We start from the raw sequence: 230,686 nt of genomic DNA on the forward strand, positions 1-230,686 counted from the left end.
CGAGAACGCCAACCGCCTGCGCAAGCAGGAGTTGATGTTCGCCATCATGAAGAAGCGCGCCAAGCAGGGCGAGCAGATCTTCGGAGACGGCGTGCTCGAAGTCCTGCCGGACGGCTTCGGTTTCCTGCGCTCGCCGGAAACCTCGTACCTGGCCAGCACCGACGACATCTACATTTCCCCGTCGCAGATCCGCCGCTTCAACCTGCACACCGGCGACTCGATCGAAGGCGAAGTGCGCACGCCCAAGGATGGCGAGCGCTATTTCGCGCTGGTGAAGGTGGACAAGGTCAACGGCCTGGCGCCCGAGGCGATCAAGCATCGCATCATGTTCGAGAACCTGACGCCGCTGCATCCCAATCGGGTGATGAAGCTGGAACGGGACATCAAGAGCGAAGAAAACCTCACGGGCCGCATCCTGGACGTGTTTTCCCCGCTGGGCGCCGGCCAGCGCGCGCTGATCGTCGCGCCGCCCAAGTCGGGCAAGACGGTGATGATGCAGCACATCGCGCACGCCATCACCACCAACTTCCCCGAAGCCGTGATGATCGTCCTGCTGGTGGACGAACGTCCCGAGGAAGTGACCGAGATGCAGCGCACGGTGCGCGGCGAAGTCGTGGCGTCGACCTTCGACGAACCGGCCACCCGTCATGTGCAGGTTGCCGAAATGGTCATCGAGAAGGCCAAGCGCCTGGTCGAACTGAAGAAGGACGTGGTGATCCTGCTCGATTCGATCACCCGCCTGGCCCGCGCCTACAACACCGTGGTGCCGGCGTCGGGCAAGGTGCTGACCGGCGGCGTCGACGCCAACGCCCTGCAGCGTCCGAAGCGCTTCTTCGGCGCGGCGCGCAATATGGAAGAAGGCGGATCGCTCACCATCATCGGCACGGCGCTGATCGAGACCGGCAGCCGGATGGATGAAGTCATCTACGAAGAGTTCAAGGGCACCGGCAACTCCGAAGTGCACCTGGAGCGTCGCCTTGCCGAGAAGCGGGTCTATCCGGCCATCAACCTGAACAAGTCGGGTACCCGCCGCGAAGAACTGCTGATACGCCCGGATCTGCTGCAGAAGACCTGGGTGCTGCGCAAGTTCATCCACGACATGGATGAAATCCAGGCGATGGAGTTCATCCTGGACAAGATGCGCGCGACGAAGACGAACGAGCAGTTCTTCGACATGATGAAGAAGTGAACCCCCCCCGAAGGCGCTGCGCGCCTTCCCCCCCAGGGGGGCAAACCTGCGGACCGGGGGACCCGGATCCGCGGTTTCCCGATTGGGCCGGGGTTCTTTTCCCGATTGGGCTGGGGTTCTTTAGTCAGAGGCTCGCGCGTGGCGCGGGCTTTTTTTATTGGGTAGCGGATTGGGAGGCCTGTGCGTTTGCACAGGCCATTTTTCTTGGCGGACGCGGCGGTTCTTGGGTGGAGGCCTTGCGGAGGGAATCCTGGCGCAAAGCCGAGGTCAATGCTCGATGAATTCGCGGGCCCGGGCGGCGGAGTCGGGTTTGGTGGGGGATTCGAAGGGGGCTACCTTGGGGTCGTTCCAGGTGCCGGAAACGGCGTACTCGCTGGTGAGCGCGCTGGCCAGGGGATGCTTGAGGATCAACTGGCCGAGAAAGGCGCCCAGGCCCAGCAAGGGGTTGACGAAGGCGGTGGCGACGGCGGCGCCGCTGGCGTCGATGTTGGGGACGACGACGGCCTTGAGGTTCCAGGTTTCGTCGATGATGTTGGTGTCGCCGGCCAGGATGATGCTGGCCACCGGCCCCGCGACCTTGTAGTCGTCCGTGTGCGCCACGCCCTTGGACAAGGCGATATGGCCGCGGATGGTGTCGAACGGGAAGCCATCGCGCAACAGGTTGATCGGATTGAAATCCAGGCGGGCAATCCGGTTGACCGACTGCAGCGACAACAACTCCAGCAGCCGGGCGGTGCGCGAGTTGAGATGCACGAACCGCCCCTTGTCCAGGCTGAACTCCACCTTGCCCTCGACATTGGCAAGATCATGTGTCCACGGCAGGTCGTTCCAGGTCAGCGAGGCCGACGCCGATCCGCTGCCGTTGGCCAAGGTGTCCGGCCTGCCCAGGCGACCCAGGAGCTTGCCGACATCCGTCATCTGCACCGACGCATCCACCGTCAGGCCGCGATCCGCACCGCTCAAGCGCCAGATCCCCTTGGCATCCAGCGTCGCGTTATCGTTGGTGACACGCAGCTTGTCCAACTGCCAACGGCGGCCGCGCTCCAGATTCGTGCCGAGCACCTGCAAGGCGCCGACATCCTTGCCATAAAGGCGCAAGGATTCCGCCTCCAGATCGACGGCGGGAATGTCCGATAGGTCGTCGCTGCTCTTGTCCAAGGCGTCGCTGGCCTTGTTGCTATCGCCGGCATCGCCAAAGGCCAGGTATTTGAAGCGGGCAGTCACCCGGCCGGCGACATTGCCCGACGCTTCGCGCCAGGACAGGGAACCGGCCGCCTGCCGCGACTGGACATGCACCCGCCACTGCGTTTCAGCCTGGCGCTCGGCATTCAAGGTGAGGTCGTTCAGCGTCAGGCCGGACATGTGCAACTGCGGGGTCTGGACCGCGATCAGGCTGACGGGCGGCAACAGGGGCTGCGCCGGCGCGGAGGCTGCGCGACGCCCACCGGCGGCCTTGGTGGAAGCCGGGGCCGGCGTCGGGGAGAAGCCGTCGATCAGGTCCTCCCAGGCATCCGCGTCCAGTTCGGGCAGGTTGAGCTTGAGGGTGAAGCCCTGGTCCGGCAGGCTCGCCGGCAGATTGGCGCCGACGGCGCCCCGGGCGAAATACGCGCGGCGATCCGCGGGATCGCGTTCCAGCAGCACATTGATGTTCCGTCCCACGCTGCCCGTCAGCCAGACCCGGTTGCGCGCGCCCGGCGTTTGCGCCGGGCTCCATTGCACCTTCAAGGGCAGCGGCGTGGCGGCCCCCTTGCCGACCGGCGCCGGCATGTCCAACGCCAACCCGACCAGGTCGGATTCGAGCGTCGCGTCGATATTGCCGCCGGGCAGGTACAGCAGGCGGGCGCGATAGTCCGTCTTGCCGCTGATGCGCGCCATGGACTTGGCGCGGAACAACTGTGGCAGCGAGGCGCCGTTGACCGTGCCCTCGAAACGCAAGCCGTTGCGACTGTCCAGCAGGCTGCCGTCGATGCGCAGGGGCCCGCCCAGGAATTGGGCCGCCAGCGCGCGGGCGCTCACGTCCTGCTCGGTAAAGGCCAGTTGGCCACGCACCTGCTGGAGCGGCGGCAACTGCGGGAATAAGGTCAATTCGCTGTTGTCGAAGCTGACCGTGCCATCGACCTTGGTGTCGTCGGGATTCAGCAGGGGAACGCGCAGGGCCAGCGCCAGGCTGGCGTCGCCGGTGCCGCGCGCATCGTCCAGCAGATTGTTCAACAGGCCGCCCAGGGGCGAAGTCTTGCTTGTCGCCAGGTATGTGGCGACGGGCCCGCTGGTCTCGGCGTCCAGGGACAGCTCGGCCTTATGCTCCATGTTGGGTATGCCAGCCCTGATACCGCGCAGCGCGATCGGCGTAGCGGCCGGATCGGGCGGTTGCAGGATGCCGCCGGGCGCGGCATCCACCGTCAATGCCGCGCCGTCGATGGCGAAGCTGCCGTTCAGGCCGGACACCGCCGGCCAGCCCTTGCGCTTGTCATGGGCGGGCGCATAGTCCACGGTCGCGTCGCCGTAGCTGCCGTCGATATGGAACTTGCCGCGCGCATCCGGCTGTGTGTAGGGGAAGTCATCCAGGTCGCCCCGGATCACGAAGCTGGCGCCATGCACATCGCCCGTTCGCAAGCCGCTTTGCAGCCAGTCGCGCGCCTCCTGCGTGACGGTGGTGGGCAGGTAGCGATAAAGGGCGTTCATCCGCAAGCGCGGCAGCTTGCCGGTCAGGTCGGCGGTGCCGGCGGCCGTCTTGCCGGCGGCGCGCCAATGGCCTTGCAGGCTCAGCTCCAGGTCCGTGTTGCGCGCGGCCGCCTGGTGCAGATCGATGCCCAGCACGCCATCGTCGCCCCGCCGCGCCACGGCATCGACGTCGAACTGATCGAGCGTCACGTGCGATTGCTGTAGTACGCCCGGCACGTCCGCGGTCATGGACCGGGCCTGCAACCGCAGCGCCAGGCCTCTCGGCACGGTCGCGGTGGCGCCCAAGGGCGTGGCCCGCTGCCCCTGCGCGCCACCGCTGCGGGCCAGGGCCAGGTCGCCCAGGCTGTTCCAGACGTCGCCCGGCAGGCCGTCGACATGCAATCGCAGCATCTCCGCGGCCACCTTGGCGTCATCCCGCCACTGCCAGCCGACGCCGCGCGCGACCAGGTCGGCCGTCACGGCGCCCAGGCGCCGGCCATCCACCTGCAACCAGGCGCGTCCCGCCAGCCGCCCGCCGGTCGGCGGCAGTTGCACCCACGGCGCCCAGGCCGCGGGGTCCACGTCGACGAGTTCGCCGTAGAGCTGTCCATGCCAGTTGTCCAGGTTGCGGCCGTCACGGGAAAACAAGGAGCGCTCCAGCTCGCCGCGCAAGTCCACGCTGCGGCCCAGTGCGGACGGCAACTGGGCCCGCACCGCGAAACGGTGCGTGAACAAACCGTTGAGCGAGACCAGGCTGGCATCGCGCACCACCAGGTCCGGCGTGCCGCGCAACTCGTCCTGCCAGCGCACGGTCACATGCAGCAAGGCGATCTCGCGCTGGCGCGCCAGCCAGCGCACGGCGGCGGTATCGACCAGGGGGCCGTCGCCGCGCGTGTTCAGGTCTATGGCCTGGCCGGCGACCCACAGGCGGTTGTCGCGGTCGCGCCGCAGCGTCAGGTCCAGTCCTTCGGCCCGCAGGCTGACCAGGCGCGGCACGCTGTCGAACAGGCTGCGCCAGGCCACCACGGCCTGCACGGAAGGCAGGCTTAGAACCGGCGTGGCGGGAGCGGAAATGTAGGGAACGGCATCCTGGCTGGCTGGCGCGTTCGCTGGGCCCGTGGCGGAGGAACCCGTGGCGGAGGAACCCGTGGCGGACGGCGCCGCGCCGGGTGCGCCACCGGCCGGCGCGGCGCCCGCAAGCGCGGCGCCCGCATCGGGCGTCTCGTAGATGCGCACGCTGCTCAGGTTCAAGCGCGGGTTCAATCCATACCAGTCCGCCGAGATCTCGCCGATCTCCACGCGCGCGCCGATGGCCCGACTGGCGTACTCCTCGATCTGCGGCCGCCACTGGTCGATGCGGGGCAGCACCAGGTAGCGCACGCCGAGCAAGGCCACAGCCGCGACAAGGTACACGGTCCAGACGACCCACATCAGGATGCGCAGGATTTTGAAGGAAAAATGCACAGGAAAATGAGCGAGAGGGATAGTCTTGCGGTATCGTCCCCTTATACATGAAATGCCTATCGGCGTCTGCGTAACTCTTTACTAGCCATGTCCGCAGCTCCTCCCCTCGACCCTGCCTCCGACCCTCTCTTCGCCCCCGCGCTTGCCTGGTCCGGCTACTTGCGCCGCCGCTTGCAGGCGTACCCCGAACTGACCAGCTGGCTGGCCGGACATGCCCGGCAGCCCGTCGACCGCGCGGCGCTGGCGCGCTGGCGCGACGAGTTGGCAGCCGGCGCCGGCCACCCGGCCAGCGGCAACACGCCGGCCGGCGCCGACGCGGCGGCGGGTCCGGTGCTGCCGGTCGCGGCCTGCCGCGCCGTCCTGCGCCAATTGCGCGAACGGGTCTTCTGCACGTTGATCGTGCGTGACCTCGCCGGCCTGGCGCCGCTGGAGGAAGTGGTCGGCGCCATGACCGGCCTGGCGGACCTGGCGATCGCCGCGGCCTATCGCAGCGTGGCGGCCGACCTGGCCGAAACGCACGGCATTCCCGTCGACCCGGCCACCGGCAAGCCGCAGGAAATGCTGATCATGGGCATGGGCAAGCTGGGCGGCGGCGAATTGAACGTCTCGTCCGATATCGACCTGGTCATGCTGTATGGCGAGGAAGGCGAAACGCCGGGGCCGCGCAAGCTCAGCTATCACGAGTTCTATGGCCGACTGACCCAGCGCATGATGCCGGTGCTGTCGGAAATGGATGCGCATGGTCACGTTTTCCGCACCGATCTGCGGCTGCGGCCTGACGGCGACGGCAGCCCCCTGGCCTGGAGCCTGGACGCCTTCGAGCTCTACCTGGTCGGCCAGGGCCGCGAATGGGAGCGCTATGCCTGGCTGAAGGCCCGCGCCATCCCCGCCCAGGCCTTCGCGGGCAGCGACAGCGAGGCCCAGTTGCGCCAGATGGAAAGCCTGCGCATTCCCTTTGTCTATCGCAAGTACTTCGATTTCGATGCCCTCGCCGCCCTGCGCGCCTTGCGCGAACGCATCCGCCTGGACTGGCAACGGCGCGCGCTGGGACGCAACGGCATGGACAGCGCCCTGAACATCAAGCTGGGCGATGGCGGCATCCGGGAAATCGAATTCGTGGTGCAGCTATCGCAGCTGATCCGCGGTGGCCGCATGCCGGCGCTGCGCGATCGCGGCTTGCTGGCCGCCCTCCATGCCCAGCGCGACGCCGGCATCCTGCCGGCGGCCGACGCCGAGCGGCTGGAAGCGGCCTATCGTTTCCTGCGCCGCACCGAACATGCCTTGCAATACCGCGAGGACGAACAGACCCATCTGCTGCCGGCCGATCCCGAGCCGCGCGCGGCGCTGGCGCGCGCGCTGGGCATGAGTCCCGAGGATTTCGAGCGCAGCCTGGCGGCGCACCGCGCCTTCGTCGCCGACACGTTCCGCAACGCCTTCGGCATGGCGGGCATGGAGGAAGCGGGCGCCGGCACAGCCAGCCGCCCCGAACCCGGCGCCGACATGGAAAGCGCCTTGATCGACCAGATCCACGAGCTCTTCGGCGAACAGGGTCCGGAACTGGCCGCGCGCGCCACGTCCTTGCTGGGCAGCCATCGCGTGCGCAGCCTGCCGGAGACCAGCCGGCGCCGCCTGGAAACGCTGCTGCCGGCTGCCGTGCAGGCGGCGGCGCGCACCGAGGCGCCCGCGGCGGCCACCGTGCGCCTGTTCGATCTCATCGAGCAGGTGGCGCAACGCAGCGCCTATCTGGCACTGCTGGCCGAATACCCGGACACCCTGGCGCGCGTGGCCCGCATGATGGCCGCCAGCCCCTGGGCCGCGCAGTACCTGACCCAGCACCCCTTGCTGCTCGATAGCCTGATCGACTGGCGCACGCTCTTCGAACCGCTGGATTTCCAGCAGGTCGGCGGCCAGCTGGCCGCCGACCTGGACACCTGCGTGCTGCCGGACGGCAGCGCCGATGTCGAGCGGCAGATGAACCTGATGCGCGACGTACAGCGCCAGGCCAGTTTCCAGCTGCTGGCGCAGGACCTGGAAGGCGAGCTGACGGTGGAGAAGCTGGCCGACCAGCTGTCGGCGCTGGCCGACATGCTGCTGGCCGAGACCATCCGCCGCGTCTGGCCGCTGGTCAATCGCCAGCCGGGCGCCGAGCCGCACTTCGCGGTCGTGGCGTACGGCAAGCTGGGCGGCAAGGAACTGGGCTATTCGTCCGACCTGGACCTGGTGTTCCTCTTCGACGATCCGCGCGAGGACGCTCCGGAGATCTATGCCAAGCTGGGCCGCCGCATGACGTCCTGGCTATCCACCATGACGTCGTCGGGACGCCTGTACGAAGTCGATCTGCGACTGCGGCCGGACGGCGACGCGGGCCTGCTGGCCGTGTCGGTGGAAGCCTTCACGGAATACCAGCGCAAGCACGCGTGGTCCTGGGAACACCAGGCCCTGACCCGCGCCCGTTATGCCGCCGGCGATGCCGCGGTCGGCGCGCGCTTCGAGGGCGTGCGGCGCGACATCCTGCTGGCCCCCCGCGACGTCGCCGCGCTGCGCGCCGATGTGCGGGCCATGCGCGACAAGATCAGCGCCGGCCACCCGAACACCACCGGCAAGTTCGACGTCAAGCACGACCGGGGCGGCATGGTCGACGTGGAATTCGTCACGCAGTACCTGGTGCTGACGCAAGCCGCGGCGCACCCGGTATTGGTGGAGAACCTGGGCAATATCACCCTGCTGCGACTGGCCGCCGAAGCGGGCCTGCTGGAACCCGACCTGGCCGCGCGCGCCGGCGACGCCTACCGTACGCTGCGGCGGGTGCAACACGCGATGCGGCTGCAAGGGCAGGAAAAGGCCCGGGTCGCGCCGGATGCGCTGTCGAGTGAGCGGGCGGCGGTGACGGCGCTGTGGGACAAGGTACTGGGAGACCCGGCTGCGGCTGGGGACAACGCGGCGGGGGCCTAGCCAGCGGGAACCTCGGGAGGACGCCGTCCCTGGGGCGCGCCTGGCGCCAGGACGCCGCCTGGCGGCCATCGTCGTAAAATGGGGGTTTGGTTTCGCCGCGCCTCGCCGGCGTGGGCATCCTGCCCCCGGCCCGCGCCCCCTTCCGCCCCGGTTATCGCCATGTCCGAACTCGTCCGTCCCAAACTCCAGTTGCCAGAAGGACGCCGCAAGGTGCTGTTGCACTCCTGCTGCGCGCCCTGTTCGGGCGAAGTGATGGAAGCCATGCAGGCCTCCGGCATCGACTACGCCATCTACTTCTACAATCCGAACATCCATCCGGTGAAGGAATACGAGATCCGCAAGCAGGAAAACATCCGCTTCGCCGAGCAGCATGGCATCGAGTTCATCGACGCCGACTACGACATGGACAACTGGTTCGAGCGCGTCAAGGGCATGGAGAATGCGCCGGAACGCGGCGAGCGCTGCACCGCCTGCTTCGACATGCGCTTCGAGCGCACCGCGCTTTACGCGCACGAGCATGGCTACGACACCATCACCAGTTCGCTGGGCATCTCGCGCTGGAAGGACATGAACCAGATCAACGGCTGCGGCGAACGCGCGGCCGCGCGCTATCCCGAACTGGTTTACTGGACCTACAACTGGCGCAAGGGCGGCGGGTCGCAACGCATGATCGAGATCAGCAAGCGCGAGAACTTCTACCAGCAGGAATATTGCGGCTGCGTCTACTCGCTGCGCGACACCAACCGGCATCGCCGTTCGCAAGGGCGCGACCGCATACACATCGGCGTCAAGTTCTACGGCCGCGAAGGCTTGATCAACGAAGAAGATATTCAAGGGTAAACCCCAGGGAACCCGCCCTACGCGGCGGATCCTTTCCCCATTTGCCCATATTCACCCGCCATTTGCGCGTATTCTGCCGCCTTTTCGCGCAGCAAGCCCTTCATTCTCGACGTCGCGCCCCTGCGCCATGGAAAAGGCGCGTTTCGCGGGGGCGTACACTCTGGCTGGTTTTTTACGCCTACGAGAATGAGGAAGCAATGAACGGCGCCGAAAGTCTGGTCCATACGCTGCTCAAGAGCGGCATCGATACCTGCTTTGCCAACCCCGGCACGAGCGAAATGCATTTCGTGTCCGCGCTCGACCGCATCCCGGGCATGCGCTGCGTGCTGGCGCTGGCCGAAACCGTGGTCACCGGCGCCGCCGACGGCTATGCCCGCATCGCGGACCGTCCGGCCGCCACCTTGCTGCATTGCGGCCCTGGCCTGGCCAACGGCCTGGCGAACCTGCACAACGCGCGCCGCGCCAACTCGGCCATCGTCAACATCGTCGGCGACCAGGCGACGCACCATCGTCCGCTGGACGCGCCGCTGACCGCCGATACCGAAGGGTGGGCACGTCCGGTGTCGGCCTGGACCCGCACGTCCAGCACCGCCGAGACCATCGGCCGCGATGCCGCCGCCGCGGTCCAGGCCGCGCGCACCTCGCCCGGCCAGATCGCCACGCTGATCGCTCCGTCCGACACCTGCTGGAACCCCGGCGGCGTGGTCGCCGACGCCCTGGACGTGCCGCCCGCGCCCACCGTGGACGAAGGCGTCCTGAGCGCCATCGCGCGCATCCTGCGCACGGGCGAGCCGGCCGTGCTGTTCATGGGCAATGACGCGCTGCGCGAGGGCCCGCTGTCCGTGGCCGGCCGCATTACGCAGAAAACCGGCGCGCGCATGATGGCGCCGACTTCCAACCGCCGCGTCGAACGGGGCGCCGGCCGCCAGCCCATCGCCCGCCTGCCCTACGCGGTCGAGCCGGCGCTGGCCGCGCTCAAGGGCGTCAAGCACCTGATCCTGGTCGGCGCCAAGGCGCCGGTGGCGTTCTTCGCCTATCCCGACAAGCCGGCGCTGCTCTATCCCGAGGACTGCCAGATCCACGTCCTCAGCCGTCCCGAGCAGGACCAGGGCGACGCCCTGGCCCGCCTGGCGGACATGCTGGCCGCGCACGAAGCCGCGCCGGTGGCGGAGCGGGTGCGCATGGAGCCGGCGCGCGGCGCCGTCACGTCGGAAGCCGTGGCACAGACCGTCACGGCCCTGCTGCCGGACCATGCCATCGTCGTCGACGAGGGCGTGAGCTTCGGTCGCGCGTTCTACCCCGGCACGGTCAACGCCGCGCCGCACGACTGGCTGCAGATCACGGGCGGCGCCATCGGCAACGGGCTGCCGCTGGCCACCGGCGCGGCCATTGCGGCCCCGGGCCGGCGCGTGGTGTCCTTGCAGGCCGACGGGTCCGCGATGTATTCGCTGCAAGCGCTGTGGACGCAGGCGCGCGAGCAGCTGGACGTCACCACGGTGATCCTGGCCAACCGCAAGTACGCCATCCTGCTGGGCGAACTGGCGGGCGTCGGCGCCGCGGCGGGCAAGACCGCCATGGACATGCTGGACCTGACGCGCCCGGCGCTGGACTGGGTCAAGCTGGCCAACGGCATGGGCGTGGAAGCGGCCCAGGCGCAGGACATGGACCAGTTCGCGGACCTGCTCGCCGCCGCCAACAAGCGCAAGGGGCCGTTCGTGATCGAACTGCTGATCTGATCCGGCGGACGGAAACAGGTACGCGGGCCCCCACGCCGATGGCGCGGGGGCTTTTTTTCGTCTCGAACCGCCCCCCGGGAAAAAAAAACGGGACCGTCAGGAAGACGGCCCCGCTCTTTTTATCCGGGCGCAGCGGCGGCGGACGGCGCCGCCTTGCCGCGCTTACTGCAAGGTGCGTTCGAACACCAGCTTGCCGTCGCGCACATCCACCGGCACCACGTCGCGCGGACCGAAGCGGCCCTCCAGGATCAGCTTGGCGACCGGATTCTCGATCTGCTGCTGGATCGCGCGCTTCAACGGCCGCGCGCCGAACACCGGATCGAAGCCCGCGCGGGCGATCTCCTTCATCGCGGCATCGCTGATCTCCAGCCGCATCTCCTGCTTCTCCAGCCGCTCGCCCAGCCGCTTGAGCTGGATGCGGGCGATCGACTCGATGTGCTGCGCGGCCAGGCCGTGGAAGACCACCACCTCGTCGATGCGGTTGAGGAACTCCGGCCGGAAAGCCTGCTTGAGTTCGTCCCACACGACTTCCTTGATGACTTCGTAAGGCTGCCCCGCCATCGACTGGATGTGCTGCGAGCCCAGGTTGGACGTCATCACCACCACCGTGTTGCGGAAGTCCACCGTGCGACCCTGGCCGTCGGTCAGGCGGCCGTCGTCCAGCACTTGCAGCAGCACGTTGAAGACATCCGGATGCGCCTTCTCGACTTCATCGAGCAGGATCACGCTGTAGGGCTTGCGCCGCACCGCCTCGGTCAGGTAGCCGCCTTCCTCGTAGCCCACGTATCCCGGGGGCGCGCCGATCAGGCGAGCCACCGAATGCTTCTCCATGAACTCGCTCATGTCGATGCGGATAAGATGTTCCTCCGAATCGAACAGGAACTCGGCCAGGGCCCGCGTCAACTCGGTCTTGCCGACGCCCGTCGGTCCCAGGAACAGGAACGATCCATAGGGACGCGAGGGATCGGACAGGCCGGCCCGCGAACGGCGGATGGCGTCGGACACCAGGCGCACGGCCTCGTCCTGCCCCACCACACGGCGATGCAGGAAGTCTTCCATGCCCAGCAGCTTTTCGCGCTCGCCTTCCATCATCTTCGACACGGGAATACCGGTGGCGCGCGACACGACCTCGGCGATTTCCTCGGCGCCCACCTGGGTACGCAGCAAGCGCGGCCGGCCCGGTTCGGCCTCAGCCTTTTCCGCGCCGCTCTCGGCGGACTTCAAGCGCGCTTCCAGCTCGGGCAGCTTGCCGTATTGCAGCTCCGCCAGCTTGTCGAACTGGCCCTTGCGCTGCAACTCGGCCATCTCGGCGCGCACCTGGTCGATCTCTTCCTTGATGGCCTGGCTGCCTTGCACGGCGGCCTTCTCGGCCTTCCAGATTTCCTCGTAGTCGTTGTACTCGCGCTGCAGCTTTTCCAGTTCTTCCTCGATCACGTTCAAGCGGCGCTTGGAGGCCTCGTCGGACTCCTTCTTCACCGCTTCGCGCTCGATCTTCAACTGGATGATGCGGCGGTCCAAGCGATCCATCACCTCCGGCTTCGAATCGATTTCCATGCGGATGCGCGCCGCCGCCTCGTCGATCAGGTCGATGGCCTTGTCGGGCAGGAAGCGGTCGGTGATGTAGCGGTTGGACAATTCGGCCGCGGCCACGATGGCCGGGTCGGTGATTTCCACGCCGTGGTGCAGTTCATAGCGTTCCTGCAAGCCGCGCAGGATGGCAATGGTCGACTCGACGTCGGGCTCGCCCACCAGCACCTTCTGGAAGCGGCGCTCCAGCGCGGCGTCCTTTTCCAGGTACTTGCGGTACTCGTCCAGCGTGGTCGCGCCGATGCAGTGCAGTTCGCCGCGCGCCAGCGCCGGCTTGAGCATATTGCCCGCGTCCATCGCACCCTCGGCCTTGCCGGCGCCGACCATGGTGTGCAGCTCGTCGATGAAGACGATGTTGCTGCCGTCGTCCTGCGCCAGCTCCTTCAGCACGGCCTTCAGGCGCTCCTCGAACTCGCCGCGGAACTTGGCGCCCGCCAGCAGCGCGGCCATGTCCAGGGACAGGACGCGCTTGCCGCGCAGGCTTTCCGGCACTTCGTCGTTGACGATGCGCTGCGCCAGGCCCTCGACGATGGCGGTCTTGCCCACGCCCGGTTCGCCGATCAGCACGGGATTGTTCTTGGTGCGACGTTGCAGGATCTGGATGGTCCGGCGGATTTCGTCGTCGCGGCCGATGACGGGGTCCAGCTTGCCTTCGCGGGCCCGCTCGGTAAGATCCAGCGTGTACTTGGCCAGCGCCTGGCGGTTCGATTCGCCCTCGGCGCCCTGCACGCTTTCGCCGCCGCGCACGGCGTCGACGGCGGATTCCAGGGCCTTCTTCTGCAGGCCCGCTTCACGGAGGATGCGGCCGGCCTCGCCCTTGTCGTCGGCCAGCGCCAGCAGGAAAAGCTCGCTGGCGATATAGGTATCGCCGCGCCGCGCCGCTTCCTTGTCGGTGCGGGTCAGTACGGCTTGCAGGTCGCGGCCGACCTGCACATTGCCCTCGCCCTGCACCTGCGGCAGGTTCTGCAAGGCCAGGTCGATCGCCGGCTGCAGCCGGTTGACGGCCACGCCGGCGCGCGCCAGCAGGCTGCCGGCGCCGCTGTCGGCGTCGGACAGCAAGGCCGCCAGCACGTGCACGGGCTCGATGTATTGGTTGTCGTTGCGCGCCGCCAGGCTTTGCGCGTCGCCCAGCGCTTGCTGGAATTTGGTGGTCAGCTTGTCGAATCGCATAATGTTCGCTTTGGCCCCAGTGCCACCGAGCCGCGGGGCGGTTCGTGACGGCGGGCGCTGAATATGGAGTTGGACATCCGGCCTGGGACGGCCGGCTCGATGATCAGCAAATGCGGGCTGGACAGCCGTTTTCAAGACCCTGGCTGGGCCAGGGACATTCCATGAGCATATACGTTTTTGTCTACGGGACCCTGCGCGCCGGCGAAATCAACGACCTGGCGCGGGCGGCGGCGCGGCGGGGCCTGACGGCGCCGCGGCCGGTGGGCCGGGGGACGGTGCGGGGCACGCTATATGATTTTGGCGACTGGCCCGGGCTGCTGCCGGACGGCGGCGGCCAGGCCATCGTGGGCGACATCCACGAGGTGGATCCGGCCCTGCTGGCGCTGATGGACGAAATCGAGGAAGTCGATCCCTCGGGCGGGTCGTGTTTCCTGCGGCGGAAGACCCGGGTAAGGCTCGAAGCCCCGGCGCGGGCGGCCGGGGGCCGAGGCGAGGTCGGGGTCGGCGTCGGGAAGGAGACCTTCCTGGACTGCTATTACTATCCGATCGATCCCGCCTGGGCCGGCGCCGCGCTGGCCACGCCGGCGACCGATTGGGTCGCCTATCGGCGCGGCCGCGCCAGGCCGGCCTAGACTTCCTCGTACAGCGGCAGGGTCAGGAACTCGGCGAAATCGTCCTGGGTGCTCATCTGCTCGAAGATCTGGGCAGCACGGTCGTACGCCTTGCTGGGGCCGGCGACTTCGTGAACCTTGGCCAGCTCCTCGGGGATGAGCTTGCGCACCAGGTCGGGCGTGACCTTGGCGCCGCCCTCCAGCACGCCCTTCGGCGAGCGTATCCATTGCCACACCTGGGAACGGGAGATTTCCGCCGTGGCGGCGTCTTCCATCAGGTTGTTGATCGGCACGCAGCCGTTGCCGTCCAGCCAGGATCCCAGGTAGTGGATGCCGACGTTGATATTGGCGCGCAAGCCGGCTTCGGTGATGGGCGCCTCCGGCTGGAAATTCAACAGGTCGGCGGCCGCCACGGCGACGTCGGGCCGCTGCTTGCCGATCTGGTTGGGCGCGTCGCCCAGCACCTTGCGGAATTCCTCCATCGCCACGTCGACCAGGCCCGGGTGTGCGACCCAGCCGCCGTCATAGCCGTCGGTGGCGTCACGCGCCTTGTCGGCGCGGATGCCGGCCATGGCCTGCTCGTTCTTGACGGGGTCGTTCTTGATCGGAATCAAGGCGCTCATGCCGCCGATCGCCGGCGCGTTGCGGCGGTGGCAGGTCTTGAGCAGCAACAGGGCGTAGGCGCGCATGAAGGGCGACGTCATGGTGACCTTGGCGCGGTCGGCCAGGCAGAAGTCGCGCTCGACCTTGAACTTCTTGATGCAGCTGAAAATGTAGTCCCAGCGGCCGGCGTTCAGGCCGGCGCTGTGCTCGCGCAGCTCGAACAGGATCTCGTCCATTTCGAAGGCGGCGAGTATCGTTTCGATCAGGACCGTGGCCTTGATGGTGCCCTGCGGGATGCCCAGTGCCTTCTGCGCGTGCACGAAGATGTCGTTCCACAGGCGCGCCTCCAGATGGCTTTCCATCTTGGGCAGGTAGAAGTAGGGGCCGGAACCGCGCGCCAGCAGCTCCTTGGCGTTGTGGAAGAAGTACAGGGCGAAGTCGAAGATGCCGCCCGAGACGCGCTGGCCATCGACCGTGACGTGCTTTTCGTCCAGGTGCCAGCCGCGCGGGCGCACCAGCAGCACGGCGGGCTTGTCGTTGAGTTTGTACGACTTGCCATTCTGCTCAAGGGAGATGGTGCGACGCACGGCCTCCATCAGGTTGACCTGGCCGTTGATCTGGTTGTGCCAGTTCGGCGTGTTGGAGTCCTCGAAATCGGTCATGTAGCTGTCGGCGCCGGAATTCAGGGCGTTGATGACCATCTTGCGTTCGACCGGGCCGGTGATTTCCACGCGGCGGCAGAGGAGGTCCTGGGGCAAGGGGGCGATGGTCCAGTCGCCTTCGCGCACGGCGCGCGTGGCGGGCAGGAAGTCCGGCTTTTCGCCCTGGTCCAGGCGCTGGGCGCGGACGGCGCGGGCGGCCAGCAGTTCCTGGCGGCGGCCCTCGAACGCGCGATGCAGGCCGGCGACCAGGGCCAGGGCGTCATGGGTGAGGACGGTCTCGAAGCCGGTTTCGATAGGCGCGTCGATCGCGACGCCGGCGGGCAGGGTCAGGCTCATGAGGGCTCCGGAATATTGGCGGGCAAGGGGGACAGTTTACGGAGGGGATATTGAATTAAAAAGGATATAAAAGTAGATTCATCTTTTATTTTAGGTATCGAATTACTGGGGCCGCCGCAGGGAGCAGGAGCCCTGGCCTCGTAATCGCTCCCGAGCCGAGCCGGGGCCTTCGGCCGGCGCCCTCCCGCCCGCGCAGCTGGCCGGCCGGGCCACGCTGGGCCGCGTTGGGCCGAGCCGGGTCGGGTTGGGTTGGGTCGGGCCGAGCCGAGCCGAGCCGAGCCGAGCCGAGCCGGGCCGGGCTGGACCGGGCCGGGCCGGGCCGGGCCGGGCCGGGCCGGGCCGGGGCCGAGCCGCGGTCAGGGTCAGGGCCAGGACGAGGACCGGGGCGGGCCGGGCCCTTGGGGCGTTCCCAGCCCCGAGGGCGGGTCGGCTGCCCCGGGGCCGTACGGGCCCACCGAACGACAGTCCCTTTTCTTCAGGAGTCTCCTTGGACCGCTTCAAGCAACTACAGACCTTCGTCGACGTCGCCACGCTGGGCAGCATGTCCGCAGCCGCGCGGGCGGAGGGTGTGACGGCGGCCATGGTCGGGCGGCGCATCGACGCGCTGGAGACCCGCCTGGGCGTGAAGCTGCTCGTGCGCACCACCCGCCGCCTGTCGCTGACCGCCGAGGGCAGCGCCCTGCTGGAATACGCGCAACGCATCCTGCGCGACCTCGACGACAGCGAGAACCTGATCGCTTCGGGCAGCGCGCGCCCCAGCGGCCACCTGCGCATCAGCGCCCCGGCCGGCTTCGGCCGCCGCCATGTCGCCCCCCTGCTGCCCGCCTACACCGCCGACCATCCCGACGTCAGCGTCACGCTGGACTTGAGCGACCGCCTGGTCGACCTGATCGAGGAGCGCTACGACTGCGCCGTGCGCATCGGCGACCTGAACGACTCCAGCCTGGTCGGCATCCGCCTGGCAGACAACCGCCGGGTGGTGGTCGCCTCCCCCGCCTACCTGGCCCGGCGCGGAACGCCCGCCACGCCGGCCGACCTGGCGCGCCACGACTGCCTGTCCTTCGGCAACCAGGCCAACCAGGCGCGCGGCTGGCTGTTCACGATAGACGGCCAGGTCCAGGCGCAGCGGATAGGCGGACGACTGGAATGCAGCGACGGCAGCGTCCTGCACGAATGGACCCTCGCGGGTTGCGGCCTGGCCTGGCGATCGATGTGGGAAGTCCGCCACGACCTGGCGCACGGCCGCCTGCGCACCGTGCTCGACGACTACGCGGCGCCCCCGAACGGCATCTATGCGGTGCTGCCCGAACGCCGGCACTCCCCCGCCCGCGTCCGCGTCTTCGTCGATCTGCTGCGGCGAACCTATGCGGCGGCCGACTACTGGGACGCGCCGGGCGCCTGACCGTCACCCGCACGACCGTCGAAATCCGCTGAAACAGGCCTCGCGCGACCAGCCGCGCAAACCGCGCGCGCATAACGGATGGACGCCCGTTCCCAGGCATACAATGCGGCAACGCCAAATCGCCGGTGTCCCATGTCTGCTCGCGCTTTCCTGTCCGCCCTGCCCGCTGTCGCGGCGCTCTGCGCCTTGCCGCTGGCAAGCGCGACCCACGCCGCTCCCGCCTCGCACGGCCCCGCCCCCTCCTGGCAGACACTGGAACTGGGCCGCCCTGGCCACCACTACCCCTTCCCGGTCTACGCCAACGTCGACCTGGCGCGCGCGCACCTGGACAAGATACGCCACGTGTTGATCATCATCCATGGGCGCAACCGCAACGGCGACGACTACTTCCAGACCGGCGCGAACATCCTGGCCCTGAGCCCCGGCGCCGACGGGGATACCCTGCTGCTCGCGCCCAAGTTCCCCGCCGCCATCGACCGCGGTTTCGACAAGATGCCGGCCTGGAGCCACGGCCGCTGGTCATCCGGCGAAGCCAGCATCAAGGCCGCGCGCCGGCCCGCGCCGGTCAGCGCGTTCGAGGTCCTCGACGATCTGCTTGCGCGCGTCGCCGACCAGCGCCGCCTGCCCTTGCTGCAGGACGTGGTGATCGCGGGTCATTCCGCCGGAGCGCAACTGGTCCAGCGCTATGCCGTCTTCAACGCGGTGGACGAACGCATCAGGCGCGGCGGTGTCGACATGCGCTACGTCATCGCCAATCCCTCGTCCTATGTCTACCTGTCCAAGGACCGCCCCAAGGACGACGGCAAGGGCTTCGCGCCGTTCAATCCCGGCCAGTGTCCGGACTACAACGCCTACAAGTACGGCCTGGAACACCTCCCCGCCGGGCTGCCGGCCAGCGGCGTCGGGCCGGCCACGCCCGCGCAGGAAGCCGTGCGCCTGGCGCGCCGCTACGCCGGCAGGTCGGTGACCTATCTGCTGGGCGGCGCCGACAACAATCCGGAACACCGCCTGCTGGACAAGACCTGCGCCGCCGAGGCCCAGGGCGCCACGCGCCTGGCGCGCGGCAAGGCCTATGTGAAATACGAACAGTGGCTGCCCGCCAACCAGAAGCTGAAAATCGAGCACCAGGCCTACGAAGTGGCCGGTGTCGGCCACGACAGCCGCCGCATGTTCAACTCGGAATGCGGCGTGCGCGAACTGGTCGGCAAGAACGCGCAGGCGGTGACCGGGGCCGCCCCCTGCACGCCGCTGCGCTAGGCGGCGGATTCCAACGCGATCAGCCGGCGCGCCCGGTCCGCCGGTTTGTTATCGTATCGCCATGCCGCGCGACGCCGGCGCCCCGACTCTCACAGGTTAAGAAGAATCATGTCCCTGGAATCGAACTATCACGCCATCCTGCAATCGCTGGGCGAGGATCCCGACCGCGAAGGCCTGCGCGACACGCCCAAGCGCGCCGCCAAGGCCATGCACTACCTCTGCCAGGGGTATCGGCAGTCGCTGGAAGAGATCGTCAACGGCGCGCTCTTTTCCTCGGACACGAGCGAGATCGTGCTGGTCAAGAACATCGAACTGTATTCCCTGTGCGAGCACCACATGCTGCCCTTCATCGGCAAGGCCCATGTCGCTTACCTGCCCAAGGGCAAGGTGCTGGGCTTGTCCAAGGTCGCGCGCATCGTCGACATGTACGCGCGCCGCTTGCAGATCCAGGAAAACCTCAGCCGCCAGATCGCCGAGGCCGTGCAGCAGGTCACCGGCGCATCGGGCGTGGCGGTGGTCATCGAGGCGCAGCACATGTGCATGATGATGCGCGGCGTGGAAAAACAGAATTCGTCCATGGTGACGTCCGTCATGCTGGGCGAATTTCACGATAATCCCGCCACGCGTGCGGAATTCCTCAATCTGATTCGTTGAGTATCGGCGTCAACCTGGAGTCCTAATTGAAAGCATCCCGTATCTTCGTCGCCGGGGCCGCCCTGGCCTTCGCCGCGGCAAGCCATGCCCAGTCCAACGCGGTCGAGACCCTGCCGTCCGGCGTACGCATCGAGACGGTCACCGCCGGCAAGGGCATGAAGCCGACGGCCGACAACACCGTCACCGTGAACTATCGCGGCACGCTGGCCAACGGCACCGAATTCGACAGTTCCTACAAGCGCAACCAGCCTATCTCGTTCAGCCTGCGCCAGGTCATTCCCTGCTGGACCGAAGGCATCCAGCACATGGCGGTCGGCGGCAAGGCCACGCTGTTCTGCCCCGCCAAGACGGCCTACGGCGCACGCGGCGCCGGCGGCGTCATTCCCCCGAATGCGGACCTGACGTTCGAAGTGGAACTGATCGGCGTTCGATAAACCGGCGTCGCCCCAGGAAAACGCCCGCATCGGCTCTTCACCGATGCGGGCGTTCTCATTCGGCGCCGCGCCGCGGCGTCAGCCGCCCTTGCCGGGCCGCAGTTCGAAACTGGCCGCTTTCACGTCTTCCGAATCCAGCCCGATATAGACATTGAAGCGCCCCGGCTCGACCACGCGCTTGAGGTCGTTGTCGTAGAAGGCCAGGTCATCCCGCGCGATGGTGAAGCTGACTTCCTTCTCCTCCCCCGCCTTCAACAGGATTTTCTGGAAGCCCTTGAGCTCCTTCACCGGACGGCTGATCGACGCCACCGGATCCTGCAGGTACAGCTGCACCACCGTCGCGCCGTCGCGCGCGCCGCTGTTGCGCACCGTCACGCTGGCGCGCACCGTGCCGCCCATGGGCACCGACGCGGCCGAAAGCCTGACGTCCGACACATCGAAGGTGGTGTAGCTCAGCCCGTAGCCGAAGGGGAACAAGGGCCCGTTGGGCGCATCGAAATAGCGGGACGTGTACTTGTCCGGATGTTGCGGGTCGAAGGGGCGGCCCGTGTTCAAGTGGTTGTAGTAGATCGGGATCTGGCCCACCGAACGCGGGAAGGTCATCGGCAGCTTGCCCGATGGATTGACGTCGCCGAACAGCACGTCGGCCACCGCATGGCCGCCTTCGGTGCCGGCGAACCAGGTCTCCAGCAAGGCATCGGCGTTGTCCTTCTCCCAGCCCAGCGCCAGCGGCCGGCCATTCATCAACACCACCACCAGGGGCTTGCCGGTCGCCTTCAGCGCCTTGAGCATCTCCTCCTGCCCGCCCAGCAAGGTGATGTCCGACCGGCTGGACGCTTCATGCGCCATGCCCTGGGTCTCGCCCACCACGGCCACCACCACGTCGGCCTTGCGCGCCGTCTCGACGGCCTCGTCTATCATCTGCTGGCGCGTGCGCGTGTCGTCCTCGACGTCCTTTTCATAGAGGTTCAGGTACTTGACGATCTCCGGATCGTCGACCACGTTGGCGCCGCGCGCATACAGCAGCGTGGCCTTGTCGCCGACGGCATCGGCCATGCCCTGGTACAGCGACACCACCTGGCCCGGCACGCCGGCCGCCGACCAGTTGCCCATCATGTCGCGCTGGCTCTTGGCCAGCGCGCCGACCACGGCGATGGTGCCCTGCTTCTTCAGCGGCAGGGTCTGGTTGGCGTTCTTCAGCAGCACCAGGCTCTGCCGCGCCACATCGCGGGCGGCCTGGCGGTGCATGCGGCTTTCGGCGTTGGTGTCGGAAGGGTCGTCCGCCGCGACGCCGACGTGGCGATAGGCATTCTGGAACAGGCCCAGGTCGTACTTGACGCGCAACACATCGCGCACGGCGCGATCGATGTCCGCCTGCTTGATGCGGCCCGCCTGCAACAAGGGCTTCAGGTTCTTCCCGTACATGCTGTCGCTCATGCTCAGGTCGGCGCCGGCCGTGATCGCCAGGCGCGACGCATCCTCGCCGTCGGCGGCCACGCCATGCTTGATCATCTCCATGATGGCGCCGTGATCGCTGATGGTCACGCCCTTGAAGCCCCACTGTTTGCGCAGCACGTCCTGCAACAGCCACTTGTTCGCCGTGGCCGGGACGCTGTTGATGGCGTTCAGCGAGATCATGACGCCGGCCGCGCCCGCGTCGATGGCCGCCTTGTAGGGCGGCAGGTAGTCCTGGAACATGCGCTGCGGGCTCATGTCCACCGTGTTGTAGTCGCGGCCGCCCTCGATGGCGCCGTACAACGCGAAATGCTTGACCGCCGCCAGGATATTGCCCGGCGCGGCCGGGTCGGCGCCCTGGTAGGCATGCACCAGCGTCGCGCCGATGCGCGAGACCAGGTAGGTATCCTCGCCGAAGCCCTCCGAATTGCGGCCCCAGCGCGGATCGCGGGAAATGTCCACCATGGGCGAGAAGGTCATGTTCAGGCCGTCGGCGCTGGCCTCGATGGCGGAAATCCTGCCGCTCAGGGCGACGGCGTCCATATCCCAGGTGGACGCCAGGCCCAGGCCGATGGGGAATATCGTGCGATGGCCGTGCACGACGTCGTACGCGAAGAACAGCGGGATCTTCAAGCGGCTGCGCACCGCGGCGTCCTGCAACAGGCGGATGTCCGGCCGGGTCACGGTATTGAATATGCCGCCGACCTTGCCGGCCTCGATATCGCGGATCAGCACGTCCTTGTGCGCGTCCGGCCCGGCGTCGACGCTGACCAGGCGTAGCTGGCCGATCTTCTCGTCCAGCGTCATTTTCTGCATCAGGCGGGTGATGTAGGCCTCGCGGTCCTCTCCCGTCACCGGCCGGTGGGTGTCTCCCGATACGGCCGGTCGGCCCTGCGTAAAGGCGGGTGCACTGGCCAGGCTCAGCAAGAGGAGGCCCAGCATGCGGATTTTTTTCATTGTCTTGACGTTCCAGCGTATGGGGCGGCGCGCCTCCACGCTGCCAGCCCGTTGTCAGTTGAGGGGTCGAGTGTGCCACAGGATGAGGACGGGATCGTCCCCGCCGCCGATGTACCTGTTTCAGGATGCTTGCGGGCATGCCCCGCGCGGGCAAGCCGGCCGGCGCATCCGGGAATGGCCGCCATGCGGGTTTCCCTGGATACTGGGCGTGTTCTTAATTAAGTAGGATGTCCAACATCCTACTTCGTGCACATCAAGGCGCGATCCCATAACAACCAGGAGACAAGACGGCCATGGCTGTACCCTATTCGCCGCTGAAGCGGTTCGTCGTCCTCGACCTCTCGCGCGTACGCTCCGGACCGGCCGCCGTCCGCCAGTTCGCCGACTGGGGCGCCGACATCATCAAGATCGAGGAGCCCAGCGAGGTCAAGGACGACAAGCCGGGCGGCGCCGCCAAGTTCAGCGACTACCAGAACACCCACCGCAACAAGCGCAGCCTGACGCTGAACCTGAAGGATCCGCGCGGCAAGGCCCTCTTCCTGGAGCTGGTCAAGCGCGCCGACGTCCTGGTGGAGAACTACCGCCCCTCGGTCAAGAAGAAGCTGGGCATCGATTATGAATCGCTGCGCGCCATCAACCCGCGCCTGGTGTACGCCAGCATCTCCGGCTTCGGCCAGGACGGCCCCTATGCCGACCGCCCCGGCCTGGACCAGATCGCCCAGGGCCTGGGCGGCATCATGTCCGTGACCGGCGAGCCCGGGCACCCGATGCGCGCCGGGATCCCCATCGCCGACCTCAGCGCCGGCCTGTTCGCCGCCATCGGCGTCCTCATCGCCCTGCTGGATCGCGAACAGAGCGGCCAGGGCCGCTGGGTGCAGACCTCGCTGCTGCAAGCCCAGGTCTGGATGATGGACTTCCAGGCCACCCGTTGGCTGATCGACGGCGAGGTGCCGGGCCAGTCCGGCAACGACCATCCGACCAGCGCGCCCACCGGGGTCTATCCCACCGCCGATGGCCATATCAATATCGCCGCGATGGGCTCGACCATGTTCAGTCGCCTGTGCGAAGTGCTGGGCATGCCGGAAATGATCAAGGATCCGCGCTTCACCGAAGCCGGGCTGCGGGTGGACAACCGCGCGGACCTGAACCGCGAGATCATTGCCCGCACGCGCACGCGCAACAGCGCCGACTGGATCGCGGCCTTGAACGCCGCGGGCGTGCCCTGCGGCCCCATCCTGGCCATGGATGGCACGTTCGCCGACGAACAGGTGCAACACCTGCGCATGACCCGCCAGGTCGAGCACCCGCGCAAGGGACCGATCTCCATCATGGCGCAGCCGGTGAACTTCAGCGACGGTGAGCTGCCCGCGCCCCGGCCGGCCCCGGAAACGGGCGCCAACACGGCGGAGATCCTGGCCTGGCTGGGCGTGGACGCCGCCGAGTGCGAGCGTTTGCGCGGCGCCGGCGTGGTGTGACACCATCAGGCCCCCTAGCAAGCATCCTGGAACGCACCATGGCCGCCACCGACCTCGTCACCGACCCGCCCTTCGGCAACCTGGCCCGGCCCGACAACCTGCCTGACGAAATCGCCCTGCAAATCCGCGGCAAGATCCTCAGCAAGGCGTTCGAGCCCGGCCAGCGCCTGCCGACCGAACTGGAGCTGTCGCAGAGCTTCGGCGTCAGCCGCAATGTGGTGCGCGAGGCCATCGCCCGGCTCAAGCTGTCCGGCTATATCGAGACCCGCCGGGGCGTCGGCAGCTTCGTCGCCACCGACGCGGGGCAGCAGCATTTCGCGCTGACGCCGCAGGAACTGTTGCGCGCCGACGCCCTGGAGCAGGTCTACGAACTTCGCGTGGAAATCGAGGCCGGCGCGGCCGCCCTGGCGGCGCGCCATCGCACCGAGGCGCAGCTGGCCACCCTGCGCGAGGCCCTGGCCAGGGTCGACGCCTCGACGGACGATTGGCGCATCGGCGCGGACCGCGCCATCGACTTCCACATGGCGGTGGGGGAAGCCACCAACAATCCCTATTTCGTGCGCCTGCTGGGCCACTTCAGCCGCGTGATCGGCGATGCGGTGCGCACGCTGCGCTACAGCAGCACGGGCACCGACCGCATGGCGCAGGTCGAGGAAGAGCACCACCAGATCCTGGATGCCATCGCCGCCGGCGACAGCATCGCGGCGCGCCTGGCAATGCGGCGCCACCTGGAGCGCGGCATGGAACGCCGCAAGGCGATGCTGGAGGAGAAAGGCAAGCCGGCGCAATAGCGCAACAGCGCAATAGCGTGCTATGCCCGTGCCTCGAGCCGCGGGCCACGCGACACGAGAACAGACACCGCGGCGGCCCGCGCCGCGTGGAAAACAAACAGGACGCACCATGACCGTCGAACGACTACTGCAGGACCGCATCACCGAAAACCTCATCGTGGAAAAGCGCGGCAATGCCGGCTGGATCACCTTCAACGACCCAGGCCGCCACAATGCCGTGTCCTATGCCATGTGGGAAGGCATCCCGCTTGCCCTGGAAGCCTTCCGCAACGATGGCGACATCCGCGTGGTGGTGCTCACCGGCGCCGGCGAAAAGTCCTTCGTCAGCGGCGCCAACATCTCGCAATTCGACCAGTTGCGGTCCGGCGAAGAAGCCGTGCAGGCCTATGAGCGCGTGGCCGAGGCCGCCCAACTGGCGCTCTACGACTACGACAAGCCCACCATCGCCCGCATCCGTGGCTACTGCATCGGCGGCGGCCTGAACATCGCGCTGTGCTGCGACCTGCGCGTGGCGTCGGACGACAGTTCGTTCTCCATCCCGGCCGGCAAGCTGGGCCTGGGCTATCGCATGACGGCGATACGCAACCTGGTCACCGCGGTGGGTCCCGCCAACGCGCTGGAGATCTTCCTGACCGCCAACCGCTACAAGGCCGCGCAGGCGCGCGAGCTGGGCCTGCTGCACAAGGTCACGCCTGTCGCCGACCTGGACGCCGCGCTGGACATCTACATCTCCCAGATCGCCGCCAACGCGCCGCTGACCCTGCTGGCCGGCAAGAAGATGATCCGCCAGATGCAGCAACTGGGACCGGAAGTGGACCAGCAAGCCATGACCGCGCTGGTATTGCGGTGTTTCGACAGCAATGACTATCGCGAAGGCCGCAAGGCGTTCGCGGAGAAGCGGGCGCCGGTGTTCACCGGGACATGATCGACTAGACCCGATCGACTAGACGCAATCGGCGGAATGTCGCGGACGTCGCGCCTTGCGACGCCCCGGCGATCCGGACGCAATCGCTGCATCACAGACCCAGGCCAGGCCGCCACGCGGCCCGGCAGGGGACCGGCTTGCCCGCGCGGGCAAGGCGTTTCGGCAGTACTTCCACCCCGGGCGGGACGCAAGCGGCAGGTATTAGCCGCGCGGCCATCCGGTATCCGACAGACCTACATCGACAACAACGGAGACAACGATGAAATCGAACCTGGCCAGCCTCATCCTGGCGACGAGCGCCGCCTTCGCGGCCGCACCCGGCAGCGCCCAGGCCGCCTATCCCGAACAACCCATCCGCCTCGTCATCGGCTACGCCGCCGGCGGCACCACGGACATCCTGGCGCGCGCGTTGGGGGAACAGCTGGGCAAGGCGCTGAACCAGTCGGTCATCATCGAGAACAAGCCGGGCGCGGCCGGCAACCTGGCCGCCAGCTATGTGGCGCAATCGAAGCCGGACGGCTATACCTTGTTCATGGCCACCGTCGCCAGCCATGGCATCAACCCGGCCCTGTACAAGAACCTGGGCTACGAGCCGGTCCAGGGATTCGCGCCGGTCGGCATGGTGGCGTCGATACCCTTGGTGCTGATCGCCAATCCCAAGCTGCCCGTGAAGAACGTGGAGGAGCTGGCGGCGCTATGCCGCGAGAAACCCGGCGCCATGAATTACGCTTCCAGCGGCAACGGCTCGCCGGTGCACCTGGCGGGCGCGATGTTCGCGCAGGACGCACATGTGAACATCGTGCACGTTCCCTATCGCGGCGGGGCCCTGGCGAATACCTCGGTGATCACGGGGGAAACGCAGTTCAGCTTCGCCACGCTGCCGGCCGCGCTGCCGCAGGTGAAAGCGGGCACGCTGCGCGCCCTGGCCGTGACCACGCGGGAACGTTCCGACCAGTTGCCCGACGTGCCCACCGTGGCGGAAACCAAGGGCTTTGCCGGTTATGAGATCAACACCTGGAATGCCGTCATGGCGCCCGCGGGCACGCCGCCGGCGGTCGTGGACAGGCTCAACCAGGCCATCAGGCAGGCCATGTCCTCGCCGGAGCTGCTCAAGCGCTTCCAGGGCGAAGGCGCGACGCCCAAGACCAGTACGCCCAAGGAGTTGTCGGCCTTCGTCGATGCCGAACTGAAGAAATGGGCCGGGGTCGTCAAGAGCGTGAATATCAAGCTGGACTGATCGTGCCCTGCCTTGGGCGGCGCCCCGCGACATATCGGACGCGGGCGCCCGCCCGAAGGCGGCCCCATGGCGTGACGCGCCGTCCGCTTACGCCTGCTTCCATTCCAGCGGCCACGCGCCGCTGAGGACGTTCTGCAACCAGAGGGTGCAAGTCAGCGTTTTGGAGTCGGTCACGCGCCCGTCGCGGCAGGCTTCGTAGAGGTCCTCGACCGCCATGGCATGGACGTCCAGGAATTCGTCGGGATCCAGTTCGGCGGCGCCGGCCTGCAGGTTGCGCGCGAAATAGATGTGGATGATCTCGGTGGAGTACGCGATGGCCAGGTGCAAGGCGCCGGCATAGGCCCATTCGCCGCCCCGGTAGCCGGTTTCCTCCAACAGCTCGCGCCGGCCGCAGTCGTAGGGATCCTCGCCCGGATCCAGTTTGCCGGCGGGGAATTCGATCATGACGCGGCCCACGGGATAACGGTACTGGCGCTCGACCAGCACGCGGCCGTCATCCAGCAGCGGAATGACGACGACCGCGCCCGGATGCACCACGTATTCGCGCGTGGACGTGTTGCCGTTGGGCAGGCGCACGGTGTCGCGGCGCGCTTCCAGGAAGCGGCCGTGGAACAAGGTCTCGCGGCCGACCAGGGTCTCGACCAGATGGGACTCGTCGGCGGGCGAAATCGCGGATGCGGTCTCGATGCCTGGCGCGGCGGAATGTTTGTCGTCGGGGCTAGTCACGATGTCTCGGGATGTTCGGGAAAAGCATTTACTTTAGCAGCCGGGCATGACAGGTCATACTGGGCCAGGTTGCCTATGCGGACCGCCGCCGCTTGCCGCCGAGGGCCAGCTGCACGAAGGCCTCGACCAGTTGCGCGCGCACCGCTGAAGGCTGCCATAGGACACCCACGGTGCGCGTGGGCCGTGGCGCGGGCAGCGTCCACTTTTTCAGCGCGGGATCCGCGCGGCCGATGACCGGCCAGTCAGGCAGCACGGATACCCCCAGCCCTTCCGAGACCAGCTTGGCGATCGACTCGATGCCGTCCAGTTCGAAGCGCACGCGCGGCCTCACGCCGCGCTCGCGCAGATAGTCGTCGGCCAGACGTCCCCCCACCACGCTGCGGTCATAGCGGATGAAGGGCTCGCGCGCGGCGATGGCCAAGGCGTCGCGGCCGGCGACATCGTGGCGCGTCAGCAAGATCAGCGGTTCCTCGCGCAAGGGGCGCCAGGCATAACCCTTGGGCAGGTCGAACAAAGGATGCACCAGCACCGCGGCGTCCAGTTCGCCTGCCAGGACGCGGCTGTACAGGCGCACCGTGGAGCCCGGGTCGATATAGATTTCGATATCGGGATGGCGTGCCACCCATTGCTTGAGTACGGTCGGCACGATGCCTGTCAAGGCGGTGGGCGTGGCGCCCAGGCGCAGCGGCCCGGCGGGCAGGTCCGTGCCGGAGGCGGCCGACTTCAAGTCGCGCACTTCGTCCACCAGGCGCCTGGCGCGTTCCATGATGCGATTGCCGGCCACCGTGGGCCGCACATTGCGGCCGGACCGCGCCACCAGCTTGCTGCCGACCGAGGCCTCCAGCGCCTTCAGCCGCTGCGCCACCGACGCGGGCGTCAGGTCCAGCCGGCGCGCCGCCTCGGCGATGGACCCGGACTCGACCACATGGATGAAGCTTTGCAGGAAGCGTGTGTCCATATGCCTTGGTATATGAATGCGATGCGTGAATGCGATGCGGCCGGCCACCCTGCGCCGCGCAGGTATCGGCAAGGCGCACCCCGCCATCGGGAAGATGGATATTACATCTTCACAAGATGCCGGAACGCTATTTTTCTTTTTCCTGGATTCCCGAAGAATGTGCCTCGTTCCCCTGGTTTCCGCCCTCTTTCGACGGCGGCGTCCAGCGTCCATCCGATTCCATACCCATCATTCCCAAGGAGTTCGCCGTGCCCCGTATCGCCTCGGTCCAGTTCTGCCATGCCGCCGTCCCGCTCGACAAAGTCACGTCCTTTTCCACCCGCACCGTCAGCACCCGCCACTACGGCCTGGTCAAGGTGCGCAGCAGCGACGGCGTCGAAGGCATCGGCTTCTGCTATGTCGGCAGCGCCGCCGGCCAGCTGTTTTCCGTCGCCGTCGAACAATTGCTGGCGCCGCTCCTGGTGGGCGAGGACAGCAGCGCCGTCGAGGCCCTGTGGCAAAAGATGTACAACGAATCGCTGCTGCAAGGCCGCGCCGGCACGGTGATGCGCGCCATCAGCGCGCTGGACACCGCCCTGTGGGACCTGAATGCGCGCAGCGCCGGCCTGCCCCTGCACCGCTACCTGGGCGCGACGGCGCTGGACCGCGTGCCGGCCTATGCCAGCGGCGGCTACTACCTGGATGGCAAGACGCCGGCCAAGCTGGGCGACGAACTGGCCAGCTATGTGGCCAAGGGCTTCACCGCCGTGAAGATGAAGGCCGGCCGCCTGAGTCCGAAGGAAGAGGAAGATCGCCTCCGCGCGGCGCGTGCCGCGGTGGGCCCGGACATCGAACTGATGCTGGACCTGAACAATGCCTGGACCGACGTCACCCAGGCCATGCAGTACGTGCGCCGCTTCGAGCAATACGACCCCTACTTCCTGGAGGAACCTTTCTCGCCGGACGACATCGACAGCCACGCCAAGCTGGCTCGGCTGACCCGCGTGCCGGTCGCCACGGGCGAAATCGGCTACGGCCGCTGGTATCACAAGGAACTCCTGGACAAGGGCGGCGCCGCCATCCTGCAAACCGATGCGCTGGTCTGCGGCGGCATCACGGAGTGGAAGCGCATCGCGGCCACCGCCGCCAGCTATGGCGTCGTTGTCTGCCCGCACTGGTTCCACGACGTGCACGCGCCGCTGGTGGCGGCCACGCCCAATGCCCGCTATGTCGAGTTCTTCTGGGATGACCAGGTGCTGAACTTCCGCCGCCTGGTCGACCGGCAACTGGAGCACCGCGATGGCCACGTCATCCTGCACCAGGAGCCGGGGCTGGGCTTCGGCTTCGACGAAAAGGCCGTCGCCCGCTACGGCCAGTGGGGCAGCGTCGACGCCAAATAACAAGCCGCCGGCAAGGCATCGGCGGCACGGCGGCATCCCGGGCATCCCGGGCATCCCGGGCATTCCCGGCACACGGAGGAGGAGACTCTCATGCATCGCAAGGAATTCCTGCGTACCACGCTCGCCGCCATGGCGACCCTGGCCCTGCCCCGCGCCCGCGCGGCGACCAATGGGTGGCCCAACCGGCCCATCAACTATGTGGTGGCCTTTCCGCCGGGTAGCAACACCGACGTGCTGGGCCGCATCGTCGCCCAGCACCTGGGCGACGCGCTGCGCACCTCGGTCGTGGTGGACAACCGGCCGGGCGCCACCGGCATGATAGGGTCGGCCTACGTCGCCAAGGCGCCCGCCGACGGCTACACCCTGCTGGGCGCCAGCATCGCGTCGCACGCCATCAATCCCAGCCTGTTCCGCAATATGCAGTACGACCCGGTGCGCTCCTTCCAGCCCGTCACCATCATCGGGATGAACGGCAATACGCTGGTGGTCAGGCAGGAGAGCCCCTATCGCAGCGTCGCCGACCTCATCGCCGACGCCCGCAAGCGGCCCGGCGCGATCGCGTTCGCGTCCTCGGGCATAGGCACCACCCAGCACTTGTCCGGCGTGCTGCTGGAGCAAATGGCCGGTGTGAAGATGGTGCACGTGCCCTATTCCAGCCGCTCGGCGCTGCCGGACGTGATCGGCGGGCAGGTCGACTTCATGTTCGAGGGGCCGACGGTCGTCCCGCATGTGAAGGGCGGCAAGCTGCGCGCGCTGGCGGTGACCTCCCCGCGGCGCCTGGAAAGCCTGCCCGACGTGCCTACCATGATGGAAGCAGGCGTGGCCGGCTACCAGGTGCAGGCGTGGCAAGCCATCTTCGCGCCGGCCGGCATGCCGGCCGACATCCTCGATAAGCTTTATCGCGCCATCGCCGACGTGCTCAAGCAGCCCAAGGTGCTGGCGCAGCTGCGCGACATGGGCGTGGAGCCCTCCGGTATGCCGCCACGGGAATTCGCGCAATTCCAGCAGGCGGAGATACGCAGGTGGGCCGAGGTGGTGAGCAAGGCCGGCATCAAGACGGAGGGTTGACGCGGCCCCGGGGACGGCGCGCGCTGCCGGCCTGCCCCCGGGATTTGGAGCATGGCTGGCACCGCGCGGACTGCCGTATAGTCTCCCGATATACATACAAGATTCGGCGCCGGACCCGCCGCCCATGCGGCGACCCGATGCGCGGAAGAATCCCGCGGCTCGCGGATAAACGAGGAGGAAGACAATGACGAGCAGTCCCGCCATCACCCTGCGCCGGCGCATCGCCACCGGCGCCCTGTTGGCAAGCGCCTTGCTGGGTAGCCTGGCCGTCACGGGCTCGGCCCGGGCGGACACCTATCCGGACAAGCCCGTCAAGGTCGTCGTGGCGTTCACGGCGGGCGGTACGACCGATATTCTTACTCGCAGCGTCGCCAACCTGCTCAGCCAGCGCCTGAAGCAGACCTTCATCGTCGAGAACAAGCCCGGCGCGGGCGGCAACATCGGCACGGAATACGTCGCGCGATCGGCGCCGGACGGCTATACCCTGATCGTCGATTCGGTCGGCCCGATCGCGGTGAACTCCAGCCTCAACAAGCTGAACTACGATCCGCTGGTCGACCTGGTGCCCGTCATCCAGCTCGCCGACGTTCCCAACGTGCTGGTGGTGCCGCCCGACCTGCCCATACACGACATGAAGGAGTTCCTGGTCTACGCCAAGGCGCACTCGGGCAAGCTGAACTACGGTTCGACGGGCATAGGCACGTCCTCGCACCTGTCCAGCTATATGCTGATGCAGCTCAATGGCCTGCAGGCCACGCACGTGCCCTACAAGGGCGCGGACGCGCTGAACGATCTTCTCACCGGCCGCGTGCAGTTCATGTTCGCCACCATCCCGTCGGTGATCGGCCAGATCAAGGCCGGCAAGCTGCGGGCGATCGCGGTGAGCAGCGCGCGCCGCTCGGCCTCCATGCCCGATATTCCCAGCGTGGCGGAAAGCGGTTTCCCTGGCTTCGAGGCCGGATCCTGGTTCGGCATGTTCGCGCCCAAGGGTACGCCGCCGGAGGTGATCGCCACGCTCAATACGAACATCAACCGCTTGCTGCCGGAACTCAAGGACAAGATGATCGCCGAGGGCGCCGACCCGGTGGGCGGCAGCGCCGCGGACTTCGGCAAGTTCACGCAGGCGGAACAGCGCAAATGGAGCGCGCTGATCAAGCAGATGAACACCAAGGCGGAATAAGCCCGTCCGCCTGGGCGCGACGGCCGGCGCGTGGCTATTCCAGTGAGCGCGCCAGTGAGCACGCTGCCTGCAGGCGCCTAGCGCCGCGCATGGCGCCGCAGCCGCCATTGCAGCGCTTCGAAGAACAGTTCGCTGGCCAGCGCCAGCGCGGCGGCGGGCACCGCCCCCGCCAGCATCAACGCGCGGTCGTTCAATGCCAGTCCGGTGACGATGCGCTCGCCATATCCCCCCGCGCCGATGAACGCCGCGATGGTGGCCGTGCCGATGGCGATCGACGACGCGGTCCGGATACCGGCGATGATGGTCGGCCGCGCGAGCGGAAACTGCACCAGCCGCAAGGCCTGCCAGGACGTCATGCCCAGCGCGATCGCCGCCTGCCGCATCGATCCCGACACCTCGCCCAGGCCGGCGCAGGTATTGCTGAAAATGGGCAATAGCGCGTAGAGCATCAATGCCGTCAACGCCGGCAAGGCGCCGATCGCGCCGGTCAGCGATATCAGCACGGCCAGCAGGGCCAGCGAGGGTATGGTCTGCAACAGCCCCGCCAGGCCCAGGGCCAGTGCGCGCAGCCGCGGCCGCGCGTGCACCAGGATGCCGGCCGGCACCGCCACCAGGCAGGCGGCCAGGACGGCCACGCCCACCAGCAGCAGATGCTGCGCCGTCAAGCGTCCCAGGTCCGGGCCGAACAGCTTGGCCCAGAACCCACGCGCGCCGCTGCCGGGAGCGGGCGCGGTCCGTCCCTGGCTGCGCGCCGCCAGCCAGTCGTGCGCGATGGCCTGGAAGGAAACGCCGTCCAGCTCGGCCCGCGCGTTCATGGCGATCATGGCGCGCTCGTCGATGCTGCCTGCCAGGTCGCGCATCGCCGCCCAGGCGCGGGGATGCCGTTGCGGCAGGTCCAGGCGATAGAGCACCACGGCGTCGTAGCGGGGGAAATAGCCGAGATCGTCGCGCAGCACGCGCAGGTCCAGCGCCTTGATCTTGGCATCCGTCGTGTAGATATCGATGACATCGACCTGCCCCTTGGCCAGGGCCTCGTAGGCCAGGCCATGGTCCAGGCCCACCGGCGCCTGCCGATAGCCGTAACGCCGGGCAAGGCCGCGCCAGCCGTCGGCGCGGCCGATGAACTCGTTCGACAAGCCCAGGCGCAGGTCCTGATGCCGGGCCAGGTCGCTGAGCGTGGCAATGCCCAGGCGGTCGGCGTCGGCCGCGCGCATGGCCAGCGCATAACCGTCGTTGAAGCCGAACGGGATGTCGGCGCCCAGGCCGCGCGCGGCCAGTTCGGGCTGCATCTGCGCCAGGGTCAGCGGGCGATCGCTGCGCAGGATTTCCTGCGCGATCGTGCCTGCATATTCGGGATACAGGTCGATGCCGCCGGTCTGCAAGGCCTGGTAGACGATGGCGGTGTTGCCCAGCCCCTGCCGGACGACCGGCGCCTGCCCCGTCCGCGCGGCGACGGCCTGGGCCAGCACTTCCGCGAGGATGTAGGACTCGGTGAACCGCTTGGAGCCGATGCGCAGCGGCGTGGGATCCGCCATGGCGGCTGGCGTTGTCGCATGCGCCGCATCGACGACATGGACCGCGTTGGACGGGGAGCCTGGATCGGCCGCGGCGGGCGCGGCGGAAGCTGGAGCGGCAGGCGCTGCGGACGTTGGAACGGCGTTGGCGGCCGAGACCGGGGCGACGGCAGCCGCGAAGGCGGGGGCGACCTCGAAATACGACGCGGTCGCCAGGCAGCATGCCAGCGCGACCACGGCCGGGATCGCCGTCATTTCCCGGAAAAAACGCGCTAGCAGGCGGCGGATCAAGCCAGGCATCGGGTCGGCTACTCCAGGTCGATAGCGGGTCGAGGATCGGTCGAGCGGTCGGTCAAGGGGTCGGTCGACGGCGGCGGATGAGGGCTATCTAGCTTATCATCGACCCATGGCTTCCATTCCCCTCTTCCCGCTGGGCAACGCCGTCTTTCCCGCCGGCGTCCTGCGGCTGCGCATCTTCGAGGTGCGCTACCTGAGCCTGGTCGAACGCTGCATCGCCGACGGCACGCCCTTTGGCGTGGTCCCGCTGCTGGCCGGCAGCGAGGTCCGCACGCCGGACGGCGGCGAGGTGCTGGCCCAGGCCGGCACCCTGGTGCGGGTGGAGGAAAGAACCGCGCCCATGCCCGGCCTGATGCAGATCACGTGCAGCGCCGGCCAGCGCTTCCGCCTGCGCGCCAGCGAGGAGGGGCAATACGGCCTGTGGCACGGCGAGGCCGACCTGCTCGCGGACGACCCCGTGCTGCCCGTACCGCAGCGCCTGCAAGGCTGCGCCAATGCGCTGGGCGCCTTGATCGCCCAGTTGCAGCGCAGCGGCACGCCCGCGCATCTCATGCCCATGGTGCCGCCCTTCCGCCTCGACGAGTGCGGCTGGGTGGCGGACCGCTGGGCCGAACTGCTGCCCCTGCCGATGGAAGAGAAGGCGGCGCTGCTGCTATCCAGCGATCCGCTGCATCGGCTCGCGCTCATCCATACCGCACTGGCCGATCGTCGGCTGCTGCCGCCCGAAGACGCAGGCGAATAGCGCCTCGAATAGCGCCTCAATCTTCCCGCAGGTCTATCGATTCCCCTTCATCCCGGACGCCGGCGATGGCGTCGTCGCAGGTGCGCTGCAACAGCAAGGCGACCAGGCTGGTCCAGCCGGTCTGGTGCGACGCCCCCATGCCCCGGCCGTCATCGCCGTGGAAATACTCGTGGAAAAGGACCATGTCGCGGGTCGCCGGATCGGTCTGCAAGGCCGGATAGCCGGCCATCGAGGGACGGCGGCCGGACGCATCCTTGACGAAGAGCCCGATGACCCGGTCCGACAGGGCCCGGGCGATCTCCCGCAGGCTGAGCAGCTCTCCGGAGCCGGTCGGGTACTCGACGCGGAAGTCGTCGCCGTAGTAGCGGTGGAATTCGTAGAGCGACTCGATCAGCAGGTAGTTGACCGGCAGCCATACCGGCCCGCGCCAATTGGAATTGCCGCCGAACACGCGGCCTTCCGATTCCCCGGGCAGATAACGGATGCCGAAGCTGTCGGTCCCATGCTGGTAGACGAAGGGATGTTCACGGTGATAGCGCGACAGGGCGCGCACGCCGTGATCGGACAGGAATTCATCCGCGTCGAGGGCGCGGCGCAGCAGGGCCTTGGTGCGATGCCCGCGCAACAGCGACAGCAGCACGGAATTGCCCGCGCCGTGTTCCGTCCAGCGCGAAACCAGCCGCGCCAGATCCGGCCGATGCCGCAGGAACCAGCGCAGGCGCTCCTTCAGTCCGGGCAGGCGCCCATGCACGCGCTCCTCCAGCACGTGCACCGCGAACAGCGGAATCAGGCCGACGATGGACCGCACCCGCATGGGCTGGCTGCTGCCGTCCGGCAGGTGCAGCGCGTCGTAGAAGAATTCGTCTTCCTCGTCCCACAGGCCCCGTTCGTCCTCGTCGCCGCTGTTGACCGCCCCGGCGATATAGAGGAAATGCTCGAAGAACTTGACGCCGATGTCGACGAACGTCCGATTGACGGTCGCCAATTCCAGGGCAATGCGCATCATGTCCAGCGCGTAGGCCGCCATCCATGCCGTGCCGTCCGCCTGATCGATATGGCCGCCGGTGGGCAGGGGCGCCGATCGGTCGAAGATGCCGATGTTGTCCAGGCCCAGGAAACCGCCCTGGAAGATATTGTGGCCGTCCGCGTCCCGGCGGTTGACCCACCAGCCGAAATTCAACAACAGCTTGTGGAAGACCAGTTCCAGGAATTCATGGTCCGGACGGCCGGTCCAGGCCCGGTCGATCTCGTAGACGCGCCAGGCGGCCCAGGCATGCACGGGCGGATTGCCATCCCCGAAGGCCCATTCGTAGGCGGGCAACTGGCCGTTGGGATGCTGGTAGCGGTCCTTGACCAGCAGCAGCAGTTGCTGCTTCGCGAATGCCGGATCGACCAGCGCGAACGCCGCCGCCTGGAAGGCCAGGTCCCACGATGCGTACCAGGGATACTCCCATTTGTCCGGCATGGAAATCACTTCGCCGTTGGCCAGGTGGCGCCAGTCCGCATTGCGTCCATGCTTGCGGCGCGCCGGCGGCGTGGGCTGCGCCGCATCGCCATCCAGCCAGCGGCTGACATCGAATTCGTAGTACTGCTTGGACCATAGCAAGCCGGCGAGCGCCTGCCGTTGCACCAGGCGGGCGTCGGGATCGGTCAGGGCCTGCTGCAAGCAGGCATAGAAAGCATCCGCCTCCGCGCGGCGCAGGGCAAACAGGCTGTCGGCGTCATAGGGAGCATGCGCGTGGTCGTGGGCATCCGTGGCGCGAGGGCTGGCCTGGCTGCCCGCATCCTTGCCGGCCGGTGGGTGGCCGGCCGCGGCCGCCGTGGCGAGCGGCCGCCAGCGCAGCGTCATTACCTGGCAGCCCCCCGGGGGCAGGCGCAATTTCAGATAGGCCGCCGCACGCGTGCCCGCATCGTGCCGCACCGCATCCGCGTCGCCATGCACCAGGTAGTCGTTGAAGCCGTCCTTGAACGGCCCGGCCCCCTCGCTGCCGAACAGGCGGCGCACGTTGGTCTCGTTCTCGCAAAACAACCACCGGGGCGTCGCCGCATCCGCGTGCGCGGTGATCAGCAGCGGCTCGTGGGCGCCGTGGCGCGCCACGACTTCCTCCCCCGATGCGCCGGCGCGGCGGCGCAGCGATGGCTTGCTCCGGTCCCCATTCCAGGACCAGGTATTGCGCGCCCAGAATTGCGGCAAGAGATGCAGCTCCGCCGGCTCGTCCGCGCGATTGTGCACCGTGACGCGCATGGTGATGTCGTCATACGCATGCTTGGCATATTCCACGAACACGTCGAAATAGCGCTGATCGTCGAACACGCCCGTATCGAGGATTTCGTACTCCACCTGGTCGGGGCCGCGCCGGGCGTTCTCCGCCACCAGGTCCGCATACGGGAAGGCGGCCTGCGGATAGCGGTACATCATCCGCATGTAGGAATGCGTGGGCGTGGCGTCCAGGTGGAAGTACAGCTCCTTGACGTCCTCGCCGTGGTTGCCCTCCGCATTGTTCAAGCCGAACAGGCGTTCCTTGATGATGGGGTCGCGGCCGTTCCACAAGGCCAGTCCCACGCACCAGCGCAGTTTTTCGTCGCCGAAGCCGGCGATGCCGTCCTCGCCCCAGCGATAGGCGCGGCTGCGCGCGTGATCATGCGGGAAGTAGTCCCATGCGGTGCCGAACTCGCTGTAGTCCTCGCGCACCGTGCCCCATTGCCGGTCGCTAAGGTACGGCCCCCAGCGACGCCAGGGCGTCTTGTCGGCGGCGTGCAGGCGCCTGCCTTCTACGGTATCGAACAGCCCAGGGGGCAGCTTGAACGGCATGGACGTTTCCAGTCAGCGCAGCGTGGCGTCAGGGTCGGGGTCGGGGTCGGGGTCGGGGTCGGGGTCGGGGTCGGGGTCGGTGACCAATGTACCGCGCCTGCCTGACGCCAAGCCGACCACTGTAGCCCCGACCGACGCCGACCCCGCCGCCGTCGACCCGACCGCGGCGCCGGCGGCGGGCGTCTCCAGCCATGCCATGATGCGCAGCAGCTCGCCCAACGACCAGGCCTGGCACGGCGCGCCGCCCCACGCATGGGGCGCATCGCCGTCCACCACTTCGGCGATGTGGTCCAGGCCGCCCTCGTCCAACTGCCGCAGCAGGGGCTCCAGGAAACGCCGCCGCGCATCGTCGCGCGTGGCGGGCACATCGCCCTGCACGCGCAGCCATGCCTGCGTGAAAGGCCCCATCAGCCATGGCCACGCCGTGCCCTGGTGATAGGCCGCGTCGCGCTGTGCGGGCCCGCCCGCATAGCGGCCAACGTAGCCGGGCTCGCCCGGCGCCAGCGTGCGCAGGCCCAGTGGCGTCCACAGGTGCAGCTGGACCGTTTCCAGGACGTGACGGGCGGCCATGCCTTCCAGCACAGGATAGGGCAGGCCGCCCACGGCCAGTATCTGGTTGGGGCGGATCGCCGCGTCGACGCGGCCGGCGACGTGGTCGGCGTCGATCACGTCGTACAGGCCGCCGCGCGGACTGGGAAAGCGCGCCTCGAAAGTCCGCTGCGCGCGATCCAGCCGCGGCGGCAGTCCATCGTCCCATGCCGAGGCGATGCGCAGGGCGTTGATCCACAGGGCCTGCACCTCCACCGGCTTGCCGATGCGCGGCGTGACTTCGCGGCCGTTCGCGCGGGCATCCATCCAGGTCAGTTGCTGGCCCGCCACGCCGCCCCGCAGCAGTCCGTCGTCATCGACGGCAATGCCATAGCGGCAGCCTTGCACGTGGCCGCGCAGGATGGCGTCCACCGCCTCCCGCAGGCGCTGGCGCCGCGCGGCGCTTGCGTGCCCGGTCGCCAGATAGTCGTGCACCGCGACGACGAACCACAGCGACGCGTCTATCGTGTTGTACGCGGGCACGCCGCCATCGTCGGGAAAGCAGTTGGGCAGCATGCCCTCGCTGACATGGCCGGTCCAGGCCTCCAGCAGGTCGCCGGCCTCGGCGATGCGACCGGTCGCCAGCAACAGGCCCCGCATGGCAATGAAGGTGTCGCGGCCCCAATCGGTGAACCAGGGATAGCCGGCCAGCAGCGTCAGGCCGGGGCGACGCGTCACCAGGTAGGCGTCGGCGGAACGGCGCAGCCGGTCGGGAAAGGCCGCGCGGCGCGCCCGCTCCGCGGCCATGATGGCTTCCACCTCGGCGCGGGCTGCCGCTCCATCCGCGTCCGCGCCGGCATGGGCGGAGCCGTCCGGCCCGCCCGCCATCGCGACGGTCGACGTGGCTGCCGCGGTGACGCCGGCGGCTCCTGTCGGGCTGCCGTCTCCGGTGACGCTGGAGGATCCAGTCACGCTAGAGGCGTCGATGACGCTGGCGGTTCCATTGACGCCAGTCCCGCCGGGCGCGGCGGCCGCCTGGCCGTCCGGCCGCGCGGCCAATATCAGGACCGCAGCACCGGCGGCGAGGTCGAAGGTGAAGACGCCCGGCGTGGCGAGATCCTCGCCATCGTCCAGGCCCCGTTCACGCTCGCGGGCATAGCTGAAGTTCCGATACCAGTCCGGTTCGTGCCGATAGCGGCCATTGCCGCTCGCCTCGATGGCCGGCAACCCCGCGTAGGGCCGCCATTGCACGCGGCCGGGTTCGCAAGCTGCCGTGAAGTCGAAGACGGGGTTTTCATGATGCAGTGCATGGTAGTCGCGGCCCGACAGCAGCGGCCTGACGCAAAGCCGCCACGGCGCCCGCAGGGTGTCCTGCCCGGTCCCCGCCCGCCGGGCATCCTGCCCCGCTCCCTCACGCCCGGCGTTCTGTCCCGCGCGCGCGGATGCGGCGGCCTGCCGCACGCCGGCATCGGGGAGCACGCCCTTCCCGGCCCGCGCCTCGACCAGTTGCCAGCGCAGCACGGTCCGGCCACCGGCGCGCTCCACCAGGCACTCGGCCAGCAGGTCGTGCCGGTCGTCCACGCGCAGCCGCCAGCAAGGCCACGGTTGCGTGGTGAAGCCGATGCAGGGCGCGGTCGCGGCCGGCGCCTCCACGTCCGGCAGGTAGCGCTGGCTGGTCAAGGGAACGCGGCGCCCTTCGCCCTCCAGCCACGCCTCCACGCCATTGACCAGGACGACGCGGCCGGTCGGCGGCCGTGTCGCGTACAGCAACAGGGCGTGGTAGCGGCGGGTGCGCGGACCCAGGACCGTTGCGCTGGCGTAGCCGCCCCGGCCATCCGCCTCCAGCCATTCATCGTCGCGGCGCGATACCCCGTCCATGGTTCCCTTTTATCCTTATTCCCCGCCAGGATGATGCATTGCACAATACAGCCGCGAACCTGGGAACATACGCCTCTTTATTTTGCATTTTTGTGGCGGCCGCAACGCTTTTTCACCTGGAATTAGAAAAGAACCCGATGAATGTTGCGACGCATCAAAATCCGGGCTTATCATGAACACGCCTTCCCCCACGCAGCATGGGGGACTGGCGGCGATCGTCGCGCCGCCCCCCTTACGAGAACTTGAATCATGTCGTTCCACCGCATCGTCCTTACCGCCCTGCTGCGTGTCGACGCCGCCGTGTGGCGCGGCGCCCTGCATGCCGCCCGCTATCTCGACCGCAACGTCGCCACGCCCGCCGCGTACTTCCTGTACGACTCGGTCGACGACGTCATCAATTTCACGTCCGACCTGGTGGACTCCGCCCGTGAAGTGAACCGCGCCATGGACCGCGCGCGGGCCCGGCGCCCCTCCCTGCCCGCGCACCGGTTCTAGGCGGCTCCGGCGCATGGCTGCCGGCTTCGTCAACCAGGCGTGCCGGACTCCTGCAGATCGTGCAGGAAACGGTCGCGCCAATGCGATAGATTGTTGTCGTTCAGGCGCTGCAGCATGTGTTCATACCGTTCCCGGCGCTCCGGCAGCGGCATGGTCAAGGCCCGGTGCAGCCGCTCCGCCATGCCGTCCGGGTCATAGGGATTGACCAGCAAGGCGCCCTCCTCCAGTTCCTCGGCCGCGCCCGCGAATTCCGACAGCACCAGCACGCCCGGATCGTCGGGAGGCTGCGCCGCCACGTACTCCTTGGCCACCAGGTTCATGCCATCGCGCAGCGGCGTCACGTAGCCCACCTGCGATGCGCGGAACAAGGACATCAGCAGCGAGCGGTCGAAGGACTTGTTGATGTATCGCAAGGGGGTCCACGACAAGTCCGAGAAGCGGCCGTTGATGCGGCCCGCCGCGCTCTCCAGCTGGCGCCGGATCTGCCGGTACTGCTCGACGTCCGAACGCGAAGGCGGCGCGATCTGGATGAAGCTCACCTGTCCGCGATGTTCCGACTTCGTTTCCAGCAGGCGCTCGAACGCGGTGAAGCGCTCGACCAGGCCCTTGCTGTAGTCCAGGCGATCGACGCTCACCATCAGTCGACGCTGCACCAGGCCTTGCTTGAGGTTGGTGATCTGCCGCGACCGGCTGTGCTTGAGCGACAGCCGCTGGATCTCCTCCGGATAGATGCCGATGGGGTATGCCCCCACGCCGATGCGCTTGCCGTCCAGTTCGATGGCCCGGTCCACCACCCGCGATCCCCCCAGCCGCCGGCGCACGTAGTCGGTGAAGGCGCGGCGGTCGCTGTCGGTCTGGAAGCCGAGCTGGTCGTACTCGCACATGGCCTCGACCAGTTCCTGGTGGGGCGGCACGGTGGCCATGACCTGTTCGGCCGGAAACGGAATATGCAGGAAGAAACCAATGCGGTTGCGCAGGCCGGCGCGGCGGCAGGCCTGCGCGAAAGGCAGCAGGTGGTAGTCGTGCACCCACAAGCGGTCTTCCGGCTTGATCAAGGGCTTCAGCCGCGCGACCATCCATTCGTTGACGCGCAGATAGCCGGCATACTCGCGCCGGTCATAGCTGCTGAGATCGGGACGGTAGTGAAAGACCGGCCACAGCGTGCCATTGGAGAAGCCGCGGTAGTAGAGGTCGTAATCGTTGCGCGCCAGGGCCACGGTGGCATAGGTGATGTTGTCGCGCGACTCCAGGCGCACGTCATCCGGCGGCGTGGATCCTTCGACGATCTCGCCGTTCCACCCGAACCAGATGCCGCCGGCCTGCTTGAGGGCGTCGAATACCCCCACCGCCAGGCCGCCGGCGGTAGGCTTGCCTTCGGCGATGGGCGCGACCCGATTCGATATGACGATTAATCTGCTCACGGCTGGAACTCCTTATATTTATTTCCGGACATAGCCCGGTGCACCGCATGGCGCGTGCCTCGCACAGCCGCCGCCCGCCCTCCTGCCGGCACGTTCCGGTCAGGAATACGTCAACAAAGCAAGTCGAGCCAGGCCGCCAAGGCCGCCGGCGTGGGCATGCGCCATTGCGCGCGCGTGTCGCCGTCGCCGACCTTGATCGACACGCCGCCCATCCGGCGGGCAATGTCGAAGCCGGCTTCATCGGTCAGGTCGTCGCCCGCGAACAGGGGCAGCCGGCCGGCGAAAGGCGACATGTCCATCAGGCGGGAGATGGCCCCTGCCTTGCTGGCCTGGCGCGGCTTGATTTCCAGCACCATCTTGCCGGGCTGGAGCACGAAGGCATGCGTATGCGGACGCAAGGCCTCGTTGACGGCCTCGCTCACCAGGCCTTGCAGCGCCGGCGCATTGCGATAGTGCAGCGCCAGCGACAGGCCCTTGTCTTCCAATTTCAAACCGGCATGGGCCTGCGTCAGCGGGAGCAGCGCGCGCACCATGGCGGCGACGGCTTCGGCATCCACTTCAAGCTGCGCCTGCCGGCCGTCCGGGCCGCGCAGCTGCGCGCCATGCAAGCCGCCCGCGCAATAAACGCGCGGGGCGAGCAGGTGGTCGATTTCGCTGATGGGCCGACCGGAGACGATGGCGAGTGCGCCACCGCAGACGGCATGCAATTTCTCCAAGGTCGCGCGCGTAGCTTCGGGCACGGCGGCCAGTTCGGGGGAAGCGGCGATCGGGGCCAGCGTTCCATCGAGATCGAACAGGAATGCGTACCCGGTGATATTGTTTCTCGTGACCGGCAGGGATGTACTCGGCAAAATAGGCTCCCCCCGAGCTGGGGCAGGCTGGTTTTTTGGATAAATTTGTTATACCGCAGGGCCTGAAGAGGATTACGATTCTGGACGTTACAAAACGAGAGAAAACACCGCGCGATAGGGAGGCCTGCCTATGCGTGTCCTGCTAGTCGAAGACGACAAGATGATAGGCGAAAGCGTGCGCGACGGACTGCGCGCCGAAGCCTATGCGGTGGATTGGGAAAAGCACGCCGGCGGGGCCGACCTGGCCTTGCGGACTACGCCATACGACGCCGTCCTGCTTGACCTGGGGCTGCCGGATGGCAACGGCCTGGCCTTGCTGCGCGACCTGCGCGCCCGCAACAACCGCGTGCCCGTCCTGATCGCCACCGCGCGCGACGCGGTCGCGGACCGCATTGCCGGCCTGGATGCCGGCGCGGACGATTACGTGGTCAAGCCCTACGACCTGGACGAACTGCTGGCGCGCCTGCGCGCGCTCCTGCGCCGCAGCGCGGGACGCGCCGAACCCATCTTCGAGCATGAAGGCGTCACCATCGATCCGCGCAATCACACCGCGACGGTCAACGGCGAACCGGTCATGCTGACGGCGCGCGAATGGGCCGTGCTGCAACCCCTGATCGCGCGGCCGGGCATGATCTACTCGCGCGCCCAGCTGGAGGAAAAACTCTACAGCTGGCAGGACGAAATCAGCAGCAACGCGGTCGAGGTCTACATACACGGCCTGCGCAAGAAACTCGGCCAGCGCTTCATCCAGAACGTGCGCGGCGTCGGCTACGTCATTCCCAAGACATGAAACTTCCCCTGGGCAATTCCCTGCGCGCGCGACTGCTGTTTTTCCTGCTGGCCTCCATCCTGGTCGCCGCCGTGGCGCAAGGCGTGGTGGCCTATCGCAGCACGCTGCAGCAGACCGACCAGATTTTCGATGCGCAGCTGGTCAGCACCGCCACGTCGCTGACGGCCGGCGACGGACTGCTCTCCGCCTCGCCCATGCCGTCCATCGACGCCGCGCCGGCCGACGACCTGATCATCCAGATATGGACCGCCAGCGGCGCGCGCCTGTTCAAGTCGCGCACCGGCAAGCTGCTGCCGGACCCCGTCGTGCTGGGTTTCTCCGACGTGCGCGTGGACACGTCGACCTACCGCGTGTACGCGGTGGCCTCGCCTTTCCAGGTGACGCAGGTGGCGCAGGACATGAAGGTGCGCAGGGACACCGCGCGCGCCCTCGCGCTGCGCACGCTGGTCCCCATCGCCGCCGTGGCCCCCCTGTTGATGCTGGTGGTGTGGTTCGTCGTCGGCACGTCGCTGCGGCCCCTGCGCCGCGCCCGCGCGGAGCTGGCGGCGCGTCAGCCCGAGGCGCTGGACCCCGTCGACGAAAGCGGGCTGCCCGACGAAATCCTGCCGCTGGTGCGCGAATTGAACCTGCTGCTGGACCGCACCCGCCATGCCTTCGCCCTGCAAAGGCGTTTCGTCGGCGATGCCGCGCATGAGTTGCGGTCGCCGCTGGCCGCCCTGCGCCTGCAGTTGCAGGCCCTGCAGCGGCCCGGCGATGCCGAGGCGCACCAGGTCGCCTTGCAGCGACTGGCCAGCGGCATCGAACGCGCCAGCCGCCTGATCGAGCAATTGCTTTCCATGGCGCGCCACGACGCCGCCGCCGAAGCCCTGCCCGCGCAGCGGGTGGACCTCGGCGAAGTCGCGCGCCAGGCCATCGCCGACGTCCTCGCCGAAGCCAACGCGCACGACATGGACATCGGCATGGACGGCGCCGCCCATGCCTGGGTGCGTGGCAACAGCGACGCCCTGGCGCTGCTCCTGCGCAATCTGCTGGACAACGCCATCAAGTACACGCCATCCGGCGGCCGCATCGATATCATCCTGGAACCCACGCCCGGCGGCGCACGGCTATTGGTCGACGACAGCGGGCCGGGCGTGCCCGAAGCTGAGCGCGAACGGGTGTTCGACCGCTTCTACCGCCTGGCGAACCACGACGAAGTCGGCAGCGGGCTGGGCCTGTCCATCGTCCGCGCCATCGCCGAGCGCCATGGCGCCACCGTGCGCCTGGACCAGGCGCCCCAACTGGGCGGACTGCGCGTGCAGGTGGATTTCCCGGCCCTGTCCTGACGTCCGCCTTCCCCGGCGCGCGGCAGCCAGGACCTGATGCCGCGCGGGCGCGGGCCGGCCCCCAAGTCGTGCATGCGGCGGCGGGCCAGGCCCCATCCCCGCGCGCGGCGGCCCGGGCCTCGCACCGGGCCGCGCCAATGCGATTGCAATTTCCTTCCTTTCTTAAGTTTGGCCTAAGACTGCGGCTGCACCATGGCGCCGTGTTCCCAACCAGCCTAGAGGAAGCGACATGAAAACCAGCACTCTCCACCCTACCCGCCTGGCGCTGGCCCTGCTGGCGGCGGGCGCCATCGGCGGCGCCGGGATCAGCGCGGCCGTGGGGTCGGCGCACGCGCAAAGCGCGCCGTCCGTGGCCCAGCAGCAGGCGCAGCCCTCGGTCGGCACCGTCACGCCCCCGAATTTCGCCCAGATCACCCGTGAATTCGGTCCCGCGGTGGTCAATATCAGCGTGAGCGGCTTGCGCAAGGTCTCGGCCGCGGACGACGACGACAATCCGCTGGCGCAGTTCTTCGGCGGCCAGTTCCCCGGCATGGTGCCCTTCGGCCCCAATGTCACGCGCGAAGTCCCCGTCCGCGGCGAAGGGTCGGGCTTCATCATCAGTCCCGACGGCGTCATCCTGACCAACGCCCACGTGGTCAAGGACGCCAAGGAAGTGGTGGTCAAGCTGACCGACCGCCGCGAATACCACGCCAAGGTGCTGGGTTCCGATCCGCAGACCGACGTCGCCGTGATCAAGATCGACGCGAAAAACCTGCCCATCGTGAAGATTGGCGACGTCGGCGCGCTGTCGGTCGGCGATTGGGTGCTCGCCATCGGCTCCCCCTACGGCCTGGAAAACACCGCCACCGCCGGCATCGTCAGCGCCAAGGGACGCTCGCTGCCGGACGATACCTCGGTGCCCTTCATCCAGACCGATGTCGCCGTCAATCCCGGCAATTCGGGCGGCCCGCTATTCAACGACCGGGGCCAGGTGGTCGGCATCAATTCGCAGATCTACACCCGCACCGGCGGTTTCCAGGGCCTGTCCTTCGCCATCCCCATCGATGTCGCCTACAAGATCAAGGACCAGATCCTGGCGCACGGCAAGGTCGAGCACGCCAGACTGGGCGTGATGGCGCAGGAAGTCAACCAGGACCTGGCCGACTCCTTCAAGCTGGACACGCCCACCGGCGCGCTGATCGCCAACGTCGAGAAGGGCAGCGCCGCGGACAAGGCCGGCCTCAAGCCGGGCGACATCATCCGCGACATCGATGGCCGCGCCATCATCTCGTCCGGCGACCTGGCCTCGGTCATCAACCTGGCCGCGCCGGGACAGAAGATCAAGCTGGATGTCTGGCGCGACGGCAAGCACGAAACGCTGACCGCCACGCTGGGCACCCTGAGCAAGTCGGACGCGGTGGCGGGCAATGGCGACCAGGGCGCCGCGCACGGCAAGCTGGGACTGGCGCTGCGGCCTTTGACGCCTGATGAACGCGCGCAGGCGGATACCGACGGCCTGTTGGTGCAGCAAGCCAGCGGGGCTGCCGCCAAGGCGGGCATACAGCAAGGCGACGTCATCCTGTCCATCAACGGGGTGCCCGCGCACAGCGTGCAGCAAGTGCGCGATGCGTTGAAGAAGGCGGGCAAGACGGTGGCCTTGCTGGTCCAACGGGGCGACGACAAGATCTTCGTCCCCGTGCAGATCGGCTGAAGTCCACCCGCTTACCGGCCGCCTACCGTTCGCCTGTCGGCCACGTATCGGCCACGTATTGGCCGCGCCGGCGAATCGCAGGACGGCCGTCGCCTTGCGCATGCGTCGGAATTTCTTGGTACCCTTCGGACTCCCAGGGGAGCGACTCCCCCGGTCCCCCGACTCCAGGAATCCGACGCTTTCCAGTGCCTGTTTTCTCCGCATTCGACTTTCGCCTTCCGTCTACGCGCCCAGCGCAACGCTCATGGGCCACGCGCCTGGCCGGCGTCGCCCTGGTGCTCCTGCTGGCTGCCTGCGCCTCGTCAGGCCCGGTCGGCCCGGGCTATTACCGGGTACAGCCGGGCGACACGCTCACCCAGATCGCCCGCGACCATGGCCGCAGCGTCGGTGAACTGGTGCGCTGGAACAACCTGTCCAGCGCCAATCGGATCGACAAGGGGCAGGTCTTGCGCGTCGACCCGCCAGGCGGCTCGGCCGCCAGCGGCGATAGCGCCGGCGGCAGCGCGTCCACCAAGCACAAGACCCGCAGCGCGGGCGGCGGGTCGGGCGAACCGGCGCCGTCGAAGCTGCCGCCCGGGGCGCCCATCACCGACATCAAGCTGATCTGGCCTGCCGCCGGCACGGTCGCGCGCGGCTACGACGGCGGCCAGTCGCGCGGCCTGTCCATCGTCAACCGCGCCGGCACGCCGGTCATCGCGGCCGCCGCCGGCACCGTGGCCTACGCCAGCAATGGGCTGCGCGGATACGGCAACCTCATCATCGTTCGCCATGGCTCGACCTACCTGACCATTTATGCGCACAATCGCAAACTGCTGGTCAAGCAGGGCCAGACCGTCAAGCAGGGCCAGACCATCGCGGAAATGGGCGACAGCGACAGCAAGCGCGTCGAGCTCTATTTCGAGTTGCGTCGCGGCGGGACCGCCGTGGATCCCACCCGCGCCTTGCCGGCGCGATGACGCCCCGGCATCCCGCCGGCCAACATATGCTATGTTGAGCGGTTTTCCGCCCTCGCCTGCTTCCTGATGGCCCTGGTTCTGGCTCGTTTCGCTTTTGGTTTTTCACTTTCCTGGATCGTGGCCGGCGTGCTGCTGCTGGCCACGCTGTTGTGCATACGGCTGGTGGGCATCGCCGTCGTCGCCTTCGCCGACGAGCGGCGCGGCAATGTGGCCGGCGCGGTCGCGGTGGCGCTGCTGGTCATCGGATCGCTGGCGCTGATCTATTTCCTGGGCGACCGCCTGCACATGGCCCTGGGAACGTCCCTGCTGGCCGACGGCGCCCCCGACTGGGTGGCCGGCGGCAACCACCTTTCCGCCGCCGCCGTTTTCGGCGCCATGAGCGGCGTGGCGGCGCTGGCCGCCATACCCGCCTGGCTGAACCGGCCGCGCCTGACGCCGGAGGAAAAGGCCGCGCGCGCCGAGGCGATGCGCGCCCTGAAGGAGAAGCGGCGCCTGGAACACGCCAAGGCCAAGGAGAAAGCGGACAAGGAGCACGCCAAGGCGCTGAAGGCCGAGGCCAAGGCCCAAGCTGCCGCGGCGCATGAGGCCAAGGCCGCGGCCAGGGAAGGCAAGGCCGCGGCGGCGGGCGGCGGCAAGCGCGCCAAGGCCCAGGCGCCGGCCCCGCGCGGACCGCGCCGCGCCGGCCTGGGCTGGACCGCCCTGTTCCTGCTGCTGCTGGGCGCGGCCATGCTGGCCTTCGCCTTCAGCATGGCGCCCCTGTGGCCGCCGCATAACGCCAGCGCCTCGGCGGTGACCTACTATCACAACCTGGCCGAACGGGCGCGGCCCGTCTACCTGGCCGGCGGCGTCCTGGCGGGGCTGGGGATATTGCTGTTGATGCTGTGGCAGGTCTGGCGCCGGCCGGAATAGCTGGCCTGAATAGACTGCGTAGCAGGCCTAAGTAGCGGGCCTAAGTGGCAGGCCCAAGTAGCGTGCCTAAGTGGCAGGCCCAAGTAGCTGGCCTGACCAGCCAGCCCCGGCAGCCGCTTGCATAGTCGCCTGGACGGCCGGCCTGGATGCCGGGCGTCAGTTGCCGGATCGGCGCATGATGCGGGGCCGCGCCTCGCTCAGCCAGCGCGACCACGCACCGGAACGGCGTCCCCAGGGCACCCGGTCCCCCGGCTCGATGCCATCGCTTTCAACCCCCAGCCGTCCCGGGCTCCACAGGCTGGAGGGCGGCGGCTCGGCGGCATCGCCGTCGAATGCCATCCGGATTTCCTCCGCGGCCCGCTTCACCAGCCGGATGATCTCCGGCAGGGGGATTTCATACCCGTTCTTGTTTTCATCGGGCCGGTAGCCCGCTTCCATCAAGAGGATGTGCGCCAGCTGTTCCGCGGCAAACCCGCGCGTCACCGGCTCGCAGTGGGCGATCTGGTAGCCGGCGGGCACCCCCTCCTCCTGGCCGCCCTCGCGCTCCAGCGGAGACCGCACGGAACGGAGCAGCCAGGCCTTTCCCGGGGTATCGGCGGTCGTCACAACGTATAGGTACTGAGACATGATCGGCTCCCGCGCCGTAGGTATGACTGGTCTATGCATGGTTGATCGGCTCGTGCGCCCCACCCACGGGGTCCACCCAGGCCGACCAACTCAACTGATAACGATTCTTAATATAATCAAGCACGCGCGACACCGAAAACTGTCCCCCAAAACACTGCCCCAATCAAAGGAACCGGATCCGCATGGCCGCATCGAACAATTTCTGGTTTATCTGGCGGATACCCACCCTGCTGGGCCTGCTGACGGTCTTCGGCCTGCTGGCTGCCCTGCTGGGCACCGGCGGCTGGCACTGGGCCTCATGGATCGCCATGGCCTTGCCGCTAGCGGTAATTGCACTATGCCTGATCCGCCCCTCGAAAGGCCAGCGTCCGTAGGATCTACATACGAAGGATTACCGATGAGCACCTGCATCCTGCCCGATGCAGGGAAGCTTCCGCCATTTGCTCGCAAATGACGCATTATTCCGTTCCTATCACGACCGGATCGCCGTACTCTTGAAACATGCATGGGCGTCGCCATTTACGTCCCATACCAGAGAGGCATGCCATCATGAGATCCCGTGATTTGTCATCCTGGATGTGGGGTGACGCCCTGTCGATGCTGGAACAGGCCGAGCGCCTGCACCGGCAATTCTTCAAGACGTGCACCGCCGATCCGCAGCGTTGGGAACCTCCCATCGATGTCATCGAGACCGCGGATGCGGTCATCGTGTATGTCGCCCTGCCGGGCGTTCCCGCTACAGCGGTTACCGTCGGCTACGAAGCCGGCGGCATCACGGTTGCTGGCGTGCGACGCCTGCCGGCGACCCAGGCCGCCCACATCCATCGCGTCGAAATCCCCTATGGCCGCTTCGAGCGGCGCATCGCCCTGCCTTTGCACGCGCTCGAGCCCGAACCGCCGGTGATGGCGGACGGCTGCCTCGTTCTCACCCTCGTCAAGAGAAAGGAAACGCCATGAAGTTCTGGCCCACGATGCAAGTGCGGTCCGGCGACGATGCGCCGCGGACCGGCGGCGGCGCCGCAACCGCTGCCGCCCAGGCGAACAGCACGCTCAAGCGCCTGCCCCAGGATGCGATCATCCTCGTTCCGCTGCGCGAGGCGGTGCTGTTTCCCGGCGTCCTGTCGCCGGTGGCGCTGCGCCGCCCGCCCACCGTGACGGCGGTGCAGGAAGCCGTCAAGAGCGAACTGCCGGTGGGCTTCCTGCTGCAGCGCGATCCGCAGAAGGACGACGTCGGCCCCGACGACCTCTATTGGGTCGGCACCCAGGGCCCTATCGTGCGCTACATCACCGGCCAGGACGACACCCATCACGTCGTGGTCCAGGGCGAGTCGCGCTTTCGCGTGCTGGAATTCCTGGAGGGCTGGCCCTACCTGGTGGCGCGCGTCGCCACCATCGAGCCGCAGGACGCCAAGACCCAGGGCGTCGAGGCGCGCGCCTTGCAGCTGAAGGAACAGGCCGTCGAGGCCATCAAGCTGCTGCCGCACGTGCCCGATGAGCTGGCCGCCGTGGTGGAAAGCATCGAATCGCCGTCGGCGCTCGCCGACATGGTCGCCAACCTGGTGGACGTCAAGGCGGAGGAAAAACAGGACATCCTGGAAACCTTCGACCTGTCGCGCCGCCTGGACAAGGTCATCGATTTGCTGGCCGCGCGCGTGCAGGTGCTGAAGCTGTCGCGGGAAATCGGCGAGAAGACCAAGGCGCAGTTCGACGAGCGTCAGCGCGAGCACGTCCTGCGCGAACAATTGCGCCAGATCCAGAAGGAACTGGGCGAAGGCGACGACACCGCCGCCGAGGTCGAGGAACTGAAAGAGGCCATCGACAAGGCCGGCATGCCGGAGGACGTACTCAAGCACGCGACCAAGGAATTCAAGCGCCTGCAACGCATGAGCGAAGGCGGCGGCGAATACGCCATGCTGCGCACCTACCTGGAATGGCTGACCGAATTGCCATGGAAGCAGGCGCCGCAACCGCCCATCGACATCGCCGAAGCGCGGCGCGTGCTGGATGACGACCATTTCGGCCTGGACAAGATCAAGCGCCGCATCCTGGAGTACCTGGCCGTACGCAAGCTCAATCCGAACGGCAAGAGCCCGGTGCTGTGTTTTGCCGGCCCTCCGGGGGTCGGCAAGACCTCGCTGGGGCAGTCCATCGCGCGCGCCACGGGACGCGAGTTCCAGCGTGTGGCCCTGGGCGGCGTCCACGACGAAGCCGAGATCCGCGGCCATCGGCGCACCTACCTGGGCGCGCTGCCGGGCAACATCATCCAGGCGATGCGCCGCGCCGGCACGACCAATGTCGTGCTGATGCTCGACGAAATCGACAAGCTGGGCGCCGGCGGTTTCCATGGCGACCCGGGCAGCGCGCTGCTGGAGGTGCTCGATCCCGAACAGAACTACAAGTTCCGCGACAACTACCTGGGCGTGGACTTCGATCTGTCGCGGGTGATGTTCATCTGCACGGCCAACGTGCTGGACACCGTGCCGGGCCCCCTGCGCGACCGTATGGAGATCATCCAGCTGCCGGGCTACACGGAGGAAGAGAAGATCCAGATCGCGCGCCGTTACCTGGTGCGCCGCCAGCTGGAGGCCAATGGCCTGCAAGCGGACCAGGCGACCATCAGCGACACGGCCCTGGCCGCCATCGTGGCCGACTACACCCGCGAGGCGGGCGTGCGCGGCCTGGAGCGCGAGATCGGATCGGTGCTGCGCCACGCCGCGATGCAGATCGCGGAAGGGGCCACGCCGCCGATCGCGGTGGACGAGGCCGACCTGCCGACCTCGCTGGGCCCGCGCCGCTTCGAGAACGAAGTGAAGCTGCGCACCAGCGTGCCTGGCGTGGCCACTGGCCTGGCCTGGACGCCGGTGGGAGGCGACATCCTGTTCATCGAGGCCAGCAAGGTGCCGGGTAGCGGACGCCTGATCCTCACCGGGCAGTTGGGCGACGTGATGAAGGAATCGGCGCAGGCCGCCTTGACGCTGGCCAAGACCTGGAGCGGCGACGCGATGGACAAGATCGATGTCCACGTGCACGTGCCGGCCGGCGCCACGCCCAAGGACGGGCCCAGCGCGGGCGTGGCGATGTTCGTCGCCCTGGCGTCCCTGCTCAAGGGCCGGCCGGTGCGTTCGGACGTGGCCATGACGGGCGAAGTGAGCCTGCGCGGGCTGGTGCTGCCCATCGGCGGCGTGAAGGAGAAGACGCTGGCCGCGCTGCGCGCCGGTATCACCACCGTCATGCTGCCCCGGCGCAACGAGAAGGACCTGGAAGACGTGCCCAAGGAAGCGCGCGAAAAGCTGAAGTTCGTGCTGCTGGACAACGTCGAGGATGCCTTGAAGTGCGCGCTGGAGGAAGACCCGGCGGCCCCCGGCGTTGCGTCGGCGCTGGACCAGGCGGCGGTCGCCTGAGGGTCGCCCGAAGGCCGACCTGGGGGCTGACCTGAGGGCCGACCTGGGCCCACCAGAGCCTGATCCCCCGGCTCCCTGACGACACCCCAAAAGTTGGACTTTTGGGGTGTTTTTTCATGCCTGCCCGTGGCCGGCCACGCCCGGCCACTCCACGGCGGAGGGTCGTGCGGCGGAAGGCCGTACAATGGCGGCCCGGCACGCCGCCATTCCCCCACCCTGTCCCGATCCGCACCCGCGCCTACCCGCGCAAGGCGCGGCGCCTCTGCTTTCCGCATCCGCCTTCATGACTGCATCCTCCCCCGCCACCGCCTGCGGCGTCGACTTCGGCACTTCCAACTCCACCGTCGGCTGGCTGCGTCCTGGCCAGCACTCGCTGCTTTTGCTGGAGGAGGACCGCCCGACGCTGCCCTCGGCCATTTTCTTCCACGACGAGGACGAGACCGTCAGCTATGGCCGCGGCGCCCTGGCGGACTACCTCGCCGGCTACGAAGGCCGATTGATGCGCGCCATGAAGAACCTGCTGGGCAGCCCCCTGATCGACGGCCACACGGAAATCCGCGGCCGCGGGGTGCCCTTCCGCGTGCTGCTCACGCGCTTCATCCAGCAGCTGCGCGACCGCGCGCAAGAGGCGGCCGGCCGCGAATTCACGTCGGTGGTCATGGGCCGCCCCGCCTTCTTCGTCGACGACGACCCGGCCGCCGACAAGCTGGCCCAGGACACCTTGGGGGAAATCGCCGCGGCCGTCGGCTTCAAGCACATCGAATTCCAGTTCGAACCGCTGGCGGCGGCCTTCGACTATGAATCGGCGCTGGACCGCGAGGAGCTGGTGCTGGTGGTCGACATCGGCGGCGGCACCTCGGACTTTTCGCTCATCCGGCTGGGCCCGCAACGCGCGCGGGCGCTGGACCGCCGCGCCGATATCCTGGCGCATGGCGGGGTGCACATAGGCGGCGGCGACTTCGACCGGCAGCTGAACCTGAAGACCGCCATGCCCCTGCTGGGCCTGGGCAGCCAGTTGCGCAGCGGCAAGGACGTGCCTTCCACCGTCTACGGCAACCTGGCTTCGTGGCACACGATCAACTTCGTCTATGCGCCCAAGGCGCGCGAGCAATTGGCCTACATCCGCGCCAATGCCGCCGAGCGCGACAAGATCGACCTGCTGTTCCGGCTGATCGAACAGCGTGAGGGCCATTGGCTGGCGCTGCAGATCGAGCAGGCCAAGATCACGCTGTCGGACGCGCCGCAGACGCGGCTGGTGCTGGACCGCATCCGGGCCGACCTGGACCTGGTGGTCGACCGGCCCGTCCTGGATGACGCCACCACGCCCTTGATCGCCCGCATCGAGAGCACCGTCGCCGGCTTGCTGCGCGAGGCCGGCGCGAATGCCGGCAAGGTCGACACCGTCTTCTTCACCGGCGGTTCCAGCCGCCTGCCCCTGCTGCGCGAACGGGTGGCCGCCCTGCTGCCCGAGGCTCGCGCGGTGGAAGGCGACCTGTTCGGCAGCATCGGCGCCGGCCTGGCGCTGGACGCGGCCCGGCGCTTCGGCTGATACACCGGTCGTCGCCCTTTGTGGCGCCGCCGCCATCCGGCGGTCGGGCGGTCGGGCGGTCGGGCGGTCCGGCGATCCGGCGATCCGGCGTCGCCATGCCGCGCCGCCCAGGCCGGCGGCGATGTGGCGGCACCGCGTGTCCTCGCTCCCAGGCGGTCATCGCCCGGGGGTCCGGACAGGCGCACGGGCCGCCTAGGCCACGCACGGGCGGCGAACAGGCGACGGACGCCGCGGACAATGTGGAAAGACTGAGGAATTTCCCCCTGCATTGCCCGGCAAACAGGCGCCGTTCAGGCAGCGATGGATACATTCCGGCACCGCCATGTCCGCCGGGCCAGAAGCATGTCTGCCACTACCGATTTCGTCCTCCCCGCCGCTCTCCAGCTCACCGGCGAAGAGTGGCTGGTCCTCGGGCGCGCGCTGCAAGGCGCCGGCCGCCACGCCGACGCGGTGGCCGCATTGCAGCAGGCGGCTTCCAGGCTGCCGCTGAACGCGGAGGTGTACCAGGCGCTGGTCGTGTCGCTGGACGCCACCGGCCAGACGGCCGACGCCGCCTCCGCCCGCATAGGGGCCGACGCCATCGGCCGGCGGCGCGCGATCGACATGTTCGAAATCGGACGGGTGTATGCCAGGCACCGGCAGTGGGAGGCCGCCGCCCACTGGCTGGAAAAGGCCCTGCTGGTCGATCCCCGCCTGGCCGCCGCGCACATATGCCTGGCCTGGTCGCTGCGACAGCTGGGACGGGACCAACCTGCCAGGCGGCCCACCGGGCCCGAGCCGAGGGAGCCGAAGGATCAGCAGACCTCGCAACGACAGGAGGAACGGCGACAGGAAGAACGACGACACCAGGAAGAACGGCGACAAGAAGAACGACGACACCAGGAAGAACGGCAAGCACGCCAGGAGTCCCAGGCCGCATCGGCGGACACGCCCGATACGGTCTCCCCCGCCCTGCCCGACCCGCGTCGGCGCGACCTGTACCGGGCCTATCGCCGTCAACCCGCCTTCATCGCCGCGAAGGCCATCCGCCGCCGCACCGTGCTCGTGCTGTGCACCAATGAGCGCGCCAACCTTCCCTTCCACCACCTGGTACGGCCCGGCTTCAATCGCCTGGTGCGCTGGATCATGGAGCTGGGCGTGGCCGGCATCGGCCGGGGCCGGTCGCGCAAGCTGCCGCCCTACGACGTCATCTTCAATGTGATATCGGACGCCGACCGCGGCGCGCCTTGCCGCGCGGAGCAGGCACGCTTCATGGCCACGGATCCCGGCCCCATCCTGAACCCGCCCGACCGCATCGAACACACCCGCCGCGAGAACACCGCCACCTTGCTGGACGGCGTTGGCGATGTCGTGGTCCCGTCCACGCTGCGCTGGGATCGTCAATCGAATCCGGCGGCTGCCATCCACGCGGCGATCAAGGTGGCGGGCATGGACTACCCTGTCATCGTGCGCCCGGCGGGCGAGCACGGCGGCGAGGGGGTGGTGCTGCTGTCCTCCCCCGCGGACGTTAACGACCCTCCCGCGCAGGGCGAGATGTACCTGACCCGCTACCATGAGTACCGCTCGCCCGACGGCTACCACCGCAAGTATCGCGTGATCTTCATCGACCGCGTGCCCTATGCCTATCACCTCGCCATCGGCGAACCGTGGCTGCTCCACTACTTCTCCGCCGACATGCTGTCGGCGCCGTGGAAGCTGGAGGAGGAGCGGCGCTTCCTGGATGATCCGGAGCAGGCCCTGGGCGCCAAGGCCTGGGCCGCCCTGCATGTCGTCGGCCGACGCATGGACCTCGACTATTGCGGCATTGATTTCTCGCTGCTGCCCGACGGCCGGATCCTGGTCTTCGAGACCAACGCAACCATGCTGGTGCATCCGGAGGACGAGCAGGACGGCTTGCGTTTCAAGAACGTCTACATCGACCGGATATACGACGCGTTCGAGGCGCTACTGGCCCGCCGGGCCGGTATCCCCGCCGTCTGAAGAAGGCCGGGCGTATCGCCGCGCAAGCAGGCGGCGCCGCTGCGCGACCTGTTCGGGCCCGGCGTGCTGGAACCCATCCGCCTGCATGTCAACCGCGCCAGCTCCAGGTCGCCTAGCGCAGGGCCATCGTGGCCGCGATGGTGCGGAATGTCGGCATCAGCTGGCGCCACGCTTCCTTGGCCAGTCCGTCCGGACGCAGGATGGCATCGGCGCGCAAGCGCGCCGCCAGGTCCGCGGCGCTGGCATAGACGATGCTATTGGCCAGGTCTTCGTCGGCCACTTCGAGCAAGCCCGACGGAAACAACGCCATCAGGTCATGGAGGCACGGCGAATAGTCCGGCGCCTGCCGATGCAGGTTGGCGACCAGGATGCCCCGGTGCCGCAGGCAGCGCCGGCAGTCCTCGAAGAATTCGCGGCCGCGCAGGCGCGTCGGCAGGCCGTTGTCGTCGTAGCCATCGAGCAGCAGCACGTCGGCCGTCTGCGCGTGCGCGCGGACATAGTCCGCGCCATCGCCCGGCACCACGCGCAGCCGCGCATCGTCCGGCGGAATCCGGAAGGAATCGCGCAAGGCGATGACGCGGGGGTCGATCTCCACCACGGTGATGCGCGCATGCGGCAGGTAGCGATGACAAAACTTGGCGAGCGAACCGCCGCCCAGGCCGATCTGCACGATGTGCGCGGGCGCCGGCTCGAACAGCAGGAAGCCCATCATCAAGCGCGTGTATTCGAGGTCCAGGGCGTCGGGCTGGCGCAAGGACATGCGGCTTTGCACCGCGCCGCCCGGCCGCAAGCGCAGCGTCAGCCCGTCGGCATCGCCGGTGACGTCCACCGGCGCGCCGGGGCCGTTCGCGCCGTTCGCACCATCGGCCCCGACGCGCGCGGACGCGGCGGCATCGTCCGCACCCTCGGGGCGGCCGGCCTCGGCGGCATCGTCATCGCGCCGGTCCGCGTTCATGCCTTCAACCGGTAGCCGGTCTTGAAGATCCAGCGCACCGCGATCATGCACAGGACCAGGAAGACCACCGTCATGCCCACGCTGATGCCCACCGTCACGTCCGACACGCCGTAGAAGCTCCAGCGGAAACCGCTGACCAGGTAGACCACGGGATTGAACAAGGTGACGGTGCGCCAGAACGGCGGCAGCATATTGATCGAGTAGAAGCTGCCGCCCAGGAAGGTCAGCGGCGTGACGATCATCAGCGGAATGACCTGCAGCTTCTCGAACCCATCGGCCCATATGCCGATGATGAAGCCGAACAGGCTGAAGGTCACACAGGTCAGCAGCAGGAAGCCCACCATCCATACCGGATGGGCGATATGGAACGGCACGAAAATGCGCGCCGTCAACAGCATGATCGTCCCCAGGATGACGGACTTGGTGGCCGCCGCCCCTACGTAGCCCAGCAGGATCTCCACATACGAAATCGGCGCCGAGTGGATCTCGTAGATCGTCCCCGTGAAGCGCGGCATGTAGATGCCGAAGGACGCATTGGAGATGCTCTGCGTCAGCAGGGCCAGCATCACCATGCCGGGCACGATGAAGGCGCCGTAGCTGACCCCGTCGATATCGACCATGTGCGACCCGATGGCCGACCCGAAGACGACGAAATACAGGGAAGTGGAGATGACCGGCGAGGCGACGCTCTGCATGAGGGTGCGCCACATGCGGGCCATTTCAAATAGATAAATGGCGCGGACGGCGTAGACGTTCATGATTCATGCACCAGGCTGACGAAAATATCTTCCAGGGAGCTTTCCGACGTGCGGATATCGGAGAACTCCACCCCCGTCTCGGCGAGCTGCCGCAGCAGCGTGGCGATATCGGCGCCGCCCTCCTGGTTGTCATAGGTATAGACGATCTGATGGCCGTCGCCGGCCAGCGCCACGTCGTGGCCCGCCAGGGCGCCCAGCGTGGGCAGCGCCGCCAGCGGCTGTTTCAGCGTCAAGGTCAGCTGCCGCTTGCCCAGCTTGCGCAGCAGCGCCGCGGTCTGCTCGACCAGGATGATGCGGCCCTTGCGGATGACGCCGATGCGATCGGCCATCTCCTGCGCTTCCTCGATGTAATGGGTGGTCAGGATGATGGTGACGCCCCGCTCGCGCAGGCGCCGCACCATGTCCCACATGCCGCGGCGCAACTCCACGTCCACGCCCGCGGTCGGCTCGTCCAGGAACAGGATGTCCGGTTCGTGCGACAGGGCCTTGGCGATCATCACGCGCCGCTTCATGCCGCCCGACAGGGCCATGATGCGGGAATCGCGCTTGTCCCACAGGGACAGGTCGCGCAACACCTGCTCGATATACGCCGGGTTGGACGGCTTGCCGAACAGGCCGCGGCTGAAGGTGACGGTATTCCACACGCTTTCGAAGGCGTCGGTGTTCAGTTCCTGCGGCACCAGGCCGATCTTGCCGCGCGCCGCGCGGAAATCGGCGCGGATATCGTGGCCGTCCGCCAGCACCGTGCCGGCGCTGGCGTTGACGATGCCGCAGATGATGCTGATAAGGGTGGTCTTGCCGGCGCCATTGGGGCCTAGCAGGGCAAAGATTTCGCCACGCCGGATTTCCAGGTCGATACCTTGCAGCGCCTGGAAACCCGACGCGTAGGTCTTGGACAAACCTTTGATCGAGATGACGCTATCCACACAAGCCTCTTGATAGGTAGGGATCCGTCGATTCTACCCAAGGGAGCTGCGGGCGCCCCGCTTGCCAGAGGCAATTACTGTTTCCGGCTGTGGCGAACAATGACGCGGTGGCGCCCGGCGGCAAGCTACGCCGGCGGCAGCGCCGCGCGCTTGTCGTGGCGCGCCAGGCGGGTCAGCAGGTGCTCCACCTCCGCGCGCGCGGTCGCCGACATGGGGCTGGCCGGCCGCCGCTGGGCGGCGGACGTCAGGATGCCACGGCGCATCATCACGTACTTGCGCACGGCCAGGCCGGCGCCGGGCTGCTGCTCGTAGCGCAGCAGCGGCAGGTGCGCGTCGAACAGGTCGTGCGCGGCCTCGCGGTCGCCGGCGGCGTTCAGGCGCACCACGTCGCACAGCATGTCGGGGAAGGAATAGCCGGTGTTGGCGCCGTCCGCGCCCCGTTCGACCTCGTAGTCCAGGAACAGGCCATTGTTGCCGCACAGGATGGAAATATGCCGCATGGACCCGTCCTTCTCGAACCCACGCAAGGTGGAGATCTTCTCCAGGCCGGGCCAGTCCTCGTGCTTGAGCATGACGCAGGACGGCAGCTCCTGCACGATGCGGCGTATGACGGCGGGCGTCATCTGCACCGAGAACGTCAGCGGGTAGTCCTGCAGGACGAAGGGCACGTCGGCGCCGATCGCCTCCACCGCCTGGCGGTAGTAGTTGACGATCTGGTCATCCGTGCGCAAGGTATTGGGCGGCGCGATCATCACGCCGGCAGCGCCCTGCGCCATCACTTCGTGCGTCAACGCGCGCATGGCGGCGAAACCGGGCGCCGACACGCCCACCACCACCGGCAGGCGCGCGGCCCGGCGGATCACCTGGCCGGCCACCGCCACGGATTCCGCGTGCTCCAGCTTGGGCGCCTCGCCCAGCTGGCCAAGCACGGTCAGGCCCGTCGAACCGCAGGACAGGTAGAAATCCGTCATGCGGTCCACCGACGCCGTGTCGATGGCGCCGTCATCGAAGAATGGCGTGGGGGCAATGGGAAAAACGCCTTTGGCGTCGGCGGTGAGCAACATGCAGCGACTCCCTGGATCGGTGGAGGGAAAAGGGGCGACGTGCCCCGGGCTGCGTTCGATCTTAACCGCACCTTCGCGCCAGCACCCTCCCGCAGTGCAGCATCACCCTTTCAGCCCCGTCTCCGACCAATTGGTGATGCCGGGATATGGGTGATTGCCCATGGCCTGGATCTGTCGCAGGAATGCATTGACCAGGCGCTCGTCCAGCAGGCGCCGCGGCATTTCGTCGAGCAGCTCGCGCAGGACGCTCATGTTGTCCGCGCCGGGGCGTAGCGTGGCGCGCGCGCCCAGCAGGTCGGGCAGCACCCGGTCGCAGCACCAGGCAATGTAGTCGGCCACCTTGCCGGTATGCGCGCCGGCGGCGACGTGAAAGCTGGGCATGCCGTCCTGCGGCAGGGTTTCATGCCACCAGCCGCGCGGGATATAGAGCAGGTCGCCTGCTTCCAGCCAGATATCCAGCGCCGGCCGCGCGGGACAATCTTCTTCGCGGGCGAAACTGTTCTGTTCCGGCATGGGCAGCGGGAAGGTGGGACGATAAAGGCGCCAGCGCTTGCGCCCCAGCAGCTGCACGGCGAATACGTCGTGCGTCTCCCAATGCTTGCCGAAGGCGCCCTCGCCGCGCAGCGCGACATAGCCATCGGCTACCAGCCGGTGCCCGGTGTACTCGGCGATGCAGTCGCACAGGCGCGCCACCTTGCGGCAGCGCAGGTCCAGGCGGCGCATGACCAGCGTGGCGCCCTCCTCGATGTAGCGCCGCACCTCGGCCGCGAGCAGGCGCAGCCGGCGGTCGTCGATGTCCTGATAGGACTGCACGTACAGCTCGGGCGAAATGACGTGCCCCTTGCGCAGTTCGATGTCGGCTTCGGCCACGTTCCAGGCATGCAGGATGTCGTCGACATCGCTCCAGGCAAAGAGCGGCTTGCCGCCGAGCGCGCCATGCACCAGCAAGGGGTTTTGCTCGAAATGGGAAGAAAAGAATTCGGTGCGAGATAGGCCGAAGTCCAGCATGGGGTTTCTCCAGGTTGCGTAGGGACAAAAAGGACCGAGGGATAAATCGGTCCGGTCGCACCAGCGACGCCCGGAATTCTGAACAATCTGGAGAAATTTCAAGCAGGGGGACGCGGAAATAGGACTACTCTGGCATGATTTCTACGCCGAGCAGGGGCTTTCGCGTTGCGCGCAAGGAACGCAGGCGGTCGGTGGACCGACCGCCTGGCCTCAGTGGCTGATCATCCAGGGCCGGCTATTGGCGAAGGTCTTGCCGCCATCCGCCGTCTTGCGGGTCTTGCCGGGCAGCTTGCCGCCCCCGCAGCAGCCGCAATTCATGCCGTGACCGCCCCGCGAGCTGCGCGGCTCGTGCGCGTTGCGCTCGTTCATGGCGTGCGCCCGGTTCACCGCCGACGACAAGGCGCCCAGCGCGGGCGCGCCGCCAATGATGCGCGGCGCGTCTCCCCCGCACTCCGGGCAGGCGGCGGGGTCGCGCCATGCCGCCAGCGGACGCATGACCGAGAACTCCCCGCAGACGGGGCAGCTGTAATCGTATAGAGGCATGACGGCTTCTCCTTGCGACCTACAGGTCCGGCGACAAGGGCATGTCGACGCCCCCGCTGACGGCCTTGACCGGTCCGCTGGCCGAAGGCTGGATATCGAAATCGAAGATTTCGGTCGGCAACCACAGCGTGGCGCACGCATTGGGAATGTCCACCACGCCGCTGATGTGCCCCTGCACGGGCGCCGTGCCCAGGATGGAATAGGCCTGCGCGCCGGAATAGCCAAACTTCTTCAGGTACTCGATGGCATTGAGGCAGGCTTGACGATACGCGATGTGCACGTCGAGATAGTGCTGGCTACCCTTTTCATCAACCGAAATACCTTCGAAGATCAGGTAATCCTTGTAATTCGGCGTAATGGGACTGGGCTTGAAGATGGGGTTGCGGATGGCGTATTTCTCCATGCCGCCCTTGATCAGGTTGACCCGCATATGGATCCAGCCGGCCATCTCGATGGCGCCGCAGAACGTGATCTCGCCATCGCCTTGCGAGAAATGCAGGTCGCCCACCGACAGGCCGCCGCCCTTCACGTAGACCGGGAAGAAGACGCGCGAACCGCGCGACAGGTCCTTGATGTCGCAATTGCCGCCATGTTCGCGCGGCGGCACCGTGCGCGCGCCTTCGGACGCCGCCTTGTCGCGGGCGGCGCCGGACAGCTTGCCCATGTGCGCCGTCTTGGGCGCGGGCGGATTGGCCAGCGGCGGCACGCGGTTGGGGTTGGTATCGATCAGCGCCTGTTCGCGCCTGTTCCAGGTATCGAGCATCGCCTGGTCGGGCAGGCAGCCGATCAGCCCGGGGTGGATCAAGCCGGCGAAGTTCACGCCCGGGATATGGCGCGAACTGGTGTACATGCCGTGGAAATCCCAGATGGATTTCTGCGCCTGGGGAAAGTGCTCGGTCAGGAAGCCGCCGCCGTTCTTCTTGCTGAAGAAGCCGTTGAACCCCCACAGGCTGTCCGGCTTGGCGCCGATGTCGAGGAAGTCCACCACCAGCAGGTCGCCCGGCTCGGCGCCTTCGACACCCACGGGGCCGGACAGGAAGTGCACCGTCGACAGGTCGACGTCGCGCACGTCGTCGGCGCTGTCGTCGTTCTTGATGGCGCCGCCGGTCCAATCGTAGGTTTCCAGCACGAAGTCATCGCCCGGCTTGACCCAGACGGCGATGGGAATGTCCGGATGCCAACGGTTATGGATGTTCTCGTTTTCGTAGGGTGACTGGGCCAGGTCGACTTTGATCAGGGTATCGGGCATGACTTGCTCCTTTGGTGGATGAAGCGATTGGAACGGAACGGCGGCGGCCGGGGCGGTTCGCCGCGGCTACACGGACAGGTAGCGGCTGATGGTCTGCTCGTCCACCTCGTCGCGCTTGTTCTCGTGCACGAAGCGTCCCTTGTCGATGACGATCAGGCGGTCGGCGATCTGCATGGTGAAACTGAGCACCTGCTCGGACACGACGATGGCCAGGTCCTTGAGCTTGCGGATTTCCAGCAGCGTGCGGGCGATGTCCTTGATGATGGACGGCTGTATGCCTTCGGTGGGCTCGTCCAGCATCAGCACCTTGGGCTGCGTGACCAGGGCGCGGGCGATGGCCAGTTGCTGCTGCTGGCCGCCGGACAGGTCGCCGCCGCGCCGCCGCCGCATCTCGTGCAGCACCGGGAACAGCGCGTAGATGTCCTCGGGCACCGGATCGCGCAAGGCGCTGCCGCGTAGTCCGGTGCGGATGTTCTCCTCCACCGTCAGCGTGGGAAAGATCATGCGCCCCTGCGGCACGTAGGCCACGCCCGCGCGCACCCGCTGGAAGCTTTCCATCCGGCTGATGTCGCGGCCGTCGACCTCCACCTTGCCGCCCATGGCGGGCAGCACGCCCATCAGGGTCTTGAACAAGGTGGTCTTGCCCATGCCGTTGCGGCCCATCACGGCCACGATTTCGCCCTTGGCGACATCGAGGTCCACGCCGTGGATCACACGGCTCTGGCCATACCCGGATTGCAGTCCCGATACGGTGAACATGGCTTTTCTCCTGGAGCACGGGGCCACGGCCCCGGTTCGATGGGTACGGCGTCGATGACCGGGCGCGGCGTTCGAGGCCGCGCCCGGCCGGCGCCGCTTCAATGTCCCAAATACACTTCGATCACCCGCGGGTCGTTCTGCACCTTGTCCATCGACCCTTCGGCCAGGACCTTGCCCTGGTGCAGCACCGTCACCTTGTGCGCGATGTTCTTGACGAATTCCATGTCGTGCTCGATGACGATCATCGAGCGGTTCTTGCTGATGCGGTTGAGCAGGTCGGCGGTCTTCTCGCGTTCGGAAACGCTCATGCCGGCCACCGGCTCGTCCAGCATCATCAGCTCCGGCTCCTGCATCAGCAGCATGCCGATCTCCAGCCACTGCTTCTGTCCGTGCGACAGCAGCTCCGCCGACCTGTCCAGCATGTCCTTGAGGAAGATTTCCTCGGCCACCTGCTCCACCCGTTCCACCACGTCGGGGGTCAGGCGGAAGGCCATCGCGCCGAACACGCCGCGGCCGCGCGGAAAGGACACTTCCAGGTTCTCGCGCACGGTCAGGGTTTCGTAGATCGAAGGCGTCTGGAACTTGCGGCCGACACCCGCGCGCACGATCTGGTGTTCGGCCATCCTGGTCAGTTCCACATCCTTGAAGCGGATCGACCCCGAGGTCGCCTTGGTGCGGCCGCAGATCAGGTCCAGCACCGTGGTCTTGCCGGCGCCGTTGGGGCCGATGACCACCCGCAGCTCGCCCTTGTCGACGTACAGGTTGAGGTCGTTGACCGCCGTGAAACCGTTGAAGGACACCGTCAGGCCTTCCACGTAAAGCGCGAATTCCTGCGCGGGCGGGACCGTGCTGTTGAGAATGGGCGGATTCATGCGGCCTCCGTATTGCCGGCAGCGGATTGGGCGGGAGCGGCGGGACTTGCCGGGTCGGCGGCCGCGGGACTGCCTGCCCGGGCCGCCACGGCGCTGCCCCGGCGCGCCAGGCGCGGCTTGACGTACTGCGCGTAGAGGCCTGCCAGGCCATTGGGGAAGGCCATCACCACCGCGATGAAGAGGCCGCCCATCAGGAACAGCCACAGCTGGGGGAAGCTTTCCGAAAAATAGCTCTTGCCGAAATTCACCAGCAGGGTGCCGTAGACCGCGCCCAGCAGCGACAGCCGGCCGCCCACCGCGGCGAAGATCACCATCTCGATCGAGGGCACGATGCCCACGAAGGACGGCGACATGAAACCGACCTGCAGCGTGAACATGGCGCCGCCGATGGCGGAGAACACGGCCGCCACGCAGAATACGAATACCTTGAAGCTGGACACGTCATAGCCGGAGAAGCGCACCCGCTCCTCCTTGTCGCGCATCGCCATCAGCAGCTTGCCCAGCTTGGAGGACAGCAGGAAGCGGCCGAACAGCAGGCAGGCGAACAACAGCGCGGCATTGACGAAGTACAGGATCACGCGCGCCGAGTCGCTGCGGATGTCCCAGCCGAGCAGCGTGCGCAGGTCCGTGATGCCGTTGACGCCGCCGGTGTACCCCTGCTGGCCGATGATCAACACCGACAGGATCAGGGCCACGGCCTGGGTCACGATGGCGAAATAGGTGTCGCCCACGCGCCGCTTGAACATGGCCACGCCCAGCACCAGGGCCAGCAGCGCCGGCACGATGGGCACCGCGAACAAGGTGAAGATGAAGCTCTTGAACGGCACCCAGAACCACGGCAACGCCGTGATCTGGTTCCAGTCCATGAAATCCGGTATGCCGGGCGTGGACTGGATCTTGGTGGCTTCCACGCTGGACGCCTCCAGCTTGAGGAACATGGCCATGCAGTAGCCGCCCAGGCCGAAGAACACGCCCTGCCCCAGGCTGAGTATGCCGCCATAGCCCCAGCACAGCACCAGCCCGAGGGCGACGAAAGCGTAGGTCAGGTACTTGCCGACCAGGTTCAGCCTGAAGCTGTCCAGCAGCAGCGGGAAGAGGACGAAGATCAGCGCCGCGAGGATGGCGATGCCGATGAGGCCCTCGCGTCCGCCCAGGACATTCTTGTATAGGGTTTTCACGTTCCTACTCCCGCCGCCTACTTGCGGACCTTGATCGAGAACAACCCTTGCGGGCGCAGCATCAGGATGATGACCACCGCGGACAGGGTCAGCACCTTCGCCATGGAACCGGTCAGGAAGAATTCCGACACGGATTGGGTCTGGGCGATGACGAAGGCCGACGCGATGGTGCCGTACAGGCTCGCGGCGCCGCCAAACACCACCGTCAGGAAGGTATCGACGATGTACAGCGATCCGCTGGTGGGCCCGGTCGATCCGATGGTGGTGAACGCCGCGCCCGCGATGCCGGCGATGCCGCAGCCCAGCGCGAAGGTCACGCGGTCGACCCGCTTGGTATCGATCCCCACCGAGCCGCTCATGACGCGGTTCTGCACCGTGGCGCGCACATGCAGGCCCCAGGTCGACCGGAACAGGGCCAGCAGCAGGCCGCAGGTGAGGATCACGGTAATGACCATCACCGTCAGGCCGTTGACGGGAATATCGACGCCCGGCAGCGGCTGCACCGAACCCATCAGCCACTCCGGCAGCGTCGGGCTGACTTCGCGCGGGCCGAAGATCGAGCGCAGCGCCTGCTGCATCACCAGCGACAGCCCCCAGGTCGCCAGCAGGGTGTCCAGCGGCCGGCGGTACAGGTGGCGGATCAATACCCACTCCACCAGCCAGCCCAGCGCGAAGGTGACGGCGAAGGCCGCGGCGATGGCGACGAAGAAGTAATAAGGCATGAGCGACGGCAGGTACTGCTGCGTCAGCTCCGAGAACAGGTAGGTGGTATAGGCGCCGACGGCGAGGAACTCGCCATGTGCCATGTTGATCACCCCCATCTGGCCGAAAATGATGGCCAGGCCCAGGGCCATGAGCAACAGGACGCTGAAGACGGACAGGCCATTGAAGCCCTGCATCAGCAGGATGGCGCCGAGGTCTGAGAAGGATTCCATGGCAGGCCCTCAGGTTGGATGAATGCTTGCGTCGGGGAGATCGGCGCTGCCCTTGCCGCCGTGGACCCGACGCGGGTCGACCGTGTGGCGACGACGTCGCAACGCCCTCGCCGCGGGACGCTGCGCGCGGCCCGCCACGGGATACTCGTCCCCCGGGCAGGCGGCGCGCGGCGCCTGCTTACTGGTATCCCTTGGGGAAGGGATCCGGCTTGATCAGGTCCTTGGTTTCGAAGACCACGTCGAATTGCCCGTCCTTGCGGATCTGTCCCACGCGGGTGCGGCTCCACAAGTGGTGGTTGGGATCGACCTTCACGTAGCCCTCGGGCGCTTCCTTGAACTCCTGGCCCGGCGCCGCCGCCACGACCTTGTCGACGTCGAAGCTGCCGGCCTTCTCGACCGCCATCTTCCACAGCCACGGCCCCAGGTAGGCGGCCTGCGTCACGTCGCCGATCACGGCGTTGGGACCGTACTTGGCCTTGAAGGCGGCGACGAACTTCTTGTTGTTCGGGTTGTCCAGGCTCTGGAAGTACTTCATGCAGGAATAGAAGCCCTCGGCGTTCTCGCCGCCGATGCCCAGCAGCTCGTCCTCGGTGACGGACAGCGTCAGCAGCTTCTGCTTGTCCGCCGTAACGCCCGCGGCCTTCAACTGCTTGTAGAAGGACACGTTGCTGCCGCCCACCACGTCGGCGAACACCACGTCCGGCTTTTTCAGCTTGATCTTGTTGATCAGCGAGCCGAACTGCGTGTGGCCCAGCGGGTAATACTCTTCTCCCACCACCTCGCCCTTGAGCACGTTCTCGATGTGCTTGCGCGCGATCTTGTTCGACGTGCGCGGCCAGATGTAGTCGGACCCGACCAGGTAGAAGGTCTTGGCTTTCTTTTCCTCGTGCAGCCAGTTCAGGCTGGCGAGGATCTGCTGGGTGGCTTCCTGGCCGGTGTAGAACACGTTCTTGGACTGCTCCAGCCCTTCATAGAACGTCGGGTAGTACAGCAGGCCGTTTTCCTTTTCGAAGACCGGCAGCACCGCCTTGCGCGAAGCCGACGTCCAGCAGCCAAACACGGTGGCGACCTTGTCGCTCACCAGCAGCTTGCGCGCCTTCTCGGCGAACGTCGGCCAGTCGGACGCGCCGTCTTCCTGGATGATCTTGATCTGGCGGCCCAGGATGCCGCCGGCGGCGTTGATCTGCTCGATCGCCAGGCGCTCGGCCTGGATCGAACCGGTCTCGCTGATGGCCATGGTGCCGGTGGCCGAATGCAACTGGCCGACGGTCACTTCGGTGTCGGTAACGGCCAGCCCCGTCGTATTGACGGCCGCCGTGGCCGGGCCGGCGGCGCGGCTGAAGGCGGGAATGCCCAGCAGCGGCAGCGACGCCAGCGCCAGGGTGGCGCGGCGACGCGCGGGCGACGCGAGTTCGTTGGGATAACGGGGGTTGCGAGACATCGAACGCTCCTTGCGGATGAGACGCTTTAGGGGAAACCCGATGTCGCGGCGATGCTGGAATATGCGCCACGCCCGGGGGTTCGATGCCATACTAGGAACGCATGACGCAGCGCAACATACGTTGATTGACGTAGTGGCTACCCAGCCTCCCAGGAAGTACAAAGCCGGCATACGTCAATCGACGCATACATGGACGCGTCGGTCGGACGCGACGTGGTTACATAAACACAACAAGGGGACGCGAAAGCGTGGACGCAAGCGCAACACAACGCATCGTCAAGATCCGCCGCGACTACAACACCTGGGTCGCCAACGAGACCCTGGAAGACTACGCGCTGCGCTTCACGCCGCTGTCCTTCCGCAAGTGGTCCGAATTCCGGGTCGCCAACACCGCCGTGGGCGCCGTGTCCTTCCTGGCGCTGGAGGCCATCGGCGGCGCGCTGGCCTTGAACTACGGCTTCATCAACGCCTTCTGGTCCATCATGGCGGTGTCGGTGCTGATCTTCCTGACGGGGCTGCCCATCGCCTACTACGCCGCCCGCCACGGCCTGGACATGGACCTGCTCACGCGCGGCGCCGGCTTCGGCTACATCGGATCGACCATCACGTCCCTGATCTACGCGTCCTTTACCTTCATTTTCTTCGCGCTCGAAGCGGCCATCATGGCGCTGGCGTTGGAATTGTGCACGGGCTTGCCGCTATCGCTGGGGTACCTGGTGTGCGCGGTGGCCATCATTCCCTTCGTCACCTATGGCATCACGCTGGTCAACCGCCTGCAGGCGTGGACGCAACCCGTCTGGCTGGTGCTGCTGGCGCTGCCTTACGTCTTCATCCTGGCCAAGGATCCCGGCGCGCTTGGCGGCCTGTTCGACTATGCCGGGCGCAACGGCAACGGTGGCCACTTCGACCTGCTGATGTTCGGCGCCGGCGTGGCCGTCGGCGCGGCGCTGATCACGCAAATCGGCGAACAGGTCGATTTCCTGCGCTTCCTGCCCGCCAGGACGGCGGCCAACCGCCGGCGCTGGTGGCTGGCCTTGCTGTGCGCCGGGCCGGGCTGGATCATTCCCGGCGCGGCCAAGATGCTGGCCGGCGCCTTCCTGGCCTACCTGGCGCTGGGCCATGGCGTGCCCGCCGCCAAGGCGGCCGACCCGACCAAGATGTACCTGGTGGCCTTCCGCTACGTCTTCGACCATCCGGCGTGGGCGCTGGGCGCGATGACGCTGTTCGTGGTGGTGTCGCAGGTGAAGATCAACGTCACCAACGCCTATGCCGGCTCGCTGGCCTGGTCCAACTTCTTCGCCCGCATCACCCACAGCCACCCCGGCCGCGTCGTGTGGCTGGTGTTCAACGTGCTGATCGCCATTGGCCTGATGGAGATGGGCGTGTTCGATGCGCTCGAACACGTGCTGGCCATCTTCGCGCACGTGGCCATCGCGTGGATAGGCTCGCTGGTGGCGGACCTGGTGGTCAACAAGCCGCTGGGCCTGAGTCCGCGCGGCATCGAGTTCCGGCGCGCCTATCTGTATGACATCAATCCGGTGGGCGTGGGCAGCATGCTGCTGGCGCTGGTCCTGTCGCTGGTGGCCTATGCCGGCGCCTTCGGCGCGGTGGCCCAGGCCCTGTCGCCCTTCATCGCCTTGCTGGCGGCATTCGTCACCGCGCCGGCGATCGCCCGCGCCACGCGCGGCCGCTACTACCTGGCGCGCCAGCCGCACGACCTGTCCGGCGCCGCGGCCGGCCCGGACGCGCCCGCGACGCCATACGGCCTGCGCTGCGTCATCTGCTCCAACCTGTTCGAAGCGCAGGACATGGCGCAATGCCCTGCCTACAACGGCGCCATCTGCTCCCTGTGCTGCACGCTCGATGCCCGCTGCCAGGACCGCTGCAAGACCGGGTCGCGCCTGCAGGACCAGTTCGGCTCGGCGCTGCGCCGCATCCTGCCCGGCGCGGCGACGCCGCTGTTCCACACCCGGCTGGCGCACTACCTGGTCGTGATCGGCATGATAGGCGGACTGCTGGCCGCCATCCTGGCGCTGATCTACTACCAGGAAGCGGTCACGTTCGCGCAGGTGGGCGCCGACACCTCGGCCTTGCGCGCGACCTTCCTGAAGCTGTTCGCCGCGCTGCTGCTGATCGGCGGCGTGGCCGCATGGTGGCTGGTGCTGACGAACGAAAGCCGCCAGGTGGCGCAGGAAGAGTCCGACCGCCAGACCAACCTGCTGCTCAGGGAAATCGAGGCCCACCGCCAGACCGACGCCCAGCTGCAGAAGGCCAAGGAAGCCGCCGAAGCCGCCAACCTGGCCAAGAGCCGCTTCATGGGCGGCATGAGCCATGAACTGCGCGCGCCGCTGAACAGCATCCTGGGCTATGCGCAGATCCTGCAACGCGACGCCGCCATGCCCGCCGGCAGGCGCGAGGCCATCGATGTCATCCATCGCAGCGGCAAGCATCTGCTCGGCCTGATCGACGGCCTGCTCGACATCGCCCGCATCGAAGCCGGCAAGCTGCGCCTGGAAACCGCCGACCTGCGCCTGCCGGAATTCCTCGACCAGATCGTCAAGATGTTCCAGCCGCAAACCGCGCTCAAGGGGCTGGCCTTCCACTACGAGGCCGCGCCCAACCTGCCCAAGATCGTCCATATCGACGAGAAGCGCCTGCGACAGATCCTCATCAACCTGTTGAGCAACGCCGTCAAGTTCACCCGCGCCGGACACGTGGCGCTGCGCGTGCGCTATGCGTCCAACATGGTGCAGATGGAAGTCGAGGACAGCGGCGCCGGCATACCGGCGCCGGACCTGGAGCGCATCTTCATGCCCTTCGAACGCAGCTGGGCGGCGACCGAGCAGGCCGACACCGGGACCGGCCTGGGCCTGACCATCTGCCGCATGCTGACCGGCATCATGGGCGGCGAACTGACCGTACGCAGCGTGTTGGGCCAGGGCAGCGCCTTCACCCTCAAGCTGTTCCTGCCGGAAGTGCGTTCGCCGCGCAGCGACCTGCGGCCCGGCGGCACGGTGGTCGGCTACGCGGGAGAACGGCTGGGCGTGCTGATCGTCGACGACCAGCCCTCGCAGCGCCGCATCCTGCGCGACATGCTGGAGCCGCTGGGCTTCACCATCCACGAGGCGGGCAATGGCCAGGACTGCCTGGCGCGGGTGCACACCTTGCGGCCGGCGCTGATCCTGATGGACATCTCCATGCCGGGCATGCCGGGTTCGGAAGTGTGCCGGGTGCTGCGCGACCAGGGCGTGGGCGTGCCGGTCATCATCGTGTCGGCCCATGCCCATGGCCTGGACCCCAAGGAAGCGGTGCAATCGGGACTGACCGACTGGCTGGTCAAGCCGGTCAACCTGGACGACCTGCTCCACAAGATCGGCCAGCATCTGAAGCTGGCGTGGGTGACGCAGGCCCCACCGCCCGAACCCGAGGCGCCGGACGAGGCGCGCCTGCGCACGGTGGCGCTGGACCGCGAGGACGCCGAGTCCTTGCTGGAGCTGGGCGCCATGGGCTATATCAAGGGCATATTCGCGCGCCTGGACGAGATCCGCGCGCGCGCCCCGCATACCGCGCCGCTGATCGACCATCTGGCGCTGCTGGCCAAGGATTTCCGGCTGGCCGAATACAACACGCTATTGAAGGAATACGTACAGCACCATGCCGCAAGCCTCCGATAACAAACTGGTGATGCTGGTCGACGATACGCCCGACAACCTGAAGATGCTGTCGGACGCGCTGGACGAGGCCGGCTACATGGTCGTCGTCGCCACGGACGGGGCGTCGGCCGTGGAACGCCTGGATTTCGTGCTGCCGGACATCGTGCTGATGGACGCCGTCATGCCCGTGATGGACGGCTTCGAGGCCTGCCGCCGCATCAAGGCCCATCCCGCCGCGAGCCACGTGCCGGTGGTCTTCATGACGGGACTGACCGAACCCGAGCACGTGGTGCGCGGCTTCCAGGCCGGCGGCATCGATTATGTGACCAAGCCCATCGACACGGACGTGGTGCTGGCGCGGCTGGACGCCCACCTGCGCAATGCCCGCATGATGTCCGTGGCCATGAATGCCATGGACGCGGTCGCCAACGCGGTGGTGGTGCTGGACGCGCAAGGCCAGGTGACGTGGAAGACCAGCAAGGCGCGCTTGTGGCTGAGCGAGTATTTCGGTCATCCGGAAGACACGGCCGGCCTGGCGCCGGCACTGGCCACCTGGATCGCCCAGCAGCTGGAGCGCCCGCAAGCCCAGGAGGCGGCGGTGTTCACCATCGCCGCGCCCGAAGGCGGCGCCAGGTCAGGCAGGGCAAGCGGAACGGAAGCCAGGGAGACCGAGGCTGGCGCCGCCGGCCGGCGCGAACTGCGCCTGCGGCTGACTGCCTCGCGCAAGGCGGGTGAGTATGTGCTGTTGATGGACGAGCGCGCGCTGCCGGCCGATGCCGCCGATACCTTGGCGGCCGCCTACCAGTTGACCACGCGCGAGCGCGAGGTGCTGCTGTGGCTGGCCAAGGGCAAGACCAATCGCGACATCGGCGAGATCCTGGGCATGGCGCCGCGCACCGTCAACAAGCACCTGGAACACGTCTACGTGAAACTGGGCGTGGAGACGCGGGCGGCCGCCACGGCGCTGGTGCTGACGCATATGCACAAGGGGGCCGCGTAGGCCACCTTTTCGTGCACAAGGGCGCCGCATGGGCGCCCACGCTTTCCACGCGGCCACGGCTCGTGGCCATGGCCGCCTTGCCGGCGCATCTCAACCGGCGACACGCATCTCCAGCCCACCAGCCACGGCCAGGCGCAGCGCCTCGCGGCGCGAGTCGTGGTCGAACTGCGCTTCCTCCGTGGAACCGTGCAGCGCCGTGGTCGAAGAGCGGCCGCCCTCGATGGTCTGCGTAACCGCATCGAAATAGCCGGTGCCGACCTCGCGCTGATGGCGCACCGCGGAGAACCCCAGCGTCGCGGCCGCGAACTCCTTCTCCTGCAACTCCACGAAGGCGCTCATCTGGCGCCGCGCGTAGCCGTGCGCCAGTTCGAACATGCCGTAGTTCAGGGCATGGAAGCCGGCCAGCGTGATGAACTGGAACTTGTAGCCCATGGCGCCCAGTTCGCGCTGGAACTTGGCGATGACCGCGTCGTCGAGATTCTTCTTCCAGTTGAAGGACGGCGAGCAGTTATAGGCCAGCATCTTGCCCGGATACCGCTGGTGTATGGCCTCGGCGAAACGGCGCGCGTATTCGAGATTGGGCGTGCCCGTCTCGCACCACACCAGGTCGGCATAGGGCGCATAGGCCAGGCCCCGCGAGATGGCCTGGTCCAGGCCGGCACGGGTGCGGTAGAAGCCCTCGACGGTGCGTTCGCCGGTGATGAAGGGGCGGTCGTTCTCGTCGACGTCGCTGGTGACCAGGTCCGCGGCGTCGGCGTCGGTGCGCGCCAGCAGCAGCGTGGGCACGCCCAGCACGTCGGCCGCCAGCCGCGCGGAGATCAGCTTGGAGACCGCCTCGCGGGTGGGGACCAGCACCTTGCCGCCCATGTGGCCGCACTTCTTCACCGACGCCAGTTGATCCTCGAAATGGACGCCGGCCGCGCCCGCCTCGATCATGCCCTTCATCAGCTCGAAGGCGTTGAGCACGCCGCCGAAGCCGGCCTCGGCGTCGGCCACGATGGGCGCGAAGTAATCGATGTAGCCGCACTGCCCCGCTTCCTTGCCTTCCATCCACTGGATCTGGTCGCAGCGGGTGAGGGTGTTGTTGATGCGACGCACGGCGGCGGGCACGGAGTCGGCCGGGTACAGCGACTGGTCGGGGTACATCTGGCCCGCCAGATTGGCGTCGCCGGCGACCTGCCAGCCGGAGAGGTAGATGGCCTTCAGCCCGGCCTTGACCTGCTGCATGGCCTGGTTGCCCGTCAACGCGCCCAGCGAATTGACGAAAGGCTCGTCCTGCAGCAGTTGCCAGAGCCGCGCGGCGCCTTGCTGCGCCAGGCTGTACTCCGGCACCCGCGAGCCGCGCAGGCGCACCACCTCGGCGGCCCCGTAACCGCGCGTGATACCGCTCCAGCGCGGGTTTTCGGACCAGTCCTGCTGCAGACGTTGGATTTCGGTTTCCCGGTTCGTCATGGTCTTGCTCCTCGAAGGTTTGAATGGAGATGCCGAACTGCATGGCTGCCTGGACTGCCGGCCGCCGATTCACCGAATCGGTGTCGCAGGCGTCGGGCTGTCCTTCCAGCAAGCCCTGTTTGCCCGCAACGGTGATTCGTTGAGAACAGTCTAGGGTTTTGCTGCGCGGCAAAAACATTCGAGGACTTCTACAAGACGAATTTTTTAATTGTTTTAAATCAACTACTTATATATTTTGTTTCGGATAATGAAATTAAAACCGGCAGCATGAAACGCTGCCATATGGCGACGCGGCATGACATTTCACGGCGCGCGCGGCGCATTTCACAATACGGGAAATCAGCACCCATCCCTATCCGCGCCTCGATACGGTGTCGCGACGGCATGCCGGCGGCCGGGCCTAAAATGGCAACCTGACTGTTTTCCCTGTATCGCCATGACTTTGCAAGACGCGCCCCTGGGCCACGAGGTCGCCTATCCCGACCGCTACGATCCCTCCCTGCTGTTCCCCATCGACCGCGCGCCCAACCGGGCGGCGCTGGGCATCGCGGCGGGCCGCTTGCCGTTCGACCAGGGCGTGGATATCTGGAACGCCTATGAAGTGTCCTGGCTGGACGCCCGCGGCAAGCCGCGCGTCGCGCTGGCCACCTTCACCGTGCCTGCCCATGCCCCGCGCATCATCGAGTCGAAGTCCTTCAAGCTTTACCTGAATTCCTATAACCAGGAACGGCTGCCGGACGCGGCCACGGTGGCAGCGCGGATGCGCAAGGACCTCGGCGCGGCGGCAGGCGGCGACGTTGGCGTGCGCCTGGTCATGCCGGCGGAGTTCGCCTCGCAGCGCATCGCCGAACTGGATGGCGACTGCCTGGACGACCTGGATGTGGAAATCGAGACGTACACGCCGGCGCCGGAGCGCCTGCGCGTGGCCGAGGCGGCGGATGTCGTCGAGGAAACCCTGATGTCCCGGCTGCTGAAATCGAATTGCCCGGTGACGGGACAACCGGACTGGGGCAGTGTGCAAGTCCGCTACCGCGGGCCGCGCATCGACCGCGCCGGCCTGCTGGCCTACATCGTGTCCTTCCGCCAGCATGCGGATTTCCATGAGCATTGCGTCGAACGCATGTTCACGGACATCCTGCGGACTTGCCGGCCGGAGATGCTGTCGGTCTATGCGCGCTATACCCGGCGCGGCGGGCTGGATATCAATCCCTGGCGGGCGACGGCGGGGGTCGCCGCGCCGGCGGATGCGCGCACCGCGCGGCAATAAGGCATACCCGGGTCAAGCCCGGGCCATATTCAGGCCATATCCGGGCCATATCCAGGCCAAACCCGGGGCCATACCGCATACCCTGGCCATGTCCGGCCATTCTCGCCGGGCGGCTACTGGCTCTTTTCCCGGATGGCCGGCCAGGCCCGTTGCAGGTAGTACAGCATCGACCATACCGTCAGGATGGCGGCGACCAGGATCAGGATATCGCCCAGCACCCGGGTGCTGATGCCGTGTATGGGCTGGTTGTACAGCAGGCAGGGAATGGCGATCATCTGGGCCGCCGTCTTGAACTTGCCCAGCCGGTGCACCGCCACGCTGGCGCTGGCGCCGATCTTGGCCATCCATTCACGCAGCGCCGAGATGGTGATCTCGCGGCCGATGATGATCAAGGAGATGAAGGCATCGACGCGGCCCAGGTCCAGCAGGACGATGAGCGCGGCGCATACCATCAGCTTGTCCGCGACCGGATCGAGGAAGGCGCCGAAGGCCGACGTCTGGTTCCAGCGGCGCGCCAGCCAGCCGTCGAACCAGTCGGTCAGCGCCGCCACGATGAAAGACACCGCCGCGAGCAAATCGCGGCTGCCTTCGTCGAGCCAACTGCCGGGAAGATAGAACAGGCCCACCACCAGGGGAATCATGGCGATGCGCAGCCAGGTCAGGATGATCGGTACGTTTAAGGGCATGATGACGCGTATGCTACAACAGCCGGGCATCCAGGGTTTGTCATGAAGCGATTCCCCGCTAATTTGTCATCATTTGAAGACAAATAGTCGCCTTAATCGCTTACTTGTCCCCCGCCCCGGCTCAATGCAGGGCGTCGTAGATGCGTTCGGCCAGGTCCTGCGAAATTCCGTCGACGGAAGCCAGGTCCTCGATGCTCGCCCGGGACACCCCGGAGAACCCGCCGAACCGCGCCAGCAGCCGCTGCCGCCGCCGCGCCCCGACGCCTTCGATCTCCTCCAGGCGCGAGACATTGCGCGCCTTCGCCCGCCGCGCCCGCATCCCGGTGATGGCGAAGCGGTGCGCCTCGTCCCGCACCTGGGCGATCAGCATCAGCGCCGCGGATTCCGCGCCCAGCGCCACCGGCGGCCGCTCGTCGGCGAAGATCAGCGTTTCCAGCCCCACCTTGCGCCCTTCCCCCTTGGCCACGCCCACCAGCACGTGGATGTCCAGCCCCAGCTCGGCGAACACCTGGCGGGCCACCTCCACCTGCCCCTTGCCGCCGTCGATCAGCACCAGCCCTGGCAGCTCGGCGTCGCCATCGGCGACCTTGGCGAAACGGCGCGTCAGCACCTGCCGCATCGCCGCGTAGTCGTCGCCCGGCGTGATGCCGGCGATGTTGTAGCGGCGATAAAGCGACGGCTGCATTTCATGATGCTCGAACACCACGCAGGACGCCTGGGTGGCCTCGCCCGCCGTATGGCTGATGTCGAAGCACTCGACGCGCAAGGCATCCAGCGCGGCTTCGTCGGTCTCCAGGTCCAGCGCCTCGGCCAGCGCCAGCGTGCGGGCGGCCCGCGCGCCGGATTCGGTAAGCGCCCGCGCCAGCGCCATCTCGGCGTTGCGCTGCGCCTGCTCCAGCCAGGAGCGCCGTACGCCCTGCGGCCGGGTCAGCACGCGCACGCGCACGCCGGCCTGCTCGGCCAGCAGGTCGACCAGCTCCGCGTCGGGCAAGGCATGCGAACAGACCAGCACCGGCGGCAGCTTGTTGTCCGTGTAATGCTGGCCGACAAAGGCCTCCAGCACGTCGCCCGCCGCCTCGCCTTCGGCATGCGCGGGGAAGAAAGGCTTGTCGCCCAGGTGCCGGCCGCCCCGCACCATGGCCAGGTTGACGCAGACGCGCCCCCCGGCCACCGCCACCGCGATGATGTCGCTGTCCTCGCCGCCCATGTCCTCCATGGTCTGCTGGTGCAGGACACGCGCCAGTGAGCCCATCTGGTCGCGCAACACGGCGGCCTGCTCGAATTCCAGCGCCTCGGAGGCGCGCAGCATGCGCGCCTCGATCTCGCTCATCACGTCCTTGGCCTGGCCATTGAGGAAACGGGCGGCGCGCTCGACGTCGCTCGCGTACGCCTCGGCCGCGACGGCGTTCACGCAAGGCGCCGAACAGCGCCCGATCTGCGCCAGAAGGCAGGGCCTCGACCGGTTGGCGAAGACCGTGTCCTCGCATGTGCGCAGGCGGAATACCTTTTGCAGGATCTGTATGGTCTCGCGCACTGCCCAGGCATTCGGGAAGGGGCCGAAGAACTGCCCGCGCTTGTTGGTGGCGCCCCGGTAATAGGCGATGCGCGGCCACTCATGCCCCGTGATCCACAGGTAGGGATAGGACTTGTCGTCGCGGAACAGGATGTTGTACCGCGGCCGCAGGCTCTTGATCAGGTTGTTTTCCAGGATCAGGGCCTCGGCCTCGGAGCGGGTCACCGTCACCTCGACCAGCGCGACCTTGGACACCATCTGCGCGATGCGCGGGCTGCTCAGCGTCTTCTGGAAATACGACGAGACGCGCTTCTTGAGGTCGCGCGCCTTGCCGACATACATGACCTGCCCTTCCGCATCGATGTGCCGGTATACGCCCGGCAGGTGCGGCAGGTCAGCCAGAAACGATTTCAGATTGAAGGCTGCTTCGGGCATGCTGGTAACGGCGTTCGGCTTGCAGGGCGTCCCAACGCGGGGCGCGGAAACGGGGCATCAGGTGGCGGATGCGTTCGACGGCGCGGTCGTCCAGGTCCCACGACAGGCGCTCCAGCAGCTCATCGGCCAGGTCCGGCCGGTTGCACACCAGGACCATGTCGCAACCGGCGTGCAGCGCCGCCTCGGCGCGCGCCAGGATGTCGCCGGCCACCGACGCGCCTTCCATGGTCAGGTCGTCGGAAAACACCACGCCATCGTAATGCAGGCGGTCGCGCAGGATCTCGCTCACCCAGCGGCGGGAGAAGCCGGCGGGATGCTTGTCCACCTTGGGATAGATGACGTGCGCCGGCATCACGGCGCTGAGCACGTTGTCGCCCAGCCAGCCATAGGGCGCGGCGTCCTCGTGCAGGATGCGCTCCAGGCTGCGCGGGTCGACCGGAATGTCGTGGTGCGAATCGGCGCTGACGAAACCGTGGCCCGGGAAATGCTTGCCGCAGGATGCCATCCCGGCCAGGCCCAGCCCCTGGATCACGGCGCGCGACAGCATGGTGACCACCCGCGGATCGCGATGGAAGGCGCGGTCGCCGATCACCTTGCTGACGCCGTAGTCGAGGTCCAGCACCGGCGTGAAGCTCAGGTCCACGCCGCAGGAACGCAGTTCGGCGGCCAGGACGTAGCCGACATCGGACGCCGCGCGCATGGCCACCAGCGGATCGCGATTCCAGATCTCGCCCAGCCGCCGCATGGGCGGCAGGACGGTGAAACCGTCGCTGCGGAAGCGCTGCACCCGGCCGCCCTCGTGGTCCACCGCGATCAGCAGCGGCTCATCGCGCGCCTCGTGGATGGCGTCCGTCAGCTCGCACAGCGCGCGGCGATCCTGGAAATTACGGGCAAACAGGATGACGCCGCCCACCAGCGGGTGGCGCAGGCGCTTCTTTTCCTGCTTGGTCAGCGTGGCGCCCGCCACGTCGACCATGACGGGACCGGGCGGCAGCGATTTCTTTTTCTTGCGGGACATGATCGATAGAACTCCGATAAGCGGTGTAACGCGGCTCAGCGCCGCGTCTCCACCACGACATAGGCGGCCGCCATGTCGGACTCGTCCGTCAGCGACACATGGGCGGCGCCGAAGCGCGCGTCGTACCAGGCCTGCAGTTCCGGCGCGAGCACCAGGACGGGCTTGCCGCTGGGCGCATTCAGGGTCTGCACGCGGCGCCAGGTCATGGGCATGCGCATGCCCAGCCCGACCGCCTTGGAAAAAGCCTCCTTGACGGCGAAGCGGGTGGCCAGGAACAGGACGCCGCGCCGCGCATCGCGGCGGCGGCGGGCATGGAATTTCTGCATTTCCTGGGCGCCGAGGATCTTCTCCGCGAAACGGTCGCCGTGGCGCTCCAGCGCGCGGGCGATGCGATCGACACGGATCAGGTCCATGCCGATGCCCGCGATGGCCGGCGCCGGCGCGGCGGCGGCGTCCGCGGGCGCGCCGGCAAGCGGGACGGTGGTCGAGGAGGAGGACGGCGTGCTCATGGTGGATACGATGGATTCCAGGGTCTCGTGGCGCGACGGCAGGCATCGCGGCCACGGCCATCCATCATACCGTCAGGCCGGCGTAAACACCTTGCCGCGCGCGGCCTCCACGCGCGCCTGCACCATCAGCGCCTTCATGTCGCGCACCGCCTTGTCCCAGCCGTCGAATACCGCCTGGGCGACGATGGCATGGCCGATGTTCAGTTCGGCCAGCCCGTCCAGGGCCGCCACCGGCTGGACATTGCCGTAGTGCAGGCCGTGGCCGGCATTCACGCGCAGCCCATGGCGCAAGCCCTCGGCGATGGCGGCCTTGATGCGGGCCAGCTCGGCGACCGCCTGGGCCCCCTGCGCTTCGGCATACGCACCGGTATGCAACTCGATGACCGTGGCGCCCGCGCGGGCGGCGGCCTCGATCTGCGCGGCCTCCGGGTCGATGAACAAGGACACCCGGATGCCGGCCTCGCGCAGCTGCGCGACCGCGGCGCTGACCGCCGCCTGCCCGCCGATGACGTCCAGCCCCCCTTCGGTGGTCAGCTCGGCGCGCTTTTCCGGCACCAGGCAGACGTCGTTCGGGCGCACCTGGCAGGCGATGTCCAGCATTTCCGCCGTGACCGCGCACTCCAGGTTCATGCGGGTGCGCAGCTGGGGCCGCAGGGCATGCACATCGGCATCCTGGATATGGCGCCGGTCTTCCCGCAGGTGCAGGGTGATGAGGTCGGCCCCGGCGTCCTCGGCGCGCAGCGCCGCGGCGATGGGGTCGGGATAACCGGCGTGGCGCTGCTGCCTGAGCGTGGCCACGTGGTCGATGTTTACACCTAGTTCTATCATTGCGCTGCCGTCTTGGTCGTTTCTTCCCAGCCTCCGCCCAGCGCCTTGTACAGCTGCACGCGGTTGACCAGCGAAGCCAGCCGGGTCTGCACCACCCCCAGCTGGGCGTTGAAATAATCCACCTGGGCGTTCTGCACCTGCAGATAACTGTCGATGCCGCCCGTGTAGCGCATGTTCGACAACTCCAGGCTGCGCGCGGAGGACTGCTGGAATGCCTGCTGCGCCTGCAGCTGGGCCCCGTAGGTCGCCTCGCCCGCCAGGGCGTCCGACACTTCCTGGAACGCCTGCTGGATGGTCTTTTCGTACTGCGCCACGGCGATATTATCGCGCGCCTTGGCCAGGTCCAGGCCGGCGCGGATGCTGCCGCCGGCGAAGATGGGGGTGGTCAGCGACGGCGAGAAGCTCCAGAAGCCGTTGCCGCCCTTGAACAGGTCGGACAGCGAGGGGCTGGCCGCGCCCAGCAGCCCGGTGAGGGACAGCGTGGGAAAGAAGGCCGCGCGAGCCGCGCCGATATTGGCGTTGGCCGAGCGCAGGCTGCTTTCCGCGGCGAGGATGTCGGGCCGCCGCTCAAGCAGGTCGGACGGCAAGCCCGCCGGCACGGCCGACACGATGCTGTCCATGTCGAAGGGCGCGGGCGCCGGCAGGTCGGGCGGCATGGGCGCGCCGGTCAGCAGCACCAGGGCGTTGACGGCCTGGGATCGCGTGCGCGCCAGTTGCGCCAGGTCGGCCGACGCCGTATCCAGCAGGGACTTCGACTGGTTCAGGTCCAGTTCGGACGCCACGCCGCCGTCGAAGCGGCGCTTGACCAGGTCGTAGGACTGCTGCCGCGAATCGAGCGTCTTGCGCGTCAGGTCCAGCTGGACGTCCGCCGCGCGCAGGTTCAGATAGGCTTGCGCCACCTCGCCCACCAGCGAAATCTGCACGCTGCGCCGGGCCTGCTCGGTGGACAGGAAGTTCTGGTAAGCCGCTTCCGACAGGCTGCGCAGGCGACCGAACAGGTCGATCTCGAAGGTGGTCAGTCCCAGGCCGGCCTGGTAACTACTGGAAATCGACGGGCTGTCCGGCCCGCCGACCCGCATCTTGGGCGGCAGGCGCTCTCGCGTGCCCTGGATGCCGGCGCCGATGGACGGCCACAGCGCGCCGCGCTGCTGGCCCCACTCGGCGCGGGCTTCCTCGACGCGCTGCACGGCCACCCGCAGGTCGCGGTTGTTGGCCAGCGACAGGGCGATGAGCGCGCGCAGTTGGTCGTCGCGGAAGAACTGGCGCCACCCCAGGTCGGCCGCGGCCGCGCCCTGGGCGGGCGTCACGGCGGCGGCGGGCTGCATACCCGCCGTCGCGGCCTTGTCGTAGCCGTTGTAGGCGACCTTGGGCTGGTCCGGCCAGTCGGCCTGGACCGGCGCGGCCGGCCGTTGATAGTCGGGCGCGAGGGTGCAGGCCGACAGCAGGCCGGCCAGCAGGGTCACGGACCAGACCGGCGCCAGGCGGGAAGGACGCCGCGGATGCCGCCGCGAGGCCGTGCCACCGGCGGGCCGCCGCTTATCGATGCGGGCCGTGCTCATTGTTGCTCCTTGTCGTCGGTGGAAGGCCGGCCCGGCGCCGCCATGGGCGGAATCGGCGGACCGTCGGCGGCGACTTCGCCGCGCGCCCGCCGCTCGGCCTGCTCGGCCTCGAAGGCGCGGGCCTCGGCGCCCAGCAGGCGCGGCTTGGTCTTGAAGAAGCCCAGCACCACCACGAAGAATGTCGGTACGAAGATCACCGCGAAAGGCGTGGCCGCCAGCATGCCGCCCAACACGCCCAGGCCCACCGCGCGCTGGCTGGCCGCGCCCGCGCCGGTGGCGATGGCCAGCGGGATCACCCCCAGGATGAAGGCCAGCGAGGTCATCAGGATGGGGCGGAAGCGCAGCCTTGCCGCGTCCACCGCCGCCTCCATGAGGCCCCTGCCGCGGGCATATTCGTCCTTGGCGAATTCCACGATCAGGATGGCGTTCTTGGCCGCCAGCCCGATCACCGTCACCATGCCCACCTGGAAATACACGTCGTTGGACATGCCCAGGGCGCTCACCAGCCCGACCGCGCCCAGCATGCCCAGCGGCACGACCAGCATGACGGACAAGGGGATCGCCCAGCTTTCATACAGGGCGGCCAGCACCAGGAAGACCACCAGCAGCGACAGCCCCATCAGGATGGGCGCCTGGTTGCCCGCCTGGCGTTCCTGGTAGGACAGCCCGTTCCATTCGTAGCCGAAGCCCTGCGGCAGCTGGTCCATCAGCCTTTCCATCTCCGTCATGGCCTCGCCGGTGGTGTGGCCCGGCTGCGCGTCGCCGCTGATGCGGATCGATTCGTAGCTGTTGTAGCGGACGATCTGCACCGGCCCCTGCTTCCAGTGGGGCGTGACGAACGTCGACAGGGGGACCATGCCGCCCTCGGAATTGCGCGCATTCAGCTTGAGGATATCGTCCACCTGCATGCGGTACTTGTCGTCGGCCTGCACCCACACATTCTGCATGCGCCCGAAGTTCGGGAACTTGTTGACGAAGGCGCTGCCCACCGCGGTCGATATCAGGTTCGCGGCCTCGGAGAAGTCCACGCCCAGGGCGGCGGCCTTGTCGCGGTCGATGTCCAGGCTCAGCTGCGCGCCCGGCCCGAGGCCGGAAATACGCACCTGCGACAGGATGGGACTCTTCATCGCCAGGCCCATCAACTGCGCGGTAGCCTGGCCCAGCGCCTCGGTGCCGGCATTGGCGCGGTCCTGCAGGCGGAAGTCGAAGCCCGTGGCATTGCCCAGCTCGGAGATCGCCGGCGGCACGACCGTGAAGACCATGGCGTCGTGTATGCCCATCAGCAACTTGTTCAAGGCCCGGAAGGAAAGCGCCTGGGCCGAATTCGCAGGGCCCTTGCGCTGGTCGAAATCCTTCAGCGTGGTGAACGCGATGGCCGCGTTCAGGCCGTTGCCGTTGAAGCTGAAGCCCTGCACCGCGATGATGTTCTGCACCTGCGGCTGCGCCATGAAGTACTTCTCGACCTGTTCCAGCACCTCCACCGCGCGGTTGGCGCTGGACCCGGTGGGCAGCTCGACGTTGCTGATGACGTAGCCCTGGTCCTCTTCCGGCAGGAAGGAGGACGGCAGGCGCGCATACAACCAGCCCAGTCCGAGCACCAGCACCAGGTAGATCACCATCATGCGGCCGCCCTTGTGCAGGATGCGCGACACCCAGTTCTGGTAGGCGGTGGTGGTGGCGTCGAAGCGGCGGTTGAACCAGCCGAAGAAGCCCCGCTTCTCATGGTGGTGATCCGCCGGCACCGGCTTGAGTATGGTGGAGCACAGCGCGGGCGTGAAGGTCAGCGCCAGCAATGCCGAGAAGAAGATGGATACGGCCATCGCCACCGAGAACTGGCGATAGATCACGCCCACCGACCCGCCCATGAAAGCCAGGGGCAGGAACACGCTGACCAGCACCAGCGTAATGCCGGTGATGGCGCCCGTGATCTGCGGCATGGCGCGCGATGTCGCCTCCTTGGGGCCCAGGCCCTCCGTGGCCATGATGCGCTCGACGTTCTCCACCACCACGATGGCATCGTCCACCAGGATGCCGATGGCAAGCACCATGGCGAACATGGTCAGCACGTTGATGGAAAAGCCCAGCGCCAGCATCACCGCGAAGGCGCCCATCATCGCCACCGGCACCACCAGGGCGGGAATCAGCGTATAGCGCACGTTCTGCAGGAACAGGAACATCACAAGGAAGACCAGCACCATGGCCTCCAGCAGCGTGTGGACCACGTCGATGATGGACACCTTGACGTAAGGCGCGGTGTCGTACGGGATGTCGTACTTGATCGTCGCGGGGAAGTAGCGGGACAGCTGCTCCATCTGGGTGCGCACGCCCTGGGCGGTCGCCAGCGCGTTGGCATCGGGCGACAGGATGATGGCGAAGGCGGCGGTCGGCTTGCCGTTCAGGCGCGCGCCGAAGAAGTAGTTGTCGGCGCCGATCTCCACGCGCGCGACGTCGCGTACGCGCACCACCGACCCGTCGCTGTTGGCCCGCAGCACCAGGTTGCCGAAACCTTCCACCGTCGCCAGCTGGCCATTGGCCACCACCGTCGCGGTGGTGCGCTGGCTCTCGGGATTGGGCGGGCCGCCCAGGTTGCCGCCGGAAATCAACACGTTCTGCGCCGCGATGGCCTGGTTGACTTCGGCCATGCTCAGGTTGAAGCCCACCAGCTTCTGCGGATCGACCCAGATGCGCATGGCGCGCGGCGCCGCGAACAACTGGAACTGGCCGACGCCCGGCACGCGCGAAACAGGGTTCTTGATGTTGCGCGTGACGTAGTCGGCCAGCGCGGTCTGGTCCATCGAGCCGTCGGTGGACGACAGCGTGACGATCATCAGGAAGCCCGTGCTGGTCTGCTGGAACTGCAGGCCTTGCTGCGTCACCGCTGCCGGCAGCTGGGCGGTGACGTTGGCGACGCGATTCTGCACGTCCACCTGCGCCAGGTCGGGATCGCGCCCGGGTGCGAAGGTGGCGGTGATGGTGGACTGGCCGTTGGAATCGCTGACCGATTCGTAGTACAGCAGGCCCTTGGCGCCGTTGAGCTGGTCCTCGATCAGGCTGGTGACGGAATCAGCCACTTCCTTGGCCGAGGCGCCCGGATAGGTGGCGGTGATTTCGATGGCCGGCGGCGCGACGTTCGGATACTGGGAGATCGGCATATTGGGGATGGCCAATATGCCCGCCAGCAGGATGAACAAGGCGACGACCCAGGCGAAAATCGGTCTATCGATAAAAAATTGCGGCATGTGTAGGTGTCCTGGGGACGGTGCTGACCGTTTTTGGAGCTGATCATCGGGTTGATCATTGGGCTGATCGTTGGCTTGATCATTGGCTTGATCGCCGGGGGCGATCCCGATTTCCTTCCCTGCGGTCTTATGAAGTTCCGGTCTCTTGAGGTTCCAGTCTTGCTGCGCTTGCGGGGCGGCTGGGGCGGGCAGGCGGGTCGGCGCAAACGTGCGGCCTTCCCTTCCGGCGCGGGTCAGGACTTCTGCGCCGGGGCCCCGCCCTGCCCGCCCGACGCCGGCGCGGCGTCCTTGCCGGCGGCCCCGGCCGGGGCGGGCGCGGCGGGCGCCTGTCCTGCCTGTCCCGGCGTCCACTGCGAAACCACCACCGGCGCGCCGGGCCGGATTTTCTGGAAGCCTTCCACGATCACGACGTCGCCCGCCTTCAGCCCGCTGCTGACGATCCAGCGGCCATTGCTGACCCCGGCCGTGGTCACGTTCACCGTGGCGACGACGTCCTTGTTGTCCTTGTCCTTGCGCACCAGCATCAGGCTCTGCAAGCCGTCGGGTGTCCGCTGCAAGGCCTGTTGCGGCACCAGCAGCGCCTGGTTGTCGATCCCCTGGGCCAGGCGCACGCGCACGTACATGCCGGGCAGCAGGTCATGCTCCGGATTGGGAAACTCCGCGCGCAGATTGACCTGGCCGGTGCCCGGATCCACCGTGATGCCGGTGAACAGCAGCTTGCCGGCGTGCTTGTACTCGGACCCGTCTTCCAGCACGACCTTGGCCTGGGCGGCGTCGTTGCCGATCTTCTGCAACTGGCCGCTGGCCATGGCCTTGCGCAACTGGGCAAGTTCCGTGGTGGACTGGGTGAAATCCACATAGATGGGATCGAGCTGCTGCACCAGCGCCATCTGCGTGGCCGCCGACGCCTCGACCAGCGCGCCCTCGGTCACCAGCGGCTTGCCGATGCGCCCCGCGATGGGCGAGGTCACGTCGGTGTAGCCAAGATTGATGGACGCCGTCTGCAAGCTGGCGCGCGCGGCCGCCACCGCGGCGTCGGCCTGGCGGTAGCTGGCCACCGCGTTGTCATATTCCTGCTTGCTGACCGCGTTGGCCTTGACCAGGGGCGCGTAGCGGTCCGCCAGGGCCTTGGCGCTATAGAGATCGGCCTGGGCCTGCTTCAACTGGGCGGCCGCCTGGTCGTAGGCGGCCTTGTAGGGCGCCGGATCGATCTTGAACAGCAGCTGGTTTTCCTTGACGTCGCCGCCTTGCTCGAAAGCCAGTTTCTGGACGATGCCCGTCACGCGGGCCCGTATCTGCGCATCCCGCACGGCATCGACCCGGCCGGGAAGCTCGGAAACAGTGGGGGTACGCTCGGGTTGGACGGTCACCACGCCTACCTGCGGCGGCCCGGGATTCAGTTGCGGACGTTCGCCGCAGGCGGCGAGCAGCACGGTCAAAACAACACCGGCGCAAGCCGGCTTCCAGACACGCGTAAAGCTGAGACCCATGTATCCCTCACGTAAAGACAACCGAGCGAAGAGGATGGTGCTCCCACGCGTGCGGCAAATGCCGCTTGCCGCCCTGCCTCCCGGCCGCATGTCCGGGCCGAGATCAGGGATCCCGCCCGTTATTTATTAATTGCTACTTATGAATGCGCGGAAGCTTACATACTTTCCGACGACTGTGGCATGGACTGTAACTCAATTTTTTGTAAGGATACTTTTTCCCCTTGAAGTCTCCACAGCCGCCGCGCGCCAGGGGGTCACCCTTCCTCGTGCGCCACGAGGGTGCCCGCGAAGACATAACCGAGGCGATGCACGGTATGCAGGGGCAGGCGCTCGCCGACCGACAAGACCTTTTTGCGCAAGCGGCTGATCACGACATTCATGGACCGCAGGTTGGCTTCGGACATGAAGCGGCGCAGGTCCCTGCGTGACAGCTCGCGTTGCGGGCTGGCCAGCATGCACTTGAAGCAGCTGCGCTCCAGCCCGGTCAGCGGAATGCGGGCGCCGCCGGGCGCCATCAACACCCAGCCCTGGTACATGAGGGTCCAGGGCGTGACGGCGGGCGCCGGCGCATCGGCCGGCCGCGCCTGCGGCGCCTCGGCGCGCAGGGGCGGAAGAATGCCCGGATAGCGCACCGCGCGCCGTGGCGGCGGCACGGCCGCCGGCCGCGCGCCCGTGCCCCGGCCGGCATGGCCCAGCCCCGCACGGCGCGCCTGGGCGCGCAGCAAGGCGGCGAACTCCAGGCCGTCGTATTCGCGGTCCAGGCACAGGTGAGCGCCCGCGCCCAGCACGCGCACCCGCAAATCGGCGGCCGCGCCGGGCATCTGCACCACCACGCCGGCCGTGTGCTCGGCTTCCAGGCGCGGCAACAGGGTGTCGGTCAGCAAGCCTTGCGGCGTACCGGCTCCCAGCACGACCAATTGCGCGGGATGGCGATTGAGCCAGCGGAACAGCGTGTCGGCATCCTGCACGCCATGCACATGAAGGCCGGAGGGGCGAAGCAGATTCAGCATGCGCGTACGGGCCGGGGCCTGCGGCTCATACAGCACGACGGAAATCGGACGGCAGGCGGTCGGACGGGAGGAGCCGGGACGGGAGGAGATTTCGGGATTGATGGTGTGGCGCGCTTCCATGACATTCCATAAAGGTTCGTATCAAGGAAAAAACTACCACCCTCATACCGCTCGTGGAGTACCTCTCCCAAACAATCAGACTGATCCGACAGAAAAATTCATCCCATCCTGGGCTTTGCTTCTCGCCGAGCCGCCTGTCCCCCGCCCTGCTTACGTATTCATACGCAGCCGCCGACAACGCCGGCCGATTTAGCCGCGGTGTATGTCATGGGTGACGAAGCCGCTGCCGCCATTCGGACGGTCCAGCACGCCGGGGCGCGCCAGGGTGGCCCGGATATCGGCCAGGCCCGACTGCCAATGCTCGCGCATGGCCTCGGTGCCGAATTCGTAATCCTTGGAGTGGCGCTCGTAGTTCTTGCTTTGGTAGATCAGGTTGATGACGTTGATGACCGGCGTGCTGGCCGCCTCGCGAATGTGCGCGAGCTCCGGGGCATTGCGCTGCTTTTCCGGCAGCAAGGACAGCAGGCGCTGCATATCGCGCCGCAACCCCAGGTTCCGTTGCAGCGTATCGGTGACCAGGCGCGTGCGGCTGGAGTACTGGATGTCCTTCAGGCGCTCCATGACTTTTTCCATGGTGTCCGGCAAGGGACCGCGCGCCGGCCAGAGATCCACCTGCAAGGCCAGGGTGTCCCACGTAGGGTGCGGCGACAACACGTAATAGAGCGGCGTATTCGACACCACGCCGCCGTCCCAGTAGTACTCGCCGTCGATTTCCACGGCGGGAAAGCCCGGCGGCAGCGCGCCCGAGGCCATCACGTGGCGGGCGGTCAGGGTGATCTTGTTGCTGTCGAAATACGCGAAGTTGCCCGTTCGCACATTGACCGCGCCGAAGCTCGCGCGCACGTCGCCGAGGTTGAGCAGATCGAAATCGACATACGTGTTCAGCGTCTTTTCCAGGGGCGCCGTGTCGTAGTAGCTGGCGCCGGCCGGCCCATTGCCTTGCGGCCAGAATGGCGGAAACGGCCGTGGCTGGAAAAATCCCGGCTGTCCGTACAGCAGCGCGTACGATGCCGCCAGCCGGCTGTTCACGTCCGGCGAACCATAGGCGTAGGACCCGCCCGGCGCGCCCTGCATCAGGCCCGCCAGCAGGTCGCCCCACGGCAAGGCGCCGTAGCCGTAGGGACGGCAGATCGATTCCCAGAAACCACGCAGGCGCTCGACCCGCTCGTCCGGGGGCGAACCCGCGATGATGGCGGCATTGATGGCACCGATGGAGATGCCGGCTACCCAGTCCGGCTGCAGGCCGCCCTCGTGCATTCCCTGGTAGACGCCCGCCTGGTAGGACCCCAGCGCGCCACCGCCTTGCAACACCAGCGCCACGGTGTCATAGCCGGACCGGGACTGCTTGCCCCGCCCCTTAGCCCGCCCCTTCGCGTTACCTGCCATGTGACTTCCGCCATCGAAAACGATGGCGGGTATTGTGCCGTTTTTCCGCGGCGCCCGCCGCCGGCGCGCCAGGGCCCCCCGCTCGCGCCGGCGACACCCGGCGCTCCGGTGCTGCCGGTGCTGCCGGTGCTGCCGGTGCTCCCGGTGCTCCTGGTGCTCCCGGTGCCCCCGGCGCCAGGGCGCCATGACAATAGCCCGCGCGGAGCGCTACGCCCGCTCAGAACTTCGGCGGCCGCTTTTCGATGAAGGCGGTCACGGCCTCCCGATGTTCCGCCGTCTTGTGCGCAAGGGCCTGGTAGCTGGCCGACAGCTCCAGCAGGGACGCGAGGCTGGCGTGCTGCCCCTCCCGCAGCAAGCGTTTGGTCATGCGCATGACGGTGCCGGGATTGGCGGCAATCTTGGCGGCCAGCGCCCTTGCGGCCGGCAACAGTTCGTCCGCCGGCACCGCGCGGCTGATCAGCCCGCAAGCCAGCGCATCGCGCGCATCGATGGCTTCGCCGGTGAAAGCCATTTCGCTGGCCTTGGCCATTCCCACCGCGCGCGGCAGGAACCATGCGCCGCCGTCACCCGGAACGATGCCCACCCGCACGAAGCTTTCCGCGAAGGTCGCGGTATCGGCCGCGATGCGGATATCGCACATGCAAGCCAGGTCCAGGCCCGCGCCGATGGCCGGACCGTTGATGGCGCCGATGACGGGCACGTCCAGCGCATGCAGCGCCAGCGGAATGCGCTGTATCCCCTGCCGGTATTCCTCGCAGATGCTTTCCGGCGTCAGCGCCTCGTCGAAGAAGCGCCGCATATCCTTTACGTTGCCGCCGGAACTGAATATCGGCCCGGCCGCCGTGACGATCAGCACCTTCACGCTCGTGTCCTGGCGTATCTCCGCGCACAGGCGCACGAATTCTTCGACGGCGGTATTGCCGGTCAGCGCATTGCGCGTCTCCGGCTGGTTCATCGTGGCGATGACGATGCCGCCGTCGCGTTCAATCTGAAGAAATGCCATGTGTGATTCTCCTGTAGCTTCTGGTCGGTAGTTCCTGGTCGGTAGTTCCTGGTCGGTAGGTCCTGGTCGGTAGGTCCTGGTCGGTAGGTCCCTGTCAGTCCCTGTCAGTAGACCCCGATCAGGCCGCGACGTCGGTAATACTGCGCACGAGATCGAGGGTCAGTCCTTCGTGCGCGAGCAGGGCCTCCCCGGCGACTTCCTGCCAATACGCTTCGCTGCCCGCGGTCTGGCGCCAGGCATGCAGCCGACGCGTATAGAGCTGCAAGTCATACTCCTCGGTGAAGCCGATGGCCCCGTGGATGGCATGGCCCAGCTCGCACACCGCCAGCGCCGCCTCGCTGCAGCGCGCCTTGGCCGTGGCCACGCGCAGGCGGTCCGGCAGCGCGCCCGCGCCGCTGCAACCTAGCTGTGCCGCCATGCGGGCCGCGCACACGTGTTCGGCCATCACCGCCAGTTGATGCTGGATGGCCTGGAACTTGCCGATGGGACGACCGAACTGCTGGCGCTCGTTGGCGTATTGCAGCGTGCGCGCCAGTACGCCGCCCAGGGCGCCGGCCATCTGCGCCGCCACCACGGCCGCTTGCAGCGTCCAGACATCCACGGCCGGCGCCACGTCCACTCGCGGCGCGGCCTGGCCCGGCCCGGCCGCCCAGGTCATGGCCGCGTCCGGCGGCAAGGCATGCGGCAAGCAGCGCGCGTCCGCCACCGCCAGCAGCCGCCACTGGCCCTCGGCCTGTGCCAGCACATGCGCCGCCGTGCGGCCGCCGCGCACCAGCGCGCAATGCCAGGCGCCGTCATCCTGCCGCTGCCCGCGCGCCAGCGCGATGCTGCCGGCCGGCCGCGCCGGTGCCGGCAGCAGCGCCCGCGCGATCATGGTCTCGCCCAACAGCAGGGGCAAGGCGTGCGCGCCGCATTGCTCCAGCACGCCAAACACCTGGCTCAGGCCCAGGCCCGAGCCGCCCTCTTCCTCACTGACCAAGGCGTCAGCCAGGCCGGTGGCCTCCAGTTGCGCCCACACCGCGGCCGCCGCCTCGCCGCCCGCCTCGATGTCGCGCACCGCCCGCGGCGTGCAGTGGTCCGCCAGCACGTCACGCGCGGCGTCGGCGTACGGATCGCTGTCGTTCATGTTCATGCCCCCGTCACCGCAAACCCAAGCCGCGCGCGATCATGCCGCGCAGGATGTCGCGGGTGCCGCCCCGCAAGGAAAAGGAAGGCGAGGCCTCCGTGACGTATTTCAGCGTCATCAGCAACTCCACGGGTATGTCTTCCACCGTCCGCGAAAACAGGTCCTGCGCGATCTCGGCGGGAATGGCCTGCTCCAGCGTGGTGCCCAGCTCCTTGACCAGCGCCGCCTCGATGATGGGGCTCTCGCCGCGCGTCAGCTTGGCCTGCACCGACACCGACATGGCGCGCAGGGGCGCCAGCTGGGTCAGCACCTTGCCGGCCAGCCGGATGGCCGACGGCGTGCGGTTGGCCGGCAGCCGCACGAATTGCAGCCACTGGTCGAACAGCACGATGCTGGAAAACAGGCGCTCCGGGCCGCTGCGCTCGAAAGCCAGTTCGGCGGTGACCTGCTCCCAACCCTGGCCCTCCTTGCCGATCAGGGCGTCGGCCCCCAATTGCACATTGTCGAAGAACACCTCGCAGAAATGGCTGTCGCCGGAGAGGTCCTCGATGGGCCGCACCGTCACGCCGGGCAAGGACAGGTCGACGATGACCTGGGACAGTCCCTTGTGCCGGTCCTCGGCACCGCCCGACGTGCGCACCAGCGCGATCATGTATTGGCAGTGGTGGGCGTTGGTGGTCCAGATCTTCTGTCCGTTCAGCAACCAGCCCTTGTCGTTGGGCTCGGCGCGGGTCCGCACGCTGGCCAGGTCGGAGCCGGCGTTCGGCTCGCTCATGCCGATGCAGAAGAAGGACTCGCCGCGACAGATGCGCGGGATGTGGAAGCGCTTCTGCGCCTCGGTGCCGTACTTCAGGATCAGCGGCGCGCTCTGGCGGTCGGCGATCCAGTGCGACCCCACCGGCGCGCCGGCATTCAGGTATTCCTCCACCAGCACATAGCGGGCGAAAGCGCTGCGGCCGCCGCCGCCATACTCGGGCGGCAGGGTCAGGCCTATCCAGCCCTTGGCGCCGATGCGGCGGCTGAAGGCCGTGTCATAGCCGCCCCAGGAGCGCGCCCGCACATGCGCCGGCAAATCGCGCGTGCCTTCCTGCAGGAAGGCGCGCACCTCGGCGCGCAGGGCTTCGTCCTCGGGCGGGATGCAGGTCGGCGACAGCGCGATGGAACTCAGGGTCGTCATCCCCAGGGTCGTCATCCCAATACTCCCTTGTTGCGATAGGTTTGCAGGGCCTCGGCGCCAAGGCCCAGATGGCGGGCGAGCACGTCGTCGGTATGCTGGCCCAGTTGCGGCGGCGCGTGGCGATAGGTCACGGGCGTGTCCGACAGCCGGATCGGACTGGCGACCAGCGGCACCTGGCCCGCTTGCGGATGCGCCATGGCTATGCGCATCCCGCGCGCCTGGACTTGCGGGTCCTCGAACACCTCGGCCACGGTGTTGATGGGTCCGCACGGCACGCCGTGTCGTTCCAGCAGGTCGATCCACTCGCGCGTCGTGCGCGTCACCGTAATGGCGCGCAGGCCCTCGATCAATTCGTCGCGATTGGCCAGGCGCGCCGCGTTGGCCGCAAAGCGCGGGTCGCCGGCCCATTGCGGCCGCTCGATGGCGGCGCACAGCCGTGCGAACTGGCCGTCGTTGCCCACGGCGAGGATCATGTAGCCGTCGGCGGTCGGAAAATCCTGGTAGGGAACCGTGTTGGGATGCGCATTGCCCATGCGGCGCGGCACCGTGTGGCCGTACAGATAATTCATGGCCTGGTTCCCCAGGCAGGCGACGCCCACGTCGAGCAGCGCCAGGTCGATGTGCTGGCCGCGGCCGGTGTGCTCGCGCGCCTGCAACGCCGCCAGGATGGCGGTGCTGGCGTAGAGGCCAGTAAGGATATCGGTCAACGCGACCCCCACCTTCATGGGACCCGCCCCGGGCGCGCCGTCGGGCTGGCCGGTAATGCTCATCAGGCCACCCATGCCCTGTATCAGGAAGTCGTAGCCGGCGCGGTGGGCATAGGGGCCGTCCTGACCGAAGCCGGTGACCGAGCAGTACACCAGGCGCGGATTGAGCTCGCTCAGGCTGGCATAGTCCAGCCCGTATTGGCGCAGGCCGCCGGTCTTGAAGTTCTCGATCAGGACATCGCACTGCTGCGCCAGCCGCCGCACCAGCGCCTGCCCCTCCGGCTGCGTGAAGTCGATGGAGACCGACTGCTTGTTGCGGTTGGTGCACATGTAATAGGCGGATTCGCCCGTAGGCTGGCCGGCGGGGTCCGTCACATAGGGCGGCCCCCAGGCCCGGGTATCGTCGCCCGTGCCCGGGCGCTCCACCTTGATCACCTCGGCGCCCAGGTCGCCCAGCGTCTGGGCGGCCCAGGGTCCGGCGAGCACGCGCGAAAGATCCAGCACCTTCACATGTTGCAGGGCACGTGCCGTCATCGTCATATATGCATCTTCCCTTTATTGCTGAGGGACGTTGGCCTTCTTGACGATGCGTTGCCACAGCGCGATCTCGTTCTTCTGGAACTCATGCATCTGCGACGGACCGCCGGTCATGGGCGTGGCGCCCAGGCGCTCATAGAAGGCCCGCGTGTCGGGCATCTTCGATATCCGCGTGAACAATTCCGCCAACCTGGCGGTCTCGGCCGGCGGGGTCTTGGCGCTGACCATGGCGCCGACCCAGGTGTAGGCCTCGAAGCCGGGCAGGCCCGCCTCGGCAGCCGTGGGCACGTCGGGCGAAGTGCCCACGCGCTGGTCCGACGCCACCGCCACCACTTTCACGCGGCCGTCCTTCGCCAGTTCCTGCACCGCCGTGACCTCGGCGAAGGTGTAGTCCACCGTGCCCGCGGCCACGGCGGTGATCGCGTCGCCCGCGCCCTTGAACGGCACGTGCACGGCCTTCAGCCCGGCCGCGTCGTTGAGCAATTCGCCCATCAGCTGATAGCCCGCCGAGCCCGCGCCGAAGTTGACCTTGCCCGGATTGGCGCGCCCGTAGGCGATGAGCTCCTTGAGGGTGTTGTAGGGCGCCTTGGGGCTGACCGCCAGCATGGCGGGGGAACGCATCATCATGGTCAAGGGCGCGAAGTCCTCGACCGGGTCATAGGGCAGCGCCTTGAACAGCGCCGCATTGACCGCCAGCGTCGAATTGCTGCCGATGAAGACGGTGTAGCCGTCGGCCGGCGCCGACAGCACGCTCTTCACCGCGATGAATCCATTGGCGCCGGGCTTGTTCTCCACCACCACGGGCTGGCCGGTAAGCGCCTGCAACTGCCGGGCGAAATAACGGGCCGAGGTGTCGGTACCGCTGCCGGGGCCGAAAGGCACGACGAACTTGATCGGATGCGCGGGAAAGGTGTCGGCGCGCGCGTCGGCCTGGTAGCCGATCGCACCCGCCAGCGCCACGGCCAGGACGGCCGACAGCAACTGCCTGCGATGCAACATGGTGTCTCCTTTGTGGACAGGCGGACGCTCTGGCGGCGTCGTTGGCCGATATCGTGTTTTTCGTTTTCTCGTTTTCTTGCAGCCCGACTCTATGCCCCCGGGACAATGCTGTCTAATATTAAGAATTTAGTTTTTGATATTTTTTTGATATCGGATGAATCTCCGGCAACTGAGCCAATTCATTGCGCTGGCGGAAACGGGCAACTTCCACCGCGCGGCGGCGCAACTGCACATGGCGCAGCCGCCGCTGTCCATTTCCATCCGCAAGCTGGAGGCGGAGGTCGGCAGCGCGCTATTCGAGCGGACCAGCACGGGCGTCTTCCTCACCCCGGCCGGCGAGGCCATGCTGGCCGACGCCCGCGCCGCCCTGATGCACGTGGACAAATGCCGCCAGGCCGTGCGCGATGCGCGCGACGGCGAAGGCGGCCGGCTGCGGCTGGGTTTCATCGGCTCGGCCACCTATGACCTGATGCCCAGGCTGATTCCTTCCTTGCGGGAACGCTATCCCAATATTTCCCTGGAATTCGACGAAGCCACGACATCGGAAATCCTGGCCGGCCTGCGCAGCGGGGAACTGGACATGGGCCTGTCGCGCTACCCCGTGCTGGAGGAAAGCGGTTGCGTCTTCGTACCCATGGACCGCGACGATTTCATGCTGGCCGTCAATGCGCGCAGCCCGCTGGCGGCGCGCGACCAGATCGCCCTGAGCGAGGCCGCGCGTGAACCCTTCATCATGTATCCGCGCGACAAGGTGCCCAGCCTGTCGGCACTGGCGCACATGCGCTGCGAATCCTCGGGATTCACCCCGCAGGTCGCGCAGGAGGCCATGCAGGTGCAGACCATCATGAGCCTGGTCGCGTCCGGGCTGGGGGTCGGGCTGGTGGCCGGTGTCTCCAGGCTGGTGCAGCCGCGCGGCGTCAAATGCCTGCGGCTGACGGACAACCCGCCCGGCTTTCACGTGGGCATCGCCCTCGCCCGCGCGGCGGGAACCCCCAGCCGCCTCATAGAGCGCGTCATCCAGCACGCCCTGCACTTCCGGGAAGGGTCCCTGCTACCCTAGCAACAGCGCGTCGTCGGACAGGTTTTCGCCGCGCACCTGCTCGAACATGGCCAGCAGGTCGCGCACTTGCAAGCCCTTGCGCTGCTCGCCGGCGACGTCCAGCACCACACGCCCTTCATGCAGCATGACCGTGCGGTCGCCCACCTCCAGGGCCTGGCGCATGCTGTGGGTCACCATCATGGTGGTCAGCTCGTGCTCGGCGACGATGCGCGCCGTCAGCGCCAGGACGAATGCGGCCGTGCGCGGATCCAGCGCGGCGGTATGTTCGTCCAGCAGCAGGATGCGCGAGGGTTGCAAGGCGGCCATCAGCAGGCTGACCGCCTGGCGCTGGCCGCCGGACAGCAGGCCGATGCGGTCGCCCAGGCGGTGTTCCAACCCCAGTCCCAGGCTGGACAGGCGTTCGCGGAAGCGCTCGCGCAGGGCTTCGTCCAGAGCCTGCCCCAGGCCGCGGCGCACGCCGCGCGACTGGGCCAGCGCCATGTTTTCCTCGATGCTGAGGTCCTCGCAGGTTCCCGCCAGGGGGTCCTGGAATACCCGCGCGACGCGCTGCGCGCGCTGCCAAGGCGGCAACCGGGAAACGTCGATGCCGTCGATATCGATGCGGCCGCTGTCGATGGCGACGTCGCCGGCGACGGCGTTCAGGAAGGTGGATTTGCCGGCGCCGTTCGAGCCGATCACCGTCACGAACTGGCCGCTGGGTATTTCCAGCGACAGGCCGCGCAAGGCCTGCGTCTGCACCGGCGTGCCGGCATTGAAGGTCACGTGCAAGTTTTCCGCGCGCAACATGTCAGCCTCCCTTGCCGCCGCGGCGCCGCCTGAGCCTGGGCAGCACCAGGGCGACGGTCACCAGCACCGCCGTGACCAGGTTGAGATCCTGCGCCTGCAGGCCGATGAAATCGCTGTTCAGGGCCAGCGCGATGAAGAAGCGGTAGATCACCGCGCCCAGGATCACCGCCAGCGTCGCCAGGGCCAGCCGCCGCGACGGCAGGATGCTTTCGCCGACGATGACCGCCGCCAGGCCGATGACGATGGTGCCCAGGCCCATGGAGATATCCGCCCCGCCCTGCGCCTGCGCGAACAACGCGCCGGCCAGCGCCACCAGGGCATTGGACAGGGCCATCCCGCCCATCACCAGGCGCCCCGTGTTGACCCCCTGCGCCCGCGCCATGCGGGGGTTCGCGCCGCTGGCGCGCAGGGCGAGGCCGGTGCGGGTGCCCAGGAACCAGTCCAGCAGGCCCTTGCAGACCGCCACCACGATCAGCAGCAGCAGCGGCCGCATCAGGTAGTCGCTGACGTTCGCCGGCTGCAACAGCGTGAATACCGTGGGCTCGGTGATCAACGGGACGTTGGGCCGGCCCATGATGCGCAGGTTCACGGAGTACAGGCCTATCATCACCAGGATGCTGGCCAGGAGGTCCATGATGCGCAGCCGTACGTGCAGCCAGGCGGTCAGCAGCCCGGCCAGGGCGCCCGCCACGATGGCGGCGGCGGTGGCCAGGAAAGGGTTGCAGCCGGCCGAGACCAGGGTGGCGGCCACCGCCGCGCCCAGCGGAAAACTGCCGTCGACGGTCAGGTCGGGAAAGCGCAGCAGGCGAAAGGAAATCATCACGCCCAAGGCCACCAGGCCGAAGACCAGCCCGATTTCCAGGGCGCCCATCAAGGAAAACAAGGACATCGCCGCCGCCGCGTCAACGAAGGACCTGGGCGGCCGACTTCAGCAGCGCGTCCGACAGCGTGACACCCTGCTTCTGCGCCGCGGTCGCGTTGACGAACAGCACCGGCTTGCCGGCGCTTTCCGGGGCGATGGCGCCGGGCTTGTCTCCCTTGAGTATGCGCACCGCGATGCGGCCGGCCTGCACGCCCATGTCGTGGTAGTTGACCCCCAGCGCGGCCACGGCGCCCCGCTTGACGCTGTCGGTATCCGACGCGACCAGCGGGATCCTGGCGTCGTTGCTGACCTTGGTCAGGGCCTCGAACGCCGACACCACGTTGTTGTCGGTGCTGGCGTAGATCACATCGGCCTTGCCGATCAGGCTGCGGGCGGCCGACCCGACATCCACCGTGCGCGGCGCCGCCGCCTCGATCAGGCTCATTCCGGATTTCGGCAACAGGTCCTGCATCTGCTTGACCACCACCACGGAATTGGGCTCGCCGGGGTTGTAGACCATGCCGACGCGCTTGGCCGTAGGCACGATCTTCTTGATGAGTTCGATCTGGCGGTCCAGCGGCAAGGCATCGCTGACGCCGGTGACGTTGCTGTCGGCGGCCTGCGGGCCGGCGGCCACCAGTTGCGCCGCGACCGGATCGGTCACCGCCGCGTACACCAGCGGCACGTCCTTGGTGGCGGCCGCCACGGCCTGGGCCGCGGGCGTCGATATGGCGACGATGACATCGGGCCGGTCGCCAACGAATTTGCGCGCGATCTGCGCGGCCGTGGCGTTATTGCCCTGCGCGCTCTGGAACTGCCATTTCAGGTTCCTGGCCGGATCGTAGCCGGCGGCCTTCAACGCATCCCGCACGCCATCGCGCACCGCGTCCAGCGCGGGATGATCGGTGATGGTCATGACCGCCACGGACTTCGGCGCGGGCCCCGCCGCCCATGCCGACGGCGCCGCCAGCGCGACGGCGGGCACCAGCAAGCTCGACGCGGCGATCCGCACGGCACGGGCCACGCGCGCCCAAAGGACGCTGAAGGGGACGCTGAAGGCCGCGCGAGCGGCCACCCCGGCCGGACGGGATGCATACACCATAGTTTGGCTATCCTTTTGTATGAGAGAGGTCGGTATCTTTTGAATACCGCACACGAATACTGCACACGACTACCGTACGCGAATACCGTACGCGGACCCGGCTGAACCGATCGGAGCGCGTCCGTCACGCCCCGCCGCGCCAGGCGACAGCAGCAACGCGCCGTTGCGCACCGCAACGCATAGTCTAACGGAGCGCGCGCGCCTGTCGGGAACGGATGGGCACGGGAAATCCCTGAGGTCTTGCGGCATCCATCCGCATACGCTTAACGATCGATATACTTGCCCAAGGATCGCCCGGAAAACCATAAAAAGAACATCAACCTCGATGTCGCTAACTTAGCAGAGGCACATCATGCAACTACGCCAATTGGGCCGCTCCGGCCTCGCTGTTCCTCCCCTGGCCTTCGGCGGCAATGTGTTCGGCTGGACCGTCGGCGAAGCCGATGCGTTTTCGCTGCTGGACGCCATGGTCGACGCCGGCTTGAACTTCATCGATACGGCCGACGTCTATTCGCGCTGGGCGCCGGGCAATCGTGGCGGGGAGTCGGAAGTCATCATCGGCAAATGGCTGGCCAGGAGCGGCAAGCGGGACAAGGTCATCATCGCGACCAAGGTCGGCATGGAGATGGGGCCCAAGGCCCAGGGCCTGTCGCCGGGCTATATCGCGCGTGCCATCGAGGATACGCTGGCGCGCCTGCAGACCGACTATGTCGATCTCTATCAATCGCACCTCGACGATCCCGACACGCCGCTGACCGACACCTTGGGCGCCTATGCCAAGCTGATCGAACAGGGCAAGGTGCGCGCCATCGGTGCCTCCAACTATACGGCGCAGCGCCTGTCCGAGGCATTGGTCCTCAGCGAGCGCAATGGCTTGCCGCGCTACGAGACCATCCAGCCCGAATACAACCTGTATGCGCGCGAGCCTTATGAAAGCGGCTTGCAGGCCGTGGCCGTGGCGCAGGATGTCGGCACGATCAATTACTACGCGCTCGCCAGCGGTTTCCTGTCCGGCAAGTACCGGTCGGTGGCCGATGCCGCCAAGAGCGTGCGCGGGCGCAAGATCGTCGACACTTATCTCAACGACCGCGGCAGGCGCATCCTGGCGGCGCTGGACGAGGCCGTGGAGACGACCGGCGCCACGCATACCCAGGTGGCGCTGGCCTGGACCATGGCGCAACCCGGCATCACGGCGCCGATCGCCAGCGCCACGTCGCTGGCGCAGCTGGACGACCTGGTCGCGGCCACGCGATTGACGCTGCCGGCGGGTGTCATCCAGAAGCTGGACACTGCTAGTGGGTGGAGGGGGTGAGGTCCCCCGAGGGCGCTGCGCGCCTTCCCCCCAGGGGCGGCACCGGCGGACCGAAGGAGAAACCCACCCCAGCGCGCAGCGCGCGCCCCCCTCAAGGGGCAGCACCGGCGGACCGGCAAAGCCGGCTCCGCTGTGCCCCCGGTCGGGGCGGGGTTCTTAAGTAGCAGTGGGATTACGCGCCAGGAAGTGGGATTACGCGCCTCATGGGCATGGGCATGGGCAGTGCGTTCCTCCCAGGCAGTCTCCTCGTCGATCGTGGCCTGCGGGACGGCCGTCCGGCTTAGGGCATCTGGCCACGATAGTTAAATAGTAATTTGTTGACAATCTTCAAAATTGCACCTAGCCTTCATCGGTAGAAGCGAGCCATCGAGCGTCATAAAAGAAGCGGCCGCTTAAAGGAGGCTTGGGTGTCTTTCCTCGAATTGGACGGACTGACCAAGAGCTATGGCTCATTGGCGGTCGTCAAGGGTGTGAACCTCTCCGTCGACAAAGGCCAGCTGGTGTGCCTGCTCGGCCCTTCCGGATGCGGCAAGACGACGACCCTGCGGCTGATCGCCGGCTTCGGCAAGGCCAGCGGCGGTGAAATCCGGGTGGGCGGCCAGACCGTGTCTTCCGTGCAAGCCACCCTGCCGCCGGAATCGCGCAACATGTCGATGATCTTCCAGAGCTACGCGCTCTGGCCGCACATGACGGTCTTCGACAACGTCGCCTACGGCCTGAAGCTGCGCCGCCTGCCCGCGCGCGACGTCGCCGAGCGGGTGCGCGCCATCCTCGCCTCCACCCAGCTCACGGCGCTCGAAGACCGCTACCCCGGCGAACTTTCCGGCGGCCAGCAACAGCGCGTCTCCCTGGCGCGCGCGCTGGTGGTCAAGCCGGAAATCCTGCTGCTGGACGAGCCGCTTTCCAACCTGGACGCCAATCTGCGCGAGGAAATGCGCTTCGAGATCCGCCGCCTGCACGACGAATTCCGCTACACCACCGTCTACGTCACGCACGACCAGGCCGAGGCGATGACCACGGCCGACCTCATCGTGGTCATGAACGAAGGCCGCATCGAGCAATGCGGGACGCCCGAGGATATCTATGAGCGCCCGCAAACCGAGTTCGTGGCCCGCTTCATCGGCGGCACCAACATCCTGAAGGGCGAACGCGAAGGCGATGACGCCGTGCGCTGCGAAGGCGGACTGGTCCTGCGCTGCGGCCACGGCGACTTCCCGACCGACGGCAATACCGCGGTTTCCGTGCGCCACCATGACATCCGGCTTTCCCGGACCCGGCCCAATGACGCCACCACGAATTGGGCAAGCGGCATCGTTCAGCGCCAGATCTATCTCGGGTCCCACCGCGATTACCTGGTGACGCTTCGTGGTGGGGTAACGGTGCGCACGATCGCGCCCGTCGACGTCGCGATTCCGGCCGGGCAGGAGGTAAGCCTGTACTTCGCGCCCGAAAACTGCCGGGCCCTCGCGCATTGAAGACGCGACAGGCATGGAGACGGCAAACATGGAGACAGCGGATATGAAAGCAGCGGACCTCAAAACAGCGGACGTCAACGTAGCGGACTTCCACGTAGCGGACTTCCACGCGGCGGCCTTCAGGTCGGCGGACCGGTGGCGCAGGAAACTCGCCACCGCCCTGCTGGCCTCGGCCGGCATGGGCCTCGCGGCGGGGGCCATGGCTGCCGCGCCCGCCCCTTACGCCATCACGCCGGAACTGGTGACCGCCGCCACGGCGGAAAAGAAGGTCGTGTTCTACACCTCCACCGACGTCGCCGTGGCCCAGGGCCTGGCCCAGGAATTCCAGAAGGAATATCCCGGCATCACGGTGCAGGTCGAACGCTCCGGTTCCGAGCGCGTCTTCCAGCGCCTGGGCCAGGAATACTCGACCGGCATCCACAACGCCGACGTCATCGAGACTTCCGACGCGGTGAACTTCGTGTACTTCAAGCAGCAGGGCTGGCTGCGGCCCATGGTGCCGAAGATCGTGGCGGACAAGTGGCCGGCCTCCGCGCGCGACGCCGACGGCTATTACGCCGCCTATCGTGCCCACCTTTCCGTCATGGCCTACAACACGACGCTGATGAAGGACGCGGATGCGCCCAAGACCTGGACGGACCTGCTGGACCCCCGCTACAAGGGCAAGATGGTCAAGGCGCATCCCGGCTATAGCGGCACCATCATGACCTCGACCTACATCCTGAGCCAGCTGCTGGGCTGGGAATATTTCGAGAAGCTGGGCAAGCAGGACATCATGCAGGTGCAGTCCTCCACCGAACCGCCCAAGAAGCTGGCGGAAAAGGAAAGAGCCCTGCAAGTCGACGGCAACGAATACAACATCTTCCGCCTGCAGGACCAGGGGGTTCCGCTGAAGATCGTCTATCCGCCCGAGGGCACGCCGATAGCCATCGGGAACGCGGGCGTATTGAAGGACGCCCCCCATCCCAATGCCGCCAAGCTCTTCTACGCCTTCATCTTTTCCACCCAGGCGCAGCAGATCAACAGCGATACGGGCGGCCTGCGCTCCTTCAACCCCGATGTCAAGGAAAAGGCCAGCCGCACGCCGCTCTCCAGCATCAAGGTGCTGAACTCGGACCCCGTCAAGGTCCTGCCGCAGATACAGACCATCAAGTCCAACTACGAGAAATATTTCGGCACCTGATGCCGCGGCCGGCCGGATCCCCGGATCCCTGTATTCCGGACCGGCCGGCATGGAAGCCACGCCATGGAAACCATGACCACCGCCCCGCTCGCCGACAAGCAGCCATCGCGCCGCATCGATTTTTCGATCCCGGTCTTCACCCTGCTCGCGATCGTGCTCGGCGTGCTGGTCATTCTTCCCCTGTTCTGGCTGCTTTACTACGTCTTCCGCGGCGACGACGGCGCGTTCACCTGGCAGAACCTGGCGGCGCTGGTCTCCGACGCCAGCCTGCTCGAAGCCTACAAGCGCACCCTGGGCATGGCGTTGGGCGTGGCCGTCCTGACCTGCCTGGTCGCCACGCCCATGGCCTGGCTGGTCGCCCGCACCGACCTGCCGCTGCGGCGCCATGTGCGCATGCTGGTGACCGCCTCTTTCGTCACCCCGCCGTTTCTGGGCGCGATAGCCTATGAGATCCTGGCCGCGCCGAACAGCGGGCTGGTCAACGTCATCTATCGCGCGCTCTTCGGCCTGGAGCGGTCGGATCGCCTGGTGAACATCTACACCTTCCCCGGCCTCATCTTCGTCATCGCCTGCTTCACCTTCCCCTACGTCTTCACGCTGGTCGCCAATGCCCTGGACAAGGTCCCCTCGGACCTGGAGGATGCCTCGTCCATGCTGGGCGGCAAGCCGCTGACCACGCTGCGCAAGGTGACCTTTCCGCTGGTCCTGCCCGCCATGCTCGCGGGCATGCTGATCGCCACCCTGCAATCCCTCACGATGTTCGGCTCGCCCGCCATCCTTGCGCTGCCGGCCGGGTTCCACGTCGTCACCACCAAGATCTGGAGCTACTTCCAGTTCCCGCCGCGGCTGGGCATGGCGGCGGCCGCGTCCCTGCCCCTGCTGCTCGTCACCGTGGCCCTGCTGCGCGCGCAAAAGACGATACTGGGCCGCAAGGGATATACCGTCCTCGGCGGCAAGAGCGGCACGCCCCGCGTGACCGAACTGGGCCGCTGGAAATGGGTGGCGACGGCCTTCGTCCTCGCGGTGCTGTGCCTCACCATCTTCCTGCCCTATGCCGCCCTGCTGAAGACGTCGCTGACCCGCGCCGTGGGCGATGCGGTCAACTTCAGCACGCTGACCCTGCACCACTGGAATTTCGTGCTGTTCGAATTGTCGGCCACCCGGCTGGCGCTGACCAACACGTTGATCCTGGGACTGTCCAGCGCCACGGTCGTCACCGCCCTCGCGCTGGTGGTTTCCTACCTGGCGGGCCGCCGTGCGCTGGGCGGCGCGTCCTTCCTGGGCATGCTCGCCACCGCGCCCGTCGCCATCCCGGGCATCGTGCTGGGCGTCGGCCTTTTCCTCAGCTACGCCAATCCCACGTTCAAGCTGTACGGGACCCTGTGGATCCTGCTGATCGCCTTCGTCACCATCGAGTTGCCGGCAGGCTACCAGCAGATCTCGTCGGCGTTTTCCGGTGTGCACCCGGAACTGGAGGAAGCCAGCCGCATCCTTGGCGCATCGCGCATGCGGGCCTTGTGGCAGATCACCGCGCCGCTGCTGCGGACCAGCGTGGTCGCCACCTGGTGCTTCGTCTTCGTCGGCACGATCCGCGAACTGTCGGCCACGATCCTGCTCACCACGGCCAATACGAAATTGGTATCGGTTATCATTTATGACCTGAATGAGAGCGGCGATCTCGGTGCCATCTGCGTTCTGGGCATCATCCTGCTGGTGGTTTCGTTCGCCGTCGTTTCCGTCGCCAACGCCGTTCCCATCCTGGGCGGGCCGTCCACCGGTCCGCGCCCATGAACAGGAGGCGGCCGTGAGAACCGCGCGAACCGCAGGCCCACACGCGATGCCAGCCGCCGCTACGGTCAACTCACCTCGTCACGCGATGTCGGATACCCTGAATCAACCTACCAGCTTCTCCGCAATCGATTTCCTGCGCACCAAGTCGCTGGCCAATGTGGTGCAGGCCGAAATCGAGCGGATGATCATCGACGGCGAATTCCAGCCCAACGAGCGCGTCAACGAAAACGCCTTGTCGCAACGGCTGGGGGTCAGCCGTGGCCCCATCCGGGAAGCGTGCAGCGCCCTGGCCGCGATGGGCCTCATCGAGATCATTCCCAACCGCGGCTTCTTCATCCGCGCGCTGTCGAGCGACGAATCGCAGGACCTGTCGGAGGCGCGCGCCGGCATTTTCGGCTGCATGGCGATGATGCTCGCCGAACGGGTCACCGTGGCGCAGATCGCCATCTTGCGGGCGCTGCTGGCGCGCATGGACGAGATCGTCGCGCTGGGCGAGGTGCATACCTACTATCCCGTGAATCTCGAATTCCACAAGCAGATCGCGTCGATGGCCGGCAATAACCGCCTCGGCAGCATCTACCAGAGCTTCGTGCGGGAGTTGCACATCCAGCGCTATCGCGCGTTGTCCAGCCCCGACGTCCTGCATATTTCCAACGCGGAGCACCGCGAGATCGTCGACGCGGTGGAGGCGCGCGACCCCGTGCGGGCGCTGATCGCCGGACGCGCCCACATCCTCAACGGCATCGTGCGCGCGAAGAAGGCGCAGCAAGCGGGCGAGGCGACGGCGCAGGCCAAGGCGGCGCCGCGCAGGACGCGACGCACGGCGGCGGCCATGGAGGAAACGGCAGCGGGCACACCTGCCGACGCCGCAACGAAACCCCGCGCCAGGCGCGGTGGCCTTAGCAAAACGGACTGAATCGGAACGGGCTGACCAAAGCGGCCTGGACATCACAGGCCGACCCTGCTTCCCCGCCATGCCGGGATTTTCCCAAAATAGTTGACAATTTACAGTTATCAAACCACGATCCATAGCCAGGCCAGTAACGCCACACAGGAGGAAGACATGCAGACGCCCGTATCGACCGACATCGAGCTGACGAAGTACGTCGCGGAATTCATCACGCGGACCACCGCCAGCGACCTTTCCGGGGCGCTGGTGGAACTGGGCCGCAAGTCCATCCTCGATGGACTGGGCCTGGCCTTGTCGGGCTCGGTATCCAGGACCGGCGAGCTGGTCCGCCGGCACCTGGAGGATCTGAACCTCGGCGCGGGGGCGGCCACCGTGATCGGCGGCGGCCGCAAGGTGGCGCCGCGCTTCGCGGCCTTCGCCAACGGCGTCGGCATCCACGCGGACGACTACGACGACACGCAACTTGCCGTCGCCAAGGACCGCGTATACGGCCTGCTCACCCATCCCACCGCGCCCGCCCTGCCGGCGGCGCTGGCCATCGCCGAGCAGGTCAAGGCGCCGGGCCGCGATTTCATGCTGGCCTATCAACTGGGCGTCGAGGTGGAGTGCAAGATCGCCGAGGCGATCGCGCCGCGCCATTACCAGACCGGCTTCCATGCGACGGCCACTTGCGGGACCTTCGCCGCCGCGGCCGCCGCGTCCAAGCTGCTGGGCTTCGATGTCGCCACGACGAGGCGCGCCTTGTCCATCGCCGGCAGCCAGTCAGCCGGCCTGCGCGAGAACTTCGGCACCATGACCAAACCCTTCCATGCCGGCCGCGCGTCGGAAAGCGGCGTGGCGGCCGCGCAGTTCGCATCCTATGGATGGACGGCCGCGCCGCGCATCCTGGAAGCGCCGCGCGGATTCTTCTCGGCCGCCGGCGGCGGCTACGACCCCGACGCGATCCACGGCAAGCTGGGCGCGCCGTGGACCTTCGTCGATCCTGGCGTCTCGATCAAGCCGCATCCCTCCGGGTCGCTCACCCATCCCGGCATGACGGAGATGCTGCGCCTCATCCAGGCCAACGACATCCGTGCCGATCAGGTCAGGCATGTGCGCGTCGGCACCAATCACAACATGCCCAATGCCCTGATCCACCATCGCCCCAAGGACGAGCTGCAGGCCAAGTTCTCGATGGAGTTCTGCATGGCCATCCTGCTGCTGGACCGTCGAGCCGGGTTGAACGAGTTCACCGACGCCGCCGTCGAGCGCGAGGACATCAAGGCCATGATCGAGAAAATAGATTTCGTGGTCGACGAAGTCGCCGAAGCGGCGGGCTACCACCTGATGACCACCATCATCGACATCGACCTGGTCGACGGCCGCCGCATATCCGGCCGCGCCGACTTCGGCAAGGGCAGCCCCGCGATGCCTATGAGCTATGACGACGTGGCGGCCAAGTTCCACGAGAACGCCGAGTTCGCCGGCATGAACCGGCACGCCGCCGCCGAGATCGTCGAGCTGGTGAGCAAGCTGGAGACGCTGGCCTCCATGGACGAGCTGACCCGCCGCCTGGTCCGCATCGCCTGAAACCGGAGGCCGGCATCACGCCTCGACGCGGGCGGGCTCGTGCCCGCCGAAAAACTCCCAGAATGCCCGATAGACGAGGTCCGGCCGCTGCTCGGCCGGATAGTGGCCCGTGGGTATGGCCCAGCCACGCAGGTCGGGGGCCCATGGCTGCCAGGCCTGCACCGGCTTGAAATGCCGTCCGCAATGGCTGTTGGCCCCCCATAGCACCAGCACCGGGCAGGCGATGGTCCTGGTGCCGAAATCGGCCGTGTCCATGGCAAGGTCAACGGTGACCGTGGCTCGATAGTCCTCGCAGATCGCATGGATCTGCTCGGGCGTGGTGCAGCGCTTGTACTCGGCCATCGCTTCGGGGCTGAAGATCTTCAGCCCCACGCCCTTCTTGTTCAACTTGTAGTCCATGTAGTAGTCGAGATCGGCGGTCAGCAGCTTCTCCGGAAACGGCGCCTTTTGCGCCATGAAGAACCAGTGGTAGGACTCCAGCCCCCAGCCCAGCGTGATGTTGGTCAGCACGTGATGCGTGGGCACGATATCCAGGGCAGCCAGGCGTTCGACCCGCTCGGGGAAGTCCAGGGCCAGGCGGAAGGCGACCCGCGCGCCGCGATCGTGTCCCGCCACCTGGAAGCGCTCGAAGCCGAAGTGCGCCATCACCGCCACATTGTCCTCGGCCATCGCGCGAAACGAATAGGCCGCATGGTCTTCGCCGCCGTCGGGCTTGGCGCTGTCGCCATAGCCCCGCAAGTCCGGCGCGACCACCGTATAGCTCCTGGCCAGCGTCGGGGCGATGCGATGCCAGCTGACGTGCGTCAGGGGATTGCCATGGAGCAGCAGCAAGGGAGGCCCTTCGCCGCCGATAGCCACGTGGATTTCCGCGCCTGCCGTGCGCACCCGCTCATAGCGAAAGCCGTGCATCAGGCCGCCCTGGTAGTCGGGCAAGGGCGGCATGCCGTGCAGCGGCGCGGGGGTCTCTTGTGCCATTACGCTCCTCCAGGTTTCGTGCTATCGTGGTCCGGCGCATGTAAATTGTCAACAGTCTTTAATTTACAAAACCATGAACGCGAACCCTGCCCTTCCCATCATTGCGCTGACCCCTGGAGACTGCACCGGCATCGGCCCGGAACAGGTGGCGCGCATTCTTCATGACGGCCGCCTGGCGGCCGTCGCGCGCATAGTCGTGGTCGGCGATGCGCGGGTGCTCGACCTCGGCATGCGGCAGGCCGGCGTGTCGTTCGACTATCGCCGCTACGACACGCCCGCGTCGGTGGACTGGTCGCACGGCGCGGTTCCGCTGGTCGATCTCGGCAACACCGACCCCGCGCTCTACCCTCCCGGTGCCGGCAGCGCGGCATCGGGCCAGGTGACCGGCGCGACACTGGCGCGGGCGATAGACTTCGCCAAGGCGGGCGAGGTCGACGCCATCAGCTTCGCGCCGCTGAACAAGCGGGCCATGTTCGACGGCGGCTGGCGCTTCCCGGACGAGCACAAGATGTTCGCCCACCTGCTCGGGCATCAAGGCCATTTTGGCGAGATGAATGTGCTGGGCAACCAATGGATGTCGCGCGTCACGTCGCACATCGCCCTGCGCCAGGCGCTGGACCAGATCACGCGCGAGGCCGTCCAGGACGCCATCGTGCTGTCGGACAGCATGATGAAGAAGGCCGGCATCGCGCAGCCGCGCATCGCCGTCGCGGCGCTCAATCCGCACGGCGGGGAGAATGGCCTGTTCGGCACCGAGGAAATCGACATCATCCGTCCCGCCGTCGCCGCGATGGCCGCGCGGGGAATAGGCTGTTCCGGGCCCTACCCGGCGGACACGGTGTACCTGAAAGCCTTCGCCGGCGACTACGACGGCGTGGTGTCCATGTATCACGACCAGGGCCAGATCGCCACCAAGATGCAGGGTTTCAACCGTGGCGTGACCATTACGGCAGGCCTGGACACGGTGTTCACCACGCCGGCGCACGGCACCGCGTTCGACATCGTCGGCAAGGGCGTGGCGAACACGGGAGCGATCGAAGCGGCGATCGGCCTGGCAAGCCGGCTGGCGGCGCGGCACTGATCGCGCACAGTCGCACACTACTCGCACACTAGTCGCGCCACTGGCGCGCACCGCGCCGACGCAAGGCGTGCCGGCAGAGCCCCGCCCCGGTCCAGGAGGCGAGCGCCCCTGGCGGCGCGGCGTGCGTCGCGGTTTCGCATTCCCTGCCCCCGTTTCCATCCCGGCCAGCGCCGCCCTTCGCGGTACGCCGGTTCGTGCCGCCATGCAACTTGGACCATTTCCATGCAATGGAAATAATCGGATGACGCCGCATCGGCCCGACTCTATCCTACTGGCACAAATCAAAGACTTGCGCTTGATGGCAGCGGCCCCAACCCGCTGCTTGCGCACCGAAGGAAACGAGAGGACACGATGGACCAGGCACTTGAGCAGATCACCCAATTCGCCGTCAGCGTACGGCCCGCGGACGTTCCCGCCAACGTCATCGAACACGTGACGGGGATCCTGGCCGACACCATCGCTTGCGCGATGGCGTCGCGCGATTGTCCGGGCGCCCGCGCCGCGGCGGCCATCGCCGATCTTCCGCGCGGCCCGGGCGGCACGGTGATCGGCAGCACCGCGTCCGTTACGCTGGACATGGCCGCGTTCTGGAATACGTCGATGATCCGGTATCTCGATTACAACGACACCTTCACCGGCGGCCATCCCAGCGACATCCTGGGCGCGCTCATCGCGGTCGCCGGCGCGCGCCACCTGCCGGGGCGCACCCTGCTCAGCGGCATCGCGGTCGCCTACGAGGTCTTCCATCGCATCTCGCTGCGCCACCGGTCCTATCGCAAGGATCATGGGGCGCTGGTCGACTATCTCTCGATCGACCAGGGCTTCGCCGTCGCGATCGGCACCGCGGCCGGCATCGCGCACATGCTGGGCTACAACCACGAGCAGACGCGCACGGCGGTGTCCCTCGCCGCGACCAATGGCCTGCCGCTGCGGGCCAGCCGCGCCGGCGAGCTGTCCCATTACAAGGGCGTGGCCACCGCCGCGAGCACCCGGCAGGCCGTATTCGCCTGCCAGCTCGCCGAACACGGCCTGACCGGCCCGTCCGATCCCTTCGAGGGCCGGCACGGCTTCATCGAGATCATGGAAGGCAAGGCCGGCCCGATGAACCTGGAACCCTTCGGCGACTGGGCCGTGCTGCGTTCGGGCCTGAAGTATTTCCCGGCGACCGCCAACTGCCAGATCGGCATCTGGGCCGCCCTGAAGCTGCGGGAAGGCCTGGACCTGGAGCAGGTGCGGGAGGTCGTGCTCCATACGTCGCGCTTCCTGCGACACGAATCCGGCAGCGAACCGGCCAAGTGGGCGCCGACGACGCGCGAGACGGCCGATCACAGCCTGCCCTATGTCGTCGCGGTGGCGCTGCTGGACGGCGGCGTGACCCTGGCGGCATACACCGACGAGAAGCTTTCCAGCCCCGAGGTACGTGCGCTGATGCGGAAAATCAGCGTGGTGGTCGACGAAAAGATCGAAGCCGAATGGCCGGGCACCATCCAGATCCGCGCCACGGTGAAGCTCGCGGACGGCACCACCCGCGAGGTGCATGCTCGCGACCCCAAGGGCACCTACCGCAATCCCATGAATCGTGCGGACATCAAGATCAAGTTCCACCACCTGGTGACGCCCGTGCTGGGACAAAAGACCGACAGCGTGTTCGACCAGGCCTGGGCCATCGCCGATGCCGACGACTGCACCCGGGTTTTCGATCAGCTGGTGACCGGATAGACCATGCCCCACGACCACGATCTTCCCATCACGCGCGGCCTCGCGGAATACATCGCGGGCGCCGATTTCCAGGCTTTGCCGGCCGCCGCCGTCGAAGCGGCCAAGGTGGCGATACTGGACGGACTGGGTTGCCTGGCGGCGGGCAGCCGCGAGCCGGCGCCCAGCATCGCCCGCGCCGCGCTGGGCGATGAGCCGTCCGGGTCCTGCACCGTCGTCGGGACCACCGTCCGCGCGAGCGCCGCGACCGCTGCCCTGTTGAACGGCATCGCCCTGCACGCGCTGGACTTCGAAGTCCAGGGCATGCCGCCGGCCCACGGGACCTCCTCCATCCTGCCCAGCGTGCTCGCGCTTTCCGAACGCCACGCCGTCGCCCCGCAGCGGGCGGTGCTGGCGTATGTCGTCGGCTGGCAGGTGCAGCAACGGATACGGACGGCCGCCCGCGACTGCAGCTTCCGCGGTTTCCACCCGCCGGGCGTGGTGGGTCCCCTGGGCGCGGTGGCCGCGTGCTCGGTGATCCTGGGCCTGACGGCTGACGAGGTCGCGGGCGCGATCGGCCTGGCCGCCTCGCGCACCGGCGGCCTGTTCGCGAACAATGGCAGCATGGCCAAGCCTACGCATCCCGGCAATGCCGCCCGCGCGGGCGTCGAGTCGGCCCTGCTGGCAGCCAAGGGGATGTCCGGCAACAAGCGCATCCTGGAGATGCCCGGCGGCCATTTCGAGAGTTTCTTCGACGAGCGCTTTCGTCCCGCCGAGGTCCTCGGCGGACTGGACCAATACGCCATCGTCACGCCGGGCTTCACCATCAAGCGATATCCCTCCGAAATCTACATGCAGTGGGTCATCGAGGCCTGCCGGCAGTTGCGCCGCCATCCCGCGTTCAAGCTGGACGCCGTGGCGGAAGTGGTGGTCGAGCCTCCGGTGTACCGGACCACGCTCTCCCGGCCCCGTCCGGTCTCGGGCCTGGACGGCAAGTTCAGCTACGAGTATGCCGCGTCGGTCGGCCTGAGCCAGGACGAAGTGATCATCGCGACGTTCGACGACGAGACCGCGTTCAGCGCACCGGTCCAGCGCCTGTTGCCGCGCGTGCGGCTGGTCCACAACCGCGACATTCCGCAGACCCTGGACGCCATGTGGACGCGCGTGACCGTGAAACTGGACGATGGCACCGAGCTGGTGGAGCGTTGCGACCGTTTCCCGGGCTGTCCCGAACGACCGATGACCCGGGAACAGCGGCATGGCAAGGTGATCGACTGCCTGGTAACGGGCGGGTTGGAAACCGCGGAAGCGCACAGCCTCATCGAACAGGTCGAACACCTTGAAACCCTGGCGTCGTGGGAACCCGTGCTGGGCTTGCTCGCCCGGGCGGCGCGGTCCGACGGACACGAAGCGCGGCGCCATCGGGGATAGGCCGTCACGCGCATCGCCGCGTGGACAAGAACAATCAAGAAGGAGACAAACATGAAACTATTCCGCCCCCTGTTCCTCGCCATGGCCTGCCTTGCCGCGGGCTCGGCGGTCGCGCAGGACTATCCGGCCAAGCCCATCCGCATGTTCATTCCCGCCGCGCCCGGCGGCGGCGTGGACTCGGCCGGCCGCATCCTCGCCACCTACCTGACCGCCAAGCTGGGCAAGCCCGTCGTGCCGGAAAACCGTGCCGGCGCCGGCACCATGCTGGCGTCCGATTCGCTGGCAAAGGCAGCGCCGGACGGCTACACCATCCTGTTGGTGACCACCAGCCATACCGTCAACGCGGCCGTGCGCAAGAGCCTGCCCTACGATCCGATCGGCGACTTCGCCGCCGTATCCGAAGTGGGCTACACGCCCGATTTGCTGGTGGTGAATGCGGAATCCAGCATCAAGTCGGTCGCCGACCTCGTCGCCGCCGCGAAGAAAGCGCCCGGCAAGCTTACCTTCGGGTCGTCCGGCCCCGGCACGCTGTCGCAACTGGAGCCGGAACTGTTCAAGAACGAGGCCGGCATCGACATCCTGCACGTGCCCTATCGCGGCGGCATTCCGGCCGTCACGGCGGTGATGAGCAAGGAGGTCGACATGCTGTTCCTGGGTGTCGTGGCCATCGCCCCCCAGGTGACGGCGGGCAAGCTCCGGGCGATCGCGTCGACCGGCAAGAGCCGCGTCGCCATGTTCCCGAACGTCCCCACCATGGCCGAGTCGGGCTTCCCGGATTGGGACACGGGCATCTGGTACGGCGTGGTGGTGCCGGCCGGGACGCCGCCCGCGGTCATCGCCACGTTGAACAAGAACATCAATGAAGCGCTCAAGGACCCGGACGTACGCAGCAAGCTGGCAACGGTCGGCATCGAACCCCGTGGCACCACGCCCGAACAGTTCTCCACGCTGATGAAGAACGACATCGATCGCTGGCAGAAGCTGGTGCAGAAGCTGCCGCAGTTGAAAGAGAAAGAGTAAGGGCCAGGCGGACGAGGAAGACTAGCGCAACGCCCGTGGACCGGACTGGTTCCGCGGGCGTTTTCAGTTGTGCCGGGGCATGGGCATGGGCGTCGGCCACGCCCGATGCGTCAGAATTCCAGCATCACGAAATCGGCCTTGCCCGCGCCGCAGTCGGAGCAGGTAAAGCTTTCCGGCACATCCTCCCAGCGCGTGCCGGGCGCGATGCCCTCTTCTTCCAGCCCGGCCGCCTCGTCATAGACGAAGGCGCACAGCAGGCATTGCCACACCTTGAAGTCCGCGTGCTTTTCGCTGGGCGCGGCCACGGGGACGCTCGCCTGGCGAGGCAGGTTCAGGATCAACGCGTCCAGGCCCTCGCTACCGGCCACGAGCTCGAAGGCCTCATCGGCAGGTTGCAGAAAAACGATCGTGATGGCCTTGCGCTCAAGGCCCTGGTGCATCATGCCGCCGCGCAGCACGACCAGGTACTGGCCATCGCTGTCCGCGGGCGAAGGCGCCCGCAAACTGGCGCCGGGCGCCAGGCGAACGGCGCTGGCATCCAGGCCGTGTTCGTCCCGCACACCGGGCACGGCTTGCATGGCCACGCCCGTGCCAGCTTCCGGGAACACGATATCCGCGCCGACCTGCCAGGGATGCCGGTCCTGCACGCCGTCGAGCAGCGCCCGGCTTTCCGGCAGGAACTTGGCCCCGTTGTCGCTGCGGCTGCGCAGCGTCAGAAATACGCAGCCCGCTTCGGACGCGAGTATGGGTCCATACGGCGTGTGCTTGCGCGCGTAGTGCAACTGGAAGGGCTGGATGGGATGCTTGCCGTTGGTCCCCCCTCCCGCCACGAAGACCTGGAATTCATCCTGGTCATGGTAATGGGTGCGAAGGTTACGGTGCGGTCCCTCTTCCACCAGCATGGCCTGGGCGTCCAGGCCGCGCTCGGGACAGGCGACGATGAAGTGGGTCAAGGCGACAAAATTTCCGTCTTCGTGTATGCGGGAACGGCGGCTCGCCTTGACGTCGTCGTGTGACACAACAATGGCCATGGTAGTGCTCCAGGCGTAAGCGCCGTGCTTGCGAACACAGCGCGCGGCGGTTGATCGAAAACCTCAGGAACGCATGCCCGCGGGCGCCGGCACGATTTCGATCCAGCTTGGCATCCCGCCAGCCGGATGGCGTTCCAACAGGGCGAGTGCCCCCGTTGCGGAATCGATGGCGAACACGCTGACCCGGTTGCTCTTCTGTCCCGCGCACAGCAGGAACCGGCCATTCGGCGCGATGGCGAAGCCACGCGGATAGGCCTCGACCTCGAACGTGCCGGCGTGCGTCAACGCACCGCTTACAGGGTCGACACGGAACGCGGTGATGGCATCGGTCTTCCGTACGCTGGCATAGAGCAAGGCGCCGTCCGGCGTGAGATGGATATCCGCCCCCATCGCGCGTCCGGAAAAATCCGGCGGCACGAGCGATTCGTACTGCTGCTCCCGCAACGCGCCGGTCGCCCGGTCGACGCGGTAGGCAGCCACCGAGCCCGCATGCTCGTTGACGCAATACAGGATGTCCAGCGCCGGGTGGAAAACCAGGTGGCGCGGACCGGATCCCGGGCGCGTGGCGTAAGCCGCCGGCTGCGCCGGCGCCAACCGCCCCGACACCTCGTCCAGCCGATAGACCAGTATCGCTTCCCCGTCGACCGACGTCGCGTAGACCCATCCCCCGTCGGGCGCCTCGACGATGCAATGCGCCTTGGGCGGCGTGGGCACTGTTTGCAGGCAAGGGAAATCGATGCGCCCATCCGCCTCGATGCGGTTGACGGTCAGCATTGCGCCGTCGTAGGAAGCGCCCAGCAGGAATCGGCCGTCGCGGGTAGGGCCCAGGTAAGCCAGTGGCGCCGGCGCGTCGGCGGTCTGGAGCAGCCGCAACCGGCCAGAGCCGGCGTCCAGCGCAAAGGCGGACAACGGAAAGGGATCGATGCGGACCTGCGCATACAACACCTTGCCATCGCGCGACCAGGCCAGCGGAATGTTGCCGCGCGTGGGCGCGCCCGACCCCGGCACGTCGATCGTCTCAAGCAGTTCCAGGCGGCCGCTCTGGCCGTCCAGCAGGAACGCGTGGATCTCCCTGCTCTCCGACGAGGAAACATGGACGAGGAAAGACATGGCTAGCCCCCCGATGCGGCCGCCAGCACGGCGACACCATCGGCGGCGCGCACGCCCTGGCCCCGCGGCAGCACGAATATCGGATTGATCTCGGCCTCGACCAGGCGCTCGCCGAGCCGCGCCGTCATCCGCGAGAACGCCACGATGGCGTCGACCAGCGCGGCCACGTCAGCCTTTGGGCGCCCGCGGTAACCATCCAGCAGCGGCCATGTCTTCAACTCGCGCACCATGTCCAGCGCCTCCTCGCGGCTCAGGCCCGCTACACCGGCGGGAAGCAGGCGCATGGCGGTGTCCTTGAACAGTTCGGCGGTGATACCGCCCATGCCCAGCAGGATCGCCGTGCCCAAGGGATCGCGATGCATGCCCAGGATCAGCTCCGTGCCGCCGGCCACCATTTCCTGCACGAGAAAGCGTTGCTGCACGATGCCGGTCCTGTCCCGCACCTCCGCCTGCATGGCCGTGAGGCGCGCGCCTACCTGCTCGGGCGCGAGGTTGACCGCAACGCCGCCGACATCGCTCTTGTGCGTGATTTCTCCAGTCAGGATCTTGAGCACGACGCGGCCGCCGAACGATTGCGCGGCGCGCTCCGCCTCGGCGGCCGTCAGCACCACGGTTTCGCGCGCGCAGGGCACGCCGAAGCGCGCGAACAGCTGCTTGGCCTGCGCCTCATCCAGCGAGCCCGCCGGAATTTCCGCCACATCCTCGGCTACATCGACGGAAGCCGCCGGCGCTGCTGGCGCCGGCGCCTGCCAGCGTGCGTGGCGCAGCATGCCGTCCAGCGCGACGGTGCAGCTCTCGGCCGCCGCGAAGGCGGGCACGCCACGTTGCGTCAGCAAGGCCGCGACGGCCGGTGCGTGCGGGCTGACATAGGCGATCACCGGCTTGTCGCTTTCGGGCAGGCAATCCTGGATCGCGCCCGCCATCAGCTCGGGCATCGCAAGACTGGAGGAGCCGACGATGATGGTGAGGGCATCGTAGCTCGGGCTTTCCAGCAAGGCACGGATGGCGCCGCGCAGCAGATCGGGTTGCAGGCCGGCCAGCGTCACGTCGATCGGGTTGCGGTCCAGCGCGGCGTGGTCGCCGGTCTGCAAGGCGCGCAGCCGCGCGGCGGTCTCGGGATCCGGCGCCGGCGTGTCGAAACCCGAGACGCCCAGGCTGTCGGAGACCAGCGTGCCCGCGCCGCCGGTCGATGTCAGGATCGCGACCCGGTTGCCACGCAGGACGCGGCCCGTCGCCAACGCGGCCGGGATATCGAGCAGGTCGCCGAACGCCTGGGCCCGGATGACGCCTGTCTGCCGGAACAGCGCGTCATACATGCGGTCGGCGCCGGCCAGCGCGCCGGTGTGCGATACGGCCGCCTTCGCGCCCGCTTCCGAACGGCCGATCTTGAACGCCACCACCGGCTTGCCGGCGCGCGCGGCCTTCAGCGCCGCCGCGCGGAATTTTTCCGGATTGCGCACGCTCTCCACGTAGAGCGCGATGACGCGGGTAGCGTCATCGTCGGCCAGGTAGTCGATGAAATCGGCCAGTTCCAGGTCGACTTCGTTGCTGGTCGAAATCAGCTTGGACAGGCCTATGCCTCGCGCCGCCGCGCGCGACAGCAAGGCGCCGAGGATGCCGCCGCTCTGGGACACCACGCCGATGGCCCCGGTCGGGAAATGCTCCATTTCCAGCGCGCCGCTGGCCGACAGCACGATATCGTCGGTCAGGTTGACCAGGCCGATGGTGTTGGGACCCAGCAGTCGCATGGCGCCGGCGGCCTCGATGAGCTGGGCCTGCCGGCGGGCGCCTTCCGCGCCGGTTTCGGTATAGCCGCTGGCCAGCACGATCGCCGCCGCCGCGCCCTGCTGCGCGAGCTCGCGCACGGCCTGGTGGGCGCGTTCGGCGCCCACCAGCACGATGCCGACGTCGGGCACCGCGGGCAGCGACGCGATGTCGGGATAACAAGGCAGGCCCTCGATGCTGTCGACTCGCGGGTTGACGGGGTAGATGTCGCCCGTGTAGCCGTGCTTGCGCAGGTAGGCCACGGGCCGGCCGGCCGTCTTCCTGCCATCGGCGGAAGCGCCGATGACGGCCACGCTGCGCGGCTTGAGGAGGCGGGAAATGGCGTCGGCGGTATTGCCGGGAACACCCTTATGCTGGGAATTCGGAAGCATGTCTCGTGTTTCCTTGAGTCGACCTGGCCCATGGCCATGGCTGGGGGCGATGGCTATGGCTGCAGCGCCCGTCCGTGGACGACTTGCGCCAGCGCATCCTTGCCTTTTGCACGCTAGTGTAGGTTCCGGGCCCTCGATATGTACCCCTTATGCCCCTCTAGATTTCCATTCAATGGAAATGATGCTACGCTGCCCCGTCCTCTCCGCCAGGTCCCGCCATGCCCTCCGCCTCGCCCCGAACGCCACGCCGCCAGCATCACGAAGACCCCGTCCTGAATCGGTCGCTGGTGCGCGGCGTGGAAATCCTGCGCGCATTCCGGCCTGGCGCGGACCAGCTGGGCAATGGAGAAATCGCCGAGCGCACGGGTCTTTCGCGCGCCACGGTCAGCCGCCTGACCCAGACCCTGGTCGAATGCGGGCTGCTGGAGCATGACCGGAGCCGGCGCTCCTACCGCCTGGCCACGCCGGTGCTGAGCCTTGCGCACGCGATGCGCGGAGGATCGCCGGTGCTGGCGGCGGTCGCGCCATTGATGCGGGCGCTGGCGGAGAAGCTGCGCATCAACGTCGGGCTGGCCACTGCCGACCGCGACGAAATGGTCTACCTGGAGTCGTTCCGCTTCAACCGCAAGGTGGCGTTGCGCAGCGTGGTGGCGGGGCAGCGGGTGCCGATGGAACTCACCTCGCTGGGCCGCGCCTATCTCGCGGCGGCGGACAGCGCGCAGCGGCGAACGCTGCTGGCCCATCTGCGGCAGCGGCGCGGCGCCGACTGGCCGCTCCTGCGCAAGGCGCTGGAGGATGCCCGGCTCAGTGTCGACGCCAAAGGCTATTGCGCGGCCTCGTGGCAGCCGGAGGTCGTCGCCATCGCGACGCCGCTGGCCCTGCCAGACCGGCCGATCTACGTGCTCAACGTAAGCGTCAGGACCACGGCAGGCATCGCGGAAACGGAGCGGCAGTTGAGCGGGCCGCTGCTCGCCCTGCGCGAGGACGCGAAGGCCGCGCTGCTGGCCGCCGACCCCTGACGCGCGCACGGCAGTCAAGGGCCAAGGTCCCGCGCGGAGATATGATGGCGGCTTACCCTCCTGAACCAACGACCCGGGGACGCACCATGGAACCCATAACCGTCGAAGCGCTCAACGGCAAACTCGCGGCGCAGTCCGCGCTGCTCTCCGCGCTGATACGCGTGCTGCCGCTGGATGCGCTGGGTGCGCTGGAAGCGGAGTTGACGCGCGATCTTGCGCAGGCGCAAGCCGGCCCGGCGCTGCCGCCAGCGGCGCTGGAAGCCTACGGCAAGGCGGCCGAGGCCCACCTCGCGGCCGTGCGCGAGGCCTCCACGAAAAAAGCGTGGCAGGCGCCGTCCACCAACGGAGCGGGCTGACCGCCGGCAAGGCCATGGCCGCCATGGCGGCCATGGCGAACAGCCGCGACAGCGGCGCGCTGGCCCTCGGCCAGGACGACAGGCGGCGCTCCCCTCAATCCAGCGTCACGCCGGCATCCTTGACCACCTTGGCCCAACGCGCGATCTCGCTGTCGACGAAGGCGCCGAATGCAGGCCCGCTCAGGTCCGGTATGTCGGAACCGTTGCTGGCCCACTGCTCCTTCAGCTTGGGCGTCTCCAACGCCACCTTCACTTCCCGGATCATGCGGTCTATGGCCGGCTGCGGGGTGCCCCGGGGCGCCCACAGGGCATACCAGGTCGAGACCTCGAAATGCGGCACGCCCGCCTCGGCCGCGGTGGGAATATCGGGGAAGCTGGGCGAGCGCCGCGCCGCCGCGACTGCCAGCGGCTTGATGGTGCCGGCGCGGATCTGCTGGGCCGAAGACCCCAAGCCGTCGAACGCCAGGTCCACCTGCCCGCCCATCAGCGCGGACATCATGGGGCCGGCGCCCTGGTAAGGCACGTCCACGAGCTGGATACCGGTCTGCATGGAGAACAGCTCGCCGGCCAGGTGGTGCGTGCTGCCCTTGCCCGCCGTCCCGTAGTTGATCTGCCCAGGGCGCGCCTTGGCGTACGCGATCAGCTCCGCCAGCGACTTGACGGGCAGCTTGCCGGTGTTGACCACCACCACCTGCGGCGGCTGCGCCAGCAAGGCCACCGGCACGAAGTCCTTCTGGATATCGTAGCTGAGCTGCTTGTACAGGGATGGCGCCAGGGCATGGTGCGCGCCGCCCATGAAGAAGGTGTATCCGTCGGGCTTGGCCTTGGCCGCCACGCCCGCGCCCACGGTGCCGCCGGCGCCTCCCTTGTTGTCGATGACCACGGCGTGGCCCAGCTGCTGCGTCAGTTGCGCGGACAGGGGCCGCGCAAAGGTATCGGTTCCGCCGCCCGCCGGGAACGGCACGATGATGGTGACCGGACGTTCAGGCCAGTCCGCCCGCGCGGGCGTGGCCCAGGCCAGGGCCGTGACGTTGGCGGCCATGACGGCGCATGCCGCGATGCTGTGTCGAAGCTTCATGTCTCTCCTCCCGATGCTGCGCAGGATGGGCCGGGCCCATCGGTTATGACGGCGCCACGCGGGCCGTCGTTTTTACTGTTCTTACGCAAACCACCCTGACGATCTCGTTCTGGCGGCACCTCCTGTCCATTGCCTGCATTGAAACGCCCGGCAGGCGCGCGGCCGGCCGGGCTCGATCGATGAAACTGCCGCCCGCGTCGGCGGACGACGGATCGTGCCGACGCCTACCCTTGCCCGTAGGTTTCGCGCAGCACGTTCTTCTGCACCTTGCCCATGGTATTGCGGGGCAGCTGGTCGGCGACGTGGATGCGCTTCGGAACCTTGAAATTGGCGATGCGGGTCTTCAGTTCATTCTGCATGGCGGCCGGGTCCACGCTGGCCCCGGCGCGCGGCACCACCACCGCCACCACGGCTTCGCCGAAGTCCGCATGCGGCACGCCGATGACGGCCGACTCCGCCACCCCGGGCATCTCGTCGATGATGGTCTCGATTTCCTTGGGATAGACGTTGAAGCCGCCGGAGATGATCAGGTCCTTGCTGCGCCCCACGATGGACAGGTAGTCGACAGGGATCGGATGCCCGCCCGCCTCGCCGCCCCAGCGCCCGACATCGCCCGTCTTGAACCAGCCGTCGTCGGTAAACTCCTCGCGCGTCTTCTCCGGCATGCGCCAGTAGCCCGAGAACACATTGGGACCGCGCACCTGCACATTGCCGATCTCTCCCGGCGGCAAGGCCACGCCCTTGTCATTGACCACCCGCACGTCCACGCCCGGCAGGGCCGGCCCCACCGTGCCGCCCACGCGCGGTCCCAGCACCGCATCGTAGGGATTGGACGTCAGCATCACGGTTTCGCTCATGCCGTAGCGCTCCAGGATGGTATGGCCCGTGCGCGATTGGAACTCGTTGAATGTCTCGGTGAGCAGCGGCGCCGAGCCGCTGATGAACAGCCGCATGCGGGCGCAGGTCTCGCGCGTGAAGCGCGGGTCCGCCAACAACCGCACGTAGTACGTCGGCACGCCCATCATCACCGTGCTCTCGGGCAGGTAGCGCAGCGCCTGCTCGATGTCCAGCTTGGGCAGCCAGATCATCTTCGCGCCCGCCAGCAAGGCCCCGTGCGACGCCACGAACAAGCCGTGCACATGGAAGATGGGCAGCATGTGCAGCAGCACATCGTCGCTGCGCCAGCCCCAGTAGTCGTTGAGCACGCGGGCGTTCGCCGCCAGGTTGCCGTGCGACAGCATGGCGCCCTTGCTGCGCCCGGTGGTGCCGGACGTATACAGGATGGCGGCCAGGTCATCGGCGTCGCGCTGCACGGTACGGAAGGTCTGGGGCTGGGTTGCCGCGGCCTGCAGCAGCGTGCCGGTGCGGTCGTCGTCCAGCGTGAAGACGTGCGCGGTGCCGGACTTCCCGGCCAGCCGGCGCACCCAGCCCTCGTTGGCGCTGGAGCACACCACCACGGCCGGTTCGGCATTGCCCAGGAAATACTCGATTTCCGCTTCGCGGTAGGCGGTATTCAGCGGCAGATAGACCAGGCCGGCACGCAAGGTGGCCAGGTAGAGCAACAGCGCCTCGGGCGATTTCTCCACTTGCACCGCCACACGGGCATCCCTGGGCAGGTCCAGCGATTTCAGCAGGTTGGCCAGGCATGCGCTGGCGCGGTCCATGTCGTCCCAGGTGTAGCGCAGCGTTGGCGTCTCCAGGGCTACCTGGCTGCGGTCTTGCGGAAAGCCCGCTACCAGCACGGCATACAGATTGGCATTACTCACCGTCTTCAGTCTCCGGAAAAGGTCGGTTCTTCGCCTGCCAGGAAGGCTCGCACGCCCTCCTGGTGATCATGGCTGTCAGCGTAGGAAAAAAAGCCAGGATATTCTTCGTCTTCCAGGGGATCGTCGCGCTCCAGCCGGCGCAAGGTCCGCTTGTTGATGCGTGCCGCCAGCGGCGCGCCGCGCAGGATGCGGCGGACGCATTCATGGATTTCCCCGGCCAGCGCCCCATCGGGCACCACGCGCGTGAGCAAACCCTTGGCGCTGGCCTCCTCGGCATCCAGGATGCGCCCTTCCAGCAGCAGCTCCAGCGTCGCCGCGCGCCCGACCAGGGCCAGCAGGCCCTGCATTTCATCCGGCGCCATGGGAAATCCCAGCCGGTTGATGGGCACGCCGAAGCGCGCCGACGCGGCGGCGATGCGCAGATCGCACTGGCTGGCGATCTCCAATCCGCCGCCCACGCAGACGCCTTCGATGCTCGCCACCACCGGATGCGGGCAATCGGCGATCGCGCGCAAGGCGGGCGCCAGGGTGTTGCGGTGGTAATGCTGCACCGCGGCGAGGTCGCGCCGTTCGCGCGGGAATTCGCGGATGTCGGCGCCCGCGGCGAAATTCCCGCCGGCCCCGGCGACCACGACGCAGCGCACCGACAGGTCGGCTGACAAGGCCGCGAAGGTCTGCGCCAGTTGCCGCCACATGGCGACCGTGATGGCGTTCATGCGTCCGGGATGGTCCAGCGTCACGAAGACCAGGCCGCCTTCGCGCCGGTACCGCACCTGGCCGGAAACGGCCCGCGGCGCCGCGGGACGGTCCCCGGACGGAGCGGTCGTGGGATCCAGGGGCGAATCCAGGGGCGGATCTAGGGGCATTGGGTCTCCTCGATCAGGACATGCGCGCGATGGCGCGGCTGACGGCGGGCTTGCCCTCCCCCAGACGGGTCAGATTGTCGTCCAAGGCGTCCAATTCGTACAGATAGTTCACCATCAGCGCCGCGGACTGCGCCAATCCCTTGGCGGACCGGTCGGCGCCCCAGTTCAGGCGTTCGATGCGCGCGCCGTTGCCCAGGTGGAAACGCGCCACGGGATCCACGGGCTGGCCATTCTTGATGGTTTGCAGATAATGCGCCGCCAGCTTCTGCCCCGCCCGCCGCAGGGTCTCGGTGCCGGCCCCTGCCCCGGCGCGGGTCAGGCGCGCCACCCAGCGGGCGCCGTCAGGCACGCGCTGACGGCTGCGTTCGCGCGTCTTGTCGCGCACGATGGCCTCCACCGCGTCGGCGTCCAGCTTGCCCAGCCAGTCGTTGAAACCCGGGATGGGCGACAAGGTGGCGAAGGACTTCAGCTTGGGCAGGTCCTCCAGCAGGGCATCGATCACGCGCTTGAGCAGGAAATTGCCGAAGCTGATGCCGCGCAGGCCCGGCTGCGTATTGGAGATGGAATAGAAGATCGCCCAGCGCGCCTTGTCCAGGTTCTGCGCCGGCTGGCGCGCGTCCAGCAGGGCCTGCACGTTGTCCGCCATCTGCGCGGCGAAGGCCACTTCGACGAAGATCAGCGGAATGTCCGGCATCTGCGGATGGAAATAGGCGTAGCAGCGGCGGTCCTCCGCGACGCGGCGCTTGAGGTCGTCCCAGGACTGGATCTCGTGCACGGCCTCATAGACGATAAGTTTTTCCAGGAGGGAAGCGGGACTGTCCCAGGTCAGGCGGCGCAGCTCCAGCAGCCCGACGTCGAACCAGGCCGACAACAGGCCTTCCAGCGTCTTGTCCAGTGCCGGCAGGCCGCTGACCTGCTTGCGCCAGCGCAGCATGTCGGCGCGCAGGCCCACCAGGAAGCGCAGGCCGTCGGGCTGGTTGTTGAAACGGCGGAACAGGCGCGTGGCGGACTCCCCATCGGCCTGCTGGGCGCCCTCGCAGGCGGCCAGCATGGTCAGCATGGCGCGCCGTCCCTTGGCGTCGGCTGCCGTATAGGCCTGGCACCAGGCGGCCGCCAGGCGGTTCGCGGCCACGTCGGTCGAACGCGCCGCGAACAGCGGCAGCAAGGCTTGCGCGCTGGGAAAGCGGTCGCGTTCCCAGAGGCGGACCAGGCGGGACATCAGGCCGGCCTCGGCGCCCGCTTCGTCGCCGTCGGCATCGTTGGATGCCACGACGACCGGCGCCGCGCCGCGCGCGGACGCGACGGCGCTGTCAGACGTGCGCGCGGCGCGCGCGGGGGCTGGCATTTGCGGAAGGCTCATGGGCAGGCTCCGGAGTATCGGGGTTCGGGACGGAAGTAGCGTCGGCGGCCGGCGCCAGGCCCGGCGCCAGGATGGGCTTCGGTTGCTGGGCATCCAGCACCCGCAACGCATCCAGTTGGCGCAGCAGATGCCCGCGCGCCAGTGCCTCGGCGCCTTCGGCGTCATGGGCGGCGATGGCGGCATAGATCGCCATGTGCTCCGCGCACGATGCCTGGATGCGGCCCGGCAGGGCCAGGCTCTTGTGGCGGGACAGGCTCAGCACCTTGCGCAGGTTGCCGATCATGTCGGACAGCCAGCGGTTGTCGGCCAGGGCCTGGATGGCCTCGTGGATGACGTAATTCGTTTCGTAGTACGCGTCGATGTCGCCAGCGGCCGCATGCGCCTGCAGGGCGTCGTGCAGGCCACGCAAGCGGTCCAGGTCCGACGCCTGCGCCTTGCGCGCGGCTTCGTAGGCGCAGCGCCCTTCCAGCATGGCCATGAGCGGAAAGATTTCGTCCAGGTCGCGCCGCGAGAGCTCGTTGACGAAGCAGCCGCGGCGGGGCTCCAGCCGCACCAGCCCTTCACTGGCCAGCAGCTTGAGCGCCTCGCGCAAGGGCGTGCGGGATATGCCCAGCTGCGCCGCCAGCCGCAGTTCATCGACCCATTCGCCCGCCGCCAACGCGCGCGACTGGATCATGGCGCGCAAGCGGTCGGCTGCTTCCAGGTACAGCGCTTGACGGACGATGGGCGCGGTCATGGGTTTCCGTAATTCATAATTATGGAGACCTCCATGGTAGTCCGATCCACGGACAATGCAAGCGTCGTATGGCTGGGGAGCGATCGTCCAGATGGGGGAGACACCCGCGGCGGCCCCAGCCCCAATAGGTCGCTGTGGGGGCGGCTGGCAGGGGGACCGTACAAAATGATTGCGCAAAAAGATCAACCACCCGTAGGTGGTTGATCTTTCATGCATTTGGAGCGTTTGGCGGCTTTGGCACGTTTGGCGCCGGAGGCACGCCCCAGGACGGGTTATCTTCAGACCACGGCGCGGACGGACAGGGGCAGCGCCGGAGCGAGAAGCCCCGCCCGTATTTTTTGCCATTGCCGCTCGACCGTTTCGGCGTCGATGTCGTTGTCGGCGATGTCGTCGTCAGCCTGGCATGCGTCCGATCCGTAGGTATCCTCGTCCAACGGGTCCGCATCATCGAGGCACGTGATATCGCTCCAACGGTCCAGGATCTCTTCGCAGATCGCGTCGGAAAGCCCTGTCAGGTTTTCCACGATCGAGGTGGGAGAAACGCCTTCACGCAGGCAGTAGTCCACGTCGAAGGCGGCTCGAACGTGTTCGGCCAGCGCTGCAAGAGGCCAGCACCTCTGCCCTTCCTCGCTACAGCTCATGCATTTTCCCGGCCTTCCGCTCGCGACGATCCGGTCCGACAGAAAGGGGTCTGTCACGCAATCAGCGCAGATGAAAAAATACGCGTCGGTCATGGGCACTCGCTGTCCCGCTGTCTCTTACAGCGCTCGGAATAGGCTTTACCCCGGTCGGGGCAACAAATACGCCAGTCGGGCGCCAGGCATCGCGGCACTGAAGCGTGCATGACCAATGGCCGGTGGCCGACGGTCGGTAGCCAGCGGCCATAACAGACCCAACGCTACAAATATGCATTCCCGTACTGGAAGTTACACATTGTATGCTTAGGTTTTAAATTCCGATATTGGGAGAACTACTCCCCAGAGGCTTCCGCGAAGAGGCGCAGGCGTGCCTTTGGCAACGGCGATCCGAGGAGAGCGGGCGGCCCCGCGGAGGCCGAACGGGCGCACCTGGGCCGACGGTCGCGCCGGCCCCGTCAACGTGCCTGTGCTCAGGACAGGCATCGTCTCCCGTACCCTGCAATACCCGCGGTCTAGTACCTGATCACGCCATCCCTGGCATCGCCGACCAGCGAACGGGCCCAGCGGCGGGCCGGCAAGCCATAGGTCGACTCGACCACTTCCGCCCGGGCCAGCAGGTCGGCCGCGGGAATGGCTATGGGCGGACCGGAGAAAGCCAGCACGATGCGGTTGCCGGCATCGATCTCGGGTAACAGGGCCAGGCGGCCGTTGAACGCCGCCTCCAGATTCTCGATGTTGCGCGGGAAGCTGGCATGGTCGCCGAAGAGATTGACCGACAGGATGCCGGTCTCGCCCAGCACGCGCCGGCAGTCGCGATAGAACTTCACTGAATCGCGCACCGGACCGCGCGCCTGGGCATCGTACAAATCCACCATCAGCACCGGGCAGCGTCCCGCGTTGACGGGATCGGCCACCCACACACCCGCGTCCTGGTGCTCGACCAGCAAACGCGCCGTCCCCGGCAGGCGGAAGAACATATGGCAAGCCCCGGTCACCTGCGGATTCCACTCAACCGCCACCACGGGGCTGCGCGTGCGCTTCAGGCAGAAACGCGCGAGCGACCCCGCGCCCAGCCCGAGCAAGCCAATGGCCTCCTCGCGCGGCGGATCGAGGAACAGCAGCCAGGCCATCATCTGCGCCGTGTATTCGAGCACCAGTTCGGCGGGATCGTCCAGGCGCATGGCGCCCTGGATCCAGTCGGTGTTGAAATGCAGATAGCGCACGCCATCCGATTCGGAAATGGTCGGCTGGTCCAGCTCGGACGGCCCCGCGTTCCTGGGTTGGCTGCGGCCTGGCATCTTGCGTATCAAAGCCTCTCGAAAATCGCGGCAATGCCCTGGCCGCCGCCGATGCACATGGTCACCAGGGCGTATCGCCCCTGGATCCGTTGCAGCTCGTACAAGGCCTTGACGGTGATGATGGCGCCGGTCGCGCCCACCGGATGGCCCAGCGAAATCCCGCTGCCGTTCGGATTGACGCGCGCCGGGTCCATGCCCAGCTCGCGGGTCACCGCGCAGGCCTGGGCAGCGAAGGCCTCGTTGGCCTCGATCACGTCCATCTGGTCTATCTTCAGGCCGGCCTTCTTGAGCGCCGCGGTGGTGGCGGGCACGGGGCCGATGCCCATGTACTTCGGATCGACGCCGGCATGGCCATAGGCCACCAGGCGGGCCAGGGGGCGCACGCCGCGGCGTTGCGCCACGTCCGCGGTCATCATGACCACGGCGGCGGCGCCGTCGTTGATGCCCGAGGCGTTGCCGGCGGTGACGGTGCCGTTCTCCTTCTGGAAAACCGGCTTCAGTCCGGCCAGGGACTCCAGCGTGGCGTCACGGCGCACATGCTCATCCTGCTCGAAGCGGACCTCGCCCTTGCGGGTCTTGATGACCACCGGGACGATCTGCTCCTTGAAGCGGCCGGCGTCGATGGCCGCCGCCGCGCGGCGGTGCGACTCCAGCGCCAGCGCATCCTGGTCGGCCCGGCTGACGCCGTACTTGGCGGCGACGTTTTCCGCGGTCACGCCCATGTGGATGCGATCGAAGGGATCGGTCAACGCCCCGGTCATCATGTCGGTGAACGCGCTATCGCCCATGCGGGCGCCCCAGCGCAGTGCCGGCGCGATATACGGGCTGCGGCTCATGGCCTCGGCGCCCGCGCCGATGGCGATCTCGGCGTCGCCCAGCATCAGCGTCTGCGCCGCCGACACGATGGCCTGCAGGCCGGACCCGCACAGGCGGTTGACGTTGAACGCCGGCGTGGCGTGCCCCACCCCCGCGTTGACGGCGGCGACGCGGGCCAGGTACATATCGCGCGTCTCGGTATTGATGACGTGGCCGACCGCCACGTGCCCGACCTCTTCGCCGGCCACGCCGGCGCGCTCCAGCGCCGCGCGAATGACGGTGGCGCCCAGGTCGATGGGCGGCACGTCCTTGAGCGCGCCGCCGAATGTGCCGATCGCGGTACGCGCGCCGGCTGCGATGATGACTTCTTTCATGATGGGCCTCTCCATGCAAGGACGCGCCGCCCGGTGCGATGACCGCGACGGCGCGCCAATACCACGATAATAAACGCGGCGGCGTTCAGCGTCCCAGGGACTTGGCGCTGGCGCCGTTGGCCATGCCCATGTCCGTGTTCGGCACGTCCTGCGCCACCACCCGCACATTGGCGCCGTCCACGCCCAGCGCGCCGACAGCGGCCTGGGTCAAGGCGGTGAACAGGGCCTGCTTTTGCGCCTCGGTGCGGCCGGCGATCAACTGCACGTGGAACACCACCGATTCGCGACCGGTTTCCCCGCCCACCATGATGTGCTCGCGCGCCACTTCGTGCAGCATCATGCGCACGCTGGGCAGCGGCGCCCCGAGGCTGTCGACCACCGCCTGCGATGCCGTCCGCAACAAGGTGTTCTTTTGCTGGGCCGACGAACCGGCGGTGATGTGGGCGTGAACGATGGGCATGTCTGCTCCGCGAAAATTATGGATAAGGGTGCAAGGTAACGGAAATAAGGGAAGGAGGTAAGGAGCGGCGAGGATGAACTCAGGCCTTGGGCGCGTACATATAGTCGCGGCGCCACGGGTAGGCCAGGTCCGCCGGCAAGTCCAGTTCGTCGCTGCGGCCGGTGGCCAGGTGCTGGGCGACGATCTGGTGCAAGGCGATCCAGCCGTGCTCGAACGCCATGGCGCAACCGGCCAGGTACAGGCGATAGGCGCGCAGCGAACGCGCGCCGGCCTCGCCGGACAGCAGCTTGGCGGCCTCGTCCAGGCGCGCTTCCAGCGTATCGCTCCAGGCCCACAGCGTGCGGGCGTAGTGCGGCCGCAGGTTTTCCACGTCCGTCGCCTCCAGGCCTCCCAGCGCCAGCGCTTCCTGCACGTGGCTGATGTGGGTCAGCTCGCCGCCCGGAAAGATGTACTTTTCGATGAATTCGCCCATGCCATTGCCCAGCTCGGCGTTATGCACGCCGCCCGCGGTGATGCCGTGATTCATCACCAGCCCGCCCGGCCGCAGCAGGCGGCGCAGCTTGGCGAAGTATTCCGGCAGCTGCGCGCGGCCCACGTGTTCGAACATGCCGACGGACGAGATCTTGTCGAACGGACGGCTCTCGTCGAGTTTGCGATAGTCGAGCAGTTCCATGCGCACGCGGCCTTGCAGGCCCTTTTGCTCGATCAGCCGATTGACGTAGGCGTGCTGGTTGCGCGACAGGGTGATGCCGGTGGCGTCCACGCCATAGTTCTCGGCGGCCCACAGCAGCAGCCCGCCCCAGCCGGCGCCCACGTCGAGGAAGCGCTCGCCTTCGTGCAGCCGCAGCTTGCGACAGATGTGGTCCAGCTTGGCTTCCTGCGCCTGCGCCAGGTTCATCTCCGGCGTGCGGTAATACGCGCAGGAATAGACCCGCCGCGGATCCAGCCACAAGGCGTAGAAATCGTCGGAAAGGTCGTAATGGAATTCGATTTGCTTGGCGTCGCGCTCGACCGAATGACGCCATACCGACACGACGCGGCGCACCAGCTCGGTGAGCCAGCCCCCACGCGCGGCATCGACGGGCGAACCCGGCAGCATCTCGGCCGCCGCCCGCATCACGTCATGCATATTGCCTTGAATGTCGACGCGGCCCTCGACATAGTCCTGGCCCAGCACGCCCACCTCGCCGGCGGCCAGATGGGCCAGGGCCCCTTTGTCCCGTGCCACGAATCGCACACGGGGATCGGCGGCGCCGACCTTCGTGCCGTCCGGCATCTCCAGTTGGACAGGTACGGAAATGGCCTCGAGCTTGCTTCCTATCGCGGACAACAAAGGATTCACGACTATCAACCCCTGTAGAAATGACTGGAGGACTTTATCGGAATTTGTTTCCGTTTTGAACCGCGTTTTTACGTGATACATTTGCCCGCTTGGTGTTGCGTAAATTGACCCTATGTGTCAAGTGACTTTCAGAGTCATTTCAGGCAAGGTCTGATTTACACGCATCCCATCAACCCTCTCTCCTCGCCCATGCCCGCCTCGCTACCAACCCGCAGCTTCCCCGGATGGTTGATCCTGATGGGCGCGCTGACGGCGATCGGCCCGTTCTCCATCGATCTCTACCTGCCGGCGTTTCCGGCCATCGCGGCCGGGCTCGACGTGTCGCAAGGCGACGTCGAGCGCACCATGGCCGCCTACCTGATCGGCCTGGCGGGCGCGCAGATTTTCTACGGTCCGCTGGCGGACCGCTACGGGCGCAAACCACCGCTGCTGGTCGGCCTGTCGATCTACGTCGTGGCGTCGCTGGGCTGCGCCTTGTCCAGCAACATCGCCAGCCTGACGCTATGGCGGGCGGCGCAGGCGCTGGGCAGCGCCGCGGGCATCGTGATACCGCGCGCGGTGATACGCGATCACTACGAAACGCAGGAAGCGGCGCGCGCCATGTCGCTGCTGTTGCTGATCATGGGCCTGGCCCCCATCCTGGCGCCGCTGATCGGCGGGCAACTGCTGTTGATCACCGGCTGGCGCGGTGTCTTCGGCATGATGCTGGCCACCGGGGTGATCCTGATGACGGCGATTCTGCTGATCATGCGCGAATCGCTGCCTGCCGAACGGGTGGTCCCGCTGAACTGGCGCACCATCGCCGACAACTATCGCGCCCTGGCGCGCCACCGCGGCTTCATGGCGCACAGCCTGGCCGGCGGCTTCGGGCAGGCGGGCATGTTCGCGTACATCGTCGGCTCGCCGCGCGTCTTCATCGACATCTATCACGTCGATCCGCAGCACTACGGCCTGCTGTTCGGCCTGAACGCCGCCGGGCTGATCATCGGCTCGCAGGTCAGCGCGCGGCTGCTGCGCCGCCTGGCGCCCGCGACCCTGCAACGGCGCGCGCTGCGCACCCTGGCGCTGGCCAGCCTGGTGGCGCTGCTGATCACCCTGGCCGGCTGGATGACGTTGCCGCTGCTCATGGCTTGCCTGATCGGGTACATGAGCAGCCAGGGCTTCGTCAATCCGAACTCGGCGGCGCTGGCCCTGTCCGAACAACGCAAGCGCCTGGGCGCGGCCTCGGCCCTGATGGGCACGCTGCAACTGTCCTGCGGCGCCCTGGCTGGCCTGTGCGTCAGCCTGTGGCAAAGCGACACCCCCCTGCCGCTGACGGCGGTGCTGGCGGTCTGCGCCTGTCTGTCCTGGCTGTCCGGGCAGATCGCGCGCAGGGCGCGCCAGGTCGATACCTGATCCGAATGGCCATCCGCCCCCCCGCCGCTGCCTGACCCGGCAGCGCTTGACCCGGATCTCCTTTCCGTATTAGAATCGCGGTCTTATCGCAGTTTTACCCGTGCCTGCTACTATGCTTTGTAGCCGGGCACTCCGACCCCCGCTGGCTGCTGAACACGGCTAGGGGCAACGAAAAGTCTTCTTCGTTGTCCGACGGCGCAGGGAGAATCGGCGGGCACAAGCACTTGGCGATCGAGTCCTGACTGGCCTGGCGGCAACGCCGGACGACACGGAAACGATGCCGACATCCCGGCGGGATGGCCAGCGCAAGGCTGGCGGCTTGGTTCCCGCCCATCCCCTTTCGCCCCTCGTTGTTCATGCGGCACGCATAGAACCAAAAGGTACGAATCATGGCACGTAAATGCCAAGTGACGGGCAAGGGCCCGATGGTGGGCAACAACGTTTCCCACGCCAACAACAAGACGAAGCGCCGCTTCCTGCCCAACCTGCAATCGCGCCGGTTCTGGGTCGAAAGCGAAAACCGCTGGGTTCGCCTGCGCGTGACGACCAAGGCCCTGCGCACCATCGACAAGAACGGCATCGACGCCGTCCTGGCCGACATGCGCGCCCGCGGCGAGCGCGTCTAAACGACCGCTACCCGCGTCTGATCCCACTACATCTTCCAGGAGCGCGACATGGCCAAAGGCATCCGCGAAAAAATCAAGCTCGAGTCGACCGCCGGCACGGGCCACTTCTACACCACCACGAAAAACAAGCGCAACATGCCGGAAAAAATGCTGATCAAGAAATTTGATCCGGTTGCCCGCAAGCACGTGGAATACAAGGAAACCAAGCTCAAGTAATCGAGCCTGGAATCGCCCGGAACGGGCCGGCGCAGACGATGCGCCGGCCCGTTTTGTTTTGGTGTGCTGTTTTGGTGTGCCGTTTTGGCGTGCTGTTTTGGCGTGCTGTTTTGGCGTGCTGTGTTGGCGGCCCACACCCCAATTCCGTCATCCAACTTTCAGCCGAGGCCAGGGTTCGAAAGATTAAGGCGGCTCGCCGCCCTCCTCATGCGGAAAAGCACGAAAATTGTGTTGTTTGTGCGGAACAAGCGGATTTTTCGCAAAGACAACGCCGATTCCGCAGGTGCAAGATGGCGCCAACCCGGCAGAGCCGATCCACGGCATGGGTTGGATTCGAACCATCATGACCGACTTTTCCTTATCCTCCGAATCGCCCGGCGCGCGCGCGGGCACGCTGGCCGCCTCGGAGACTTTCCGGCTGTCCATGCTCCTGGCTGTCCAAACCATCATATGGGCGGTGGGCTCCTGGATATATCGCAGCAACCTCGATCCCGCCGCCGACATGCTGGAAAACTATGTCTGGGGCATCGAGTGGCAGCCCGGCTACTACAAGCACCCGCCCGCCTTCGCGTGGATCGCCGCCGCCTGGTTCAAGGTATTCCCCCACACCGACTTGGCATATTTCGCGCTTTCCAGCGTCAACGCCACGATGGGCATCTGTGGCATCGTCGCGCTGGCGCGCCGTTTCCTGCCCCTGCGCGACGCCCTCATCGTCGGGCTGGCGATGGCCGTCACGCCGATCTACAGCACGCTGGCCATCAAGTTCAATGCCAATACGGTCCTGCTGTCGCTGTGGCCGTGGACGGCCTATTTCTTCATACGCTATGTACAGACCGGCACCCGCAAGTCCGCTGCCGCGTTCGGCGCCGCCGCGGCGCTGGCAATGCTGGGCAAGTATTTTTCCATCACGCTGCTGATCGGCCTGGGCCTGGCCGGCCTCGTCCGGCCCACATGGCGCGCGCAGTTGCTGCGACCCCGCACGCTGCTGGTCCTGGCGGCTTGCGCCGTGGTGCTGGGACCGCACCTGGCATGGCTGGTCAAGACTCACTTTCCCACCTTCACCTACGCGGACGAGCGTATGCACGAAACGGGGGGCGGCCACCCTTTCTACCTGCTATTGCTGTACAAGGTGCCCTACGCGTTGATCCAGCTGGCCTACCTGCTGCCCGCGCTGGCCTTGCTCTCGCTGCTGCTGCCGGGCCGGCGCCTGGCCGCGGCCGGCCTGATGCTGCGGTCCATCGTGCAGCCGTCCCTGGATCGCAACTTGTGGTGGCTGTCCATGGGAACCTTCTTCGCGGTCTGTAGCGTATCCCTGGCCAGCAGGACGCCCCTGTCGGCGTTGTGGGGCAACACGCAATGGTTCGCGATCGCCACCTTCTGGTTGTTCGTGCTCAAGCAACACGGTTTGGAACCCGATACCCGCCGCATCGTTCGCGGCATGACCGCCTACTGGGCGCTGGTGCTGGCGCTATCGACGGTATTGGGGTACGTGGAAGCATCGCAGCACAAGCCCATGGCCATCGAACCGCGCGCGGAGCTTTCCCGCGCGGCGCGGCAGCTCTGGCGGGACCGCGTGGGCCTGCCCTTGCCCATCGTCAGCGGAAGCGACAAGGAGGCGAAAGCCATCGCCTTCTATGGCCGCGATCTTACCCATTACTGGGATATGTACGAACCGGCCAACACGCCCTGGCTCACGCGGGCCGACGTGACGCGCGAGGGTGCGCTGTTCGTTTGCAAGAGCGCCGACGGCGGGTGCATCCAGACGGCGACGGCCGCCACCGGCAGCCAACCCATATCCGTGACCGTGCACAAGCGTGCGTGGGGGCTGAGGCTGCCGGATTTCAGCTATACGCTGTTCCTGCTGCCGCCGGCGGGCTGGCACGGGGCCGGACGCCCCGTTTCAGGCGCCGCGCCAGCCGCGTCCTGACGCATATCCGCGACGCAAGCGCGCGCCGGCTTGGCTTCCCCGGTGCGCGGACCGGGGGGTGGCCGCAAGCGCCGTCAACGCTGTCAACGCGGTCAGCTCGGCTATCGCGACCATCGCGGTTATAGTAGGCCGCGATCAGGCGCCGCTCCCTGGGGGCGGCCACCGATACATTCCATCCCGGACCGGTCACCCATGACGTTTCCCCTTACGCCACGCCTGCGCTGGCTGGCGGCGCTCTGCCTGTTCCACTGTGCGTTCGGCGCGCTCGCGGCGCCGCCTCGCCCGGCGCCCGTCCCGGGCAAGCCTGGCAAGGCCGCCCCCGCTCCGGCGCCCGTCTTGCGCATCGGGGAAATCAACACGTACAAGAAGCAGCCGGATTTCGCCGTGCCCTATCGCCACGGCTGGGAACTGGCGCTGGCGCGGATCAACGCCGACGGCGGCCTGCTGGGACAAAAGGTGGAAGTCCTGTCGCGCGACGACCAGGGCGTGGTCGACGATGCGGTGAAGGCGGCGCAGGCACTGACAGCCCAGGACAAGGTCAGCGTCCTGTTCGGCGGCTATTCGTCCGAGGTCGGCCTGGGGCTGGCCCGCTATGCCGTCGAGAACAAGGTCTTTTACCTGGCGGTGGCGCCGCTGACGCAGCGCCTGACGTGGCAGGAAGGCAACCGCTACACCTGGCGCCTGCGCCCGGCCGCCTGGATGCAGGCCGCCGCGGTGGCGCCCAAGGCCCTGGGCCTGCGCAAGCCGCGATGGGCGCTGGTCTACCGAGACGACGAATCGGACCGCGCCACGGCCGATGCCTTCAAGGGGCTGATGAAGACGTTCCAGCGCAAGGTCGAATTCGTCTATGACACCCCACAACCCAAGGACAAATTCGACGCCGAGGCCATCGCAACCGCGGTGGGGCAGGCCCAGCCCGATGCCATCTTCAACATGCTCACGGGCGACGCCCTGCGGCTGTTCGTGGGCGCCGGCAATGCGCAACAGTTATTCGAGCAGCGGCCCGTCGTCTCGCTGTTCACCGGCGATCCCGAGAACCTGCAGGCGTTGGGCAACCTGGCGCCGGCCGACTGGATCGTCACGGGCTATCCTCGCGACGCCATCGACACGCCGGCCAACCAGGACTTCGTGAAGGCCTACACCGAGAAATACGGCACCCCGCCGCAGACCGCGTCGGTGCTGGGCTACTCGGCGCTGATGTCGCTGGCTGCCGGCATCAAGCGCGCCGGCTCGGCCGACGCGGACAAGCTGGCGGCGGCTTTCGCCAAGCTACCGGTATCCACTCCCTTCGGCGATATCGAGTACCGCGCCATCGACCACCAGTCCACCCTGGGCACGTGGCTGGGCTATACCAGCCGCGTCGATGGCGTGGACGGCATGGACCGCTATGTCTACCTCAGCGGCGCGCGCCTGCAACCGCTGGATGAAAACGTCCGCCGCCTGCGGCCCGACACGGGAGAACGCGGCGCGCGGGACAGGGACGAAACAGCCAGCGCGGACCGCGCGCCGGCAAGCGGCGCAAGCTTGCCGCCCTCGGGCAACCATCTCGCCCCGCGCCCGCGGTTGAACACCAACAATGGCAGCGATGGCGACGAGGACGGGGAAAGCGAAGCGCCGGCCGGCGCCGCGGACGGGAAATCGGCCTCCACCGCACCCGCTGCCGGCCCAACGCCCCCCGCCGCGCTCACCCCGCCGCCCGGCATGGACCCGGCGCATGCGCCGCCCGCCCTGCCGACATGGCCCGCCGGCCTGGCGGACAAGCGGTCGCCGCTGCTGCCCTCGCCACGCTGACCGGTCAGGACGCCAGCAAGCGACGGCGCAGATCGTTCAGGGTCTTGATCATTTCGCCAGCCTCTTCCAGGCTGCATTGCGCCGCCTGGCCAACGCCCGCCGGCACCGAACCCGCCTTCTGCTTCAGTGCGCGTCCCCCCTCGGTCAGCGACACGATGACCTGCCGCTCGTCGGCGGCCGCGCGCACGCGCGCGATCAACCCCGCCGCCTCCAGGCGCTTGAGCAAGGGCGTGAGCGTCGCCGAATCCAGGAACAGCCGCTCGCCGATGGCGGACACGGTCAGGCCGTCCTGTTCCCACAACACCAGCATCACCAGGTATTGCGGGTAGGTCAGCCCGAGACCCGCCAACAGGCGACGATAGACCTTGCTCATCGCCAGCTGCGTGGAATAGAGGGAAAAACAGAGCTGGTTGTCCAGCAGCAGGGCCGCGGCGTCGTCCAGCTTGGGTGGGGAAGAATGTGCCATACGGCGATAGTAAATCGCGCGCGATAGAGGGGCCAGCGACCGACGCCTCGTTCAAATGTTTATGCCGAAAAACGAGGCAAATTTCCACTGACGAGAAATATTCTGCCGTTTTTGGAAAGATGCTTTCTATTTCCCCGGGTTTATCCTTATGTCCACCAGGCTCAGAATGCAACGCATGGATGAGGCATGCACCGCCCGGGCCGCACAGGCGCGGTTCGGGAAGCGCCCAGACAAAAGCACCGGAAGCACCGGAAGCACCAAAAGCACCAAAAGCACCCCAAAAAGTTACTGGAGAGCCAATCATGAAGACCCGCATTCCGAGCCTCGGCATTGCCACCGCCACCCTATCGTTCGCCCTGCTGGGCGCTGCCCACGCGGGCCCCGCCGGCTTCGGCGATCTCAACAACCAGCCCTTCCAGGGCGTGTACGGCGCCTCCGAAGGCCGCTCGCTGACCCGCGCGGAAGTCGTCCAGCAGTTGCAGCAAGCCAAGGCCGCCGGCTACCAGACCGTGGCCGAACTGGATGCGGCGCCCTTCCAGGCCGCTCCCGACAGCAACGTCACGCGCGAGCAGGTGGCCCGGCAAGTCGATGCCGCCCCTGGCGCCACCGCCTTCGGCGACCCCGACAACCAGCCCTTCCAGGGCGTGTACGCCAGCACTCAGGCGAACACGCAATCGGCCCAGGCCAACGACGGCTCCTACGTCCGTTAAGGTCCAGCCGCGGCAAGTCTTCCCTTCACAAGAGGGAAGAGCCAGTGGCCGGAACCGGCCACGAGGAAACCGCCAAGCCGCCCGCGAACCGCGCGGGCGGCTTTTCTTTTGAGGCGTTTTGTCTCGGGGCGCGGCGACGAAAAAGCCCCCGATGGGGGCTGCAAGGCGTGGGGCTGCAAGGCGGAGCCTGCAAGAGGGACCTGCAAGATTGGCCTGCAAGGCGGCATCAGCCGCACGGCGTGGAGGCTATCCCGCCCCCTTGCCCCGCCCGGGCTCAGACGATGGTCAGCGTCACGTCGATATTGCCGCGGGTCGCGTTCGAGTACGGGCAGACCACGTGGGCCTTCTCGACCAGTTCGCGCGCCTTGGCGGGATCCACGCCCGGCAGGGATATCTTCAGTTCCACTTCGATGCCGAAGCCGTTCGGGATCTGGCCGATGCCGACCTGTCCGGTGATGCTGACATCGGCTGGCAGCGCGAACTTTTCCTGGCTGGCGACAAACTTCAGCGCGCCAAGGAAGCAAGCCGAGTAACCGGCCGCGAACAACTGCTCGGGATTGGTGCCGTTACCGCCAGCGCCGCCCAGTTCGCGCGGCGTGGTCAATTTCACATCAAGCACGTTGTCCGACGAAACGGCACGGCCGTCACGGCCGCCCGTTGCCGTGGCCTGGGCGCGATACAAGACTTTTTCGATCGACATGGAAGACTCCGTTTTGCAAGGGTTGATGATCGCTCCGATCGCGCCGGGCCGGCCTATCCGCCCCGTATGTTCGACGATTCGTGCGTCCATGTGCGCATATTAAATAGCACGCGATTCTTTTGCAAGCGATATTTATGGCCTCAAGAAAACGCGGCGGCGAATAGCATTCGCCACCGCGTCCACTAACCTCCCTGGTCAACGGCCTTCCTGTTCCTCCGCCTCTTCCGGCGCCGCCGGCCCCGGCGTTCCGGCGCTCGCACTGGCGTCCGGCTTGGCGGCCTCGGCGTCCCGCTGCTCGTTGCGGGCCGCATGCCGCTTGGCCGCGGCGGCACGCGCCTCCTGCGGACTGAATCGGTGGGCCTTCCCCAGGCGATGGGCGGCGCGGCCGCCCTGGGCGGCGATTTCCCGCTGGAATTCGGGCCCCATGGCGGCAAAGCCACGAGGCTTGCGCTGTGCCTTTTGCTCGGTGTTATCGGTCATGTCTATGCCTCTATCGGTGTCTATCGCTAAGTTGCGGTGACTGCATCGTCCATGCCTACCTGCTTAGCATGCCCGGTTCAAAGACCGGAAACATCAAGGATCAGCAAGGCTTACGCCGTCATGTAGGGCTTACCGCAACGCGGCGAACCCCTGCCAGGTGCTCAGGCGGCGCTTGCATCGGTTGCTTTCCAACCGTGACTTGTCCCCCGGCCACATCCTCCGCAAGCGGCTTGCCCGCCTCATCCGCAGGTGGCCCGGCGGCGGTTTGACACGCAGGGCGCCCATCATTTATCTTCACGTCAAAATATTTGATGTCAAAACACATCATCATGAACAAGCTCCCCTTACCCGTCGACCAGGCGGACTATGTCGACCACATCCTGTCCCAATGGTGCACGGCACGGCCGGACCTGCCCATCGCCCCTATGGCCGTCTTCAGCCGCCTGTTTCGCCTCCAGGCCGTCGCGTCGCGCGATATCGACCGCAGCCTGCGTCCACTAGGTGTCAACCCGGGCGAATTCGACGTCATCGCGACACTGACGCGCCACGGGCCGCCGCATGCCTTGAGTCCACAACAACTGGCCGAATCGCTGCTGCTGTCCTCCGGTGCGATGACCAATCGGCTCGACCGCCTGGAGCAAGCCGGCCTGGTGGCGCGCCAGCCCAATCCCGACGACCGCCGCGGCATCATCGTGACGCTGACCGAACTGGGTCGCCAGACCGCCGACGCGGTGCTGCGCGCCTATCTGGACATCCTCGACCGGATGCTGGCGCCGCTGGCGCCCGACCGCCGCGAGGCCCTCGCCGGCCTGCTGCGCGAGCTGCTGCTGGCCCATGATCGCCATGCTCCCGGCGCCATCAAGCCCTGAACACACCCGCCCCCCCCTGCTGCCCATGTCCCACGACCACGCCTCTCCCTCCCCGCTCCTGACGCAGACCATGGTGTTGCTGATGGCCGTCGCCACCGGCCTGATCGTCGCCAGCAACTACTACGCGCAACCGCTGCTGCATGCCATCGGCACTGAATATGGCCTGGGTTCGGCGGGCGCCGCCGTCGTCGTCACCGTCGCCCAGGGCAGCTACGCCGTCGGGCTGATGCTGCTGGTGCCGCTGGGCGACCGCGTGGAGCGGCGCGCGCTGATCACCGTCATGACCCTGATCGCCGCGGCCGGCCAGGCCCTGGTCGCCTATGGCCCGGGCATGGCCAGCGTGCTGGCCGGCACCGCCATCACCGGCGCCACCTCGGTGGTCGCCCAGGTGCTGGTGCCTTTCGCCGCCACCCTGGCGGCGCCGCAGGAGCGCGGCCGCGTCGTCGGCACGATCATGAGCGGCCTGCTGCTGGGCGTGCTGCTGGGCCGTACCGTGGCGGGCCTGCTGGCCGACCTGGGCGACTGGCGCACGGTCTACCGGGTCGCCGCCGTCCTGCTGGTGTTCGTTGCCGGCGGCCTCTGGCGGGTGTTGCCCCGCCACGCCGGCACCGCCACCATGGCTTATCCCGCCCTGGTGCGCTCGGTCGGCACCCTGTTCGTGCAAGAGCCCTTGTTCCGGGCCCGCAGCATCATCGGCGCCCTTTCCTTCGCCCAGTTCAGCGTCTTGTGGACGTCGCTGACCTTTCTGCTGGCCAACCCTCCCTACGCCTATTCGAACGGCACCATAGGCCTGTTCGGCCTGGCCGGCGCGATCGGCGCGGCGGCGGCGCGCGTCTTCGGCCGCATGGCCGACAGCGGCCACGCCAACCGCAGCACCCGCCTGGGCCTGTGGCTGCTGGTCCTCTCGTGGCCCCTGCTGGGACTGGGCGCCGGCTCCATCCTGGCGCTGCTGGCCGGCATCCTGGTGCTGGACCTCGCCGCGCAGGCCTTGCAGGTCACCAACCAGGCCTGCATCTATCGCCTTCGGCCCGAGGCGCGCAGCCGCCTGACCGCCGGCTACATGACGGCCTATTTCATCGGCGGCGCACTCGGGTCCCTGGCTTCGGCCGCCGCCTATGCCCATGGCGGCTGGCTGGCCGTCTGCGGCCTGGGCCTGGCATTGAGCGTGGCGGGGCTGCTTTACGGCAGCCTGGCGCCCCATGCGCGCGCCCCGGAATTGGCCGGTCCCCCTAAGGCGGCGTAGCAGAACCTATAATCAAGGGTTTTGATCGTCCGCCGCCCGGGCCCGGTCCCGGGCGGCCCCTTTTTCCGGTCCATGGAACTCATGCAGGAACGCTATCTCCCCAACGCCGTTGAAGCCACCGCCCACCAAGCCTGGAAGGCGCGTGATGCCTATCGCGTCGTCGAACACGCGACCGATGCCAGCGGCGCCGAAAAGCCCAAGTTCTATGCGTGCTCGATGCTGCCCTACCCCAGCGGCAAGCTGCACATGGGGCACGTGCGCAACTACACCATCAACGACATGATGGCGCGCCAACTGCGCATGCGCGGCTACAACGTGCTGATGCCCATGGGCTGGGACGCCTTCGGCATGCCGGCGGAGAACGCCGCCATCAAGTCCAGGGTGCCGCCGGCCAAGTGGACCTACGACAACATCGCCTACATGAAGAAGCAGATGCAGGCGATGGGGCTGGCCATCGACTGGTCGCGCGAGATGTGCGCCTGCGATCCCGCCTACTACAAGTGGAACCAGTGGCTGTTCCTCAAGATGCTGGAAAAAGGCATCGCCTACCGCAAGACCCAGGTCGTCAACTGGGACCCGGTGGACAACACCGTGCTGGCCAACGAACAGGTCATCGACGGCCGCGGCTGGCGCTCCGGCGCGCTGGTGGAAAAGCGCGAGATCCCGGGCTACTACCTGCGCATCACCGACTACGCCGAGGAACTGCTGGACCAGGTCAAGACCGGCCTGCCCGGCTGGCCCGAGCGCGTGCGCGTCATGCAGGAGAACTGGATCGGCAAGAGCGAAGGCCTGCGCTTCGCCTTCACCCATGACATCCGCGGCGCCGACGGCGCCCCGATCCAGGACGGCCGCCTCTACGTCTTCACCACGCGCGCGGACACCATCATGGGCGTCACCTTCTGCGCCGTGGCGCCGGAACACCCCCTGGCGTCGCATGCCGCCGCCGGCAACCCCGAGCTGGCCGCCTTCATCGAGCACTGCAAGCTGGGCGGAACCACCGAGGCCGAGCTTGCCACGCGCGAAAAGGAAGGCATGAAGACCGGCCTGACGGTCACGCATCCCATCACCGGCGCGCAGGTCGACGTCTGGGTCGGCAACTACGTGCTCATGAGCTACGGCGACGGCGCCGTCATGGGCGTGCCCGCGCACGACGAACGCGACTTCGCCTTCGCCAAGAAATACGGCCTGCCCATCCAGCAGGTAGTCGCGGTCGAAGGCAAGACGTATTCCACCGACGCCTGGCAGGAATGGTACGGCGACAAGCAAAGCGGCCGCACCGTGAACTCCGGCAAGTACGACGGACTGGACTACAAGGCCGCCGTGGACGCCATCGCGGCCGACCTGGCGCCGCGCGGCCTGGGCGAGAAGCAGACCACCTGGCGCCTGCGCGACTGGGGCATCTCGCGCCAGCGCTACTGGGGCACTCCCATCCCCATCATCCACTGCCCGGACTGCGGCCCGGTCCCCGTGCCGGAAAAAGACCTGCCGGTGGTGCTGCCGGAAGACCTGATCCCGGACGGCAGCGGCAACCCGCTGACCAAGAACGAGGCCTTCCTGTCCTGCGCCTGCCCGAAGTGCGGCAAGCCGTCGCGGCGCGAAACGGACACCATGGACACCTTCGTCGACTCGTCCTGGTATTTCATGCGCTATACCTCGCCGGGCAACGACCAGGCGATGGTGGACGCCCGCAACGACTACTGGATGCCGATGGACCAGTACATCGGCGGCATCGAGCACGCCGTGCTGCACCTGCTGTACGCGCGCTTCTGGACCAAGGTCATGCGCGACCTGGGCATGCTCAAGTTCGACGAGCCCTTTACCCGCCTGCTGTGCCAGGGCATGGTGCTGAACCACATCTATTCGCGCAAGACCCCGCAGGGCGGCATCGAATACTTCTGGCCCGAGGAAGTCGAAAACGTCTATGACGCCAAGGGCGCCATCGTCGGCGCGCGCCGCAAATCGGACGGCAGCGAGGTGACCTACGGCGGCGTGGGCACCATGTCCAAGTCGAAGAACAACGGCGTCGACCCGCAATCGCTGATCGACACGCTGGGCGCCGACACCGCCCGCCTGTTCGTCATGTTCGCCAGCCCGCCCGAGCAGACGCTGGAGTGGTCGGATTCGGGCGTCGAGGGCTCGAACCGCTTCCTGCGCCGCCTCTGGTCCTATGCGCACGCGCAGCGCGATACCGTGGCCAGCGGCCTGGCCGCGTCGGTCGACTGGCAGGCCGCGCCGGCGCCGGTCAAGGACCTGCGCCGCGAGGTCTACAACCTGCTCAAGCAGGCCGACTACGACTACCAGCGCATCCAGTACAACACCGTGGTGTCGGCGTGCATGAAGATGCTCAACGCCATCGAAAGCGCCGACCTGCCGGCCGGCGCGCCGGCCGACGCCGCCCGCGCCGAAGCCATCGGCGTGCTGCTGCGCGTGCTGTACCCGGTGGTGCCGCACATCACCTGGAACCTGTGGAACGAACTGGGCTACGAGACGCGCTACGGCGACCTGCTCGACGCCCCGTGGCCGCAGGTCGACGAGGCCGCGCTGGTCGCCGACGAAATCGAACTGATGCTGCAGGTCAACGGCAAGCTGCGCGGTTCCCTGCGCGTGGCGGCTGCCGCCGCCAAGGCCGATATCGAGGCCCAGGCGGCCGCCCATGAGGCCGTGGCGCGATTCCTCGAAGGCCGTCCGGCAAAACGGGTTATCGTTGTGCCCGGCAAGCTGGTCAACGTCGTCGGCTGATCGGCGTGGGGATTATTTGGCATGAATTGGGGTTACGCATGAACTTCGGCGGTTTCTCGGTAAAGGATGTCGCGCGGCGGGTGGCCAGCCTGCGCCGGCCGGCGCGCGCCGCCGGCCTGGGCATGCTGCTGCTGTTGTTGTCCGCGTGCGGCTTTCACATGCGCGGAGAGACGCCGCTGCCGTTCGACACCTTCTACATCGGACTGGGCGACAACACCCGCTTCGGCGCCGAAGTGAAGCGCGCGCTCAAGGCCGCGTCGCCGAACACCCGCTTCGTCGACACCCCCAAGGAAGCGGAAGCGCAATTGCAGCAGGTCGCCAATACCCGCAGCATGCGCGAGGTGTCGCTGAACTCGCAGGGCCGGGTCGAGGAATACGAGCTGGGCTTGCGCTTCACCTTCCGCGTCATCGACGCCAAGGGCCGCGCCATCATTCCGGACACCACGCTGGAAGCCTATCGTGAAATGCCGTATGACGACACGGTGGTGCAGGCCAAGGAAGGCCAGGCCGAGCAGTTGTACCGCAATATGCAAACCAGCCTGGTCAGCCGGCTGCTGCGCCGCCTGACCTCGGACGATGTCCGCGAAGCCGCCCTCAAGCTGAACCAGTCCAAGCCGGGCGACGACGAGGGACCGATCTACAGCACCACGCCGCCCGCGCAGCCCGCCAACCAGCCGACGCGCCCGCCGGGCATCATCAACGGCCCGTCGTCGCCCAACGACTACGACTACTGAGCACCGCGGGCATGGCGCAGACGCTGGACGCCGACCGCTTCCCGGACTACCTGCAACGCGCGGGGAACCGGTTGGCGCCGCTGTACACGGTCAGCGGCGACGAGCCGCTGCTCGTCACGGAAACGATGGATGCCCTGCGCGCGGCGGCGCGCGCGGCCGGCTATACGGACCGCACCACCATGGTCATGGACGCGCGCAGCGACTGGAGCGCGGTCATGGCCGCCACCCAGAGCGTGTCGCTGTTCGGCGACCGCCGGCTGCTGGAACTGAAGATACCCACCGGCAAGCCGGGCAAGGCCGGGGCCGACACCCTGGTCAAGCTGGCTGAACAGGCCCAGGCCCAGACCCAAGGCGATCCCGACACCGTGCTGGTGATCGGCCTGCCGCGCCTGGACAAGGCCACGCGCGAGAGCCGCTGGGCCCTGGCGCTGGCGGCGGGCATCACGGTGGACGTCAGCGCGGTGGACCGCAACCGCCTGCCCGCCTGGATCGGCGCCCGGCTGGCGCGCCAGAAGCAGCAGACGGACAACGCCACGCTGCAATGGATGGCCGACAAGGTCGAGGGCAACCTGCTGGCGGCGCACCAGGAAATCCTGAAACTGGGCCTGCTGTATCCCGAAGGCGCCCTGGCTGCCGAGGACGTGGAACGCGCGGTGCTCAACGTCGCCCGCTACGACGTCTTCGGCCTGCGCGACGCGATGCTGGCCGGCGATGTGGGCCGCACCGTGCGCATGCTGGACGGCTTGCGCGCCGAAGGCGAGGCCCTGCCCCTGGTATTGTGGGCCGTCGGCGAGGAAATCCGGATCCTGGCCCGTGTCGCCGAAACGCGCGCCAACGGCGGCGACGCCAATGCGGCGATGCGCCGGCTGCGCATCTTCGGCGCCCACGAAAAGCTGGCCCTGCAAGCGCTGGGACGGGTCCCCGCGCGGGCCTGGCCGGCCGCCGTGCAGCACGCCCATGAGGTCGACCGCATCATCAAGGGCCTGCCCGTGCCAGGGCGCTTGGCCGATCCCTGGGAAGAAATGACGCGGCTGGCGCTGCGCGTCGCGGCCGCCGGGCGACGCGGCGCCTGAAGGCGCGGCGCGCCCTGCCGTCCCGGCCACGGCCGGCTGCCGCGCGGATACAGATACACTTACGCTTTACGCACGTATTACGGGCGCTGCGCGCCCCTGCACTCCATGTCGACGCATACCGTAGAAGAAGCCATGCTCACCCTGGGCGAAAATGCCCGCCAGGCCTCGCGCGAACTGATGCGCGCGCCCGGGTCGGCCAAGACCCGGGCCCTGCTGGCGATGGCCGATGCCATCGCGGATCGCCGCAAGACCCTGCAGGAAGCCAATCGCCAGGACGTCGAGGCGGCGCGCGCCAACGCCCTGGACGCCGCCATGCTGGACCGCCTGACCCTGTCCGAGCGCAGCCTGGACCTGATGATCGAAGGCCTGCGCCAGGTTGCCGCCCTGCCCGATCCGGTCGGCAGCCTGGGGCCGACCACGGTCCGTCCGAACGGCATGCGCGTGGCGCAGATGCGCGTGCCGCTGGGCGTCATCGGCATCATCTACGAATCGCGTCCCAACGTCACCATCGATGCCGCGGCGTTGTGCCTGAAGTCCGGCAACGCCGCCATCCTGCGCGGCGGCAGCGAGGCGCTGCGGTCGAACCTGGCGCTGGCCGAAGTCGTGCGCGATGGCCTGCGCGCCGCCAGCCTGCCCCAGCATGCGGTGCAGGTGGTCGAGACCGCGGACCGCGCCGCGGTCGGCAAGCTGATCACCATGACCGAGCATATCGACGTCATCGTGCCGCGCGGCGGCAAGGGGCTGATCGCCCGCATGGCGGCGGAAGCGCGCGTGCCCCTGATCAAGCACCTCGACGGCAATTGCCACGTCTATATCGACGCCGCCGCGAATCCGGAAAAAGCCCACGCCATCGCGTACAACGCCAAGACCTACCGCTACGGCGTGTGCGGCGCCATGGAAACGCTGCTGGTCAATGCCGCCGCGGCGGCCGCCATCCTGCCCAAGCTGGCGGCGGCGCTGCTGGCCCATGGCGTGGAATTGCGCGGCTGCGCCCGCACCCGCGAATTGGTGCCGCAGGCGCTGCCGGCGACCGAGGAAGACTGGGCCACGGAATACCTGGGGCCCATCCTGGCCGTGCGGGTGGTCGACAGCCTGGACGAGGCCATCGCGCACATCGCGCGCTGGGGGTCGGGCCACACCGACGCCATCGTCACGGAGGACCTCGGCGCGGCGCAACGCTTCCAGCGGGAAGTGGACTCCGCCTCGGTATACGTCAACCTGCCCACGGTGTTCGCGGACGGCTATGAATACGGCCTGGGTTCGGAGATCGGCATTTCCACCAACCGGCTGCATGCGCGCGGGCCGGTGGGCCTGGAAGGACTGACCACGTACAAATGGGTGCTCACCGGCGACGGGCAGGTGCGCGGCTGAGCCGCGCGTCCCGACGCTTACCGTTTTCCTTATCAACCCTGACGCCGAGTCGCCCATGCCCTGGATCGCCATGCCCTGGATCAAGACCTTGCACATCGTATTCGTGGCGGCGTGGTTCGCCGGGCTGTTCTACCTGCCGCGCATCTACGTCAACCTGGCGAGCCAATCCGAGCCGGCCGTGCAGACCGTGCTGCTGGGCATGGCGCGACGCCTGTTCCGCTTCACGACGATATTGGCCGTGGTCGCCGTGGTGTTCGGCCTGGTGCTCTATGTGGGCTATCGCATCGGCACGGGTCCCGGCAACGGCTGGATGCATGCCAAGCTGTTCTTCGTCCTGCTGATCATCGGCTACCATCACGCCTGTGGCGTCATGCTGCGCAAGTTCGAACAGGGCCGCAACACGCGCTCGCACAAGTTCTACCGCTGGTTCAACGAAATTCCGGTCCTGTTCCTGTTCATCGTCGTGGCCCTGGTGGTCGTCAAGCCCTTCTGAGACCTCTTGACCTCATCCGAGGCTGGCCTCCCACCCCGTTTTTGCTCCATCCCATCATGACCGCCGACGATCCGGACCGTCCCCGCAAGACCCTCTCCCTGAAGAAATCGCCGCGCCCGGCCGAGCCCGGCGAGACGGGCCCGCCGCGCAAGCGCAGCGGTGCCCGGGCTCGCGCGGCCGCCCAGATCGAACGCGCCCGCGACCAGCAGGAACGGCTGTCGGCGGCAGCGGATGAACGGGACGCGCCTGCCCGGGGAAATACCCGCGCACCGCGCCCGGACGGTCGGAACGGTCCGAGCGGTCCGGACGGTCCGGACGGTCCGAACGGTCCCCGAGGCCCGCAAGGCCCGCGCGGCAACCGCGAAGCGTACGCCGGCAGCGATGACCGACCCGGCCGCGGCGAACGCCGTGGCCGCAACGAAAGCCGTGACGTCGGCAGCGGCCGGCGCGGCGCGCCAAGCCGAGCCGCGGACGACAGCCGCTATAGCGCGCATCGCGACGACCGCCAGAGCTTCGATCACGACAACCATCGCAGCGACCATCGTGATGATCATCGCGACGACCATCGCGACGACTATCGCAACGATCACCGCGGCCCCCCCGTCGGCGACCATGACGACCGCCACGACGACAACCGCCGGCGCGCTCCGCGCGGCATGCCTGCCGCCTCGCGCCGCTACGACCGCAACGAACGCTACACCGTCTTCACGCCCTGCCCGCAGGGCATCGAGGAAGCCCTGACCGCGGAACTGCAGGCGCTGGGCTTCGACGATGCCGAGCCCGGCCGCGCCGGAGCGCGCTTCACCACCGATTGGCACGGCATACAGCGCGCCAACTTGTACTCCCGCCTGGCCACGCGCGTGCTGGTGCAGGTGGCCCACGGCCCCGTGCAGCACGAGGACGACCTGCTCGACCTGGCCTACGCGACGCCCTGGGAACGCTGGTTCGGCGCGGAACACACGCTGCGGGTCGACACGTCGGCGATCAAGAGCCCCATGCGCAGCCTGCAATACTGCAATCTGCGCGTGAAGGATGGCATCTGCGACCGCCTGATGGACCGCGAAGGCGCGCGGCCGGACATCGATACCGTACGGCCCGACGCGCGCGTGTTCTCCTTCCTCACGCAGGACACCGCCACGCTCTACCTGGACACCTCCGGCGAATCCCTCTTCAAGCGCGGCTGGCGCCTGGACAAGGGCGAGGCGCCCCTGCGCGAGAACCTGGCCGCCGGCATGCTGGCCCTGGCGGGATGGGATCCGGCCGAACCGCTGCTGGACCCCTTCTGCGGCAGCGGCACCATACTCATCGAAGCCGCCTGGATCGCCCTGGGCGTGCCGCCCGGCATCGCCCGGCCCTTCGGCTTCGAGCGCATGCGCGACTTCGACAGCCGGCGCTGGCGCGACCTCAAGGAAGATGCCCGCGCCCATATCCGGCCGCAGCTGGATACGCCGCTCTATGGCTGCGATCTCAATCCGGAAGCCATCGCCTTCGCGCGCAACAACGCCGAACGCGCCTGGCTCACCGAAGACACCATCCAGTTCGAAGTCGCCGATGCCCGCACGCTGCGCGCGCCCGCGCCGTCCGGCTGGATCGTCACCAATCCGCCCTATGGCGAACGGCTGGAGGCGGGCGCCGAAGCCGACCTGTGGCGCGATTGGGCAAGCTGCCTGAAAAAGCAGTTCGGCGGCTGGCAGCTACATGTGATTTCCAGCGACATGACCTTGCCGCAGCAATTGCGCCTGAAGCCCGCCCGCCGCACGCCGCTGTACAACGGCGCGCTCGACTGCCGCCTGTTCAGCTTCGAACTGGTGGAAGCGGGCTATCGCGAGGCCGACCGCGCGCAACGGCGCACGGCGCACGCGGATAAGGCCGGCCCGTCGCAGGGCGACGACGACATCCCCGATGCGTCCGCGCGGGCGGACAAGACGCAGGATCGCGACTAGCGACACGGCGGCACAGGATGCGGCCCGGCCATACGCGCGGGGCGGGGCCGCTCACCAGCGCGCCGGCCAAGGCAAGCCCCCCGGCTATCCCACTTATTTGCAGTACTTACTTTTCCCGCGCGCGTTCGAGGGCCCCTTCCCCCGCGTCGCCGGTCGCCGCTACTGCCCCGTCTTCCCGCGCGTCGCCGCCATCCGGCGCGACGGCCGGCGGCTGCATGGCGGCGCGCACCTGCTCGCGCAATGCCGCCAGCTCAGCGGCACGCGCCAGGTAGAGCGCCTGCGCCTCTTCCATCTCCACGATGGCAAAGCGCAAGGCCGTGCCCGGCAGCGCCTGCGCCAGGCGCGGCAGGTCTACCGTGGCGACGTAGGCAATCTTGGGATAGCCGCCCGCGCTTTGCCGGTCCGCCATCAACACGATGGGGTTGCCGTCCGGGGGCACCTGCACGGTCCCGAAGGCGGTAGCCTCCGAAATCATTTCCAGCGGTTGCGCCAGCTTCAAGGTCTCGCCGCGCAGGCGATAGCCCATGCGGTCCGACTGCGCGTCCACCGTGAACGGCACCGACACGAAGGCCGTGCGCGCTTCGTCCGTAAAGGCATCCCACTGCGGGCCCCGCATGGCGCGCACCGCCTCCGCGGCCTCCGGCGCCGGCACATCGAACAGCGCCGCGGACACGAAAGGCGTGCCGCTTTGCACCAGCAGGCGCCGCGCCCGTGGATAGCCGGGATCCGCCGCGCGCAAGGGCAAGCGGTCGCCCTTGGCCAGCGCCCGGCCGGCAAAGCCGCCGAAGCCGCCCCGCGGAAAGGTGCTGGCGCTGCCCATGACGGGCTCGGCATCGAAACCGCCCCGCACGGCCAGGTACAGCCTGGCGCCGCGCCGGCATTCGCCGAACGCCAGGGTGGCGCCGCGCCGCAACAGGATGGGCTCGTTCAGGGGCGCCGGTACGCCGTCGATGCTCGCGCGCATATCGGCGCCGCACAGGGCGATCAGGCGTTCCTCCTGGAATTGCAGCATCGGTCCGGTCAGCGTGCACTCCAGCGTCGCCATGGCCTCGTCATTGCCGACCAGGATATTGGCCACCCGGTGCGACCACTCGTCCATGACGCCGTTGACCGGCACGCCATAGCGCTGGAACCCGTAGCGTCCCAGGTCCTGCAACTGCGTCAACGCCCCGGGTTTGAGGACTCGTATCATGGGCGCGCCTCGTAGAGACGGTCGAATTCGGCGGGCGTGACCGGCACGAAGTGCAAGCGGTCACCGAGTTGCAGGCGCACCGGCGGGTCCTGCTTGATATCGAAAAGGTTCCATGGCGTGCGGCCGATCAGGTTCCAGCCACCAGGCATGGCCAGTTGGTAGATGGTGGTCAGGCCGTTGGCGATGGCCACCGACCCGGCCGGCACCAGCGTGCGCGGCGTCTTTCGGCGGGGCAGCGACAGCCGGGGGTCCAGCCCGCCCGCGAACGGATTACCCGGAGCGAAATAGAAGGTGTAGATCACCGACGGCGATTCACCGTGCAGGCGGATCACCTCTTCGGTGCTCAGGCCGCAGCGCTGCGCCACTTCCTCCAGGTCGGGGCCGTGATCGCCGCCATAGCAGCACGGAATCTCCACCGTGCGCCCGCCCTGTTCCACCTGCGGGACGCCCCTGTCCAATACCTCACGCACCCGCTGCGCCAACCGGGCAAAGGGCGCGACGGTCGAACCGCCTTCGGCATAGGCCTCCGGCCGATAGTGCAGCGCAACAGTGGTGAACGCGGGCACCACGTCGATCACCCCGGGCAAGGGATGGTCCAGCAGCCACGCGGCGAAGGACAATACGGCGCGATTGACCTCCGCGTCCACGCGATCGCCGAAGGCAACCAGCAGGCACCGGTCCCCGACCGGCTCGATGCGCCACGACGAACGGGCGTAAGCGTCTGGACTTGAGTTCATGCCGATGATTCTACGATGCGTCCCCGCTATGCGCCGCTGTCATCTGCGTTCAAGCGCGACTGGACAAGCAAGGCGACACGAACTGTTGTAAATGCGCAGCTTGCATTGTCTAGGGTTAACCCCTATAATTCGGGTTATCCCGTAGTCAAGCGGCGATTTTGCAGAAACAAGTTGCGTGCGTCCATGGCGTGAATTTGTTTGGAACGACGCGCTTGGCAGTGCTACTCAGAGATATTATTGTGATCGACCATAACACCATCCTTTTGACCGACGAACTGGAACGTCAGCTGATGCGCCAGGCGATCGAAGAACAATTCCGTCCCCGTCCGCTGCGCGCGCTGGGCAAGCTGCTGAGCAAGATGGTTCAAGCCGTCCGCTCGCCGGCCCAGCGTCACAGCGGTGAAACCGCCAACGCCTAAAAAGAGATAACGGCGTCAGTTTCTGTACCGATCCCCTTGGGGGCTGCAAAGCCCCTTTTCAAGACCCGTCACCTGGTGACGGGTTTTTTTTTACCTGCGGTCTCCCACCCGGGCACAGGGTCCGTTTTTTTAAAGGGACGGCGTTCGCGGATGCCCGTGCATGCTGCGACGCAGCGTTCATGGCCGTGGCGCCATCGGCCGTAGCTGCGGATAATGGGCGCATGCCTTCGTCCTTCCCGTCCTCCGCAGTCTTCCCTTCTCCCTCGCAGGATGCCGCGCCGCCCCGGCTGCGCCGCTTCGCCTGCATGATGTACGAGGCCGTGCTGCTGTTCGGCGTCGTTTTCCTGGCGGGATATCTGTTCGATACGCTGACGCAAAGCCGTAGCGGGCTGATGTACCGCCACGGCCGGCAGGCCTGGCTGTTTTTTGCCCTGGGCGTGTACTTCATCAGTTGCTGGCGCCGCAACGGGCAGACCCTGCCCATGAAGACCTGGAACATCCGGCTGGTGGATCGCGCCGGCCGTGCCCCTTCGATGGCGCGTCTGGTCCTGCGGTATCTGCTGGCCTGGATACTGCCCCTCGCGGCCGCCGGCCTGATCCTGGGCGCGACCATCTGGAGCGGCTGGCCCACCATGCAGTTGCTCATCGTCGCCGCGCCCTTCGCCATCTTTCCGGGCAGTTGGCTGGATCGGGATGGGCAATTCCTGCACGATCGCCTCGCGGGGACGAAGCTGGTCAATGTCGCGCGCGAGACAACAAAAAGTATCAAACCGGCCGCCTCAATGTAACAATTTTTCCGGCGCAAGCGCGCGTCGGGCCGCGGGCAAGATGCCCAACCAGCCCCGGATTTATAAGGGAAATCCCTAGACCTCTATATCCATACGGATATATCGGGGGTAGGCGCGAGCGCCTTACGGCAGAGCAGGGAGCCGGTGGCCTTACCTTTGGCCACATATTGGCGGCGTGCGTTCAGAAAATCGTCAGCCGGCCGCTCCGACAATTGCGCCGGTCAAAAGTTCAACAAAAACCATTCAAAAACCATGTACGCCAAACTGCTCGCATCCCTCGCCATCATCGGCACCACCCTGGGCTTCGCGCCCACCGCCTCTGCTCAGTCGGAAGCCGCGCAACGGGAAATCCAGGCCGCCACGGAAGCGGCCTTCCGCGCCGCCCAGGACAGCGGCGTCGTCCATCTCGGCGACCAGGCGACGCTCAAGCTGCCGCCCAATACGATCTTCGTGCCGCGCGCCCAGGCCAACCGGCTGATGGAAGCCTACGGCAACGGCAGCGACGACACGCTGCTGGGCCTGTTCATGCCGCCGGCGGACTCACCGGACGACTGGATCGTCACGGCCAACTTCGAAAAGGCCGGCTACATCAAGGATGACGACGCGAAGAACTGGGACGTCAAGGAATTGCTGCAAAGCCTGCGCGACGGCACCGAGGACCAGAACAAGGAACGGCGCGCGCGCGGCATCGCCGAACTGGAAGTGGTGGGCTGGGTGCAGGCGCCGCAATACGACAGCGCCCACCAGCGCCTGGTGTGGTCGGTCGAAGGCCGCGACAAGGGCGGCGCCTCCGATGCGGACTCGACCGTCAACTACAACACCTACGCCCTGGGCCGGGACGGCTACATCAGCCTGGACCTGCTGACCAGCAAGAGCCAGGTCGCGGCCCAGAAACCCGCCCTGATCGCCCTGCTGGACAACCTCAGCTACAACGACGGCAAGCGCTACGCCGACTTCAACTCGTCGACCGACAAGGTCGCCGAATACGGCCTGGCGGCGCTGGTGGCCGGCGTGGCGGCGAAGAAGCTGGGCTTGCTGGCGATCATCGCCGCCTTTGTCGCCAAGTTCGGCAAGCTGGCCATCCTGGCCATCGCCGCGGGCGGCGGCGCGTTCTTCAAGATCTTCCGCCGCAAGAAGTCGGAAGAGCCGAAGTCGCCGGGCGCCGTCTGATTGCCGGTGCCGGCCAGCCGATCCCGTGAAACTGCTACTGCTCCTGCTGTCCGGCCTCAAGTACCTGAAGTTCAGCAAAGTGCTGCTGTCCGGCGGCACCATGCTGCTATCGGTACTGGGCTACGCGCTCGTCTTCGGCTGGCCGTACGCGGCCGGTTTCGTGGCGCTGATCTTCGTGCACGAGATGGGGCACTACATGGCGGCCCGGCAACGCGGGCTGGCCGTGGGCGCCCCCACCTTCATTCCCTTCATCGGCGCCTGGGTCGAGTTGAAGGACATGCCGCACGATGCCGAGACCGAAGCCTACGTCGGACTCGGCGGTCCCTTCCTGGGCACGGTGGCCGCGCTGTGCTGCTACCTGGTCGCCCGTAACGAAGGCAGCCGCCTGCTGCTCGCCCTGTCCTACGCGGGCTTCTTCATCAACCTGTTCAACCTGATCCCGCTGTCGCCCTTCGACGGCGGCCGCATCACCGCCGTACTATCGCCCCGCATCTGGCTGGTCGGCGTGCCCGTCCTCGCGGCGCTATTCTTCTATCGGCCCAGTCCCATGCTGATTCTGGTCGCCGTGCTCGCAGCGCCCAAGGTCATCCAGGCATGGCGCTACGATCCGGCGGCGCCGGAGAACCAGGCGTACTACGCCACCAGCGTGGCCACCAAGGCGGGCTACGCCGCCGTCTATCTGGGCCTGGTGGGCCTGCTGGCCATCATGGCCCACGACGTCCATGAGATGCTGGGCGGGGCATGACACGCCCAGCGCCAAGCCGGTGCGGGCGCATCCCGAGGGATATGGCCACATGCCGTCGTATATGACGGCCTCCCCCTTGATGTCATAAAGCGTTCACGCGTTTTTAACGTCGGCGTCATCGCCTGGTGTTTCCATGCTCATGTGGAAGCAGCCTGTGAGGAGGCACGCCGTGAACGATATCCGCCCCACCCACTGGCGCACGTTGTGGATCTCCGACATACACCTGGGCACCGCGGGGTGCAAGGCGGAGTTCCTCCTGGACTTCCTTGAACACAACGAGGCCGAGACGCTCTATCTCGTCGGCGACATCGTCGACGGCTGGCAGTTGCGCAAGCACTGGCACTGGCCACGCGCGCACAACGATGTGATCCAGCGCATCCTGCGCAAGGCCCGCAACGGCACCCGCGTCGTCTTCGTGCCCGGGAACCATGACGAATTCGCCCGCGAATTCGCCGGTTATGCCTTCGGCGACATCGAGATCCTCGACGAGGACGTTCACGTCACCGCCGACGGCCGCAAGCTGCTGGTGCTCCACGGCGACCAGTTCGATGGCGTGATCCAGCACAGCAAGTGGCTGGCGCACCTGGGCGACAGCCTGTACCAGATGGCGCTGTGGCTGAACCATCATTTCAATCGCCTGCGCCATCGCATGGGCCTGCACTACTGGTCGCTGTCCCAATACCTCAAGCACAAGGTCAAGAACGCCGTCGCCTTCATCAGCGACTTCGAGCAGGCCCTGGCCGGCGAAGCGCGCCGGCGCGGCATGGACGGCGTGGTATGCGGCCACATCCACAAGCCGGAACTGCGCGATATCGACGGTGTCCTCTATTGCAACGACGGCGACTGGGTGGAAAGCCTGTCGGCCCTGACCGAAGACCATAGCGGCCAGTTGCGCCTGCTGGATTGGGCGGCGGTCATGGCCGAACGCAATGAAGCCGTACCGGCGGCCGGCCGCCGCCGCGCCGTGGAGCTGCCCGCCCTGCCCTCGGCCCTGCGCCGGCAGGGGAAATAAGCCCGCGGGTCCTCCTGCTTCCGAGCCGTCCCGCTCCGGCCGAGGCCTTCCTCTGCTTCCAGATGGGCGCCCGCCTATTGTCGGCGGGCACGATAGGACCGCGGGTTACCGGCGCGAACTGTCGCGGCGAGGCCGCAAGCGGGCCGCCAACGCCCCTTATGTATCAGTGGAAACCCTAGCCCATGTTGAGGGAACCCGTTTGAAATGAACGGGAATGTTGCAGATCAACGTCCTCTCAGTCATGCTTGCGATTGGGGCAATCCGGCCCCAAAAGCACTGCCGACGAGTCTCCCATCGTTGTAACGGGCGGATGGCCGCCCCCCTATCGCAACAGGGCCATGAACGATCAATACCAGGCGCTTTACCAATCCTTCCGTTGGCTCGTGCCCACGCAGTTCAACATCGCCGATGTCTGCTGCCATCGCTGGGCCGCCAATAGCCCCGATGCGCGGCGCATTGCGATTTATTACGAAGACGAAGCCGGCAACCGGGAAGTGTGGACCTATGCCCGCCTGGCAGAGGCGGTCAACCAGCTTGCCAACGGCCTGGTACGCATGGGCGTGGGCAAGGGTGACCGGGTTGGTGTTGTATTAGGACAACGGCCGGAGACCGTGGTGGCCCACATGGCCGCCTACAGCGTCGGCGCCGTCATCCTGCCCCTGTCGTCCCTGTTCGGCCCCGACGCCCTGGAAGCCCGGCTGCGCGATGCCGAGGCCCGCGTCGCCATCGTCGATGCCGCCTCCAGCGGCAATCTCCTGCAGGTGGCCGACCAGTGTCCGGCGCTGCACCAGATCATCGGCATCGGCTTCGCCGACGAGCGCGTCCTGCCCTGGCGCAGCCTGCTCGCGCGCCAGCCCTCGGAATTCAAGCCTGTCCCGACGCTGGCCACGGATCCGGCCATCCTGCTCTATACGTCCGGCACCACCGGCGCGCCCAAGGGCGCCCTGCTGCCGCATTCGGTCCTGATCGGCAACCTGCCCGGCTTCGTCGCGTCGCAGGACTGGTTCCCCAAGCCGGGCGACGTCTTCTGGTCGCCGGCCGACTGGGCCTGGACCGGCGGCATGATGGACGCGCTGCTGCCGACGCTGTACTTCGGCCACCCCATCGTCGCCACCCGCGCCCGCTTCTCGCCGGAACGCGCCTTCGAACTGATGGAGCGCTACCAGGTCACCAATACCTTCCTCTTCCCCACCGCCCTGAAGGCGATGATGAAGACCGTGCCGGCCCCGCGCGAACGCTACAAGCTGGCCTTGCGCGCCATGATGAGCGCCGGCGAAAGCGTCGGCCAGGCCGTGTTCGAGTGGTGCCAGACGGCGCTGGGGATCACGCCCAACGAAATGTTCGGCCAGACCGAAATGAACTACCTGGTCGGCAACAGCCAGCGGCGCTGGCCGGCCAAGGCCGGCAGCATGGGCCGGCCCTATCCCGGGCACCAGGTCGCCGTCATCGACGACGAGGGCCGCCCCGTGGCCGCCGGCGAGATCGGCGAAATCGCCCTCAATCGCCTGGACATCCATGGCTATCCCGACCCCATCCTGTTCCTGGGCTACTGGAACAACCCGGCGGCCACGGCAGCCAAGTTCACCGGCGACTGGTGTCGTACCGGCGACCTGGCGCGCATCGATGCCGACGGCTATCTCTGGTACGCCGGCCGCAGCGACGACGTGTTCAAGTCCGCGGGCTATCGCATCGGCCCGGGGGAGATCGAGAGCTGCCTGGTCAGCCATCCGGCCGTGGCCAATGCCGCCGTCGTGCCCAAGCCCGACGCCGAGCGCGGCGCGCTGGTCAAGGCTTACGTGGTAAGGACCGCGGAATACGCCGAGCGCGACCCGCAGGCCTTGATCCAGGAGCTGCAGGAATATGTCCGCGACCGCCTGGCCGCCTATGAATACCCCAAGGAAATCGAATTCCTGGACGAATTGCCGATGACCACCAGCGGCAAGATACAGCGCCGGGTGCTGCGGCTGCGCGAGGAAGAACGCGCGGCGAACGCCGCCCAGGCCGCGACCTGACGGAGACTGCGCCGCATGGCGATCTATCAACTCGAAGACCTGATTCCCAACATCGACCCCGACGCCTGGGTTGCAGACAGCGCCGCGATCATCGGCAACGTCACGCTGGAGGCCGGCGTCAGCATCTGGCCGCAGGTGACGGTCCGGGGCGACAACGCGCCCATCCTGATCCAGCGCGGCAGCAACATCCAGGAATCCAGCGTGCTGCATGTGGACGCGGACAAGGGCCTGGTCGTGGGTCCCCACGTGACCATCGGCCACCAGGCCATGCTGCACGGCTGCACCATCCAGGAAGGCGCCCTCGTCGGCATGCAGGCCATCGTGCTGAATGACGCGGTCGTCGGCCGCAATTGCCTGATCGGCGCCGGCGCCATCGTGCCGGAAGGCCGTGTGATCCCGGACAACAGCCTGGTGATCGGCATCGGCAAGGTCGTGCGCGAGCTGTCGCCCGAGGAAATCGCCAAGATGCGCGAGAACACCGCCGGCTATGTGCGACGCGCCGCGCAGTACAAGCGGGCGCTGAAGCGCATCGCGTAGGGGCGCAGCGGCGTAGGGACGCAGCGGGGGCCCCACCGCGCCGCGGCGTAACGGAGCCCTGCGCGGCAGTACGCCATGGCCTGCCATGCCCCTGTCGACCGCGCGGGCGCAACGCCGGCTTCACGGTGGATCGGCTAACATGCCCGCATGACCGATCTCCTCAAGAAATACCTGTTCGAAGACCGCAGTGTCCGGGTCCAGGCCGTGCGCCTGCACCAGACGTGGCTGGATGCCCAGACCAATCATCAATATCCCCCCGCCATCAAGCGCCTGCTGGGCGAGCTGGTGGCGGCGTCCACGCTGCTGGCCGCCAACCTAAAATTCGATGGCTCCCTGCTCCTCCAACTGCAAGGCGACGGCCCCATCGCCCTGCTGGTGGTGGAGTGCCGCTCCGACCTGAGCCTGCGCGCGACCGTCAAGCTGCGCGAAGGCCATGCGGTGCCCGAGGACGGCACCATGCAAAGCCTGATGAATCCGGGCGGCAACGGCCGCTTCATCGTGGTGCTGGATCCGCAGCGCAAGGTGCCCGGCCAGCAGGCCTACCAGGGTATCGTGCCCATCGTCGGCGACAGCGTGGCGGACGCCCTGGCGCACTATATGCAACAGTCGGAGCAGCTGGATACGCGGCTGTGGCTGGCGGCCGATGAGCAGCACGCCGCGGGCGTGCTGCTGCAACGCCTGCCCGACCAGGGTGGCGTGGACGTGCAGGGTGCGCCGGGCAGCGCCGCGCTGACGTGGGAACGCGCCGGGCACCTGGCCGCCACCATCAAGCGCGAAGAGCTGCTGCAGCTGGACATCGATACGCTGATCCACCGGCTTTTCTGGGAAGAGACGCTGGTGGCCTTCGATCCCATCGGGGTCCGCTGGCACTGCACCTGTTCGCGCAGCCGCGTCGCGGGCATGCTGCGCATGCTGGGGCGAGAGGAAGTCGACAGCATTCTCGCCGACCAGGGCAAGGTGGAAGTCGCCTGCGATTTTTGCGGCAAGCCCTATCTGTTCGATGCGGTCGATTGCGCGCGTGTCTTCACCGGCGCGCAGACGCTGCCTGACCAGGATCCGCCGACCGTGCATTGACCATGGGGTCTTGCGCACGTAGTTTTCCGTAATTGACCATGTGGTCTTACGCACGTAGCTTTCCGTATGGACGGCGGCAATGCGGCCGCCGACACTTTGCGGCATGGCTACGTCGACTTCCCCTCGCATCCCGGCATGGCGGGCTGCCCAGCGCGGCACGGCCATCGCGGGGTTGGTCATTTCCCTGCCCGTGCTGCTATTGGCGGGGCTGGTGGTCATCGAAGCCGCCTATTGGCACATGACGCGACAGGTGCTCGATGTCGCCCTGATGGAGGCGGCGCGGGCCGGCGCCACCTCCCACGGAAATCCGCGCGTCATGGCGGCCGCCTTCGAAACAGGCCTGCGGCCGCTGCCCACAGGCAAGCTCCGCTGGCGGCGCATACGCTACGACAGCGGCGCGCCCGCCTGGCGGGTGGAGATCCTCTCGCCGCCCGCGGCAGCGTATGAGGACTTCGGGGTCCAGGGTCTGCCTATTGCGCAAGGGGCGCAGGGGCCACAAGGGATGCCGGGGACATTAGGGAAGTCAGGGGCGCTAGGGAAGTTAGGGGCGCTAGGGAAGTTAGGAACGCTAGGGACATTGGCGACGCAGAGGCCACCGGGCACGCAAGGGGCGCGGGGCCTCGGCATGACCGCCATACGCAACGACTACCAGGCCGAGGAGCATGCCCGGCGGCGCCGCGCAGGCTGGCCCGAAGGGCGCGGGCCCGCATCCGGGATGACCATATTCGAAGCGAACGTATTGAGGCTGCGACTAAGCTACCAGTTGCCGCCCCTGACGCCGGTCACGCGCGCCGTGCTGCGGGCGCTGGCGCCAGGCGGCCACGGCCTGGCGGCTGCCGCGGCTCGCGCGGGAAACGTGCTTGTCGTGCAGGAAATGGCGCTGGACATGCAGTCGCACCCCGCGGCGTGGCCGCGCCGCCAGTTCGAACCGGATGTCGATGCGTTGCATTGACGTCACGCGCTGACGTGTCGCGCCGACGTATCGTGCCGACGTGTCGCGCCGACGTATCGCGCTAACGTATCGCGCCGACGTCATCGTCATGCGTTGACGCGTCACGCGGTGGCGCCGCTCAATGCCGGGCAGCGGGACGCGCCGGAGTGGAAGCGGAGGGCCGGTTGTTGGCGGCAGGCGGACGACTGTTCGCGCCAGCCGGCGCGGCTGCTGCCGGCGCGGCCGGCGCCGCCACCGACGCGCCCCCGGCGGGCGGGGCGGTATTCTGCGGCAGGATCTGTACGAAAATCTCGCCTTCACGCATCATGCCCAATTCGCTGCGCGCACGCTCCTCGATGGCGCCGGTCCCCGACTGCAAGTCATGGACCTCGGCATCCAGCGCATTATTGCGCGCGCGCAGGCCATCGTTGGTTTCACGCTGCGCCGCCAATTGCTTCTGCAGGTCCCATACCTTGAACCAGCCGCCCTTCCCCGCCCACAACGGGTATTGGATCAGGGCGACCAGGACCAGCAGAACCAGGAACAGCAAACGCATGGGCGGATATCCGTGCAGAGGATGCGCGCCGGCCGGCGCGCATCCTTATGCGATCAACGCAGGTTATAGAAGGCTTCGATGCCGGGATAGGAAGCGACTTCGGCCAGTTCTTCTTCGATGCGCAGCAGCTGGTTGTACTTCGCCATGCGATCCGAACGCGACAACGAACCCGTCTTGATCTGCATGGCGTTGGTGGCCACGGCGATATCGGCGATGGTCGAATCCTCGGTCTCGCCCGAGCGGTGCGACACGACGGCGGTGTAGCCGGCGCGCTTGGCCATCTCGATGGCGGCGAAGGTCTCGGTCAGGGTGCCGATCTGGTTGATCTTGATCAGGATCGAGTTGGCCACGCCCTTGGAAATGCCCTCGCGCAAGATGCGGGTGTTGGTCACGAACAGGTCGTCACCCACCAGCTGCACCTTCTTGCCCAGCTGGTCCGTCAGGATCTTCCAGCCGTCCCAATCGTTTTCGGCCATGCCGTCCTCGATCGAGATGATGGGGTACTTGTCGCACCAGGCCGCCAGCAGATTGGCGAATTCCTGCGAGGACAGCGAAACGCCGCCTTCGCCGGCCAGGGTGTACTTGCCGTCGCGGTAGAACTCCGAGCTGGCGCAGTCCAGGCCCAGGGCGATCTGCGTGCCCGGCTCGTAGCCCGCTTCGGTGATGGCCTTGAGGATCAGCTGGATGGCCGCTTCGTGGTTGGCCACGTTGGGCGCGAAACCGCCCTCGTCGCCCACGGCGGTGGACATGCCCTGGGCGTTGATCAGTTTCTTCAGCGAGTGGAAGACCTCGGCGCCCCAGCGCATGGCTTCGCGGAAGCTGGCCGCGCCCACCGGCAGGATCATGAATTCCTGCATGTCCAGGGTATTGTTGGCGTGCGCGCCGCCGTTGATGACGTTCATCATCGGTACGGGCATGCTCATCGGGCCGCTGCCGCCGAAGTAGCGGTACAGCGACAGGCCCGACTCATCGGCGGCGGCGCGGGCCACGGCCATGCTGGCGGCCAGGATGGCATTGGCGCCCAGGCGCTCCTTGCTGTCGGTGCCGTCCAGTTCGATCAGGGTGCGGTCGACGAAGGTCTGTTCCTGCGCGTCCAGTCCCATGAGCGCTTCGGAGATCTCGGTGTTCAGGTTCTCGACGGCGCGCAGCACGCCCTTGCCGAGGTAGCGGTTCTTGTCGCCGTCGCGCAGTTCGATGGCTTCGCGCGCGCCGGTCGACGCGCCCGACGGCACAGCGGCCCGGCCCATGGCGCCGGATTCGAGCAACACGTCGCATTCGACGGTGGGGTTGCCGCGCGAATCGAGAATCTCGCGGCCGATGATATCGACAATTGCACTCATGGTTTTGTCCCTAGAACGTTTGAAAAATTTGACGCGGTCCGACCGTGCGCCCATGGCGTCGCGCCGGCAAGGCGCCGCTGCGCGCCGCAAGGGCGGCGGCCCCATGCCGGCCACGGTCCGGGGCGGCAAGCGGCACCGCCCCCAGCCCCATCATGCCGCGCCCTTGTTACGGGCGGCCTGGTTGGCCAGCGCGGCCTGGATGTAGCTGGAGAACAGCGGATGGCCGTCGCGCGGGGTGGAGGTGAACTCGGGGTGGAACTGGACGCCCACGAACCAGGGGTGCTTGGGCAGCTCCATCATTTCCGGCAGGTTTTCCGTCGGCGTGCGGGCGCTGATCACCATGCCGGCCTCTTCCAGGCGGGGCACGTAGACGTTGTTGACTTCATAGCGATGGCGATGGCGCTCGTTGACCTCGGGGCCATAGATGCGGGACGCCAGCGTACCGGCCTTGATGGGGCAGCGCTGCGCGCCCTTGCGCATCGTGCCGCCCAGGTCGGAATTGGCGTCGCGCTTCTCGACGCGGCCTTCGCGGTCCATCCATTCGCTGATCAGCGCCACCACCGGATGCGGCGCGGCAGGATCGAACTCGGTACTGTTGGCGCCGCCCAGGCCCGCGACATGGCGCGCGAATTCGATCACGGCCAGCTGCATGCCCAGGCAGATGCCCAGGTAGGGCACGTTGTTCTCGCGGGCGTAGCGGATGGCGGCGATCTTGCCTTCCGTGCCACGCTTGCCGAAGCCGCCCGGCACCAGAATGGCGTCCAGGTGCTTGAGCTGGTCCGTGCCGCGGGTCTCGATGTCTTCCGAATCGATATATTCGATCTTGACGCGCGAACGGGTGTGGATGCCCGCATGCACCAGCGCTTCGGTCAGTGACTTGTAGGACTCGGTCAGGTCGATGTACTTGCCCACCATGCCTATGGTGACTTCGTGCTGGGGATGCTCCAGCGCATCGACCAGGTTGTCCCACATGGACAGGTCGGCCGGCGGCGGAGTCAGGGCCAGGGCGTCGCACACCAGGTTGTCCAGCCCCTGCTTCTGCAGCATGGACGGCACCTTGTAGATCGAGTCGGCGTCCCACACCGAAATGACGGCGTCCAGCGGCACGTTGGCGAACAGCGAGATCTTGGCACGCTCGTCGTCAGGGATGCGGCGGTCCGCGCGGCACAGCAGCGCGTTGGGATAAATGCCGATTTCGCGCAGCTTCTGCACGGAGTGCTGGGTCGGCTTGGTCTTGAGCTCGCCGGCCGACGCGATGAAGGGCACCAGGGTCAGGTGGATGAAGGCCGCGTTGTTGCGTCCCAGGCGCAGGCTCATCTGGCGCGCCGCCTCCAGGAAGGGCAAGGACTCGATGTCGCCCACCGTACCGCCGATCTCGACGATGGCCACGTCGGTCGCGCCATCGAAACCCGCTTCCGCGCCGCGCGCGATGAAGTCCTGGATTTCGTTGGTGATATGGGGGATGACCTGCACGGTCTTGCCCAGGTAATCGCCGCGCCGTTCCTTGCGCAAGACCGATTCATAGATCTGCCCGGTGGTGAAATTGTTCACCTTGCGCATGCGGGTAGAGATGAACCGCTCGTAATGGCCCAGGTCCAGGTCGGTCTCGGCGCCGTCTTCGGTCACGAAGACTTCACCGTGCTGGAAGGGGCTCATCGTGCCCGGATCGACGTTGATGTACGGATCCAGCTTGAGCATGGTGACTTGCAGGCCGCGCGATTCGAGGATGGCGGCAAGAGACGCGGCGGCGATGCCTTTCCCCAGGGAGGACACCACGCCACCGGTGACAAAGACGTATTTGGTCATCGTAATGAGCACCCGGTTCGGCCGGGCGCGTGCGGGAAATTTGGATTATAGCTGGGAGCCAGCCGCTGTTTGGGTTTTCCCTGAGCGACGGGGCGTAACAAAGCAACACCACCTTGACAGCGCTAAATGAGGGCCATCCAACCCCATTTTGATAACATCAGGCGCCCTCCCCAAGACACGTCCCCCGACCAAGAGGAAGCCCGCATGCCCGGCCCCGACCGCCATCGTCTCCCCCTGCCCCGCCTGCTGGCCCTGACCGCCGCCATCACGGGGTTGATCCTGTCGGCCGGCTTCATGGCGTTCCAGCTGACCGCCGGGCCGCGCGCCGAGCAGATGCGCAATATCTATGGCGACCCCGGCTATCTTCTCAGCCTGGCGCTGGACTGGACATCGAACCTGGCGCTGACCTCCCTCATCGTCTACGCCTGCACCCGCGTCTTCGAGGACGACCACGGCGCCCTGCCCGTGGCCGGCCGTCGCCGGGTGCAGGGACTGCTGGCGCTCTCGGTGGTGGTCATCACCCTGGCCATGCAGATGCTGTGGGTGGCGCTGTCTCCCCTGCTGCTGGTGCCGCTCATGAATTGGGCCTACACGCAAGCTCGCCCCTATGGCGCCCCGCTGGTCGTGCAGGGCATCGGCCTGGTGCAGACCATCATCGCCGGCTTGCTGATCAGCCTGGCCACGCTGGCCTATGCCCGCCGCATCGCGCCCGCGCTGGGCCATGACGAGCGGGATCGCCCCATGGTGCCCGCCCCGCGCGCGGCCGCCGCCGTGTTCGGGTGGACCTGGGTCGTCCTGCAGCTGCAATTGATGCGGCCGGCGTATGGGCTTTTCGGCACCGACATCATGCGCGAACGGCCCTGGATGATGCTGGCCATCGCCGCGTTCCCGCTGCTGCCCGCGCTCATCGTCTGGGTCGCCGCGGCCAGGCCGCTGGCCGAGCTGCAGCCCTGGCGCGCGGCCCCGGGCCGGGCCATCCTGGCCGCGCTGTGCGCCTTCGTCACCGCCCAGGTCGCCCAGGCGGCCGTGGCGCTGGCGCTGGGCTATACGCTGGCGATGGAAACGCTGCTGCGAGGGGGCGTGCTGGCGATCGTCATCGCGTCGCTGCTGGTCTACCTGGCGGTGCTGGTGCCCGCCAGCCGGTTGTTCATACGGCGGTTCTATCGCCGCCACAGCAGCGGCGCCGCGCCGGCCTCGGCCTGAGCGGCTCCGAACGCTCACCCCGCCCGCGCCAGCGGCTGGAACGCTTAGTGCGCTTACGCCTGCGCCTGCGCCAGCGGCTGGGTCGCCCGGACCAGCCATGCGCGCGCCGCCCCCTCGACATGGGGCAGCAGGCGCTCGCGCACCTCGGCGTGATAGGCGTCCAGCCATTCGGCCTCGTCCGCCCCCAGCAAGGCGCGGTCGATGCAGCGCGTGTCGATGGGGCATAGCGTCAAGGTCTCGAACGCGAGGAACTCGCCCAGCTCGGTCGTTTGCCAGGGCCGGTTGCAGACCAGGTTCTCGATGCGCACGCCCCAGCGTCCCGGCCGATACAAGCCCGGCTCGTTGGACGTGATCATGCCCGGCTCCATGGCCGTGTGCGGCCCGGCGGGCGCGCGATGGGAGATGACTTGCGGCCCTTCGTGCACGTTCATGAAATACCCCACCCCGTGGCCCGTGCCATGGCCGTATTCCGCGCCGCCCGCCCAGATGGGCGCGCGCGCGATGGCGTCCAGCATGGGCGACAGCACGCCGCGTGGAAAGCGGGCGCGCGACAGGGCGATCATGCCCTTGAGCACCAGCGTGCAGTCGCGCTTCTGTTCGGCGCTGGGCGCGCCCACCGCGACCACCCGCGTGATGTCGGTGGTGCCGCCCACATACTGGGCGCCGGAATCGATCAGCAGCAGGCCGTCGCCGGCGATGGTGGCGTGCGACTGCGCGGTGGCGCGATAGTGCGGCATGGCGCCATTGGCGTTGAAACCCGCGATGGTGCCGAAGCTCAGCGACACGAAGCCCGGCTTGCGGGCGCGCGCCGCGCTCAGCACCTCGTCGACCGTCAGTTCCGTGACGGTCTCGCCGGCCGCCAGGGCCGTCTCCAGCCAGGCGAAGAATTCGCACAGGGCGGCGCCGTCCTGCTCCATGGCGGCGCGCACGTGCGCCAGCTCGGCATCGGTCTTGCGCGACTTGGCCAGCGTGCTGGGGTTGATGGCCTCGATGCGGCGCACGCCGGACGGCAGCGCCGCCAGTACGCCCACCGTCACGCGGGCCGGATCGACCAGCACCGCGGCGTCCTGCTCCAATGCCGCCAGCGCGGCGGGCAGCTCGGTATAGGGCCGCACCGCCACGGCATCGGCCTGCAACACCGCCTGCAAGGCAGCGTCCACCTTGCCCGGCGCCACGAACAAGGTGGCATCGGTCTCGCGCACCAGCGCATGCGCCACGAAGACCGGGTTGTAGTCGACATCGGCGCCGCGCAGGTTGAACAGCCAGGCGATGTCGTCCAGGGTGGAAATCAGGTGCGCGCCGGCCTGGCGGGCACGCATGGCGTCGCGCACGCCGCGCAGCTTTTCGGCGCGCGTGACGCAGGCATGGGGCGCCAGGTGCTCATATACCTTGCCTTCCGGCAACCCCGGCCGCCCGGGCCACACGGCGTCCAGCACGTCCTGGCCGATGTCCAGCACCACGCCGCGCGGGCCCAGCGCGGCCTGCAAGGCCTGGAAAGCGCCCAGCGACAGCACCTGGCCGTCCACCGCCACGCGCGCGCCGGCCGGCAGGTTGGCCGCCAGCCAGTCGATATGGCCGGGTATGCCTACGGCGGCGATCTTCATCAGGCTCACGCAGGTGCCGGTCAATTGCGCGTCGGCCTGCACCCAGTAGCGGCTGTCGACCCAGACGCCCGCGAAATCCGCCGTCACCACCAGGGTGCCGACCGAGCCGGTGAAACCCGACAGCCACTGCCGTCCCTGCCAGCGCGCCGGCAGGTATTCCGAAAGATGGGGATCGGCCGAAGGCACGATGACGGCCGCCAGGCCGCGCGCGCCCATTTCCGCCCGCAAGGCGGCGATGCGCGCATCCGTGGCGGGCGCGCCGCCACGGTCGGCGGTGGCGTGGGAGGCGGACTGCGTGGACGGGGAAGGCGTCGAAGGGGTCATGGAGTCGGAAGTCGAGCAAAAAATCGAACGGCAAGGCCAGGTGTAGCGCCTCGCACGGATAGCGCTCAGCGCAGCATGAAGGACATGGCGGCCAGGCTGTTGAGCGTGCGGATGGCGGCCTGCATGCTGTCGGTATGGAACCGCAGGTTGACGCCGTCCACCCGTTCCAGCGAGGGCCACGTGCAGAACAGGTCGGCCACGGCCGTGGTCTGGGTCTGCAACTGGCATTCTATAGGCGGCGCGATGCGGAAGGGCTTCAGGCTGCCCAGGTTGGCCATGGCGGCCTGGGCAGCCTCCGCGATGGCCGCGCGCGACGCCGCCGGCGACAGCGTGGCGCCGCTGCCCTGGCCGCGCGCCACCTTGGTCTGCACCCATACCGCGCCGGGGAACAGCTCGCGCGTTTCGCCGATGAAGACATCGTCGCCGCTGGCCAGCGCCACCGGCACGCCCAGTTCGCCCGCCAGCGCGCCGTACAGGCCGGCTTCGCCCAGCTCCATGCCGTTGATGCGCACCTTGGCGAAGGAGAAACTGTTGATCGTGTGGGCCAGGATGCCGCGGCCCTGCGCGCGCGAGTGATAGCCGATCATGAAGACGCCGTCGCACGGTTCCTCCAGGCCGCCCATCATGCCCAGGTAGCGCGGCTTGCCCAAGACCAGGCGGGCGCGTTCGTCGATGCCGTCGGGCAGCAGGTTGCGATAGCCGCCATGCGAATCGTTGACCAGCACGTCCGTGGCGCCGCCGGCGAAGGCGCCGCGCACGGCGGCGTCGGCCTCGCCCGTCATCCAGGCGCGCGCACGTTCATATTCGCCATTGCCGGCGGTGATCTGCTGGGAGTGGAAAACGCCGGCGACGCCTTCGATATCGGTGGAAACAAGAATGCGCATGACGATGCTCACAAGGTGGAAGATGCCGGCGCCGCGGCCAGCCAGGCGGACCAGGAAGGAATGGCTTCGGTGATGGCGTGGCGCACGTGGCCGTCGCGGCCGCGCACCGTGACGGCGCGCCACAGGGCATGGATGATGGCCTGCTCGGTGGCCTCGGCGGCGGCCTCGAACAAGGGGTCGAGGCGGGTCTCGTGCAGGAGCCGCGGCGCGGGCATGCCGCGCTCGGCCAGGTGGGGCACGGTATAGGCGGTGGAGAAGGCCAGCGCGATGTCGCCGCTGCCGTGGCCGTACACCGAGCCGGTACGCGCCAGGCCGGCGCCCGCGCGCAGCGCCAGGCGGCGCAGCTGGCGCGCGTCCAGCGGCGCGTCGGTGGCCAGCAGGAGGATGATGGAGCCTTTTTCGGGGTCCTTGCCAGCGTCGTCGTCGCAGTCCTGGCCCAGGCCATTGCCCGGGTCGCTGTCCCGGCCGCCGGGCGCCCCATGGCTTGCGCCGGCTATGGACGGCGCCTCGGCGAGGTTGCCGCCGCCGCCGCTGGTGGCATCGAGGGCGCCTCCCTCCCTGGTGGCCGTGCCGCGCGTCCCGGCCAGCCAGCGCCCGAACGGCCGTCCCGCCACGACCAGGTTGGGCTTGCGCCCATAGTTGGCCAGCACCAGCGCGCCCACCGTACAGCCGCCGGCCAGGCGCGAGGCCGAGCCGATGCCGCCCTTGAAGGAAAAGCAGGACATGCCGCGGCCCGCCCCCACCGCGCCCTGCGCGAACACCCGGCCGGCGACGGCCAGCGCCTGGGCATAATGCGCCTCGGTCACGGCCAGGGCCTGGATGTCGTTCAGATAGCCGTCATTGCACTCGAAGACCAGGGGGTTGACCGTGGGCCACTCCCGGCCCACCTGCGAATTGGCGCGCACCGCCGCGCGGATCTGCGCATTGGCCACCGTGCCCACGCCGAAGGTATTGGTCAGCGCGATGGGCGTTTCCAGCACGCCCAGCTCGTCGACCTGGACCAGGCCGACGCTCTTGCCGAAGCCGTTGATCACCACCGCCGCGGCCGGCACTTTGTCGCGGTAGGGATCGCCGCCATGCGGACGCACCACGGTCACGCCGGTCTGGATCGGGCCGTCGTCCAGGGTCGCATGCCCGACCGTCACCCCCCCCACGTCGCAGATATTGTCCAGGGCGCCCGCGGGCAGCCCTCCTATGCGCGGCGTATCGTGCTTGCCATCCATGACGTCTATTTGCGATCGATCTTGGGGTCCAGCGCGTCGCGCAAGCCGTCGCCCAGCAGGTTGAAGGCCAGCACCGTCAGGAAGATGGCCAGCGCGGGAAAGACGGCGATGTGCGGCGAGGTCACCATGTCGGCGCGCGCCTCGCTGAGCATCGCGCCCCATTCCGGCGTGGGCGGCTGCGCGCCCATGCCCAGGAAGGAAAGGCTGGCGGCCGTGATGATGGACGTGCCCACGCGCATGGTGCCGTAGACCACGATGGGCGAGATCGTGCCGGGCAGGATGTGGCGCATGATGATGGTCCAGTCCGAGGCCCCCACGCTCTTGACTGCCTCGACATACGTCATGTGCTTGATGGCCAGCGTGTTGCCGCGCACCAGGCGGGCGAACGCCGGCACGCTGAACACGGCCACCGCCACCACGACGTTGACCATGCTGGAACCGAGGATGGCCACCACGCCGATGGCCAGCAGCATGCCGGGAAACGCCAGCAGCACGTCGGACACGCGCATGGTGATGCGCTCCCACCAGCCTTCGTAGTAGCCCGCCATCAGGCCCATCGCGGTGCCGACCACGGCGCCCAGCGCCACCGACACGAAGCCGGCGACCAGGGAGATGCGCGAGCCCATGACGATGCGGCTGAAGATATCGCGGCCCAGCGAGTCCACGCCCAGCCAGTGGGTCAGCGAGGGACCCGCGTTCAGGGCGTCATAGTCGAAATAGTTCTCGGCGTCGAAGGGCACCAGCCAGGGCGCGAAGATCGCCACCAGCACCAGCAACAACACGAAGAAGGCGGCGGCCACCGCCAGGTGCTGCTTCCTGAACTTGCGCCAGAACTCGCTGAACGGCGTGCGCACGGCGGTCGGCGCGGCCGGCGCGGTCGCCGGGGGCGCCGAAGGGGTAACGGTATTGATATTGCTCATGGCCGCCTCACTTGTAGCGGATGCTGGGGTTGATGACGCCGTAAAGCACGTCCACGGCCAGGTTGATCGCGATGAATTCGAAGGAGAACAGCAGCACCAGGCCCTGGATCACGGGATAGTCGCGCTGGGTCACCGCATCCACCAGCAGGCGGCCCAGGCCGGGCCAGCTGAACACGGTTTCCACCACGATGGAGCCGCCCAGCAGGAAGCCGAACTGCAGGCCCATCATGGTGATCACGGGAATCATGGCATTGCGCAGCGTGTGCTTGATCACCACCACGCGCTCGGACAAGCCCTTGGCGCGCGCGGTGCGCACGAAGTCTTCCTGGATCACCTCGACGAAGGACGCCCGCGTGAAGCGCGCCATCACGGCGGCCACGGCGGCGCCCAGGGTGATCGACGGCAGGATGTAGTGCTTCCAGCTGGACGCGCCCACGGTCGGCAACCAGCCCAGTCCCACGGAGAAGACCTGCATCAGCATCATGCCCAGCGCGAAGGCGGGAAAGGAGATGCCGGACACCGCCAGCGTCATGCCCAGGCGATCGGGCCACTTGTTGCGCCAGACCGCGGAGACGATGCCGATCACCATGCCGAACACCACGGCCCAGACCATGCTGGTCAGGGTCAGCAGCAGCGTCGGCATGAAGCGGTCGGCGATTTCCGTCGTCACCGGGCGCTTGCTGCGCAGCGAAGTGCCCAGGTCGCCTTGCATCATGTGCTGGAAGTAGCGCACGAATTGCCGCGGCATCGGCAGATCCAGGCCGAGCTCGTGGCGCATCAGTTCGACGGTCTGCTGGTCGGCATCCTGGCCGGCGGCCAGGCGCGCCGGATCGCCCGGCAGCATGTGCACGAACAGGAACACCACCACCGAGACCAGCAGCAGCGTGGGGATCATGCCCAGGAGGCGTTTGACGATATAGGAGAACATTTAGATCATTCCAGCGCGCGGGGTTGGTGGAAACACCGCGCGAACTTGCGGCAAAAGGCCGCGCGCCGCCCCCGTCCCGCGGAGGCGGCGCGCGGATCGTCGCGGCTTACTGCTTGAGGTCGATGTCGCCGAACCAGAAGTTGGTATCGGGCTGCACATACACGCCGGTCAGGTTCTTGGCTTTCGCATACACGTTGTTCTGCGTCACCAGGAAGGCCCAGGGCGCATCCTTCCAGATGGTTTCCTGCGCATCCTTGTACAGCGCGGCCTTCTCGTCGCGGTTGGACGTGCTCAGGGCCTTGGTGATGTCCTCATCCACCTTCGGGTTCGAGTAGTACGACACGTTGTTCAGCACGGGCGGGAAAGCGGACGTCGCCAGCAGCGGACGCAGGCCCCAGTCAGCCTCGCCGGTCGACGACGACCAGCCGGCGTAGTACATGCGGACCTGGGCGTCCTCGGGCTTCTGCACCTGCTGCACGCGCTGCACGCGCTGGCCGGACTCCAGCACCTCGACCGACACCTTCACGCCGACCTGGGCCAGCTGCTGTTGCAGGAACTGCACCACCTTGACGGACGTGCCGTCGTTATAGGCCGACCACAGCGTGCTTTCGAAACCGTTGGGATAGCCGGCTTCCTTCAACAGCTCGCGCGCCTTGGCGGGATCGTAGGCGTATTCGCCGATCTTGGTCGCATAGTCCACGCCTGCCGGCACCACGCCCGACACGGGGCTGGCGTAGCCGGCGAAAGCCACCTTGGCCAGGGCCTGCTTGTTGATGGCGTAGTTGATGGCCTGGCGCACCTTGACGTTGTCGAAGGGCTTTTTCATCGTATTCATGGACAGGTAGCGGGCCATGATCGAGTTCTTGTCGTTGACCAGGTCCAGCTTGTCGCTCTTGGCCAGCACGGCGGCCTGCTCGAACGGCACCGGGAAGGCGAACTGGGCCTCGCCCGTCTGCACCACGGCGGCACGGGTGTTGTTGTCCGTGACGGTGCGGAAGGTCAGCGTATCGATCTTGGGATAGCCCTTCTTCCAATACCCGGCGAACTTCTTCACCTTCAGGTATTCCGCCGGCTTCCACTCGACGAATTCGAAGGGACCGGTGCCGACCGGATGGAAGGCGATGTCCTTGCCCCACTTCTGCAGCGCGGCCGGCGAAATCATCATCGCCGACGAGTGGGCCAGCGCGTTGATGAAGGCCGAGAACGGCTTCTTCAGCGTGATGCGCACGGTATAGGGATCGACCACCTCGGTCTTGGCGACTTGGTTGAACTGCGTATAGCGGCTCAGGTGGTTGTCGGGATTGGAGACGCGGTCGTAGTTGACCTTGACGGCTTCGGCGTTGAAGTCGGTGCCATCCTGGAACTTGACGCCCTGGCGCAGCTTGATCGTATAGACCAGGCCATCCGGGCTCACTTCGTAGCCGGTCGCCAGCAGGGGCTGGATCTTGAGGTCCTTGTCGAACTCGAACAGGCCTTCATAGTAGGCCTTGCCGACGGCCTGGTTCAGCGTGCTGATGGTGTTGTACGGGTCCAGCGTTTCCAGGGCGATGGCGACGGCGAAGGTCACGTCCTTGCTGGCGTGGGCCAGCGGGGACGCGAGCATCCCGAAGGCCAGCGTGGCGGCGGCCATCATGCGGGTCGGGCGCAATAGTTTCATGATGAAGCACTCCTGTTGTCGAGGAAGGAGGTTTGGTGGTTGGAAGACCAGGCTATCGCCAGGACTGGTACTAACGGGATGCCGCGGCGGCGGTCCGTCCGCCGCGGCATTCCCTTCAATACGCACCGCCCAGCGCGTGGCGGGCGACGTAATGATCGGGACCGACATTGACCAGCGGCTGGACCAGGGGTTCGTCGCCAGGCTTGCGCACGGGGCTCGGAATTTCCTCGGTCAGCAACTGGCGCTTCAGGTGCCGGCGCGCCGGATCGGCGATCGGCACGGCGGCCATCAGCTTCTTGGTATACGGGTGCTGCGGATTCTCGAAAATGGCGCGGCGCGGGCCGATCTCCACGATCTGGCCCAGGTACATCACCGCCACGCGGTGGCTGATGCGCTCGACCACCGCCATGTCGTGCGAAATGAACAGGAAGGACACGCCCAGGTCACGCTGCAGGTCTATCATCAGGTTGACGATCTGCGCCTGGATGGACACGTCCAGCGCGGACACCGATTCGTCGGCGATCACCACCTTGGGATTCAGGGCCAGGGCGCGCGCGATGCAGATCCGCTGGCGCTGGCCGCCGGAAAACTCGTGGGGGTAGCGCTGCGCCACTTCCGGCGCCAGGCCGACGCGCTCCAGCAGCTCGGCGACGCGGCGCTCGGCCTCCTTGCCGCTGGCCACGCGATGCACCAGCAGGGGTTCCATGATGGAGAAGCCCACCGTCACGCGGGGATCGAGCGACGCGAAGGGATCCTGGAAAACGAACTGCATGTCGCGGCGCAGCGTCTGCATCTGCGCGCCCTTGAGCTTGCCGATGTCGCGGCCTTCCAGCAGGATGGTGCCGGACTGGCTTTCCGTCAGGCGCAGCAGGGAACGGCCGGTGGTCGACTTGCCGCAGCCGGACTCGCCCACCAGGGCCAGGGTCTCGCCGGGGTAGAGGTCGAAGCTGACTTTCTCGACGGCATGCACGCGGCCGCGCACCCGGCCCAGGATGCCGCCGCGCAGGTCGAAGCGGGTCACCAGGTCGCGCACGCTGAGCAGGGGCTTGCCGCCGTGGCTGGGGGGCGCCGCCGCGGCCGTCTCTTCGACGGCGGGCGCGGCGGGCGCGGCGCCTTCGACCTGTACCAGCGGAAAGCGCGCCGGCAGGTCGGTGCCGGACATGGAGCCCAGGCGCGGCACCGCCGACAGCAAGGCCCGGGTGTAGGGATGCTGCTGCCGCGCGAAGACCTGCTCGGACGGCCCTTCCTCTACCTTGTCGCCGCGATACATGACCAGCACGCGGTCGGCAACTTCCGCCACCACGCCCATGTCGTGGGTGATGAAGATCACCCCCATGTGCATTTCTTCCTGCAGCGCGCGGATCAATTGCAGGATCTGCGCCTGGATGGTCACGTCCAGCGCGGTGGTCGGCTCGTCGGCGATCAGCAGCGCCGGCTTGCAGGCCAGCGCCATGGCGATCATGACGCGCTGGCGCATGCCGCCCGACAACTGGTGCGGAAAGCGGTTCATGATGGACCGCGCTTCCGGAATGCGGACCAGCTCCAGCATGCGCAGAGCCTCGGCGCGCGCGGCGGCGCTGTCCTTGCCCTGGTGCAGCCGGATGGACTCGGCGATCTGGTCGCCGGCCGTGAAGACCGGGTTCAGCGAGGTCATCGGCTCCTGGAAGATCATCGCCATGTCGGCGCCGCGCACGCCGCGCATGGTGCGCTGGCTTGCGCCGGCCAGTTCCAGCAGCGATCCGTTGCGGCGGCGCAGCTGCATGGCGCCCTGGGCGATGCGCCCGCCGCCGTGTTCGACCAGGCGCATCAGCGCCAGCGAGGTCACGGACTTGCCGGAACCCGACTCGCCCACGATGGCCAGGGTCTCGCCCCGGTCCACATGGAAATTGAGGTTGCGCACCGCTTCCACGGTACGCTCCGCGCCCACGAAGCGCACGGTCAGGTCATTGACCTGGACGACCCGGTTATCCGGCATCGCCAGGCGTTCGGCTCCATCGGCCATCGTTCTATTTCCTTGCTTGCACAATACGGGGGTGGCGCGCCAGCCGCCCGCTTATCGATAAATCGAGGCGACCGGGGCCTCGCCCACGCGGGCATGGCCGCGATACATGCCCTCGGTATTGAAAGGCAGGGTCACGTTGCCTTGCGCGTCGACCGCGATCAGGCCGCCCTTGCCCTGGATGCGCGGCAGCTTGTCATGGATGACGCTGTGCGCGGCCTGCTCCAGCGTCGCGCCGCCATACTCCATCCGCGCCGCCACGTCGTAGGCCGCCACCATGCGGATGAACATCTCGCCGGTGCCGGTGGTCGACACGGCGCAGGTGGCGTTGGCGGCATAGCAGCCCGCGCCGATCAGCGGCGCGTCGCCGACGCGGCCGACCTGCTTGTTGGTGATACCGCCGGTGGAGGTCGCGGCGGCCACGTTGCCTTGCGCGTCCACGGCCACGGCGCCGACCGTGCCGAACTTGCGATCGGCGTCGATGGGTTCGGGTGGCACTCCGGGCTTGGACCCGGGTCTGGGTTCGGACGCCGGCTGGCCACGCGCCACCATCGCCTGCCCGTCATGGTCCAGCACCGCCGCATCCGGCTGCTCGCGCTGCACGCGCAACAGCTGCTCGCGGCGCGCTTCGGTGGAGAAGTACGACGGGTCGACGATCTCCAGCCCCTGCTCGCGGGCGTAGGCCTGCGCGCCCTCCCCCACGAAGAACACATGCTTGCTGTTCTCCATGACCTTGCGGGCCGCCAGCACCGGATTGCGCACGCAGTTCACATTGGCGATCGCGCCCGAACGCAGCGTGGCGCCGTCCATGATGGAGGCGTCCAGCTCGTGCGTGCCGGCGCTGGTGAAGACGGCGCCGTGGCCGGCGTTGAACAGCGGACAGTCCTCCAGCAGGCGCACGGCTTCGGTGACGGCATCCAGGGCCGATCCGCCCTGGGCCAGCACGGCCTGGCCGGCGCGCAGAATGCTTTCCAGCGCGTCGAGGTACTTGCGCTCCTGCTCGGCGGACATGGCCGCGCGCGACATGGCGCCGGCGCCGCCGTGGATGGCGATAACGGGTTGAGGTTTCATCTCTTGCGATCTCCTGCGCCGTGGATCAGCCACGGCATGACGGACTGGGTCACGCCCACGGCCGCCTGTATTGAATCCTTGGCCTTGTAGGACACGGCCGCGCCCAGCGCCTCGATCAGGCAGAGGGCGGACGCTTCCGAGTTCGACGAGTACTGTCTTTCGCTATGGGCGTAGAGCGCGCCCACCGTCGTGGTGGGCGCCAGCGGCGACGTCGGCTTGTCCGTCATCGCCAATACCTGCACGCCGGCGGCCTTGGCGGCCGTGGCCAGCGTCACGGTGTCGTTCAGGTAGCGCGGGAAGGAGATGGGTATCAGCAGGTCCCGCGGCGTCAGGCGATAGATCTGCCGCGCCGCCCACGACACGCCCGCGGGCGTGGCCAGCGATTCCACCGACCCACGGTACACGAACAGGGCGCGCTGCATCAAGCCGGCCAGGTAGCCGCTGGCGCCGAAACCGACGATGGCGATGCGGTCGGCCGCCAGGATCGCGTCGACGGCGCGCTCGATCACGCGCGGATCCATGATCTGCAAGGTGCGCTCGATATTGCGCGCGTCCTCGCGCAGCGACGTGGCGAAGACGTCCGCCGCATTGGCCGGCTGGGCCAGCTGCGTACGCAATCTTTCCACCGGCGCCAGCGCCGACTCGAAGCCCCGCGCCAGTTCGGCGCGGAATTGCGGGTAGCCCGGCAGGCCGAGCGTACGGGCGAAGCGGTTGGCGGTGGCTATGGACACGCCGTTGGCCGCGGCGAACTCGTCGATGGTCATGGTCGCCGCGCGAAACTGGTGCGCCAGCACATACTCGGCCAGCTTGTGCTGGGCGCGGCTCATCGTGTCCTGGACGCTGGCGATGCGTTCGGCGATGGTGGTGGCGGGTACGTCGTTCACGGGCATGTCCGGCGCGGGGCCGGCGGGATCAGGTAGGTCAGGGCAGTATGTAAATTTAATTACGAGGCAATTTTAAATAAGAAAATAAATTTTCAAAGTTCGGGTAAACCCCAAAAAGAAAACGCCCCTCGCGGGGGCGTTTCTTGGAAATGGTCGATAATAGGACTGGTTTGGCAGATATAAGGCGACATTAGCGCTTTATCCAGGCCATGAATGTTTTGTTCCCTTCCGTTTTGTTCCCTTCCGTCTTGCCGTTCGGCCTTTTGCGGGCCCGGACGCGCTCCTTCCCCTCCTCCGCCAGCTTGGGCAGGCGCGCCTCCAGGAAGAAGTACAACACCGCGGCCACCGCGAACGGCGCCAGGTAGTACACCGCGCGATAGGCCAGCAAGGTGCCAAGGATCTCGTAGTGCGGCACCTGCCCCCCCAGCATGGCGATGAAAACCGCCTCGACAACGCCCAGGCCGCCCGGAATATGGGTCACCGCCCCGGCGATGCCGCTAAGCAGCAGCACGCCAAGGATGAGCGGGTAGGACACGTCGTGACGGATCAGCGACCACACCACGAGGCCGATCGACAGCCAGCAGGCGCTGCCCAGCACGCTCTGCGCCACGGCGATCCCCAACGACGGCAGCTCGATCTGGTGGCCGCGTATCGACCAGGCGCGCTTGCGCGCCAGCCCGCACAGCGCCACGTAGGCGGAGGCGGCGACCACCATGCCCGCGCCGATGCCGCGCAGGGCATAGTTGCTGATGCTCCAGTTATCCGGAATGGGCAGTACGCCCCAGGCGAACAAGCCGCCCGCCACCCACAGGTAGCCCAGCCAGTTGGTGGTCAGGCTCAGGCCGACGATACGCGTGATGTCGCCGGCCGCCAGCCCCAGGCGCAGGTAAAGGCGGAAGCGAAAGCCCACGCTGCCCACCAGCGACCCCATGTTCAGGTTGAAGGCGTAGGCGACGATGCCCACCGCCATGACCCGCAGCGGCGGAATCATATGCCCCAGGTACGGAATCGCCAGCAGGTCGAAGCAGCTGTAGACCAGGTAGCTCAGCACCGCCAGCCCGGCGGCGCGCAGCAGCACCGGCCACGTATACGCCTGCAGGGCCTGCAGCACCTTGTCCCATTCGACGTGGCGGGCCTGGTCGACCAGCAGCACGATTACCAGCAGCGCGAAGGCGATGAAGAACAGCTTGCGCAGCAGCGGCCAATGACGACGCAGGCCGGCGGGGCGGTCATGCGGTGTGTCGCGCATGTTGCCCTCCTTCGGCCGACGCATCGTTTTCCGGTGTCGGCGCCGTGCCGGGCCGCGCAACCTCTTGTCCCCCCGGCGGGTCGTCCGGCGCCGCCGAGGACTCCGTATCGGTGGGGATGACCTGGCCTTTCGGACGCCAGGGCTGTAGCCGCGGCCGGTGCGCGGGCAGCCAACCGGTCCAGGCAGGAAAGCGGCGCAGGAAGTGGTAGACGAACACCCCGAAGAACAGGCGGCGCAGCTTGCGGCTGCCCGGCGGCGCCGGTTCGGGCTGGCGGCAGTGATGCGCGACCAGCCACTCCAGCCTCTCGTTCAGGACGCCGGCGAACTCCTGGTCCCGGATCATCACATTGGCTTCCAGGTTCAAGGCGAGGCTCAGGGGGTCGAGATTGCTGGAACCCACCGTTGCCCACGTATCGTCCACGGTGGCGACCTTGCCGTGCAACGGCCGCTCGCAATACTCATGGATCTGCACGCCGGCCGCGGTCAGGTAGTCGTACAGCATGCCGGCGGCCAGCTTGGCGATGGGCATGTCCGGCTCGCCCTGCAGGATGAGGCGCACGCGCACCCCGCGCCGCGCGGCGTTGCGCAGCTCGCGCAGCAGGCGGTAGCCGGGAAAGAAATAGGCGTTGGCGATGACGACGTCGCGCCGCGCCAGGCGGATGGCGGCGCGGTAGTGGCGTTCGATATCGGTATGGTGGCGATGGTTGTCGCGCACCACCAGCATGGCCTCGGCCGACCCGACGCGCGGCGGATTCTCTGCCGCGCGCGATCGCCGGCTCCACCAGTGGCGCCGGCGCGGCGGCTCCAGCGCGCGCAAGGCGAAACGGTGCATTTCGCCGACGATGGGCCCCCTCGCCTCCACCGCATAATCCTGCTTGGCCTGCGGCCCGAAGTCGCCCAGGTGGTCCGCCGAAAAATTGATGCCGCCGATAAACGCGCGCTCGCCATCGATGACCACGAGCTTGCGGTGCATGCGGCGAAAGACGTTGGTGCGCAGGCCGAAGACGCGGGCGCGCGGGTCGAAGGCCTGGATCACCACACCGACATCCGTCATGCCGCCGATGAAGGCGTCGGACAGGCCTTCCGACCCGTAGCCGTCCACCAGCAGGTTGACGCGCACGCCACGCCGCGCGGCGCCGATCAGCGCCTCGCGCAAGCCCTGGCCTACCTTGTCGTCGGCCAGGATGAAGGTCTCGACGAGCACTTCGACGCGCGCCTGGTCGATCGCCTCGAAGACCCGCGGATAAAACGCTTCGCCGTTCTCCAGCAGGGTGAAGGCATTCCCCGGTATCCAGCGAATACTCATAATTCCACCTCCGCGGCCAGCGGCGTATGGTCGGACAGGTGCGCCCAGGGCCGCGTGGCCAGCGCCAACGGCTGGAAGCGTCTCGTATCGCGCACATAGATGCGGTCCAGCCGCAACAAGGGCCAACGGGCGGGAAAGGTCCGCGCGGCCACGCCCTGCGTGCTGATGAAGACCTCCTTCAAGCCGGCGCAGCCGCTGAGCTTGCCGTGCGCGCGCAGCCGCCAATCGTTGAAGTCGCCGGCGATGAGAACCGGATGCCCACGCGGGATTTCGCGCTCTATGCGCCCGCAGAGCAGGTCCAACTGCCCCTGCCTGTGCGACTCGCGCAGGCCCAGGTGCACGCAGATGGCGTGCACCTGGGGCCGGCCCGGCGGCTCGATGACACAATGAAGCAGGCCGCGCTTCTCGTGCCCGGCCACGGAAATGTCCATATTCTCGTAATGCACGATAGGAAACTTGGAAAGCACCGCGTTGCCGTGGTGTCCTTGCGGATATACGGCATTGCGGCCATAGGCGAAATCGGCCCAGATGCTGTCCGCGAGGAACTCGTATTGCGATGTCGCGGGCCAGCCCGCGAACCGCGCGGCGTGCCCCTCGTGCGCGCCCAGCACTTCCTGCAGGAAGACCAGGTCCGGCCCCACGGCACGGACCGCATCGCGCAATTCGGGCAGGATGTACTTGCGGTTGAAGAAGGTGAACCCCTTATGGGTGTTCACCGTCAAGAGCTTGAGGGACAGGGGAGCGCCCCCGTTCAATCCGGACATGGGTACCCGCGATCGTTACTGGACCGTCGGGTAAAGCAAGCCCCGTACCCGGACTGCGCCAGGCACAAAAAAAGCGGCCAGCGCTGACGCTGGCCGCCCTTTCCGCCATGAACCGCCGGCGCTCAGGCCGCGATCTTGCCGGTGTCCAGCGGGGCGCCGGTCTTGGCCTTGATTTCGTCGACCGTCACGCCCGGCGCCAGTTCAACCAGCTTCAGGCCCTTTTCGGTGACTTCGATCACGCCCAGGTCGGTAATGATCAGGTCGACCACCCCCACGCCCGTCAAGGGCAGGTTGCACTCGGGCAGCAGCTTCAGGTCCTCGGTGCCGTCCTTCTTGCGCGCCACGTGCTCCATGAGCACGACCACGCGACCGACGCCGGCCACCAGGTCCATCGCCCCGCCCATGCCCTTGACCATCTTGCCCGGAATCATCCAGTTGGCCAGGTCGCCCTTGGCCGACACCTGCATCGCACCCAGGATGGCCAGGTTGATCTTGCCGCCGCGTATCATGCCGAAGGAATCGGCCGACGAGAAAATCGACGAGCCCGGCAGCGTCGTCACCGTCTGCTTGCCGGCATTGATCAGGTCGGCGTCGACCTCGTCTTCCGTCGGGAAGGGGCCAATGCCCAGCAGGCCGTTTTCCGATTGCAGCCACACCTCGATGCCGGCCGGCACGTGGTTGGCGACCAGGGTGGGCAGGCCGATGCCCAGGTTCACGTAAAAACCATCTTGCAGCTCGCGCGCGGCGCGCGCGGCCATTTCGTCACGGGACCATGCCATGATGTGTTCTCTCCTTAGGCCGCGGGGCGGATAGTGCGTTGTTCGATGCGTTTTTCCGGATTCGCGTTGACCACGATCCGGTGCACGAAGATGCCGGGCAGGTGTATCTGGTCCGGATCCAGATCGCCCGTATTCACCACCTTCTCCACTTCCACGATGGTGATCTTGCCGGCCTGCGCCACGTTGGGATTGAAATTGCGCGCGGTCTTGCGGAACACCAGGTTGCCGCTGCGGTCGGCGATATGCGCCTTCACCAGCGACACGTCCGGCACCAGCGAACGCTCCATCACGTATTGCTGGCCGTCGAATTCGCGGATTTCCTTGCCCTCGGCCACCAGCGTGCCCACGCCGGTGCGCGTGAAGAAGGCGGGGATGCCGGCGCCGCCCGCGCGCAGCTTTTCCGCCAGCGTGCCCTGCGGCGTGAACTCCAGCTCCAGTTCGCCCGACAGGAACTGGCGTTCGAATTCCTTGTTCTCGCCTACGTACGAAGCGATCATCTTGCGTATCTGGCGCGTCGCCAGCAATTGGCCCAGGCCGAAGCCGTCGACCCCCGCGTTGTTGCTGATGCAGGTCAGCCCCTTGACGCCCGAATCACGCAGGGCGGCGATCAGCGCCTCCGGGATCCCGCACAGTCCGAAGCCGCCCACGGCGATCATTTGGCCGTCCTTGACGACGCCGGCCAGCGCCTCGGCGGCGCTCGCATAAACCTTGTCCATCGCTCCAACTCCAGTAAGGTCAATAAACGGCCTGTCCCGTTCCCGCCGCGTCCCCGCAGGGCCCGGCGCGGGTGGCCGGATTTTGGTGTTATCGGTCTTGCAGGTCTTCGCATCGGCCTGAAGGCGCCCAGGCGCCGCGGCCGATGGGCCGCGACCGATTTTACGGGGAATGCCGCAATGCGGAAACTAGGCCGCCCGCATGACCCGCGCCAGCGCCGCCAGGGCCGCCGCCGGCCAGGGAGCGGAACGGTTGGCGACGTAATCCATCCAGACCAGCACGTTGCGCCCGCGCGCATAGGGGCCGCCTTCGTCGCCGGCCTTCTCCAGCACCAGTTCGAATTCCATGCTGGAACGCCCGATCCGGGTCAGGGTGTGCGTCACCCGCACGGTGGCCGGATAGGTGAGCGGACGCAGGAAATCGCAGGACGCATGGGCCAGGATGGGGCCGTCGTCCGCCGGCAGCCGCAGCCCGGCGCCATACAGAATCTGCATGCGCGCCTCTTCCATCAGGCGGAAATACAGGGTGTTGTTCAGGTGGTCCATGGCGTCGGAATCCCCCCAGCGCAGCGGCACGTCGACGACGTGGGTGGCGCCCGGGGACAAGGCGACGGAGGAGGCGGAATCGGGATCGGAAACGGAATGGGGCATGAGCAAGCAGGCGGGATTTTCGCCGCGGCCGCCCGCCCGATACGACGCGGGCGAGTTTGTTCGCGGCTGCAATACAATCGAGGGTTGAGCCTGGATCATACTTCCAGCAAACGCCGCCGCGATGCGGCATTCATCGCCAGGGACACAGAGGGGCAAAAGCGCATGTCAGAACGCGAAAGCATGGAATACGACGTTGTCATCGTGGGCGGCGGGCCCGGCGGCCTGGCCGCCGCCATCCGCCTGAAGCAGTTGGCGGCAGAGAAGAACCACGAGGTCAGCGTCTGTGTGCTGGAGAAAGGCGCCGAACTGGGCGCCCACATCTTGTCGGGCGCGGTCATGGACCCCGGCGCGCTGACCGAGCTGATTCCCGACTGGAAAGAAAAAGGCGCCCCGCTGACGGTGGCCGTCACCGAGGACAAGTTCCTTTTCCTCAGCGCGACCGGCGCGCGCCAGACCCCCGATTGGCTGCTGCCCGAGTGCTTCCACAACAAGGGCAACTACATCGTCCGGCTGGGCGACGTAGTGCGTTGGCTGGGCGAACAGGCCGAGGCCCTGGGCGTGGATATCTTCCCCGGCTTCGCCGCCGCCGGCGTGCTGTACGACGAACAGGGCGCGGTGCGCGGGGTGTATACCGGCGACATGGGCGTGGCCCGTGACGGCAGCCACACCGATCAATACCAGCCGGGCATGGAGCTGCTGGCCCGCTATACCATCTTCGCCGAAGGCTCGCGCGGCCAGCTGGGCCGCGAGCTGATCGCCCGCTACAAGCTGGACCAGGACTGCGACCCGCAGGCCTACGGCATCGGCCTGAAGGAATTGTGGGAAGTCGACCCGGCGCAGTCGCGCCCCGGCCTGGTGGTGCACACGGCCGGCTGGCCGCTGGACGCCGACACCTATGGCGGGTCCTTCCTCTATCACCTGGACAACAACCTCGTCGCCGTGGGCATGGTGGTGGGCCTGGACTACGCCAACCCCTGGCTGTCGCCTTTCGAGGAGTTCCAGCGCTACAAGACCCACCCGGCCATCCGTCCCACGTTCGAGGGCGGCAAGCGCATCGCCTACGGCGCCCGCGCCATTACCGCGGGCGGCCTGCTAGCCCTGCCCAAGCTGGTGTTCCCGGGCGGCGCCATGGTGGGCTGCGAGGCCGGTTTCCTCAACGCCTCGCGCATCAAGGGCAGCCACGCCGCGATCAAGACCGGCGCCCTGGCCGCCGAAGCCGCCTTCGATGCGCTGGCGGGCGACCGCCGCCAGGATGAACTGTCCGCCTACCCGGCCGCCTTCAAGGCTTCCTGGTTGCACACGGAACTGAACAAGGCGCGCAACTTCAAGCAATGGTTCAAGAAGGGACGCACCGTCGCCACCATCATGACCGGCGTCGAGCAATGGCTGCTCAAGGGCAAGATGCCCTGGACCATCCACCGCACCAAGCCGGACCATGCCTGTCTGCAGCCGGCCTCGGAATGCGCGCGCATCGACTATCCCAAACCCGACGGCAAGATCACCTTCGACCGTCTGAGCTCGGTGTTCATCTCGAACACCAACCATGACGAAAACGAGCCCGTCCACCTGACGCTCAAGGACCCCAGCGTGCCGGTGGCCGTCAACCTGGCCAAGTACGGCGGGCCGGAGGCGCGCTACTGCCCGGCCGGGGTGTACGAATTCGTCAAGGACGACCACGGCGCCGACCGCCTGCAGATCAACGCGCAGAACTGCGTGCACTGCAAGACCTGCGACATCAAGGACCCCACGCAGAACATCGTGTGGGTGGCGCCGCAGGGGGGCGAAGGTCCCGTCTACAGCGGCATGTAGTCCGGGCCCCGCCCGCCGATGGCCGCCATTCCCGCTCCGCATGCGCCGCATAGCCCGGATACCCAGGCCGAGCGCGTGCTGCTGGTGGGCGGCGGCGACCTGGGCATGCGCGTGGCCGCCCGGCTGTCCGGCGGCACGCTCTGGGTCCTGCGCCGGCACCCGCCCGCCACGGCGGCCCTTTGCGGCCCGGCCGGCGCGGTGCAATGGCTGGCGGGCGACGTCAGCCGGCCGGACACGCTGCGCGGCCTGCCGCGCGGCATTACCCGCCTGGTGTACGTCCTGGCGCCGGACGCGAGAGATTCCCGGGCCTATCGGGACGTTTTCATCGACGGACCACGCCACCTGCTGTCCGCGCTCGACACCAGCGCCTTGCAACGCATGGTCTTCGTGTCCTCGTCGGCGGTCTACGGGGACCACGACGGCGGCTGGATAGACGAAGAGACGCCACCCGGCCCGCAAGGCGAGAATGGCGAAATCCTGCTGCGGGCCGAGCAATGGCTGGCCGAACAACGCCTGCCGGTCACCGCCCTGCGCCTGGCGGGTCTATACGGTCCGGGACGCGTCCAGCTATTGGAACGGCTGCGCCAGGGCGTGGCGCGCGCGCCTCGCCGGGCGGCGCACTGGGCCAACCGCATGCATGTGGACGACGCGGCGGCGGCCATCGCGCACCTGGTCCGCCTGGCGGACGCGCTACCCGTGTACCTGGGCGCGGATGACACGCCCCTGCCCCTGGATGTCCTCTACGACCATCTCGCCGGCCTGCTGGGCGCGCCCTTGCCCCTGGACGGTCCGCCGCCGGCCGGGGTGGGCAGCAAGCGCATGCGCAACGCCCGCTTGCGCGCCAGCGGCCTGCGGCTCGCCTGGCCAGACGCGCGCGACGGCTACGCGAGCCTGATCGAGGCGCGGTAGACCCTCGCCGCCCGGCATCCCGGCCAGCCGCCCGCGGACCTGGTTTCCGGGTCTGGCTGCAACCGGCGGCTACGGGCCGCGACCGCCACGGATCGGCTGGCGCCCGCTACCTGACTGTTACCTTTACTTTGTCGCTACATAAACACAAATAGCGTATCCTGCGGGCAAATCAGGCCCCGGCACGGGGCCGACATGCCGTTGCACGCAAACGGGAGCCGCTTATGCTAGACCCTGTCCAAGCGTTTCGCCCCACCGCCCTGCAGGTAGACCTGGCGCGCCGCATCGCGCGGGAAATACTGGGCGGCACGCATGTCACCGGCAGCCATCTGTCGGAAGAGTGGCTGGCGCGGCAATACCAGGTCTCGCGCACGCCCGTCCGCGCCGCCCTCAAGCTGCTCGCCATGCAGAACCTCATCAGCTACAAGCAGAACAGCGGCTATTACGTCCGCGAACTGGCCGATGACGCGCGGGCGCCGGAATGGCAGTCGCAGGGGCTGACCGGCGACGAGCTCTACCGCATCCTCATCGAGGATCGCGCCAACCACCAATTGCCTGACAGCTTCACCGACCGCGACCTGCTGCAACGCTACTCGGTGACGCGCAGCGTGCTGGCCAAGACCCTGGTGCGCCTGAGCGCCGAAGCGCTGATCGAAAAGCGCAAGGGGCATGGTTGGCGTTTCCCGAACTCCCTTGAGGACGCGCAGGCGCGCGCCGAGAGCTTTCGTTTCCGTTCCGCCGTCGAGTGCGCAGGATTGCAGGAGCCGGACTTCCGCGCCGATCCGGCGGCGCTGGGGCGCATGCGCGCCAGTCACCTGGCGCTGATCGAGGAAGCCGACCCGGAAGCCATGGCGAGGACGTTCTTCGCCTTGAACGCCGAATTCCATGAAATGCTGGCCCGCTTCTCCGGCAACCGTTTCGTGCTGCAGACCATCCAGCAGCAGAACCAGTTGCGGCGCCTGGCCATCCGCGGCACGCGGCTGCAGACGCCGCGCCACATGGCGTCCATCCAGGAGCACCTGCAAATCATGCAGGCCGTGGCCGAGAACGAGCTGGAATGGGCCGCGGCGCTGATGCGCCAGCATCTGCGCCTGGACTACAAGGCGACGGGCGTGTAAGGAACGGGGACGTTCCGGCGAACGCACGAGCCGCCGCTGCCGCAAGCGGCCCGGCCGCCCTGGACGGCTCCCCCCGGGCACCTCGCTCCTACTTGGCGAAGTAGGACTTGAAGATCGCGACGCTGCGGTCGATGTCCGCCTCGGACACGTCCAGGTGCGTGACCAGGCGCATGGCGGCGCCGTAGACCGGCTTGATCATCAAGCCCTGTTCCTTCGCATGGGCGCCCAGCGGCGCGCCATGTTCCGGCGCCACCGAAACGAACACCATATTGGTCGCGTGGCCATGCACGGTCACGCCGTCGATCTGCGCCAGGCCGCGCGCCAGGCGGGCGGCATTCGCATGGTCCTGGGCCAGGCGGTCGACGTTGTTTTCCAGCGCGTACAGCGCGGCCGCCGCCAGCACCCCGGACTGGCGCATGCCGCCGCCCAGCACCTTGCGCCAACGGCGGGCGCCCTCGATCAGCGCACGGCTGCCCACCAGCACGGAGCCGACCGGCGCGCCCAATCCCTTGGAAAAGCAGATCGACACGGTATCGAAGGGCGCGCAGAGTTCGGCGATCGTCTTGCCGCTGGCCACCGCGGCGTTGCAGACCCGCGCGCCATCCAGATGCACGCCCAGGTCGTGCTTGCGCGCGAACGCGGCGGCCTCGACGATGTAGTCCTGCGGGATCACCTTGCCATGGAAGGTATTCTCCAGGGCCAGCAGGCGCGTGCGGGCGTAATGGGGGTCGTCCACCGGCTTGATCGCCGCCGCCAGCTTCGCGATCGGCAGCGAGCCGTCTTCCGCGTGCTCGACGGGTTGCGGCTGGACGCTGCCCAGCACCGCCGCGCCACCGCCCTCGTATTTGTAGGTATGGGCCAGCTGGCCCACCAGGTACTCGTCGCCCCGGCCGCAATGGGCCATGATGGCCGCCAGGTTGCTCTGCGTGCCGGTCGGAAAGAACAGCCCGGCGGCCTTGCCCGCGCGTTCGGCCGTCAGCGCTTGCAGGCGCTGGACGCTGGGATCGTCGCCCATGACGTCGTCGCCCACCTCGGCGGCGGCCATGGCCGCGCGCATGGCGGCGCTGGGCCGGGTCACGGTGTCGCTGCGTAAATCGATCATGCTGGTTTCCTTGCTGTGGTTTTGTCGCCTTGCGTCACGAAACGGGGCCGCGCCGCGCGCGCCACCCGGCAGGCCATAGAGTATCAGGAGCGCGCTTCCCCACTCGACTCCGCCGCGACGCGGTGAAACAGGGCCGGTTTTCAAAACGGTTGCGCGATTGCGCAATACCGTGTCGCGACCAGGCCTTCCTAGACTTGCCTTGCGATCCGCATATCCCTCGAACTGACGCCGGCAGCATCGGCCATCGCTCAGGAGCATAACGGACATGGGTAGACCCTTGACCGCGCCAACCGCCACGCCGGCCCCACCCACCCTGCCCCAGCCTGGCGCCGGCGGGCTCGGCATCGCATCGGTCGAGGCCGCGCCCATCGGCAATGGCGGCGGCACGAGCTTTTCCATCGACCTCCCCATTTCTCCGGGACGCGGCTATGCGCCCCGGCTGGCCCTGGCGAGCGGAGGCGGCAACGGCGTGTTCGGCTGGGGCTGGGATGCCGGACCGCCGTCGATACGTCGGCGCTTCGATCACGGTTTTCCCAACTACGATCGCAATGACGAATTCATCGGACCGGACGGCGAGGTGATGTCGTACACCGGATCGCTATCCTCGGTCAGCGGCACGCCGGCGCGCTACACCGCCTTGCAGTACATGCCGCGCAAGGAAGGCGCGTTCTCGCGCATCGTCTACATGCAAGCGCCAGACACGCAGGCCAATGACTTCTGGCAGGTGTCGATGGCCGACGGCGAGATACTGTGGTTCGGCAGGACCGCGGACGCCCGCATCCAGGATCCCGCCGATACGACCCGCACGGCGGCCTGGCTGCTGCATGAGTCCGTGACCCCGGACGGCCAGCACATCTACTACAAATACAGTCCCGGTCCCGATGCCAAGCAGTCCAGCCGCTATCTCACCGCGATCCACTACGGCAACACGACCTGCGCACAACAGCCCTTCCTCTCGAATACGGACGCGACCCAGGGGCCCGATCACCAGGGTTGGCTGTTTACCTTGCTGTTCGACTACAGCCAGCCCACCCCTGCCTGGCAGGTACCGGCATCCTATGACGCCATCGCGGCGCAATCGTGGGTCAGGCGCCAGGATCACCACGTCGACTACGGTTATGGCTACGCCGTTCCCGCCGAATACCTGTGCCGCCAGGTGCTCATGTACCACCGCATCGACAACGACAAGCAATTGAGCGACAAGGGCACGCCGACACTGGTTTCCCGATTGTGGCTGGACTATGAAGAACTGCCCTCGGCCGCGCGCCTGATGGGCACGCAGCGCATGGCCTACGAGACCGACGGCGCCTGGCGGTTCCTGCCCTTGGTGGACATCGAGTGGACGCCGGACTTCGCCGCGCCGGCGGACGCCAGCTGCTGGACGGCCCTCGCACAACCCATGGCCCTGCCGATCGACGGCGACACGCCGGAATCGGATCCCATCCTGTATTCGGAAACCGATCTCTACAGCGAAGGCATGGCCGGTCTGCTGCATCGAATAGGTAATTGCTGGTATTACCGCCGTCCGGTGCGCGACCAGCGCAAGGGCGCGACGCCGCGGGCGATTACTTATGGACCGCGAAATCTGCTGGGCAGTGTTCCCGTCATCAGCGGCGCCGCCGACAACCTGCTGATGGACATCAATGGCGACGGCAGCCTGGAAAGCCTGAAGACGGGCGCCGGCGGCCCACGCGGCTATCACGCCATGCAGGCCGACCAGACCTGGTCGGCCTTCGTTCCCGTCCAGACCTTGCCCACCGAAATCGGCGCCCCGTACGCGAGGTTCGGCAATATGCACGGCTCGGGCCTGCCGGACCTGTTCGTCCTGTCGCCGACTTCGGTGCGCTATTACACCAACCAGTCCACCGACACCACGGTCGCTTTCTCCGCGCCACGGGAGGTTGCCCAGGCTGGCGGCATCGTGCTGCCCATGCCCGGACGCAATCCCCGGGAATGGGTGAATTTCGCCGACGTGCTGGGCTCGGGGCAGCCGCAGCTGGTGCGCGTGCGGCACGACTCGCTGACATACTGGCCGTGGCTGGGCAACGGCCGTTTCGGCGCGGCGGTCACCATGACCGCCGCGCTGCCCTTCGACGCGACCTCGTTCGATCCCGGGCGGGTCTATTTCCTTTCCCTCTTCGGACAGCAGGCCCCGGACCTGGTCTATGCGGACGTGGATGGCATCCGGATCCACCAAAATCTATGCGGCAACGGCTACGCCAGCACGCCTGCCATCATCCCCTATCCCGCCGGCTTCCATCTGGGGAACCTCGCCAGCATCCAGTTTTCCGACAGCGCCGGTACGGGCGGCACCAGCATCGTGCTGACCCAACCCTATGGCGACGTGACGCCGCCGCAGGGCTATCCCGGATCCGGCGCGACCCGTTATTGGCGCCTAGACCTCAATGCCACGCCGCCTTATCAGCTGGCCGCGCTGGACAACAACGCGGGCGCCCGCACCGAAGTCACCTGGCGCAATTCGATCCAGGATTGGGTCGACGAGAAGGTGGAGACCAGGAATGGCGCGCCCACCCATCGTCCCGGCGCGCGCATGCTCGTGGACAGCATCGCGCAGGTCGATCAAGTCACCAACCTGCAGCGCGTCTCGACACCGAAATACCGGGATGGCGTCTGGGACGGCAGGGAGCGCGAATCGCGCGGTTTTCGATATACGGAAATCCGCCAGGAGACTTGGACCTGGAGCATGGCCACGCCGGCTCCGACCGCCACGCGGGTATCCGCGCTCGCGCCCTCGGTCACCAAGACCTGGTTCCATGCGGGCCGGGTGACGGACGATACATTGAAGTCCTCAACCGGCAGCCCCTATTTCTACGGCATGCCGTATTCGGACGCATCCGCCTACGCCAACCTGGCGACACGGTACACCCAATACACCGCCACCACGACGGTCCAGGCGCCCTGGCACGACACGGTGGCGACCCCGGGCGTCGAGCAGCTGTGGTGGCAAGCCCGCGCGCTGGCCGGCAGCACGCTACGCGTCGAAACCTACGGCGCCAGCGACGTTCCCCTGTCCATCCAGCACATGCGCTGGCAAAGCCGGGCGGTCCGAGACCTGTCGCCAACCCTGCCCTACGCGATCGTGCTGCCCATGGCGCTGGAGACGATCACCTACAACTACGAGGGATACGCCACCGACCCCCTGGTCACGCAGACCCTGGAAATGGACGCGGACCAGTACGGCTATGCCACCTGGCGCGTGGATGTCGCCTATCCCAGGTGGCTGACGGCCACGTCCGCCAACCCCTATGTGGACACCGGACTGGACGCGTCGCTACGCATCCCCTTCCCCGTCGCGGGCAACGGCGCAAGCGCCGTCACGGGTCTGAGCTGGACCTCCACCTTCGATGACCAGCAAACCGTGCTGCGCCTCGCGGAATCGCGCTTCCAGGCGCAGCACCTGGACGGCTCCGACTACCGGCTGGGCGCGCTGGCGGTGGAACGCCAGAACGTCCTGACCTACGACACGTACGCAGCCGCGAAACCGGGCGGCCCGGGCCTGCATGTCGAGACGCTGTCGGCGCTGGGCGACCCGACCTGCCTGCTCGCGCCGGGGCAGACCCGTACCCTGCAGGCACAGACCCGCTATCAATACAATTCCGAACTGCCAGGGCCTCTGGTCCTGCTGACCTGCAAGTACACAGCGCTCATGACCAACGCGGACCACGCGTTCCTCACCGGCAACGGCCTGGGCGCCAGTGAAATCACGGCTGCGGGCTACACGTCGGAAAACCTGCTGCTCACCGTCCCCGGCGGCGCGCCGGAAACGGACAGGATCCACGCCGGCCAGTTCGATATCAACTTTTACAACGACGATACCGGATTCTGGAGGCTGAACCTGTACTTCCCATCATTTCTGGAAGGGGCGGATGGCAAATACCCCTCCACCACGTACTCCTGGGACAGCCAATACGTGCTGGTGACGGCAGCGACGGATGTCTATGGCAATGTCGTCACCGCCCGCACCATCGACTATCGCTTCCTGGCGCCAACGACCCTGCTCGACCCGAACATGAACAAGCTGCAAGTGCAGTTCGACGCACTGGGGCGTGTGATCGCCACGAGTTTTTCCGGCACGCAACTCAAGGCCAACGACGACGGCAGCGTGGCCATCGAGCAAGTGGGCTTCGACGATCTGGAAACCACCCCCTATGACGGGAACTTCGACGGCACGGGTCCGCAGAACCAGGCGTCGCGCGTCGATTACCAGGCCAACAACATGACGGGTTGGTATGCCACTGTCTCCAGTAATTTCAATTTATCGGCAACCGTCACCGACAACCTCGCCAGCGCGCACTATCTTTTTCTGACGGGCGCGGCGACAGACAAGAGCACTTACGCGTTTCTGCGGTCGCGCGGGCGCGCATTGGCTGCGAGCGATGCGACTACCGCCGACGTCGCCGACCTCGGCGACCCCGACGACACATCGCCATACCTCATGTTTCTGAAGTCATTCGCGCTGCCGTCGGCACAGCCTGCCCTCTATGCCATCCAGGCAGCGGACGCATTTTCGACCACAGCGGCGCCCTTGTCGGCGAGCGCGCAGAATCTGCCTATGACCACGACCTATGTGGATGGGCGCGACCGCACGCTATGCACCTTCCTGCGCGTGCCTGGAGGCAATCCGGTCTACCTCTGCAGCCAATTCGGCCAAATATCGCTCCCCTTGGGCACACCAGGCGTCGTCCATGCCGTCAGGGACTACACACGACATGCCCCCGCTGGCGAGGTGCTCACGCAATGGCCCGCGTTTTTCTGCAGCCCTTTCCTGAGCAACGCATCCGCCACGCTGGCACGCACGCAATTTCCCAGCTATGACACCATGTCGAGCTGGAACGCCAACTTCCCGTCCGACCAGTATCTCCATGACGCCCTGGGCCGGCCCACCCGCGTCATCACGGGGCGCGTCAGCGACCGTACGGGGCAGGCCTACGAACGCAGGACCTACCACGCGCCGTGGTTCACGCTCGAGCAAGACGAGAACGATATCGACGACGAGTTGCCGGACACGTCCACGCCTCCCGCGAGCGTTGTCAGGTCGCTCGTATCGCGCATGACGAAGCGCCGCTCGAAGACCCGGCGGCGCTGACGGCCGGCCGCGCGATTCAACGGTCTTTCGTGATCGACAGCGCCGCGAACGACTGCGCCACCGGCATGACTTCCAGGCTGTTGATATTGACGTGCGGCGGCAAGCCGCTGACCCAGGCCACGGCCTCGGCGATGTCGTCGGCGGTCAGGGCCGTGACGCCCTCGTAGCGGCTGGCCGCCTTGGCCTTGTCACCCTTGAAGCGCACGTCGCTGAATTCCGTGCCCCCGACCAGGCCGGGTTCGATATTGGTCACGCGCAAGGCGGTGCCCGTGAGGTCGGCGCGCAGGTTCATGCTGAATTGCCGCACGAACGCCTTGCTGGCGCCGTACACATTGCCGCCCGAATACGGGTAGTTGCCGGCCACCGAACCGATATTGATGACATGGCCGCGATTGCGCGCCACCATGCCGGGCAGCAGGGCGTGCGTGACGCGCGCCAGCCCGGTGACGTTGGTGTCTATCATGCCTATCCAGTCGTCCAGGTCGGCGCGCTGGGCGGGCTCCAGGCCCAGCGCCAGGCCGGCGTTGTTGACCAGCACGTCGATCTCGGCGAAAGCCGGCGGCAGCGTGTCCGGCAGGGCCGCCACGGCGGCGGCGTCGCGCACGTCCAGCTGCAGCGTCGACAAGCGCTCGCCCAGGCGGTCGCGCAAGGCCTGCAGTTTCTCCTTGCGCCGGCCGGTGGCGACCACCTTGTGGCCGTCGCGGATGAAGCGCTCGGCGATGGCGGCGCCAAAACCCGCCGTCGCGCCCGTCACGAATACGATCATTGCGAACTCCCATGGAACAACAAGCGGGCGGCGCGGAGGCGCCTTCCCCGCGGGGCGCGGCGGATCCAAGGCCAGCCGCGCTCAGGTGTCTCCCCGGCAGGACGCAGCGTCCCCGGAGTCAGCGGCGCCGAAGCGCCTCTCAAGCGGGGCGCGGCGGATCCAAGGTCAGCCGCGCTCAAGTGTCTCCCCGGCAGGACGCAGCGTCCCCGGAGTCAGCGGCGCCGAAGCGCCTCTCAAGCGGGGCGCGGCGGATCCGGGTCCCCCGGTCCGCTACGCGCGCCCCTTGAGGGGGGCGCGCGCAGCGCGCTGGGGTGGGTCTCATACCGACTTCGACAACTGGTCGAGGATCTGCGGATTTTCCAGCGTCGAGACGTCCTGGGTGACCTCCTCGCCCTTGGCCACCACGCGCAGCAGGCGCCGCATGATCTTGCCCGAGCGGGTCTTGGGCAGGTTCTCGCCGAAGCGGATGTCCTTGGGCTTGGCGATGGGGCCGATTTCCTTGGCCACCCAGTCGCGCAGCTGCTTGGCCACCGCCGCGGCCTCGTCGCCCTCGGGACGCGCGCCCTTGAGCACCACGAAGGCCACCACGGCCTCGCCCGTGGTGTCGTCCGGACGCCCCACCACCGCGGCTTCCGCCACCAACGGATGCGACACCAGGGCCGATTCCACTTCCATGGTGCCCAGGCGATGGCCGGAGACGTTCAGCACGTCATCGATCCGGCCCATGATCCAGAAGTAGCCGTCGGCGTCGCGCTGCGCGCCATCGCCCGCCAGGTAGTAGCCGCGCAGCTCGGGCGGGAAGTAGCTCTTCTTGAAACGTTCCGGATCGCCCCAGATGTTGCGGATCATCGCCGGCCAGGGTTTCTTGATCACCAGGAAACCGCCGTTGCCCTGGTCCACGTCCGCGCCGGTCTCGTCGACGATGGCCGCGGCGATGCCCGGCAGGGGCAGCGTGCAGGAACCCGGCTTGGTGGGCGTGGCGCCTGGCAGCGGGGTGATCATGTGACCGCCGGTCTCCGTCTGCCACCACGTGTCGACGATGGGGCAGCGTTCGCCGCCCACCGTCTTGTGGTACCACATCCACGCTTCAGGGTTGATGGGTTCGCCCACCGAGCCCAGGATGCGCAGGCTGCTCAGGTCATAACGGTCCGGCGCCGTATCGGGCGCGGCAGCCGACGCCTTGATGAGCGAGCGGATGGCGGTGGGGGCGGTGTAGAACGTCGTCACCTTGTGGCGCGCGATCATGTCCCAGAAGCGGCCCGCGTTGGGATAGGTGGGCACGCCCTCGAATACCACCTGGGTCAGCCCGGCCGCCAGCGGGCCATAGGCGATGTAGGAGTGGCCGGTAATCCAGCCCACGTCGGCCGTGCACCAGTAGACGTCGTCGGGACGGGCGTCGAAGGTCCACTTGACGGTCAGCAGGGACCACAGCAGATAGCCGGCGGAGGCATGCTGCACGCCCTTGGGCTTGCCGGTCGAGCCGGACGTATAGAGGATGAACAGGGGATGCTCGGCTTCCACCGGGACCGGATCGCATTGCTCCGATTGACCGGCCACGACATCATGCAGCCACAGGTCGCGGCCTTCCACCCAAGCCGTCTTGCCACCGGTGCGGCGATAGACGATGACCTGGCGCACGGCGTCGCAGCCGCCCATGGCGAACGCTTCCTCCACCGCCGGCTTCAGCGGGATGGTCTTGCCGCCGCGCACCTGCTCGTCCGCGGTGACCACCAGCGTGGCGCCGACATCGACGATGCGTTCCTGCAGGCTCTTGGCGGAGAAGCCGCCGAAGACCACGGAATGGGTCACGCCCAGGCGTACGCAAGCCTGCATCACCACCACCGCCTCGATCGACATGGGCATGTAGATGATGGCGCGGTCGCCCTTCTTGTAGCCCAGCTTCTTCAGGCCGTTGGCCAGCTGGCAGACGCGGCCCAGCAATTCACGGTAGGTGATCTTGTCGACCTTGCCGTCGTCGGCCTCGAAGATGATGGCGACCTTGTCCGCATTGCCGCCCTGCACGTGCTTGTCCAGGCAGTTGGCCGACACATTGAGTTCGCCGTCGCCAAACCAGCGGTAGAACGGCGCGTTGCTTTCGTCCAGCACCTGGCTGAAGGGCTTGCTCCAGACCAGGTTTTCATTCGCCTGGCGCCGCCAGAAACCGTCGAAGTCCTGCTCGGCTTCCAGGCACAGTTTTTTGTAGGCATCCATGCTGCCGATGGCGGCGCCCGCCGAAGCAGCGGGCGGCGGCGGAAACACACGGTTTTCCACCAGCACGGATTCGATGGCGTTGGGCATGACGGTCTCCTTCAGAGAATTTTGAAGCTGCTGTTTTTGCTTGCAGATTGATTTATGTACGTCGGGCAATCCGATTCTAGCCGGGCTCGACAGCCTGTCACCAATTTATTGGTCAGCGACCCAGGTCGAGCATTTCGCTGGCGTGGATGAGCGAGGTCGCGATGTCCACCGTCGACACCCGCTTGGCCATGGCCTGGGTGCGTATCAGCTCGTAGGCCTGGCTCTCGGAAATACCCCTGCCGCGCATAAGGATAGCAGCCGCCTTGGCGATCTGGCGCTGCCCTTCCAGCCGGGTTTCCAGTTTGCGCAAGGTGCGTTGCAGGTGACGCATCTCGCCGTTGACCTGGCGCGCCAGCACCAGGGCCGACAGCAGGCCGAAGGAACGCACGGGGGCGGGCAGCACGGCCCGCGCGCCCAGCCGCAACACCGCCTCGACGATGGTCGGGTTTTCATAGTTCACCACCGCGATCACCGTGGGCGCCTGCTCGCCCTTGGCCCAGGGATAGTCCTGATGCACCAGGTCGGGGCGCACGGCAAGGAATACCACGTCCATGCCCTCGGCCGGCGCCGGCGGCGGCGGCCAATGCACCTGCGTACGGCAGCCGATGCGATCCAGTTGCTGCACCAGGCTCTGGCCGTCGGCATCGTCGGGATGGAACACCGCCACGCGCAAACTGCGCAGGTCGCGCAGGTAGGCGGGCATGGCAGGACTGGCGCGGCGCCCAGGGCTTTCCATTCAGGGCTCCAGCTCGGTCATCTTGACCGTCCAGTCGCCCAGCACGTGGTTGACCAGATAGGGATCCGGCGCCACCGCCGCCGCCGAAGCGCGCACGATGGCGAAGTCGCCGTCCGCGCGCAAGCGGCCGATGCGGGGATGGAGCCACGTGTGGTGGTTGCCCGGATCGATGCGCACCGTGCCCTGCGGCGCTTCGAAGCTGCTGCCCAACAAGGCCGGCAACAGCGCGTCGATCTGGTCGCTGCCGGCCCGGCGCAGCGCCTGGGCATACATATGGACCTGGAAGTAGGCCGCCTCCCAGCAAAGGTTGGCGGTCGCGTCCGCGCCGTGATGCCGCCGCAGGCTGGCCAGGGCGCGCCGGTTGGCGGGCGTGTCCAGCGACTGGAAATACGGCGCTGCCGTATAGTGCCCGCATGCGACGTCGGCGCCCATCTGCCGCGCCTCGGCCTCCGAGGTGGTCAGGCTGGCAATGGGCATGCGCACGGGGTCGAAACCCGCGTCGGCGTACGCGCGGTAGAACGCCGCCGTGGCGTCGCCGACCACCGTCGAGAAAATGAAATCCGGCCGCGATGCGCGGATCTCCTCGATGGCCACGCGAAAATCCGCCTCGGTGGCGCCCAGCCGCACATAGCGCTCGCCGACGCGGGCGCCGCCTGGTCGTTGTAGCACCAGGTCGGCCATGATGCGGTTGGATTCGTAGGGATAGATGTAGTCGGAACCCAGCAGATAGACGCGCGGACCATAATGCGCGGTCATGTAGTCCGCCAACTGCATGCTGTTCTGGTTGGGCGCCGCGCCCGTATAGATGACGTTGCGCGAATACTCGAAGCCCTCGTACAACGTGGGATAGAACAGCAGCCGGTTCCAGCGCTCCACGACGGGGATGACCGCGATGCGGCTGCTGGACATGTAGCAGCCGAAAATGACGTTGACGCCGTCTTGCGCCACCAGTTGTTCGGCCAGGTGCGCATAGCGGGCGGGATTGGACTGCGGATCATGGCAGATTGCCACCAGCTCGCGGCCGTCGATACCGCCGGCCTCGTTGATTTCGGCAATGGCCAGCTCGGTGCCTAGCCGTTGCGAAGCGCCGATGGCGCCGGTCGCGCCGCTGGTCGAAAACAGCACACCCACCTTGACGGGATCGGTCTGGCTCACACCCTGCTCTCCATGCCTGCGATGGACGACGACGTATCGTCCCGCGTGAAATCGTAGCGGTCGCCGCCGCGCGCAACAAGACGGGATAACGGCAAGGCCGGGAATGGCGCGGCGCAACGGCCAGGACCGAAATCGGGACCATGACCGGTCTCGGGCCCGCGACTGGCGCCGGACGCCGAGGTCGCAGGGAACCGGCCGCTCATCGCAACAAGCGCCCGAATGCCCGCGCCAGCCTGGCGGGCAGCGCGGCGGGGTCGGCGACGATGTCGTAGCCGCGCGCCCCGAACATGCGGCCGACGTCATCGGCGGACTGGCCGTCCACCGCCAGGCAGTGGCAGCGCACGCCCGCCTGGCGCGCCTGGATGACGGCCATGCGGGCATCCTCGACCAGGTGGCGTGGATCATGCACGTCGATATCCGAAGGCGCGCCGTCGGTCACCACCAGGATGGCGCGCCGGGCGGCGGCCTCCTCATGCAGCCGGCCGGTCGCATGGCGCAACGCCGTCCCCAGGCGGGTCGACCACGCCGCCCGCTGCGCGTCGATGCGCGCGGCGGCGACAACATCCAGCGGCCGGCCGAAGTCGAGCAATCGGACATAGCGCACGGCATGGCGCGTATCGGAATGGAAACCGTGCACCGCCACCCGGTGACCGGACGCGGCCGCCGCGGCGGCGAGCAGCAGCGCCGCCTGCCGTTCCCGATCGAGCAGGCGCTGGCCGTCCTGCGCACGGTCATTGGCCGATTCCGAAAGGTCCAGCAGCACCAGCACGCTGACCGCGCGCGCCTGCCTGCCGGGCGCGACGAATACGCGCGCGTCGGGCATGATCGCGGCACGCCGCGCCACGGCAGCCTCGATGGCGGCATCGATATCCAGGGCTTCCCCTTCCCATTGCCTGCGCAGGCGGCGCGCGCGATCGAGCTCCTGCACGCGCGGCAGCCGCGGCAAGCGCCAGGGCCGTCGCGCGGGGCCGGGCGGCATGGACGGCGCCGGCGGCGGACCGATGTCTTCCAGGGTGCACCAGTGCTCGCGCAGCAGGCCCGCACGGTAATGCCATTCGGGATAGTGGAAGCGCCGTCCTTTCCCTAGGCTCCTTTCCATATCCCTTTCATCGATCCCCATGTCATCCGCCGGATGGTGGGCATCGTCCCGCCCACCCGCCCGCGGCGGCAGCATGGCCAGCGCCGCCTCCCGCGCGTCGCCCGGATGCGTCCACAGCCAACCATCGTCATCGCGGTGGCGCGGTCGGCGGTACTGGTCCGGGTCCAGGCGCACGCGCATCTGGCCCAGGTCGTTCGCAAGCACGCGGCCCAGGTCCGTGTAGTCCTCGCGCCGCCGGCCGCCCGCCTGCCAGACACGCTCGAAACCCGCGCGCCCCTTTTCGACCCAGTAATTACCGTCGCGATGCGCGGGACGCGCGATGGCGCGCGCCAGCCTCAAGGCCAACGACGCGAAGTCCAGCCCAGGTTCGGCCGACTCCACGAACAGGGCCTGCTGCAGGCACCGTCCCAAACCGGGGAATTCCATGCCTAGCAGGCGTTCGGCGCGCGCGTCTTCCAGCAGGGACAAGACCGCCAGCGTCATCGCCTTCATGCCGGCCGCCGGCACGCCCGGCGGGGTATGCCGCAGATGCGCCAGCGCATGCGCCGCCACCGCCCGGTGCAAGGAGCCGTCGCGCAACACGTCTTGCGGCACCATCAGCCCTTGCGGCGACAACGCGATGCTCGTGGCCGGCCCCGTGGGTGCGGCCAGCGCCGCCACATGCACCTCCCCGCGGCCGAACGCCCGCAAGGCCATGCCCAGGCGCCCGCACGCGCGCGCCAGCGTGTCGTCCCCAGCGGCATCCCCATCGGCAATCCCATCGGCACCCACGCCGACATCCCCCACTGCGCCCGGCGTGGTCGCGCGCGATGGCGGTCCCTGCGGGTCAACCGAAGGTTGCATCGATGCAATCATGCAGCACCCGCAGGACATCGGGATCGTCGGTGAGCGATCCCGTCAGCGTCATTTCGCAACTGGCCCTGGCATCCAGCCCATCGCGCATAAGGCAGCCGGCGTGGATCAGCAGGCGCGTGGAAGCGCCCTCCTCCAGCCCATGTCCGCGCAGGGCCCGGGTGCGTCCGGCGATGGCCACCAGTTGCTCGGCGAGCGGCAGGACAATGCCTGCCTCATGCGCCACGATCTCCGCCTCCGTCGCGGGGGGCGGATAGTCGAACGCCATCGACCCGAAGCGCTGCCGCGTCGACGGCTTCATATCCTTGGCCGCGCTCTGGTAGCCGGGGTTGTACGAAACCACCAGCTGGAAATCGGGATGCGCCGCCAGTTGCTCCCCCTTCTTGTCCAGCGGCAGCAGCCGCCGGCCGTCGGTCAGGGGATGGATCACCACGGTGGTGTCCTGGCGCGCCTCGACCACCTCGTCCAGATAGCGGATCGCGCCATGGCGAACCGCCAGCGTCAAGGGTCCGTCATGCCAGACCGTGCCGCCGGCGTCCAGCAGATGGCGGCCGACGAGGTCGGACGCGGTCATGTCCTCGTTGCAGGCCACGGTGATCAGCGGCACGCCCAGCCGCCACGCCATATGCTCGACAAAACGCGTCTTGCCGCAGCCGGTCGGGCCGCTGAGGATGAGCGGCAGCCGCCGTCCGTAGGCAAGCTCGTAGCGCCGCGGCTCATCGCCCACCGGCCTGTAATAAGGTTCGGTGGCGATGCGCCAGGCCGCCAGCGGATCACGACTGTCCCGCATGGCTCAGCGATGCCCGGCGGGCGTGTTGGGGATGCCTTCGATCGGGCACTCCGGCGTGCCCACCGTGCCGCGCGTAATGGCCTCAACCTGCTTGCGCGTGCCCTCGGGATCGTTGATCCAGCGGGCGTAGAAGTTGTACGGGCAGGCCGCCACGCCGTTGGCGTCCTCGCCGGAATTGATCTTGCCCGTATAGCCTCGATGCAGCAGCTTGAACAGGTGGTTCTGCGATTGCATGTTGCGGCGCGCGTCCCGGATCAGCGAGGTGGACAGCTCCGCGTACTGGATGCCCATGCTCTCCTCGCCGCATTCGCCCAGGGTGCGGCCGTCGAAGCCCACGATGGCGGAATGGCCGAAATAGGAATACACGCCGTCGAAGCCGGCCGCGTTGGCGACCGCCACATACACATTGTTCATCCACGCCATGGCCTTGGCCACCAGCACCTGCTGGTCCTTGGCCGGGTACATATAGCCCTGGCAGCGCACGATGAGCTCCGCGCCCTGCATGGCGCAATCGCGCCAGATCTCCGGATAGTTGCCGTCGTCGCAGATGATCAGGCTGATCTTCATGCCCTTGGGGCCTTCGGACACATAGGTGCAATCGCCCGGATACCACCCTTCCACCGGCACCCAGGGCATGATCTTGCGATACTTCTGCACGATCTCGCCCTGGTCGTTCATCAGGATCAGGGTGTTGTACGGCGCCTTGTTCGGATGCTCCTCGTGCCGTTCACCCGTCAACGAGAACACGCCCCATACCTTGGCCTTGCGGCAGGCGGCGGCGAAGATTTCCGTTTCCTCGCCCGGCACGGCGGCGGCGGTGTCGTACATTTCCTTGGCGTCGTACATGATGCCGTGGGTCGAGTACTCGGGAAAGATCACCAGGTCCATGCCCGGCAGGCCCTGCTTCATGCCCACCACCATGTCGGCGATCTTGCGCGCGTTATCCAGCACCTCGGCTTTCGTGTGCAGGCGCGGCATGTGGTAATTGACCACCGCAACGCCGACGCAATCCTTGCTGCTGGAGATATCTCCGTGTCTCATGTAGCACTCCTGGAAATTCCGGTTATCGAGGACGCACGGCCGCCCGGGCGCGCGACGTAGCGGCGCCGCGCGAGCCGCGCAGGCGAAAAGCGACCAAAAAAAACGAAAAAAAAAGCCCTTTCCCGGGGATATCCCGGGAAAGGGCTTTTTTGCCCAACGCTGGGTCGGCAACACTGGCGACCGGCGTTGAAAGAAAGAGTGCGACTACTCTAGCAGCCGCTTCCGCGCCGCGGACATCGGGGCTTACCCTAGCGCCTGGCTGTCCGTCACGCGGGCTCGGCCAGGACCTGCCGGATCGCTTGCTCGAAAGCCTCGACGGGCTGCCCGCCGCTCAGCAGGTATTTGCGGTTGAAGATGATGCTGGGTACGGACTGGATGCCCATGTCGATGTATTCCTGCTCCTCGGCACGAACCTCGTCGGCATACTCCCCGGCTTCCAGCACCCGGCGCGCCGCCGCCGCGTCCAGCCCCACCGATGCCGCGGTCTCCACCAGCACATCGTGCTTGCTGGGGTCCTTGCCGTCGGAATGGTAGGCCCGCAGCAACGCGGCCTTGAGCGGGAACTGCTTGCCTTCCATACCCGCCCAGTGCAGCAGGCGGTGGGCATCGAAGGTGTTGTAGACGTAGGTGCGCGCGCCGAAGGCGAAGCCTACGCTGGCCCCCCGCGCGCGGATCATGGCCTGCGATTCGGCGATCTGTTCGGGGGTGCGTCCGTATTTCCTTCCCAGGTAGTCGACGATCGCCTCGCCTTCGGGCCGCATGTCCGGGTTCAATTCAAAGGGATGGAAGACGATCCGGGCATCGACCTCGTCTCCCAGGTTGGAAAGTGCCTGTTGCAGCGACCAGAGCCCAACCGCGCACCATGGGCACGCAATGTCCGAAACGTAGTCGATGCGCAGCGGCCGCGACCTTGCCTGTATTGCCTGTGTGCCTGCCTGCATCATGTTCATCCTTGCTCCGCACGGAGCCCGAGCTACAGCCCCAGGGCCGCGATGCCGGCGTTGGCGATGGCGACGTCGTCGCTCGACTTGACGCCGGACACGCCCACCGCGCCCACCACCACGCCTTGCGCGACGATGGGCACCCCGCCTTCCAGCATGCCCGTCATCGGCGCCGACAGGAAGGCATAACGACCGTTGTTGATCGACTCTTCATAGACCTTGGATTCGCGGCGGCCCAGTGCGGCCGTCTGCGCCTTGGCGGGCGCGATCTGGGCGGAAATCGGCGCGGCCCCGTCCAGGCGCAGCAGGCCCAGCAAATGGCCGCCGTCATCCGCGACGGCGATCGAGACGGCCCACTTGCTGGACTGCGCATGCGCTTCGGCGGCCGCCAGGATCTTCTTGACGTCGTCGGCGGTAAGGACGGGCTTGCTATTCATTTCAGCGATTCCTTGATCAGTTCCAGTGCATTGGGGTCCTCGATCGTCGCCAGGTCGCCGGGATCGCGCCCTTCGCACACCGCCACGATGGCCCGCCGCAAGACCTTGCCGGAACGGGTCTTGGGCAAGGCCGCGACGAAACGGATGCGCGCCGGCCGCGCCACGGCGCCAAGCTGCTGATCGACCACGCGCATCATATCGCCTTCCAGCGCCCGCATGGCATCCGCGCCCTCGGCCTGCGAGGGATCCTTCAACACCACGAAGGCGGCCGCCACCTGTCCCTTCAGCGCGTCGGCCACGCCCACCACGGCGCATTCCGCCACCTTGGCATGGCTGCTGATGGACTCCTCGATTTCACGCGTGCCCAGCCGGTGCCCTGCCACGTTGATCACGTCGTCGGTGCGTCCCAGGATGAACCAATAGCCGTCGTCATCGACCCGCCCCCAGTCGAACGTCGAATACACCTGCCGCCCCGGAATCGATTCGAAATACGTGCGCACGAAACGTTCGTCGTCGCCCCAGATGGTGCTCATGGCGCCCGGCGGCAGCGGCGGCACGATGGCCACCACGCCCTTGCGGCCCGCCTCCAGGTCCTGCCCGGTGCTTTCGTCGATCACCCGTACGTCGTAGCCATAGGTGGGAAAGGAAGGGCTGCCAAGGCGCGGCGGCGTGCGCTCCACGCCCGGCTGCGCCGACAGGATGGGCCAGCCGCTTTCGGTCTGCCAATAGTTGTCGATGACCGGCTTGCCCAGGGCCTCGCCGATCCAGCGCGCGGTCGGCTCGTCCAGCGGCTCGCCGGCCAGATAGAGGGTCCGCAGCGAGGACAAATCGTGCCGCCGCAGCAATTCGGGATCCTGCCGCTTGAGCACGCGCACGGCCGTGGGGGCCGAGAACAGCGTGTTCACCTTGAAGCGCTCGACCAGTTTCCACAGGATGGCGCCGTCGGGCCGCACCGGCGTGCCTTCGTAGAGTATGGTGGCCTGGCCGCCGATCAGGGGCCCATAGACGATGTAGGAGTGGCCAACGACCCAGCCGATGTCGCTGGTGCAAAAAAAGGTCTCGCCTGGCTTGCCGTTGAAGATGTACTCCATCGATGCGGCCAGGGCCACGGTGTAGCCCCCGGTATCTCGTTGCACGCCCTTGGGCTTGCCGGTGGTTCCCGACGTATAGAGGATGTAGCTGGGCTCGGACGATTCCAGCCAGGTCACGGGCACGCGCGCGCCCTCGTGACGCGCCCGCAATTCGGCATAGTCCCATTGCCCATCGGCCAGCGGCGCGGGCGCCAGGCCACGATCGACGATGATGACGGCGGCGGGGCGGGACTGGCTCAAGTCCAGTGCCTGGTCCAGCAAGGGCTTGTAGGGCATCACCTTGCCGCCGCGCGAGCCGGCGTCGGCCGAGACGATGACCTTGGGGCGTGCGTCGTCGATACGCTGCGCCAGGTTGTGCGCGGCAAACCCGCCGAACACCACGGAATGGATGGCGCCCAGCCGTGCGCAGGCCAGCATGGTGAACACGGCCTCCGGGATCATGGGCATGTAGAGCAGCACCCGGTCGCCCTGGCCGACCCCCTGTTCGCGCAGCATGGCGGCCACCGCATTGACCTCGTCATGCAGTTGCGCCTGCGTATATATCCGCTCCTGGTCGACCTCGGTGGAGACCCAGATCAAGGCCTGTCTATCCGCCTGAAGGGGGAGCCAGCGATCGACGGCGTTGTAACAGAGATTGGTCTTGCCGCCGACGTACCAGCGGGCGAAGGGCAGCCGGCTGTCGTCCAGGGTTCGCTCGAAGGGCGTCTCCCAATGGATGCGACCGCCTTCCCGACGCCAGAATTCTTGCCGCTGATGTATGGATGCGTAATGGAAATCCCGGATTTTTTGCATGCGTGTCTCCTGTTATGGTGTCAACTGTTTCAGATTCTTGTCGATCTTTACCAGTTATTTGGTCTTGTCGTTAAGAACTGCAAGGTTCTCTGAGGACATCGCTGCGCGGCTTCGCCGGCGCTGAAGAGGATCCCAAACTGCAGGATTCCTGCCACGCTCTTTCCGAAGCTCGCTAGATTCTAGCCATAACGGCGCTGCAGAGCTTATGCAGGTCGTTACATCTTTGCTATACGCACAGTCATGGAAAACTGTACGCAACATTGATAGAATCACGCGAGTTATTACACTTCAGTCATCACACCTCCAACCCCCACGGCGGTCGTCCGTCGTCTTCCAGGCGCCTAAAGCGCCTTCAAGCGAACAATGAACCGATACGGCCACCGTCTCTCACGTTTCCTGTCTCCTCTCCTACCTCATACCCGCCTGTTGCGGCTCGCCAGCGTGACGCTCGGCGTCGCCATCCTTGCGGGTTGCGCCAACACCGGCACCTCGCAGCGCTACGACTATGCCTCGACCGACCTCGAAGGCTATGAGGCCGAGTGGGCCAGCAGTGCCGACGATCCCATCGGCATGCTGCTGGCGGAGAAGCTGCGCCGGCCGTCGCGCGGGTCGGGCATGGCCTACAAGCCGGGCAACGGGACCGATAACGTATTGCTGGCGGGCGAGGCGCTGAATTACCTCGGGATTCGCTACCGCTTCGGCGGCACGTCGCCGTCGACCGGTTTTGACTGCAGCGGCCTGGTGTCCTATGTCGCCCAACAATCGTTGGGTCTAAAGCTACCCCGTAATGCCGCCGAAATCTATCAGAAGGTCGGCATGTCGGTGGCCCGCAACGACCTGCAAGTGGGCGACCTGGTGTTCTTCAACACCATGGGGCGGCGCTACTCGCACGTCGGCATCTACCTCGGCGACGATCGCTTCGTCCATTCGCCCAGCGCCGGCGGCAAGGTACGCATCGAGAGCATGGAGCTGGCGTACTGGAGCAAGCGCTACAACGGCGCCCGCCGCATCGACAGCACCCTCATCGCGCAAGCCCGCGCCGGCAACTGATGCGCGGTATTTGATTCAGTTTGCAGGGCCGCATATGGCCCGCGGCATTCCACCTAAGGCAGTCCATGATGGACTGCCTTTTTGTTTCATCGATGACTCAAGGAACCTGAACGCCGCCGCCTCGTGAACGGAGGTCGGCGGCGCAGGATTCCTGCGCCTACGACTTCCCGACCATGGACCGCAATACGCCATCGCGGCGGATCAGGCCGTGATACAGCGCCGCGGCGAAGTGGGCGACGAAGGTCAGGAAGAACAGATAAGCCAGCCAGCGATGCGCCAGCCGCAACCAGGCGAACACGGCGGGATCGGCCGGCGCGATCGGCGGCAGCGTCACTCCCGCCCACAGCGTCACCGGGTAGCCGCCGGCCGACACCATCGCCCAGCCGATCAAGGGCATCGCGATCATCAGCCCATACATCGCCAGATGCGAGCCATGCGCGGCCAGCTTCTGCCACGCTGGCAGGTCAGCGGGCAAGGGCGGCTGCCGCGATGCCAGCCGCACGATCAGCCGCAGACAGACCAGCACCAGTATCGCGGCACCCAGCGGCCGGTGTAGCGACAGCAGCACGTCATGCCACGTCGACACGGTGGCCGTCATGCCCACCCCGATGAACAGCATGGTGACGATCATCACCGCCATGAGCCAGTGCAACAGGCGCGCGGGCCAGACAAATACGGTTTTCATCATTTCTTCTCCGAAGACAGGGGCGCCGTGCCGGGGACGCCGGCTTCTTCACTGGTACGCCGCAGATAGGAATCCGCGTAGGCGGCGGAACGCGCCGCCAGCAGCGGATCGCCGGAGACCTGGATGCCCTGGGGCAACACGGTCGGGTCGTAGTTGATGTCCCGACAGGGGCCGCTGTCCTGCGGCGCCACGTCATTCAGCACCAGGGTGCCGGCGTCTATGGTTTTGCGGTCGGCGGGCCAGGCCTTGGTGGCGTCATCGACGGGATCGCCAGGGGCCGCCAGCGTCAATTCCAGTTTCCAGCTTTGCGCACCGGCCGCGATGCGACGTGGCAGGTCCTCGCGCAGGATGTCCGGATCGCCAGCGGCCGCCACTTGGCCGGCGCCGTCGGTCTGCTGTGGCACCATGCGCCAGCGCACCGCTTGCCGGGTGCCGTCCTTGTTCACCAGGTAGAAGGCGTTCAGCGAGTAGTACGTTTCGGTGGCGAAGCTGGCGCTGGGCTTGGCGCCCTTCACCCAGGCTAGGAACTCGGCCATTTCCGGATGCGCCCCGACGAAGGCCTTCACCTTCGTGGGGTCGGGCTTGCCCGTCTTCGGATCGGGCGCGCTGGCGGTCAGTTGTTCGTAGAAGGCCTGCGGCGTCGCCAGGGGGAAGACCGGCATGCTGTTCATGCCGGTGCGCCATTGCTGGCCGTCCGGCGCCGTCAGGCGCAGGGCCATGCTGCGGATCGGCACGCTGCTGTCAGGCGCGTAGGGATTGCCGCCCGGCAGCGCGAAGCGGCCGACCACGGGGCTTTTGCGCGCTTCGAAGAACGAGGCGGTGGAATAGGCACTGGCCGCGCCATTGCCTTCGAAGTAGCCGATTACGCAGATACCTTTGGCGTGATTGCGTCGATAGCCTGGATGCTGGCCGCCATTGGTTTGCAAGGCGTCGACGACCTTTTTCGGGGTCAGCCGCGCGGGCGCCAGCCAGCCGCCGACATAGCCAAAGGCGAGCACGACGACCGCTACCGCGCCGCCGATGGCCACCCAACGCAGCGGCCGGTTGCCCGGATCGCCGTTTGAAGAACGCTGTGCCATGAAAATAACTCCCGACCGATGAGGTCCTGTACTGAACCGCTGTAAGACGCCGCGGCGCCTGGTTTATTCCTTTAAACTTTTTTTATTTTTGATGGAATAAGACGCCGCCTCGAACGTCTAACGATGGCGATTGGCGTTTTTCCCCTGTGAGCATCCGGGCGCTTGCCCCTCCTGCGTCCGCTCTGCCCGCGCAAACCAGGAAAGCCGGTCCGCCTATGTCTTCGACTGAACTAGATGCGCAATTGCGTGAACTGATCCCGCGGCTGCGGCGCTTTGCGCTGTGGCTGACTCGTGACGTCCACGCGGCCGACGACCTGGTGCAATCGACCATGGAACGGGCGCTGTCGCGCTGGGGCAGCCGACGCGGGGAAGACAGCCTGCGCAGCTGGCTGTTCACGATCCTGCACAGGCGCTTCCTGGACGGGCAGCGCAGCGCGAAGCGCCATGCGCGGCTGCTCGGCAACCTGCAGGAACCCGATGAACCGCACTGGCCGTCGGCCGAACACATGGCCAGCACCCGCGCGACGCTCAACGCCTTCAGCGACCTGTCGACCGAACAACGAGGCTTGCTGCTGCTGATCGCGGTCGAGGGCTTCAGCTACCAGGAGGCGGCCGACCTCCTGGACGTGCCGATCGGCACGGTGATGTCCCGGCTGTCCCGCGCACGCCAGGCCTTGCGCCAGTTGAGCGAGGGCAAACGCCCGGCGCCTTTATTGCGAGTCATGAAATGAGCGATTCCCCTGATGATGACGATCTCCACGCGTATGCCGACGGGCGGCTCGACGACGAGGCACGCGAGGCCATCGAACGGCAGTTCGCGCGACATCCGGACCAGGCCGCGCGGGCGCGGGCCTGGGCGCAGGATGCGCGTTCGTTGCGGGAGGAACTGGACGCCCTGCCCCTGCCCGCCTTCAATCCCACCTTGGACCCGGCCGCCATCCGCGCAGGTCAGGCCGCGCGCCTGAGAACCCGGCTGGCCATCGCGGCGTCGCTGGTGCTATGCCTGGGACTGGGAACGGTGGGCGGCTGGCAGGCGCGCGACTGGCGCAGCCCGGACACGTCCTTGCGCACCTTGCCGATGAGCGATGCGATCGCGGCCTACAAGCTGATGGTGGTCGATCGCAGTGCCGCGGTCGACTTCAGTGGAGCGAATATGGGTGACATGCAGGCCTGGCTGGTGCGCAATGTCGGCGCGTCCGCCAAGCTGCCGGACTTGAGCGCGGCGGGATTCCAGCCGCGTGGCGGGCGCCTGTTCGCCACCGAGGGAGGCGCCGCGGCCATGGTGCTGTACCAGGACGCCGGGGGGCATACGCTCAGTTTCTACGTGCGGCCGCCGGAATCGCCGCGGCGGCTGTTGCCAGCCGGGCAGCGGGCCGATGGCGGGCTGGTCGCGCGCTATGGCACGCGCCAGGGCCTGCTATTCGCCGTGGTCGGACCGCAAGCCAGCCTGGGGGAAACGGCGGTTTCCCGGGCGCTGGATGAACAGACCTGATATTCCTCACTGCAGGCGCAGTTACGCAAAAAAGGCCGTCGTGTGGTTGATCTTGCGGATCAGCCCACACGACGGCCTTTGAAGTATCCAGCTACTGCCGAACGCCGCCGTTAATGCACCTTGCCGGCGTTATTGGGATTGTTCGGACACAAGCCGCATTGGCTGAGCGCCTGCTGCATGCTGCATACCGAACGGCGGCAAGCGACCACCTTGATGCCGGCGCGCTGAGCCGAATGGCGGAACGTCTTCATGACGTTATGGCCAAGGAAATCGGTCAGCAGAATCACCAGTTGCGTGCCCGTGGGCAACGCCAGACCGCGTTTCTGATGTGAAGGATCACGGCCACTGATGTGGTGCGTGATCGAAATATTGTGTCCCTTCAGCAAGTCCGGAATATTGCCTAGCCGGTCCGCCCCCACTACCACTGCGCTTAGCCCCGCCATGAGATTTCCCTCGTTGCGTCGTTGAAGTGGAATTAATGATAATGATTCTTGTTTGTTTGGGCAAGTAAATGAGAAGACTTCTTATTTATATTTTTTATGGACGATGCTGGAGACATAGTGGGGATCGTGGCGGGCACCAAGCCAAACGGGCTCCGCCATCGCTGGCGGAGCCCGTTTGGAGAACATGCGGCGCTTGCGGGTGGCCGCAAGCAGGCCTAGTCCGCCTGCTGCCCCTGCACCGCCTTGGCCACGACGTTGCGCGTCAGGGCCGGCGCCAGCATTTCGATGAAGGTGTAGACGTAATCGCGCAGGAAGACGCCGGCCTTCACGCCCACCCGCGTCGTATGGGTGCCGAACAAGTGCCCCACCGGCAGGCCGATCAATCCGCTGTCGCGGCGGGGATCGTAGGCCACGCCCGCGATGATGCCTATGCCCAGGCCCACGTCGACATAGGTCTTGATCACGTCGGCGTCGATGGCCTCAAGCACGATGTCCGGATGGATGCTCTGGCTGGCGAAGACCTCGTCTATGGTCGAACGGCCGGTAAAGGCGCGGTCGTAGGTGACGATGGGATAGGCCGCCAGCTGCTCCAGCGTCAGCCGCTTGGCCTCGCTGGACTTCAACTCGGCCAGTTCGTGATCCGGCCGCACCACCACGGTGTGCTCCCAGGTATAGCAAGGCAGGGTCGCCAGGCCCGGTGTGAGCGCCAGGGACTCCGTGGCGATGGCCAGGTCGGCCTGCTCGTGCAACACCATTTCGGCCAGTTGCGACGGGCTGCCTTCGGCCAGGGACAGGTGCACCTTGGGAAACTGCTTGCGGAAGGCCGGAATCACGCGGGGCAACAGGTAGCGCGCCTGCGTATGGGTACATGCGATCACCAGGCCGCCTTCATCGCGGCGGGCGAATTCATCGCTGACCTTCTTCAGGTTGTCGACCTCGCGCATGATGCGGTCGATCACCTGCGACACGGCCAGGCCGGGCTTGGTCAGCCCCTTGATGCGCTTGCCATGGCGTTCGAAGATCTTGACGCCCAGTTCATCCTCGAATTCGATGATGGCCTTGGACACGCCAGGTTGGGACGTGTAGAGCATGCGCGCGGCTTCCGTAAGGTTGAAGTCGCGGCGGATGGTTTCTCTGACGAATCGGAATTGTTGCAGGTTCATGGGGGTTCCTGAGCTGGACCCCAATTATAGGTAATAAAGAATCTATTCCAAATTACATATTCGTATAAGCTTAGCTCAACAGACGACAGCGGGCGACGAATGTAGGGATAACAAAGTGCCCCAATAGGAAGAGAGCACATTTCCCCTCGGTATCCGGAAGAGGGACAAGCAGCGAGCGGCATTATTATCCGCATCAATTGATGCTAACATCCATGCCTGCCTTTCAAAGGAGCCGCCATGCGAACCACGATCGCACTCGATGACGATCTGCTATCCAAGGCGCAGGCCTACACGGGCATCCAAGAAAAATCCACACTCGTACGTGAAGCACTCAAAGCCCTGATCCAACGCGAAGCAGCGAAGCGGCTCATCGCCCTGGGCGGAAGCCAGCCCGGCATCAAGGCTGCGCCGCGCCGTCGGCAGGAAGTGGAATGATCCTGGTCGATACATCGGTCTGGATAGACCACATCAATGCGGCCGATCCGGTCCTGGCCAGCCTGCTGACTGACGGCCAAGTGCTCACGCATCCCTTCGTGATCGCCGAGATTGCCCTGGGCAGCCTGAAAAATCGTGAGCTCGTGCTGGGGGCGCTGCGCGATTTACCGAACGCGCTCGTTGCCACGCCCGAGGAAACGCTGTTCCTCATCGAGCGCGAAGGGCTGTTCAACCGCGGCATTGGTTACGTAGACACATCATTGCTAGCCTCTGCGCGGCTGCAGCCCGGCACAACCGTGTGGACCCGGGACAAGCGACTGGCGAAGGCCGCCGACGAATTGGGACTCACGCCGAAACTGTTGCACTAGCGGAGTTATAGGTAATAAAAGCTGCCGCTATTTGATCTCGTTAATGTATATGTGATTCGCGGTGCTGGCGCGCCGCAGCGAATAAATGACGGGCGCGCCCGTCTGGTCGAATGCAACGTCCTCGATGCTGAGCACCGCCGAAGGATCTTTCAGATCCAGCAGCTTCCGGTCATCCTCGTTCGCAAGCTCCGCCGCCAATAACTCCCTGACCGCGGTGACGCGGACGCCATAACGTTCCAGGAAGAAAATATGCAGGCGGCTCGGCACCTTCTCAGGCGTCATGGGGAAGTCCGGCGCCCGCTCCGCCGCAAAGAAGTAGGTGTCGTGTATGACAGGCCTCTTGTCCACCACCCGCACGCGATGCAGCCGCACGACAGGTGCGCCGTCCGCGAGCTGGAGCTTCTGCGCGACACGCGAATCGGCGGGCTGTATGCCCACCGACACAACGCGCGGCTCCGAATGCTGCAAGGACTCATCCCTGCCATGCAGCCGGAAATACTGGAAGTAATACGTCAGGTTATGGTGATGGGTGCGGCTGGTGACGACGGTGCCGATGCCCCGGCGGCGCGACACCAATCCTTCTCTCACCAGTTCCAGCAAAGCGTGCCGCACGGTACCGACCGCCACCCCCAGGTCCTTGGCGAGCGCGACTTCCGCCGGCAACACCGTGCCGGGCCCCCAGTCGCCAAACAGGATCTTCTGCGATAGCTGCCGTTTCACGATCTCATAAAGCGGCGTGCCGGCGCCCTCATTCAGCCGGTCCAGCGGAGACGGTTGGGCGGGCTCTGGGTCGGGGGTAAGCGTGCGTGCCATGGACTCGGGATAGAATCGAAATCGCCTATGTTAGCCGTGCCGCGCCCTAGCCTCGCGGGCCGCTCTCGAACAGGCGCCGTTCCAGTTTCGAGAAACGCCTTCCGCCTTCAGGCGTGACCACAACGGATTCGCTGAAGGCCAGGCCCTGTGCGGACGTGTACATGTGAAACGTCATGCCGCTTTGCAGCTTCCATTTCGAGGATGGGCTGAATACGCGCGTGAAGTCACTGGACCGGATGGGCTGCTGTGAATAAAACCCGATTGTGTAGCCGGTAATGTTGTCATAGCTATCTCGCAGGCCAGCCCGTAGCAGCCCCGTACGCAGGATGGCGTCGACATCGCTGGCCACCGCTCCCGGGCGCATCGCCGCGAACTGTTCATCCTGCAGCCGCACGATCTCGGCCGCCGCGGCTTTCTGCTCGTTCGTAGCCTGGCCTATAACCACGCTGCGCATCAGGCGCGCACTGTAGCCACGGAACTTGGGCACCAGCTCCACATGCAGGATATCCCCGGGAACCATGGGCGTCTCGCTCAGGAACCCGTGCAGGAACCCCCATCCCTTTCCATAGGTTATCGGTCCGACATAGCCCGGCGAACTTCCAAGCTGGACGTATCGCCCCGCGGCATGGGCGCTCATATCGCGGCTGCTGACGCCGGCTCTCGCCAGGCCGCGGATCTCGCTCATCGTCGTATCCGCGATGTACGCCGCACGGCCGATGTGTTCGAGCTCCAGGTCCGACTTGATCAACCTGGCTTCCCAAGGGACCGCGGTCATGTCGATGAACCGCGCCCCTGGAAGCAATTGCTCCAGCTTCCGAAACGAGGATACCGACATGGCATGGCTTCCATAGTCGATACCGATATTCGCGGCGCCGTAGCCCCTGCGCGCCAACTCCGACGCCACGACGGCGACCGCGTCATCCGTATCCTGGTAGCCGACCGCCTCGCTGAACCACGCGCACTCGCGAAAAGGCACGATGTCCAGACTGCGCAGGACCATGAACGGCTCGCCTTGCAAGGGAATGAAGGCGGCGCGATAGAAGCTGACCGACCGCTCGTAGCCGGTGAAGTATGCAAGCGGCTCGATATCGTCGACCAGCATCACGTCGGCGCCACGCTGGCGCATGATCACCCTGAGGCGTTCAGCCCGTTCCTCGAACTCGCTTACGGGGAATTGCCTTACCTCGGCCACATCCATTCCATGCTCCAACACTCCATGCTCCAACATTCCATGCTCCAACGTTTGAATCATCTGGTTTGACAGGGACTATCGATCAAGCCCGCCTCGGTGCGCCCTCGGCCAGCCACACATGGTCCAGTCCGAATAGCACGCCGCGTGGGTACATCATGAAATCGTTGACGTAGTCTCGATGGGCGCGCAGCAAGTCGAAGAACACAGGAATGAGGGAAGGCACCTCGGTGCGCATCAGCGCCTGGGCGTCGGCATAGAGCTGCTGTCTTTGCGCGGCGTCGGCCGTGCCACGCGCCTGCTCGATCAGGGAGTCGAACTTCTTGTTGTTCCAATGGGTCTCGTTCCAGGCGGCGGTCGACGTGTAGAGCTGCGAAACCATGGCGTCGATCGTGGGCTGTCCCGAGTAGTAGCCGATATAGCATGCCCCCTTGCGCCACACCTGCTCCAGATACGTCGCGTGCGGCATGGTTTGAACTTCGATATTGAACCCAGCCGGCTTCGCCATTTCACGCAACGCGACGGCCATCTGCGTGCGCACCGCGGGCACATCCGACGCGACGAGCGTGATAGTCAAGCCGTCGGGATAACCAGCGGCGGCCAACAGCTTCTTGGCTTGGGCAATATCCACCGTCTTGTCCGGCCGCCTGCTGAAGAATGGGTAGGACGCGTTGATCGGCGTGTCGTTGGCGACCGTGCCCAGACCTTCCGCCACGAAATCCACCATGACTTTCCGATCCACGGTAAGCGCAAGCGCCTGGCGTACGCGTATGTCGTCGAAAGGCTTCTGATTGCAGCCCAGGATGACATTGCTGAACGTCCCGGACGCCAGGCGTAGCGCGTTCACGCGCGGCGCCTGCGAGAGGCGCGCGAATTCCGTTGGCTGGACCTGCGACATCAGGTCGATATCGCCCGACATCAATGCGCTGCCTTCGGACGTCGCGTCCGGATACACCCTTACTTCGATGCGATCGAGATATGGACGCTGCGGGTCGTAGTATTGCGCGTTGCGGGTCGCGACAACGATCCGTTCCGATTCGAACTGGACCAGCTCGAATGGCCCGGTCCCGAAGGCGTCCCGCGCGAGTCTATCCATGCCCTTGTCGATGATAGCCGCGGGCACGATTTTGGCGTTGGGATGCGACAGCGCAATGGGCAGGTCGGCGTAGGGAGTCGACAACTTGAAGGTCACCGTGTCATCCGCGGTCGACACGATGTCGGCGATCGGCCCTATGTTCTGGCGCGCCGGCGAGCCGGTCTTGGCGTCCAGAACAGCCTTGATCGATGCGATGACATCGGAAGGCCTGCAAATACTGCCATCCCGGAACTTGATCGCTGGACGCAGCCTGAAGGTCCATTCGTCGAGTTTTTCGTTGCTGGACCAACTGATCGCCAGGTCCGGCTCCGCGACATTCGCGGGACTCAGGCGAGTCAGTCCGGAATACAGCAGCTCCACGACCAGGTATTCCGGAATCACCCTGGCCTGGAACGGATTCACCTTGGCAATGGCCTGGGAAACGCTGACCCGTAGTACTCCGCCGCGTCGACCCGCCGGCGGACCGCTAGACGCGAAACCCGGTAATGTCGAGGACAACCCAAGCACGGCCATCTTCAGAAGGAAGCCGCGTCGTGCTCCCTCTTCGCGCAACCCGCCTTCGCCGGCATCTGCAGTTTGATCACTCATCGGTTTCTCCATGAAGATATGCCTGTCACGCTTGCGCGTCGTCATGGACGCCGCAAATGTCGACGATCGTGCGCATGTAGATGCGTATCATGTCGAGGTAGTCCTGGATATCGACGCGCTCGTCGGGCATGGTGTTGTAGCGGCCGCCCGGCCCGCACACCACTCCCTCCATTCCCGCTCGCGCATACAGGTGGCCCGCGTCGGTGCCGTAGAACGCGGGCGGTGTGACGGCACCGGTAGGTTGCGGCTTTCCCCGCACGGCCAGATAGGCGGCATTGACGGCCTGGACGATGCGTGCATCTTTAGCGACACGGAACGGCGGCATGGTCATGCGTCCCGTGTCGTTCTCCGGACGCAGGCTCGTCTTCAAGCCGGGGAACCGTTGCCGCAACGCGGCCAGAAGCGCCTCCAGGTCGGCGAGGACGTCGTCGTCCGTCTGTCCGGGCGCATAGCGGCCGACACCACGCAAGCGCACGAAGTCCGCGACCTGCGGCGGCCGCCATTCATGCAGGTCCTTGCCCAGCGCTCCCTGCACGATCCCTACGTGACCGCGATTGATGGACCGGTGCTCCTCGTCAAACGCATTACGGAATCGCATCGCATTGATGCGAGGGATCAGGTCGCAGGCGGCGGCGATGGCATCGACAGCTTCCTCGCGCTTGGACAAGTGCCGCGTCACACCGGTCAACTCGATCGTGAAGGATACCGACGCCGCATGCATGGTCAGCGCGGCAAGGTCGGTGGGCTCGCTGTTGATGAAATAGTCGGCCCGCAGGCCCTGATCGATGGCCGCCACCGTGCCGACCCCGCCCTGCAGCTCGCCGACGACGAAGGTCAGGATGACATCTCCACGCAGTCGCACGCCGGCATCCACGAGGGTCTTGACCGCGCAGAAATATGCGGCGTCGCCGGCCTTCATGTTCGAGACGCCGATTCCATAGATGAACCTGTCGTCGACCTTCCCTTCCCACGGGTCCACGGTCCAACCTTCGGAAACCGGATTGGTATCGATATGGCCGTTGAACATCAGGCTGTGTCCGCCGCCGCTACCCTGTAGCGTGCCGATCGCATTGACGCGCTCCCCGTTCACGGGCGCGAGCGCCGCGTGCATGCCTATCTCCTGCATCGCCTGGACGATATAGGCGGCGAGCTTGCGTTCCCCCACGGTGTCCGAATAGGACTTGTGCTGGACCAGCGTGCTGAGGAATTGCAGACTGGCCCGCTCGTCCAGGCGCGCGAGCGCGCTATCGATGTTCATGGCCTGCACTCCGGCACGGCGGCCCGCATCCGGCCACCCAGAAGAACGGGAACCGCGTCGATGAGCGTCCGGGTATAGGGGTGGCGCTCCGGCGCGTCCACGTCCTCGACGTCGAACAAGTCCACCAACTCGCCGCAATACATCACGGCGATCCTGTGCGCGATCTGCCGCACCAGGTTCAGGTCATGCGTAATGAAAATATAGGCGGTGCCGAAGCGCTTCTGAAATTCCACCAGCAGCTCGATGACAGACGCCTGCACCGAAACGTCCAACGCGGAAGTAATCTCGTCGCAAATCACCAGTTTGGGATGCGAGGCAAACGCTCGCGCGATGGCGACGCGCTGCTTCTCTCCCCCGGACAATTGGTGCGGATAGCGGTCCGCATGGTCCCGCGGCAGTCGAACCTCTTCCAGCAGGTCGCGTACCGCCGTATCGATGTCCTTGCCGTGCGCGCTGCCATAGAGCCGCAGCGGCCTCGACACGATCTCCTTGATGCGCTGGCGCGGATTCAACGACGCGTCGGGATGCTGGAAGATAATCTGCACATCGCGGCGGTACGCCGTGCCCATCGCTTTGGCGCCAGCGATGGGATCATCCTGGAAATAGAGCTCGCCATGGAACGGGTTCAGCCCCGTCAGCGCCTTGGCAAGGGTGGACTTGCCGGAACCGGATTCGCCCACCACGCCCAGGATTTCGCCGCTCCGCAGCGCAACACTGATCGCCTGGTTCCCCACGACCGCCTTCTGCTTCCGGCCCAACAGTCTGGCGAAAGCCGACTCGCGGCCGTAATTGACCCCCAGGGCACGCGTCCGCAGCAAGGCCACATCGCCGGAATGCTGCCTGCGAGCGACCAGTCGCCGGTCGGGACGCGGCACGGCATTCAATAGCCCTTGCGTATAGGCATGGGCCGGACGCGCGAAGACGTGGCCGATATCGCCCTGCTCGACAATAGTGCCTTTATGAATGACCGCGACACGGTCCGCGATCCGGGACACCAAGGCCAGATCGTGCGAAATATAGACCGAGGTAACGCCGGTCTCGGCCTGCAATTCGGTGAACAGGTCGAGGATCTGCCTGCCTGTGATAACGTCCAGCGCCGTCGTCGGCTCGTCGAAAATAATGCATTCCGGTCGGCACGCGAACGCCGTGGCGATCATCACCCGCTGTTTTTCCCCGCCCGACGCTTCATGCGGGTAGCGTGCCATCATGCCGGCCGGATCCTTCAGCCCCACCCGCTCCAGCATTGCAATCGCCTCTTCCGTGGCCTCTCCCCGGGTATGGCGGCGATGTCTCATCATCACTTCGAGCAACTGCTCGCCCAGGGTAAGCGTAGGGTTCAGGGAGGAGCTGGGATCCTGGAAAACCATGCTGATGCGCCGCCCGCGTATCAGGTCGAGCTCGGCCGGAGACATCCGCAGCAGGTCATCCCCGCCCAGCAGGATCGCGCCCTCCGTCACCGTCGCATTGCGCGGCAGGTATCGCATGATGGACCAGGCAATCGAAGTCTTGCCCGACCCCGATTCGCCAACCAGCCCAAGCACTTCGCCGGCGCCGATATCCAGGTTGATGTGGTTCAGCGCGTGGAAAGGACCCTGTGGGGTTGCATATTCCAGGCAGTAATCCTCGATCTTCAGCACGGTTTTCATGTCAGGCTCAGGTCTTTGGGTTGAGGGCGTCGCGGAGCCCGTCGCCGAGCAGGTTGAACCCGATCGCGACCAACGCCACGGCCAGGCTGGGCCACAAGATGATCCAGATGCTCTGATGCATGAAGCGCCGCGCTTCGGCGGCCATCAGGCCCCACTCGGACGCGGGCGGTTGGGCGCCCAGCCCGAGGAAGCTGAGCGTCGCGAACAGCATTACGGCGAAAGCCACGCGTATCGTGAATTCCACGATGACCGGCGCGATGACGTTGGGGAGCATTTCACGCAGAATGACGTAGCTGGTGCTTTCGCCTCGCGCAATCGCGGCATTGACGAAATCCTGCTTGCGGACGGCCAGCGCCACGGAGCGCGTGATACGGGTCATGCTGGGCGTAAAGGCGATGCCGATCGCCAGGACAGCGTTCAAGGTGCTCTTGCCCATCAGGTTCACGATCAGCAAGGCGAACAACAGGCTAGGGATGGAAAGGATCGCGTCCACGGTACGCATGGCGAACTCGTCGAACTTGCCGCCGATATAGGCCGTCGTCGTGCCGATCACCGCGCCCAGCGCCGTCCCCATCGCGGTAGCCAGCACCGCGAGCAGCACCGTGGCGCGGGCGCCGTAAAGAATCCGGCTGAGGATGTCCCGGCCATATTGGTCCGTTCCGAACCAGTGCGCGGCGCTCGGCCCCTTGTATCGCGCCAGCGGGGACATCGCGTCCGGGGCATGCGGCGCCAGCCAGGGTCCCAGGATGACCAGCACGAAAATCAGGACCACCAAGGCTGCGCCCAGCACGCCCTGTGGGGACCGCATCAGGCGCGAGAAGAAGGTATTGGCCTCGACCCTTTGCGGCACACCGGCGGCCTGCCCGGGAGTCATGCCGGGTACCAGGTTCGACGTGTCATTCATACTGAATCCTCTTATCGAGCGCGGCATAGGCAATGTCGGCGATCATGTTGACCACGCAATAAGTCGCCGCCATGATCAGCGCGCCAGCCTGGATCGTGGGCAGGTCCCGGGTTTGTATGGCCACGACGAGTTGACGCCCTATCCCGGGGATCGCGAATATTTCCTCGACCACGATTACGCCGCCGAGCAGATAACCCACGTCGAGCGCCACGATAGTGATCGTCGGCAGCAAGGAATTGCGCAGCCCGTGTTTGAGCAGTACCGTTCGACGCGACAAGCCCTTCAGCCGCGCCGCGCGGATATAGTCGGTATGAAGAACGTCGACCAGTTCGGATCGCACCATGCGCGACACATGCGCGATCAGGATCACCGATACCGTAATCATCGGCAGGATCATGTGCTGCAACCACGCAAGCGGACCGTCGCCGATCGGCGTATAGCCGGTCGCAGGCAGCACCCCCAGCCAGTCGGCACCGATGAAGATAAGCAGCGTGGCCGAGACAAACTCCGGCACCGACACGCCCACATAGGAGATAGCGCTGACGATCAGGTCGGGCGCCTTGCCACGGCGGACCGCCGCGACGATGCCCAATGGGATCGCCAGGCATAGCATGAAGCAGATCGACAACACCGCCAGCATGAGCGATCGTCCCAGCGCCTCGAACATGAACTGGGCGATTGACTGCCCGGTCCGCAAGGACACACCGAACTCGCCGCGCACCGCGCCCCACAGCCAGTGGCCGTACTGATGCCACAGCGGGGTGTTGAGGCCCAATTGCTCCCGCATGGCGTCCAATGCCTGGGGCGTCGCATTCTCGCCAAGCATCATCACCGCCGCGTCGCCCGGAAGGACCTGGGTCACGCAGAACACGATCAGCGACACCACCAGCAGGGTATAGACGCTGAATCCCAGGCGCCTGATGAGATAACTAACCGACACAGCGGTCTCCTGATCGAGGCGATCAGGGCCGCGCCCCCCGCCAGTTCAAAAACTATAAACTTTATAGTTTTTATATAAAACTGGTGTTTACCCTTTATGGAAGCCCGGGGCCAGGGGGGCGCGATGGATGTGCACTACAACTGCAACATTAAGTTCGTGAAAGAAATGCCGTAGTAACTGTCATGCGTAGTAACTGTCATCATCAGTCCGCGCACATGCCGCGCGATAGCTTTCTGGGAGGCCAACAATTGCAATCGCATGCAGCTATGCCTGTGTTTCCCCGCTCCGTGTTTTCGCAATGGCTTTCCGGCATCGCGGCCGTCCCCATCCTGACATTCGGGGTCGTGCTCTACCCGGGACAGGCCGCTATCGCTGGCGACTGCACCGGGGGCGCGATAGTCGTTTGCTCGGGACCGGCATCCGGCAGCGACGTGGGACAGTTCATCTATAACCTCCCCGACCCCGTGTCCGTGACGACGCAACCCGGGTTCGGACTGTCCGTAGCGACAGGAGAGGATGCCATCGATATATACGGCGCAGGCGGCGTGTCGTTCGTCGATGGCAACCAGTCCACCATTACGACCAACGGCATATTCGGCATCTATGCCTACAACGATGGCAGCGGCGATCTCAATATCACTTCGACAGGATCCGTCACGTCGACCGCCCCCACGGGAGACGGCATACGCGGCGACAACTATGGCGCCAACATGACGATCAGCGCCCATGACACGCAAGGCCAATTCAACGGCATAACCGCCAACTCCTATGGCAGCGGCTCCGTTCACGTCGTCTCGACCGGGACGGCCGTCGGCCTCGATGATGCAGGCATCTACGCCTACATGGTTTCGGGTACCGACCTGACCATCGACGCCGTCAACACCCGGGGCGATCTCTATGGCATCGTCGCCACCGGCGGCACCGGCGCGTTGACCGTGACGTCGACGGGCCGGGCCTCGGCCACGAATGGCTATGGCATCTGGCTCTATAACAGAGGAACGGATATCACGCTGACCGCGGCGGATACCCATGGCGGCGCCGGGGACGGCATCCACCTGGACCTCAGGGGTACAGGCGCCGCTCTGGTCACCTCCACCGGAACGGCGACGGGCTCGCTCAATGGCATCGCGGCCAGCGTCAGCAGCGGCACCGACGTGACGATCAACGCCGTCGATGCCACCGGCGTGAGCGGCGCCGGCATCAAGGTCTCCAACTATGCCGCGACAGGCGCTGTCGTGGTCAACGCGACGGGTACCGTGACCGGCGGCACCAGCGGCATCGCCGTCAGCAATGCTTCCGGCACCGGCACGACCATCAATGCCCTGGGCCACGTTCTTGGCGGCACGGGCGCCGGCATCGCGACGGAATCGACCGCGGGCGTCCTGAGCGTCGTCGACGTGGGCGCGACCGCCGTGGTCGAATCGGCCTCGGGAACGGCCATTACCAATGACGGGGGCGACAGTCATGTCGTCATCCATCCTGGCGGCGTCGTCAATGGCGCCATCAACCTCGGGGCGGGCAGCGACACTGTGGACTTGCTGGCTGGTCTCTCCGGCATCACGGTGCTCGATGGCGGAGGCGGCGGCGTCGATACGCTCAACCTGTCCAACGCCGCCGGCGCGACCCATGCGGGTGCCGATATCCGCAACTGGAGCGTCGTCAATCTCGACAATAGCGCCCTGACGTTGACGGATACCAGCCTGACGGTTGGAACGACCAGCGATCCGACGACCGGCGTGTTCCTGCGCAATGGGTCGACGCTCGCCCTCCAGCAGTCCGGCTTCGCGCTGAACGGCAACCTTGCGCTCGATGCTGGTACGACTTTGCTGGCGTCGACCCGCGGCGTCGGGACGACGACGATCACCGGCAGCGTTACCAACGCCGGCGCCATCGCCTTGTCGGGCGGGGGCGTCGGCAGTGTCCTCACCATAGGCGGCAACTACGTCGGCAAGGGTGGCGTCATCGCCCTCAATACGGTGCTTGGCAACGATGCTTCGGCCACGGACAGGGTGACCATCAAGGGAGACACCTCCGGCACGTCGACCTTGAGGGTGGCCAACGCCGGCGGCACGGGAGCGCTGACCACCGAAGGGATCGAACTCGTCTCCGTGGCCGGCGCCTCGAATGGCGTTTTCTCCCTTGCGGGCGATTACCAGATCAACGGCAAGCCTGCCGTGGTGGCGGGCGCCTATGCCTACCAGCTCTACAAGGGCAATGCTTCCGGCACCGAGGCGAACAACTGGTATCTGCGCTCCGAGTTGCAGGACGATCCGCCGACGGCAACGGTTCCGGATACCCCTACCGGCCCGGTTTCCGCCACACCCCTTTATCAGCCGGGCGCGCCCGTCTACGAGGCCTATCCGCAAGCGCTGCTGGCCCTGAACGGCGTGTCGACGTTGCAGCAGCGTGTCGGCAATCGTTTCTGGTCTGGCGCGGGCAACGGGCAGGCCGCCACGGAGAGCACGGGCGCAAGCGGCTCGGACAAGGGCGGCGCCTATACCGACGGCACGGGCGCCTGGGGCCGCATCGAAGGCCGAAACAACCGCCTCGAATCCCATGCCTCGACCACCGGCGCCGACCTCAAGCAGAACGTTTCGAAGGTGCAGGTCGGCACGGATGTCCTGCTAGCCAAGCGCGAGACGGGGTCCCTGGTCGGCGGCGGCTACTTCCAGTATCTGCATGGCAGCACGGTCACCCGGTCCGTCTACGGCAACGGAGACATTTCCACCGATGGCTACGGCCTGGGCGGCACGCTGACCTGGTATGCCGACAACGGGTACTACGTCGATGGCCAGGCGCAGGTCATGCGCTACAACTCGGACCTGAATTCGCGCCTGGCGAGCCGCAGGCTGGTCAAGGGCAATGACGCCACCGGCTATACCCTGTCGGTGGAGAGCGGCAAGCGCCTTGCGCTGACTCCCGAATGGTCGCTCACGCCGCAGGCGCAACTGGCCTATTCGCGTGTCGACTTCGACCGCTTCGACGACGCCTTCGGCGCCACGGTGCGTTCCGACCGAGGGGCAAGCCTGCAGGGCCGCCTGGGCGTGACGCTGGACCGGGAGACGCGCGGCGGCAAGGACGGGACGAACCGATCCCACGTCTATGGGATCGCCAACCTGTACTACGAGTTCCTCAACGGCAGCCAGGTGGACGTGGCCGGCGTGAACGTCAAGTCGCGGCCTGATCGGCTATGGGGCGGCGTCGGCGCGGGCGTGTCCCATAACTGGGGCAAGGACAAGTACTCCGTCTATGCCGAGGGCCTGGTGAATACCAGCCTGGAGCGGGTGGGGAGCAGTCGTACGCTGCAAGGAAACGTGGGATTCCGCATGCGGTGGTGATAACCGGGCCGGACCGGCAGGCCCGTCCGGCATGCACCATGCCCGCGCTAGAACACCAGAGCTAGAACACCAGCGCTAGAACACCACATTGACCCTGGCCATCACGCCATGCTGCTGCGTGCCCTGGCCTAGCTGGCCTTGATAGGCCACATCCATCGTCGTGGAGCGCCCCGCCCGCACGCTCAGGCCCGCTTCGATCAGCGCCGCGTCACGCGCGATCGGCGTGCCGGCCACGGTGAAGTCGGGTCCGTCGTCAAAGGCATGCGTGGCCGTGGGTGTGACGCTGCCATAGGCATGGCGCCAGCCCAGCGCGCCATGCAAGGTGGCATCGGTACGGCCCAACCGGACGTCGCTCGCCGCCCGGACGCCCAGCGTCGAGAAGGTGATGTCGTCGCTATCGCCATCGGCATGCAGCCCGGCCGGCGTGCTTTCGTCATAGCCATGCATGCGCTGGTGCGCGTACGCCAGGCCCGCGTAGGGTTCCACCGATACCGGTCCGGCATGCAGGGCGTAGCCGGCCTCGCCGAATACCTGGGAGGTGCTGCCCTGGTAGGAAGCCTGCGCCGTGCCCGGCAGATACACGCCACGGCGCGTGTCCACGTGATGCCAGGTCCGCGTCGCCCCCAACCGCAGGCCCAGGTCGCCCAGCTGGGTGCCGGCATACGCCCCCAGCGTGTAGCTATCCACCTTGGCGGATGCGTCCCGCGCATCGGCCGTGAGCGAGGTGTTGCCATAGCCCGCCAGCAGGCCGCCGCGCCAATGGCCGGGCAAGGGCGCATCGACGCCGATGAACAGGCCGCCCGTGGATCGGTCCAGCCTGGCGGAGCCGTCATGCGCGTCGCCGTCCAGCGATCCCCACGCGCCGTAGGCCCGCGCCCAACCCGCCACGGCGTCTGTGTCGGGCGACGCGGACGCGGGCGTGTCGCCCGCCCCGTAGGCCACGACGGGCGTGCTGCCCGCGCCAGCCTGGCCGAAGGCCGCGCGCAGCCGGTCGTTGACGGCGTCGCGCGCGAACTGGCTTTCGTCCAGCAGCGCCGATTTCAGGGAAGCATGGATCTCGCCGGAGAGCTGGTCGTAGGCATGGCGTATCGAGGTCGCGTCGCCGGATTGCGTGACGATGGCGTCGTAGACCGCCGTGCCGGCGCCCAGGCCTTCCACCCCTGCCGCCGCGGCGCGCTGGTTGGCGGTGGCGGCCACGTCGGCGAAGGCCACGCCATTGCGATCCAGTTCCAGGTAAACGTGCGTCGGGTCGTAGGTCAGGCTGGGCGTGAGAAAGGCATAGGTCGAGCTGACGGCGCCGAACGTGCCGCTGACCCCGCCATCGGCCGAGACGATGGTGTAGACCGAATGCGGCTTGTAATCACCGGCCAGGCCGATGTGCGAGACCGCAGCGCCATTGAGCACCACCTGGCCCCCGGCCTGCACCCGGTCGCTGGCGCTGCCATCGGGATCCACCTCGACTTCATAGCGTGAGGCCGGATCGAAGACCAGGTCGCCCGCCACCCGCAGCGTGCCGATCGAGTTGCCCGGCGCCACGATGCCGCCCGCGCCCACCTGCACCGACCCGACCTGGCCCGCGCCGCCCAGCCTGGCGCCGTCCATGAGCCGCACGCCCCCGGCCAGCCGCGTGCCGTCCCCCGCCATGCCCACGCTGAGCGTGCCTTGCTGCACGATGGTGGTGCCGGTATAGGCGGACTCGTCGCCCGTCAGCAGCAGCTTGCCCGCGCCGCTCTTGGTCAATGCGCCGGCGCCCGAGAGTGGGCCGCCGAGCGTCAAGGTCGTGCCTGTATCGGTGACGATCGTGCCGCTGCCGCTCAGGTTGACGGCGCGCGTGCTGGCGATGTCGGCGGTGGTCTGTAGCGTGCCGCCCTGGAAGGTCAGGCTGCCGGAGGCGTCGCCCAGGCTGGCATCGCTCGATATACGCAGCACGCCTTCGGCGAGGGTCCATGGCTTCACGGCGGTGGTGGCGTTGGCCAGCGTCCACGTGGCGGCGCCGACCTTCGCGTAGCTGTCGAAGCCTTGGTACTGCTTGCCGATCGCCGTCACATCGAAGGTCGGGGCGGCGTTGGGAATTGCATTGGGAGCAGTGTCGGTGGTCGTGTCGGCGGTGGTGTCATTCGTCCCGCCCAAGGCCAGCACGTTGTCCGTCCCTCCTGGCGCCACCACCACCCTGCCCTCGATGTTCGAACCTGGCGCGAGCGCGAGCCGGTTATGACTCCCATGGAGATCGATGGCGTCCGCTCGCGCCTGGCCATCGCCGCTCAGTCCGCCCCGGATGGTCCCGGCATTGATGATGATGGCGCCGCCCTCCGGCGCCCCTTGTATGCCCGCGCCGCCCGCGCCGGCTTGGCCGGCAGTGCCGGCGCTGCCGTCAGCCTGTCCTCCCGTGCCGGCCGCTCCCGCCGTGCCGCCGAGCCCGCCGGCGCCGCCCGTGACCGTCGCCCCCGGCGCGACGATGACCGCGGCCCCTTGCCGCAAGGCGACTCCCGCGCCGCCATTGCCGCCATCGCCGCCATTGCCCCCCACGCCGCCCAGACCGCCTATATAGGTCTGGTCGTCGTAACCGAGGGCGTCGCCGCCGCGCGCGCCCTTGCCGCCGGCGCCGCCATTGCCGCCAGTCACGGCGGCCTGGACCGCCAGCGCGGCTCGCGGCTGCACGAGGATGCCGGCGCCGCCGTCGCCGCCACGGCCGCCGCTGCCGCCGTCGCCGGCGTAGCCATCGTAGAAGGCGTCGTTGATGCTGGCGGCGCCGCCGTTGCCGCCGCTGCCGCCAGCGCCGCCACGCACGCCGGCCCCGCCGGCGAGCAGCGCGCGCTGCCGCACGACGACGCCCGTGCCGCCGCCGCCGCCGCTCCCTCCGTCTCCGCCGCTGCCGATATCGGCGGCCGTGGCCGAAGCGCCGCCGACGCCGCCCGCGCCGCCTGTCCCGCCCGCGACCGCGCCGCCTTGCTCGAAAGTCACTGTCGACGCCGACTGCAAATCGAGTCCCCCGCCGCCATCGCCGCCGCGGCCGCCCTTGCCGCCGGTGCCGCCGACGCCCCCCACGGCGGAGCCGCTGTTGCCGCCAGCGCCGCCGGCGCCGCCGGCGCCTCCCGCCACGTCTGCCTGGATTTCGAAACGTGTCACGTCTTGCGCGACGATGCCCGTGCCGCCCTCTCCCGCGTCGCCACCGCCACCCCCGTTGCCGCCGCGGTCGCTGAGGTTGATGTTCGCGCTCTGCCTGCCACCATCTCCGCCATTGCCACCCGCGCCGCCCGTCACATCGGCCTGGATCGCGAGCGATGCGGCCTGTTGCACGTAGATTGCCGCGCCGCCATTACCGCCGGCATTGCCGTGGCCGCCGTCGCCACCATCACCGCCCCGGCCGCCGGAGCTGATGTCGGGATAGCCGCCATCGCCGCCATCGCCGCCCTTGCCTCCCGCGCCGCCGGCGCCACCCGTCACGCCCGCTTGGATCACCAGTGGTGCCGCCTGCCGCGCCACGACCCCGACGCCGCCGTCCCCGCCGCTGCCTCCACCGCCGCCATCGCCGCCATCTCCGCCGTCCGTGATGGGATCGTTCACCCTGCCGCGTTCGCCGGCGGCGCCTGCGCCACCATGGCCGCCGTTGCCGCCACTGCCGCCCTTGCCGCCCGTCACGCCATCGAAGAGGTCGCCAGGAATCGCATCGCTTACGACGATCCCCGCATCGCCGTTGCCACCGCTTCCGCCATCGCTCCCGTCGCCGCCATCGATACTCGCCCCGCCGCGGTCGCCGGGACTGCCATCCACACCGGCGCTCCCGTCGGCGCCCCCGGCTCCCACGATGGGCGCGGACCGCGCCTGCAAGGCGACCAGGGGCGTGACCCCCACCGCCATGGCCAGTAGCATCATGCGCACGGACCGCGCACGTCTGTTACCCAAAGTTGCACGATAAATTGCATTTTCTTGCATAACACGCGCGTTCGCAGCCGCTGGCATGTCCATGGTTCCTGTAAAGGCGCGGGGGTCTTTCCCGGCGACAGTGAGGAGGAAGGAGCGGACAGGAACTGTCACGGCACCCGTTACCGGAGGGTAACGATGCGAGCGGCGGATAACGTTAGCGGATCTGCGGCGACACTACATTTCATTACCGCCGGGCCGCGCGCAGCAAAATGCGCGTGTCAGGGCGGCCCGGCGGTCGATAGTCGGATTGCGCGAGGTCGGGGCCGGGAATGCCCCGCCCGCGTCGCTAGCGCATCGAAATGGTCGAGTTCACCGTCCTTCCATGTCCCGACCAGCGCGCCGTCACCGTCTTGGTCTGCGTCCAGAACTGCACCGCCTGCTTGCCGTTGGGTCCAAGGTCGCCCAGCTTGGACCCCCGCGAGCCGGTGAAGCTGAACCAGGCCACCGGCACCGGAATGGGGATGTTGATACCCACCTGCCCGACGTCGATATTGTTCTGGAAGTAGCGCGCCGCGGCGCCGTCCTGGGTGAACAGCGCCACGCCGTTGCCGTTGGGATTGCCGTTGACGAAGGCCACCGCGTCCTCCAGCGTCTCCACCTCCACCACGCACAGCACCGGACCGAAGATTTCCTCGGTGTAGACCTTCATATCCCCCTTGACCCCCGCGAACACCGTAGGCCCGACGAAATTGCCCTTCTCGAAGCCGGCGACCTTGATGTCGCGACCATCGAGCAGCAGTTGCGCGCCTTCGTCCACGCCCTGCTGGATCAGGCCTTCCACGCGCTTGCGCGCCGACGGCGACACCAGCGGCCCCAGGTCGGCCTGGCGGTCCGTGCCGCTATTGACCTTGAGCTTGCGCGCCCGCTCGACGAACTCGGGCAGCCAATCGCGCGACTGTCCGACGAACACCGCCACGGACGTCGCCATGCAGCGCTGGCCCGCCGCGCCGAACGCGGCGCCCAGCAGTTGGTTGAGCACCACCTCGGGGTCCGCGTCGGGCAGGACCACGCAGTGGTTCTTTGCGCCCATCATGGACTGGCAGCGCTTGCCGGCCGCCGACGCGCGGTGATAGATCTCGGTGCCCACGCGCGTCGAGCCGATGAAGGACACGGCCTTGATATCCGGATGGTCGCAGATGCCCATGGCGATATCCGGTCCGCCGTGCACGACGTTCAGCACGCCCGGCGGCAGGCCCGCCTCCAGCGCCAGTTGCGCCAGGAACAGCGAGGACGTGGGGTCCTGCTCGGATGGCTTGAGCACGAAGGTGTTGCCGCAGGACACGGCGATGGGGAACATGAAGCAGGGCAGCATCACCGGAAAGTTGAAGGCGGTGATGCCGGCGCAGACGCCCAGCGGCTGGATCAGCGTGTAGACGTCGATGCCGGACGCGGCGTTCTCCGCGTATTCGCCCAATTGCAGGCTGGCAATGGCGCAGGCGTGCTCGACCACCTCCAGGCCGCGGCCGACTTCGCCCTCGGCATCGGGCAGGGTCTTGCCATGCTCGCGCGTGATCATCTCGGCCAGCTTGCCAGTGTTCTCGCGCAGTAGCTGCTGGAACTTGAGCATCACGCGCATGCGCGTGCCCTGGCCGGCGTTGCGCCAGGTCTGGAAGGCCTGCTTGGAATTTGCGACGGCGCGGTCCAGCTCCTCGCGTGTGGCGAAAGGCACTTGCGCCACCACCTCCTGGGTGGCGGGGTTGATGACGTCGCGCCACTGCGTGGTCTGCGATTGCACCAGCTCGCCGCCGATCAGCAGGGGCAGGGGGGGGATGTCGGTCATGGCGGTCTCCTCGAACGCGGAACGATGGGAAGGTTGAACAGGTTTCACTGGCGCGCGGTCTGCTGCACCAGCGGGCAGGTCGAATCCGCCAGCGGCTGGAAGGCGTCGGCGGCGGGAATCACCGACACCAGCCGCGAATAGTCCCAATCGCCATGCGACTCGGACGGCGTCTTCACCTGGTACAGATACATGTCGTGGATCACGCGGCCATCGGGCCGGATGCTGGCGTGACGCATGATGGGATCGTCGATGGGCATGCGGCGCATCTGGGCCGCCACCTTGTCGGCATCGGTGGTGCCGGCCGCCGCGACGGCGCGCAGGTAGTGCAGCACGCTGGAGTAGACCCCCGCCTGGGTCATGGTCGGCTTCAGGCCGCGGAAGGCTTTCTCGTAGCGAGCCGACCATTTGCGCGTGGCATCGTCATAGTCCCAATAGAAGCCGTCCACATAGGACAGGCCCTGGGCGTTCTGCAAGCCCAGCGCCCGCAGGTCGGACAGGAAGACCAGCAGCGACACCAGCCGCTGGCCGCCGGACACGATGCCGAACTCGCGCGCCTGCTTCACCGCGTTGACCGTATCCTGGCCACCGTTGGCCAGCGCCACCACCTGCGCTTTCGAGGATTGCGCCTGCAAGAGATAGGAAGCGAAATCCGGTGCGTTCAGCGGATGCCGCACGCTGCCCAACGTGGTCCCGCCCAGCGCCTTCACGGCCTTGGCGGTATCCGCCTCCAGCGCGTGGCCGAACGCATAGTCGACCGTGATGAAGTACCAGGACTTGCCGCCATTGGCCACCGTGGCCTTGGCCGCCGCCACCGATTGCGAGTAGGTGTCGAACATCCAATGGAAGCCGGTGGGCGAGCATTCCTTGTTGGTCAGCGCCGTGGTGGCGGGACCGGAAAACAGCGCGATGCGATGCTTTTCACGGGCGATGCCCTGCACCGCCAGCGCCACCGCGGAATTCGTCAGGTCGGCGATGGCGTTCACGCCGTCCTGGTCGAACCATTCGCGCGCGCGCGCCGCGCCGACATCCGCCTTGTTCTGGTTGTCGGCGGACACCAGCGTGATCTTCATGCCCTTGCATTGCGCCGCCAGGCAATCGTCGATGGCCATTTGCGCGGCGGCCACGGATCCGGCGCCCCCCATCGCGGCATAGTTGCCGGACATATCCGTCAGCACGCCGATCTTCACCGCGGGCTGGTCGGCGGCCTGGGCGGCCAGGGGCGCCGCAAGAGCGGCCAGCGCGCCCAGGGACAAGGCCGGCGCGATGCGGCGCAGGCGGGACAGGAGAAAGGGAAGTTGCGGAAGGTGTGTAAGCTGCGCGAGGGCGCGCGCCACGGCGCCCAGCGGTGCTGGCGCGGCATTGCGGGTGGTCATGGACATGTCTCCTGGTTTTTCGCTGCCGACCGAGCGGGGTCTGGCGCCCCTTCGGGCCTGGGCGGTCTCTGCGGACCGTAGCCCAGTGTAGATGTGTAAAAATCCCCCAGCAATCGGACAAAATGCACATGAGTTGTTCAAAATTGCACAACCCGGCCGATGACCCGACCGATGCGTGGAGCGAGACGAGATGCTGGATTGGGACAGCCTGCGATATTTCCTGGCGGTGGCGCGCACGCAGCGCGTGAGCGCGGCCGCGCGCCTGCTGGGCGTTGAGCACACCACCGTCGCTCGCCGCGTGCGGGCGCTGGAGGCGGAAATGGATGTCCTGCTCTTCGAAAAATCCCGCAGCGCCGGCTTCATGCTGACCGAGGACGGGCAAAGGTTGTTCGTCCACGCCGAACAGATGGAAACCTGCGTGCACAATGCGCGCGAGAACCTGTCCGGCGTCGGCCAGGCGCCGTCGGGCCATATGCGCATCGGCGCCACGGAGGGTTTCGGCAGCTATGTCCTGACGCCGCTGGCGGCGGACTTCCAGCGCCGCTATCCGCACATCACCCTGGACATCCTGCCGGTGCCGCGCTTCGTCAGCCTGTCCAAGCGCGAGGCCGATCTCGCCATCACCATCGAGCGTCCCCAGCGCGGGCCTTATGTGTGCAGCAAGCTCTGCGACTACGCCTTGAAGCTCTACGGCACGCCCGAGTACCTGGCGCGCCATCCGGCCATCCGCCATCGCGACGACCTTTCCACCCACACTTTCATCGGCTACGTGGACGAACTGCTGTTCAGCGAAAGCCTGCGCTACCTGGAAGACCTGCTGCCCGCCAGCCGGGTGGTACTACGCAGCACCAGCGTCATCGCCCAGTACCACGCGGCGCTGCAAGGCCAGTCGCTGGCCATCCTGCCCTGCTTCATCGCGGCGCAGGACCCGCGCCTGGTCCCCATCCTGGAGCGCGAGATATCGATCACCCGCAGTTTCTGGATGTATTGCCACGAGGACCTGCGCAGGCTCAAGCGGGTCACCCTGCTGTGGGAGTTCATGCGCAAGTCCGTGCTGCGCAATGCCTCGCTGCTGGCGGGCCGCGGCGGCGCGCTGCGCTACCTGCCCTGACGGGCGCCGGCATGGCAGTGGCGCCGCCGCGAAAAAGAAAGGGGCGCGGTCTCGCGCCCCCTTCCCCGAACGTCACGCCGCGGCGGGTCGCGGCGGCTTGCCGCCTTTGTCGCGCGGCGCCTTCACGCGCAGCCGCCGATGGAACAGGTAGAGACCGAAAAGCAGCACCGCGGCATGTATCGCCCACGAACCCACGCTGAAAGGCACCCGGCCATCGCTGATCCAGGCGCGGACCAGGTTGATCAGGTTCATGTACAGCAGGGCCACCAGGCCGGAAATCAACAAGTCCCCGGAACGGCCAAGACGCGGATTGACCGCGCCCAGCGGAATCGCCAGCAGCGCCAGGTTCAACGCGGCCAGGGGCATGGACAGCCGCCACATCACCTGGGACCACGCGCTGGTGGTGTTGTCGTTCATCAACTGGAACGTCGAACGGGCCTTGCTGGAACGCTCGGCGGCGGCGCGCGCCGCGTCCACCGGGTCGGTGGCGGTCTTGCTTTCCAGGCGCACGCCGTAATGCTCGAAGGCGACCATGCGGAATTCGGGCGACCCCGGCTTCAGGTCGTAGCGATGGCCCGCGCCCAGCACCAGGAAGCGGTCGCCATTGGGCTGGACTTCGGTGTGGGCGCTTTCCGCCGTCAGCACGCTCAGCCACTCCGGGTCGATGGCGCGCACGAAGACGTGGCCCAGTTCGTCATGGGGGTCGGTGGGGTTCTCCGCGAAGAACACGCGGGCGCCATCATTGGATTCGCCGAACTGGCCGGCGGTCACCTTGGACAGGTCGGAACGCTGCTCGAAGCGCTCGCGGTATTCGCCGATCTGCCGATAAGCCCAGGGCGACGCCTCCAGGGTCAGCACCGCCACGATGAAGGCAACCGGTATCGCCACGCGCATGACCGGACGCAGCCAGTCCGCCAGCGACAATCCGCTGGCGAACCAGACGACCATCTCGGACTCGCGGTAATTGCGGGTGACCGTGGTCAGCACCGCGATGAACAGCGCCACGGTCATGATGGTCGGCAGGGCCGTGATGGTCGAGAACGTTGCCAGGCCCAGCACCACGTCGGCGCCTATCGTCCCGCCGGCGGCTTCGCCGAGCAGACGCACCAGCAGGACACTGAGCCAGACCACCACGAGCGTGGAAAACACTACGCCTGCGTGACTCGTGATCTCGCTGACGACAGACCGTTTGAATAGGGACATGGGAGAATATGCGGGATAATCGTCCGCACTGAACGACACACGGGAAAAAGCCCTCATGGAATTTAGCACACACAGCACCGCCTCCTTGCATCAGATCAAGACCGCCGCGCTGGCGCTGGGCGTCTACGCCGACGGCATGCTCTCCCCTGCCGCCGAACTGATCGACCGCGCCAGCAACGGCGCCGTGCGCGAAGTCGTAAAAAGCGAATTCCGCGGCCGTCCCGGCAGCACCCTGGTCCTGCGCGCGCTGGCCGGCGTGACCGCCCAGCGCATCGTGCTGGTCGGCCTGGGCAAGCAGGCCGAGTACGGCGCGCGCGCCCACGCCGCCGCCGAACAGGGCTTTGCCGCCTACCTGGTGTCGGCCCAGCTGTCCGAAGGCGTTTCGACGCTGGTGGCCAACCCTTATGCCGACTCCACGGTGCGCGCGCGTGCCCGCGCCGCGGCAATCGCGGCCGGCGGCGCCGCGTATCACTACGACGCCACCTTCGGCAAACCCGACCGCGATGCCCGTCCCAAGCTGAAGAAGATCACGCAAGTCGTCGAGCGCGGCGACGCCAGCCAGGCCCAGGCCGGCCTGCGCGAAGGCGGCGCCATCGCCAACGGCATGGAATTGGCGCGCACGCTGGGCAACCTGCCCGGGAATGTGTGCACCCCCACCTACCTCGGCGAAACGGCCAGGAAGCTGGGCCGCGAATTCAAATCGCTGAAGGTCGAGGTGCTGGAGCGCAAGCAGATCGAGGCCCTGGGCATGGGCTCGTTCCTGTCCGTGGCGCGCGGTTCCGACGAGCCGCCGCGCTTCATCGTGCTGCGCCACACGCCGCCCAAGCCGGCCGGCGCGCGCAAGGCCGCAACCAAGGAAGGCGCGGGTCCCGTGGTGCTGGTCGGCAAGGGCATCACCTTCGACTCCGGCGGCATCTCGATCAAGCCGGCCGCGACCATGGACGAAATGAAGTTCGACATGTGCGGCGCCGCCAGCGTGC

General features: G+C 67.1%; 186 protein-coding genes (2 of these 186 running past the window's edge). 80 read left to right on the forward strand and 106 right to left on the reverse strand.

Features of this window, described 5'->3' with window-relative positions; genetic code table 11:
- Positions 1-1,189, forward strand: partial view of a transcription termination factor Rho gene (rho, locus tag C7R54_RS04515; protein ID WP_129148949.1) — the 3' portion only. 68 nt of this gene lie to the left of the window's left edge; only the last 1,189 of its 1,257 coding nucleotides appear in the window; the start codon falls outside the window, past its left edge; it ends in the stop codon at positions 1,187-1,189.
- 267 nt (positions 1,190-1,456) lie between these two features.
- On the opposite strand, the gene C7R54_RS04520 is transcribed toward rho, so the two are convergent.
- The gene (locus C7R54_RS04520) at positions 1,457-5,314 is read right to left on the reverse strand and encodes a YhdP family protein (protein ID WP_158021148.1); all 3,858 of its coding nucleotides are present in this window, start codon (positions 5,312-5,314) and stop codon (positions 1,457-1,459) included.
- A gap of 87 nt (positions 5,315-5,401) precedes the next feature.
- On the opposite strand from C7R54_RS04520, the gene glnE reads away from it, so the two are divergent.
- The 3 genes from glnE to C7R54_RS04535 all read left to right on the forward strand — a co-directional run bounded on the left by glnE (position 5,402) and on the right by C7R54_RS04535 (position 10,842).
- Complete coding sequence (gene glnE, locus C7R54_RS04525) at positions 5,402-8,266, forward strand: bifunctional [glutamate--ammonia ligase]-adenylyl-L-tyrosine phosphorylase/[glutamate--ammonia-ligase] adenylyltransferase (RefSeq protein ID WP_129148951.1); 2,865 nt, start codon at positions 5,402-5,404, stop codon at positions 8,264-8,266.
- A 159-nt stretch (positions 8,267-8,425) separates the two neighbouring features.
- Positions 8,426-9,106: an epoxyqueuosine reductase QueH gene (locus C7R54_RS04530; RefSeq protein ID WP_129148952.1), complete on the forward strand. Its 681-nt coding sequence runs from the start codon at positions 8,426-8,428 to the stop codon at positions 9,104-9,106.
- 197 nt (positions 9,107-9,303) lie between these two features.
- Entirely contained in the window at positions 9,304-10,842 is a 1,539-nt protein-coding gene (locus tag C7R54_RS04535) for an acetolactate synthase large subunit (protein ID WP_129148953.1), read from the forward strand.
- 162 nt (positions 10,843-11,004) lie between these two features.
- Here the strand turns inward: C7R54_RS04535 and clpB are convergent, their stop codons facing one another.
- A complete protein-coding gene (clpB, locus tag C7R54_RS04540) occupies positions 11,005-13,599 on the reverse strand; it encodes an ATP-dependent chaperone ClpB (RefSeq protein WP_129148954.1) in 2,595 nt (864 codons plus the stop codon).
- A gap of 161 nt (positions 13,600-13,760) precedes the next feature.
- Between clpB and C7R54_RS04545 the strand changes: the two genes are divergently transcribed.
- Positions 13,761-14,231, forward strand: coding sequence for a gamma-glutamylcyclotransferase family protein (locus C7R54_RS04545; protein ID WP_129148955.1), 471 nt, complete (start codon positions 13,761-13,763; stop codon positions 14,229-14,231).
- Here the strand turns inward: C7R54_RS04545 and aceB are convergent.
- A complete protein-coding gene (aceB, locus tag C7R54_RS04550) occupies positions 14,228-15,811 on the reverse strand; it encodes a malate synthase A (RefSeq protein ID WP_129148956.1) in 1,584 nt (527 codons plus the stop codon). The genes C7R54_RS04545 and aceB overlap by 4 nt on opposite strands.
- Before the next feature lie 487 nt (positions 15,812-16,298).
- Between aceB and C7R54_RS04555 the strand changes: the two genes are divergently transcribed.
- The 4 genes from C7R54_RS04555 (at position 16,299) to C7R54_RS04570 (ending at position 19,558) form a co-directional block, all read left to right on the forward strand.
- Positions 16,299-17,213, forward strand: coding sequence for a LysR family transcriptional regulator (locus tag C7R54_RS04555; protein WP_129148957.1), 915 nt, complete (start codon positions 16,299-16,301; stop codon positions 17,211-17,213).
- A gap of 132 nt (positions 17,214-17,345) precedes the next feature.
- Complete coding sequence (locus C7R54_RS04560) at positions 17,346-18,470, forward strand: hypothetical protein (RefSeq protein ID WP_240039367.1); 1,125 nt, start codon at positions 17,346-17,348, stop codon at positions 18,468-18,470.
- 108 nt (positions 18,471-18,578) lie between these two features.
- Positions 18,579-19,124: a GTP cyclohydrolase I FolE gene (gene folE, locus C7R54_RS04565; RefSeq protein WP_129148959.1), complete on the forward strand. Its 546-nt coding sequence runs from the start codon at positions 18,579-18,581 to the stop codon at positions 19,122-19,124.
- A 26-nt stretch (positions 19,125-19,150) separates the two neighbouring features.
- Entirely contained in the window at positions 19,151-19,558 is a 408-nt protein-coding gene (locus C7R54_RS04570) for an FKBP-type peptidyl-prolyl cis-trans isomerase (RefSeq protein ID WP_129148960.1), read from the forward strand.
- 78 nt (positions 19,559-19,636) lie between these two features.
- Here the strand turns inward: C7R54_RS04570 and bglX are convergent, their stop codons facing one another.
- Complete coding sequence (bglX, locus tag C7R54_RS04575; protein ID WP_129148961.1) at positions 19,637-21,970, reverse strand: beta-glucosidase BglX; 2,334 nt, start codon at positions 21,968-21,970, stop codon at positions 19,637-19,639.
- Between the two features lie 293 nt (positions 21,971-22,263).
- On the opposite strand from bglX, the gene C7R54_RS04580 reads away from it, so the two are divergent.
- The 4 genes from C7R54_RS04580 (at position 22,264) to C7R54_RS04595 (ending at position 26,398) form a co-directional block, all read left to right on the forward strand.
- Positions 22,264-23,445 (forward strand): CaiB/BaiF CoA transferase family protein, encoded by a 1,182-nt coding sequence (locus tag C7R54_RS04580; protein WP_129148962.1) that lies wholly within the window; start codon positions 22,264-22,266, stop codon positions 23,443-23,445.
- Positions 23,446-23,483: 38 nt separating this feature from the next.
- The gene (locus C7R54_RS04585; protein WP_129148963.1) at positions 23,484-24,236 is read left to right on the forward strand and encodes a FadR/GntR family transcriptional regulator; all 753 of its coding nucleotides are present in this window, start codon (positions 23,484-23,486) and stop codon (positions 24,234-24,236) included.
- Between the two features lie 109 nt (positions 24,237-24,345).
- Positions 24,346-25,161 (forward strand): enoyl-CoA hydratase, encoded by an 816-nt coding sequence (locus C7R54_RS04590; RefSeq protein ID WP_129148964.1) that lies wholly within the window; start codon positions 24,346-24,348, stop codon positions 25,159-25,161.
- A gap of 259 nt (positions 25,162-25,420) precedes the next feature.
- Positions 25,421-26,398, forward strand: coding sequence for a Bug family tripartite tricarboxylate transporter substrate binding protein (locus C7R54_RS04595; RefSeq protein WP_129148965.1), 978 nt, complete (start codon positions 25,421-25,423; stop codon positions 26,396-26,398).
- 87 nt (positions 26,399-26,485) lie between these two features.
- Here the strand turns inward: C7R54_RS04595 and C7R54_RS04600 are convergent, their stop codons facing one another.
- Positions 26,486-27,085 carry an NUDIX domain-containing protein gene (locus C7R54_RS04600; RefSeq protein ID WP_377813609.1) on the reverse strand — a complete coding sequence of 200 codons (600 nt, stop codon included), beginning with the start codon at positions 27,083-27,085 and terminating at the stop codon, positions 26,486-26,488.
- 112 nt (positions 27,086-27,197) lie between these two features.
- On the reverse strand, positions 27,198-28,082 hold the full coding sequence (locus C7R54_RS04605) for a LysR family transcriptional regulator (RefSeq protein ID WP_129148966.1): 885 nt from the start codon (positions 28,080-28,082) through the stop codon (positions 27,198-27,200).
- 248 nt (positions 28,083-28,330) lie between these two features.
- Between C7R54_RS04605 and C7R54_RS04610 the strand changes: the two genes are divergently transcribed.
- The 3 genes from C7R54_RS04610 to C7R54_RS04620 all read left to right on the forward strand — a co-directional run bounded on the left by C7R54_RS04610 (position 28,331) and on the right by C7R54_RS04620 (position 31,709).
- A complete protein-coding gene (locus tag C7R54_RS04610) occupies positions 28,331-29,461 on the forward strand; it encodes a mandelate racemase/muconate lactonizing enzyme family protein (protein WP_129148967.1) in 1,131 nt (376 codons plus the stop codon).
- 90 nt (positions 29,462-29,551) lie between these two features.
- Positions 29,552-30,529: a Bug family tripartite tricarboxylate transporter substrate binding protein gene (locus C7R54_RS04615; RefSeq protein ID WP_129148968.1), complete on the forward strand. Its 978-nt coding sequence runs from the start codon at positions 29,552-29,554 to the stop codon at positions 30,527-30,529.
- A 184-nt stretch (positions 30,530-30,713) separates the two neighbouring features.
- On the forward strand, positions 30,714-31,709 hold the full coding sequence (locus C7R54_RS04620; protein WP_129148969.1) for a Bug family tripartite tricarboxylate transporter substrate binding protein: 996 nt from the start codon (positions 30,714-30,716) through the stop codon (positions 31,707-31,709).
- Positions 31,710-31,786: 77 nt separating this feature from the next.
- On the opposite strand, the gene C7R54_RS04625 is transcribed toward C7R54_RS04620, so the two are convergent.
- Positions 31,787-33,244, reverse strand: coding sequence for an ABC transporter permease/substrate-binding protein (locus tag C7R54_RS04625; protein ID WP_129149450.1), 1,458 nt, complete (start codon positions 33,242-33,244; stop codon positions 31,787-31,789).
- 385 nt (positions 33,245-33,629) lie between these two features.
- Between C7R54_RS04625 and C7R54_RS04630 the strand changes: the two genes are divergently transcribed.
- Positions 33,630-34,262 carry an LON peptidase substrate-binding domain-containing protein gene (locus C7R54_RS04630; RefSeq protein ID WP_129148970.1) on the forward strand — a complete coding sequence of 211 codons (633 nt, stop codon included), beginning with the start codon at positions 33,630-33,632 and terminating at the stop codon, positions 34,260-34,262.
- A 16-nt stretch (positions 34,263-34,278) separates the two neighbouring features.
- On the opposite strand, the gene C7R54_RS04635 is transcribed toward C7R54_RS04630, so the two are convergent.
- Together C7R54_RS04635 and C7R54_RS29140 are read right to left on the reverse strand one after the other, a co-directional pair.
- Positions 34,279-37,074: an MGH1-like glycoside hydrolase domain-containing protein gene (locus C7R54_RS04635; protein ID WP_240039368.1), complete on the reverse strand. Its 2,796-nt coding sequence runs from the start codon at positions 37,072-37,074 to the stop codon at positions 34,279-34,281.
- A gap of 12 nt (positions 37,075-37,086) precedes the next feature.
- Positions 37,087-39,480, reverse strand: a complete 2,394-nt coding sequence (locus tag C7R54_RS29140; protein ID WP_240039369.1) for an amylo-alpha-1,6-glucosidase — start codon at positions 39,478-39,480, stop codon at positions 37,087-37,089.
- 249 nt (positions 39,481-39,729) lie between these two features.
- Between C7R54_RS29140 and C7R54_RS04650 the strand changes: the two genes are divergently transcribed.
- A complete protein-coding gene (locus C7R54_RS04650) occupies positions 39,730-39,975 on the forward strand; it encodes a hypothetical protein (RefSeq protein WP_129148971.1) in 246 nt (81 codons plus the stop codon).
- Positions 39,976-40,004: 29 nt separating this feature from the next.
- Here the strand turns inward: C7R54_RS04650 and otsA are convergent, their stop codons facing one another.
- On the reverse strand, positions 40,005-41,396 hold the full coding sequence (gene otsA / locus C7R54_RS04655; RefSeq protein ID WP_129148972.1) for an alpha,alpha-trehalose-phosphate synthase (UDP-forming): 1,392 nt from the start codon (positions 41,394-41,396) through the stop codon (positions 40,005-40,007).
- Positions 41,397-41,506: 110 nt separating this feature from the next.
- Positions 41,507-42,247 carry a trehalose-phosphatase gene (gene otsB / locus C7R54_RS04660; RefSeq protein WP_158021149.1) on the reverse strand — a complete coding sequence of 247 codons (741 nt, stop codon included), beginning with the start codon at positions 42,245-42,247 and terminating at the stop codon, positions 41,507-41,509.
- Between the two features lie 130 nt (positions 42,248-42,377).
- Between otsB and C7R54_RS04665 the strand changes: the two genes are divergently transcribed.
- The 5 genes from C7R54_RS04665 (at position 42,378) to C7R54_RS28825 (ending at position 47,917) form a co-directional block, all read left to right on the forward strand.
- Positions 42,378-43,037, forward strand: coding sequence for a response regulator (locus C7R54_RS04665; RefSeq protein WP_129148974.1), 660 nt, complete (start codon positions 42,378-42,380; stop codon positions 43,035-43,037).
- Complete coding sequence (locus C7R54_RS04670; protein ID WP_129148975.1) at positions 43,034-44,362, forward strand: ATP-binding protein; 1,329 nt, start codon at positions 43,034-43,036, stop codon at positions 44,360-44,362. The genes C7R54_RS04665 and C7R54_RS04670 overlap by 4 nt, the downstream gene beginning before the upstream one ends.
- Positions 44,363-44,591: 229 nt before the next feature.
- A complete protein-coding gene (locus tag C7R54_RS04675) occupies positions 44,592-46,052 on the forward strand; it encodes a DegQ family serine endoprotease (RefSeq protein ID WP_129148976.1) in 1,461 nt (486 codons plus the stop codon).
- Between the two features lie 257 nt (positions 46,053-46,309).
- A complete protein-coding gene (locus C7R54_RS04680; protein WP_129149452.1) occupies positions 46,310-47,008 on the forward strand; it encodes a peptidoglycan DD-metalloendopeptidase family protein in 699 nt (232 codons plus the stop codon).
- 66 nt (positions 47,009-47,074) lie between these two features.
- Positions 47,075-47,917 carry a hypothetical protein gene (locus C7R54_RS28825; protein WP_158021150.1) on the forward strand — a complete coding sequence of 281 codons (843 nt, stop codon included), beginning with the start codon at positions 47,075-47,077 and terminating at the stop codon, positions 47,915-47,917.
- A 156-nt stretch (positions 47,918-48,073) separates the two neighbouring features.
- Here the strand turns inward: C7R54_RS28825 and C7R54_RS04690 are convergent, their stop codons facing one another.
- The gene (locus tag C7R54_RS04690) at positions 48,074-48,544 is read right to left on the reverse strand and encodes a hypothetical protein (protein ID WP_129148977.1); all 471 of its coding nucleotides are present in this window, start codon (positions 48,542-48,544) and stop codon (positions 48,074-48,076) included.
- A gap of 182 nt (positions 48,545-48,726) precedes the next feature.
- Between C7R54_RS04690 and C7R54_RS04695 the strand changes: the two genes are divergently transcribed.
- The 5 genes from C7R54_RS04695 to C7R54_RS04715 all read left to right on the forward strand — a co-directional run bounded on the left by C7R54_RS04695 (position 48,727) and on the right by C7R54_RS04715 (position 55,474).
- Positions 48,727-48,918: a hypothetical protein gene (locus C7R54_RS04695; protein WP_129148978.1), complete on the forward strand. Its 192-nt coding sequence runs from the start codon at positions 48,727-48,729 to the stop codon at positions 48,916-48,918.
- 175 nt (positions 48,919-49,093) lie between these two features.
- Positions 49,094-49,501: an Hsp20/alpha crystallin family protein gene (locus C7R54_RS04700; protein ID WP_129148979.1), complete on the forward strand. Its 408-nt coding sequence runs from the start codon at positions 49,094-49,096 to the stop codon at positions 49,499-49,501.
- Positions 49,498-51,945, forward strand: a complete 2,448-nt coding sequence (lon, locus tag C7R54_RS04705) for an endopeptidase La (RefSeq protein ID WP_240039370.1) — start codon at positions 49,498-49,500, stop codon at positions 51,943-51,945. Before C7R54_RS04700 ends, lon begins: the two co-directional genes overlap by 4 nt.
- Before the next feature lie 283 nt (positions 51,946-52,228).
- Positions 52,229-53,494, forward strand: a complete 1,266-nt coding sequence (locus C7R54_RS04710; RefSeq protein WP_129148980.1) for an Hsp70 family protein — start codon at positions 52,229-52,231, stop codon at positions 53,492-53,494.
- Positions 53,495-53,836: 342 nt separating this feature from the next.
- A complete protein-coding gene (locus C7R54_RS04715; RefSeq protein WP_129148981.1) occupies positions 53,837-55,474 on the forward strand; it encodes a tetratricopeptide repeat protein in 1,638 nt (545 codons plus the stop codon).
- Between the two features lie 112 nt (positions 55,475-55,586).
- Here C7R54_RS04715 and C7R54_RS04720 read toward each other — a convergent pair whose 3' ends face one another.
- The 12 genes from C7R54_RS04720 to urtA all read right to left on the reverse strand — a co-directional run bounded on the left by C7R54_RS04720 (position 55,587) and on the right by urtA (position 67,162).
- The gene (locus tag C7R54_RS04720; RefSeq protein ID WP_129148982.1) at positions 55,587-56,429 is read right to left on the reverse strand and encodes a fused MFS/spermidine synthase; all 843 of its coding nucleotides are present in this window, start codon (positions 56,427-56,429) and stop codon (positions 55,587-55,589) included.
- Positions 56,426-57,187 (reverse strand): ABC transporter permease, encoded by a 762-nt coding sequence (locus tag C7R54_RS04725; RefSeq protein ID WP_129148983.1) that lies wholly within the window; start codon positions 57,185-57,187, stop codon positions 56,426-56,428. The genes C7R54_RS04720 and C7R54_RS04725 overlap by 4 nt, the downstream gene beginning before the upstream one ends.
- Positions 57,184-58,113 carry an ABC transporter ATP-binding protein gene (locus C7R54_RS04730; protein WP_129148984.1) on the reverse strand — a complete coding sequence of 310 codons (930 nt, stop codon included), beginning with the start codon at positions 58,111-58,113 and terminating at the stop codon, positions 57,184-57,186. Before C7R54_RS04730 ends, C7R54_RS04725 begins: the two co-directional genes overlap by 4 nt.
- Before the next feature lie 125 nt (positions 58,114-58,238).
- Complete coding sequence (locus C7R54_RS04735; protein WP_129148985.1) at positions 58,239-59,177, reverse strand: dihydrodipicolinate synthase family protein; 939 nt, start codon at positions 59,175-59,177, stop codon at positions 58,239-58,241.
- A 102-nt stretch (positions 59,178-59,279) separates the two neighbouring features.
- Positions 59,280-60,185, reverse strand: a complete 906-nt coding sequence (locus C7R54_RS04740) for a JmjC domain-containing protein (RefSeq protein WP_129148986.1) — start codon at positions 60,183-60,185, stop codon at positions 59,280-59,282.
- Positions 60,186-60,395: 210 nt separating this feature from the next.
- Entirely contained in the window at positions 60,396-60,728 is a 333-nt protein-coding gene (locus C7R54_RS04745) for a zinc ribbon domain-containing protein (protein WP_129148987.1), read from the reverse strand.
- 19 nt (positions 60,729-60,747) lie between these two features.
- Positions 60,748-61,977: a formamidase gene (fmdA, locus tag C7R54_RS04750; protein ID WP_129148988.1), complete on the reverse strand. Its 1,230-nt coding sequence runs from the start codon at positions 61,975-61,977 to the stop codon at positions 60,748-60,750.
- A 66-nt stretch (positions 61,978-62,043) separates the two neighbouring features.
- A complete protein-coding gene (urtE, locus tag C7R54_RS04755) occupies positions 62,044-62,736 on the reverse strand; it encodes an urea ABC transporter ATP-binding subunit UrtE (RefSeq protein ID WP_129148989.1) in 693 nt (230 codons plus the stop codon).
- A 98-nt stretch (positions 62,737-62,834) separates the two neighbouring features.
- Entirely contained in the window at positions 62,835-63,608 is a 774-nt protein-coding gene (gene urtD, locus C7R54_RS04760; protein ID WP_129148990.1) for an urea ABC transporter ATP-binding protein UrtD, read from the reverse strand.
- A complete protein-coding gene (gene urtC, locus C7R54_RS04765) occupies positions 63,605-64,786 on the reverse strand; it encodes an urea ABC transporter permease subunit UrtC (RefSeq protein ID WP_129148991.1) in 1,182 nt (393 codons plus the stop codon). The genes urtD and urtC overlap by 4 nt, the downstream gene beginning before the upstream one ends.
- A 17-nt stretch (positions 64,787-64,803) precedes the next feature.
- On the reverse strand, positions 64,804-65,721 hold the full coding sequence (gene urtB, locus C7R54_RS04770; RefSeq protein ID WP_129148992.1) for an urea ABC transporter permease subunit UrtB: 918 nt from the start codon (positions 65,719-65,721) through the stop codon (positions 64,804-64,806).
- A 178-nt stretch (positions 65,722-65,899) separates the two neighbouring features.
- Complete coding sequence (gene urtA, locus C7R54_RS04775; protein WP_129148993.1) at positions 65,900-67,162, reverse strand: urea ABC transporter substrate-binding protein; 1,263 nt, start codon at positions 67,160-67,162, stop codon at positions 65,900-65,902.
- A 248-nt stretch (positions 67,163-67,410) separates the two neighbouring features.
- Between urtA and C7R54_RS04780 the strand changes: the two genes are divergently transcribed.
- Both C7R54_RS04780 and C7R54_RS04785 read left to right on the forward strand, forming a co-directional pair.
- Entirely contained in the window at positions 67,411-70,836 is a 3,426-nt protein-coding gene (locus C7R54_RS04780) for a hybrid sensor histidine kinase/response regulator (protein ID WP_129148994.1), read from the forward strand.
- A complete protein-coding gene (locus C7R54_RS04785) occupies positions 70,817-71,815 on the forward strand; it encodes a response regulator transcription factor (RefSeq protein ID WP_129148995.1) in 999 nt (332 codons plus the stop codon). The genes C7R54_RS04780 and C7R54_RS04785 overlap by 20 nt, the downstream gene beginning before the upstream one ends.
- Before the next feature lie 90 nt (positions 71,816-71,905).
- Here C7R54_RS04785 and aceA read toward each other — a convergent pair whose 3' ends face one another.
- Entirely contained in the window at positions 71,906-73,267 is a 1,362-nt protein-coding gene (gene aceA, locus C7R54_RS04790; RefSeq protein WP_129148996.1) for an isocitrate lyase, read from the reverse strand.
- 436 nt (positions 73,268-73,703) lie between these two features.
- On the opposite strand from aceA, the gene queF reads away from it, so the two are divergent.
- Entirely contained in the window at positions 73,704-74,534 is an 831-nt protein-coding gene (gene queF, locus C7R54_RS04795) for an NADPH-dependent 7-cyano-7-deazaguanine reductase QueF (protein ID WP_129148997.1), read from the forward strand.
- A gap of 113 nt (positions 74,535-74,647) precedes the next feature.
- On the opposite strand, the gene pgsA is transcribed toward queF, so the two are convergent.
- The 15 genes from pgsA to C7R54_RS04870 all read right to left on the reverse strand — a co-directional run bounded on the left by pgsA (position 74,648) and on the right by C7R54_RS04870 (position 93,876).
- A complete protein-coding gene (gene pgsA / locus C7R54_RS04800; RefSeq protein ID WP_129148998.1) occupies positions 74,648-75,220 on the reverse strand; it encodes a CDP-diacylglycerol--glycerol-3-phosphate 3-phosphatidyltransferase in 573 nt (190 codons plus the stop codon).
- Positions 75,221-75,341: 121 nt separating this feature from the next.
- Complete coding sequence (gene uvrC, locus C7R54_RS04805) at positions 75,342-77,168, reverse strand: excinuclease ABC subunit UvrC (protein ID WP_129148999.1); 1,827 nt, start codon at positions 77,166-77,168, stop codon at positions 75,342-75,344.
- Positions 77,128-78,186 carry a beta-N-acetylhexosaminidase gene (gene nagZ / locus C7R54_RS04810; protein ID WP_129149000.1) on the reverse strand — a complete coding sequence of 353 codons (1,059 nt, stop codon included), beginning with the start codon at positions 78,184-78,186 and terminating at the stop codon, positions 77,128-77,130. The genes uvrC and nagZ overlap by 41 nt, the downstream gene beginning before the upstream one ends.
- Before the next feature lie 35 nt (positions 78,187-78,221).
- Positions 78,222-78,695, reverse strand: coding sequence for a holo-ACP synthase (acpS, locus tag C7R54_RS04815; protein WP_129149001.1), 474 nt, complete (start codon positions 78,693-78,695; stop codon positions 78,222-78,224).
- Positions 78,696-78,767: 72 nt separating this feature from the next.
- Positions 78,768-79,523 (reverse strand): pyridoxine 5'-phosphate synthase, encoded by a 756-nt coding sequence (locus tag C7R54_RS04820; protein WP_129149002.1) that lies wholly within the window; start codon positions 79,521-79,523, stop codon positions 78,768-78,770.
- A complete protein-coding gene (locus tag C7R54_RS04825) occupies positions 79,520-81,082 on the reverse strand; it encodes an efflux transporter outer membrane subunit (RefSeq protein WP_129149003.1) in 1,563 nt (520 codons plus the stop codon). Before C7R54_RS04825 ends, C7R54_RS04820 begins: the two co-directional genes overlap by 4 nt.
- Complete coding sequence (locus C7R54_RS04830) at positions 81,079-84,321, reverse strand: efflux RND transporter permease subunit (protein WP_129149004.1); 3,243 nt, start codon at positions 84,319-84,321, stop codon at positions 81,079-81,081. Before C7R54_RS04830 ends, C7R54_RS04825 begins: the two co-directional genes overlap by 4 nt.
- Before the next feature lie 233 nt (positions 84,322-84,554).
- On the reverse strand, positions 84,555-85,811 hold the full coding sequence (locus tag C7R54_RS04835) for an efflux RND transporter periplasmic adaptor subunit (protein WP_129149005.1): 1,257 nt from the start codon (positions 85,809-85,811) through the stop codon (positions 84,555-84,557).
- A 254-nt stretch (positions 85,812-86,065) separates the two neighbouring features.
- Positions 86,066-86,941 (reverse strand): winged helix-turn-helix domain-containing protein, encoded by an 876-nt coding sequence (locus tag C7R54_RS04840; protein ID WP_129149006.1) that lies wholly within the window; start codon positions 86,939-86,941, stop codon positions 86,066-86,068.
- Between the two features lie 189 nt (positions 86,942-87,130).
- A complete protein-coding gene (locus tag C7R54_RS04845) occupies positions 87,131-88,327 on the reverse strand; it encodes a DUF3734 domain-containing protein (protein WP_204524282.1) in 1,197 nt (398 codons plus the stop codon).
- 217 nt (positions 88,328-88,544) lie between these two features.
- Positions 88,545-89,330 (reverse strand): crotonase/enoyl-CoA hydratase family protein, encoded by a 786-nt coding sequence (locus C7R54_RS04850; RefSeq protein WP_129149008.1) that lies wholly within the window; start codon positions 89,328-89,330, stop codon positions 88,545-88,547.
- Positions 89,331-89,448: 118 nt separating this feature from the next.
- Positions 89,449-90,456, reverse strand: coding sequence for an acyl-CoA dehydrogenase family protein (locus tag C7R54_RS04855; protein ID WP_129149454.1), 1,008 nt, complete (start codon positions 90,454-90,456; stop codon positions 89,449-89,451).
- A 13-nt stretch (positions 90,457-90,469) separates the two neighbouring features.
- Complete coding sequence (locus tag C7R54_RS04860; protein WP_129149455.1) at positions 90,470-91,633, reverse strand: acyl-CoA dehydrogenase family protein; 1,164 nt, start codon at positions 91,631-91,633, stop codon at positions 90,470-90,472.
- Between the two features lie 11 nt (positions 91,634-91,644).
- Complete coding sequence (locus tag C7R54_RS04865; protein WP_129149009.1) at positions 91,645-92,880, reverse strand: CaiB/BaiF CoA transferase family protein; 1,236 nt, start codon at positions 92,878-92,880, stop codon at positions 91,645-91,647.
- Positions 92,881-92,895: 15 nt separating this feature from the next.
- A complete protein-coding gene (locus C7R54_RS04870; protein ID WP_129149010.1) occupies positions 92,896-93,876 on the reverse strand; it encodes a Bug family tripartite tricarboxylate transporter substrate binding protein in 981 nt (326 codons plus the stop codon).
- 154 nt (positions 93,877-94,030) lie between these two features.
- Here C7R54_RS04870 and C7R54_RS04875 point away from each other — a divergent pair, with 154 nt between their 5' ends.
- The gene (locus C7R54_RS04875) at positions 94,031-94,936 is read left to right on the forward strand and encodes a LysR family transcriptional regulator (RefSeq protein WP_129149011.1); all 906 of its coding nucleotides are present in this window, start codon (positions 94,031-94,033) and stop codon (positions 94,934-94,936) included.
- Here C7R54_RS04875 and C7R54_RS04880 read toward each other — a convergent pair.
- The 3 genes from C7R54_RS04880 to C7R54_RS04890 are packed head-to-tail and all read right to left on the reverse strand — an operon-like array spanning position 94,928 to position 97,686.
- On the reverse strand, positions 94,928-95,722 hold the full coding sequence (locus C7R54_RS04880; RefSeq protein ID WP_129149012.1) for an ABC transporter ATP-binding protein: 795 nt from the start codon (positions 95,720-95,722) through the stop codon (positions 94,928-94,930). The two genes, C7R54_RS04875 and C7R54_RS04880, sit on opposite strands and share 9 nt — an antisense overlap.
- A gap of 1 nt (position 95,723) precedes the next feature.
- On the reverse strand, positions 95,724-96,611 hold the full coding sequence (locus tag C7R54_RS04885; RefSeq protein ID WP_129149013.1) for an ABC transporter permease: 888 nt from the start codon (positions 96,609-96,611) through the stop codon (positions 95,724-95,726).
- A gap of 13 nt (positions 96,612-96,624) precedes the next feature.
- Positions 96,625-97,686, reverse strand: coding sequence for an ABC transporter substrate binding protein (locus tag C7R54_RS04890; RefSeq protein WP_129149014.1), 1,062 nt, complete (start codon positions 97,684-97,686; stop codon positions 96,625-96,627).
- 352 nt (positions 97,687-98,038) lie between these two features.
- On the opposite strand from C7R54_RS04890, the gene C7R54_RS04895 reads away from it, so the two are divergent.
- From C7R54_RS04895 to C7R54_RS04920, 6 genes are all read left to right on the forward strand, one after another.
- Positions 98,039-98,998: an aldo/keto reductase gene (locus C7R54_RS04895; RefSeq protein WP_129149015.1), complete on the forward strand. Its 960-nt coding sequence runs from the start codon at positions 98,039-98,041 to the stop codon at positions 98,996-98,998.
- Between the two features lie 407 nt (positions 98,999-99,405).
- The gene (locus C7R54_RS04900) at positions 99,406-100,473 is read left to right on the forward strand and encodes an ABC transporter ATP-binding protein (protein ID WP_129149016.1); all 1,068 of its coding nucleotides are present in this window, start codon (positions 99,406-99,408) and stop codon (positions 100,471-100,473) included.
- Between the two features lie 43 nt (positions 100,474-100,516).
- Positions 100,517-101,656, forward strand: coding sequence for an ABC transporter substrate-binding protein (locus C7R54_RS04905; RefSeq protein WP_240039372.1), 1,140 nt, complete (start codon positions 100,517-100,519; stop codon positions 101,654-101,656).
- 72 nt (positions 101,657-101,728) lie between these two features.
- Complete coding sequence (locus C7R54_RS04910) at positions 101,729-103,447, forward strand: ABC transporter permease (RefSeq protein WP_129149017.1); 1,719 nt, start codon at positions 101,729-101,731, stop codon at positions 103,445-103,447.
- Positions 103,448-103,532: 85 nt separating this feature from the next.
- Complete coding sequence (locus C7R54_RS04915; protein WP_192903585.1) at positions 103,533-104,363, forward strand: FCD domain-containing protein; 831 nt, start codon at positions 103,533-103,535, stop codon at positions 104,361-104,363.
- Positions 104,364-104,510: 147 nt separating this feature from the next.
- Positions 104,511-105,926: an MmgE/PrpD family protein gene (locus tag C7R54_RS04920; protein WP_129149019.1), complete on the forward strand. Its 1,416-nt coding sequence runs from the start codon at positions 104,511-104,513 to the stop codon at positions 105,924-105,926.
- A gap of 15 nt (positions 105,927-105,941) precedes the next feature.
- Here C7R54_RS04920 and C7R54_RS04925 read toward each other — a convergent pair whose 3' ends face one another.
- Entirely contained in the window at positions 105,942-106,901 is a 960-nt protein-coding gene (locus tag C7R54_RS04925; RefSeq protein WP_240039373.1) for an alpha/beta fold hydrolase, read from the reverse strand.
- 73 nt (positions 106,902-106,974) lie between these two features.
- On the opposite strand from C7R54_RS04925, the gene C7R54_RS04930 reads away from it, so the two are divergent.
- The 4 genes from C7R54_RS04930 to C7R54_RS04945 all read left to right on the forward strand — a co-directional run bounded on the left by C7R54_RS04930 (position 106,975) and on the right by C7R54_RS04945 (position 112,128).
- A complete protein-coding gene (locus C7R54_RS04930; protein ID WP_129149020.1) occupies positions 106,975-107,982 on the forward strand; it encodes a PdxA family dehydrogenase in 1,008 nt (335 codons plus the stop codon).
- 351 nt (positions 107,983-108,333) lie between these two features.
- The gene (locus C7R54_RS04935) at positions 108,334-109,701 is read left to right on the forward strand and encodes an MmgE/PrpD family protein (RefSeq protein ID WP_129149021.1); all 1,368 of its coding nucleotides are present in this window, start codon (positions 108,334-108,336) and stop codon (positions 109,699-109,701) included.
- A gap of 3 nt (positions 109,702-109,704) precedes the next feature.
- On the forward strand, positions 109,705-111,108 hold the full coding sequence (locus tag C7R54_RS04940) for an MmgE/PrpD family protein (protein ID WP_129149022.1): 1,404 nt from the start codon (positions 109,705-109,707) through the stop codon (positions 111,106-111,108).
- Between the two features lie 51 nt (positions 111,109-111,159).
- Positions 111,160-112,128, forward strand: coding sequence for a Bug family tripartite tricarboxylate transporter substrate binding protein (locus C7R54_RS04945; RefSeq protein ID WP_129149023.1), 969 nt, complete (start codon positions 111,160-111,162; stop codon positions 112,126-112,128).
- Positions 112,129-112,238: 110 nt separating this feature from the next.
- Here C7R54_RS04945 and C7R54_RS29150 read toward each other — a convergent pair whose 3' ends face one another.
- The 3 genes from C7R54_RS29150 to C7R54_RS04960 all read right to left on the reverse strand — a co-directional run bounded on the left by C7R54_RS29150 (position 112,239) and on the right by C7R54_RS04960 (position 116,425).
- Positions 112,239-113,159: a rubredoxin gene (locus C7R54_RS29150; RefSeq protein ID WP_240039374.1), complete on the reverse strand. Its 921-nt coding sequence runs from the start codon at positions 113,157-113,159 to the stop codon at positions 112,239-112,241.
- A 63-nt stretch (positions 113,160-113,222) separates the two neighbouring features.
- Positions 113,223-114,269, reverse strand: coding sequence for a lactonase family protein (locus C7R54_RS04955; RefSeq protein ID WP_129149024.1), 1,047 nt, complete (start codon positions 114,267-114,269; stop codon positions 113,223-113,225).
- 2 nt (positions 114,270-114,271) lie between these two features.
- The gene (locus C7R54_RS04960; protein ID WP_129149025.1) at positions 114,272-116,425 is read right to left on the reverse strand and encodes an acetate--CoA ligase family protein; all 2,154 of its coding nucleotides are present in this window, start codon (positions 116,423-116,425) and stop codon (positions 114,272-114,274) included.
- Positions 116,426-116,643: 218 nt separating this feature from the next.
- On the opposite strand from C7R54_RS04960, the gene C7R54_RS04965 reads away from it, so the two are divergent.
- A complete protein-coding gene (locus C7R54_RS04965; RefSeq protein ID WP_129149026.1) occupies positions 116,644-117,444 on the forward strand; it encodes an IclR family transcriptional regulator in 801 nt (266 codons plus the stop codon).
- Between the two features lie 86 nt (positions 117,445-117,530).
- Entirely contained in the window at positions 117,531-117,800 is a 270-nt protein-coding gene (locus tag C7R54_RS04970) for a hypothetical protein (RefSeq protein ID WP_129149027.1), read from the forward strand.
- 94 nt (positions 117,801-117,894) lie between these two features.
- Here the strand turns inward: C7R54_RS04970 and C7R54_RS04975 are convergent, their stop codons facing one another.
- The 10 genes from C7R54_RS04975 to C7R54_RS05020 form a co-directional block, all read right to left on the reverse strand.
- Positions 117,895-118,878, reverse strand: coding sequence for a Bug family tripartite tricarboxylate transporter substrate binding protein (locus C7R54_RS04975; RefSeq protein ID WP_129149028.1), 984 nt, complete (start codon positions 118,876-118,878; stop codon positions 117,895-117,897).
- A gap of 224 nt (positions 118,879-119,102) precedes the next feature.
- Complete coding sequence (locus C7R54_RS04980; protein WP_129149029.1) at positions 119,103-120,644, reverse strand: malonate--CoA ligase; 1,542 nt, start codon at positions 120,642-120,644, stop codon at positions 119,103-119,105.
- A 5-nt stretch (positions 120,645-120,649) separates the two neighbouring features.
- Positions 120,650-121,510 (reverse strand): enoyl-CoA hydratase/isomerase family protein, encoded by an 861-nt coding sequence (locus C7R54_RS04985; protein ID WP_129149030.1) that lies wholly within the window; start codon positions 121,508-121,510, stop codon positions 120,650-120,652.
- Positions 121,511-121,523: 13 nt separating this feature from the next.
- Positions 121,524-122,870, reverse strand: a complete 1,347-nt coding sequence (locus C7R54_RS04990) for a malonyl-CoA decarboxylase domain-containing protein (RefSeq protein ID WP_192903586.1) — start codon at positions 122,868-122,870, stop codon at positions 121,524-121,526.
- A complete protein-coding gene (locus tag C7R54_RS04995) occupies positions 122,821-123,606 on the reverse strand; it encodes a GntR family transcriptional regulator (protein WP_129149031.1) in 786 nt (261 codons plus the stop codon). Before C7R54_RS04995 ends, C7R54_RS04990 begins: the two co-directional genes overlap by 50 nt.
- A gap of 278 nt (positions 123,607-123,884) precedes the next feature.
- Positions 123,885-124,340 (reverse strand): hypothetical protein, encoded by a 456-nt coding sequence (locus tag C7R54_RS05000; RefSeq protein WP_129149032.1) that lies wholly within the window; start codon positions 124,338-124,340, stop codon positions 123,885-123,887.
- A gap of 416 nt (positions 124,341-124,756) precedes the next feature.
- The gene (locus tag C7R54_RS05005) at positions 124,757-125,542 is read right to left on the reverse strand and encodes a class I SAM-dependent methyltransferase (RefSeq protein WP_129149033.1); all 786 of its coding nucleotides are present in this window, start codon (positions 125,540-125,542) and stop codon (positions 124,757-124,759) included.
- An 8-nt stretch (positions 125,543-125,550) separates the two neighbouring features.
- Positions 125,551-126,732, reverse strand: coding sequence for an acetyl-CoA C-acyltransferase family protein (locus C7R54_RS05010; protein ID WP_129149034.1), 1,182 nt, complete (start codon positions 126,730-126,732; stop codon positions 125,551-125,553).
- An 85-nt stretch (positions 126,733-126,817) separates the two neighbouring features.
- Positions 126,818-127,192, reverse strand: coding sequence for a tautomerase family protein (locus C7R54_RS05015; protein WP_129149035.1), 375 nt, complete (start codon positions 127,190-127,192; stop codon positions 126,818-126,820).
- 79 nt (positions 127,193-127,271) lie between these two features.
- The gene (locus C7R54_RS05020; protein ID WP_129149036.1) at positions 127,272-128,534 is read right to left on the reverse strand and encodes a class I SAM-dependent methyltransferase; all 1,263 of its coding nucleotides are present in this window, start codon (positions 128,532-128,534) and stop codon (positions 127,272-127,274) included.
- A 237-nt stretch (positions 128,535-128,771) separates the two neighbouring features.
- On the opposite strand from C7R54_RS05020, the gene C7R54_RS05025 reads away from it, so the two are divergent.
- The 5 genes from C7R54_RS05025 (at position 128,772) to C7R54_RS05045 (ending at position 134,489) form a co-directional block, all read left to right on the forward strand.
- The gene (locus C7R54_RS05025) at positions 128,772-129,929 is read left to right on the forward strand and encodes a Bcr/CflA family multidrug efflux MFS transporter (RefSeq protein WP_129149460.1); all 1,158 of its coding nucleotides are present in this window, start codon (positions 128,772-128,774) and stop codon (positions 129,927-129,929) included.
- Positions 129,930-130,318: 389 nt separating this feature from the next.
- A complete protein-coding gene (gene rpmB, locus C7R54_RS05030) occupies positions 130,319-130,555 on the forward strand; it encodes a 50S ribosomal protein L28 (RefSeq protein WP_094854779.1) in 237 nt (78 codons plus the stop codon).
- 48 nt (positions 130,556-130,603) lie between these two features.
- The gene (rpmG, locus tag C7R54_RS05035) at positions 130,604-130,771 is read left to right on the forward strand and encodes a 50S ribosomal protein L33 (protein WP_094854780.1); all 168 of its coding nucleotides are present in this window, start codon (positions 130,604-130,606) and stop codon (positions 130,769-130,771) included.
- 343 nt (positions 130,772-131,114) lie between these two features.
- On the forward strand, positions 131,115-132,698 hold the full coding sequence (locus C7R54_RS05040) for a glycosyltransferase family 39 protein (protein ID WP_158021151.1): 1,584 nt from the start codon (positions 131,115-131,117) through the stop codon (positions 132,696-132,698).
- 192 nt (positions 132,699-132,890) lie between these two features.
- Positions 132,891-134,489, forward strand: coding sequence for an ABC transporter substrate-binding protein (locus C7R54_RS05045; RefSeq protein ID WP_129149038.1), 1,599 nt, complete (start codon positions 132,891-132,893; stop codon positions 134,487-134,489).
- 4 nt (positions 134,490-134,493) lie between these two features.
- Here C7R54_RS05045 and C7R54_RS05050 read toward each other — a convergent pair whose 3' ends face one another.
- Entirely contained in the window at positions 134,494-134,955 is a 462-nt protein-coding gene (locus C7R54_RS05050) for a MarR family winged helix-turn-helix transcriptional regulator (protein ID WP_129149039.1), read from the reverse strand.
- A 302-nt stretch (positions 134,956-135,257) separates the two neighbouring features.
- On the opposite strand from C7R54_RS05050, the gene C7R54_RS05055 reads away from it, so the two are divergent.
- Complete coding sequence (locus C7R54_RS05055) at positions 135,258-135,665, forward strand: DUF4148 domain-containing protein (RefSeq protein WP_158021152.1); 408 nt, start codon at positions 135,258-135,260, stop codon at positions 135,663-135,665.
- A gap of 274 nt (positions 135,666-135,939) precedes the next feature.
- Here the strand turns inward: C7R54_RS05055 and C7R54_RS05060 are convergent, their stop codons facing one another.
- Positions 135,940-136,365, reverse strand: coding sequence for an organic hydroperoxide resistance protein (locus C7R54_RS05060; RefSeq protein ID WP_129149041.1), 426 nt, complete (start codon positions 136,363-136,365; stop codon positions 135,940-135,942).
- Between the two features lie 195 nt (positions 136,366-136,560).
- Positions 136,561-136,845 carry a KGG domain-containing protein gene (locus C7R54_RS05065; RefSeq protein WP_129149042.1) on the reverse strand — a complete coding sequence of 95 codons (285 nt, stop codon included), beginning with the start codon at positions 136,843-136,845 and terminating at the stop codon, positions 136,561-136,563.
- Positions 136,846-137,174: 329 nt separating this feature from the next.
- On the opposite strand from C7R54_RS05065, the gene C7R54_RS05070 reads away from it, so the two are divergent.
- The 8 genes from C7R54_RS05070 (at position 137,175) to C7R54_RS05105 (ending at position 147,310) form a co-directional block, all read left to right on the forward strand.
- Complete coding sequence (locus C7R54_RS05070; RefSeq protein WP_129149043.1) at positions 137,175-137,714, forward strand: MarR family winged helix-turn-helix transcriptional regulator; 540 nt, start codon at positions 137,175-137,177, stop codon at positions 137,712-137,714.
- Positions 137,715-137,739: 25 nt separating this feature from the next.
- Complete coding sequence (locus tag C7R54_RS05075; RefSeq protein WP_192903587.1) at positions 137,740-138,957, forward strand: MFS transporter; 1,218 nt, start codon at positions 137,740-137,742, stop codon at positions 138,955-138,957.
- Positions 138,958-139,038: 81 nt separating this feature from the next.
- Positions 139,039-141,696: a leucine--tRNA ligase gene (leuS, locus tag C7R54_RS05080; RefSeq protein WP_129149044.1), complete on the forward strand. Its 2,658-nt coding sequence runs from the start codon at positions 139,039-139,041 to the stop codon at positions 141,694-141,696.
- A gap of 38 nt (positions 141,697-141,734) precedes the next feature.
- On the forward strand, positions 141,735-142,430 hold the full coding sequence (locus C7R54_RS05085) for an LPS-assembly lipoprotein LptE (protein ID WP_129149045.1): 696 nt from the start codon (positions 141,735-141,737) through the stop codon (positions 142,428-142,430).
- Positions 142,431-142,441: 11 nt separating this feature from the next.
- Positions 142,442-143,503 (forward strand): DNA polymerase III subunit delta, encoded by a 1,062-nt coding sequence (gene holA / locus C7R54_RS05090; protein WP_129149046.1) that lies wholly within the window; start codon positions 142,442-142,444, stop codon positions 143,501-143,503.
- 132 nt (positions 143,504-143,635) lie between these two features.
- Positions 143,636-144,874, forward strand: coding sequence for a glutamate-5-semialdehyde dehydrogenase (locus tag C7R54_RS05095; protein ID WP_377813430.1), 1,239 nt, complete (start codon positions 143,636-143,638; stop codon positions 144,872-144,874).
- 70 nt (positions 144,875-144,944) lie between these two features.
- Positions 144,945-145,367, forward strand: coding sequence for a CopD family protein (locus C7R54_RS05100; RefSeq protein WP_129149462.1), 423 nt, complete (start codon positions 144,945-144,947; stop codon positions 145,365-145,367).
- A gap of 56 nt (positions 145,368-145,423) precedes the next feature.
- A complete protein-coding gene (locus C7R54_RS05105) occupies positions 145,424-147,310 on the forward strand; it encodes a THUMP domain-containing protein (RefSeq protein WP_129149048.1) in 1,887 nt (628 codons plus the stop codon).
- Positions 147,311-147,416: 106 nt separating this feature from the next.
- On the opposite strand, the gene C7R54_RS05110 is transcribed toward C7R54_RS05105, so the two are convergent.
- Both C7R54_RS05110 and pxpB read right to left on the reverse strand, forming a co-directional pair.
- Positions 147,417-148,502 carry a 5-oxoprolinase subunit C family protein gene (locus C7R54_RS05110; RefSeq protein WP_129149049.1) on the reverse strand — a complete coding sequence of 362 codons (1,086 nt, stop codon included), beginning with the start codon at positions 148,500-148,502 and terminating at the stop codon, positions 147,417-147,419.
- On the reverse strand, positions 148,499-149,239 hold the full coding sequence (pxpB, locus tag C7R54_RS05115) for a 5-oxoprolinase subunit PxpB (RefSeq protein WP_129149050.1): 741 nt from the start codon (positions 149,237-149,239) through the stop codon (positions 148,499-148,501). Before pxpB ends, C7R54_RS05110 begins: the two co-directional genes overlap by 4 nt.
- Positions 149,240-149,457: 218 nt before the next feature.
- Here pxpB and C7R54_RS05120 point away from each other — a divergent pair, with 218 nt between their 5' ends.
- From C7R54_RS05120 to C7R54_RS05160, 9 genes are all read left to right on the forward strand, one after another.
- Positions 149,458-149,658, forward strand: a complete 201-nt coding sequence (locus C7R54_RS05120) for a hypothetical protein (RefSeq protein ID WP_377813615.1) — start codon at positions 149,458-149,460, stop codon at positions 149,656-149,658.
- 221 nt (positions 149,659-149,879) lie between these two features.
- On the forward strand, positions 149,880-150,446 hold the full coding sequence (locus C7R54_RS05125; protein ID WP_129149052.1) for an RDD family protein: 567 nt from the start codon (positions 149,880-149,882) through the stop codon (positions 150,444-150,446).
- A 252-nt stretch (positions 150,447-150,698) separates the two neighbouring features.
- Positions 150,699-151,616, forward strand: a complete 918-nt coding sequence (locus tag C7R54_RS05130) for a DUF2167 domain-containing protein (RefSeq protein WP_129149053.1) — start codon at positions 150,699-150,701, stop codon at positions 151,614-151,616.
- A gap of 25 nt (positions 151,617-151,641) precedes the next feature.
- Entirely contained in the window at positions 151,642-152,361 is a 720-nt protein-coding gene (locus tag C7R54_RS05135; RefSeq protein ID WP_129149054.1) for a site-2 protease family protein, read from the forward strand.
- 139 nt (positions 152,362-152,500) lie between these two features.
- Positions 152,501-153,373: a UDP-2,3-diacylglucosamine diphosphatase gene (locus tag C7R54_RS05140; protein ID WP_129149055.1), complete on the forward strand. Its 873-nt coding sequence runs from the start codon at positions 152,501-152,503 to the stop codon at positions 153,371-153,373.
- A 338-nt stretch (positions 153,374-153,711) separates the two neighbouring features.
- Positions 153,712-155,385: an acetate--CoA ligase gene (locus tag C7R54_RS05145; RefSeq protein WP_129149056.1), complete on the forward strand. Its 1,674-nt coding sequence runs from the start codon at positions 153,712-153,714 to the stop codon at positions 155,383-155,385.
- Positions 155,386-155,400: 15 nt separating this feature from the next.
- The gene (locus tag C7R54_RS05150) at positions 155,401-155,922 is read left to right on the forward strand and encodes a gamma carbonic anhydrase family protein (RefSeq protein WP_129149057.1); all 522 of its coding nucleotides are present in this window, start codon (positions 155,401-155,403) and stop codon (positions 155,920-155,922) included.
- A gap of 147 nt (positions 155,923-156,069) precedes the next feature.
- On the forward strand, positions 156,070-156,996 hold the full coding sequence (gene hslO / locus C7R54_RS05155; RefSeq protein ID WP_129149058.1) for an Hsp33 family molecular chaperone HslO: 927 nt from the start codon (positions 156,070-156,072) through the stop codon (positions 156,994-156,996).
- Positions 156,997-157,099: 103 nt separating this feature from the next.
- On the forward strand, positions 157,100-157,948 hold the full coding sequence (locus C7R54_RS05160) for a TadE/TadG family type IV pilus assembly protein (protein ID WP_129149059.1): 849 nt from the start codon (positions 157,100-157,102) through the stop codon (positions 157,946-157,948).
- Between the two features lie 118 nt (positions 157,949-158,066).
- Here C7R54_RS05160 and ftsB read toward each other — a convergent pair whose 3' ends face one another.
- The 3 genes from ftsB to C7R54_RS05175 all read right to left on the reverse strand — a co-directional run bounded on the left by ftsB (position 158,067) and on the right by C7R54_RS05175 (position 161,629).
- A complete protein-coding gene (ftsB, locus tag C7R54_RS05165; protein WP_129149060.1) occupies positions 158,067-158,483 on the reverse strand; it encodes a cell division protein FtsB in 417 nt (138 codons plus the stop codon).
- A gap of 53 nt (positions 158,484-158,536) precedes the next feature.
- Positions 158,537-159,823, reverse strand: a complete 1,287-nt coding sequence (gene eno, locus C7R54_RS05170) for a phosphopyruvate hydratase (protein ID WP_129149061.1) — start codon at positions 159,821-159,823, stop codon at positions 158,537-158,539.
- A 150-nt stretch (positions 159,824-159,973) separates the two neighbouring features.
- Complete coding sequence (locus C7R54_RS05175) at positions 159,974-161,629, reverse strand: CTP synthase (protein ID WP_129149062.1); 1,656 nt, start codon at positions 161,627-161,629, stop codon at positions 159,974-159,976.
- A gap of 204 nt (positions 161,630-161,833) precedes the next feature.
- Between C7R54_RS05175 and C7R54_RS05180 the strand changes: the two genes are divergently transcribed.
- Positions 161,834-162,832, forward strand: coding sequence for a hypothetical protein (locus C7R54_RS05180; protein WP_129149063.1), 999 nt, complete (start codon positions 161,834-161,836; stop codon positions 162,830-162,832).
- A 53-nt stretch (positions 162,833-162,885) separates the two neighbouring features.
- Here the strand turns inward: C7R54_RS05180 and C7R54_RS05185 are convergent, their stop codons facing one another.
- The 15 genes from C7R54_RS05185 to C7R54_RS05255 form a co-directional block, all read right to left on the reverse strand.
- On the reverse strand, positions 162,886-164,760 hold the full coding sequence (locus C7R54_RS05185) for an aminopeptidase P family protein (protein WP_129149064.1): 1,875 nt from the start codon (positions 164,758-164,760) through the stop codon (positions 162,886-162,888).
- Between the two features lie 65 nt (positions 164,761-164,825).
- Complete coding sequence (locus C7R54_RS05190) at positions 164,826-165,644, reverse strand: M55 family metallopeptidase (protein ID WP_129149065.1); 819 nt, start codon at positions 165,642-165,644, stop codon at positions 164,826-164,828.
- An 8-nt stretch (positions 165,645-165,652) separates the two neighbouring features.
- Entirely contained in the window at positions 165,653-166,867 is a 1,215-nt protein-coding gene (locus C7R54_RS05195; protein ID WP_129149066.1) for a DmpA family aminopeptidase, read from the reverse strand.
- 5 nt (positions 166,868-166,872) lie between these two features.
- Positions 166,873-167,787 carry a glutathione ABC transporter permease GsiD gene (gsiD, locus tag C7R54_RS05200; protein ID WP_129149067.1) on the reverse strand — a complete coding sequence of 305 codons (915 nt, stop codon included), beginning with the start codon at positions 167,785-167,787 and terminating at the stop codon, positions 166,873-166,875.
- A gap of 7 nt (positions 167,788-167,794) precedes the next feature.
- A complete protein-coding gene (gsiC, locus tag C7R54_RS05205; protein ID WP_129149068.1) occupies positions 167,795-168,715 on the reverse strand; it encodes a glutathione ABC transporter permease GsiC in 921 nt (306 codons plus the stop codon).
- A gap of 106 nt (positions 168,716-168,821) precedes the next feature.
- The gene (gene gsiB, locus C7R54_RS05210; RefSeq protein WP_129149463.1) at positions 168,822-170,375 is read right to left on the reverse strand and encodes a glutathione ABC transporter substrate-binding protein GsiB; all 1,554 of its coding nucleotides are present in this window, start codon (positions 170,373-170,375) and stop codon (positions 168,822-168,824) included.
- Positions 170,376-170,487: 112 nt separating this feature from the next.
- The gene (locus C7R54_RS05215; protein ID WP_129149069.1) at positions 170,488-172,374 is read right to left on the reverse strand and encodes a dipeptide ABC transporter ATP-binding protein; all 1,887 of its coding nucleotides are present in this window, start codon (positions 172,372-172,374) and stop codon (positions 170,488-170,490) included.
- Positions 172,375-172,425: 51 nt separating this feature from the next.
- Positions 172,426-173,442, reverse strand: coding sequence for an isoaspartyl peptidase/L-asparaginase family protein (locus tag C7R54_RS05220; RefSeq protein ID WP_129149070.1), 1,017 nt, complete (start codon positions 173,440-173,442; stop codon positions 172,426-172,428).
- Positions 173,439-174,326 carry a MurR/RpiR family transcriptional regulator gene (locus C7R54_RS05225; protein WP_275669683.1) on the reverse strand — a complete coding sequence of 296 codons (888 nt, stop codon included), beginning with the start codon at positions 174,324-174,326 and terminating at the stop codon, positions 173,439-173,441. Before C7R54_RS05225 ends, C7R54_RS05220 begins: the two co-directional genes overlap by 4 nt.
- A 190-nt stretch (positions 174,327-174,516) precedes the next feature.
- Complete coding sequence (locus tag C7R54_RS05230; RefSeq protein ID WP_158021153.1) at positions 174,517-175,575, reverse strand: lysylphosphatidylglycerol synthase domain-containing protein; 1,059 nt, start codon at positions 175,573-175,575, stop codon at positions 174,517-174,519.
- Complete coding sequence (gene clsB / locus C7R54_RS05235) at positions 175,556-176,881, reverse strand: cardiolipin synthase ClsB (RefSeq protein WP_129149073.1); 1,326 nt, start codon at positions 176,879-176,881, stop codon at positions 175,556-175,558. The genes C7R54_RS05230 and clsB overlap by 20 nt, the downstream gene beginning before the upstream one ends.
- Positions 176,878-177,645, reverse strand: a complete 768-nt coding sequence (locus C7R54_RS05240; protein ID WP_129149074.1) for an endonuclease/exonuclease/phosphatase family protein — start codon at positions 177,643-177,645, stop codon at positions 176,878-176,880. The genes clsB and C7R54_RS05240 overlap by 4 nt, the downstream gene beginning before the upstream one ends.
- Positions 177,646-177,767: 122 nt before the next feature.
- Positions 177,768-178,424, reverse strand: coding sequence for a CoA transferase subunit B (locus C7R54_RS05245; RefSeq protein WP_129149075.1), 657 nt, complete (start codon positions 178,422-178,424; stop codon positions 177,768-177,770).
- A gap of 14 nt (positions 178,425-178,438) precedes the next feature.
- Positions 178,439-179,140, reverse strand: a complete 702-nt coding sequence (locus C7R54_RS05250; RefSeq protein ID WP_129149076.1) for a CoA transferase subunit A — start codon at positions 179,138-179,140, stop codon at positions 178,439-178,441.
- Between the two features lie 186 nt (positions 179,141-179,326).
- The gene (locus C7R54_RS05255) at positions 179,327-179,788 is read right to left on the reverse strand and encodes an acyl-CoA thioesterase (protein WP_129149077.1); all 462 of its coding nucleotides are present in this window, start codon (positions 179,786-179,788) and stop codon (positions 179,327-179,329) included.
- Positions 179,789-179,950: 162 nt separating this feature from the next.
- Between C7R54_RS05255 and C7R54_RS05260 the strand changes: the two genes are divergently transcribed.
- The 3 genes from C7R54_RS05260 (at position 179,951) to C7R54_RS05270 (ending at position 183,621) form a co-directional block, all read left to right on the forward strand.
- Complete coding sequence (locus C7R54_RS05260; protein WP_192903589.1) at positions 179,951-181,597, forward strand: electron transfer flavoprotein-ubiquinone oxidoreductase; 1,647 nt, start codon at positions 179,951-179,953, stop codon at positions 181,595-181,597.
- 18 nt (positions 181,598-181,615) lie between these two features.
- Positions 181,616-182,506, forward strand: a complete 891-nt coding sequence (locus C7R54_RS05265) for an NAD-dependent epimerase/dehydratase family protein (RefSeq protein WP_129149079.1) — start codon at positions 181,616-181,618, stop codon at positions 182,504-182,506.
- Positions 182,507-182,727: 221 nt separating this feature from the next.
- Positions 182,728-183,621, forward strand: a complete 894-nt coding sequence (locus C7R54_RS05270; protein WP_129149080.1) for a GntR family transcriptional regulator — start codon at positions 182,728-182,730, stop codon at positions 183,619-183,621.
- Between the two features lie 88 nt (positions 183,622-183,709).
- Here the strand turns inward: C7R54_RS05270 and ltaE are convergent, their stop codons facing one another.
- Positions 183,710-184,723, reverse strand: a complete 1,014-nt coding sequence (gene ltaE / locus C7R54_RS05275) for a low-specificity L-threonine aldolase (protein ID WP_129149081.1) — start codon at positions 184,721-184,723, stop codon at positions 183,710-183,712.
- Between the two features lie 265 nt (positions 184,724-184,988).
- Here ltaE and C7R54_RS05280 point away from each other — a divergent pair, with 265 nt between their 5' ends.
- Complete coding sequence (locus C7R54_RS05280) at positions 184,989-189,830, forward strand: SpvB/TcaC N-terminal domain-containing protein (protein WP_129149082.1); 4,842 nt, start codon at positions 184,989-184,991, stop codon at positions 189,828-189,830.
- A gap of 16 nt (positions 189,831-189,846) precedes the next feature.
- Here C7R54_RS05280 and C7R54_RS05285 read toward each other — a convergent pair whose 3' ends face one another.
- The 10 genes from C7R54_RS05285 to C7R54_RS05330 all read right to left on the reverse strand — a co-directional run bounded on the left by C7R54_RS05285 (position 189,847) and on the right by C7R54_RS05330 (position 201,828).
- Positions 189,847-190,596, reverse strand: coding sequence for an SDR family NAD(P)-dependent oxidoreductase (locus C7R54_RS05285; RefSeq protein WP_129149083.1), 750 nt, complete (start codon positions 190,594-190,596; stop codon positions 189,847-189,849).
- A gap of 318 nt (positions 190,597-190,914) precedes the next feature.
- Positions 190,915-192,894, reverse strand: coding sequence for an acetate--CoA ligase (acs, locus tag C7R54_RS05290; protein WP_129149084.1), 1,980 nt, complete (start codon positions 192,892-192,894; stop codon positions 190,915-190,917).
- 112 nt (positions 192,895-193,006) lie between these two features.
- A complete protein-coding gene (locus tag C7R54_RS05295; RefSeq protein WP_129149085.1) occupies positions 193,007-193,630 on the reverse strand; it encodes an ANTAR domain-containing response regulator in 624 nt (207 codons plus the stop codon).
- Entirely contained in the window at positions 193,631-194,785 is a 1,155-nt protein-coding gene (locus C7R54_RS05300) for a transporter substrate-binding domain-containing protein (protein WP_240039375.1), read from the reverse strand.
- 199 nt (positions 194,786-194,984) lie between these two features.
- Entirely contained in the window at positions 194,985-196,727 is a 1,743-nt protein-coding gene (locus C7R54_RS05305) for a nitric oxide reductase activation protein NorD (RefSeq protein WP_129149087.1), read from the reverse strand.
- Entirely contained in the window at positions 196,711-197,526 is an 816-nt protein-coding gene (locus C7R54_RS05310) for a CbbQ/NirQ/NorQ/GpvN family protein (RefSeq protein WP_129149088.1), read from the reverse strand. Before C7R54_RS05310 ends, C7R54_RS05305 begins: the two co-directional genes overlap by 17 nt.
- A gap of 3 nt (positions 197,527-197,529) precedes the next feature.
- Positions 197,530-198,567, reverse strand: a complete 1,038-nt coding sequence (locus C7R54_RS05315; RefSeq protein ID WP_129149089.1) for an aliphatic amidase — start codon at positions 198,565-198,567, stop codon at positions 197,530-197,532.
- 266 nt (positions 198,568-198,833) lie between these two features.
- Positions 198,834-199,511 (reverse strand): DsbA family oxidoreductase, encoded by a 678-nt coding sequence (locus C7R54_RS05320; RefSeq protein ID WP_240039376.1) that lies wholly within the window; start codon positions 199,509-199,511, stop codon positions 198,834-198,836.
- Positions 199,512-199,540: 29 nt separating this feature from the next.
- A complete protein-coding gene (locus tag C7R54_RS05325) occupies positions 199,541-199,945 on the reverse strand; it encodes a heme-binding protein (RefSeq protein ID WP_129149090.1) in 405 nt (134 codons plus the stop codon).
- Positions 199,942-201,828 (reverse strand): propionate--CoA ligase, encoded by a 1,887-nt coding sequence (locus C7R54_RS05330; RefSeq protein WP_129149091.1) that lies wholly within the window; start codon positions 201,826-201,828, stop codon positions 199,942-199,944. The genes C7R54_RS05325 and C7R54_RS05330 overlap by 4 nt, the downstream gene beginning before the upstream one ends.
- Before the next feature lie 363 nt (positions 201,829-202,191).
- Here C7R54_RS05330 and C7R54_RS05335 point away from each other — a divergent pair, with 363 nt between their 5' ends.
- Entirely contained in the window at positions 202,192-202,878 is a 687-nt protein-coding gene (locus C7R54_RS05335; protein ID WP_129149092.1) for a C40 family peptidase, read from the forward strand.
- 157 nt (positions 202,879-203,035) lie between these two features.
- On the opposite strand, the gene C7R54_RS05340 is transcribed toward C7R54_RS05335, so the two are convergent.
- Together C7R54_RS05340 and C7R54_RS05345 are read right to left on the reverse strand one after the other, a co-directional pair.
- Positions 203,036-203,566 carry a cytochrome b gene (locus C7R54_RS05340; RefSeq protein WP_088598427.1) on the reverse strand — a complete coding sequence of 177 codons (531 nt, stop codon included), beginning with the start codon at positions 203,564-203,566 and terminating at the stop codon, positions 203,036-203,038.
- Positions 203,563-204,642: a catalase family peroxidase gene (locus tag C7R54_RS05345; RefSeq protein ID WP_129149093.1), complete on the reverse strand. Its 1,080-nt coding sequence runs from the start codon at positions 204,640-204,642 to the stop codon at positions 203,563-203,565. The genes C7R54_RS05340 and C7R54_RS05345 overlap by 4 nt, the downstream gene beginning before the upstream one ends.
- Before the next feature lie 215 nt (positions 204,643-204,857).
- Between C7R54_RS05345 and C7R54_RS05350 the strand changes: the two genes are divergently transcribed.
- Together C7R54_RS05350 and C7R54_RS05355 are read left to right on the forward strand one after the other, a co-directional pair.
- Positions 204,858-205,373 carry a sigma-70 family RNA polymerase sigma factor gene (locus tag C7R54_RS05350; protein WP_129149094.1) on the forward strand — a complete coding sequence of 172 codons (516 nt, stop codon included), beginning with the start codon at positions 204,858-204,860 and terminating at the stop codon, positions 205,371-205,373.
- On the forward strand, positions 205,370-206,134 hold the full coding sequence (locus tag C7R54_RS05355; RefSeq protein ID WP_129149095.1) for an anti-sigma factor family protein: 765 nt from the start codon (positions 205,370-205,372) through the stop codon (positions 206,132-206,134). Before C7R54_RS05350 ends, C7R54_RS05355 begins: the two co-directional genes overlap by 4 nt.
- Before the next feature lie 110 nt (positions 206,135-206,244).
- Here C7R54_RS05355 and C7R54_RS05360 read toward each other — a convergent pair whose 3' ends face one another.
- Together C7R54_RS05360 and C7R54_RS05365 are read right to left on the reverse strand one after the other, a co-directional pair.
- Positions 206,245-206,577: a DUF2325 domain-containing protein gene (locus C7R54_RS05360; protein ID WP_088598430.1), complete on the reverse strand. Its 333-nt coding sequence runs from the start codon at positions 206,575-206,577 to the stop codon at positions 206,245-206,247.
- Positions 206,578-206,792: 215 nt separating this feature from the next.
- Positions 206,793-207,740, reverse strand: a complete 948-nt coding sequence (locus C7R54_RS05365; RefSeq protein WP_129149096.1) for a CysB family HTH-type transcriptional regulator — start codon at positions 207,738-207,740, stop codon at positions 206,793-206,795.
- A 237-nt stretch (positions 207,741-207,977) separates the two neighbouring features.
- Here C7R54_RS05365 and C7R54_RS05370 point away from each other — a divergent pair, with 237 nt between their 5' ends.
- Together C7R54_RS05370 and C7R54_RS05375 are read left to right on the forward strand one after the other, a co-directional pair.
- Positions 207,978-208,175 carry a type II toxin-antitoxin system VapB family antitoxin gene (locus C7R54_RS05370; RefSeq protein WP_129149097.1) on the forward strand — a complete coding sequence of 66 codons (198 nt, stop codon included), beginning with the start codon at positions 207,978-207,980 and terminating at the stop codon, positions 208,173-208,175.
- The gene (locus C7R54_RS05375) at positions 208,172-208,543 is read left to right on the forward strand and encodes a type II toxin-antitoxin system VapC family toxin (RefSeq protein ID WP_129149098.1); all 372 of its coding nucleotides are present in this window, start codon (positions 208,172-208,174) and stop codon (positions 208,541-208,543) included. Before C7R54_RS05370 ends, C7R54_RS05375 begins: the two co-directional genes overlap by 4 nt.
- Before the next feature lie 27 nt (positions 208,544-208,570).
- Here the strand turns inward: C7R54_RS05375 and C7R54_RS05380 are convergent, their stop codons facing one another.
- From C7R54_RS05380 to C7R54_RS05410, 7 genes are read right to left on the reverse strand one after another with little or no spacing between them, the layout of a single operon-like run.
- Positions 208,571-209,356 carry a GntR family transcriptional regulator gene (locus C7R54_RS05380; RefSeq protein ID WP_129149099.1) on the reverse strand — a complete coding sequence of 262 codons (786 nt, stop codon included), beginning with the start codon at positions 209,354-209,356 and terminating at the stop codon, positions 208,571-208,573.
- A 46-nt stretch (positions 209,357-209,402) separates the two neighbouring features.
- A complete protein-coding gene (locus tag C7R54_RS05385; protein WP_192903590.1) occupies positions 209,403-210,584 on the reverse strand; it encodes a M24 family metallopeptidase in 1,182 nt (393 codons plus the stop codon).
- A 46-nt stretch (positions 210,585-210,630) separates the two neighbouring features.
- A complete protein-coding gene (locus C7R54_RS05390) occupies positions 210,631-212,274 on the reverse strand; it encodes an ABC transporter substrate-binding protein (protein WP_204524284.1) in 1,644 nt (547 codons plus the stop codon).
- The gene (locus C7R54_RS05395) at positions 212,255-213,487 is read right to left on the reverse strand and encodes a M20 family metallopeptidase (RefSeq protein WP_129149101.1); all 1,233 of its coding nucleotides are present in this window, start codon (positions 213,485-213,487) and stop codon (positions 212,255-212,257) included. Before C7R54_RS05395 ends, C7R54_RS05390 begins: the two co-directional genes overlap by 20 nt.
- A complete protein-coding gene (locus C7R54_RS29370) occupies positions 213,484-215,133 on the reverse strand; it encodes a dipeptide ABC transporter ATP-binding protein (protein ID WP_129149102.1) in 1,650 nt (549 codons plus the stop codon). The genes C7R54_RS05395 and C7R54_RS29370 overlap by 4 nt, the downstream gene beginning before the upstream one ends.
- Before the next feature lie 7 nt (positions 215,134-215,140).
- A complete protein-coding gene (locus C7R54_RS05405) occupies positions 215,141-216,037 on the reverse strand; it encodes an ABC transporter permease (RefSeq protein WP_204524285.1) in 897 nt (298 codons plus the stop codon).
- The gene (locus tag C7R54_RS05410; protein WP_129149103.1) at positions 216,030-216,977 is read right to left on the reverse strand and encodes an ABC transporter permease; all 948 of its coding nucleotides are present in this window, start codon (positions 216,975-216,977) and stop codon (positions 216,030-216,032) included. Before C7R54_RS05410 ends, C7R54_RS05405 begins: the two co-directional genes overlap by 8 nt.
- A 266-nt stretch (positions 216,978-217,243) precedes the next feature.
- Here C7R54_RS05410 and C7R54_RS05415 point away from each other — a divergent pair, with 266 nt between their 5' ends.
- Positions 217,244-220,315 (forward strand): autotransporter family protein, encoded by a 3,072-nt coding sequence (locus C7R54_RS05415; protein ID WP_129149104.1) that lies wholly within the window; start codon positions 217,244-217,246, stop codon positions 220,313-220,315.
- Between the two features lie 75 nt (positions 220,316-220,390).
- Here C7R54_RS05415 and C7R54_RS29375 read toward each other — a convergent pair whose 3' ends face one another.
- From C7R54_RS29375 to C7R54_RS05440, 3 genes are all read right to left on the reverse strand, one after another.
- Positions 220,391-224,188 (reverse strand): autotransporter family protein, encoded by a 3,798-nt coding sequence (locus C7R54_RS29375; RefSeq protein ID WP_158021154.1) that lies wholly within the window; start codon positions 224,186-224,188, stop codon positions 220,391-220,393.
- Between the two features lie 337 nt (positions 224,189-224,525).
- Positions 224,526-226,019, reverse strand: a complete 1,494-nt coding sequence (locus tag C7R54_RS05435; RefSeq protein ID WP_129149107.1) for a CoA-acylating methylmalonate-semialdehyde dehydrogenase — start codon at positions 226,017-226,019, stop codon at positions 224,526-224,528.
- Between the two features lie 44 nt (positions 226,020-226,063).
- On the reverse strand, positions 226,064-227,293 hold the full coding sequence (locus C7R54_RS05440) for an ABC transporter substrate-binding protein (protein ID WP_240039414.1): 1,230 nt from the start codon (positions 227,291-227,293) through the stop codon (positions 226,064-226,066).
- 289 nt (positions 227,294-227,582) lie between these two features.
- Between C7R54_RS05440 and C7R54_RS05445 the strand changes: the two genes are divergently transcribed.
- The gene (locus tag C7R54_RS05445; protein ID WP_129149109.1) at positions 227,583-228,503 is read left to right on the forward strand and encodes a LysR family transcriptional regulator; all 921 of its coding nucleotides are present in this window, start codon (positions 227,583-227,585) and stop codon (positions 228,501-228,503) included.
- 72 nt (positions 228,504-228,575) lie between these two features.
- On the opposite strand, the gene lptF is transcribed toward C7R54_RS05445, so the two are convergent.
- The gene (gene lptF / locus C7R54_RS05450; RefSeq protein WP_129149110.1) at positions 228,576-229,706 is read right to left on the reverse strand and encodes an LPS export ABC transporter permease LptF; all 1,131 of its coding nucleotides are present in this window, start codon (positions 229,704-229,706) and stop codon (positions 228,576-228,578) included.
- Between the two features lie 55 nt (positions 229,707-229,761).
- Here lptF and C7R54_RS05455 point away from each other — a divergent pair, with 55 nt between their 5' ends.
- On the forward strand, positions 229,762-230,686 hold the 5' portion of the coding sequence (locus C7R54_RS05455; protein ID WP_129149111.1) for a leucyl aminopeptidase. The gene runs 593 nt beyond the window's last position; only the first 925 of its 1,518 coding nucleotides appear in the window; it begins with the start codon at positions 229,762-229,764; its stop codon lies beyond the right edge, outside the window.

This window comes from Achromobacter aloeverae (genome assembly GCF_004121055.1).
Lineage (GTDB): Bacteria > Pseudomonadota > Gammaproteobacteria > Burkholderiales > Burkholderiaceae_B > Bordetella_C > Bordetella_C aloeverae.

Bases quoted from the DNA above. Each gene is read 5' to 3' on its own strand.
- C7R54_RS05445 (WP_129149109.1), top strand. From the start codon at position 227,583: ATGCTGGATTGGGACAGCCTGCGATATTTCCTGGCGGTGGCGCGCACG.
- C7R54_RS05230 (WP_158021153.1), bottom strand. From the start codon at position 175,575: ATGCGCGACACACCGCATGACCGCCCCGCCGGCCTGCGTCGTCATTGG.
- C7R54_RS05060 (WP_129149041.1), bottom strand. From the start codon at position 136,365: ATGTCGATCGAAAAAGTCTTGTATCGCGCCCAGGCCACGGCAACGGGC.
- lptF (WP_129149110.1), bottom strand. From the start codon at position 229,706: ATGTCCCTATTCAAACGGTCTGTCGTCAGCGAGATCACGAGTCACGCA.
- C7R54_RS04945 (WP_129149023.1), top strand. From the start codon at position 111,160: ATGAAACTATTCCGCCCCCTGTTCCTCGCCATGGCCTGCCTTGCCGCG.
- C7R54_RS05185 (WP_129149064.1), bottom strand. From the start codon at position 164,760: ATGACCCCTTCGACGCCTTCCCCGTCCACGCAGTCCGCCTCCCACGCC.
- C7R54_RS04850 (WP_129149008.1), bottom strand. From the start codon at position 89,330: ATGGCATTTCTTCAGATTGAACGCGACGGCGGCATCGTCATCGCCACG.
- C7R54_RS04935 (WP_129149021.1), top strand. From the start codon at position 108,334: ATGGACCAGGCACTTGAGCAGATCACCCAATTCGCCGTCAGCGTACGG.
- uvrC (WP_129148999.1), bottom strand. From the start codon at position 77,168: ATGCCCGAAGCAGCCTTCAATCTGAAATCGTTTCTGGCTGACCTGCCG.
- eno (WP_129149061.1), bottom strand. From the start codon at position 159,823: ATGAGTGCAATTGTCGATATCATCGGCCGCGAGATTCTCGATTCGCGC.
- C7R54_RS04665 (WP_129148974.1), top strand. From the start codon at position 42,378: ATGCGTGTCCTGCTAGTCGAAGACGACAAGATGATAGGCGAAAGCGTG.
- C7R54_RS05040 (WP_158021151.1), top strand. From the start codon at position 131,115: ATGACCGACTTTTCCTTATCCTCCGAATCGCCCGGCGCGCGCGCGGGC.
- ltaE (WP_129149081.1), bottom strand. From the start codon at position 184,723: ATGATCGATTTACGCAGCGACACCGTGACCCGGCCCAGCGCCGCCATG.
- C7R54_RS04830 (WP_129149004.1), bottom strand. From the start codon at position 84,321: ATGCCGCAATTTTTTATCGATAGACCGATTTTCGCCTGGGTCGTCGCC.
- rpmG (WP_094854780.1), top strand. From the start codon at position 130,604: ATGGCCAAAGGCATCCGCGAAAAAATCAAGCTCGAGTCGACCGCCGGC.
- C7R54_RS05325 (WP_129149090.1), bottom strand. From the start codon at position 199,945: ATGAATAGCAAGCCCGTCCTTACCGCCGACGACGTCAAGAAGATCCTG.
- C7R54_RS04910 (WP_129149017.1), top strand. From the start codon at position 101,729: ATGACCACCGCCCCGCTCGCCGACAAGCAGCCATCGCGCCGCATCGAT.
- C7R54_RS05340 (WP_088598427.1), bottom strand. From the start codon at position 203,566: ATGATGAAAACCGTATTTGTCTGGCCCGCGCGCCTGTTGCACTGGCTC.
- C7R54_RS05105 (WP_129149048.1), top strand. From the start codon at position 145,424: ATGACCGCCGACGATCCGGACCGTCCCCGCAAGACCCTCTCCCTGAAG.
- pgsA (WP_129148998.1), bottom strand. From the start codon at position 75,220: ATGCCCTTAAACGTACCGATCATCCTGACCTGGCTGCGCATCGCCATG.
- C7R54_RS29375 (WP_158021154.1), bottom strand. From the start codon at position 224,188: ATGATGCTACTGGCCATGGCGGTGGGGGTCACGCCCCTGGTCGCCTTG.
- C7R54_RS05130 (WP_129149053.1), top strand. From the start codon at position 150,699: ATGTACGCCAAACTGCTCGCATCCCTCGCCATCATCGGCACCACCCTG.
- C7R54_RS04630 (WP_129148970.1), top strand. From the start codon at position 33,630: ATGGCTTCCATTCCCCTCTTCCCGCTGGGCAACGCCGTCTTTCCCGCC.
- clpB (WP_129148954.1), bottom strand. From the start codon at position 13,599: ATGCGATTCGACAAGCTGACCACCAAATTCCAGCAAGCGCTGGGCGAC.
- C7R54_RS04955 (WP_129149024.1), bottom strand. From the start codon at position 114,269: ATGTCTTTCCTCGTCCATGTTTCCTCGTCGGAGAGCAGGGAGATCCAC.
- aceA (WP_129148996.1), bottom strand. From the start codon at position 73,267: ATGACGAACCGGGAAACCGAAATCCAACGTCTGCAGCAGGACTGGTCC.
- ftsB (WP_129149060.1), bottom strand. From the start codon at position 158,483: ATGCGTTTGCTGTTCCTGGTTCTGCTGGTCCTGGTCGCCCTGATCCAA.
- C7R54_RS04625 (WP_129149450.1), bottom strand. From the start codon at position 33,244: ATGGCGGATCCCACGCCGCTGCGCATCGGCTCCAAGCGGTTCACCGAG.
- C7R54_RS04535 (WP_129148953.1), top strand. From the start codon at position 9,304: ATGAACGGCGCCGAAAGTCTGGTCCATACGCTGCTCAAGAGCGGCATC.
- clsB (WP_129149073.1), bottom strand. From the start codon at position 176,881: ATGAGTATTCGCTGGATACCGGGGAATGCCTTCACCCTGCTGGAGAAC.
- C7R54_RS04675 (WP_129148976.1), top strand. From the start codon at position 44,592: ATGAAAACCAGCACTCTCCACCCTACCCGCCTGGCGCTGGCCCTGCTG.
- C7R54_RS05360 (WP_088598430.1), bottom strand. From the start codon at position 206,577: ATGGCGGGGCTAAGCGCAGTGGTAGTGGGGGCGGACCGGCTAGGCAAT.
- C7R54_RS05110 (WP_129149049.1), bottom strand. From the start codon at position 148,502: ATGATACGAGTCCTCAAACCCGGGGCGTTGACGCAGTTGCAGGACCTG.
- C7R54_RS04785 (WP_129148995.1), top strand. From the start codon at position 70,817: ATGCCGCAAGCCTCCGATAACAAACTGGTGATGCTGGTCGACGATACG.
- folE (WP_129148959.1), top strand. From the start codon at position 18,579: ATGTCCCTGGAATCGAACTATCACGCCATCCTGCAATCGCTGGGCGAG.
- acpS (WP_129149001.1), bottom strand. From the start codon at position 78,695: ATGAGCACGCCGTCCTCCTCCTCGACCACCGTCCCGCTTGCCGGCGCG.
- C7R54_RS05375 (WP_129149098.1), top strand. From the start codon at position 208,172: ATGATCCTGGTCGATACATCGGTCTGGATAGACCACATCAATGCGGCC.
- C7R54_RS05370 (WP_129149097.1), top strand. From the start codon at position 207,978: ATGCGAACCACGATCGCACTCGATGACGATCTGCTATCCAAGGCGCAG.
- gsiC (WP_129149068.1), bottom strand. From the start codon at position 168,715: ATGTTCTCCTATATCGTCAAACGCCTCCTGGGCATGATCCCCACGCTG.
- C7R54_RS04695 (WP_129148978.1), top strand. From the start codon at position 48,727: ATGGCCGCATCGAACAATTTCTGGTTTATCTGGCGGATACCCACCCTG.
- C7R54_RS05355 (WP_129149095.1), top strand. From the start codon at position 205,370: ATGAGCGATTCCCCTGATGATGACGATCTCCACGCGTATGCCGACGGG.
- C7R54_RS05140 (WP_129149055.1), top strand. From the start codon at position 152,501: ATGTGGAAGCAGCCTGTGAGGAGGCACGCCGTGAACGATATCCGCCCC.
- C7R54_RS05160 (WP_129149059.1), top strand. From the start codon at position 157,100: ATGGCTACGTCGACTTCCCCTCGCATCCCGGCATGGCGGGCTGCCCAG.
- C7R54_RS05280 (WP_129149082.1), top strand. From the start codon at position 184,989: ATGGGTAGACCCTTGACCGCGCCAACCGCCACGCCGGCCCCACCCACC.
- C7R54_RS04990 (WP_192903586.1), bottom strand. From the start codon at position 122,870: ATGAGCCTTCCGCAAATGCCAGCCCCCGCGCGCGCCGCGCGCACGTCT.
- C7R54_RS05220 (WP_129149070.1), bottom strand. From the start codon at position 173,442: ATGAAACCTCAACCCGTTATCGCCATCCACGGCGGCGCCGGCGCCATG.
- C7R54_RS04690 (WP_129148977.1), bottom strand. From the start codon at position 48,544: ATGTCTCAGTACCTATACGTTGTGACGACCGCCGATACCCCGGGAAAG.
- C7R54_RS04715 (WP_129148981.1), top strand. From the start codon at position 53,837: ATGTCTGCCACTACCGATTTCGTCCTCCCCGCCGCTCTCCAGCTCACC.
- C7R54_RS04960 (WP_129149025.1), bottom strand. From the start codon at position 116,425: ATGCTTCCGAATTCCCAGCATAAGGGTGTTCCCGGCAATACCGCCGAC.
- C7R54_RS04975 (WP_129149028.1), bottom strand. From the start codon at position 118,878: ATGAAGCTTCGACACAGCATCGCGGCATGCGCCGTCATGGCCGCCAAC.
- C7R54_RS05435 (WP_129149107.1), bottom strand. From the start codon at position 226,019: ATGACCGACATCCCCCCCCTGCCCCTGCTGATCGGCGGCGAGCTGGTG.
- C7R54_RS05195 (WP_129149066.1), bottom strand. From the start codon at position 166,867: ATGGATGGCAAGCACGATACGCCGCGCATAGGAGGGCTGCCCGCGGGC.
- C7R54_RS29370 (WP_129149102.1), bottom strand. From the start codon at position 215,133: ATGAAAACCGTGCTGAAGATCGAGGATTACTGCCTGGAATATGCAACC.
- C7R54_RS04895 (WP_129149015.1), top strand. From the start codon at position 98,039: ATGCAACTACGCCAATTGGGCCGCTCCGGCCTCGCTGTTCCTCCCCTG.
- nagZ (WP_129149000.1), bottom strand. From the start codon at position 78,186: ATGTCCCGCAAGAAAAAGAAATCGCTGCCGCCCGGTCCCGTCATGGTC.
- C7R54_RS05145 (WP_129149056.1), top strand. From the start codon at position 153,712: ATGAACGATCAATACCAGGCGCTTTACCAATCCTTCCGTTGGCTCGTG.
- C7R54_RS04740 (WP_129148986.1), bottom strand. From the start codon at position 60,185: ATGCTGGACTTCGGCCTATCTCGCACCGAATTCTTTTCTTCCCATTTC.
- C7R54_RS04620 (WP_129148969.1), top strand. From the start codon at position 30,714: ATGACGAGCAGTCCCGCCATCACCCTGCGCCGGCGCATCGCCACCGGC.
- C7R54_RS04615 (WP_129148968.1), top strand. From the start codon at position 29,552: ATGCATCGCAAGGAATTCCTGCGTACCACGCTCGCCGCCATGGCGACC.
- C7R54_RS05025 (WP_129149460.1), top strand. From the start codon at position 128,772: ATGGGCGCGCTGACGGCGATCGGCCCGTTCTCCATCGATCTCTACCTG.
- C7R54_RS05260 (WP_192903589.1), top strand. From the start codon at position 179,951: ATGTCAGAACGCGAAAGCATGGAATACGACGTTGTCATCGTGGGCGGC.
- C7R54_RS04585 (WP_129148963.1), top strand. From the start codon at position 23,484: ATGGCCGCCACCGACCTCGTCACCGACCCGCCCTTCGGCAACCTGGCC.
- C7R54_RS05285 (WP_129149083.1), bottom strand. From the start codon at position 190,596: ATGATCGTATTCGTGACGGGCGCGACGGCGGGTTTTGGCGCCGCCATC.
- pxpB (WP_129149050.1), bottom strand. From the start codon at position 149,239: ATGAACTCAAGTCCAGACGCTTACGCCCGTTCGTCGTGGCGCATCGAG.
- C7R54_RS04845 (WP_204524282.1), bottom strand. From the start codon at position 88,327: ATGGCAGGTAACGCGAAGGGGCGGGCTAAGGGGCGGGGCAAGCAGTCC.
- C7R54_RS05005 (WP_129149033.1), bottom strand. From the start codon at position 125,542: ATGCCAGGCCGCAGCCAACCCAGGAACGCGGGGCCGTCCGAGCTGGAC.
- C7R54_RS04530 (WP_129148952.1), top strand. From the start codon at position 8,426: ATGTCCGAACTCGTCCGTCCCAAACTCCAGTTGCCAGAAGGACGCCGC.
- C7R54_RS05065 (WP_129149042.1), bottom strand. From the start codon at position 136,845: ATGACCGATAACACCGAGCAAAAGGCACAGCGCAAGCCTCGTGGCTTT.
- C7R54_RS05125 (WP_129149052.1), top strand. From the start codon at position 149,880: ATGCCTTCGTCCTTCCCGTCCTCCGCAGTCTTCCCTTCTCCCTCGCAG.
- fmdA (WP_129148988.1), bottom strand. From the start codon at position 61,977: ATGCCCGATACCCTGATCAAAGTCGACCTGGCCCAGTCACCCTACGAA.
- C7R54_RS05075 (WP_192903587.1), top strand. From the start codon at position 137,740: ATGTCCCACGACCACGCCTCTCCCTCCCCGCTCCTGACGCAGACCATG.
- C7R54_RS05070 (WP_129149043.1), top strand. From the start codon at position 137,175: ATGAACAAGCTCCCCTTACCCGTCGACCAGGCGGACTATGTCGACCAC.
- C7R54_RS05215 (WP_129149069.1), bottom strand. From the start codon at position 172,374: ATGGCCGATGGAGCCGAACGCCTGGCGATGCCGGATAACCGGGTCGTC.
- C7R54_RS04920 (WP_129149019.1), top strand. From the start codon at position 104,511: ATGCAGACGCCCGTATCGACCGACATCGAGCTGACGAAGTACGTCGCG.
- C7R54_RS05055 (WP_158021152.1), top strand. From the start codon at position 135,258: ATGAAGACCCGCATTCCGAGCCTCGGCATTGCCACCGCCACCCTATCG.
- C7R54_RS05345 (WP_129149093.1), bottom strand. From the start codon at position 204,642: ATGGCACAGCGTTCTTCAAACGGCGATCCGGGCAACCGGCCGCTGCGT.
- C7R54_RS04700 (WP_129148979.1), top strand. From the start codon at position 49,094: ATGAGATCCCGTGATTTGTCATCCTGGATGTGGGGTGACGCCCTGTCG.
- C7R54_RS04905 (WP_240039372.1), top strand. From the start codon at position 100,517: ATGAAAGCAGCGGACCTCAAAACAGCGGACGTCAACGTAGCGGACTTC.
- C7R54_RS05320 (WP_240039376.1), bottom strand. From the start codon at position 199,511: ATGATGCAGGCAGGCACACAGGCAATACAGGCAAGGTCGCGGCCGCTG.
- C7R54_RS05295 (WP_129149085.1), bottom strand. From the start codon at position 193,630: ATGGAAAGCCCTGGGCGCCGCGCCAGTCCTGCCATGCCCGCCTACCTG.
- C7R54_RS04560 (WP_240039367.1), top strand. From the start codon at position 17,346: ATGTCTGCTCGCGCTTTCCTGTCCGCCCTGCCCGCTGTCGCGGCGCTC.
- C7R54_RS04735 (WP_129148985.1), bottom strand. From the start codon at position 59,177: ATGTTGCTCACCGCCGACGCCAAAGGCGTTTTTCCCATTGCCCCCACG.
- C7R54_RS04885 (WP_129149013.1), bottom strand. From the start codon at position 96,611: ATGTCCTTGTTTTCCTTGATGGGCGCCCTGGAAATCGGGCTGGTCTTC.
- C7R54_RS05180 (WP_129149063.1), top strand. From the start codon at position 161,834: ATGCCCGGCCCCGACCGCCATCGTCTCCCCCTGCCCCGCCTGCTGGCC.
- C7R54_RS04720 (WP_129148982.1), bottom strand. From the start codon at position 56,429: ATGAACGCGGACCGGCGCGATGACGATGCCGCCGAGGCCGGCCGCCCC.
- glnE (WP_129148951.1), top strand. From the start codon at position 5,402: ATGTCCGCAGCTCCTCCCCTCGACCCTGCCTCCGACCCTCTCTTCGCC.
- urtA (WP_129148993.1), bottom strand. From the start codon at position 67,162: ATGTCTCGCAACCCCCGTTATCCCAACGAACTCGCGTCGCCCGCGCGT.
- C7R54_RS04925 (WP_240039373.1), bottom strand. From the start codon at position 106,901: ATGGCACAAGAGACCCCCGCGCCGCTGCACGGCATGCCGCCCTTGCCC.
- C7R54_RS05380 (WP_129149099.1), bottom strand. From the start codon at position 209,356: ATGGCACGCACGCTTACCCCCGACCCAGAGCCCGCCCAACCGTCTCCG.
- C7R54_RS05095 (WP_377813430.1), top strand. From the start codon at position 143,636: ATGCTCACCCTGGGCGAAAATGCCCGCCAGGCCTCGCGCGAACTGATG.
- C7R54_RS05050 (WP_129149039.1), bottom strand. From the start codon at position 134,955: ATGGCACATTCTTCCCCACCCAAGCTGGACGACGCCGCGGCCCTGCTG.
- C7R54_RS05000 (WP_129149032.1), bottom strand. From the start codon at position 124,340: ATGACCGACGCGTATTTTTTCATCTGCGCTGATTGCGTGACAGACCCC.
- C7R54_RS04545 (WP_129148955.1), top strand. From the start codon at position 13,761: ATGAGCATATACGTTTTTGTCTACGGGACCCTGCGCGCCGGCGAAATC.
- C7R54_RS04725 (WP_129148983.1), bottom strand. From the start codon at position 57,187: ATGAACGTCTACGCCGTCCGCGCCATTTATCTATTTGAAATGGCCCGC.
- C7R54_RS04915 (WP_192903585.1), top strand. From the start codon at position 103,533: ATGTCGGATACCCTGAATCAACCTACCAGCTTCTCCGCAATCGATTTC.
- C7R54_RS04590 (WP_129148964.1), top strand. From the start codon at position 24,346: ATGACCGTCGAACGACTACTGCAGGACCGCATCACCGAAAACCTCATC.
- C7R54_RS05100 (WP_129149462.1), top strand. From the start codon at position 144,945: ATGCCCTGGATCAAGACCTTGCACATCGTATTCGTGGCGGCGTGGTTC.
- C7R54_RS05385 (WP_192903590.1), bottom strand. From the start codon at position 210,584: ATGTTGGAGCATGGAGTGTTGGAGCATGGAATGGATGTGGCCGAGGTA.
- C7R54_RS05310 (WP_129149088.1), bottom strand. From the start codon at position 197,526: ATGCGGGACAGTCGTGATCCGCTGGCGGCCTGGCGCATCGCCACCGAA.
- C7R54_RS04835 (WP_129149005.1), bottom strand. From the start codon at position 85,811: ATGGGTCTCAGCTTTACGCGTGTCTGGAAGCCGGCTTGCGCCGGTGTT.
- C7R54_RS05250 (WP_129149076.1), bottom strand. From the start codon at position 179,140: ATGGACAAGGTTTATGCGAGCGCCGCCGAGGCGCTGGCCGGCGTCGTC.
- C7R54_RS04745 (WP_129148987.1), bottom strand. From the start codon at position 60,728: ATGCCTCTATACGATTACAGCTGCCCCGTCTGCGGGGAGTTCTCGGTC.
- C7R54_RS04670 (WP_129148975.1), top strand. From the start codon at position 43,034: ATGAAACTTCCCCTGGGCAATTCCCTGCGCGCGCGACTGCTGTTTTTC.
- C7R54_RS05245 (WP_129149075.1), bottom strand. From the start codon at position 178,424: ATGGCATGGTCCCGTGACGAAATGGCCGCGCGCGCCGCGCGCGAGCTG.
- queF (WP_129148997.1), top strand. From the start codon at position 73,704: ATGACTTTGCAAGACGCGCCCCTGGGCCACGAGGTCGCCTATCCCGAC.
- aceB (WP_129148956.1), bottom strand. From the start codon at position 15,811: ATGAGCCTGACCCTGCCCGCCGGCGTCGCGATCGACGCGCCTATCGAA.
- C7R54_RS05150 (WP_129149057.1), top strand. From the start codon at position 155,401: ATGGCGATCTATCAACTCGAAGACCTGATTCCCAACATCGACCCCGAC.
- C7R54_RS05415 (WP_129149104.1), top strand. From the start codon at position 217,244: ATGCCTGTGTTTCCCCGCTCCGTGTTTTCGCAATGGCTTTCCGGCATC.
- C7R54_RS04940 (WP_129149022.1), top strand. From the start codon at position 109,705: ATGCCCCACGACCACGATCTTCCCATCACGCGCGGCCTCGCGGAATAC.
- C7R54_RS04710 (WP_129148980.1), top strand. From the start codon at position 52,229: ATGACTGCATCCTCCCCCGCCACCGCCTGCGGCGTCGACTTCGGCACT.
- C7R54_RS05240 (WP_129149074.1), bottom strand. From the start codon at position 177,645: ATGTCCGGATTGAACGGGGGCGCTCCCCTGTCCCTCAAGCTCTTGACG.
- C7R54_RS05255 (WP_129149077.1), bottom strand. From the start codon at position 179,788: ATGCCCCATTCCGTTTCCGATCCCGATTCCGCCTCCTCCGTCGCCTTG.
- C7R54_RS05390 (WP_204524284.1), bottom strand. From the start codon at position 212,274: ATGACGACGCGCAAGCGTGACAGGCATATCTTCATGGAGAAACCGATG.
- C7R54_RS05010 (WP_129149034.1), bottom strand. From the start codon at position 126,732: ATGAAAGAAGTCATCATCGCAGCCGGCGCGCGTACCGCGATCGGCACA.
- C7R54_RS04580 (WP_129148962.1), top strand. From the start codon at position 22,264: ATGGCTGTACCCTATTCGCCGCTGAAGCGGTTCGTCGTCCTCGACCTC.
- C7R54_RS04860 (WP_129149455.1), bottom strand. From the start codon at position 91,633: ATGACGACCCTGAGTTCCATCGCGCTGTCGCCGACCTGCATCCCGCCC.
- C7R54_RS05395 (WP_129149101.1), bottom strand. From the start codon at position 213,487: ATGAACATCGATAGCGCGCTCGCGCGCCTGGACGAGCGGGCCAGTCTG.
- rpmB (WP_094854779.1), top strand. From the start codon at position 130,319: ATGGCACGTAAATGCCAAGTGACGGGCAAGGGCCCGATGGTGGGCAAC.
- C7R54_RS04595 (WP_129148965.1), top strand. From the start codon at position 25,421: ATGAAATCGAACCTGGCCAGCCTCATCCTGGCGACGAGCGCCGCCTTC.
- bglX (WP_129148961.1), bottom strand. From the start codon at position 21,970: ATGAAAAAAATCCGCATGCTGGGCCTCCTCTTGCTGAGCCTGGCCAGT.
- urtE (WP_129148989.1), bottom strand. From the start codon at position 62,736: ATGTTCACCGTATCGGGACTGCAATCCGGGTATGGCCAGAGCCGTGTG.
- C7R54_RS04970 (WP_129149027.1), top strand. From the start codon at position 117,531: ATGGAACCCATAACCGTCGAAGCGCTCAACGGCAAACTCGCGGCGCAG.
- C7R54_RS04930 (WP_129149020.1), top strand. From the start codon at position 106,975: ATGAACGCGAACCCTGCCCTTCCCATCATTGCGCTGACCCCTGGAGAC.
- C7R54_RS04855 (WP_129149454.1), bottom strand. From the start codon at position 90,456: ATGAACGACAGCGATCCGTACGCCGACGCCGCGCGTGACGTGCTGGCG.
- C7R54_RS05330 (WP_129149091.1), bottom strand. From the start codon at position 201,828: ATGCAAAAAATCCGGGATTTCCATTACGCATCCATACATCAGCGGCAA.
- C7R54_RS05045 (WP_129149038.1), top strand. From the start codon at position 132,891: ATGACGTTTCCCCTTACGCCACGCCTGCGCTGGCTGGCGGCGCTCTGC.
- acs (WP_129149084.1), bottom strand. From the start codon at position 192,894: ATGCCCAACGCCATCGAATCCGTGCTGGTGGAAAACCGTGTGTTTCCG.
- C7R54_RS28825 (WP_158021150.1), top strand. From the start codon at position 47,075: ATGGCCCTGGTTCTGGCTCGTTTCGCTTTTGGTTTTTCACTTTCCTGG.
- C7R54_RS04890 (WP_129149014.1), bottom strand. From the start codon at position 97,686: ATGGTGTATGCATCCCGTCCGGCCGGGGTGGCCGCTCGCGCGGCCTTC.
- leuS (WP_129149044.1), top strand. From the start codon at position 139,039: ATGCAGGAACGCTATCTCCCCAACGCCGTTGAAGCCACCGCCCACCAA.
- C7R54_RS04605 (WP_129148966.1), bottom strand. From the start codon at position 28,082: ATGGACACACGCTTCCTGCAAAGCTTCATCCATGTGGTCGAGTCCGGG.
- urtD (WP_129148990.1), bottom strand. From the start codon at position 63,608: ATGAATCCGCCCATTCTCAACAGCACGGTCCCGCCCGCGCAGGAATTC.
- C7R54_RS05365 (WP_129149096.1), bottom strand. From the start codon at position 207,740: ATGAACCTGCAACAATTCCGATTCGTCAGAGAAACCATCCGCCGCGAC.
- C7R54_RS05270 (WP_129149080.1), top strand. From the start codon at position 182,728: ATGCTAGACCCTGTCCAAGCGTTTCGCCCCACCGCCCTGCAGGTAGAC.
- holA (WP_129149046.1), top strand. From the start codon at position 142,442: ATGGCGCAGACGCTGGACGCCGACCGCTTCCCGGACTACCTGCAACGC.
- C7R54_RS04820 (WP_129149002.1), bottom strand. From the start codon at position 79,523: ATGATAGAACTAGGTGTAAACATCGACCACGTGGCCACGCTCAGGCAG.
- lon (WP_240039370.1), top strand. From the start codon at position 49,498: ATGAAGTTCTGGCCCACGATGCAAGTGCGGTCCGGCGACGATGCGCCG.
- hslO (WP_129149058.1), top strand. From the start codon at position 156,070: ATGACCGATCTCCTCAAGAAATACCTGTTCGAAGACCGCAGTGTCCGG.
- C7R54_RS04825 (WP_129149003.1), bottom strand. From the start codon at position 81,082: ATGAGCACGGCCCGCATCGATAAGCGGCGGCCCGCCGGTGGCACGGCC.
- C7R54_RS04995 (WP_129149031.1), bottom strand. From the start codon at position 123,606: ATGACCGCGCCCATCGTCCGTCAAGCGCTGTACCTGGAAGCAGCCGAC.
- gsiD (WP_129149067.1), bottom strand. From the start codon at position 167,787: ATGAGCAATATCAATACCGTTACCCCTTCGGCGCCCCCGGCGACCGCG.
- C7R54_RS05315 (WP_129149089.1), bottom strand. From the start codon at position 198,567: ATGAGACACGGAGATATCTCCAGCAGCAAGGATTGCGTCGGCGTTGCG.
- C7R54_RS04965 (WP_129149026.1), top strand. From the start codon at position 116,644: ATGCCCTCCGCCTCGCCCCGAACGCCACGCCGCCAGCATCACGAAGAC.
- C7R54_RS05405 (WP_204524285.1), bottom strand. From the start codon at position 216,037: ATGAATGACACGTCGAACCTGGTACCCGGCATGACTCCCGGGCAGGCC.
- C7R54_RS04985 (WP_129149030.1), bottom strand. From the start codon at position 121,510: ATGCCCCTAGATCCGCCCCTGGATTCGCCCCTGGATCCCACGACCGCT.
- C7R54_RS05085 (WP_129149045.1), top strand. From the start codon at position 141,735: ATGAACTTCGGCGGTTTCTCGGTAAAGGATGTCGCGCGGCGGGTGGCC.
- C7R54_RS05305 (WP_129149087.1), bottom strand. From the start codon at position 196,727: ATGCAACCTTCGGTTGACCCGCAGGGACCGCCATCGCGCGCGACCACG.
- C7R54_RS04880 (WP_129149012.1), bottom strand. From the start codon at position 95,722: ATGTTGCGCGCGGAAAACTTGCACGTGACCTTCAATGCCGGCACGCCG.
- C7R54_RS05175 (WP_129149062.1), bottom strand. From the start codon at position 161,629: ATGACCAAATACGTCTTTGTCACCGGTGGCGTGGTGTCCTCCCTGGGG.
- C7R54_RS05335 (WP_129149092.1), top strand. From the start codon at position 202,192: ATGAACCGATACGGCCACCGTCTCTCACGTTTCCTGTCTCCTCTCCTA.
- C7R54_RS05190 (WP_129149065.1), bottom strand. From the start codon at position 165,644: ATGCGCATTCTTGTTTCCACCGATATCGAAGGCGTCGCCGGCGTTTTC.
- urtB (WP_129148992.1), bottom strand. From the start codon at position 65,721: ATGGAATCCTTCTCAGACCTCGGCGCCATCCTGCTGATGCAGGGCTTC.
- C7R54_RS04875 (WP_129149011.1), top strand. From the start codon at position 94,031: ATGAATCTCCGGCAACTGAGCCAATTCATTGCGCTGGCGGAAACGGGC.
- C7R54_RS04870 (WP_129149010.1), bottom strand. From the start codon at position 93,876: ATGTTGCATCGCAGGCAGTTGCTGTCGGCCGTCCTGGCCGTGGCGCTG.
- C7R54_RS29140 (WP_240039369.1), bottom strand. From the start codon at position 39,480: ATGGACGGGGTATCGCGCCGCGACGATGAATGGCTGGAGGCGGATGGC.
- C7R54_RS05015 (WP_129149035.1), bottom strand. From the start codon at position 127,192: ATGCCCATCGTTCACGCCCACATCACCGCCGGTTCGTCGGCCCAGCAA.
- C7R54_RS05350 (WP_129149094.1), top strand. From the start codon at position 204,858: ATGTCTTCGACTGAACTAGATGCGCAATTGCGTGAACTGATCCCGCGG.
- C7R54_RS04865 (WP_129149009.1), bottom strand. From the start codon at position 92,880: ATGACGATGACGGCACGTGCCCTGCAACATGTGAAGGTGCTGGATCTT.
- C7R54_RS04840 (WP_129149006.1), bottom strand. From the start codon at position 86,941: ATGGAAGCGCGCCACACCATCAATCCCGAAATCTCCTCCCGTCCCGGC.
- C7R54_RS29150 (WP_240039374.1), bottom strand. From the start codon at position 113,159: ATGGCCATTGTTGTGTCACACGACGACGTCAAGGCGAGCCGCCGTTCC.
- C7R54_RS05265 (WP_129149079.1), top strand. From the start codon at position 181,616: ATGGCCGCCATTCCCGCTCCGCATGCGCCGCATAGCCCGGATACCCAG.
- C7R54_RS04635 (WP_240039368.1), bottom strand. From the start codon at position 37,074: ATGCCGTTCAAGCTGCCCCCTGGGCTGTTCGATACCGTAGAAGGCAGG.
- C7R54_RS04650 (WP_129148971.1), top strand. From the start codon at position 39,730: ATGTCGTTCCACCGCATCGTCCTTACCGCCCTGCTGCGTGTCGACGCC.